We start from the raw sequence: 228330 nt of genomic DNA, 5'->3' as shown, positions 1-228330 counted from the left end.
TCAACCCGGCCTGAGCGGTACGCAGCAGCTTGACTTCCAACGGCGCGAAGACCTTGGCCAGGTCCTGCTCCACTGCGGGCCACTGCGCCTGCGGGGTTTGCCGGAACTGGCGAACGATCAGCGACTGCACGCCCTTGGCCTGGTCGAGGTTGTAGGCCATGAAGCGGTCGTGGAACAGGCCGACAATGGTGTCGGGAATGAACAGCAAGGCCCCGGCATAGGCGACGATGATCACCAGGTACAGGCGCACCAGGATTTTCAGCATGCTCGGTCAGCACTCCCACTCGACGCGGCTGAACAGGTAACCCTTGCCCCACACGGTCTTGATCTTGCGCGCCTCGCCGGCGCTGTCGTCGAACTTGCGGCGCAGCTTGGAAATGGCCACGTCCACCGAACGGTCGGTGCCATTGAACTCGATGCCGCGCAGCTGCTGCAGGATGCGGTCGCGGCTTAGCACCACGCCTGCGTTGCGCGCCAGTACCACCAGCAGGTTGTATTCGCCGCTGGACAGCTCCACTTCCTCGCCACGCCAGCTGACCAGGCGTTCGGCCAGGTCGATGCGCAAGCCGCCAATCAGGATCTGGTGGCTGTCCAGCCGGGGTTCATGCACGCTGCTGCGGCGCAGCAAGGTGCGCACCCGGGCCAGCAGCACACGGGGTTCGCAGGGTTTGGTCACGTAGTCGTCGGCGCCCATTTCCAGGCCCAGCACCTGGTCGTGGCTGTCGTCGCGGGCGGTCAGCATCAGGATCGGCAGGCTTTGCGAGGCCTGGCGCAGCAGGCGGCACAGTTGCAGGCCATCGATGCCGGGCAGCATCAGGTCGAGGATGACCAGGTCGGGCTTTTCCTGGGTGAAGGCCGCGAGCACATGGTCGCCCCGGGCGATGACCCGGACGTGGAATTCGTTGCGTTGCAGGTAGCTGGCGATCAGCTCGGACAGGGCGCTGTCGTCTTCGACCAGGAGAATGTTGGGCATAGGGTTTACAGGCAAATGGAAAAGGCCGGAACAGGTTCATGCAGAATATAGAACCCTACCAAGCGCCAGGCCTCTTCTTAACACTTTTTCACACACGCCCAACAGCTGTTAACAGCCAGCTAATCGCCGTCACCTTAGGATATGCCGGCTCATCATCGGAAGATCCGCATGCCTACCATCCTTTCCCCGCGCCTGCGCCCCGTGGCGCTTCTGGCGCTGTTGTCCCTGACCCTGGCCGGCTGCAACGACGCCAGCGAACAGGACGACCAACAACCCACCCCCCAGGTGCGCGTCGAAACCCTGCAACTGCAGCCGCTGGCCATCAGCACCGAGCTCAGCGGCCGGCTGCTCGCCCCGCGCACCGCCGAAGTCCGCGCACGGGTCGCCGGTGTGGTGCTCAAGCGGGTGTACCGTGAAGGCAGCGACGTCAAGCAGGGCGATGTGCTGTTCCTGATCGACCCGGCCCCGTTCAAGGCCGACCACGACAGCGCCCGCGCCACCCTGGCCAAGGCCGAGGCCACCCTGTACCAGGCGCGCCTGCAGGAGCAGCGCTACCGCCAGTTGGTCGACGACAAGGCCGTCAGCCGCCAGGAATACGACAATGCCCGCGCCGCCTTCCTCCAGGCCGACGCTGCCGTCGCCGAGGCCCGCGCGGCACTGGAGCGCGCGCGCCTGAACCTGGGCTATGCCACGGTCACCGCGCCGATTGCCGGGCGCATCGGCCGGGCACAGGTCACCGAAGGAGCACTGGTTGGGCAGAATGAAACCACGCCACTGGCGACCATCCAGCAACTCAACCCGATCCACGCCGACGTCACCCAGTCCACCCGCGAGCTCAACGCCCTGCGCCGCGCCTTGCGTGCCGGCGAGTTGCAGCAGGTGGGCGACGGCCAGGCCCGTGCCACGCTGATTCAGGACGATGGCAGTGCCTACCCGCTGCCCGGCAAGCTGCTGTTCTCCGACATCAGCGTCGACCCCAGCACCAACCAGATCACCCTGCGCAGCGAGTTCCCCAACCCCGACCTCGACCTGCTGCCCGGCAGCTACGTGCGCGTGCGCCTGGAACAGGCCGTGCAGCCCAAGGGCCTGAGCGTGCCGCAGCGGGCCATCCTGCGCGACAGTGCCGGGGTGCCGAAGGTGCTGGTGGTCGACGACCAGGCCCGTATCACCGAACGCCAAGTGGTGCTGGGCAGTGCCCAGGGCGACCGCTGGGTGGTCAGCGAAGGCCTGGCTGCCGGCGAGCGTGTGGTGGTCGAAGGCCTGCAGCATGTCAAGGCTGGCGACCAGGTTCAGGTCGACGCCGCCACCGCGCCCATCGTTCAGCACACCGGCCAGTGAGGGCCTGACCCATGCCGCAGTTCTTCATCGACCGCCCGGTGTTCGCCTGGGTGATCGCGCTGTTCATCCTGCTCGCCGGCGCCCTGGCCATCCCCCAGCTGCCGGTGGCCCAGTACCCCAACGTGGCACCGCCCCAGGTGGAAATCTACGCCGTGTACCCCGGCGCTTCGGCGGCGACCCTCGACGAGAGCGTGGTCAGCCTGATCGAGCAAGAGCTCAACGGCGCCGACAAGCTGCTGTACTTCTCGTCCCAGAGCAGCCTGGGCAGCGCCACCATCACCGCCACCTTCGAGCCCGGCACCCACCCGGACCTGGCCCAGGTCGACGTGCAGAACCGCCTCAAGGTGGTGGAGTCGCGCCTGCCGCGCCAGGTGACCCAGCAAGGTTTGCAGGTGGAAAAGGTGTCCACCGGCTTTCTGCTGCTCGGCACGCTCACCTCCACCGACGGCAACCTCGATGAAACCGCGCTGTCGGACATCCTCGCGCGCAACGTGATGAACGAAATCCGCCGCCTCAAGGGCGTGGGCAAGGCCCAGTTGTATGGCTCCGAGCGCGCCATGCGCATCTGGATCGACCCGCGCAAGCTGATCGGTTTCAACCTCACGCCCAATGACGTCAGCGACGCCATCGCCGCGCAGAACGCCCAGGTCGCCCCCGGCAGCATTGGCGACCTGCCCGCCCGCGGTTCCCAGGAAATCACCGCCAACGTGGTGGTCAAGGGCCAGCTGAGCACCCCCGAGGAATTCGCCGCCATCGTCCTGCGCGCCAACCCCGACGGCTCCAGCGTAACCGTCGGCGACGTCGCCCGGGTGGAAATCGGCGCCCAGGAATACCAGTACGGCACGCGCCTGAACGGCAAGCCGGCCACCGCCTTCAGCGTGCAGCTGGCCCCCGGCGCCAACGCCATGGAAACCGCCACCCTGGTGCGGGCGAAAATGCACGAGCTGTCGCGCTACTTCCCCGAAGGTGTCCAGTACGATATCCCCTACGACACCTCGCCGTTCGTCAAGGTGTCGATCCAGCAGGTGGTCAGTACCCTGTTCGAAGCGATGCTGCTGGTGTTCGCGGTGATGTTCCTGTTCCTGCAGAACCTGCGCTACACCTTGATTCCTACCCTGGTGGTGCCGGTGGCGCTGATGGGCACCTTCGCCGTGATGCTGGCCCTGGGCTTCTCGGTCAACGTGCTGACCCTGTTCGGCATGGTGCTGGCCATCGGCATCCTGGTCGACGATGCCATCGTGGTGGTGGAGAACGTGGAGCGGATCATGGCCGAAGACGGCCTTCCGCCCAGGGAGGCCACGCGCAAGGCCATGGGCCAGATCAGCGGCGCGATCATCGGCATCACCCTGGTGCTGGTGGCGGTGTTCCTGCCAATGGCCTTCATGAAGGGCTCGGTGGGGGTGATCTACCAGCAGTTCTCGCTGTCGATGGCGGTGTCGATCCTGTTCTCGGCGTTCCTCGCCCTGAGCCTCACCCCGGCGCTGTGCGCCACCCTGCTCAAGCCGCTGGCCAAGGGTGAGCACCATGCGCGCAAGGGCTTCTTCGGCTGGTTCAACCGCCGCTTCGAGGCCATGAGCAACGGCTACCAGCACTGGGTGCTGTCGGCACTCAAGCGCAGTGGCCGCTACCTGCTGCTGTACGGCCTGCTGCTGGCGCTGCTCGGCTATGGCTTCAGCCAGCTGCCGACGGCGTTCCTGCCCACCGAAGACCAGGGCTACACCATCACCGACATCCAGTTGCCGCCGGGCGCCAGCCGCATGCGCACCGAACAGGTGGCCGCACAGATCGAGGCGCACAACGCCCAAGAGCCCGGCGTGGGCAACACCACGATGATCCTGGGCTTCAGTTTCTCCGGCAGCGGCCAGAACGCCGCACTGGCCTTCACCACGCTCAAGGACTGGTCCGCACGCGGCAGCGATGACAGCGCCCAGTCGATCGCCGACCGCGCCACGCTGGCCTTTACCCAGCTCAAGGATGCCGTGGCCTACTCCGTGCTGCCGCCGCCAATCGATGGCCTGGGCGAGTCGACCGGCTTCGAGTTTCGCCTGCAGGACCGCGCCGGCATGGGCCATGAAGCCCTGATGGCTGCGCGTGACCAACTGTTGGCCGGTGCACGCAAAAGCAAGGTGCTGACCAACGTGCGCGAGTCGTCGCTGGCCGAAAGCCCCCAGGTGCAGCTGGAAATCGACCGCCGCCAGGCCAACGCCCTGGGCGTGTCGTTTGCCGACATCGGCTCGGTGCTGGATGTGGCGGTGGGTTCCAGCTATGTCAACGACTTCCCCAACCAGGGCCGCATGCAGCGGGTGGTGGTGCAGGCCGAAGGCGATCAGCGCGCGCAGGTGGAAGACCTGCTGAAGATCCATGTGCGCAACAGCAGCGGCAAGATGGTGCCCCTGGGCGCGTTCGTGCAGGCCAAGTGGGTCAGCGGCCCGGTACAGCTGACCCGCTACAACGGCTACCCGGCGGTGTCGATTTCCGGTGAGCCGGCTGCAGGCTACAGTTCGGGCGAGGCCATGGCCGAAATCGAGCACCTGGTGGCCCAGCTGCCGGCCGGCACGGGCCTGGAGTGGACCGGCCTGTCGCTGCAGGAGCGCTTGTCCGGCAGCCAGGCCCCCTTGCTGATGGCCCTGTCGTTGCTGGTGGTGTTCCTGTGCCTGGCAGCCTTGTACGAAAGCTGGTCGATCCCCACCGCCGTGCTGTTGGTGGTGCCGCTGGGCGTGCTGGGCGCAGTGCTGGCGGTGACCCTGCGCGGCATGCCCAACGATGTGTTCTTCAAAGTGGGCCTGATTACCCTCATCGGCCTGTCGGCGAAGAACGCCATCCTGATCATCGAGTTCGCCAAGCACCTGGTCGACCAAGGCGTGGACGCCACCGACGCCGCCGTGCAGGCCGCCCGCCTGCGCCTGCGGCCGATCGTGATGACCTCGCTGGCCTTCATTCTTGGCGTGGTGCCCCTGGCCATCGCCACCGGCGCCAGCTCGGCTAGCCAGCAGGCCATCGGCACGGGGGTGATCGGCGGCATGCTCAGCGCCACCCTGGCAGTGGTGTTCGTGCCGGTGTTCTTCGTGGTGGTGATGCGCCTGGCCGGGCGTGGCCGGGCCAAGGCTGCGCCTGCCGAAGCCTGACTGGACAAGCCAGGCATTGAATGAGAGGGTTCCGGGCATTGACTGCCCGGAGCCCTTTTTCATGCCTGCTACCCTGCCCCCTTGCTCTGTCCTGATCCTCGCCGGTGGCCGTGGCCAGCGCATGGGTGGGCGCGACAAGGGCCTGGTCGCGTGGCGCGGCGAACCCTTGGTGGCGCATGTGCAGCGCGCGGTTCGGCCGCTGAGCGACGACCTGGTGATTTCCTGCAACCGCAACCAAGGGGCGTACGCGGCCTATGCCGACCAGCTGGTGGGCGATGCCGAAGCGGACTACCCCGGGCCGCTGGCCGGGGTGATTGCTGGCTTGCAGGTGGCCAGGCATGACTGGGTGGTGTTGCTGGCGTGCGATGCGCCGTTGGTGGACCGGGCACTGGTCGACGCCTTGCGGCAGGTGGCGGTGGCGGCAGGCAGCGCTGCGATGGTGCGCCAGGGTGGGTTCTGGCAGCCGATGTTCAGTGTGCTGCCGCGCAGGGTGCTGCCGGTGCTGGAGCAGGCTTGGGCGGCGGGTGAGCGGAGTTTGCAGAAGGCCCTGTTGCGTGAGGCGGTGGGGGCGTTGGAGTGTTCCGAGGGGGATAGGCGGTTGAGCAATTTCAACAGCCCGGATTTGTTAAACGGCTGAGTGTTTTATTCGCTGTGCCGGCCTCTTCGCGGGGCAAGCCCGCTCCTACAAGGTAACGCGCGGTCGTTGTAGGAGCGGGCTTGCCCCGCGAAGAGGCCGGTACAAACAACACATCACCCCGCCGCCAGCTCCTCGATACTGATCTCACGCATCCGAAACTTCTGCACCTTGCCGGTCACCGTCATGGGAAACTCATCGACAAACCGAAAATACCGCGGCACCTTGAAATGCGCGATCCTCGCCTTGCACCAGGCCTGCAGCTCCTCGGCCGTGGCACGGTGCCCAGGGTGCAGCTTGATCCAGGCAACGATCTCCTCGCCATACTTGCTGCACGGCACACCGATCACCTGCACATCGGCCACCGCCGGGTGGCTGAAGAAGAATTCCTCCAACTCCCGTGGGTAGATGTTCTCGCCGCCGCGAATGATCATGTCCTTGCTGCGCCCGACAATCCGCACATAGCCCTGCTCATCCATCACCGCCAGGTCGCCGGTGTGCATCCAGCCCTCCCCGTCGATGCTCTCGGCGGTGGCCTTGGGGTTGTTCCAGTAACCGAGCATCACGCTGTAACCGCGCGTGCACAGCTCGCCAATCTGGCCACGTGGCACGGTGTTGCCAGCGCTGTCGACCACCTTGTTCTCCAGCCGTGGCTGGGTACGGCCAACACTGGTCACCCGGCGTTCCAGGTCATCGTCTGGGCCGGTTTGCAGCGACACCGGGCTGGTTTCGGTCATGCCGTAGGCGATCTGCACTTCGGCCATGTGCATTTCCCCCATCACCCGGCGCATGACTTCGATCGGGCACGTGGCGCCCGCCATGATGCCGGTGCGCAGGCTCGACAGGTCGAATTCGCCGCGCTGAGGGTGGTCGAGCTGGGCAATGAACATGGTCGGCACGCCGTACAACGCCGTGGCCTTTTCCTCGGCCACGGCGCGCAGGGTAGCCAGCGGGTCGAAGGCGTCGTTGGGGTAGATCAGCGTGCTGCCGTGGGTCATGCAGCCGAGGTTGGCCATGACCATGCCAAAGCAGTGGTACAGCGGCACCGGCACCACCAGGCGATCGTGCTCGGTCAGGCCCAGGCTCTCGCCGACCATGTAGCCATTGTTGAGGATATTGCCGTGGCTGAGCGTCGCGCCCTTGGGAAAGCCAGTGGTGCCGGAGGTGTACTGGATGTTGATCGGGTCGTCGCTGCGCAGCTGCGCCTGGCGTTCGGCCAGGGCCTGCGGGCTGACGGCCGCGGCGCGGGCCTGCAGGTCGTGCCAGGCCAGGAAGCCCGGGGGCGGTGTGGCTGCCAGGCTGATAACCCCACGCAGCTGGGGAAAGCGCTCGCAAGCCAGCGCGCCGGGCTGGGCGGTGGCAAGGGCCGGGATCAGGCCTTGCAGCATGGCGTGGTAATCGGAGGTTTTGAAGGCATCGGCGCAGATCACCCAGCGGCAGCCGGCCTGGCCCAGGGCATAGTCAAGCTCGCTGGCGCGGTAGGCCGGGTTGATGTTGACCAGAATCGCACCCACCTTGGCGCTGGCGAACTGGGTGATGCACCACTCGGCGCAGTTGGGCGCCCAGATGCCCAGGCGCTCGCCGGCTTGCACGCCCAGGGCCATCAGCGCGCGGGCGTGCTGGTCGACGGCTTCGGCCAGTTGCTGCCAGGTGTAGCGCAGGGCCTGGTGGCGCACCACCAGCGCCTCGCGGGTGGGGAAGCGGGCGACGGTGGTGTCGAAGGCGTCGCCGATGCATTGGGTGAGCAGGGCTTTGTCTTGATTGCCCTGGGAGTGGCTTGGCTGGGGCATGGGCGTTCTCTTGTGTTTTTTGTGTTGTCTGTGCCGGCCTCTTCGCGGGGCAAGCCCGCTCCTACAAAGGTTGCGCGTTTCCTGTGGGAGCGGGCTTGCCCGCGAAGGGCCTAGCGCTGCACTAACGGATGAACACCTGCGGCGTGGTGGTGGACATATCCCCGCCAGGCAACTTGATATTGCCAACCTTCTCCAGGGTCTGCGGGTCGAACACCGCCAAATCATTGAACGTCCCGCCCAGGTACAGCTTGTCGCCCTTGGTATCGAAGGTCACACAGTAGTAAGTGTGGTCCAGGTTCGCCGCCTTGATCAGCTTGCGTTGCTTGATGTCGTACTTGGCCAGGCGGTTGAGTACGCCGTAGATCTGGTTCGGGTCCTTGGGCGAACGCAGGCCGGTGAAATACAGCTCGGTCAGGTCGGCAAATTCCTGGGTGTGGGTCTTGCCGGTCTTCAGGTCGACGCTCAGGTAGCCATACAGCGGCTCGGCGGTGGCCGGGTCTTGTTTGCCATCCTTGAACTTGGCGATGGTGTACAGCATCGAGAATTCGTGGCGCGGGCTCTGGTGTGGCCAGAAGTACAGCACGTCCGGGGCGCTGTAGCCCTTGCGGTGCCAGTTGCGCAGCGGCAAGGCTACCGTGTACTTGCCGGTCTTGACGTCCATCTTGTAGATGTCCGGCCCCGCCACGAACAGGCTGCCGTCGTCGGCGGCGCGCATCAGGTACACCTGGCGCGGCATCGGGAAGGTGCGCACCGGCTTGGCCTCAAGGCCGTCTGCGGTACTGAACACCTCCAGGCGCGGCGGCTTGACCACATAGTGGTCGTTCAGCCGCTGGGTGGGGTTCACCGTGGCATACACTTCCTTGCCATCGGGGCTGATGGCGAACGAGTACATCGACCGGCCAATCTCGCCCGGCACGCTGGACAGGTTGGCGTGGAAGGTGGTTTTGCAGGTATCCAGGTCGATACCGTAGATATCGCCATAGTGGTTGTTGAGCACGTAGGCGGTGCGGTGGTCCGGCGCCATCATCGCGGTGCCGGGGCCGAAGCGGTCGGGCATCACGCAGCTCTTGAACAGCGTATCGCTGGCCACATCGACCACGTGCAGGTTGTTCGGGTAGTTGGTCACGATCATGTATTCGTGGCCGGCTTGCAGTTCAGGGCCGGTGTCGTCGGCCTGGGCCAACCCGGCGCAGGCCGTGGCGGCGATGGTCAGCGCAAGTTGCGCGCAGCGTCCAGCATTCATGCGGTTTCCCCTTGTCGTTCTTGTTTGCCCGGTCACTTGTCTTTCGGGAACACGGTGCCGAGGTTGCGCCAGTCGTCCTGGGAATTGGTGGCCTGGGCGTTCCAGTCCTGGTAGGTGCTCATCATGTCCGGCACCTGGGCCGGCCACCAGCAAGGGTCGGAGCAGCCATACAGGTCGGCCTCCATCGGCTGGCACAGCGAGCTGACCCCGCCAAAGGCGTCCACTTCCCAGCCCGGGTCGGTGGTGGCGGTGCAGCCGGCCACTGCACTCATGGCCATGACTTCTTCGATGCGCTCTTCGGCGGCGGCCTGTTCGAGGATGCGCGCCTTGTTGTTCAGGGGCTTCAAGTGCTTCATGTCAGTGTGCCTTGCGCGGGGTGATGTAGCGATCGATGAAGGCCGGGTTGGCGGCCATGATGCGGCTGTAGACCTCGATGCCGAAGTCCACCCAGTCGCGCATCAGTTCGCAGTAGTGGTAGGTCGGGTGCTGCGGGTCGCCGTAGCGCGCGTAGCTTTCGTGGTAGCAGCCGCCCGAGCACAGGTTGCGGATGCGGCAGCTTTCGCAGCCGGTGTTGCTGCGGTCCAGGCGCTGGGACAGGAAGTCGTTGAGCTGCGCCTGCTTCACCCCCTGGTGCACGTTGCCGAAGGTGGGCAGGCTGGAGCCGGTGAAGCGGTGGCACAGGTTCAGCTCGCCTTCGTGGTCCACTGCCAGCATCTTCAGCCCGGCGCCGCACGGCAGGGCCTTCTTGTGGCCCTCGTGGATATCGGTAATCAGCTGGTGCAGGTTGGAAAAGCCGATGTTGCGGTGCTCCAGCGCCGCCTCCAGGTAGCGCCGGCCCAGGGCCTTCATGTTGGCGAACACCTGCACCAGCTCGTCACCGGTGAGGTTGAAGTCGGCTAGGTCGCCCGAGGTGACCGGGGCAAAGCCGACTTCGGCAAAACCCAGCTCGTTGAACAGGTGGTTCCAGATGGTTTCGACATCGGTGATGCCGCGGGTCAGGGTCACCCGCGCGCCCACCGGGCGGCTGTCGTAGCGCGACAACAGCATGTCGGCCTTGCGCCGCACCACATCATAGGTGCCCTGCCCGCCCACGGTGATGCGGTTGCGGTCGTGCACGGTCTTGGGCCCGTCGATGCTCACCGACAGGCCGAAGCGGTGGGCGTTGAGCCAGTCGACGATCTCCTCGGTCAGCAAGGTGGCGTTGGTGGTCATGATGAACTCCACCTGCTTGCCGGCCTCGGCAAAACGCCGCTCGCAGTAGCCGACCATGTGCTCGATCAGCGGCCGGTTGGACAGCGGTTCGCCGCCGAAGAACACCACGCTGTAGCGCTGCTCGTCGGGCGATTCCTTGAGCAGCATCTCCACCGAGGCCTCGGCGGTGGCCGTGCTCATCTTCCTGCCGGCCGACGGTTTGTCCAGGTCTTCCTTGTAGCAGTAGGTGCAGCTGAGGTTGCAGCCGGTGTTGACGTTGAGCACCACGGTGTTCAGCGCCGTGCGCTCGACCTGCTTGAGGGCGATCTCCGGGGTCAGCGGCGAGCCGTCGCTGACCAGCTCCAGGGCGATCAGCTCGCGCAGGGTATCTTCGATGTCTTGCCCGGCAAATTGCTGGCCCAGGCGCTGCATCAGCTCTTCAGCCGAGCAGCCGTGCTGGCGCAGGGTGTCGATGATGCCGCCGGTCACCGCGTCGGCGGTAAACAGCGAACTGCTGGGGATATGGAACAGCATGCGGTCGGCATCGACCTGCACTTCATGCAGGTTGCGTTCGACCAGGTTCAGTAGCGCGCCCATGGCGACCTCCCGATAAACGATACGTTGGAAAACCGTTGCCCACTGCCGGTCAAGGCAGCGGCGGGTTGTTCCAGCGCTGGACGGTGACGATCATGTGGCCCTCGCCGCTTTGGCCGCCGTCGGCCAGGGTAGCGACCACCTTCAGGTTGCCGGCGTTGTTGGTCATCATCTTGCGCGCCGGGTTCGGGCCGGCCCCACCGGGCACGAACACGCCGTCGGCCTGCATCTGCCCGGCGAACTTGAGGTCTTCATCCTCCACCGCGCGCTCGTTGAACGGCTCGACCTTCCAGCTGGCCGGCAGGTAGCCGATGCGCAGCGGCTGGCCGCTGGCGTCCTTGCCCCAGGCCTCGGCCTCGAAGCGGCCCTGCACCTTCGGCACCGAGGCACCGTTCTCGCCGATGCGGGCGATGGAAAACGCCGGCACCACCTTCACCTGCTCGACCTTGTCGTACACCGCGAGGGTCGCGCCCTTGAGCGTACCGACCGTGACCTCGCGCTGGCCTGGCGTGGCATCGGCCGCAGCCCGTGCCTTGACCCGCACCAGGGTTGGGGTTTGCTCCAGCACCTCGGTCACCTGCACCCCGGCACCCAGTTGCGGGGTGCCGGACAGGTCGGTGCCCACCAGGGTGATCTCGCTCTCAGCGCCGGCCTTGATAAAGCCCGGTTGCACCGCCAGCAGCCGCGCGCTGCCTTGTTTGGCCGCGATGAAGTCCAGGCCGCGCTCATCGTGGTCGGCTTCGAACATGCGGCCTTTCATTTCGCCATCCAGTGCGGCGAACACCTGGCGCAGGTTGCTGTCGCCAACCTTGACGTTGCCGCGCCATTCATAACCGTTGTAGAGGATGGCCGAGCCCGTGCCGTTGAACGGCGTGCCGTCGGCATAGCTGCCTTTGACCTCGACCGTGAAGGTATCCCCTTCGGCGGCGGTAACACTCATGACCCCGCGCACATCGCCCTTGGCCAGCATGTGGCCGCTGAATGCCCACTGCCCCGGCAGGCTATCGGCCTTGGGCTTGGCTTTCTGCCACTCGGCCCAGGCTGGGCTGTCCAGTGGGAAGCGCCTGGCCAGTTCCGGCACCACTTGCTTGAGGGCGATGTCCAGCCAGTCGCGGTCGCGCGCCTGGGCCTGGTACTCCAGCGACGGCCACTGGCCGAGGTGGAAGTTGACCAGGTGTTCCCATTCCTGGGCCGGGCGGCGTTGCAGGGCGACGCGGGCACCGGAGTGGCAGCGGCCGCAGGTTTCGCTGAGCTGGGTGTCGAAATGCTCGACGGTGTTCAACCGGCGTTCCATGGCGTAGCGCACGCCATCGGTTTCGCTGGGCGCCAGGCCCTGCTGGTCGGCCAGGTACTTGACCAGGGTGCGGCGGTCGTCGTCGCTGATCGAAAGGCCATGCATGACCTGCATGCGGGCGATGCTCATCAGCCAGCCTTCCGGGGTTTTGCGCTGGTGGCTGATACGGCTGTAGGTATCGTTGCCTTCGGGGAGATGGCACCCCATGCACTTGTTTTGCAACAGGCTCGGGCCCTGCTCGGCCGCCATGGCCTGGGTGCCCAGCAGCGCGGCGGCGACCAGCGCCAGTTTGCCCGCATGCCGCCGGAGTCGAGTCGTCTTCAAGGTCAGACCTCCACGGTTGTTGTTCTTATGATTGTTTGCACGCTTGGGTACAGCCGGTGTGCAGGTGACAGTTGCGATACAGAAACTGTGCCAGGTGGGACAAAAGCGTTGTATTTCAGGCCATTAGCCGTTTCAGTGGGTTGTGATGAGCACTTGCCTGGGTAGCGGGAACGTGCCATTTCGCGACAGGGTGTTTCATCCTGAGACAGGGCCCGCAAAGCCACTGTGTCACCACCGTCTCACACCGTCTCAATGTGCAACAGCGCACCCATGCAATGGCAACCTTGCAACACAGCAAACCCCAGCCCATTCAATGCCTTGCAGCTACCGGCAACGGTTGGCACGGGCATTGCGCCAGTGCCCGCCACATCCAATGACAAGAGGCACAGCCCCATGCTTTCCGACCTGCCCATCCTGCCCGCCACCCGCGCCTTCCTCGACCGCAAGCTGAAAATGCGCATTGGCGCCGACTGGCTGGACGCCGCCAGTGGCCGCACCCTGGCGTTCCGCAACCCGGCCACCGGCGCCATCCTCGGTGAAGTGCCGGCCGCCGAGCAGGCCGATGTCGACCGCGCCGTGCAGGCTGCCCGCCAGGCCTTCGACGATTCCCCCTGGAGCCGCCTGCGCCCGCGTGAGCGGCAAAACCTGCTGTGGCGCCTGGCCGACCTGATGGAGCGCGACGCGCAGCAACTGGCAGAGCTGGAATGCCTGAACAACGGCAAGAGCGCTGCCGTGGCCCAGGTGATGGACGTGCAGCTGGCCATCGATTTCCTGCGCTACATGGCCGGCTGGGCCACCAAGATCGAAGGCAGCACGGTGGAAGCCTCGATGCCGCTGATGCCCAACGACCAGTTCCACGGCTTCGTGCGCCGCGAGGCGGTGGGTGTGGTGGGCGCCATCGTTGCCTGGAACTTCCCACTGCTGCTGGCCTGCTGGAAACTCGGCCCGGCGCTGGCCACCGGCTGCACCGTGGTGCTCAAGCCCGCCGACGAAACCCCGCTTACCGCGCTGAAACTGGCCGAACTGGTGGACGAAGCCGGCTACCCGGCTGGGGTATTCAACGTCATCACCGGCACCGGGCTCAACGCCGGCGCCGCGCTGAGCCGTCACCCGGGGGTCGACAAGCTGACCTTCACCGGCTCCACCGAGGTGGGCAAGCTGATCGGCAAGGCGGCCATGGACAACATGACCCGCGTCACCCTGGAGCTGGGCGGCAAGTCGCCCACCATCGTCATGCCCGATGCCAACCTGCAGGAAGCCGCTGCCGGCGCCGCCACCGCGATCTTCTTCAACCAAGGCCAGGTGTGCTGCGCAGGCTCGCGCCTGTACGTGCACCGCAAGCACTTCGACAACGTGGTGGCCGACATCGCCGGCATCGCCAACGGCATGAAGCTGGGCAGCGGCCTGGACCCGGCGGTGCAAATGGGCCCGCTGATCTCGGCCAAGCAGCAGGACCGGGTCACCGGCTATATCAACCTGGGCCGTGAGCTGGGCGCGACCATCGCCTGCGGCGGCGAAGGGTTCGGGCCGGGCTATTTCGTCAAGCCGACGGTGATCGTCGATGTCGACCAGCGCCACCGCCTGGTGCAGGAAGAGATTTTCGGGCCGGTGCTGGTGGCCATGCCATTCGATGACCTGGACGAGGTGATCGGCATGGCCAACGACAACCCCTACGGGCTGGGGGCAAGCATCTGGTCCAACGACCTGGCAGCGGTGCACCGGATGATTCCACGCATCAAGTCGGGCTCGGTGTGGGTCAACTGCCACAGCGCGCTGGACCCGGCGTTGCCGTTCGGGGGGTACAAGATGTCGGGGGTTGGCCGTGAAATGGGGGCGGCGGCGATCGAGCATTACACCGAGCTTAAATCGGTGTTGATCAAGCTCTGAGGTTGGCCTGGGCCGGCCCTATCGCGACCTGCGGTCGCTCCTACCAGGATGAACTCGGGCCTGGGTAGGAGCGACCGCAGGTCGCGATGGGCCGTGAAACGGCCCTGCGATCTCAACGATACCCCTGCTCACCCAACCAACGCATCACCATCCCCCGCTGCCCCTGCGTCAACCCTCGCAGGGCATGCCCTTCCCCCCGCCCCGCCTTCAACTCGCTGACCACCGGCGCCAACGCCACCCCCTGCACATGCCACACCCCCAACGGCTGATCCGCCGTCACCACCACTTCGGCCTCATCCACCCAACCATCGCGCAACACCGGCCGCCGCGCCACCTGCACCTGCGCCCAGTCCGCCGCCAGATGCAGCGGCTGCGCATCCGGCCACGCCCGACGGCGCGCCCAGAATGGCTGCCCCGCGCGCTCAAGTTCCTGCCCATAGAAATCCCGCCCGATGCGGGCAAAGCGCAGGAACAACTGCTCGATCCGCTGCTGATGGAACTGCTTGGCCAAGGCCGCATGCCCAGGCCGGCGCAGCAAGGTATTGATCACCACCGGCGCCTGCAGCGCCGATGACAGCGACTGGAAAATCCCATTCCCCGACAATGGGTCAACCGCCATTGCCGCATCCCCGACCCGCAGCCAGTCATCGCCCACGCACTCGCCCGCCAAAATCGCCGTGCTGCTGCGGGCATGCACCTGCGCCGGTTCAGCGGCGCGCCTACCGAACAGCTCGGCCACCAGCGCCGAAGCCCGTCGCCGGGCGGCGCAGTAATCAGGCAGCGCCGCCTTGCCCGGTAAGCCCTGGGCATCGAGGGTAACCTGCCAGTAGCAACGCCCATCTGCCAGCCGCGCCATCCACGCCCAGCCGTCCTCCAGGCTTTGCACCGCCGAGGCCGGTGCCCCTGGCTCGCCCTGCCACAGGTTCAACAGGCTGACCGTTTCCGGCCCGCGCAAACGGTCGCCGGCCAGCGGCGCCTGGCGGCCACGGGCTTCGACCAGAAATTCGCCGTGCAACCGCTGCCCGTCCTCAAGCCGCACTTCGTAACCCGGCAGCACCTCACGCACCCGCCCTTGCAGCACGCTCACGCCTGCGCGCAGCAGGTCGTCGCGAAGGGCCAGGTCGAAACGCTGGCGGTCCAGCAAACACTCCTGGTTCAACTGCATGTGCTGGCCGTTCCAGCGCACCTGACGGGTGGCGGGCACCGCCGCTTCGGCCAGGGCACCCGCCAGCCCAGCATGGCGCAGCCCCTCCAGCACCCGCTGGGAAATACCTTCCACGGCAGCGAAACGCCGCCAGTCAGACACCACCGTCACCGGGTAGCCCAAGCGCCGCAGGCCAATGGCCGTGGCGGCGCCGGCGGGGCCTGCGCCCAGCACCAGAATGCGCGGTTCAGCCATCGTGCATGCTCCGCCGCTCCGGGCCGCTGAAGGCGGCGTGGGCCTTGAGCCAGGCACACACCTGCTGGCGGTCGAGCCCCGGCTGCGCCTGCATCAGTGCGGCGATTCGCCCGGCCACCGCCGCGCAGCCCAAGCTTGCACCCGCCTGCCCACGCGCGCCCACATAGCCACCGAAATCGGCCTGGGCACTGCCCAACCAAGACCACTGCCCCGGTGCGCAGCGCGCATCGCCGGTGATTCGGATCACACCCGGGTAGCGCGCGGGGTACACCGCAGTGCCTTGGGCCGGGCTTGAGGCGCAGAGCACGACACCGGCGGCCTGCACTTCGGCACAGGCCTGGCGCAACACAGGCCGGTCTTGCTGCAGGCCCAGGCTGAGGTTGACCAAGGCCACGCCCTGCTCCGCCAGCCAGAACAACCCCGCCGCCACCTGCAGGGCGCTGGTGCTGGACTGGTCGCTGAACACTTGGGCCAGCAACAGCGGCACCCCGGCCGCTTCCCGTTGCAGGCTGGCCACCACCGCGCTGCCGTGGCCCAGCGGGTCCGGCTGCAGTTGGCCTTCGCAAAGCCTGCCGTCCTGCAGCCAGAACCGCCGCCCGGCCACCAGTGCCTGCCCAGCCGGGCAGCCACTGTCGATCACCCCCACCCGCACCTCACCCGTCATGCTTGGCGGCCTCCAGGGGCAGCGCCCGCAGTTGCCCGCCTTGCAGGTGCAAGTGCAGGTCGGCATCGGCCAGGGTCGAGGCGCGATGGCTGATAAGGATGCGCGTGCGCCCGGCAAACAGCACGTCGATGGCGGCGATCACTTCACGCTCGGTGGCTTCGTCCACCGCCGATGTCGCTTCGTCCAGCACCAGAATGGCCGGTGCCTGGAGCACCGCCCGGGCGATGGCGATACGTTGCCGCTGGCCACCGGAAAGCTGCTGGCCACGCTCGCCGAGCACACCGTCCAGGCCCAGCGGCAGGCTCTGCACCAGGCTGTCCAGCTGCGCCAGGCGCACCACTTGTTCCAGGTCGGCGCGGCTGGCATGGGGCGCACCGTAGGCCAGGTTCTGCGCCAGGGTGCCGCGAAACAGCACGATGTCCTGGCTGACCACGGCAATGCGCTGGCGCAAGGCCGCCAGGCCCAGGTCGCGCAGGTCGGCGCCGTCCAGCAGGATGCGCCCGGCGTCGGGGTCGTAGAAGCGTTGCAGCAGGTCGATCAGGGTCGACTTGCCCACCCCGGATGCCCCACTGATGGCCACCTTGAGCCCACCGGCGATACAGGCATCCACCCCCGCCAGCACCGCGCCCTGGCGCCCGTCGTGGGCAAAATGCACGCCCTGCAGGCGCAGCTCGCCTGGCCCCTGGGGCATCGGCCTTGGCGCCTGCGCTTCACGCACTGCCACCGGCTCCTGCTTGAGTTCCATCACCCGGCCCAGGCTCACTGCCATGCGCTGCACCGCCACGTACAGCCCGAGCAGGCTCTGTACCGGGCCGACGGCCATGCCCATGTAGGTGGAAAAGGCGATCAGCGCGCCGAGTTGCCAGGTGCCCTGGATCACCCACCAACCGCCGACCAGAAACGCGCAGGCGCGGCACCAGGATGTCAGCGTGCCGGGAATGGCCTGGGTGAAGAATTCGGTGACCTGCACCTTGAGCAACTGGCGCATGTAGCCCTGGCCGAGCTGGTCCAGGCGCCCGGCCTCGCGGCCCTGCTGGCCAGCGGCCTGGATGAACTTCATTGCCGGCAGCGTCTCGACCAGGAACGACGACACATCCGCCGAGCGCTCGCGCAGGCTGCGCACCTCGCGCTCCACCTTGCGCCGCATCCAGCGCAGCCACAGCACTTCCACCGGCACCAGCAACGCCAGCAGCAGTGACAGTTGCCACGACAGCATCAGCATCAAGGCCACCGCCCCCACCAGGCCGATCACCGCCGACACGGCCGAGAACAGCGAATCCACGGCAAAGCGCTGGATCTCGGCCACATCGCCGTCCAGCCGCGAAAGGATGTCCCCCGTGCGCCGGCGCCCGTAGAAGGTCGGCGAGAGCTGCTGCAAGTGCCGGTACAGGTCGTCGCGCAGGGCGAACAGAATGCACCCGGACAGGCGCGTGTGCAGGTAGCGGTTGACTCCGGCCAGCACGGTGCCGAGCAGGCCGGCGCCGATCATGATCGCGGCCATGTGCCAGAGGGTCCGGTAGTTCTTGGCCAGCAAGCCCTCGTCGATCAGTGTCTTGACCAGCCAGGGTTGTGCCAGGGCCAGCAGCGAGGCGCCCAGGGACAGGCCCAGCAGCACGCCGATGGCGCGCCGCTGGGGGCGCACGAAACCATACAGCCAGGCCAGAGCCTGGCGCATGAGCACGGGGTTGCCGGACTCCACCAGCCGGGCGAACAGGCCGCCCATGTTAGTTGCGCAACTGCTTGAGCTTGCGGTACAGCGTCGCCCGGCTGATGCACAGCGCCTGTGCAGCCGCCGACACATTGCCCTGGTGCCGCGCCAGCGCGCCGCGCATCAGCTCCAGTTCGTTGTCCCGCAGGCTGCCGGAAGGCGCGCCGCCACTGGCCAGTTCATCGAGCAGGCAATCGGTCAGGTGGTCCAGGCCCAGTACCGGCTCGCCGTCCTCGCGCATGGCCAGGGCCGTGCGCAGCACCATGTCCAGCTGACGGATATTGCCCGGCCAATCGAAGCCTTCGAGCAAACCGGCCAGCGCCGGGTCGAGGCGCACGCCCTTGGCCCCGGCCTTGTCCAGCAGGCCTTCGATGATGCTTGCCAGGTCGTCGCGCTCGCGCAGCGCAGGCAGGCGCAGCGACACGCCGTTGACCCGGTAGTAGAGGTCTTCGCGAAAGCGCTGTTCCTGCACCAGGCGCTTGAGGTCGCGGTGGGTGGCGCAGATCAGCGCCACGTCGATGTCCTGCTCCTCACCAGCGCCCAGCGGTGCCACCCGGCGCTCCTGCAGCACGCGCAACAGGCGCGCTTGCAAGGCCAGCGGCATGTCGCCAATTTCATCGAGAAACAGCGTGCCGCCGTGGGCCTGCATCAGCCGCCCAACCATGCCGCCGCGGCGCGAGCCCGTGAAGGCACCTTCGCGGTAACCGAACAGCTCCGACTCGATCAGCCCTTCGGGGATGGCCGCGCAGTTGACCGCGACAAAGGGCTTGTCGGCCCGTGGGCTGGCCTGGTGCAAGGCGCGGGCAGCCACCTCCTTGCCAGTGCCGGTTTCGCCCAGCAGCAACACCGGCAAGCCGTTGCCCAGGCCCTGGCGGGCCATGCGCAGGTTGCGCGCCAGGCGCGTATCGCCACCGGCCATAGCGTCCAGTTCCGGCGCCGCCTTGGCCTGGGCGGGCTTGGCCGGCGCCGGCTGGGCGCTGACCGGGCTGTGCCGTGGCAGCTGCAGGGCGCGGAAGAAGAACTCGCCCTTGGCGGTTTGCACGCTGCTTACCCCGCCCTGCCACAGGCGCGCGATAAAGGCGGGCGAGCGTTCGCCAAGCAGGTCGCTGCTGCGCCGGCCAATCAGGCCCTGGCGCGGCACCTGCAGCAGCTGGCAGGCATTGTCGTTGGCGGCCAGCACTTCACCGTCCAGGCTCAGCGCCAGCAGGCCATGCCAGGCACTGTTGAGGTATTGCGGGCGGCTGTGGAAGGCCAGCACCAGCTGGGCCGGGTGGCACAGGCCGAACAGCCGGCTTTCGATGTTGCCGGCGGCCAGCATCAAGGTCGACAGGCTGTCCTGGGGCTGGGCCATGACGCCTTCGCGGGTGATGTCGAGCACGCCGATCACCTCGCCGCAGGGGTCGCGCAGCGGTACCGAGGTGCAGGAAAAGGGGCTGAGCCGGTCGAGGTAGTGCTCGCCGCAGTTGATCAGCGTGGGGCGGCCTTCGACCACGGCGGTGCCGATGGCGTTGGTGCCGCGCAGCGATTCGCTCCAGCAGCTGCCTGGGTGCAGGTCGCGCAGGCCTTCGCGGCGCAGCACGTGGGTTTGGCCTTCGATGGCCAGCACGTTGGCCTGGGCGTCGCCGAGGATGACGATGCCGGCCTTGCCCTGGCGCGAAACCAGGTAGTCCAGTTCGGGGGTGACGGCGTCCAGCAACAGGCGGTTGCGTTCGAGCAAGGTACGCAGGTCGTGGCCCTGCTCCAGGCCCAGGCCAACCTGTTCGCCCTGCAGGCAGTCCAGGCCGTGGCCCAGGCTGCGGCGCCAGGAGGCGTCGATTTCATCGCGCAGCATGCCCAGCGGCAGCTCGCCATCGCTGGCCAGGCGCAAGCGGGCCTGGCGGGATTCGTGCAGCGGGTCTTGGGCGGTTGTTATGGGTAATTGTCGCGCCATGGGTCGCTCCAGCAGTGGCCCGGTCATGCGGGGGCCTTGTGCCTTGTTTTTTTGCAGTGTGCGGGAGAAAAGTTTGGGCGTCGAGGTGTTCGGCTTGGGGGGGGCGCCTGGGCGATCGAGCGCCGCCCGCGCGGCGCTTCGCGAGCTGCGCTCGCTCCTACGTTTGTTTCGGGCCAATTATTCCTGGTGATGCTGGCCCAGACGTAGGAGCGACCGTAGGTCGCGATGCGCCGCATGGGCGGCGCTCGATCGCCCAGGCGCCACATGTCTAACGACCTACCCCATCACCCCCAAACCTGGGGAACCGCGCCCAACCCCCAATCCCGAAAAACCCTCGGCCCAAACACTAAACCCCTTGCCCCACAAGCCCTCCAGCCACAACCCGAGCACTTGGCACGGCTGTTGCCGATCTCCTCCCAGACGCCCCAAGCCATGGGCCCGTTTGCAGGAGGAATCGACTCATGCACCGACCGAAACCCAACCCGCTGGCGCTGGCGATGCTCGCCGGTTTGCTCCAGCTCCCAGCCCACGCTGCGCTGTACGCGGTCGACACCGGCCCCTACACCAGCAACAACGGCAAATTCCCGGCCTGGTACCAGGACAGCCATGGCCGCACCCTCGACCTGTGCCTGAGCAAGGCGGTCAGCTCGCGGGTGCCCGGCGTGCCTGGCACACCGTCCTACATGTGCACGCTGCTGCCCACCCCCGGCGTGTTCGACGACACCCAGCCGGTCACCTTCCCCGGCAACTTCCCCGATGAGGCCTTCTGGTTCACCGCCGATGCCGCCATCGCCGACGCCACACGCGGCATCAACCTGAGCTACGGCAGCGCCATCGAAGCCGCCTTCAGCGCCGATGAACCGGTGGATGGCGACCAAGTCAGCTTCGCCCGGGTGCGCATTCGTGTCGACGTACCGGCCGCCGGCACCTACGTCATCACCCACCCCTACGGCGTGGAAGTGTTCGATGTGCCCGCCGCCGGGCGCCGGGCCATCAACATGACCCGCGACATCGGCATCGCCGGTGCCGGTGATTTCAGCGGTGCCCTCAAGGGCGATGTCGGGCCGTTCCTGCGCAGCGTCAACGGCCCCTACACCGAGGGCAGCGAACGCTTCATCGGCGACCCCAACCTGGACGAGCGCGTCACCGGCAGCCCGTTCAACACCAACTTCGTGCGCATCGAAGGCCCCAACGGCATCGACCTGCGCACCGAGGTGTTCTCGGTTTCCGGCAAGCTTTCCGACGTGGTCCGGCCTACCCCGCTGGTGCCGCTGCGCAGCACCTATTCACGGCATACCGAAAACGGCGACCTGCGCGCCCAGCAGGATGTGTTCGTGCTCGCCCCGCCACGCCCGGCCACCGTTACCCTGACCAGCCAAACGCCCAACCTGCCCCTCACCGAAGCCAATGGCACCGGCACCTGGTACACCCAGTCGGCGCTCAACCCGGCGCTGCCCACCAGCCTGCTGCTCAGCGCCGACAACAGCGTGGCCATCCCCAGCAGCAGCGTCACCACCGCCAGCCTGCCTCTGGTCGACCTGGTGACCATCACCAAGGCCGAGTACAGCCTGGCCAACGGCACCCTCACCCTGGTGGCCAGCAGCAGTGACGAAACCAGCCCGCCCACGCTGACTGCCCGCACCGGCAACGGCGCGGTGATCGGCAACCTCAGCGGCAACGGCGCACTGAAAACCCTGAGCACCACCCTCTCGCCCATTCCGCCGGCCACGGTGCAAGTCACCAGCGCCAATGGCGGCAGCGACAGCGAAGACGTGGTGCTGGTGCCATGAACAGACAAAGGCTCAGCCTTCAAGGAGGCAGCATGAACACTTGGCCGCGCCGTGCGCTGTTCGCCGCCGGTTTCTCCCTCACCCTGAGCAGTGCGGCCTGGGCCGCCCTGTCGGATGTCGACCCAGGCCCCTACACCTTCGCCACCGGGGGGTTCCCCATGTGGTACAAGGACAGCGACGGCCTGTCGCTGGAGCTGTGCGGCTCCCACGCCGTCAGCTCGCGGGTGGCCGGTGCACCGGGTGCCCCTGCCTACATGTGCACACTGCTGCCGGAGCCGGGCATCTTCGATGACACCCTGCCGCTGGTGTTCCCCGACAACTGGCCACCGGAGATGTTCTGGTTCCTGGCCGAAGCCACCATTCCCGCCGTGGGCAACAGTGGCTACGAGCTGGATGCCTACGTCGCCGGGCTGGAAGCGGCCTTTGCCTCGGAAAACCCGGTGGACGGCGACCAGCAGAGCTTCGCCCGCATCCGTATCCGCGTATCGGTGCCGCGCCCCGGCACCTACACCATCACCCACCCCTATGGCGTGGAGACGGTCAACGTCACCACCCCCGGGCGGCGGGCGATCAACATCACCCGCGACATCGGCATCGGCGCTCCGGGCAACTTCACCGGCGCTCTCAACGGTGCCCTCGGGCCGTTCCTGCGCGGGGTCGGCGCACCCTATGTGGAGGTCAACCCCGACACCGGCGCCAGCGAAACCTTCGTCGGCGACCCGAACCGCACCGAAGCGGTGGTGGGCAGCCCATTCAATACCAACTTCATCCGTATCGACGGCCCGCCCGGGCGCATCGAAACCAACCTGTTCACCGTCTCTGGCAAAGTGCTCGACCAACGCGCGCAAACCCCGGTTACCCTGGAGCGGGCCACCTATTCACGCAACGGCAGCGGTACCCGCGTAGAGGTATTCGCCAAGGCGCCGAACACTGCCACGCTGTGCCTGCGCAACGGCCTGGCGCTGGTCGGCTCGCCGCCTTCGCCCTGCCAGTTCAGCCTGCTAGCCGACAACAACGGGTTGTTCTTCAGCCAGCAGCTGAGCCAGGCCGCGCCGCCCCCCGTGGTGGTGGTCACCGCCAGCAGCAGCGCCGCCAACACCCGGCCCACCGCCCTGTCGAGCAAGCTGTCCGACGTGGTCAAGGTCAGCACCGCGCGCTATGAATGGGCAACCAAACGCCTGACCATCGAGGCCCGCTCCAGCGACGAGGTGGTGATTCCCGACCTGCTCGCCCAGGGCTACGGCCGCCTGTCCAAGGCCGGCACCCTGCAAAGCCTGGTAATCAACGACCTGACCCAGCCACCGGCCAGCATCACGGTCAAGTCCGCCCACGGCGGCAGCGATGTGGAACCGGTGGTGGTGGTCGGCAGCGCGCCGGTCGAGGCCGCCAACCAGCCACCCGTGGCCCAGGCCGATGTCGGCAGCACCAGCGTCGGCGTGCCGCTGACCCTGAACCTGCTGCAAAACGACAGCGACCCGGACGGCAACCTACCGCTGACCATCACCGACCTCACCCAGCCGGGTACAGGCCTTGGCGGCGTGGTGCTCAACGGCACCACCGCGGTCACCTACACCCCACCGGCCGGGGCCACCCAGCCGCTGGTGGCCACCTTCACCTACCGGGCGATTGACGCCAAGGGCCTGAAGTCGGCCCCGGCCAACGTCACCATCAATGTCGCACCCAACCGACCACCGACCGCCAACCCCGAAACCGTGACCACCCTGGGCGTGCCATTGACCATCAACGTGCTGGCCAACGACACCGACCCAGAAGGCAACGTGCCGCTGGCCGTGGCGGCCATCACCCAACCGGCGGCCGGGCGCGGCACGGTGAGCACCGACGGCAGTACCGTCACCTACACCCCGCCCACCAGCGTGACCACGGCGTTCACCACCACCTTCACCTACCAGGCGCGCGACTCGCTCGGCGCGGTGTCGACCCCCGCCACGGTCACGGTCAACGTCCAGCCACGCCCGGCAGCCGAAACCTTCGCGGTCACCGCCGCCACGGTACGGGCCCGTTCCAACAACCGTTACAACTGGGACATCAGCGGCACCTCGTCGGTGACCACCGGCAACACCATCACCGTGCAAGTCACCACCACCACGGGCGTGCAGACCCTCGGCACCACCACGGTACCGGTGACCGGCCGCTGGCGGCTGACGGTCAGCAACAGCACCACGGTGATACCGACGGCCAGCCCGACGGCCACGGTGACCAGCAGCCAAGGCAGCACCCGCACCGTCAACGTAACCGTGCAGTAGGCCCGGGAGAACGCCATGAAACGCCTGTACCCCCTGCTGCTGTGCCTGGCCCTCACCGGCCTGGCACAGGCCGACGACCTGATGGACAACGCCGACCTCGCCGCCGGCAGCGACCTGGGCGAACCGCCGATCATCCGCCTGCTGCCCGCAGCTAGCGGCCAGGTGGCGGTGATCGAACAGCAAGGGTCGGGCAACCGCGCCGCCCTTGACCAGAACGGCCAGGCCCTGCTGGGCCGCATCGTCCAGGCCGGGGGCGCGCAGGAGGCGTACATCCTTCAAGAGGGAAGTGACCTGATGGCCAGCATCCGCCAGCAGGGAAATGGCAACAGCGCATCGATCCGCCAAAGCGGCAGCAGCAACAGTGCCAGCATCGAGCAGATCGGCAACAGCAACAGCGCCAGTATCGAGCAGGCCGGCTCAGGCCTGAGCAGTTCAGTGACCCAAGCCGGCAATGGCCAGCATGTTCAGATCACCCAATACCGATAGACCTGGAGGCACCACCATGTTCAAGCTCGCTCCCCTAAGCGCCGCTATCGTCCTGGCCCTGGCCGGCCAGGCCATGGCCGACGACAGCACCTCGAACCAGTCGCAGAGCGGCAACCAGAACGTTGCCGAGGTGCAGCAAACCGTCGCCCCGTTCGCCGCCGCCACGCAAACCCAGACCGGCAAGGGCCATAACCACCTGGCGGTGCAGGACACCAGCACCAGCTACATCAACCAGAGCGCCACCGGCTCGTACAACGCAGGCTACGCCGAGCAGCTGTTCGAGAACGCCAGCCACATCAACCAGCAGGCGGCGGGCAGCTACAACGACGCCTTCGCCAGCCAGTCGGTGGGCGATAACAACCAGGCCAGCCAGTACCAAAATGGCAGCGAGAACAAGTCGACCATCTGGCAGGACACCCAAACCGCCAGCCAGGCCACCACCCAGCAGAGCGGGCAGCGCAACGAGGCCTACGTCGAGCAGTTGTTCGGCGGCAGCAACAACCGCAGCACGGTCAACCAGGACGGCCAGGACAACTACGCCGCCACCGAGCACCTGCTGCACAACGACGGCTACATCCAGATCTACCAGCAGGGCAAGCAGAACTTCGCCTACGGTGACCAGCGCGACGGCAGTGGCGGCACCCTCGCCATCGACCAGTACGGCACCGGCCACTCGGTGGAAGTTTGGCAGGATACCCAGGCTGGCAGCCACGCCACCGTCAACCAAACCGGCCAGCTCAACGAAGGCTACATCGACCAGAGCTTCGGCCAGGGCAACGTCGCCAACCTGTTCCAGCAGGGCAAGTCCAACGCCAGCTGGTCGGACCAGTTCGAGACGCACAACGCCACGACCACGATCAACCAGAACGGCACCAGCAACCAGAGCTTCACCTACCAGACAGGCGACAACCAGAGCCTGACCGTCACCACCAAGGGTACCGGCAACAAGGTGCTGGCCAGCAACTGGAAGGGCGAGAAACTGGGCGGGCAGTTCGGCCACAACCAAACCGCCAAGATCAATCAGAACGGCACGGCCAACAGTGTCAACCTGACCCAGAACGGCGCCTACCAAGTGGCCACGCTGAACCAGAAAGGCAGCGGCAACTCGATGCAGACCAAGCAGGCCGACAACAACAACGAGCTGTATTTCGAGCAGAACGGCAGCGACAACATCCTCGTCGCCGACCAGCGCGGCACCGACAACTATGCCTATGGCTCGACCAACGGCAGCGGCAACACCATCACCCTGGACCAGTCCGGCTATGCCAACCAGAGCTATGTGAACCAGCTGTATGGCAGTGGCAACAGCGCCACGATCAAGCAGGCTGACAGCGCCAACGTCGCCTACGTGACCCAGGGCGGTACGGCCAACCAGGCCTTCGTCAACCAGAGCGGCGCCAACCAGAGCGCCACCATTAGCCAGATGGGCAACGGCAACATGGCCACCGCTACCCAACATTGACGGCTCCCCCTTGAACCGCGGCGCCTCCGCTCCCTGGCGTCGCGGTTCCTTTTTTTCTGCCGGGAATGCAACGCGATGCACCTATCGTAGCCCTGGCCTGCTGCTGCCCCCCGCCCCGGTAGGAGCGAGCGTAGCTCGCGATGGAGCGCGCAGCGGTCCCAGGGCTCCAGCTTCGCGGCTCATAAAGCCGGGCTGCTTTGCAGCCCATCGCGAGCTGCGCTCGCTCCTACAGGTGCAGCGTGCGCGAGGGAATCAGCGTTCGCGAGGGAATCACTGTACGGGTGCCAGCAATGCCGACAGCGCTATAATGGCCGCCTACCCACCCCACGCCACCGCCCGATGATCCAGTCCGACCTCGACCTGTTCGGCCCGCAGCCACAACGCCTGGCCAGCCACACCGTGCTGCTGCCCGGCTTCGCCCTGGCCGGCATCGAGCCGCTGCTCGACGCCCTGCGCCCGGTGCTGCGCGCCGCGCCGTTTCGGCACATGCAGACACCGGGCGGGCAGCACATGGCGGTGGCCTTGACCAACTGTGGTTCGCTGGGCTGGGTGAGTGATGCCAAAGGTTATCGCTATAGCCCCACCGACCCGCTCAGCGGCAAGCCTTGGCCGGCACTGCCACAGGTGCTGCTCGACCTTGCCGCCCGCGCAGCGGCAGCGGCCGGGTTCGAAGGCTTCGTGCCCGATGCCTGCCTGGTCAACCATTACCTGCCCGGCACACGCCTGAGCCTGCACCAGGACCGCGATGAACAGGATTTCGCCCAGCCGATCGTCTCGGTTTCGCTGGGGTTGCCGGCGGTGTTTCTGTTTGGCGGCCTGCAGCGTGCGGACCGAACCCAGCGGATACCCTTGAGCCATGGGGATGTGCTGGTGTGGGGGGGTGAGGACCGGTTGCGCTTTCATGGGGTATTGCCGGTAAAGCCCGGGGTACACCCGCGGATGGGGGAGCGGCGGATCAACCTGACCTTGCGCAGGGCTGGGGGAGCGCGCCGCTAGGCGGCGCATCGCGAGCTGCGCTCGCTCCTACAAGGTACCGTGGAGCCTGATCAACCCTCGAACCATTCCCGGCGTTCATCGAACGCCGCGCGGATCGCGCCCACCAGCACCTGCACCAGCGGGTCATCCTGGGCTTTGCCATTGACCGCCAGCCACACCCGTCGCCGCATCGGCTTGCGAAATACCTCGGGCAAGGCCAGCAAGCCACGGTCCAGGTGCGAGGCATAATGCGGCAACAGCCCTACGCAGGCGCTGCACTTGATCAGCTGGTTGTACATCGGGTAGTCCTCGATCAGCGTCACGCCGCCCTGGCGCGCCTGCACCACGGCATGCCAGGGCGCCAGCGCCGCCACCTGCGCATCCCCCTGCCAATGCACCAGCATGTAGTCCTGCAAGTCGGCCAGGGAGGTTGGCCGGTTGGCTTCGCGCACGTAGCGCTTGGCGATATGCGCCACATAATCCAAGGTCCCCAGCGCTTGGGGTTGGCCTTGACCGGGTGCGTGCAGGCGGGTGGGCGTGGCCAGGTCACCCAACCACAACGTCACGTCAGCCTCCCCGCCCGCCTCCAGGTTCGCCACCTGCAGGCGCATGCCGGCGTGCTGGCGAACGAAGTTGATCAGGTTGCGCCCGAGCAGGTCGTGCAGCAGTGGCGCCGCCACTGCCAGGCGTACCGGCAGGGCTTCGTCACGCGGCTGCGCGCTGGTGGCGCCGGTTTCACGCGCCTGCAGGACCAACAGCAAACGCCGGCCCTGCTGGCTGAGTACCGGGTTGTTGTGCACATTGACGAACAGGCTGTAGCCAAGCCTCGCCTCCAGCGCGGCCAGGCGCTTGCGCAGGGCCACGGTCTTGAGGTTGAGCCGCCGCGCCGCCTGCATGAAGCAGCCACAGCGGGCGGTCACCACGAAGCACTCCAGGGCCTGTTCATCCAGCGCCAGCGGTACCTGGGACCGGATGACCGGCAAGCTGGTATCCAGGGCGCGCTGGCCCCGTTGAAGATCGATCGGCATCCCTCGCCTCCCACGGGCCCGGCTGGCGGGCCCGGTCGTCCTTGTTATTGAGTTGTCAGCGGTTGTTGTCGAGCACCTGGTTCAACGCCGCACCATCGATGCTCAAGGTCGCGGTGTCGAACATGCCCTCGACGTAGGCCTTGGCCACCTGTTCCTGGCGCTGGGCACGCAACACCTGGCGCAGGCGCGGGGCGACCTCTTCGAGGGTAGCCGCGCGGGCCGGTTGCTGCTCCAGCAGTTTGATGATGTGGTAGCCGGCTTCGCTCTGCACCGGGTCGCTGACGCTACCGACCTTGAGCTTGGGCACCACGCCGCGCACCTGCGGCAGCAACTGGGCCAGCGGTTGCAGGCCGCTATCACCGCCCTGCGCCGCGCTGCCCGCATCCTGCGAGTTGGCGCGGGCCAAGGCGGCGAAGTCGGCGTTGGCGGCCTGGGCCTGTTTGGCCAGGGCCTCGGCCTGCTTGCGCACGGCCAGGTCGTCGGCCGGGGTGGCCACGCGCAGGAAGATCTGGCTCAGGCGGTAGCGCGCCGGCACCTGCAACGCAGCCTTGCCGGCCTCGTAGGCCTGCTGCAGGTCAGCGTCGCTGGGGTAGGTATCCGGCACCTTGCTGACCGATGCCAGGTAGTCACGCAGGACGATCTGTTCGGTGGCCGCCCGTACCTGCCCCTGAATGTCGGCCCGCTGCAACCAGCCCTGGGCCTCGGCCTGCTGGAACAGCGCCTTCTCGGCCAGGCGCGAGCGGATCCACGCCTCTAGTGCCTGGCGGTCGCTGCGCAGGTTGGCCCGGGCCTGCTCGGGCAGTTGCGCGAGCAACGCCTTGAGTTCGTCACTGCCCACCTGCTGGTCACCCAGGCGTGCCAACGCCTGCCCACTGGCCAGTGCGGATGGCGCCGGGTGCACCGCCGCCACCGGCTCCTCGCCCGGGCGCAAGGCCAGGGCGACTGCCACTGCGAGCAGCGCCAGCGCACCCGCGCCGGCCCACAGGCGCCGCACTGTCACGAGGCGCTTTCCGCAGTTACCTGGGCCTGCTGCGCCGCCAGGTTACGGCTGTAGTCGCGCAGGTAGACGATGAATTCCTGCAGCAGGCGGTCCCACAGCATCAGGCTGCCGAGCAGGTGCTTGTGGCTGACGCCGTCCGCCACCACCACGTCCATTTCCATCACCAGGAATTCACCCTGCACCGACAACCGGGCGAAGCGGCGGCTGGCGTTCCAGCGCTCGGCCAAGCCTTCAGGCAATTCGCCCTGGATGCGCAGCGCACAGCTGAAGGTGAAATCGAGGAATTCGTTATCAGTGCCTGCGGCCAGGTTGCCGAAGCGCACGGCATAGCCGACGCCTTGGCTGGCGCTGAGCAGTTGCACCACGGCGTTCTGTTCGCTGCGGTTGACCCGGCAACCGGCGTCCTGCAGCAGCGTGGTCAGGGAATCGGCGCTCACGGTTTCGATCAGGTTCATGTCGCTCATGTCTTGCCTTCCTTGTAAAAAACGTTCACTGACGGGCTTGGGTGGGCGCGTCGAACTGGCTTTCGTAGAGTTTGTCGCCGTAGGCCTGGGCCATTTCCTCGAACTTGACCCGGGCGCCGCCGGCAAACGGCTGGCGCATCTGCACCACATCGGCGATGTCGATTTTCTCGTAGGCGGCCAGCAGCTCCTTGGCCGTGCCGTACATTTGCTGGTTGCGCGCCTGGCATTGCTGCACCTGGGTGTCGCGCTCGGCCAGGTTGGCCTGCAGGGTGGCGCGCTCGCTTTCCTTGGCCCGGGCCATGCCCAGCAGCTCGTCGTAGGCCTGCTTGTACTTGGCCAGTTGCTCGTTGCTGCTGGCCACCAGGGCTTGGGCCTGGCTGTGCACGGCCTGCTGCTGGCCGGCCAGTTGCTCGCTTTGGCCGCGGGCCTTGGCCAGTTCAGCAGTGAGCTGCTTGACCTGCACCTGGGCGGCGTCACGCTGCTGCTCGGCGGCCTGGCGGGCGGCGCTGGCCTGGGCCTGTTCGCTCTGCAACGCCTGCAGTTGCTGGGTGGTGCTGCGCAACTGGGCGCGCAGGCGCTCCTCCAGGGTGTCGGCCGAAGCCGAGGCCGCCAGGCTGCTGCCCAGGGCCAGCAGCAGCCAGGTGCAACAGCGGCGGTAGGCTTGCTTGTTCATCTGCATGCTCCCTTCTGGCAATGGTTCATCGGGTGACAGTGGCCGTTGTCATGGTCAGAACCGGGTGTTGACTTCAAGTTGGAGAACGTCGATGTCGAACGGCGCGCCGTACACTGCCTCGCTGCTCAGCCAGCGCGCGGTGGCGTAGACGTTGTCGGCCAGGCCGTAGTTGGCACCGAGGATGTAGCCCTTGGCGTTGGTGCCGCCGAGGTGGAAGCTGGAATCGTTGAAGCCATCAGGCACGGCGTCGGGCTCGATGCGCTTGTAGCCGGCAAACAGGTTCCAGTCGCCGGCCTTGCGCATTTCCAGGGCGTTGCCCAGGGTGAACTGCAGCATCCAGGCGTCGCCGCCACTTTTGAGGTTGCCGCTCTCGTCGACGTTGTTCACAAACTTGCCGGCCGAGCGCTTGCGCATGTCGCCTTCGTCGTAGGCCAGGTTGTGGATGTAGTTGGCCTGGGTGCGCAGCTTGAAGTCGGCCGGCAGGTCCGCGTCCCACACCAGGTTCAGGTCCAGCAGTTCGAACTCCGAGGCGATGCCGACGAACTGCGGGTCGGGGGTGTTGTCGCCCAGGGCCGGGTTTTGCGTGTTGTTGCGCAGCTGGAACAGGGTGTTGCCCTTCTGCATGAAGGTCGGGCGGGTTTCGTCGGTGTCGCAGGCAGGCTCGCCATCCCATGGCGAACAGGTGCTGGAGCGCTCGCCGGCGATGTCGTCGAAGCGGTAATAGGCCGCCGCGCCCTTGATCCGGTGATGGTCGTTGATCGCCCACTTGGCCCCCACCTGGGCGCCATACAGCCACTTGTTCTCGCTGCCTTCCTTGTCGAAGCCGTTGCTGGTGGCGGTATCGTCGCTGTACTGCACCGGGAACGCGCCAACGGTCCCGAACACGCTGACCGCGCGGTTCACCGGCTGGTCGAAGAGCGCCGCCAGGCCGTCGAAGTTGAGGTCGTGGGAATACAGGATGTCGGTGGACATGAACGGGTTGGCGATCCGCCCGCCGGTCAGGGTCAGGCGCTCGCTGGGCGTCCAGCTGACGTACCCCTGGTCGAGCCAGATGTCTTTCTTGCCGAAGCCGCCGCCGAGGTTCTGGGTGGTCGACACCGGGTTGTCGTTGGAACCGGTGGCCACGCGAATGCCAGCCACCCAGTCTTCGGCCAGCTGCGCCTTGAGGCCGAAGCGGGCGCGCAGGCGCAGGATGCTGGTGCGGTCCTCGCGGGTGTTGAGCAGCGGCGGCAGGTCCGAACTGCTGTCGGGGTTGACGTCGAACGGCCCCTTTTCGTTGAGCTTGGCAAAGTCGGTGATCCTGTCGCTGTTGTTGTCAGCGTAGTAGCGCGACTCGCCGCGCAGGCGCAGGTCGCCGTCGAAGCTGATGCGCGAGGCCCAGTCGGGGAAGGTATTGGGCGCGGCCCAGTTTTCCTGCTTGGCCGTGTTCATCACCTCGGCCTTGATTTCGTCGCGAATCTGCTGGCGAACCACGGCGGGTACGTACTGCACGCGCACCTCGCCGTTAGCCGCCGGCGCCTGGGCGACGATGGGCGCGGCGCTGTTGGCGGCGCGTACTTCACGGGCCTCGCGCTCGGCCTGGGCGATCAGCGCATCGGCCTTGTCCTGCTTGAGCACGCCCTGCTCCACCAGCAGGCGGATCAGGTTGACGGTCGCGTTGTCCGACGGGGCAGCGCTGGCGACAGTCGGACCGACCGCGGTGGCGGCGGCCAGCAGGCCTATCGCCAGGGTCAATCGGTTCACTGGGCACTTCATGGGTTGCAACTCCTGTGGGTCAGTCGTGCGTCGTTGTTCATGGCCGGCGCCCTTGCAGGGCGACTTTCACCGGCAGGGTCAGGCTGGCCGGTGGGCGCTGGTCGAGTGCGGGGGCGGCGCGCAGCGCGGCCAGCACCTGGCCGTCTACCTCGGGGTCGCCACTGGGCCGCAGCAGCTCCACGCGGGTGATTTCCCCCGCCGCGCTGAGCCAGATCTCGGCTTGCAGGTTGAACGCCAGGTTGCGCAGTTCCGGGTTGTCGCGCAGCAGGCGCTGGAAGGCGTAGGCCAGGTACTGGCTGTAGGTGCCATTACCCAGGCCACCGCCGCCGCCACCCATGCCGCTGCCCTTGCCGGAGCCGACGTTGAAGGCGTCGCCACCGGCTTGCGCATCACCGTCCATCTGCATCGGGTTGGCCAGGTCCTGGGCCGGGTCCGGGGCGTCCTCGGCGGGCTTGACCTCCTCGGCCTCCGGCACCGGTTCCGGCTCGGCGATCTTCTGCTCGACCGGTGGTTCGGGCTCCTTGGGCGGCTCCGGGGGTGGCGGCGGCGGCGGTGGCGGCAGCGGGATGATCGCGGGGATCTTCGGCGCCTCGCGGCGCACGCCGCTCATGTCGTTGGCCCACTGCCAGAGCAGCCAGGCCAGGCCCGCGCCAACGACGGCGAGCACGGCCCAGGTGACCAGGCGGCGGGTGTTGGCTGTGCGTTGCATGGCGGCCCTCACCCCTGGTTCGGCTTGCCGGTAACCAGCCCGACCTGGGCCAGTTCAAGGCGGCGCAACAGGTCGAGCACCTCGACCACCTTCTGGTACTGCACACCGGCGTCACCGCGCACGATCAGCGGGAAGTCCGGGTTACGCGCCTTCTCGCTGCGCAGGCGGTCTTCAAGCTCCTGCAAGGTCACCGGGTAGGCGTCGAGAAATACCTGGCCTGCGTCGTTGATCGAAATCGCCTTGGTCTTGGGCTGGGCCAGCGACACCGTGGCGCTGGCCTTGGGCAGCTGCACCTGGATGCCGGAAACCTGGGCGGTGGCGGTGAGGATGAACATCACCAGCACCACCATCAGCACATCCACCAGCGGCGTGATATTGATGCTGTCGACCGCCGCGTCGGTGTCGTCGTCATGGGCGTTGTTGACGGAAGCCATGGCCCACTCCTTACGCCGGAACCGACGGGTTGACGGTACGCCCGGCCGGGCGCGCCGCTTCACCGGCCTGGCCTTCACCATGCAGCTCGGCCAGGCGGGTGATGAACTCGTCGACGAACACCCGCATGTCGGCGCTGACTTCGCGATTGCGGGTGGTCAGGCGGTTGTAGCCAAACAGTGCCGGAATCGCCACGAACAGGCCCATGGCCGTGGCCAGCAAGGCGGCGGCCATGCCCGGGGCAATGGCGTTGATGTTGACGTCGCCGGCCATGGCGGTGCCGAGGAACACCACCATGATCCCGAGCACGGTGCCGAGCAGGCCGATGTACGGGCCACCGGCGATGGCGTTGGACAGGGTCGAAAGCTTCGACGACAGCGCCTGGTTCTCGCGGGTGCGCACACCGTCCATGGAGCAGCGGATGGCTTCGATGGTGGCCGCGGACACAGCGCTGGTGTCGGCACCCTGGGCACGGCGGGTGCGAATTTCCTGCACGGCCACCAGGTACAGGCGCCACAGCGGCGAGTTGCCCAGCGCATCGTGCAGCCCGCGGTCGTCGGCGAACTGTTCAAGGCGCGTCCCCACCGTGGCGAAATGCTCGCGGAATTCGGCGTTGGCAGCGGTGACGCGGTTGAGGGTGCGTTGCTTGCGCAGCATGATGACCCACGACTGCACCATCATCAGCACCAGCACCGCGATGATCACCCAGGCGTCGACCGGCACTGCCTTGAGCAGGAAGCCGAGGCTGCCGAAACCAAAGCCGGACTGCTCCTCGTCCACGCCGTAGGCCACTAGGCGCGACTCGGCGCCCTGGGCCAGCACGTCGGCCTGCAAGCTGGCCTGGCTGCGCGCCACGCGGGAGAGGCGCAGCTCGTCCAGGGCACCCACGAATGGCACGTACTGGCTTGGCGCCTGGCCTTCGGCCACCGGCAGGTCGCCGGCGATGCCCAGGGCGCCCGTGAAGGCCGGCAGGCTGGCGGCCAGGCGGGCCACCGGTTGGCCTTCCAGCAGCAGCGTCAGGTTGCCACCCTCGCCCACCAGGGCCAGGTGCTGCCACTGCCCGCCGACCACGGCCTGGTTGGCGGCCGAGCGCTGGCCGTCGACTTCGATGAACGGCACACCCTGGGCCAGGCCCAGCAGCAGGCTCTGGCCGGCTTCGCGGCGGGCCAGCAGCAACTGCTCGCCCACGGCCTGGTCCTGGCGCAGCCAGGTGCTGAAGGTGAACGCACCGCCTGCTGGCCATTGCAGCGAAGCACTGGCCGGCAGCTGCAGCGGCTGGCCGCCGAGCTGGATGCCACGGCCAATCACGCCGTCGACGCCCACTGCCGGGCCTTGCAATTGGTTAGCGTAGGGGCTGGCGTCACGCGGGGCGGCGCCATCGAAATGGTACAGCGCGGTGTAGTCGGCATCGAAGCTCGGCTGGCCGGCAGGTGCCTGGGCCTTGGGGTTGCCGTAGTACATCCACAGGTCCTGGCGCTGGCCCGCCTCGATGCGCGGCACGTCGACCCAGATCAGCGCCATGCCCATCAGCGGGTCGAACTGCTCGATATGGTGGTTGAGCACGGTCTTGTCGTCGGCGCTGACGAAGCGGATGTCGGCGCCAGTTTCATTCACCCCGTCAAAGGTGAAGTTACCGGTGTGCAGGCGCACCAGCAAGGCGGTGCGGCCCAGCGCCTGGGTGAGGCTGGCGCCTTGCGGGGTGGTGTCCACGGCGATCTGCTTGCGGTACATCCAGTCGTCCTGCCACCAGGCACTGGCACTGCCGGGCAGGGCGAAGCCCAGGCACAGCAGCAGGGTCAAGATAAGGCGTTGCATGGAAAGTCTCCAGGTCGGGGCCGGTGGGCCAGGTGGGGCTTAAAAGGTCGCCTGCACGCTGAAGTGCACACGCGAGTCGTTCTTGTCGGTGTTGGGGCCATCCTTGAGCGGCAGCGCCCAGTCGACGCTACCGGACAGCCAGTCGGTGAGCGTGGCGCGGGTGCCGATGCCGACACTGGCCAGGCTGTAGCTGTCGTCCTGTTCGGGCAGGGCGTCCTGCAGGCGCAGTTGCGCGCCCTCGGCGAACAGGTAGAACCGCCAGTCGTTGATGTAGTTGCCGACATAGCGGCCCAGGGACGGCGTGCGCAGTTCCTGGGAGAACAGCACGCCGTCATCGCCGGTGCGCTCGGCGGCCAGGTAGCCGCGCACCGAGGTGGCGCCGCCTGCGGCGAACTGTTCGTTGGACACCAGCGGGCCCGAAGCCAGCTGGAACGCAAGCTTCGAGGCGCTCTGCCAACTGCCGGCGAAGTCGAAGGTGTAGCTGGCGTCGCCCTTGAGCACCAGGAAGCTGGGGTCGGCGCGGTAGCGCTTGTAGTCGAAGTCGGCGTCGTCGCTGCCATAGCCGAACAACTTGCGGGTGCCGGCGACCAGGTTCAGGCCCAGGCTCAGCTGGTCCTGTTCGGTGAAGCGGTAGCCGCTGTAGCCGAGGCTGATCGGTGCGTACTTGAGCGGCACGGTGTCGTTGCTGTCGCCGAGCTGAACCTGCTCGTCGAAGTCCTTGAAGTCGATGCCCAGCGACAAGGCGTGGGCCCAGGCGCCGACACCCGGCAGGTTGTAGATGGCCGACACCCCATAGGAATGGCCCTTGCCCAGCACGTTGGTGCCGCCGACGGTGGCGACGTTGCTGTCGGAGTGGTAACCGGAGAACTGCACGGTCCAGTGCTCGTTCAGCGGGGCGGCGTAGGAGCCGGACCAGACCTCGGCGTTGTTGCGGTCCTGGGGCGCGGTGAACCAGGTCAGCGAGGCGCTGTGGCCAGCCTGCCAGAGGTTGTTGTAGCCAAGGCTCACCACCGAACGCAGTTTTTCGGTATCGGCGCTGTGGTCGTTATTCAGGCCCAGGCTCAGTTGCCAGGGCTGCTTGTCCTCGACCTGCAGGTCGACGTCCATGGTTCCCGGGCGCTGGCCTTCGCGCACCAGGGGCATCACCTGGCGGTTGGGCGTGCGGTTGAGGGTGGCCAACTCGTCTTGCACCTGGGCGAAATCGGGCACCTTGCCCTCCTCCAGCGCCGGCACCTGCTCGCGGATCTCGACCGGCGAATAATGCTTGGCGCCTACTACCCGCACCCGGCCAACCTTGGTTTCGGTCACCTGCAGGTACACCACCCCGCCCTCGACCTTCTGCTCGGGCAGCTCGACGAACACCGACTGGTAGCCTTGGTCCTGGTAGCGTTTCTGCAGGGCCTCGCGGGCACCTTCAAGGTCGGCCAGGGTCTTGTCGGGGCCAAGGAACGGGTACACCGCCTCCTCGATGGCCTGGGCGTCGAGCACGGTGTTGCCGCGCACCACGTACTCGCTGATTTCCACCCGGCGCTCGGGCGCAGGCTCCGCTGCCTGGGCAGCCGCCTGGCCGGCCAGCAGGCACAACAGTACCCCTGCGCCCACGCCGCATCGTTTGAAGAACAAGTGCTCCACACCGCCCCCTTAAGAGCCAGGAATTCGTCTGATTGCTAGTGGTTTTCGGCTGCGCCGACTGCGTTGTGCCGGGCTACCCAGCTGTTGAGCAGGGCCAGGTTGAGGCTGAACTCGGGCATCGCCTGCACACTGCTGCCAAGCACTTCGTCGACCATGCGCTGCAGCAGCGCCACGGCCATGGCACTGCCCAGCAGCACCCCCAGGTCGTGGCTGAACAGGCTGAAGTTCCACACCCGCGACTTCAGCTCAAGGCCCGTGAACCAGCGAAACAGCAGGTTGTAGTTGAGCTGCTCGTACAGCTGCTTTTCGCTGGGCACCGAGTAGAGGATCTGCAGCAGCAGCACGTGCATCAGGGTGTGGGGGGCGATGCTCATGCCTTGCTCGTCGGCAAGCTGTGCGAGCATGGCGCCCTCGGCGTCGAGCAAGGCTTCGATACGCGGGCGAAGCACCGCCAGCGAGTGCCCAGGTGGCACGCAGCTGGCCACTTCGTGCAAGGCGCCCTGCCAGTCGTCCTGGGACACGATCCAGACCCAGGGTGCACCGTAGCGGTACACCGAAACCGGCTGCTTGCGCGCGGCCTCGACGATTTTCGACAGGCGCTGGTCGAGCTCCTGCATGCCGACTTTCGTGTAGCGTTCCATCGTTCCCATCGCCCCATTCCCCCGCCTGTTCCTACGGCGGCCCCCGGTGGTTGCCCGGGTGCTGCGTCCGTGTTCATGGCATTGACGGGGGTGGCTAATGGCTACCGAACTTTTGTCATGAAAGGTTCATCAGGGGGATTCGGGAGCGAGGAATGGAGTTGGGGCGTGCAGGTGTTCGCCTTGGCATTCTCAGCGCCTATGAGATCGAGCGCCGCCCGCGCGGCGCATCGCGACCTACGGTCGCTCCTACGTTTGTTTCGGGCCAGTGAGTCCTGTGGAAGATGCGCCGCGCGGGCGGCGCTCGATCTCACAGGCGCCACATCCCTCAACCCAGGCACCAGAAACCATCACTGCGGCTGGCTCTGGCTAAGGAGCTTGTCCACCACGGCCTTGCCCTCCCCCGCATCCCCGGCCACCTGCCACAACCGCCGCTCGATCCCTTGGGCCAGCAGGTGCCCCACCGCCGCCTCGATCGCCGACAGCACGCACAGCTGCGCCGGCTCGTTGGTGGTGTACCCCACCTCCGCCTCCAGCAGCTTCTTGAACTCGATGAACTTGAACACCCCGGCGCTGCGCCCTACCGAGTAGATGGTCTTGCTGGTCATCACGTTGGCCAGCACCTGCCCGGTGCGCACATCCACCGCACGCAGGTTCACCGTCACCTGGTCCACCCGGTATTCGCGGGAGATGTCGATGCCGAGGTAGCGTGCACCCTCGCCGCCGCTGCGCACGTTGGTGTCGTAGGCGATGATGCCCCCTTCAAGCATCAGGTTGGCAGCCTGTAGCGGCGGCAGCTCGGCGGCGATGTTCTCGGCCACGTCGGGCTTTTTCTGCGAAGCGCGGATGATCTTGCGTTCGGTCAACAGGTTCTGCAGGCCTTCGCGTTCGAGCACCACGAACCAGCCACTGGCACTCAAGGCATCCATCAGCATGCTCGCCGCGCCCTGGGTGACGCTGGTGGAGAACGAACTGGCCGGGGTCGGCTTGTATTGCCCGGTCTGGTCACGGAAGCCATACACCACGGCCATCAGCCGGCCTTTGGGGCGCGGCATGTTGATCAGGTCGTAGTAGGTCGAGGCGCGCGGGGTCAGGGTCGGGGTTTCCGAGTCCTGCTCGGCCGGCATCGGCTCGCGCAGGCCGCAGCCCTGCAGGGTGGCGAAAATCAGCAAAGCGCTCAGCAGACGTTTCATGGTGTTCTCTCCCCAACGAAGCGACCAGTCCCTCTCAGGGGTTCAGGCCATTGACCTGGATAACCGAGATCTCGCCCGAGGCGCGGTCGGTCACCTTGATGCTCAGCGCGCCGGAATCGTCGATCACATCGATCAGGAACGTATCGGTGGCCATGCTCCCGGTCTGGCCATTGCTGATGTTGTCCAGCAGCTGCGACAACATCCGCGACTCCAGCTGGTTACTGAACCGCTCCAGGGCCGAGGTGCCGCTGAAGGCCGAGGTACGGTCCTTGAGGTCGGGGTCGTCGTAGTCGTTCTGCGCCTGGGCGTTGTTCAGCAGCCAGGTGCCGTTGAGCGGGTTGCCGCCGAATGATGGGTTGACCGGGGTGTAGACCAGCTCGGTGGCCTGGGCGGTAAAGGCGCCCGCCAGCAGGCAGGCGGCCAGGCAATGGGGTAGGCAGGTTCTCATAGCTCATCCCTCTCCAGATCAGTGGTGTCCTGCAGCAGGCGTTGCAGCTTGCGCTGTATCACCTCTTGCTTGACCAGGTCGGCGGCCGCAACGGCCTCTTCTTTGAGTTGGGTGACGTTGGGCGGCAGGAAGCGGCGGTACAGCACGTCGCGGTCGAACTCCACGGTCACCAGGCTGCCCCAGCGGGCATCCGGGCGCTCGCGCACCACCAGGTTGAAATCCAGGCGGCTGGTGGCGCGCAGGCGGTCGGCGAAGTAGTAGTAAAAGTCGTGGCCGATGTGCGAGATGGTGTTGTCGACGATAAAGCCCTTCATCTCGTCTTCGGCGTCGGCCATGGCCGCCAGCGGCAACCAGGCGGCCAGCAGCAGGCCGAGCAGGCACAGGCGTTTCATGGCGTGCTCCCTGGGCCGGCATGGGTGCGGGCGCCGCCTGCGCTTTCGTTGAAGGCCTGCTCGGCGACGAACTGCCAGTCGCTGTAGTGTTCCAGGCCCTCGAAGCCGGAGAACTGCGGGTCGAAGCCGTGGCGCTTGAACGGCGCGGCCTGCGAGCGGCTGTGCACGCCGGTGATGCGGCCATCGATCGAGCGCAGCAGGCCCCATTCGTCACTGTTGGTGATCGGGTCTGGGTACAGCCTGCGAATGTGGTGCCTGGCTTGCGGGAAGCGGTTGTCGTCCAGCAGGTCGGCCAGGTCTTGCGGGTACTGGGCAAGGCCTGGGGATGCCCGGTAGTAGCTGCGCAGGGCCTGGGCGTACTGGCCGCCCACCCACAGCAACTGGCGCTCGTGCTCGCGCTGGGCAACGCTGGACCACACCGTTCCGGTGGCCGCCAGGGCCACGCTGCTGACCGCAATCAGCAGCAGCACGCCCAGGTAGGTGAAGCCGGCGTTGGCCTTACCACTCTGCATAGAGGCTGCCATCACGCGCCCTCCCAGTGGCACCGCTCTTGATATCGGCCACGCCGCCGGCCACGCCTTCCGGCGGTGGCACCAGCTGCCAGGCATCGCTGCGCTCGGTGATCGGGTCGACCGGGGCATTGCGCAGGTAGCGCTGCTCCACCAGCTGGTCGAGCGAATCGGGGTAGTGGCCGGTGTCGCCGTAGTAGTGGTCCAACGCCTCGCGCAGCACCGCCAGGCTCTGGCGTAAGGTCGCCTCGCGGGAGGTTTCCAGGCTGTTGAAGTAGCGCGGCATGGCAATGGTCATCAGCGTGGCGATGATCGCCAGCACCACCAGCAGTTCGATCAGGGTGAAGCCTTTGCTGCGTTTCATGGCCGTCACCATTGCCCGTAGGGGATGTCGTTGAGGCCTTTGCCACGGGCCTTGGAATACACATCGAACACGTCCTCGCCTTCGCGCGGGTTGTCGGGGCTGCTGTCATAGCTGCGCAGGCCCCAGCCACCGCCGTCCTCGCCCTTGGCCGTCAGCAGCGGGTCGTGGGGAATGCGCCGCAGGAAGTAGAACTTCGCGCCCTTGGCGCTGCGCACGTCGCGCACGCCGTCAACCAGCACCTGCAGGTTCGGTGGGTAGCCGCTGGCGTCCAGGCGCTTCTCGATGTAGCCGGCGTCGAAGGCACGCTTGTAGGCATCGATGGCATCGCGGATCTGGTACAGCGCCTCGCGCAGCTGTTGCTCCTTGCCCCGGCGCACCACGGTTTCGGTCAAAGGTGCGGCCATGGTGGCGAGCAGCCCGAGCAGGGCCAGGGTCAGCACCACCTCGATGAGGCTGAAACCCTGCTGGCGGCGTTTCATGGCCGTGGGCTCACGGTGACCGGCACGCTGGCCATCTGGCTGTCGACCACCGGGGCACGCTCGCGGTCGTCGCTGGGCAGGTTGCCGGGCACCTCGCGGGCCGGCAGCGGCGTGGCCTGGCGCACTTGCATGCTGGACTCGGTGCCGGTGCCGAACTCCATGTCCGACGGGCTTTGGTACGGCAGGTTGCGCACGATGCGCGGGGTAATCGCCAGCACCAGCTCGCTTTTGCTCATGTCGTCCTTGTTGCTGCCGAACAGCCGGCCCAAGCCTGGGATGTCGCCAAGGCCGGGCACCTTGTTGCCGCTGGCGTTGTGGTCGTTGCGCACCAGGCCTGCCAGCACCTGGGTTTCGCCGTCGTGCAGGCGCAGGCTGGTTTGTGCGTTGCGGGTGTCGACCTGAACCGGGATGGTGCCCTGGCGGGTGGCTTCCAGCGGCGTTGCGTTGCTCACCTCCAGCGCGATCTTGATCGCCACCTCGTTGTTCAGGTGCACGGTGGGCTGCACTTCAAGCTTCAAGCCGACATCCAGGTAGGTCACGCTTTCGGTGATCACCGGCCCCTGGGTCGAGGGCACCGAGGTGGCGCTGATGATCGGCACCCGCTGGCCAATGTGGATGCGCGCCTGTTCGCGGTTGCTGACGCGAATCACCGGGCTTGCCAGGGTGTTGATGTCCTTGTCCTGGGCGTTGATCTTGGCCTGGGGCGCCGGAGCGATGCTGATGCGGCTGGCGTTGATGCCGCGCAGTTGGTCGAGCACGCTGACCGGGCTGCCATCGTTGCTCAGCACGCCGAAGGTGCTGGGCCATTGCAGGCCAAGGTCGAGGATGCGCGAGGTGGCCACCTCCATCACCTCAACTTCCAGCACCACTTCCGGGTTGGACTGGTCCTGGGACTGCAGCAGCTTCTCGGCCATGCGCACGGCGTCGGGGGTGTCGCGCATGGTCAGGGTGTTGAGGCGTTCGTCAACGAACACATCGCGGGTCTTGAGCATGGTCTTGACCATGTTCAGCGCGGTGTTGGCATCGATGCTGGTGAGGTAGAAGGTGCGCATGACCAGTTCCTGGTAGTCCTTGGTCTTTTGCGGCGAATCGGGGTAGATCATCAGGGTGTTGTCGTTGACGGTCTTCTGGCGCAACTGGTTCTGCTCCAGCAGCAGGGCGATGGCATCCTCGATACGCACGTCGCGCACGAAGATGGTGGCCTTGGTGTCCGGGCGCAGGTCGCGGTCGAAGATGAAGTTCACCCCGGCCACCTGCGACAGCACTTCGAAGATGGTTTTCAGCGCTGCATCGCGAAATTCCAGGGTCACCGGGCGCTCCAGCTTGCTGCGCAGTTGCGGGTACGGCTGCGCGGTGCGTGCCTGCACGTTCTCGATGTCGGTGCGCAAGGCGACGCCTTTCTGGTTCTGCGGGTCCAGGCGCAGCACTTCGCGCATGTAGCGCTCGGCGCCGAACAAGTCGCCCTGGCGCAGCGCCGCCTGGCCCAGGGCCACGCGCTCGTCGAGGGTGCGAATCAGTTCCAGCTGGCGAATGCCTTCCTGGGCGCGGCGGTTGTTCGGCTCGATGGTCAGCACCCGGCCATAACCCATGCGTGCACCGGCGAAGTCGTGGCGAATGCGGTCGGCGTCGGCATGGCCGATCAGCGCTTCCACCGCCGCCTGCCGGCCATGGGCCAGGGCGATGTTCAGCTCGGTGTCGCGAGGGTTGTCGGCCAGGGCCTCTTCCAGGCGGGCGATGCCGGCCTCGTACTGGCCTTCCTTGATGAGCTGGTCGCTGTCCTTGCGCACGGCGCTGGTGCCACAGCCGGCAATCGCCACACACAGCGCCAGCAACAGGAACGGCGCTGGCCTGCACTTCTTCGAAGCGTTCATGGTGCACTCCCTACAGACAAGGTCTGTGACTGATGCAAAGGCAGGTAAACCAGGTCCAGCTCGTTGGCCGAGACTCTGTCGAGGCGGTAGGTGTCGTCGATCACATCGCCCTGGCGCACGACGTAGAGCTTTTCACCGCTTTGCAGGAACACCTGCAGGTCGTCGCGATCACCCAGGCGGCCGATGAATGCGAACGGCAGCGCCGGGGCGGTGGGCGCGGCCGGTGCCACAGTGGCGGCGGCCACCGGTTGTTCGGTGACCGTGGCCAGGGCTTGTGGCTTGGTCCATTGCTGGGCGGGGAACAGGTCGCGGGAGGCTTGTTCGGGCCTTATCGCAGGCAAGCCTGCTCCTACAGGGTGGGTGGGCGCTGTAGGAGCAGGCTTGCCTGCGATGGCGCCAGCACTGTCCTGCTGCTGTTCGAACCAATGCCCCGGCGCCCACGCCAGTGCGGCGCTAACCCCAAGAAACCCGGCCCACATCACGGCACGTTGAGTGTTCATCACGACCTCGACAGGTAAAGGGTCAGCCGCACCCGGCCATTGAGTTCGGTGTCGGCAATGCGTTTGCGCTGCAGTTCGAGGTCTTCGAGCACCAGGGTCGGCAACTGCCCGATCAGGCCGTTGAGGAAACCGCGGATCTGCGGGTAGCTGCCACGCACCGGCAAGACGATCTGGTAACGCGCCAGCTGGGTCTTGGGGTCGATGCCCAGGGCGTACTCACCGCGGGCCAGGCTGATGCGCTGGGCGCTGGCCAACTGGTACAGGCGCTCGATCAGGTCGCTCGCCTCGGGCTGGCCGGGCAGTTGTTCGCGCAGGCTGTCCAGCGCCTGTTGTTCAGGCTTGACCGGAATCTTCAGCTCGCCACGCTTGACCCGCTGCACCTGCACGCTGGCATCGGCTTCGCTGGCCTGCAGTTCGCGCAGCGCCTGCCACTGGGGCAGCACACCGCCCAGGGCGACGCCCAACGCCAGCACGGCAACGGCGGCGGCGCCCAGGCCCACCGGGCCGATGCGGCGCAGGTGCTCTTGCAGGATCAGGCGGTTGAAAGCATCAGGGGCGCGCATGGCCGGTCTCCCAGGTGGCGGTGAGGGTGAAGCGCACCGGGTGCTCAGGCTGCCCGGCCACCACTTCGTGGTTGAGCAGCGACACATCGCTGAGCTCGGCGCTGCGCTCCAGGCGCTGGTGGTACTGCAGCATCGCCTCCAGGCTGCGGGCCTCGGCGCTGATGCGCACCTGGCCCTTGCGTGCATCCGGGGTCAGGGTCAGCAACGCCACGTCTTCCTGGGGCTGCGCTTCGAGCATGGCGAACAGCTGTTGCCAGGGCCGTTGCAGCTGCTGCGACACGCTGCGCATCTGCGCCAGGCGCTCGGCCTGCTCGCGGCTGGCGGCGCTGTTCTGCGGGGCCACGGTGGCCGGGCGGCGGCCCAGTTGCAGTTCCAGCTGGTGCAGCTGTGCTTCCAGGCCTACCTGTTCGGCCTGCAGGTGTTGTTGAACCAGCACCAGCGCGGCGACGGCGACGCTGGCCAGGGCCAGCAGCGACCACGCCAGCGGCTGGCGGCGACGGGGCTGAAATTCAAGGTTCAGGCGGCGCATGTCAGGCCACCGCCCGCCACATGGCGCACAGCGGGTCGCTGTCGCCGGCCGGCTGGCACAGCTGCACCGCCGCCAGTTGCGGCACGTCGCCACGGCCTGGGGCATGCAGGTACACCGGCGGGGCGTGCTCGCCGTACAGCTCGCAGGTGCGCTCGATCAGCGCCTGCAGGGCCTGGTCGGTGTCGGCGCAGCCCTGTGCCAGCACCTGTTGCCAGGCGCCGCCGGCGGCCAGCAGCAACACACTGCGGCGCGGTTCGGCCAACACGAAGAGGAAGTCGCCCTGCCCCAGCTGCGCCGAGCAGCGGTTGTAGGCGGCCATCAGGTAGGGTTGCACCGAGTGCAGGCTCAGGCGACTTTCCCGGCCCAGGGCCTGCAGGCCTTGTAGCAGGGCCTCGGGCAGCGCCGTGGCAATCCGCGCGGCGCCGGCAGGCTCGGGCGAGAGGACGATGCGCCAGTCGTCCAGCGGCTGGCCGTAGAGGTTTTCGAAGCAGGCCCGGGCGTAGGCATCCAGCTCACGGGGGTGGCTGATGGCATCACTCCACGGCACCAGGCAGAAGCGGCTGTAGCGCGCCGACAGCAGCACACGCAGCTGGGCACCCTTCAGCGCATGCTCGGCCAGCAAGGCGTGCAACGCCTGCAGGGCCGCTTCCCAGGCCGGTTGCGCCGCGTCGCAGGCGAACGCGCGGCTGCCCAGCCACTGCTGCTGGTTGGCGTGCCCGCCCCCAAGGCCGACACCCTCGGCGCCAAGCACCGCACTGTATTGGCTAACGCCGCGATCAAGCGATAAATGTGACACGGTTGATCTCCTCAAGGGTGGTGCGGCCCTCACGGACCAGGTCCAGGGCCGAAGCGCGCAGCAGGCGCAGGCCACGCTGGCAAGCCAGCTGCTTGATCTGCGACAGGGGGCGGCGTTCGACGATCATCTGCCGCAGGTCGTCGTCCAGGTGCAGCAGCTCGGCAATCGCACTGCGGCCGCGGTAGCCACTGCCACGGCACTGGCCGCAGCCCTGGGCACGCACGAAGTGCCAGCCGGCCACCGCTTCGCGGGTCAGGCCCGAGGCGGCCAGGGTGGCGTCGTCGGCCTCACCAGGCGTGCAGCAATGCGGGCAGGCCAGGCGGATCAGGCGCTGGGCCAGCACGGCGTTGAGCGCGGAAACGAAGCTGTAGGGGTCGACTTGCATCTGGCTGAAGCGGCCGATCACGTCGAACACGTTGTTGGCGTGGATGGTGGTGAACACCAGGTGGCCGGTCAGGGCCGATTGCACGGCGATTTGCGCGGTGTCGGGGTCGCGGATCTCACCGACCAGGATCTTGTCCGGGTCGTGGCGCAGGATCGAACGCAGGCCACGGGCGAAGGTCAGGCCCTTCTTCTCGTTCACCGGAATCTGCAGCACGCCGGGCAGCTGGTACTCGACCGGGTCTTCGATGGTGATGATCTTGTCCACGCCGTGGTTGATCTCGCTGAGCATCGCGTACAGGGTGGTGGTCTTGCCGCTGCCGGTGGGGCCGGTGACCAGGATCATGCCGTAGGGCTCGGCGGCCAGGCGGCGCAGGGCCTGCAGAGTGTGTTCGGCGAAGCCCAGGGCCTGCAGCTGCACGCCGCTGACGCGGTCGGAAAGGTCTTGCTTGTCGAGCACCCGCAGCACGGCGTCTTCACCGAAGATGCTGGGCATGATCGACACCCGAAAATCGATCTGGCGGTCACCGACGGCAACCTTGAAGCGGCCGTCCTGGGGCACGCGCTTTTCGCCGATGTCCAGTTCGGCCATGACCTTGATGCGCGAGATCACCTGGTCGGCGAAGGCGCTGCCGCTGGCCTTGCCGGCGCCATTGAGCACGCCGTCGATGCGGTACTTGATGGTCAGCCCTTGGCCGGTCATGCCCAGGTGGATGTCGCTGGCGTGCTGCTTGAGGGCGTCGTACAGGGTCGAGTTGACCAGCTTGACCACCTTGCTCTGGTCTTCGCTGATGCTGGCCAGCGACAGGCGCTGCAGCGGGTCGTGCTCGCTGCTGGCCTCGGCGTCGTGTTCGAGGGCATCGACGGCATGGAAGCTTTCTTCGTGGCGGGCCAGAAAGGTGGCCAGGTCTGCGGCGTGGGCCAGGTACAGCGGCGCGCCTTGCAGCACATCGTCGATCCAGGCCAGGCGGGCTGGGTCGAAGGGGTCGGCGAACACGCCGAGCAGCGCGCCGTCCTGTTCGACAAGGGCGAACTCACGCTTCAGGCACAGGGCCAGGCTGACCTTGTCGAAGCGTGGGGTGCTGGCCAGCAGGGCCTGGCTGGCCATTACCGGGTAATGCAGGGTGGTGGCCAGGCGCTGGGTGAAGCTGGCCGGGGTGTCGCCGGCCAGGCGCTGCAGGCAGTCGAGCAGGCGTTCATCACCGGCTTGCTGGCGGGCCTGGGCCAGGAGTTCACGGGGGTAGGCAAGCTGCCGGGAGGCCTGTGCAGGCCCCATCGCGGATAAATACGCTCCTACATCGAATACATCGGACATGGCCTGCGACTCCGCTCAGGGGCGCGTCGCAGGCTGGTCGGGCCAGGGCAGCGGGCGCCGCTATTCCCCGGTGAGCAGTTGTTCGTCGTCAGGTTCGGGGGGCTTGGCGCCATTGCGGCGGCGGTCGGCCAACACCCAGCTTCCGTCGTACAACTGCAGGGGGAACGATTGGTTCCTGTTCTGGCGTCGTTCGACGAAACCTTCGGCTGGATCTTCATTGGCCCTGTGCCGGCGCTCGATGCCCATCAGGTCGAAGACCACGCGCGCCAGTTCCACCATCGGGAACGGCTTGAACAGGACATGGGTCACGCCAAGGTCGGCGGCCCGCTCACGAACCTCGGCGGTCGGGTGGGCGGTGATCAGCACGAAATGGCACTGCCTGTTCTTGCGCACGGTTTCCAGAACCTGAAACCCCTCCATGTCGGGCAAGCGGTAATCCAGCACGATCACTTGCGGTGCCAGGCTCAAGGCCTGCTCGATACCACTGGCACCGTCGTGGGCGACTTGAACATCCAGGCCTTGCACCTGCAGGAACGCTTGCAGGTTCTGCGCAAGGGTCTGTTCGTCATCGACTACCAATACTCTGTTCACCAAGGTCCACTCCCAAGAACTGCCCGGTTTCCCGGTCTGCGAAGTGCGGCCTCGATAAGGCTTGAGCAGGCTTCGTGCCAGGCGTGAAAAAATCGTGTCGCACCACGGTAAGTCGTTGATCTGGCTGGGTTGCCCCACTGCGCTGGGCGCAGGCGCCAGCGGCTTTCCCCACATCCGGGGAAAGTGATGGCACATTGCCAAACCGATCTTCCCCAGTATTGGGGAAACGCAGCTTCGGGCCGTCAGTGCGCGAGTTCCACTGTAGCGGAATCGCGCAAACGTTGGCGCACGGATTGGCGCGCCTGCGCCTGCAATTGCCCGATGAGCGCGGCCCTGGCCAATGCCAGGCCCTGTTCGGGTATGACCGAAGGGTTATCACTTTGGTTCAGTGCTCCTTGCAACGTGAACCGGTTGGCGGCGTAAAAGGCCTGAACGTCGGCTGCGCTGGGCGCGGCAACCTCGCTCAGTTGGGCGTAAACCTGCTGCGCGGCGATGTCGCGGCGCGTGTACTCAGCGTAACCCGCCCGGTCGAAACCTGCCTCAGCCAGGTGCCGCTCGAACACCGCCGGGCTGGGGAAAGCCGCCTCTACCTGCCCCACCTGCGCTGATACCTGCTCATCACTGGCATCAATACCCTGGCGCTGGGCTTCCTGCCAGAGCAATTCCTTGTCGATCAGCTCGTCCAGGGCCTGTTGGCGCAGGCGCTTGTACAGGCCGGGGTTGCGAATGCTGGCCACCGCCCGGTGCTGGGTTTCCAGGTATTCGGTGAAATAGCGCTCCAGGCGCATTACCCCGATGGCCACGCCATTGACCCGCGCCGCCGGTACATCGGCAAGGCTGGCCTTGGCCACCAGCAGCAACAGGCACAGCAACAGGGTTCGCATGGTGGCCTCCTTCAGGGGCTGAGCGGCAATGGCTGGTAAGGTGCGACAGCGGTGAAGCGTGGCCCAGGCAGCGTCACTGCCACCACATGGGCGCCGGCCATGCCCTGGCGCCGTCCGGGGCCGAAGCCCAGGGCCGGGGTCAGGCCGGTTTCGACGCCGTGCAGGCCCTCCAGGGCCGCCACCAGTTGTTCGCGGCTGGCGTCGCGGCCAATCTGTTTCAGCGCCTCGCCCAGCAGGCGCAGGGCGCACAAGGTATTGACCTGCAGCGCCGCATGGCGGGGCTCCAGGCCCTGTCGGCGCTGCACGGCGGCCAGCGCCGCCCGGCCGTGTTCGGTCCAGTCGCTGGGCACGAACGGGTAAGCCAGCAACACCCGCCGTGACCACTGCGCCGGCAGGCCCGCCACAGCGCTGGCAACCTGGCTTGAGGCCGCCATCAGGTAAGGTTCACGCCCCTCGGCCTGCAGCACGGCGGCCAGCTCGGCGAAGGCCTGGGCGTGGCCAAGGAAGACGATGCCCTGCCCCGCCACGGCTTGCCCGTTGAATGCCTCGCTCACCGGCACTGCCCAACCGCCCTGGCGCAGTTGTTCGCGCACCTGCTCGGCCAGCAGCGCCTGGTCGTTGCCCGCGTACACCACGCGCAAGCCGTCTGGGCCGAGGCCCAGGGCGGCCCTGGCGTGGTTGGCCAGGCTTTGCATTTGGCTAGCAATACCCGGCAATGGGTCGAAAATCTGTGAACTGCCACCGCTGCCGGGGGCGCTGCCGATCAGCGGCACACCGTGGCGTTCGAGCAACGCGGGCAACTGTGGGTCGAGCATCGGCGCCAGCGGTGCGACGAGGCTGAACACCTGGTCCACATCGAGCAGGCGCTGCAAGGCGCGCTCGGCGCTGGCAAGGTCGGCGCCGGGGTCGGCCACCACCAGTTGCAGGCGCCGGCCATGGATGCCGCCCTGCTGGTTGAGCTGGGCCATGCCATCTTCGAGCACCGCACGTACTACCTGCCCTGCCTCGGCCAGCGGCCCACTGGCCGGCAACAGGGTGCCCAGGCGCAGCACATCGTCTTCAACGCCGGGGTCGCGTTCCTGGCCCAGGCGCTTGAGGTAGGCGGTGAGGTTGCGCTGGTCGGCCAGGGTCAGTTCGAACCGTGGCATGGCCGGGTCCAGCCGGTTGCCGGCAGGGTCGACGCCCTGGGCGATGGCGCGGGCCAGGGTGCGCTCGTCGTAGGCTGGGTAGCTGCGGCTGTTGGCCTGACGGGGGCCTGGGCCTTGGGCCAGGCGCTGCCAGTCCAGGCTCGGCGGGCGCACGCTGCCCTCGGGCCGGCCCCGGCCGTCGGTGCCGTGGCAACTGGCGCAGGGCAGCACGCTGGCAGGAACGCGGATGTCGCTGGCGCCGACGCGGGCGGTGAGCTGGGCGTCGGCGCTGGGCAGGCCTTCGCGGTACAAACGTTTGCCAGCTTGTTCATTGGGTGTGAGATCAAGGGCAAACGCTGAACCGGGGAGGTAGAAGCTCAGGAGTAGGAGCAGCACAGTTGCAGTGCCTGTACCGGCCCTTTCGCGGGGCAAGCCCGCTCCTACAGGGGAAAGGCGGTGCTTGTAGGCGCGGGCTTGCCCCGCGAAAGGGCCGGTCCTGATATCCATGGCTCAACGCCCAGCCAACGGTTGGGCCAGCAACTGCAGGCGCTGGGCGATGGCGGCAGGCGGTGCATCCGGGCGGATCTTGCTCCAGCGCTTGCCCGCCACGTCGCCGGCAATCAACTGGGTGGAGTGCTGCTCGGGGCTGGGCAGGAACTGGCCGATACGGCCCAGCACCAGGTCAACGCTGGCCTTGTCGCCGGTGAGAAACAGCCAGTTGGCGCTGTCTACACCCTGTTTCTCGGCGTAGGCCTTGAGCACCGCCGGGGTGTCGTTGAGCGGGTCGCTGCTGATCGACACGAACCTCACCTGGCTGGCCAGCGCCGGCCCCATGGCATCGCGCACCTCGCGCAGCTTGCGGGTAATCAGCGGGCAGGCGTCGGTGCAGTGGGTGAAGATCACGTTGAGCATCACCACCTGGCCCTTGAGCACGTCACTGTAGAAGCGCAGCGCACGGCCGTTCTGGTCGGTGAGCACGGTGTCGGTGAACCAGGCCTGGGCGTCGCGGGTGCCGCCGCCGCTGGCCATGGCCGGCGGTGCCGGTTGCGGGCTGGGCCCTGCCGGTGCATGGCCTTCGTGGGCGAAGGCCACCGAGGTGAGGATCCACAGGCAGGCCACCAGGGCCAGCCAGTCGCTCAGGCGCAGGGTGGTGTGGCGGGGCATGCTGCTCATGGTTGCACCCCGTGGTGTTCGGCAATGGCGGTGCCTTTGGCATGCACCCGGCGGGCGCTCAGGCGGTTGATCTCGCCCACCAGCACGTCCGGGTCGGTGAAGCCGTAGTAGCGGGTCCAGTGGCCGCTGCGCCCGTCCCCCACCAGGATCAGCGGCGGGTGCTGGCTAAGGTCGGCGCTGAAGCTGCCCAGGCCCTTGAGGGTTTCGCTGATGGCGTAGGGCGAGCCGGTCAGCCAGCTCCAACCCGGGCCATGCTGGAACGCCTTGGCGTAGCGCTGCAGGCGCTTGGCATCGTCGCGCTGCGGGTCGACGCTGATCGACACCAGCCGCACCTCCTCGCCCACACGCCCACCCAACTGCTGCTGGACCTTGCCCATGATCGACGACACCACCGGGCACACCGTGGTGCAACTGGTGTAGATAAAGCCCATCACCACCAGGTGCTCGCCCACCAGGTCGCGCTCCAGGCGCACGGGCATGCCGTCCTGGTCGAGCAGCGACACGTCGGCAAAGCGCACGCTGGCCTTTTCCTGATGGGCCGCCGGCGGTGCGGCGGCCGGGGCGCCGTGGTCATGGCCGGCGTGGGCCAGGGCAAGCTGGCTGGCCAGGGCCAGGCTCAGGGCAAGCAGTGTGCAAGCAGGCTTGGCATTCATCGCACATTCCTCAGGTCGGTCTGGGCAGCGGTAGCCGTGGCGGCTGGCAGGACGCGCAGGCTGGTGTAGTTTTCCTCGGTGAACGTACGCCCCAGCGAGGGCGACTGCACATGCAGGTACCAGGCACCGGGTTCGGGCAACGCCAGGGCGGCCTGGTACACGCCCTCGCCCACCTCGGTCAGCGGCAGGTTGCGCGGCATCGACGAGGGCGCCAGGAAGTAGCGCAGGCTCAGGTCGTTCAGCCCCAACCGCGGCCGGCCATCGTCGCCGACGATGCGCACCTTGGCGGTAAAGGCGCTGTCCTGGGCCAGGGGCTGTTCCAGGCCAATGAACTCGGCATGGGCGACCCGGCGCTGGGCTGGCGTGGGGGCGGCGGCGACCTCGGTGCTGAAGCAGTGGATGATCTGCGGCTGGTTGAGCAGGAACGCCACGTCGAAGGTGCCGGCGGCGGGCATCTTCACCGTCGAGCCGTACACCCCCGGTGCCAGCTCGCGCAAGCTGCGGTCCACCACCAGGGTCGCACGGGCCTGGTGGCCACGGTTGTTGTAGCCGGACATCGGCGCGTTCATGCCTTCGGCATAGAAATAGGTGGTGTTGTCCACCGGGTTGACCACGAACACCGAGTTGTCGTCGCGCGACACCGCCAGGCCCTGGGCCAACGGCAGGTCACCGGCCTGGCGCGGCGCCGCGGGGCCGGCTTCGAAGCCTTGGACGATGGGCGTGCGCCCCTCCCCCAGGCTGCCCAGGTTGATCATGCTGACCTTGGCCGAGGCCAGGCCGCGAACGTAGGCGTAGCCTTTGGTGAAGGTCAGCTGGTAAGGCTCGGCGGCCACGGCAATGCGGTGAATCAACGTGTCGCTGCTGGCGTCGATCACCAGGGCCTGGTTGTCCAGGGTGTTGAGCACGATGCCATAGCGGCCATCGCCACTGAAACGCATCGGCCCCAGGCCTTGCTCGGCCTTCACCACGTGGCGCAGCTGGTGGCTGCGGGCATCAATCACATGCACCGTGCCGGCCTCGCCATCGGCCACGTACACCGCCTGGGACAACGCCGAGTACGCCACCGACAGTGGGTGTGGGCCCACTTCCAGGGTTTTCACCAGGCGCAGTTCGGGAATGTCGATGATGCTCAGGGTGCCGCCGTCGCGGTTGCTGACGAAGGCATAGCGCGAGTCGGCGCTAAAGGCGATCTCGTGGTGCCCGGAGCCGGTGGCGAAGCTTTTCAGCGTGCTGCGGCTGGGCACGTCGATCACCGTCACCCCGCCCTTGGCCGGGTCGCTGCTGTTGTTGCCCACCCACAGGCGCAGTTGGTCGGGCTGCAGGGCCACGCGCACGGGCAGCTCGCCGGCCTCAAGGTTGGCCACGCGGGTGAAGGTTTCGGTGTCGATCACCGCCACCTGGCCGCGCTCGGGGACCGAGACGAACACCTGCTTGTCATCGCGGGTGGCGGCCCAGTCCATGGGCCGGCCCGGCAGGTCGATGCTGGTGAGGGTGCTGGTGACGCCACCCACCGACACGGTGGGGTCGATCACCGTCAGGCTGGCGTCCTTGTTCAACACCAGCAGGAAGTAGCTGTTCAGGTCCAGCAGGGGCCGTGCGCCGATGCTGCTTTTCAGGAACAGCGCCACCCGCGCCTTGCAGCTCTGGTCACGGTTGCCGCCTTCGAGCGGCGCTGACTGGGCGGGGTCGATCCAGGCGCCGGGGGCCATGCCCGACAGGGGCTGGCCGCTGGCCTGGTCGGTGACCTTGAAGCGGATATTGGCAAACGCGCCTTCACGCAGCTCGCCACCGGCCAGTGGCCGTGCCTCGAATTCCACGGTCACGCCGTCGCGGCTCAGGCGGTGCAGGGCCTGGGGGTCGGCAGGTTCCTGCAGTAGCTCGCGCGGGTCGCACCAGAGTTTTTCGTAGGCAACCCCCAGGCCGATGAGCGCCATGCTCAGCAGCAGGCCGGCGTAGGCCGGTCGAAGTCCGAAAGTCATGGCAGCACCCTCTTGCCGGGGCGTTGAACGGATGGGACGACCATGTAGCACCTCCACAGGTCTCAGGATTCTGTGACAGGCTTTTGCAAGTGGTATGCCAGGAAGTAAGTTGTTGTTTTTCAGGTAGTTATGGAGGGAACCGAAAACAGTGGGGAGGATCGAGTGGCTGCATTCCCCGAATTCGGGGGCTGAGGTTTGGGTGGGCTGTACGGGCCTCTTCGCGGGGCAAGCCCGCTCCTACCTGGGGATCGGGGGCTTCAGGCCTGCACATTACCTGTGGGAGCGGGCTTGCCCGCGAAGGGGCCAATACAGGCGCGGCGGAAAAAGACAAGGGGCGCTGGGCGCCCCTTGGGTTACTGTGCCGGTGCCGTCGCTGGCGGTGGGTCATTGGTCACCCGCAAAATCCCCCACAGCCCCGCCAGGTTCCCGTAGGCCGCATAGTCGCGGAACAGGTAATCCCCCGGTACCGCGTTGGCCCCGCCGGCGCTGGGCAGCATGAAGCTGAAGTGCGCGGCCGGCAGCACGCTTTCCTGGGCGCCGATGTACATGGCCATCGGGTTGTAGCCGAAACGCACCGAACCAATCCCCGGCAGGCCCATGGGGTAGCCGTCGACATCGTTCTTCTCGGCCTGGTAGTTGTGCAGCGGCCACAGGTGCCCGTCGAGCTGGTAGGTGATGCCGCGGCTGCCACCGCTTGGCATCAGCACATGGCTACGCACCGGCTGGCCCGGCCTTGCATACAGCACCGGGGTTTGCGGGTCGCCACCAACCAGGGCGTTGCTGTAGGCCATGTGGGCGTTGGGCACGTCGGCGAAGCCAAAGCCATCGGCATGGCCGAACGGGGCATCCGGGGCCAGGCCGAAGCGCAGCCACAGCGGCTCGGTCTTGTAGTTCATGGCCATGTTGCCGTTGTCCTTCGGATCGCCGGGCACGCCGTTGCCTTCCGTGGCGATGCCTTCGACCGGCCGGCCATCGGCCCAGCGCATGTTCATCGAGCGCTGCCACACCGTGACCAGGTCGCGGTAGTCGGGCTGGCCGCTGACCTTGACCGTGGCCTGGGCGCGCATGGCCGTGTCTTCGGTCCAGGTGGCGGTTTGCGGCAAGATGCTCATGCCGCCCACCAGGCCCTTCTGCGGCTGCTTGATGACATCCGCCGGGGTCAGGTTGAGGCCGCCGAACTCGATGGCGGTGGTGTTGATGTTGTCCACCGTGCGGCCCAGTTGCAGGGTTGGCTTGCCCTCCCGTTCCAGGTGGCCGGCGTAGTACTGGTACACCCGGCTCGGGTAGGCGCCACTGTTGCCTACCCGCGGCGGCACGGTTTGCACGGGGTTGGCACCCACGTTCACACCGTCGGACTTGGTGATGTCATAGGCCAGCAACTGCGCATGCAGGCCGACGTGGCTGGAGGGGCGCATCAGGTTGTTGTTGAAGGCGGTGGCGCCTTCGCTGTCGTAGCGGTCGCGCTTGACCAGGTTCTGCATCACCGCCGTGCTGGGCAGGTCGGGCATCACCAGCGGCAGGCGGTTTTCCAGGGTGATGCTGATGCAGTCACCGGCATTGGCCCGCAGCACCAGCGGTTCCACCGGCACCCCGGCCTTGAGCTTGCCACTGGCCGGGTCGAGGTCGGCCTTGCGCACGTACAGCACGGCAGTAGGGTCGTGCAGCGGGGCGCTGTGGCCACCCACGGTGAAGGTGGTGCCGTCCTCCTCGTCCACCACCGTTACCTGCGGGATGCTGGTTTTGCGGCTGTTGAACACCAGGGTGCCGCCTGCGGCCTTGAGCGGGCCGCCGACATGCTGGCCTACCCCCGACGGGTCGTTGATGCTGACGCCGTGGCGGTTTTCCAGAATGTCGTTGGCCAGCGCGGCCACCACCTCATAGCTGCGCTTGACCGTGGCACGGGTGCCGATGCCGTTGGGGTTGGCCGTGGTTTTCGGGCAGATGCCGTCGAAGTTGACGGTATTGCGCATGGCCACCGGTTGCGGGTTGTTCGGCAACGGGAACAGGTCGCCGCGCTGCCCGGTGTAGTTGCGCATCACGCCCCAGATGCCGTTCCAGTAGCCTTCCAGGGCGGCGTCCATGGTGTACAGGTAGTCACCGTTGGTGGCGGCGGAGCTGGAGATCATCGACACCGGGGCCATGAAGCCCATCTGTTCGGAAATGCCGATCATCTGCGACGCCTTCCACCCTGAGTTTGAGCTGTTGCCGAAGCCCGAGCCGTTCTGCAGCCATTTCACGCCATGCAGGGTGACGTTGTGCTCCTCCTCATGGCCGCCGGCGTGCAGGCGCAGGCGCACGTTGTCGCCGGAGTAGGTGCGCAGCATGGGGGTGAACGGGTCGCCCGGCTCGCTGCCGGCCTGGTTGATGTTGGGCGGGAACAGCGTGGTGCCGCCGGTGGGGCCGACCGCCGAGGTGATCGCCGAGGGCGCCAGGTTCATCGCCGGAATGGCCCGGTCGGTGCGGCTGTGCAGGGCGTAACCGAGGTCGCCGGCAAGGCCGTCGGCCTGCATGCCACGCTTGCCATCGGGGCCGACCTTGTTCGGGTCGAACACCCGCAGGCCCAGCGGTTCGTTGCGGTAATTGACCACGAACATGCCTGGGTCATCCACCGAGATCGCCTGCGGGCATGGCCGGCTTGGGCAGCCTGGGCTGAGCCCGCCACGCGACTCGACCACCGATTCCAACAGGTTGGCGGCCTTCTGCCGCACAGGCGGGTTGATGGCGAAGCGGAAGCTGTCGGCGGTGGCTGGGTAGGCCTGGCCATTGGGCACGCCATCGGGGCCGGCACCCACGTATACACCGGCTTCATAGGCATGCTGGAAGTCGCTGTACTCCAGGAAGAACTCGCGGTAGCTGTCGTTCTTGCCGTCGCCGTCATGGTCGCCCGTCTGGATCACCGCTTGCCACGAGGTGGGGCCACCGTCCTGGCGCGTGGCCGGGTTGTACAGCTTTTCGCCGGTTTCGGCGTGGAGCCAGGTGGAGCCAGCAGGTTCGGCCAGCACGGTGGCATACAGCCCGAGTTGCTGGTGGGTGGATGGGCCGAGGTGGTCGTGGGTGAAGATGGTGCCCAGGCCACGGTCGACGTTGTGCACGTTGACCAGCGGGTCGGCGAACCAGCGCTGCATGGCCGTGCGCGCGCCGAGCCAGTCGGCCCGCCCGAAGCGGCCGAAGTACGGATGCTGCCGGGCTTTCGGGCAGGCTGGCGTGGCGTCGCGGGCATCGCCCTCGGTGCAGCCATTGAAACTGCGGATGGCGTGCACGCGCTCGACCACGCTGCCGGGCGAAAGAATGCCGTCCTCGTAGTTCCAGCCGTTGGCCGAGCCGTCGGCGGCGGTCAGGTCCCACTTGGGCAGGTGAATGTGCTGGCCGATCACGTCGGTGGGGGTGCGCACCTGGTAGTCGTCCATTTCGTAGAACGACGGGATCAGGTTGGTGTGGGTGTACATGGTGCAATCGAAGGTGTTCATGCGCATCACCAACGGCTCGGGTGGGCGCTGCTTGGTAATGACCGGCCAGGCGTCTTCCCACAGGGCAAGGATGCGCGCCTGCGGGAAGTGGTAGCCGACTTTGTTGAACACCGCGTCGAACTGGATGTTGGCGCCTTTGTAGATGCGCGGGCGGTCGGCGGTGAAAGTGGACGCGCCGCGGAAATTCAAGCCGGTGAGGCTTTCGCCACTGAAGAACTCACCCACCCCCGAGGTTTGCGTAAGGCGCTTGCCACGGTCATCCATGCACGGCTCGTAGAACGGTGCGCCAGCGGTGGGCAGCGCGCCGTTGGTGCGAAACGCCTTGGCCACCGGCGGGCTGCCGGGAATCAGGGCGTAGCTTGGGTGCTCGGCCTTGGCATGGAACTGCATGGCCGCCTGCTCGACGTCGGTACCCTCCTCCGGCATGTACAGCGGCCTGGCCTTGTGCACCACCTTGGAGAAGTCCAGGCGGGTGGTGGTGGTTTCGGCTTCGCCACCGGCGGAAACACCGTCGAGGGCGTGGCGGCCCAGGCCACCGTCCCAGCCATCGACCTGGTTGGGGTCGAGGTTGGCCCACAGGGCCTTGCCGCTGTCCTTGAGCTGCCGGGCCAGGGCTGGGTCGAGCATGTCCAGCGGCGGGGTTGGCGGGCGGTTGCCGACACTGCTTTCCATGCCGCCGATCCAGAACGGGTAGCCAGGGTTTTTCAGGCTGCCGTCGGCATTGCGGTTGGCCTCGCTGCGGTCGACCAACGCCAGCGAGCCGATGGCCTTGGGCATGGATGCCCCTGGGCCTTCGTGGTCATCGCCTGCTGCTGCGGCGTCATCATTGGCGGCCACCTGCTCGGCCGCAAGCTTGGGCACCACCACCACCTTGCCGGGCATTGGCGCCATGGCCTTGCCTGGCAAGGGCACGATGGCCGGGATCGGCGTGCCGGCGACGATTTCGCCATCGGGCAAGGCCCGCGCGCCGGCGGCTGGCTTGCCGCTGCGCAAGGCGAATGGCGTGCTGTGGAAGCCATTGGCGCCCTGCCCGCTCACTTCCAGCCGGGTGCCCTCTTCGAACACGTCGTGCACCCGCCACATGGCCCACATGCCCTGGGCGAAGTGCGGGTAGAAGTGGCAGTGGTAGATGGCATCGCCCGCCACACGGTTGCGGTTGCCAGAGCCGCCGTTGGCGATTTCGTAGGTGTAGCCGATGCCCGGCCCGATGCCTTGGGCGTCGATATAGTCGGAGTTGTCGTCGTTGGGGTTGAACAGCCACTGGTGGCCATGCAGGTGGAAGATGTGCTGCTCATGGCCATTGTGGGTGTTGCGGAACTTGGTGAAATCGCCAATGTAGCTGTGGTGCACGTTGGCAGGCTCGGCCGGGTACAGCGCCATGCTGGCCTTGACCCCGGTCGCGCTGGCCGGGGGCACCTGGCCTGGGCGAATGCTTTCCAGGCCGACGTTGGCCGGTACATCGACCAGCGTGCCGATGTCGCCCACCGTGTGCGAGCTCAGGAAGAACTCTTCATAGGCGCAGGACAGGCAGTCGTGCATGGGGCCCACGCCCAGGCGGTTGGCCACCACTTCCGCGCCCATGCCGCCCGAGCCGTAGTTGATCATGAACGAATCGCGGGTGGGTTCCAGCACATGGCCCATCACCGGGTCGGCCCAGTAGCCGGGGAAGGCCTGGGTGGCAGCCACTTCGTCGGCAAATTGCGAGGCGAAGTCGCGAAACGCCTCCAGTCGGTTGGGCAGCGCCGGGTTGCGCTTGCCCAGGCTCTCCAGCGGGTAGGTAGTCCTGGGAAAACTGCCGTCGGGGTTGGGGCCCATGACGATGGCGTCGGTTTCGCTGTTGAGGATTTCATTGCCGTCGACCATGGCGATGATCGGCTTGCCGGCCTTGCCTTCGCTGACCCAGGGCTCGGCCTGGGGGTAGCGGGCCTGGTAGTCGATCACCGGCTGGCCGGTGGCCGTGCGGCCGGTGGTGGCCAGGCGCATTTCTTCCTCGGTGAGGGTATTGCGGAAGGTGCGCCCGCCTTTGGGCACGACCACCACCTGGCCGAACAGGCCGTTGGCCACGTTGCCGGCACCGCCCTGGCCGCCGAAGGTGGCGCCCTGGCTGGTGGCGGCGAAAGCCCCTTCGCGTTCGGCGAACAGCGTGTGGCTGCGGCTGTTGCCGGGGGCCACCAGGAAGTTGCCGTTGCGCCCGGTGTTGGCGGCGATGTCGCCAATGCTGTTGACCGCCTGCAGGCCGTTGACCTGGAAGCCGACCCTGCGGTCGGCCACCTGTTCGTCAGCGACGAAGCCTTCGTCGCCTTCGTTTTCAGCTTGGTTTTCGTCTTCCGGCCCTTCGGGTTCGATGCCGTGCTTGTTGGGGTTGGCCCGGTAATCGAGCAGGTTGGTCAGGTTGACCGTTAGGCAGTCGCCGGCGGCCACCCTCAGCACGATGGGCCGCGGGCGCTTGTCGGGGCGCAGGGTGACCTTGCCCGGCACGGCGGCGCCGCCCTTGCTCAAGGGCACCTGGTGGTCATCTACCACGTCTTCGCGCAGGGCGAAGATCATGCCGTTGGCGTTTTGCGCCCCCAGCCGGTTGAACATCAGCGGCTGGTCCAACGCCACCACGTTGGCCACCAGGTTGCGCTGGCACTGCACGGCGGCTTCGCTGGTGTCTTCCCAGCCAAGCAGGGCCAGCAGCAGTGAAGTCAGGACGGGGGCTTTGTACGGGGTCGACATGCTGCACCTCCGGGACACAGGAACTCTGCGTGGGGGTGGAGCAAGGTATGTGCCATGGCGGGAAAGCGTTGAATATCAGTAGGTTGAGCTGGAGATTTCAGCGAATTGGGGGGTGGATTCCCCGAATGAGGGGGGCAAACCCTGATAGGCGCATGTCCTGGGGCCGCGCCTCAGGCTTCGGCCGGGCGCTTGGCGTTTTTCTTGTTGATGGCTTTCATCCGCGTGGCGGCGCGTTGCACGGTGGCCATCTTTTCCGGGCGTTTCATGCCCCGCCATTTGCGGATTTCCTCACGGGTGCGCCCGCAGCTCACGCACAGTTCGCTGTTGAGCTGGCAGAGCGAGACGCAGGGGTTTTCGATGTCTTTGGCCATGACGGGCTCCGGTTGCGGGCGCGGATGATACCGTATCAGGCCGTGGCCACAACCTGCAGCCTTCGCCACAGCAGGCGGCCAGCGGTGATCGACCAGTTGACCACGGCAATCACCAGCAGCCACTGCAACAGCGCAGGCATCCCCGCCTCGACGATCACCTTACCCGCCAAAAGCGGGAAACCGAACACGCCAACGAAGTAGGCCAGGCTGAACAGCAGCAGCGACTGGGCGGTAAGCCCGGGCGGTGCTTCATTGGCTGCCAGGCCGTTGATCACCGAGTAGGTCAGGCCATAGCCAACGCCCAGTACCACGGCCGCCAGCAGGTAACTCACTGTGCCATCGACGCCGTACTGGAACATCAGCACCGACAGCACCATCAGGGCCGTCAGCAGGCAGGCCATGCGGTACGGGTCGCGCTTGACGATAAAGCCCGCCACCAGCAGCCGGCAGGAAATGGCAGCCGACATGAAGCCGAGAAAGAACAACGAGTAATCCAAGTGCCGGGCGCTGGCAAACGAGGTTTGGAAACTGGACAGCCCACCGAAGATCGCGCCCCCCAGGCCGACCATGAGGATGGCAAAGGCCGCCCTGGAACAAAGCACTGCCCGTGCAGCCGCCGGGGTGATCTTGCACACGGCCACCGCCGCGGTTTTCGCCCGCTGCATCCGCGGCCCCATCAGCAGGAACAGCACGCCGCCCAACAGGCTTGCCAGCGCCGCCGCCACGAATGCCGCCTGCACTGGGTAACCCAGTGCCTCGGCCGCCCGGCCGAGCAGCGGGCCGGTGCCGATCCCGGTCATCATGCTGCCCGAGAGCAAGGCAAAATACTTCACCCGCCGCGCCGGCTCGATCAGCATGGCGACGATGATCGGGCCCAGGGTGTAGAACACGCCCCAACCAAAACCCAGCACAAGGCCGCACAATACCATCGCGCTGCCAAAGCCCGGGGCAAAGGCAAAGCCCAAGCACGCGGCAGCCAGCAACACGGCACCCGCCGCCACCGCTTTCGGCGCACCGATCAGGTCGGTGAAATGGCCGGAGAAGATCACGGCCACGAAGGTGCTGAGCATCGCCACCGAAATCACCGAGCCGGCATCGGCCTCGCTGGCGCCCTGGGCACGCAGCATCATGGCCAGCAGGAAGGTGGCGCCATAGGACAGCGACAACAGGTAACTGCCCAGGCAGAAGGTGGTGAACAGGCCATTGGCGGGCGGGTGATTGGCAGGCATCAGGCATTCCAGTTGTTGTTATTGAACAGGCTCTGCCCAGGCTTTTAGCACGAGGCCGCTGGCGGTTGGATACGAAAGCCGCGGAGTGAAGCGTTGCAGTCTCATACCTAATGGCCTGTAGCCGCACGACACACTATGCTCGAAACCCTGTTCAGGAGGCTTGCCCATGCGCCCCACCCTCACCCTTCGCAAGGCCCAACCCGCCGATGTCGAGGCGATCACCGCCCTGGTTCAGGCGGCCTACTCGCCCTATATCGAGCGTATCGGCAAGGCGCCTGCGCCCATGCTCGACGATTACCGCCAGGTATTGGCCGATTGCGATGTACAGGTTGCAGTGCAAGGCCTGCAGGTGGTGGGCGTGCTGGTGATGGAATGTGAGGGCGAACAGATGCTGCTGGCCAATGTGGCGGTATTGCCAGCGTGCAAGGGCCAGGGCATTGGCAAAGCGCTGATGACGTTCTGTGAAACCCACGCCCTGCAGGCGGGGTGCAAGGCGGTGCGGCTGTACACCCATGAGCGCATGACCGAGAATATCGAGATCTACCACAAGCTCGGTTATGTCGAGACGCACCGGGCTGAAGAGCAAGGGTTTGCCCGGGTGTTCATGCGCAAGGCGCTCTGATGAAACGCCCGGTTTGACACACGCGCTCTTATGGAACAAATCGTAACCATCTGATTCAAATGGTATTTCTGTAGGAGCGGGCTTGTCCCGCGAAGCAGGCGACGCGGTGTATGGCACCGGCTGCGCCGGTGTTCGCGGGGCAAGCCCGCTCCTACAGGGCATTGCGGCGCGGCTGCTGGCTCTGTTCCCTGCGCGACAGCGCAGCCCGCGAGGGCTGGGTTATCTCCTACAGAAGTATCAATTAAATCAGATAGTTATGTTTTTCCATAAAAGCGGCTTTAGCCAGCATCGCCACACGCGGTGGCCTCAGGCACCAGGCGGATGTCCACCCGGCGGTTTTCTGCCCGGCCAACGAGGGTGTCGTTGCTGCTGACCGGCTGGCTGGCCGCCACGCCCTGAACGGCAAAGCAGCTGTCCGGGATATCCCCCATGCGCTGCATCCAGTCACGCACCGCAGAAGCCCGGGCCCGCGACAGTTCGAGGTTTCTGGCGGCGTCTCCCCGCGCATCCGCATGCCCGGAAACAACGATCAGCCAACCCGGCTGGGCCTTGATGCCCACCAAGGCATTGACCAACACCTTGGTCGAGCCGGGCTTCAATTCGGCACTGCCGGGGTCGAACAGGTTCAAGCTGTCGAGCTGAATTGGCTCAGGTGTGGCGGGCACTTCAGCCTGCCTGGATGCCCATGCCTGCCACCCAAGCCACCCCATGCAAGCGCCGACGAGGGTCAATGCCAGCAACCACGGCCATAAGGCGCGCTTGCGTGCTGGCGGTTCGATCACCAAGGTGTAGGCCGAGGGTGCAGGCACCACCGGGGCAAGCACAGGGCCGAGTGCAGGCTCGGCCACCGTTGCCCATGGCGGCAGTGGTATTGGCAACGGCACAGCCCTGCTGCCCGACATCCGTTGCATCAGGCTGTTGAGCTGCTGGCGGAACACCTGCAATGGAGCCAGCGGCCCATGGCCAAGGCGAGTCAGCCGCTGGTCCAACTGGCCCAGTTCGGCGGTGAGTTCGCCAAGTGCCGTGAAGCTCGCCCTTGCCCAATCCACCCTGCGCAGCAGCGGGTGCAGTTGGGCGAACAACCAGGCGATCAGATCGATGCGTGCCGAAGCCTGTTGCGGCCATAAGCGCGGCCATTGGCCAGTGAGTGTCGAAAGCAGCGCCACCCCTTCCGCCAAGCCTGGCAACCCGGTGAGGTTGCTTCGCGCCAGCACGAACGCCACTGCCGTTTGCAGCTCTACCCCGTTCAATTCGAACAGCCGCAAGCACAGCCGCTCAACGTTTACCCAGTCCACATCGGGGCACGCGGGGTGATCCAGCTTCGCCAGCTCACCGTGCAATGCCTTGAATTCATCCAGGTCGCATGGGGCCCCGCCCAGGCGAACACGCATTTTGAAAAGCGCCGTCATCTTGCCCTCTTGTTCATCGGTTCATCGCTTGGCGAGGTAGCCTTCGTGCTTCAGGTGGCGCACCAGCACCCTGCCCTCCGGGGCCAGCGTCGTTGCGAAAGTGGCCCGGGCACCGCCCTCGATCAGCACGTCGAGGGCATATTCCAGGTGGCCCGGCTGGGACTGGGGCAGTAGCGCGATGCGTACCTCGCGAAGCCGCGGCTCATACCTGCGCAACGTCCCCACGATGTCGTTCATCACGCCGTGGGCCGAGGCTGGCAGCCCCTGGAGCACCGTGCCCATGTCGGGCAAGCCGTAGTCGGGTAAATGCGCGAGCGTTCCGGCGCGGCTGTTGAGGATGCGCTGCAGGTTGTTCAGCACCGACAGCGTCAGTTGATCGCCTTCGGCCACTTGCGCCAATGCCAGCTCGCCGCTGAAGTTCTGCAGCAACGTTTCGTAGAGCGAAGGGCCCGACTCATGCATCTGTCGAGCCCTCGCTGCCTGGGCGCAGTTTCAAGCGGTTTTCACCCAGCTCAATGACCCTGGCCAGCTCCGGGTCGAGCTCATCGCGCTGCAAGGTCAGGCGCCAGGTGTTCAAGGCAAGGTCTGGGCTTCTGAACAAGGCAACCACGGCCACGTAGCGGGCTTCAGCGTGCAACGGCGTGCTCAATTGCGCCGCCTCACCCGGTTTGACCACCAGGGTGTTCGCACTCAGCAGGTCGCCGCCCAGCACGCGCTCGCCCAGGTTCTCCAGGTCGTCGTAGCCTGCCCGCTCAAGTGCCTTGCGGTCGCGCAACTGGTAGACCCGCACCAGCACAGGCACGGACAAGCCGCTCATGTGCGTGGCGTCGGTGTTGATCGCTGCCCGGCCAGTCAGGTCCAGGTGCAGTGTCTTTACTTGCTTGTAGAACAGCGCGTGGGCCGTGGAGGCCGTACCATCGACCACGTTCTGGGTGAGCCCGCAGCCGCCCAGCAGTGCCGCAAGCGCTATGCCCGTGAAGTGTTTAGAAGCGATACGCCACATGCGCTACCTCTCTGTTGCAAGGGTTCAGTTGCAGGCCCTGATAACGGCCCAGGTTGACGGTGATGGTGCTGCCCTGGGCCTTTTGCGCTTGGCCCGTTGGCAGCCCCAGCACCGCTGTCATTCCCAGCCGTGCCGGCGTGCGGCCCAGCACTGGTGCTGGCAACAGGTGCAGCGCAAGGCAAAGCTGCAGCTTTGCCGTACAGCGCCAGCCCAGGTAGACCTCCAGCAGCACCCGCACATCGCGCAGCAACTGGCCACCGGGAAGCCACTCACGCGCTTCACCTGGGTTATCGGTGTGCAGCAACAGGCGCAACTGGCTGTTGGCATCGAGCCCCACAGCCCCCAGCGGCATGCCCTGGGAAAGGCGCACGGGGCGGTCGGCTGCAAGGCTCGCGGGGTGTTCAAGCAGCACCCGTTGCGGGCAATGTCCGCTAACCTGCGCCCGGGTGTTCGGCGCCAGCAGCTTGACCAGCGCGGCAATGCCTTCTGCGTTGCGGGTTGGCAAGCGCATCACGCTGAGCAAAGCCAGAAAGCGTGACATGGGCGTGGCGATGCGTTCGGCAGTGCCGGGAATGCCAAGCCCGATCAAGCCCAGCAAGCACTGCGAGGTGGCATCGCGCCCACCCGCCTCGAAGGTGGCGGGGTACGAGTACTTGCGCCAGATCCGGTAGCACTGGGTGAACAGCCGGTGGTTGAAGATGTCGAGAAACGCCTCGACCGCGTCATGGCCGTCTCGGCGCTGGGCGATGTCGTCCAGGTACGCCGTGGGCAGCGGCGAGTCGACGCCGTACAGGCCCAGCAATCGCGTGCGTACCGTGGGTGCGCGCTGTGGGCCGGCCGGGTCGAACTCGATCGCCTTCAACTCACTGGCGGGAAACCCCATGCCTGGGTCGGGCCGAAAGCGCACCCCGTCATCCCCTGGGTGCGCCGTGCTGCCCAGCGGCGGCTGGTCGGCCTGCACCTGCTCGAGCAATTGGCAGAAGCGATAGACGTTGGCCGTGGCCACCCGCTCTTGCAACAGCTGCAGCAGCCCTTGGGCCGTCAACCGGGAATACGCTGGCTGTGATGTTCGTTCCATCGCAGGCACCTCCCCGTCGGTTGCAGGATCAGCGTCAGTTGCGTGCACAGGTGAATATCGGCATACAACGCGAAGAAGCGGCTGAGCATTTCGCCAAACAGGCTGATATCGCCCTCCCCCGAAAACCCATGGCTGTCGAGGGTCACCTCGATATCCACGCCGCGCAGCAGAAAGCCTTTGTCGAAGCGCTGGATCAGGTGGTGGCGCACCTCAACGATGGCGTCCAGCCGGCGCCGGTTGGGTTCGCTGCCCGTCCATTCGTACAATGCCAGCGTGCCGCGCAACACTTCGGCGCTGTTGAGCATGGGCAGGAAGTTCGACCCCAGGTGGCTGAGCACGCGCCAGTGGAAGCGGTCACGGTTCGGCGGGTAGCACGGCAGTGTCGGCGAGGTCAGGTTGCGCACACGCAGCCCGGCCTGGGTGGATTGCGCGGGCGCGTCGAGCGAGGTGCTGCGCAGTGCCTTGCGCGGTAGCTGGCCGTTGGTGCCGGTCAGGCGCAGCGACAGGCTTTTGCGCTCGAGCAGCATGTCTTTGTCGAAGCCCTCCCCGCCCAGGATCAGCCAGGTGTCGTGCAGGCCATTGGCGCCGCGCCTGAGGCGGGTATGAAAGTATCGCTCCGGCGCTTCATCGCGCAGCATGCCGCCCTTGTGCCGAAAACTGCTGAAGGGCACGTAGTCCTGGCGCACGCTGTTCTTGGTGCCCGACACCCGGTCGACGGAATAGATTTCCGTATGGCCATCCTGCAGGCGCATCGGGCGCAGCAGGTACTCGTTCTGCAACGGGTCCAGGGCCAGTGGGTCGGCCTCCAGCGCAAACAAGTTGATCACTGGCACCGCATGCAAGCGAATGTGCGTTTCATTGGGCGTGAAGGCATGGGGCCAGGCCTCAGCGAGCACCACTTCAAGTTCGAACCACGGCGCCCCGGCAGGCAACGCCAGCGACTGCAAGCCGCACAGGGTGACGAACATGAATTTTTCGCGGAAGGTGAAGTACTCCAGCAGCAGCTGATAACCACTGAACGCACTGTCGCCCTTGGGCCACAGGCGGTCGTCATCGGCAAACCCCTTGGGCTTGAAGCCGCCCTGCAGTGCCTGGCGCTCCAGCGAGCCTGGCAGGCGCACATACAGCGCCTGCACGTTCAAGGTCAGGGCGTGATGCAGTGCACTGGCCAGGGCCGGGTCGGCGTTCAGGTACAGCGGTAGCTCTGCTAGCGCCAACTGGCTTAGATCCACCAGCCCCCCGCACGCAAACCGCAGGCGTAGCAGCGCGCGCCCGTCGGGTTGGTGTTCGAGGCGCACGGTGTCGAGCTGCAGCGGCTGCAGGGTAACGTCCTGCGTGGTGCTGTAGCGGCAACGGGTGCGCTGCGGCCCTATCGGCTGGGACAACACCTGGAAACCCCGGGCAATGGTTTCGGCGCTTTTCATCTGGCTGGCATCGGGCAATAACTCGACGATGGCCAGCGACGGGATAGTGCGCAGGTAGTGCGGCCACAGCAGGCTCACCAGCCCTTCGGTCAGCTCGGGCAAATCGTCATCGAGCTTTTCCCGCAGGCGCCCCATCAGGAACGCGAAGCCTTCGAACAAGCGCTCCACATAGGGGTCTTGCGCGCCGGGTTTGTCCAGGTTCAGTTGCGCCGCCCGGTCGGGGAACGCCTCGGCGAATTCCTTACCCGCTTCACGCAGGTAACGCATCTCGGCATCGAAGTAACGCAGGGTCAAGTTTTCCGTACTCAAAGCAAAGTCCTGATCGATATGAATTAGCCGCACAGCACCGCTGCACGTACCGGGTCGATTGCCACCAGCGCGGCCAGTTGCTGCTCCATCTGCCGCGCCAAGGCCGGGCGGTCGGCATCGTTGCGCTGGGCTTTCACACGCAGCAGCTTGAGCAAGCGCGCCTTCACCTCGAAAACCAGCTCGGGCTCCCAGTCGGCCAATGCGTGGTGGTGGGCGGCGGTATCCAGTTCGGTGAACACATGAATGGCCAGTTCGGCCTTGCCGTACTGCTCGGCCACCCGCGCCATCAGCAGGCGCAGCAACCAGCGCTGCCGCCCCGCTTGGGCATCAGGCCGATTCGCCAGCCACGCCAGCGCCTGCTCGATACCCTCGGCGTCGGCCTGGGCCAGTGCCTCGGGCTCCAGCGCGAGGATGTCGCAGGTGGCCGGCGTGGTTGCCGGGGCGGCTGCGGGCAGCCACGGCGTGGGGTGGCCGGCGCTGACGTGCTGGTTGATCCACTCGCGGGTGGTTTCATCGGCAAAGGGCGAGCCATCGCTCCAATACAACGCCTCCAGGCCAGGCAAGCGTTGCAGCAGCAGGTTCAGGTCGTGCTTGACGATATCCGCCCAGCCACTGTGCGGCGGGGGCGATTTGCCCAGGGCTTGGTGCAGATACCATTGCAGGTCCAGCCAGAAATGGTTGACGCCTTCGGCATACATTCGCTCGGCCTGTTCGATCAGCTCGCCCCAGCGTTGCTGTAGGTGCAGGCGCTTGAGCTGGGCACGGTATTCGCCGCGCGGGGGCGCCAGGCGGGTAATGCCTTGGGCGTCTTGCGGTGGCACCTGGTGCACGGTGTCCCAGCGCAGGCTTTTCAGCAGCCGATGGGCGGCCAGCCAGCCTTCGGGTTGCTCGCGCAGGTAGCTGGCCAGCGAACGCCCACTGTCGAGCAAGTCACGCCCGGACTTGATCGACGACGCACTTGGGCCGGTGCCTGACGATGTGGGCGCAGATTCACTGCTGGTTTGCGGCACAATCGCATCCACCCCGCCGGCCACGGCCAGGCGGGCAGACAGCGCGGTGTACAGGCCATCCAGGCGTGGCTGTTGGTCTTCTGGCCAGGTGCTGAAGCCCTGCTCCAGCCACACCAGCGCCGCCACGGTGCGCTGGGCCTCGGCCTTGACCACCTGCGGGTACAGGGAAAGGCTTGCCAGCACCCGGTCACCCGCCAACCACTCCAGGGCCATTTTCCGGCTGTTGGCGCGTGCCGGCAGGATGCCTGCGCCATAGCGTTCCAGCAGTGCCGCCAGCAGGTTCAAGCCGTCAGCCAGGCCGGGCTCCCCGTCCTTGTGCAGGCGGGCCCACAGGTAGTACGTCGCTACGCGCAGGTCTTTGCAGGCATCGTGCAGCAGCCTTTGCCCAAGCTGTGCGACCCGCTCGACATCGGCGCCGGAAAGCCGGTTGACCTCTTCGCGCATGCGCTGGAAATCGTCGTCATAGCCGGGGTCTTCTCCGGCGGGGGCGTTTGTGCTGATGGGGGCTAACCAGGCTTCCCAGCCTTGGCCCTCGGCGCGGGCCAAGGCGATTGCATCGCTGCCGGGCAGGCAGCTGGCGAGCAGGCTTTGCAGGCTCATAGTGGGGCTCCGGGCTGTGGGTGATGCGTGGCGTCTACCAGAAAGATGTCCCTGGGCAGGCGGAAGCTGCGCAACTTGAGCAAGGCCAGCGGCCCTTCCGCCAGTTCCGTTCGCAAGTGCCAGGTCAGCCCCAGGCCGTCGGGTGCGTTGAGCACCACCTGGAAGCGGCTGTCGCCATCGTCCAGCGGGGTGACACGGGCCTCCTCCAGCAGGCGGATCAAGCCCCAGGTGCCTTGGTAGTCAGCGTACAGCCGCTCCCCGGCATCGACACTGGTCCAGGTCAGGCTGACGCCGGGGTGGTCGTTCTGCCCTGGCCACACGAAGCGCTGCCAGCGCTCGCGCTGGTTGAAGTAATGGTGTTTCGCGCCGTTGAGCACGAAGCTGGTTTGCACCACGTGCCGCACCGGCTTGCCGCGCAGCTCGAAACCCATGCCCATGCCGCCGTCGGTGTACAGCACGTCTGCCAGTTGGCTGAGCTGGTTGATCGCGGCCAAAAAAGCGGGGTTGAAACGCAGGCCCTGGGCCTGCCGGGGGTCGATGACCCAGCGGCTGCCTTCCTTGCGCAGCAAGCCGTTGAGCTGGGTGTTGAGGAACTGCTCGATGCGCCCTGAGTCGGCGCGAATCATCTGCCCGAGCATGGGCAGCGATGCATCGCTGCTGGACGCCGCGAACGGGTAACGGTTGTCGAAGGCGCCGTGCCACTCATCGACGATGGCGCGCTGCCAATCCCGGTTCAGGCCGGCGGATGAGGGCTGCAGGATCTGCTGCCAGGCCTGCGCCAACGGCTGCACGAACAGCGCATGGGCCACCGGGCCCCACTCGGCGCCGAGGCTTGCGGCAATCAGGCTGCCGTAGGACTGGGCATCGGTAAGGTCGACGCCCTTGCCTTGGAACACGGTTTGCGCCAGGGCTTGCGTCATGGCTTGTGGGTCTGGGGCGGTGGTGATCTGCTGCAACTTCAGGCGCACGCTGGTGACGCGGGTGAGGAAGGCTTGCAGGCTCAGGGCGTCATTGCCGGGCCGGGCTTCGGGGTCTTTGCCCAGCAAGGCCAGCAGCGGGCCGAAGGTGCTGTCGAGGGGGCCGCCAGGGGTTTGCGCCAGCGGGTCCGCCAGCGGTGGCGCTTTTTGCCCGACCCACTGCTGCGCCGACTCGATCAGCGAATCGGCCAGGGCCTGGCTGCGCACACCGGCGTGCCCCTGGTAACGCAGGGTGTTCATCAGGGCGATCAAGGGCGACTGGCGGGCATCGCTCATCACCGTCAACTGGGCGATCACGTCCTGCAGGCTGGTGCTCTGCTGCAAGCGCAGGCGGTTGAGAAAGCTTAGCCAGGCACGGCTGTAGTCCTTGAAGTAGCGCGCGGTCAGCCGCGCTTTCAGTTGCTCGGGGCTGAGTGCCCCGGCGATATCGCCCTGGTTGTCGCTAAGCACCCAGTCGATTTCCTCACGGCGTGCCTTGGCCGCGTCATCGATGGCCGCGCGAACCTGGCCCTCCCAGGCTTGGCGGGTGAACACGCCGGGGACGTGGCCGCTGCTGGTGAACAGGGCGGCGGCGTCGGTGTCGCCGACCATGTGCTGCAAGGCCATTGGCGGGTAGTGGTTGGCGGCGGTGTCGAGCAGTTGTTGGTACAGCGTGGCTTCGGCGTTGCGTTGGCCGAGCTCAGCGAGCAGTACCTGGCGGACCTGGCCGATCAGGCGCTGGTTGGGGGTGATGGCCCATTCCGGGTGGTTGGGCAGGTGCTCGGCGTAGAACCGCCACAGGCCGGGTTCGACCGTGCCCAAGGCCTGCACCAGGAAGTCGGCTTCGGCTTTCTCTGGTCGAGCCAGCATCAGGTAGGCCTTGAGCTGAGCGTAGGCTTGCGGGGTACGCCGGGCGCGTTCGGGGCTGCCGGGCGGGAGTTGCACCAAGCTGGCAAGTTGGGCTTGCAAGCTGGCCGCTGCCGGGTCGCGCACGAACTGCTGTACCGCCTGCACATAATGCGGCCAGGCAGCATCACGCAAGGTGCGGGTTCGGTCCAGGCCAAAACGGTAGTACCAGGGGGCGCCGTGGTCGGCGCGATAGGCCAGGCGGGAAACGTCAAGGCTCAGGTCACGCAGGGTCGCCAGTGGGTCAATGCCCTCGGCTGGGTGTTGCAGGGTTGCCAGCGCCTGGCTGATACGCACCGCTTCAGCACGGTTGATAAAGAACGACGCCATCATGCCTACGCACCAAAGGGCCGCGACGGATAACGCGGCAACATAGGTTGCCCGGGGCAGGCTCCAACCCAGGCGAGCGGGTTTCGCCAGGCGTTGGCCAAATACGTCGGGCCAGGCCGGGTTCGGTTGCCAGTAGTTTGCGGGCGCCGCAATGCCTGGTATTGCCAGCGGCAAACTGAACCAGAGGCCACGTAGCGAGATACCGCGCGCGCTCGCCAAGTGCTTGAGTGTTTCCTGCCAGCGCTGCGCACCTTCGGCCCGCAACTCTCGCGCCAACCGCAGCAAGAAGTCATGCTCAGGTGCCTGCTGCATCTGCTTCAGGCCCTGTTCACGCAGCGGCTGCTGCAACCGATCCAGGCAACTCGCCAACCCTGCTGCCGTGAACGGCTGGGGCAGCAGGCAGCCGACAGGTTGCACGCTGCGCCCCTGCTGAGGCCAGTCGCTGTTGCAGACCTGCCACAGGTGCAGCGGCAACTGCCACCCCGAGGCCAGTGCCTGCAAGCGCCGGCTGCTGATGGCCATTGCACTGGCATCGCCAAGCTGCGCCTGGTTCAGCACCCAGACCACGCCATGGTAGCCGTGCCTGCGCTGCAACGCGGCCCAGCGGCCCATCCGCGTTTCCTCCATGGGCTGTTGCAGGCTGCCGCCCCACAACAGCAGGTACCCGCGCCCTTCCAACCACTGTTGGCTGACCAGAGTCGGCGCCAGGGCCTCAACCTGCTCTGGCTCGCCCACCAGCAGGTAAACCCGCACGCGCCAGCGCCAGAAGAGGCCGTAGTGATGGCGCAGGTGGCTTGCCACCTCTTCTCGATTGCGCTGCGGGCGCGCGGATGGCGCTTGTGCGAGCGGTGCATGGGCACGGCGCACCAATGCCCAGATATCACGTTGCACCATCAACCACGTCAGCACGGTCAGGCAGTAGCACAGCGCCCAGAACAGCAGCCCATTGACAAGCGCAGTGCGCAAGGTTGCCTCGCCCTGCGGCCTGCCTACCCATTGCCACCACCCGGCACCCGCCAAGGCCACCAACAAGGCAAGCACAAAGGCTATTAGCAATAAGGTGGGCGCCAGCGACAATTTTCGCGGTTCAGTTGTTTGAGTCATCAACGGTCACTATTCCAAGAGTCAGGGCGTGTTCAGGGTCGGATGCCAACCAGGCGCAGGGGGCGCCGTGCTGCTCGGCGTACCAGGCCGCCAGGGTTTGCATCACCAAGGCTTCCAGGCCGCCCAGGGCCCCGAAATGGGCGTCCTGACGCTGTGCTTTCACACGCCAGAGCAAGGCGGCTTGGTCCGGGTCACCCGGCTGGCTGAGCGATGCACAAACCGTTGCGGGGGCATCCATTTCACTTTGTTCCAAGGCACGCTCGGCCACCGTGGCCAGCGGTTCAGCCCCGGCTGCCAACCATTCGCCCCTGGGCAGCATTACCCGGCCGGTTTTCCCTAGCAGCCAGAGCACTGCGGCTTCTCCTGCAGGCATTGGCTGTGCAATCTCGGCCACAGTGCTTTGGCAGCCTGCGCACAGGATTCGGGTGCCCGCAGGTGCTGCGTGCAAGCGGTCAATGATCGCGTCCAGGCTGCGCAAGCCTTCCCAGGGCAGAGGTTGCTCAGGCAGCACTACCTCGGGGCTGCATAACGCCAGCTGCGCCCTGAAGGCCTGCCAACCCGCAGCCGAACCCTGCCAGTAGCAGGACACGGGCTGGAGTGCCCCCTCCCCGTCCCGGATCGCCTGCCACTTCAAGGCAAGCAGCACGGCCAGTTCGCACTCCCGCGCCGGGCCCTCAGGCGCCAGCACCTGCGCCAGGCGTATGGCGTGCGCCTGGGGAGGCGCCAAGGCCGCCGATGGCGCGGCACCGGCTTCGAACAAGGCGGTAACCTGTTCAGGCTGCGCACACACCGGGCTCACCAGCACCGACTGCAGCAAGGCAACCTTCTGCCGATGGCGCTCCCACCACGCCTGGCGTTCAAACGCGATGGCTTCGCTGTAGCATTGTGCGTTGTGGCGATTCAGGCGATAACGCAGCACGCGTAGGGTGAGTGCCAACACCCACAGCAGCACCGCGACGGTTCCCGTCAGCAGCAACAGGGCCGGCTCAACCCACGAACGCAACGCCACGGCCCCGCTGGCCAGCAGGCCCAACAGCACCGCACCGGCCAGCAGCCAGCGCGGGTAGGCCGGCGCGGCTACCTCTGGGTAGGGCATGGTGGTTACGCCGGGCTTCATGACGCCGCCAATGTGTCGGGCAGCGAGCTCACCAATGTGCAACCGCACGCACACGGGTGGCCATCCAGCGCTACCGGCATGCCGTCGAGCGTCACCAGCTCGCTGCCCTGGGAGATCTGGTTCACGCCATGCAGGTTGCAACGTACCGCATCGCCCATGCAGGCGATGGGCACGCCCTCGCACAGGTAGTGGCCTGCAAGCACTTCACCGCCGAATTCCCGTAATGCATCGCCTTGGCGAACGAAAGGTTTCATCGCTTAACTTCCTGTTGGGGGGGGTTGGATTACTGAGGGCATGACTGCGGCTCCGGCAACTGCAGAGGGGTTTTGATGGGGTACTCGGGGGTGCCGTAGCCGTAGCAGGAGGTGGTGACTTGAATTTCGTCGCACGGTAAGAAATGCACGGTAAGGCCGCACACTTGCTCGCCGGTGTAATCCGGGACGGCGACGACTTTGCTGTGGCTGCGCCTTTGCGCCAGGATTTTTTCTCTCCAAGCCACAACTTTGGACCAATCTTGGGTTCCGGGAAAATCCTTGGTGCTTCCCGCTCCCGTTTGCCAGTCAACCCGCACCGTCAGCCCCGGATACCAGCGCTCTGGTGCGTTGTAGCAGCAGCCACCACCGCCGCCTTGATACCGACCAATGCTGTCAACTGAAGAACGGCCATCGACACTGAACCGGGTGATCGCCCAATGGGTGTGGTTGACGCCATAAAGGGTGCTGGCATCAACAGGACGGGCGAGCATGAGCACATACAGGCCGGCATAGACAGCAAGGACAATGCGATTCAACGGGGGCATGACTGCGGCTCCGGCAACTGCAGAGGGGTTTTGATTGGGTACTCAGGAGTGCCGTATCCGTAACACGAGGTGGTGACCTGAATCTCGTCGCACGGCAAAAAATGCACGGTCAGGCCGCAGACTTTCTGGCCGGTGTAGTCGGGGACGACGACATCCTTCTGATGCGTGCGCTTTTGTGCCACGATTTCTTGCCGCCAGGCGTCGTACTTCGCCTCATCCGCAAACCCTGGGAATCCTTTTGAGCCGCCTACACCGGTTTCCCAATCGACCCGTACCGTCATTCCCGGCCGCCATTGCGAAGGAGCCGTGTAGCAACACCCTCCACCTCCACCTTGATACGGACCAATAGTGTCGATCGCCGAACGACCATCGACACTGAACCGGTTGATCGCCCAATGGGTGTGGTTGACGCCATAAAGGGTGCTGGCATCAACAGGACGGACGAGCATGAGCACATACAGGCCGGCATAAACAGCAAGGACAATGCGATTCAACGGGGGCATGACTGCGGCTCCGGCAACTGCAGAGGGGTTTTGATTGGGTACTCGGGGGTGCCGTAGCCGTAGCAGGAAGTGGTGACTTGAATTTCGTCGCACGGCAGGAAATGCACGGTAATGCCGCACACTTTTTCGCCGGTGTAATCCGGGACGGCGACGACTTTGCTATGGGTACGCTTTTGTGCATCAATTTTTTCGACCCATTCCAAGTATTTCGGCCAATCCGCGAAGCCAGGGAAGCCTTTTGAGCTTCCAACACCCGTTTCCCAGTCAACTCGCACCGTCAGGCCCGGATACCAGGGTTCTGGCGCGCTGTAACAACACCCCCCACCGCCGCCTTGATAGGGGCCAATGATGTCAACGGCTGAACGACCGTCGACACTGAACCGGTTGATCGCCCAATGGGTGTGGTTGACGCCATAAAGGGTGCTGGCATCAACAGGACGGGCGAGCATGAGTAGAGACAGGCCGGCATAGACAGCAAGGACAATGCGATTCAACGGGGGCATGACTGCGGCTCCGGCAACTGCAGAGGGGTTTTTATTGGGTATTCGGGGGTGCCGTAGCCGTAGCAGGAAGTGGTGACTTGAATTTCGTCGCACGGCAGGAAATGCACGGTGATGCCGCACACTTGCTCGCCGGTGTAATCCGGGACGGCGACGACTTTGCTGTGCCTGCGCTTTTGCGCCAGGATTTTTTCTTTCCAAGCCAGAAATTTAGGCCGATCGCCAAATCCAGGAAAATCCCTTGTGCTTCCGACACCCGTTTCCCAGTCAACCCGCACCGTTAGGCCCGGATACCAGGGCTCTGGTGCGCTGTAGCAGCATCCTCCACCGCCGCCTTGATAGGGGCCAATGATGTCAACTGCGGAACGGCCATCGACACTAAACCGGTTGATCGCCCAATGGGTGTGGTTGACGCCATAAAGCGTGCTCGCACTGGCTTGCATGACACCTAAGAACATCGCCACAGAGCCTAGGATGATATTCAGTACATGGCGGCGCATGAGCTTGCCTGTACGTTTTGCTTTGACTTGCTGTACGCCCTTATCAGCCCAGTCCATTGTTCACCTCCTTCACCATCGCGTAATGAGCGTCCCAGACGGCAGTGATGCGTTGCTGGCGCTCAGTCCTTTGCTGAGCATCCCCCGCTGGAGTCCTTCCGTTAGGCCCGGGGGTGTCGGCGATGCTGGCTGCAAGCGCCGACTCCCCGTCAGGCTCGACTATCAATGCCAGGTCCCTTCGGTCAGCCTCACCGAAAAACACCATGCGTTCGTTGAAGTAGCTGCCCCAGGGTTCACGCCCTACCGCCAGATTCGTGCCTAGGTAGCGATTGTTGAGCAGGGCGTGTAGAAACCAGGCACGCGAGTCATGGACCTGGTCATCGAACAGGGCCCGCAGAAGCCCTTCGGGTTTATGGCGGTTTCGGTGCTCATCGACATTGCCGCGAGCGCGCTCCGTATGATGGTTGCGCTCCCCTAGTGGAGGCGGAAAGAGCTGGCTGACCTTTTCACGCCCAGCAGCTTTGATACGTTCTCGCTCAGCCCGGGTTTCGGCACTGTTGAGGTAAGTCATCAGTGCAATAGGGTTGACTCTCTTCGCGATGCGCAAGAATGTGAGATAGGGGTCGCTATCAAGATCGCGATAGGCCTTGCCAAACTCTTCAGCGGCTTCGCGCAATTGACTCTGTGCTCTGTCTGGATCGAAGTCGGGCACGCCAGGCTCCAGCGGCTTGCTCGGAGCGCCGTTGCGCTCACGGGCTATTTGCTGCCGGCGACGGGCCTCGACCTTCGCCTGCTGTTGCTCCCGTTCGGCCCCAGCGCGTTTGAGGGCATCCTCCGTTCCGTGGGTATCACTGGCATTACGGTAGAACTGTGTAGTCTTGAGGCTGGCAAAGGCGTAGCGATCAATGCGCCATGCAGTGATCCAAGCTAGTTGTATACGTATTGCTTCTTCCAGGGGTACTGGAGCCGGCGATGCTCGGTAGCGCTCGATTAGCTCGGACGAAAGTGGATGAGGGGATGTAGTCAAGTTGAGAGTCACTTGACGCCAAGCATTAAAGCGACTGACTAATGACGGGTCAGCATCAAACTCCAATACAACATCAGTTTCCATAGCCCGCCAGATGTCATCCTGCAGGCCCACTGGCAGCACCTGCCCTGGAACTTTTAACGGTGCTCCATGAGTAAAAGCGTCAGCATACAAATCGTTTAGCGCGATCTGCGAAAGCAACAGAACATCCTCCGAGCCCACCGCCTTCCCCTGATCCCCCCGCGGATACCCTCCCCCCTGATCCGAATGCACGCCGGGATAAATCACCTCCACGCTATTTGCCGGATAACTACCATCCTCCCGGCGAATAGAATCCAACGGAAAGCTCAAGCGCTGCTCATGACTCGCGACGATATGCAGGCATCTTTTCAGCAACTTCCCTGTCGGCAGTTCCTGGCTTCCATCGCCCCAGCCCATATGCCCGGTCGCACCAGGGGAGATATCGGCCAGCCCCACCGATACCACGGTGTCCAGCAGCCCCAGGTATTCCACGGTGATCGGTATCTTGAGATCAAAGAGCGTGAGTGTTGGCTCAGCCTCGCGGCGCGACAGCAGCGCGTTCAGCCAGTTGACGAAGGCCCGTGCCGCCGCTGCCCCCCGGGAGAACCCATAGACATACAGCTTGATGCCCAGCAACTTGGACTGCCCCGGCTGGGGTTGGCCCAAGGCAATACGCAAGGGCTGTTCGATGGCCTTGAGTTGCTTGCGAAACTCGCGGGAGCGGTTGGCAGGCCCCATTATTCCGCCCGTTCCAATCCAGGTTCCCATGGCCTCGACCGAGGCTTGCAGGGCAGCATTGTCCAACCGGGGTAGCGACAGGCTGAGCCGTAGGGCATCGATCAGCATCAGCAGCCCCCAGTTGATGCGTTCTTCACCACGGCGGGCAAACGCGAGGCCTTCACTGGTGTAATCCAGGTCGTTCACTTCCGGAAAGGGTGTGCCCACACCCGGCATGTAGTACTTGAAATACTGACCGTTGCCGGTACCCACGGCGTCAGTCAAACCCTGGGCACGGCTGTGATGGCTGGTTCCGCCCACGTGACCGGCGCCGATGCTTGCGCGAAATAGCCGTGCAATATTGGTGGGGTGAGCGACCTTGGATTCGAACAGGTCGTTGTTGAGGTTGTTGCCGGTGCCGTCGAAAAACAGGCTGATATGCAGGGTTTTGCAGCAGGGAGGAGACTGCCGATAGCCCGAAGCCAGGCACAAGGCGTCGTGGTAACCACGCTCCTGCTCGCATTGGCGCAGGATGTTGGCCTGAACCTGCTCCATGCGCTGGGGCAACCGGCCCTGGAGTGGGAACTGCGGTGGATAACTGACGGGCTGCTTTATCTGGGACATGAATGCGGCTCCTGGGCCTGCAATGGGCTCTTGCTGGAAGGTGCGGAATCAACGGTTTGGCGCAGGTGGTCGAGGGTGTAAGCCTCACGCTGGGCGGTGGTCAGCAGGCCTGCCGAGCTGGCAGCCAGCATCCCGCTGTAGCAACCGCGAAACCGCTGTTCCGCGCCCCAGTCGTGGGGAAACGCCGCCGCCAGACTGGCCATGGCTGCGGTGGCGTCGCTGGCGCAACACAGCACGTCGACCTGGCTGTCACTGAGCTCAATCGGTGTGGACGGGTCGTCTGTCACTGGGCTGTGGGCTTGCCCCAGCAAGTGCTGGGGCATGCCATCGCGGTCAAGCCAGCTCCAGAACACAGCGGGCTGGAGCCATGCTTGCTGCTGTTCAGGCGTCAGCACGTGACTGAACAACAACGGGAACAGCCGCGGATCGTAGTAGCGCAGCAAGCCCAGGCACCCGCCGTTGAGTGCCTCGATGCAGCGGCCAAGGTGCTCTGCGAGTATCGGGAAGGGCCAGGCAGACGCCAGGGTCAGTACAACGGGCAGGCCATTGGTGGCATTCAGCAACCCCAGAAGCCATTGCTTCTGCAGCGGCTGTGCCAGCTCAACCCGCACCAGCAGCGGGGCCAGATCCTCGGCCCCCTCCTCTGGCAGGCCGGTGAACAGTGAGTAGCAATCCAGCGGTGGGTCGACGCTCAGCACGCTGTGCCGAATCGGGAACGCAAAACCGGCCTGGTCGATTATCACGTGCAGGTAAGGGGTTTGTGCCTGCTCGCACGCGCTCAGCAGCAGGTTGAGCCACGTGGTGCCCGCTTGTGTACTCATGCCTGGGCCTCCCGCAGCACGAAGCCTTGCGCCGTGGCCTGGGCTCTGCGCAGGCACTCCTCGCACACCACACCTGGAAGCTCTGGAAGTGGAAAGTCCTGGCTGGCGGGTGGATCGAAGCGGTGTTTGCCCTTCAGGCTGATGACACTCGGGCTGTGAATCTGAATCTCACCTTGGGCTGTAATGCGGATATAACCGCCGCCACACCCCAGGGTGATGCCGTTCTTGGCGGTGAGCTGCAGATGCCCCTGGGTCGACTGCACGGTGATGTCCTGCAGCGCTGTGAGCCCCATCACATCGCCATGGGACTCGATTTCCAACGGCCCCTTGCCGGATACCAGGCGCATGCCTTCCTGGCGGGCGAGCAGTGAAACGCTTTGGTCAGCGTTGACCAGCAGGCGTTTGGCGGCGGCCAAGTTCAGTTCATCGCCACTTTGCAGGTAAAGCCCCTCACCGCCCTCCAGCAGCAGGCTGGCGGGCGTCACCGCGCCAACACCCTTGGGCGCGCTGAGCATGATCGCCGGGCCCTGCAGGCAGTTAGTGTCGGTTTGCAGCTGCTGCAGGCCGCCAATGCATGGGGGGCGGCTGCGGTGGGCTTCGCTGATGGCCTGCCATTTAGTGATCTGTGCCTTGGCCGCTTCAACCCTGGCGCAGGCCGCCTGCATCGCCAGCACGTCCCCAGCGCCATTGGCCTGGCTGTCAGCACTGATGAACAGGCCTTTACCGCCGCGAATCGCCCCCCATGCATCCGTGCGCAGTTCAAAGCCTTCCCCGCGCTTGGCGCGACTGGCATCCACCACATGCCCCAGGTTCAACTGGCTCTTGCCACTGTGCTCGGTACTGAGCTTGATGTGCTCCTGCCCCCGGGTATCGTCCATGCGCAACTTGTTGTTGGCCGGCGTGCGCAGCACATTGCGCTTGTAGTTGCGCAGCGTCACGTGGTCGGGGTGGCGGCTGTCGTGCAGGGCATGGGCGATGTAGGGCCGGTCGGGGTCGCCTTGCTCGAAGGCCACCGCCACTTCGGTGCCGCAAATCAGCGGCAGGTGCAGGCCATGGGTGTCGCCTGCGTAGGGGCGCGCCAGGCGTAGCCATACGCTCTCCTCGCCTTGGCGCCAGGTGTCCCGGTCGAACAGGAAGTTCACCCGATAGCGGCCTTCCAGGTCGATATGGCCATAGGGGTCGTTCTGGCGGTTGCTGGTGACCCGCGCCGGTACCGTGCCGGCGATCTGCGGCTTGGGTGACAAGGGAGGCCGGAAGCAGATCGACTCTGAGTAGGGAATGGCCTCGAAGGTGACCAGAAGGCTGCGGTCGCGGGCCGCTTCGACGGTCAGGCGGGTCATGACCACCCCTGGCTCGAAGACCTGCGGCACGCCGTCGGTGATGGTCACGACTTGCCCTGGCACGAGGGTCACGCTGGTGCTCAAACCGCTGCAGCGGGTTTGGCCGTTGAGGTAGCGTTCATGGTTCAGGCGGGCATAGAAGTAACCGCTTTCGGTCAGCAGTTCTTCATCCCGGTCAATGGCGTCGCCGAGCGCCGTGTAGGGTTCGCCGTAGTGGTAGCCCTCGCCATAGGTGGTGGTCGCCCCTCGGGTGTGGTCCACCTCACCGTCGAGAAAGGCTGCGGCATCGCGGTGGTGGTAGGCGCGCACATTGATGTGCTGCTCCACCACCGCATGGCTCACCTGCAGGGCCCAGGCGCAGTCCTGGTCGTTGCTGCTCAGGCCCGACGGGTGCCGGTGCGGCAGGTGGATGTCGAACTGATAATGCTGTTGGTGATCGTGGAACTCGACCACGTCGATGTACAGCTTGTCGTTGTGGGTGAAGCGGTACCAGATGCCCACTTCGGCCAGTAAGCGGCTGATGAATGCAAGGTCGCTCTCACCGTATTGCATCACCTGTTCGCGCCTGGGGTATTCGCGGAGCAGGTTGAACAGAAAGTGCTGGCCTTCGAATTGATGGCGGCTGCGCAAGACGCTTTCGACGATTTCCGGAACGGATTGGTGCTGGTAGATGCGGTACTGTTTGCCACGGGAGAGCAAGGCCAGCCGGGGCTCGAAGGTCACTTCGTAACGGGCTTCGTCCTTGGAGCTGGAGACGCGCTTGAAGCCGGTGATTACGCCATGCAAGGTGCGCGAGGCGCTTTGCAGGGAGTGAGGTGAGCCGAGGTAGAAACTGGCGTCTTTGCCGAGGATTTGCGTGGCGTCGATATCCTGTGCTGGGGAGGTGAAGGCCACGGTGTATTTGAACGGTTGGCTCAGGCACTCCTCACCTTTGAAGGACAGTACATCGAGTTCGGCGGTTTTGAATTCGTCGACTTCAAGTTTGTAACGGTTGTGGATGGCAGCAATGATTGGCTTGGCCATGTTCAAGCCCTCCCTGCCGCCAACGGCGCTGCGTTCGGTTCATCGGCAAAGCTCAAGCTGATGCCTGCGTCCTGGCAGTAACCAAGCGTCACGGCTCGTGCTGCCAGGCCCAGGGCCTGGCGCTGCAGCAACTGCTGGCTGAGCACCGGCAAAATCTGCTGGTTCAGCAAGCTGTCGATGTTGCGGGCGCCGGTGTCGGGGAGCAGGCAGGCGGCGACCAAGGCTTCGTAGAGCGAGCCGTCCACCTCGCACTGCAGGCCGTAATGACGCTGCAACCGTGTGGCCACTTGGCCCAGCTTGATTTCGACGATGCGCTGGAGCGCCGCCGCTGCCAGTGGGCGGTAGATCAAGGTTTGGAAGCGCGCCAGCAGTGCTGGCTGGAAGTGCTCGCGCAATAGCGGGCGTAGCCGCTCATGCAGGGCTGCATCGTCAATGGCTGGCTGCTGCTCGATGCAACCTTGCAGCAGGTCGCTGCCCAGGTTGGAAGTCATCAGGATGACCGTGTTGCGAAAATCGATCTCGCGGCCTTCGCCGTCGCGCATGAAGCCGCGATCGAACACTTGGTAGAACAGGTTGAGCACGTCGCGGTGGGCCTTTTCGACTTCGTCCAGCAGCACCACGCTGTAGGGGCGCTGGCGCACGGCTTCGGTCAGCACGCCGCCCTGGCCGTAGCCGACATAGCCAGGGGGCGAACCCTTGAGTTGGCTGACGGTGTGCGCTTCCTGGTATTCGGACATGTTGAGCGTGACCAGCGCCTTCTCGCCGCCGAACAGGCTGCTGGCCAGGGCATGGGCGGTTTCCGTCTTGCCGATGCCGCTGGTGCCTACCAGCAGGAAAACGCCCATGGGTGCGTTGTCGTTGGCCAGGCCGGTGCGGGCGGCGCGCAGGCGTTGGGCCAGTGCATGCAGGGCCGGCTCCTGGCCGACCACGCGCTCAGCCAACTGGTGTTCCAGGTTCAGCAAGCTTGCGTGTTCGTCCTTGAGCAAGCTGCCAAGGGGAACGCCTGTCCAGTCGGCGATCACCTCGGCCACGCTGCGGGCGCAGACGTCCAGCGACAGCAACGGGCGGTTGCCTTGGGCGTCGCTCAGTTGTTGTTGAAGTTGGGCGCACGCGGCGGTGTCGAGCGGTTCGGCCTGGCGCAGGCTCAGGAGCTGGTGGGTCAGCGCCAGCTCTTGCTGGTACTGCAGCTCCAACTCGGCCTGCTGGCTCTGCAGTTGGGCCAACTGGGCGTCGATGTTGGCCAGGCGCGGCTCAGCCGCCGTGCCAGAAAGCTGTGCATCTTCTGCCAGTGCTGCTCGCTCGGCCATCAGTGCGGTTTTCTGCGCCTTCACGTGGACGAGTGCCTGGGGTTCGCAATCCAGGCTCATGCGCACCCGCGCGCAGGCGGTGTCGATAAGGTCGACGGCCTTGTCCGGCAGGTGGCGCCCCGTGAGGAAGCGCCGCGACAAGCTGACCGCCGCCTGCACGGCGGCGTCCTGAACATGCACGCCGTGGTAGGTGGCGTAACGCGCCTTGAGCCCACGCAGCATCAGGCAAGCATTGGCATCGTTGGGCTCGTCGACCTTGATCATCTGAAAGCGACGCTCCAGCGCGGCATCGCGCTCGAAGTACTGCTTGTATTCGCTCCAGGTGGTAGCCGCGAGGGTGCGCAGCTCGCCACGGGCCAGGGCGGGTTTCAGCAGGTTCGCGGCATCGGCGCCCCCCGCCTGGTTGCCGGCACCGATCAGGGTGTGTGCCTCATCGATGAACAGCAGCACCGGCGTCGGCGAGTGCTGAACGGCCTCGATCACGTTCTTCAGCCGCTGCTCGAACTCCCCCTTCACCCCTGCGCCCGCCTGCAGCAGCCCGAGGTCCAGCGTGCGGATGCTCACCGGTTTCAAGCTGTCTGGCACATCCCCGCTGACGATGCGCAGGGCAAGCCCCTCGACCAGGGCGGTTTTGCCGACGCCGGGGTCACCCACCAGAATGGGGTTGTTCTTGCGCCGACGGCTCAGCACGTCGATCACCTGGCGGATTTCATCGTCCCGGCCAAACACTGGGTCGATCTGGCCCGCCGCCGCCTTGGCCGTCACGTCGTGGCTGAATTGGTCCAGAACCGTGGCGCCATCACTGGGCGATGCGTTGCCTGCTGCAGCTGAGTTCAACGCAAGCGCCACCGCTGGCTGGCCCTCTTCGGACTCAGCCTCCAGCAGCGCGTCCATCTGCTGCAATTGCGTTGGGCTTAGGTTCAACAGCGGCCAGGCAGCGGCGCACTTGAGCAACGTGGGTTCGTCAATCAATGCCCCCAGCAAGTGAGCCGAGCGTAGTTGGTCACAATCGCCATCCAACGATGCCTGCAGCCATGCGCTGCTGATCAACTGTTGCACTTCGCGGCTCAACCTAGGCTTGCTGAGCACACGGCGCGGCATGCTGTCGAAGTGTTCGAGCAGCCCGCGCCAGAGTGCATCCATGTCCCAGCCGTAGCGCCGGGCGATGACCAGCAGATCACCGTTGCCTTGCTCCAGTAACTTCAACAACCAGTGTTCGACACTGATTTGACTATGGCCACGCGCAAGGCACAAAGAAGCTGCGGCCGTGAGGGCCTGGGCACAATAGCCGTTCAGCCGGCGCAGCAAGCGGGTCGGGTCGTTTGCCATACAGGGCATCCTTGTCGTCGGTATTCAATGCAGCTTCGTCAGTGCAGCCACTGCCCGAAGCGCCGAGGTGTATTTGGCTGAACGCCCGCGCACGGACGCTCAACCCAAGACACTGGAAACCGTCAGCCAACAGTGGCTGACGGGCCTGCTTCATCAGGCGGTAGTACGCTCATCCCACGAATCCGAATGAATGATGTTGCCGTCCTTGAAGGTCCAGGTGACCTTCTCGTAGCGCAACTCGATGGATTCGAGGTGGTTGTGCTTTTCCTTTCCAGGGTCTTTGATGTCGTGCATCTTCGGCGCCACCTTGACGACCTTGACGTTCTCCAACTTGGTGTTGAAATACTCAACTTCCTGGCCGGCATCGTTGATCCGATACCATTTGAACTCGGCTTCCTTGAGTGTCTGCCCAGTGGTCACGGCCTTGTAAAGGTAAGGCGTGGACGCATCGATTTCCTTGGTGAACAGGAACGGCGTATGAATGCGCGTGCCCGTTAATTTGCCGGTGTTGTTATCGGTGGGTATGTACAAGTCGTGATCTTGAGCGACCACTTCAATACTGCCCACGCGGTCCTTTACATCGACCGAGCCTTTGATATCGGCTCCGCCGTCGTCTTTGAGCCACAGATAAACCGGAATAGCCATTTGAAACTCCTTAGTTGGCGTTGAATGTCGCTACATACGACAGGGGTTGCAGGCCTGGCGCCGCCGCCGAGGGCTGGCAAGCCCCCACCGCCGGCACCAGGCGAATTTCCACTCGGCGGTTGGCCGACCGCCCGTGTTCGGTGTCATTGCTTGCAACAGGCTGGCTGGCCCCCACGCCCTGCACGGCGAAGCAGGTGGCGGGGATGTCGCCCATGTGTTGAATCCAGTCATGCACGGCTGCGGCGCGGGCGCGCGACAGGCGCAGGTTGTGCTCGACGCTGCCGGTGGCGTCGGTGTGCCCGGTAATCACGATCAGCCAGCCTGGCTGGGCCTTGATGCCTGCCAAGGCACTGACCAGCACCTTGGTCGAGCCGGGCTTGAGTTGTGCGCTGCCGCTGCCGAACAGCGAGAGGCTGTCTAGCCGAACCATGCGCGGCCTGTCGGGCGATGCCGGCATCGTTGGCAGGCGGTGGCCGTTGATGGCGGCAAGCAATGGCGGCCGGAGCTTTTCGCCCTGGTACAAGCCAAGGCCCAGCGACCAGGGCGCCCCCTGGCGGTAATAGGTGTCCAGCCGCTGCGCATCCTGGTGGAGCACGGCCAGCGCGTTCTCACGCTGGCGCACGGCGTTCGGTTCGCTGCCCACCGGCGCAGTGCCGTAACGCCGCAGGTCATCGGTGACCTGGCGTACCAGCAAGGTGTTCTGCCATGCCGAGCTGAGCAGCGCCACGCAGGCCGTCAGCACGAACAGCCAGATACCCATCAGCACCACCCTGCGCCGCCTGCCACAGGAGGTACGGCCGGGCAATAGATGGAGCAGCGGGTCGGGGAATGGCAGCGGCGCCTCTGCTCCGTTCGTTGTGCCATGGCTGAAATCAAGCCCGGTACGCTTGCGCAACCATTGCTGCCAAAGGCTGTTTTCAAAATGCTGGCCAAGCCCGGGCACCAGCACCACCGCTAATGCCGTAAACGCGCGCATCTCAGGCACGCACACTTCCCTCAACCAGCCTGCAGCAGCATTCAGCTGCACCACAGCGCGTAGCCGGGCGGCCTGGGCAGCGGGCGTATTGCCCCTTCCCTGCCATTGCGCCAGGCCCATGCATGCACCTGGCTCACGCACCCAGGCATTCGCCTCACCGGCCTCCCAGCTGAACCACGGTGAAACCTGCGCTGCCCCCCGGAAATAGCCCGCGACCAGCAGCGACAAAGGCATGCCGCGTTTTCGCAACATCGCTATCTGGTCGCACACACTGCGAAGCTGGTTGGCCAATACCGCAGCATCCGTATGGGTGTGGGGGGCGATGCAGTACATGACGCTGAGCTGCCCGTGCCACTCCGGCCTTTGCTGTACCAGCTCGGTGACCGTGGCTGGCAGTTTCAGCAGGTCGGGCACTGGCAGGTAGCAGCCCGCCACCGTGACCCGAGGCAGCCACTGCTCTGCAGGTGCCGGCCCGAACAGCTCAGCCAGGCAATCGCCTGCCACCAGAACCACCGGATGCCGATATGTGCTGGCCGGCAAACTGGCGGCCGCGCTCGGCTGCGCTGCACCTCGCTCGCTGGCAACACGCACGCTCCGGCGCCACGCCATCAGCCCAACCACGGTGATGGCCAGGGCAGCTACGACCTGCCATTCGATGGCCAGTGGCAGCGTGGCAACCAGCAGCACGCACAATACGGCGGCCCATGACCAAAGCCCGTTTTCAGGTGTGCGCCACATCCCGCTCACCCCTGCACCGGCAACAGCGAGGCCACGGCCTCAGCCAGCGTATGGTCCAGCCCCCACCAGATGCCCAGCAACAACACCGCAGCCACCATCCCCTGCAGCAACGGGGACTGCAGCCAGCCCCACGCGGGTAGCCGTGGCCTGGTTAGCGCCCGGATGACCAGCGGCTGGTGGTTCTCCAGGGGCGGCACTTGCGCAGACAGCGCCGTTACCAGTTGCTGGCGCTCTGGGTGGTCCAGGTCGCGATAACGCCCCAGAAAGCCCAGCATCAACACCCGCTGAAAAGCCGTGAGCACATACGGGTGGGCAGTGGCCTCATGCAGCACCGTGCGCATGTCTTCATACAGCGACTCACCGGCCTGGTGGCTGCTGAAAAACCGTGCCTGCAGGGTTTCCCTTGCCCAGCCTTCGTGGGCGCGGCCTTCGGCGCAGGCAAGCACGGCTTCATCCAGCAAGGCACATTGCGCATGGCTGACAAGGTCGATGCTCCGCCGATCAAGCCCCTGGGCTTCAAGTGCGGCGCGCACCCGCTCGATTTCCGTCACGCAGCGCGGCCACAGTTCAGGGCTGCTGTGTGCCCCCGTGCCGTGTCGCAACTCCACCACCAGCAGGTAGGTGTCTTGCAGCAGTGCATCGATGTTCGCCTGGGCCGCACCTGGCGTTTGCGTAAGGCGGCTCATGAGCGAAGCACCGCGAACAGTTCGAGCTTCACATCCTGGAACACGCTCGGGACGTACAGCGCGCAACACCTGCTGGCCAACATGGCGCGGCCTTTTTCATGGGCAAGGTCCAGTGCGAAGTATTGGTTTTCCAGGCGCAGCGGTATCGCTGCGGGCACGTGGCTCAAGGGTTTCAAGGGAACGCCATCGAGCGCGGCGTTCACCAGGTGGTCGACGTCATCGGGGCTACCGACCTTGCACAACCGTGGGAACTGGCTTTGCACTTGCACGGCGGGCAGCCCACAGCGCACCGACAGGTAGAAGTCTGCCCCGTCGGCTTCAAGCAGCCGCGGATCGCTCAAGGCGACCTGCCAGCGGTTGGCACTGCGCAGCTCAAGCGGCAACGCCAACACCCGCGATGGCAGGCTCGCCTCCAGCAAGGTGGAAAGCGTGCGCATCAAGGGCGGGAATACAGCCTCAAGGTCCGCATGTTGATAGGCAGGGATCTGTTCGATGCCCTGGTCCAGCGAAAACGTCAGCAGCCCCCCTGCCAACTTCACCAGCTGTTGATACACCTGTTCCGGGTGCCGAGCCGGGTAGGCCTTGAGGTCAGCCAATACCGGCTGGTAGGTGTTCAGCGCATGAAGCAACCAGAACAACGTGACATCCGCGACGGCGAAATCCGCCATGCGCTGGTTGCTCTCCCGGCGCATGCCCATCAGCCGCTCACGCTTGGCGGACAGTTGGGTCAGCAGGTTGTCCAGTTGCAGCAACAGCCCGGCGTGGGCATCGAACTGCAGCAAGGGTGGAATGTAGGCCTCGTCAAGCGCCCAACTGCCGCTGCCATCGCGCATCAGCCGGGCCACCGGGCAGGTGACGTAGCCCGCATTGTCGTCACTGGCCAGGCGCAGGCTCAGCGCCTGCTCCAGCACGCTGATGGACTGCACGTCGTCGGTGTAGAGGTCCTGAACATCCCGCCAAACCTGGCGGTACCTGACAGGGCGCTCGGCCCTGCCGCCTTCGAACAGGCAATTGTTGCCATTGGCCTGTTCCAGCGGCAAAGCCAACACCACCGTCGCACCCTGGCTGCCCTCAGGCAGTAGCCGGGAAAGCTCCAGGGCGCTGGGCAGCCGGTCCAATCGATCGGTGTCAATCCGTGTTCCGTCTGGCATGCACAGCTGCAGCCGAGTGGCGCTGAGCTTGCCCAGCAGCAGTGCATCCCTGTCGAATGCAACGGCTCGAACGCCCCAGGGATGCACCCAGGCCATTGCGGCGGTACTGCGCTGGGCCCAGGCTTCAAGGCGGGCCTGCTGCTGGAACTGTTGCGCAGACAGCACCACGCCGGAGGCCCATAACGGCCGATCGATTTTCACGTTAATAAACTCCTACAACCGCATTCAAGGTTTGGCTTTGGGCATTTGCGAAACCAGGGACAAATTGATGTCCATGCCTTCAACCTGGAAGTGCGGCACCGCGAACAACTTGACCCGGAAGAACCCTGGGTTGTCTTCAATGTCTTCGACGATCACTTTCCCCTCCCTTAGCGGGTGAGAGGCTTGCAAATCATCGCCGGGGTCCGTCATTTCCGTGACCAGGCCACTTAGCCACCTGTTCAACTCCAGTTCCAACAGGCGACGATCCTTGGTCGTGCCAATGTTTTCCCGCTGGATCAATTTCAAATAGTGGGCAATGCGAGACAGCAGGAATACGTAAGGCAAACGGGCGTTGATACGGCTGTTGGCGGTGGCTTCGGGTGTGTCGTAAAGCGCAGGCTTATGGGCCGAGTTCGCGGAGAAGAAACACGCATAGTCGCGATTTTTGTAATAGGACAGTGGAATCAGGCCCAGGTTGGCGAATTCAAACTCTCGTGTTTCCGGAATCATCACTTCGGAAGGCACCTTTACTTGCGTGCCCGTGCCCATGTCGTACAAATGAATCGGCAGGTTAGTCACTGCACCGCCGGACTGGGGCCCGCGAATTTGCACGCACCAGCCGTTGGCAATAAAGCTTTTAACCATGTTGGCGGCAAAGGCGAACGTCGAACTCACCCACAGGTATTTACTGTGGTCTGGCCCTTTCACGCGCTCCAGGTAGTTGAACAGCCGTACCGGGTTGGTGTCGGGCCCATACGGCAGCCGCCCCAAGGTGCAGGGCAAGGTTAGCCCCACGTAGCGCGCATCATCACTTTGGGCAAAGGCGTGCCACTTGATATATTCGGCGCGCTCCATGTAATTGCCGATGTCTTTGATGGCCGCCACTTCTTCCATGGTTTGCTTGCTAAAGAAACTTGGGCCCATCGAGCACAAAAAGGGCATATGGGCGGAGGCCGCCACTTTTGAAATATTGCGTAACAGTGCGATGTCCTGGGCGCCTCGGCCGAACTCGTAGTTCGAAACGGCCGCTGCGATTGGCTCCCCACCTGGGGTATCGTATTCCTGGGTGTAGGTGTGCAGGTACATACCGCTTTGAGCGATTTCAGGCGCGTCTTCGAAGTCCTGGGCCAAATGCTCCTTGCTGATATCCAGCAGCTCGATACGAACGTTCTGGCGGAAATCGGTTTGGTCGATCAACGACTTCGCACCGCGCCAAAGCGACTCGACCCGCTGAAAGTCAGGGTGGTGCATCACAGCGTCCAACTGGCTGCTGATCTGCGCATCAATGGCGGCGATGTGCTCGTCCAGCAGGGCCCGGTCCAGGCGCTCTACCTTGGGTGACAGGTGCTTGAGCCGTTCGAGAAACACGCTGACCGAGGCAGTGACGCGCTCATTGGCGGTGGCCTCGGACAACGCATCGACACTTTGATAGGCGTCAATGCCGCCCATGTGCTCGAGGGGTTCGAGGTTTATTTTCTCGAACAGCGCGCGGTAGACGTTTTGGCTTTCTTGCGCGTGCACAGCAGCGCCACGCGGTTGCGCAGAAGATTGCTCTTCGGACATGAGTTAACTTCCCGTTTGTCGAGATAATTGTTTTCTAGCGGTCGTTTTGCGGAGCGAGCGCAGCCAGGTCCTTGCGCAATTCGTCACTCAAGGCTTCATCTTTGAGTATTCGCTCCAGTTCAACCCGGAACGTGGCGTTGTCCAAAAGATTGGCCTTCAATTCGCGCAATAAATTGCGCATTGCCAGCAAGGCGCGCAATTGCGGTATTTGCCGGGCGACCTGCTCGGGCTCGAAGTCTTTCATGCGTTGGAAGTTAAGATCAACCGGTGTTTCCCCACCCGCGTTGCCAAGGGTGTCTTCAACCACAAGCTTCAGACTGGGTGAAAACTCGGACAATACGCTGTCGAAGTTATTCTTGTTGACATTGACCTTGCTCCGTTCCGACAGCGGGCGTTGCTCCCGGCCATTGCTGTAGTCACCCATCAACATGAGTTTGAGCGGCAGTTCAACCTTGCGCTGAGCACCGCCCGTGTGTAGGTCGAGCTTGATATTGACACGTGCCTTGGGCACTTCGTTCTGAAAGCTGTTTGAAGCCATAATTCCTCCTGGAATAAAGGTGCCACGTGAAAACAATCACCAGCACTCACATCGAATCAATCCTATTGGTGCAACGGGGTAATTAACCACCACACTGGCCTGTGTGCGCTGCCCCGAAATCCATCCCTTTGCAAAGATGACGTACATTTTTTCTTTTCGCCAGCCCCCGGTGAAAACTCAGAATTTTCCTACATACTTATGGATTTAGCAGGGATTGGGGCTAGCCAATTCTGCTCGTGAAAAACCCATGCCATACAAGCAAAGTAACCCGCTTCACTGCATTGACCTGAATCAATGCAGGGCTGTATTGAACGCACCTTTATCGCCAATGCAAAAAAGCAACTTGAATTCAACCCATAATGGTAAATTCAGAAACTTCCTACAATTCTAAGCGAATAATCCTTCACATCTATCACGCAACGGCGCATGTAATTGGACGTGGGTTCGGGGCGGATATAAAGAAATCGGCGTATTTGCCATAGAATGCGGGCCGCCAAGCGGCCCCTTGCAGGTGCAGCCCTTCAGCCCGTTACAAGAAGCTGTTGACCGCCAACGCCGGCACTTCCACCCGGCTTCGCTCCCCTGCCCGTTCGATCACCAGCCCGTCCTGCTCGATGGCCACCAGCTTCACGCCGCGCGCCAGCTCATCCCCGGCTTCCACGGCCTGGGCCGGGCCGCCATCGAGGCTGATGATGGCGACCGTGCCGGCGCGGCCTGACAGCACCCCGCTGACGCGGATATCCACCTGCGCGGGCAGGTCGGCGAACCAGCGCCCCGCTCCGGTATCGGCCAGGGGCGCGGTGGCCGCTGCCTGGGCCTGGGTGGGTAGCGCGGCGGCGGGCGCAAGCACCCAGGCCCAGGTCACGGCACCGGCAACCGCCACCAGCCCTCCCAAACCCTGCAACAACAACCCCGGTGAGCGATAAAGACGTTGAAACGACATGATGGCGCGCTCCTTGTGCTCAAACCCTGAGCATATCGGGTAAACCTCACGGTTTTGTTTCACACCGCGATCATCTTCGTGGGCCATGCTGGCAGCAGGACAAGGAGACCTGCCGTGAACCCGCGCAACGGACAACAAGGCTTTACCCTGATCGAACTGATGGTGGTGCTGGTGATCGTTGGTATCGCAAGTGCGGCCATCAGCCTGAACATTCGCCCCGACCCCGCAAAGCACCTGCGCGAGGACGCCGAACGGCTGGCAAGGCTGCTGGAGCTGGCCAACAGCCAGGCGCAGAGCGATGGCCAGGCCCTGCGCTGGCAGGCCGACGCCCGGGGCTACCGCTTCGTGCGCGGTGACGGCGTGGTGCTGGAGGATGGCCCATTGCGGCCCAGGTTGTGGCAAGCCGAAGCGGTGAAAGTGAACAAGCGCCCGCGTGGCCCGTTGTGGCTGGAGGGCGAATGGGTCAGCGAACCGTTGACCCTGGCCTTGCGCAGTGGCAACCAGGTGATCGAGCTGGTGCGCAGCGGCACCGGCACGCTGCAGGTGGCCCGGCCATGAGGCGCCAGAACGGCTTCACCCTGCTGGAAGTGATGGTGGCGATTCTGCTGATGGCGGTGGTCAGCCTGATCGCCTGGCGTGGCCTGGACAGTGTCAGCCGGGCGGATCGGCACGTGCGCCAGAGCACCGAGGACAACCAGGCGGTACTGCGCGTGTTCCAGCAACTGGAACGGGACCTGGCGTTGCGCGCCACCACCGAGTTGCTGGAGCCGGCCCGGCCCGGCCAGGAACTGATCGCCAAGCCGATTCTGCCGGCCCTGCGTGTGCGTGCCGACCGCCTGGAACTGATTCGCGCCGCCGCCGGCCCCGGCAGTGGCCTGCAGCGGGTACGCTGGTGGGTGCGCGGTGGCACCCTGTACCGCGCCGCCGCGCCGAGCAGCGACAGCTTCCCCCTGGCAGCGGCGCAGGGGGGCGTGGCGTTGCTGCAAGGGGTGCAGGCATTTGCCCTGCGCAGTTGGAAGGAACAAAGCGGCTGGCAGGTACTGGACAGCACCGCCGCCGACAACCCCAAGGGGCTGGAAATTCGCCTGAGCCTGCGCAGTGCGCAGGGCCAGGCCCACTACCGCCAGGTGCTGGGGCCGTTCAACTGACCAGCACTACCCCGCCGGGCAGCTCAAGGCAGCGAGCGCCGTAGGCGGCGCGGATCAGTTCGGCGGCCTGGGGCAGTTGCTCGAAACTAAAGCGCGCCTGCACCCGGCGCCGGCCAAGGGCCTGGTTGAGCAGCACCAGGCGGCCGGGGCGATAGCGGTTGATTTCGGCGATCACCTCGGCCAACGGGGCATCCCGGAACACCAGCAAGCGCTCACGCCAGGCCATCACCTGGCCTGCGTCGAACGCCTGCGGTGTGCCCAGGTCGCCGGCACCGAAGCGCAACTGGCGCCCGGCCGGCAACACCTGAACCTGGCCCAGGGCGCTGACTTTCACGCTGCCGCCCAGGCAGGTAACGCAGATGCCCCGGTCATCTTCACGCACGTTGAAGCGCGCCTGCTCGGCATCGATCAGCCCGGCGCCGGCCTGCACCCGCACGGCCTGGCTGGCGAGCACTTCCATCTCACCGCTGAGCAAAGCAATGGCCTGGCCTTCCCGCGCCACACGGGTGCGCACGTTGAGCTCCAGCTCGATGCCCGGCGCAAGCTCCACCCGGCGCTGCTCGCCCAGCGCGGTTTCAAAGGCAGCAGCAGGTTCGCCAAGGCGGCTGAACACGCCAGCCTGCCAAGCGACGACCCCTACCGAAGCAGCCACCGCGCCGCCGAGAAACGCCCGCCGGCTCACGCCCGGCAGGGGCGTCACGGCCTGCGCCTGTTGCGCCGCCGGGCCCAGCAGGCGCCACAGCTCGCGCACCTGGGCAAAGGCCGCGGCATGGGCCGGGCTGCGTGCGCACCATTGCTGCAAGGCGCTGGCATCGGCCTGGGTAGCGCGGCCGGAGGTCAACAGCAATAGCCAGTCCTGGGCCTGGCGCTGCAACTCGGGGTCGGGCGAAATCTGGGGCATGGTGCTCACATGAAAAGGTCGACTATTGATCAAGACGGTTTTCCCGCCCCCGGACCGAACCGCTGAAACGCTTTTCTTTCAAGGCGCGTTGCACAATGCCCCAAGGCTGCCTTGATTTCCTTCTCCACCATGCGCGTGGAAATGCCGAAGCGCTGGGAGATTTCCTGGTGTGAAGCCTCCTCCAGGCGCGCGGCAATAAAGATGCGCCGGCGCCTGGCCGGCAATTCGTAGAGCGCGCCGAGCAGGCTCTGGATTTCCTTCTGGCCACCGACGATGCGGGCCGGGTCCTGGTCTTCGGCCACTTGCAGCAGGCTTTCGATTTCACCGCCGGTGAGCAGCCGCGCATCGGCCTCGCGCCGGTCGGCAGCCACGTTGAGGGCCATGCGGTAGAGGTAGGCGCTGGGCTTGTGCACCTCTTGCGCCGTTTCCATGCGGTCGACCCGCAGGAAGGTTTCCTGCAGCACGTCGTTGGCCAGGTCATCGGAGCCGAGCCGACGCTTCAGGCGTACCCTGAAGGCGTCATAGGAGGTCAAGAACAGCTTGACCAGCGCACTGTCCCGAGGTTTGTTCATGCCGCCGCAGCTCCTTGCGAAAGTGGGCAATCCATAGGTCCCGGGCGCAGCAGCAGGGTAACCGGCTGGGCCAGGGAAGTTGGCGGCGCACGCTGCAGGCGCACGGCGCGCAGGCGCTCGACCAGCGCCGCGTCACGGTTGAAGTCACCGGTGGTGGCCAGTAGCCGGCTCTGCACCAGTTGCCCGCTGGCGTCTATCCACACTTGCAGGGCGGCGCGGTAGCTGCCCGGACGGGTCAGCGCCGAAACGCACAGCGCCTGCTCCACGGCCTGCTGAAGCGCCCGCGCGTAACTGCCGGCGCCAGTACCGCCCGGCCGCTCGCGGGCAGCCGGGGCCTGCAGGCGCAGTGGCCGCAGGGTAAAACCTTGTGCGGCGCTGTAGCGCGCCTCCAACCCGGTGCCCAGCAACAGGCGCTGGAGCCCTTCACGGGGGGTGTAACGCCCATTGATCGGGCTTGAACGCAGACCGCCCAGCAGGGCCTGGTCGACCAGCACGGCCATGCCGCTTTGCCGCCCGAAGCTGTCCAGCGCCAGGCCCAGGGGCTGCGCGGGGATTGCCAGGGTCAGCCGCGTATCGCCACGGACCGGTATCACCAACGCCAGCCACAACAGGCCAACCACCAGAAATGCACGCACGGACTGGTCGGCCTCCTTGCTGTCGCCGTTACCGGGAGTGGCCATCCTGGGGCCTGTGTATGACGCTGTGGTGACAGCATTCGGCCATCAAAGCTTCACCCCGACACATGGCGACGCGGGCTAGAATTCCAGGCAATCCGTACCTGGATGGAGGTGCTTCATGGTTTGCGTGAGAATCGGGCTGCTGGCAGTGCTGTTGGGCTTGGCTGCGCCGGCCTTGGCCGAACAGGCCAGCAGTGAGAAAGGCTGCATCGACGTGCAGGTCGGGCAATCGCGCGCCCTGGCCTTCGACTGCCTGAGCAAGCAGCTGCAGGGCAACGACCCGCGTGCCGGCAAGGCCCTGCGTGCACAGGTGCAGGCCGGCCAGCAGGTGGACAAGCGCCAGCCAAGCCAGCTGGGCCTGGCGACACCGGCTGCCACCGCCACACGAATGGGCAACAGCTTTGGCACCTCGGTGGTGCCGCAGCGGCCCTGAATACGGCGGGCACCCGACAAACAGCAGTGAAATAAGTTGAACATCCTGGTGCGCTAGGCTTCATAAAGAAGATCGACGCAGTGTTTTTGCCAGGAGCCTGCCTATGCCTGTTCAGTTCCCGGGAACCCAGCGGCCATGAGAATGCCCGGCCGCGCCCCCAATGCCAGCGTTCAGCTCGATTACGTTCGCGATACCCTGTTTGGCCCGGTGGCGTTGAGCGTGGAATGCCAGTGCCAGCTTGCCGCACTCAGCCTGCAGGGGCGCCCTGCCCTGCGCTTGCACATTTGCCCGCCACTGCCCGACAAGGTCGAGCGGGCGCACAGCGTGGCGTTCGTCTGGGACGGGCGCAGTTACCGCGGCGTGGTGCGCGATCAGGGCCGGTGTGGTGATGGTGGGCTGAACCTGCTGCTGGAATTGCAGTAGGCCATGCGGGCGGCCGGCCAGCCTGGGCTGACCGGCGCGGCGCCAGCGATCAGGCGATCGCCTTCAACGGCAGCGAGTGGGTGTTGCGCAGTGCATGCAGCTGGCCGACCAGGTTCACCAGGTCCCGGCAGCTGTTCAGGTTCTGCAGCGATACCCCGGTGAGGGTCACGCCCTCCTCCAGGCTCTGGCCCTGGCCCAGGCGAATGGTCAGGCTATTGCCATCCGTGCAGCTGACTTCGCAGCGGTCGGGCAAACAGGCTTGCTCGATGATCTGCCGCATTTCAAGCATCGAAACTCCAATCAACGACATGGTACGACCCCTCTCTGTTGGCCTTATGAGTGTGAGTACGCCTTTGCGGGACGGGGTGCCAATTGATATTGCCCATGCTCAAGCGGCCGTCCATGCGCCGGAGCAATGATTCTGCGGGGAAATCCTATAGCACCTTAGTGGAAGAACGCTGGCGGCTGGGGGCTGTTCGATCGAATGGTGGCACTTTGCGACAGGCGGTCACCGGCCCGTCATTTATCGGCCAGCGACGCCCACAGGTGCTGCGCCGCATAGGCCTGCCAAGGGCCCCAAGCCGGGGCGCGTTCGGCCAGTTGCGCGTGCTGCCCTTCGCGTTGGCGCAGGGCCTTGACCAGGGCCACATCGCCCAGCGGCATGGCGTCGCTGGCACCGACCTGGCGCAGGGCCAGGTACTGGGCGCTCCATGGGCCGATGCCCTTGAGGCGGCACAGGGTGCCCAGCACATGCGCCAACGGCTGCCCGGCGCGCAGCAGGTCGGGTTGCGCCAGCAGCGCGCGGGCCAGGGTGCCGAGGGTAGCGGCCCGGGCGCGGGGCATGCCGAGGTTTTCAAGGTCGGCGGCAGCCAGGGTGGCGACGCTTGGAAACACATGGCTCAGGCCTTGCGCCTGCTCTTGCAGGGGCTGGCCATGGCGCGCCACCAGGCGCCCGGCCAGGGTCATGGCGCCGGCGACGCTGATCTGCTGGCCGAGCACGGTACGCATGGCCTGTTCGCAGGCATCCCAACCCTTGGGAACGCGCAGGCCCGGGCGCGCAGCCAGCAGCGTGGCCATCAGCGGGTCTTGGGCCAGGTCGCGGGCGATGCGGGCGGGGTTGGCGTCCAGGTCGAAGACACGCCGCACGCGGGCAATCAAAGCGGGGATCGCGTGGCTGGGCACGCCGACCAGGCCGATACGCAGGCGGTTGCCCGCCGTGGGCCTGGCTTCGAGCAGGGCGGGCCGGCCGTTGACCATCAGGGTGCGGCGGTAGGTGCCGGCGCTGAAGGTTTCGATGCCGGGGATGCAGCGGGCAGCGAGGAAGGCCAGGGTCGAGGGCCAGTGGTAGGGCGTGGCGTAGCGCAGCCACAGGGTGTGGCCGGTGGGGGTGATGGTGCGCTGTACGGCTTGGAAGCGGGAATGGGGCATAGGTGCATCATGCCAAGATTTGTGTGATTGCGCCGCTTTCGCGGCGCATCGCGAGCTGCGCTCGCTCCTACCAGGTGTGGTGTGGCAGAAGGCGTGTGCTGCGGTTCAGGCCATCTGCCCGAACCGGCCGGCGTGGAAATCATCGAAGGACTCTGCGATTTCCGCCTGGCTGTTCATCACGAACGGGCCGTAGCCGACGATTGGCTCGTCGATCGGCTCGCCGCTGAGCAACAACAGGCTTGCGCCTTCTGCTGCCTCGATGGCGACATCCTCACCGGCGCGCGCCAGCAGCACCAGGCTGGCCGGGCCGGCGTCGCGTTCGCCGTTGACCCGCACGCTGCCGTGCAGCACCACCAGGGCGGCATGGCGCCCCTGGGCAATCGGCAATTGCAGGCTGGCACCGGGGTTCAGGCGCAGGTCCCACACGTCCATCGCGGTGAAGGTCCGGGCGGGGCCTGGCTAGCCCTGGTAGGCACCGGCGATCACCCGCAGGCTACCGCCATCGCCCGCCAGGGGCAGCACCGGAATGTCGGTGGCCAGCAGGGTCTGATACCCCGCCGCTGCGCGCTTGTCGCGTGCTGGCAGGTTGACCCACAGCTGTACCATTTCCAGCGTGCCGCCGCTGCGGGCAAAGGCTGGGGAGTGGAATTCCTCGTGGAGGATGCCGTTGGCGGCCGTCATCCACTGCACGTCGCCCGGCCCGATCAGGCCACCTGCACCGGTAGAGTCACGGTGCTCCAGCTCCCCCTGGTAAACGATGGTCACCGTCTCGAAACCCCGGTGCGGGTGCTGGCCCACGCCACGGCGGTCGGTGGTTGGCGTGAAGTCATAAGGCCCTGCGTAATCCAGCAGCAGGAACGGGCTGAGCTGGCTGGCCAGGGTGTCGTAGGTGAACAGGCTGCGCACCGGAAAACCGTCACCGACCCAGTGGGCGTGGGGGCTGCGGTGGATGCCCAGAATCGTTTTCATGGAAAGGCTCCTCTCTTCATGGAAATAAACTTACCCATGAAGCCAATTCGCCACAAGCCAGCAAAAACAGCACGTATCGTTCTACTGGCAGGACAATAAACGGCGTAAGGCACGCGGGTGAGCGTCGCGACAGGGCGATTGCTTCAAGGCTTACTCTGCCATGGGTGCGCTCAGGTAAGCGTGCACCTCTGCGATGCAGGGGGCAGCGTCCTCCTGCATGAAGCAATGGCCGCCGGCCATTTGCTTGGCGCTCACATGGGCATTGAGCGCAACCAGCCGTGCTACCGAGCGCGGTACGAAGGGGTACGTACGGCTGCCGTAGAGCACCCGCGTGGGTACCGCGATGCTCGCCAATTGCGCCCACATGCGCGAGGGGAACGAGCTGAAAATGTCCACCTCGCGGCTGGGCCGGCACTTGAGCACCACGCCCTCGCCGCAGTCACCCAGAGCGTGTTCGATGTACGCTTGCAGCGCCGCATCGCTCCAGCCCTTGAAGATGCCGCGCCCTTGCAGCGACGTCAGCGCCGCCTCGCGGTCCGGCCAATGGCTGCGCCGGCTGGCAGCCTTGCGCGCCAGCCCGTGCTTGCGGTGCAGGCCAACCAGCGCGGCAGCGCCCATCACCCCGAGCATGCGGCGGCTGAACAGCACAGGGTCGAGCAGCACCGCACGCTGGAACAAACCAGGATGCCTGGCCAGTATCAGGCCCGTGAGCACGCCACCAAAGCTATGGCCCAAGGCATACCTGGGCACATCACCGTACTCATGCCGCCCCGCCTCGAACGCTTCCACCGCCAGCTCGGCCGTGCGGTTCCAACCACGGAATTCGCCGCCATGGTCACTGTCACCATGGCCTTGCACGTCGCACAGCCACAGGTCGAAATGCTCGCCCAAGCCCAGCAACATGGGCTGGTAGGCCAGGCAGCAGAAGCCGTTGCCATGCAGGAAGTGCAGCAGCGGCTTGCCGCTGGCCGGCGTGCGCCAGCCGCGCAGGGTGAAGCCTTCGCGGGTGTCGAAGGACCAGGGGATCAACTGCATCGGTGTACTGTACCCAGGGGTTCAGGAAAACGCCGATTCTACAAACAGCAGCGGGTACAGGGAAATCACCAGCAGCAAGGCCATCAGGACATTGAACAGCATCAACCAGCGCGGGTTCTGCAAGAGGTTGCGCAGCGCGCTGCCAAACATCACCCAGATGCCGACGCTTGGCAGGTTGACCAGGGCGAACACAGCGGCAATGACGATCACATTGGTCACATAGCCTTGGGCCGGTGTATAGGTGGTGATCGCCCCTACCGCCATTACCCAGGCCTTGGGGTTGACCCACTGGAACGCCGCCGCACCCCAGAAGCCCAGCGGTTTGCGGGCATTCGCCGAATCGGTGCCCAGGGGCCCGGAGGTTGCGATCTTCCAGGCCAGGTACAGCAAGTAGGCCGCACCGGTGTAGCGCAGCACGCTGTACAGCGTCGGCCAGGCCTTGAACACCTCGCCCAGGCCCAGGCCAACCGCCAGCACCATCACCATGAAGCCGACACTGATGCCGATGGCATGGGGGATTGAGCGGCGCACACCGAAATTCACGCCCGAAGCCAGCAGCATGGTGTTGTTGGGCCCCGGTGTGATCGAGGAAACGAAAGCGAACAGCATGAAGGCTGTGAGGAGGTCGGCAGAGGCAAGCATGACAGGCATTCCAGATTCGTTGCAGGTGCTGCCACACTAACGGAGTCGTCCTGCCTCCGACCGGTACAGTTAAGTTAAATTAATCAGATACACATTACTGTACCGCTAACGAATCATGCTGCCACTGGGTAGGCAATCGCCTGGGCCGGCCCTTTCGCGGGCTGCGCACCATTACCCTGTAGGAGCGGGCTTGCCCCGCGAACACCGGCGCAGCCGGTGCCATGTACCGCGTCGCCTGCTTCGCGGGGCAAGCCCGCTCCTACAAATTAGCCCCGCGAAACGGCCGGTTGAGGCGGTATCAGGGGCGGTGCCAGACGGCGCCGGCAATGTCGACCTGCCTGGGCAAGACCCGGTTCTGGAAAAACAGCTCGGCGGTGTGCTGCTGCGCCGCGACGATGTCGTCACTGATCGGTATCAGCGGCGATGCCGGCCGGTGGCTGAAGCTGCGCTGCACCACCGCCTCCGGCAGCCCCATGAACTGCGCCAGCAGCTGGACGCTTCCGGCCTCATCACTGCGGGTCAGTGCCTCGGCGCGGGTGATTTCATCCAGCAGCTGCCCGACGAACTCACCATTGGCCTGCACGTACTGGCGCGCCCCCAGCATGAACGGCCCGATCAGCCCCAAGCCCTCGCCATCGGCCAACACGCGCGCCTTGCCTTCCAGTTCGATGGCCGAATAGAACGGGTCCCAGATGGCCCAGGCATCCACGCTGCCGCGCTCGAACGCCGCCCGCGCATCGGCCGGCGCCAGGTACACCGGCTGTACATCGCGAATTCCCAACCCCGCCTTGGCCAGGCTGCGCAGCAGCAGGTTATGCGCACTGGAGCCCTTCTGCAGGGCGATACGCTTGCCTTTGAGGCCCGTCACCGAGGTGATCGGGCTGGCCTTGGGCACCAGGATCACCTCGGCCCTGGGCTTGGGCGGCTCGGCTGCGATGTACAACAGGTCGGCCCCCGCCGCCTGGGCGAAAATCGGCGGAATGTCGCCGGTGGAGCCAATGTCCAGGCTGCCGATGTTCAGAGCTTCAAGCATCTGCGGGCCTGCCGGGAACTCGATCCATTGCACCTGGGTATTGGCAAAGCGCTGCTCCAGCAAGCGGTGCTGCTTGGCCAGCACCAGGCTGATCGAGCCCTTCTGGTAACCGATGCGCAGGCTCGCCGGGTCGGCCGCCTGCACCGCGCTGGCCAGCCCCAACAGCAGAAGCATCGCAAGTCGTAGCGTGCGCATAGGTCAGGCCTTCCAATCGGTCGAGGGTTTTTCCCAGAGGTTGATCCCGCCTTCCACGGCGTACTGGTCGATCTCGTCCAGCTCGGCCTGGCTGAAGGCCAGGTTGTTCAGCGCCGCGACGTTTTCGGTGATCTGCTCAGGGCGGCTGGCACCGATCAGCGCCGAGCTTACCCGCGGGTCGCGCAAGGTCCAGGCCAAGGCCAACTGCGCCAGGCTCTGGCCGCGCCGTTGGGCGATTTCATTGAGCGCCCGGGCCCTGGCGATATTGGCTTCGGACAGGTGCCCTGGCAGCAACGAGCCACCGCCTGCGCGATTGACCCGGGCATCGGCGGGAATGCCATTGAGGTACTTGTCGCTGAGCAGGCCCTGGGCCAGCGCCGTGAACACGATCACCCCGGCCCCCACCTCTTCGGTGGTGGCCAGCAGGTCGTGCTCGATCCAGCGGTTGAACAGGTTGTACGACGGCTGGTGTATCAGCAACGGCACCTTGAGCTCGGCCAGCAACGCCGCAATTTCACGGGTTTTGCCGGCTGAATAGGAAGAAATGCCGATATACAGCGCCTTGCCCTGGCGCACGATGTCGGCCAAGGCGATGGCGGTTTCCTCCAGCGGCGTGTCGGCATCGAAGCGGTGCGAATAGAAGATATCGACGTAGTCCAGCCCCAGGCGCTGCAGGCTTTGGTCAAGGCTTGCGTGCAGGTACTTGCGTGAGCTGCCGCCCTGCCCGTAGGGGCCGGGCCACATGTCCCAGCCGGCTTTGCTGGAAATGATGAGTTCGTCCCGGTAACTGCGCAGGTCTTCGCGCAGCAGGCGGCCAAAGTTGGTTTCGGCGCTGCCATAGGGTGGGCCATAGTTGTTGGCCAGGTCGAAGTGGTTGATGCCGGCATCGAACGCCGTGCGCAGCAAGGCGCGCTGGGTGTCGATGGGGGTGGCGTCGCCGAAGTTGTGCCACAGCCCCAGGGACAGGGCCGGCAGCACCAGGCCGCTGCGCCCGACACGGCGGTAAGGGATGCGCGCATAGCGCTCAGGGTGGGCAATGTAGCTCATGGTTGGCCTCGCTCGGCAAAGAAGGGGTTGGCGGGCCGCTGCAGGCCCAGGTGTTCGCGCAGGGTTTTGCCTTGGTACTGGCGGCGGAACAGGCCGCGACGCTGCAGTTCAGGGACGACCTGCTGGGCAAAGTCCTCAAGGCCCAGCGGCAGGTGCGGCACCAGCACGTTGAAACCGTCCGCCGCACGGCCTTCGAACCAGGCCTGGAGTTCGTCGGCGATCTGCGTCGGGGTGCCGATCAGGCTGTAGTGCCCTCGCCCGCCGGCGATGCGCCGGCCCAGTTCGGCCAAGGTCAGCTGTTGCTCGCCGGCAAGCTCAGTGAGCAGCTGCTGGCGGCTGCGCTGGCCGTCTTCGGTGGGCGGCAACGCCGGCAGCGGGCCGTCCAGCGGGTAGCCAGACAAGTCGAAGTTGCCGAGCATGCGGCCCAACAAGGCCACGCCCACGCGCGGGTCCACCAGGTCCTGGAACTGCTGGTATTTGGCCTGCGCCTCGGCGTGGCTGCGGCCGACCACCACGAACACCCCGGGCATGATCTTCAGCGAATCTTCCGTGCGCCCATGGCCGGCCAGGCGGCCCTTGAGGTCGGCATAGAACGCCTGGGCACGGGCCAGGCTGGGTTGGGCAGTGAACACCACCTCGGCGCTTTCAGCGGCCAGTGCGCGGCCGGTTTCTGATGAACCCGCCTGCACCAATACTGGCCGGCCCTGCGGCGAACGCGCCACGTTCAGCGGGCCGCGAACCTGAAAGTGCTCGCCGGCATGGTCGAGGGTACGTACCCCTTCAGGGTGGTGGAATTGGCCGCTGGCCTTGTCGCGGATGAAGGCATCGTCGGCCCAGCTGTCCCACAGGCCCTGCACCACGTGCTGGAACTCACGGGCCCTGGCGTAGCGCTCGGCGTGGGGGATGTGCGCGTCACGGCCGAAGTTGCCAGCCTCGGCGGCGGCGTCGGAGGTCACCAGGTTCCAGCCGGCGCGGCCGCCTGAGAGGTGGTCGAGGGAAGCGTACTTGCGTGCCACGTGGTATGGCTCGTTATAGCTAGTGGTGGCCGTGGCGATCAGGCCGATGCGCTCGGTGACGGCGCTCAGTGCCGAGAGCAGGGTCAGGGGTTCGAAGTACACCGAACGGGCGCTGTGGCTGGCCAGGGCGTCGCTGGGTGCGGCAACGCTGTCGGCGACGAACAGGGCATCGAAGCAGGCGGCTTCGGCCACCTGCGCGGTGCGCCGGTAGGTGCTGAAGTCCAGCGGGTCGGCGGGGACATCCGGGTGGCGCCAGGCGGCCACGTGGTGCCCGGTGGCCATCAGGAACGCGCCCAGGCTCATTTGGCGGGTCATGTGTGGGTCTCCTTGAATGGGGCTGCGTTGCAGCCCTTCGCGGGGCAAGCCCGCTCCTACAGGGGTGGGCGCGGTTAGAAGTCTTTGCGCAGTTGCACGCCGAAGTAGCGCCCGTCATCGCGCGGCACCGAGCGGTAGATGTAGTCGCCGCCGCTGGCCAGCATCTGCGCATACGACTTGTCACCCAGGTTCTTGCCCAGCAAGGCCACGCGCCAGCCCTCGTTGTAGTCGGCCAGGGCAATGCTGGCGTTCCAGATGCCGTAGGCACCCTGCACGGTGTCTGGGTTCTGGTCGAGGCTGAACTGCACCGCGTCCTGCCAGCTGTAGTCGCTGGACAGCTCCACATCCAGGCCGTTGGCCAGCGGGATGCTGTAGTCGGCGCGCAGGTAGGCCTTCCAGTCCGGGGTAAAAGGCAGCCGGCCGCCGTCGATGTTGCAGCTGGCAGCGGCGCCCGCCGGGCAGTTGAAGTGGTCGACCCGCGCCTTGGTGTAGGCCGCCGCTGCCGAGAACTTGAGCTGGGAGGTGGCCTGGAAGCTGGCGTCGAGCTCCACGCCCTGGGTCTTGACCTTGCCGGCGTTGACCAGGCGGGTTACCACCTGGTTGGCCACGGTGTCGTAGAAGTTGGCCTGGTAGTTGTCGTAGTCAGTGTGGAACACCGCCAGGTTGGCCATCAGCCGGTTATCCAGCGCCGTGCCCTTGAGGCCTACTTCGTAGGCGTCGGAAGTTTCCGGCTTGAGCGCTTCGGTGTCGCGCGGCTGCATGTTGAAGAATACGTTGTAGGCCGGGCCCTTGTAGCCGCGTGAATAGGTGACGTAGCCGGTGAGGTTGTCGCTGAAGTCGTACTGCAGGCCGGTGCGGCCACTCCAGCCATCTTCGTCCACCGAGCCGGAACTGGCGGTCGAGGGCTGGATGCCGGTCACGGCGGTGGCCGAGGTGGAGACGCGGCGGTGGTCGTACTCAAGGTCGTCGTGGGTCCAGCGCAAGCCGAAGATCGCGCGCAGGTCATCGGTGAAGTTGAAGGTGTTCTCGCCGAACAACGCGACGCTGTCGTTGGTGGTGGAGTAGTCCGCCCTGCCGGTGTTGGCCACCCCGCTGTTCACCGACAGGCGCTGGTAGGTTTCGTTGGAGGTGCCGTGCATGTAGAAGGCACCCAGCACGTATTCGTTGAACTGGCCCTTGGGCGAAGTCAGGCGAAATTCCTGGCTGTACTGGTCGTAATCGACGGTGCCCTTGTCGTGGGAAGCGGTTACCGGCAGCAAGGCGCGGCGGTCGCCATCCTGGAACTGGGTGTTGTCCCAGCCGCGCCAGGCGCTGATCGAGGTCAACGTGTAGTCACCCAGTTGCCAGTCGAGCTGGGCCGACAGGCCCTGGTTTTCGTCCTCGACATGGGTTTTGAAATCGCTGTTGATGTCACGGTTGTGGGCGCTGGGCGTCACCGGGCGCAGCTGGCTGGCGAAGGCGCTGCTGGCGCTGGTGATCACGCCGCTGGGCAGGGTGTCCTCGCCCTTCATGTAGTCGGCGATCAGGGTCAGGCGCAGGGCATCGTTGGGTTCGAACTCCAGCTTGCCACGCGCCCCCTTGCGCGAGTAGCCATTGACGTCATGGCCGTTGGCGACGTTCTCGACGTTACCGTCATAGTCGCCCCACAAGGTGCTCAGGGAGCCCTTGAGCTGTTCGTTCAGGCGGCCACCGATACCGAAGCGCAGGCGGTTCTCGTCGCCCCCGCCGAAGTGCGAGTAGTCCATGTAGCCTTGGGTGTGCTCGGGGATGGCCTTGCTGACCACGTTCAATACGCCGGCCGAGGCGTTCTTGCCGAACAGCGTGCCCTGGGGGCCGCGCAGCACTTCGATGCGTTCCAGGTCGAGCAGGTCGAGGGTGGACTGCCCTGGGCGGCCGAACACCACGCCGTCGACCACCGTGGCCACGGTCGGTTCTACACCGGGGGATGTGGAAATGGTGCCGACGCCGCGAATGAACAATGAGGTGTCCTTGTTCGAGGCACCGGCGCGGTAATTGAGTGTTGGCACCTGCTGGACGATGCTGGCTACGTTGTTGCGGTTGTCGCGTTCAAGCTGCTCGCCGTTGATGACCGACACGGCCACCGGCACTTCCTGCAGGGTCGACTCGCGACGGGTCGCGGTCACCGTCACGGCATCCAGCGCGGTGGCTTGCTGTTCAGGCTCGGCGGCCTGGGCCGGTTGGCCAATGGCCGCCAGCAAGAGCGCGGCAGCCAGGGGTTGGCGTTGCTTGAACGGAAAAGCGTTGTGCGGTTTGTGCATGATGCTCACTGCCTTCAAAGACCAGACCAGGGCCCGCATACGAGCCAACGGGGTGTTGCTGTGGTTGTCTGGTCTCGCTCGTGCGAGTGGCAGGCGCTTGCCAACAGCAGCGCTTGTTAGCGCTAACATCACCAAGTATCAGAGCGCTGTGCTTAGCAGGTCAAATAATAAAAAAGCAGATTTATATGCCATAAAGCTATTTGCCAGCATCGCCTACGTTAGCGCTAACATCGCCGCATTTCTCCATGAGGCCAGCCTGTGAGCCAAGCCAAGGATTCCCCCCGCAAGCGACGCGGCGCCGGCCGTGTGACCCTGGCCGAGGTGGCGCGCGCTGCCGAGGTGTCGGCCATTAGCGTTTCGCGTTTCTTCAACCAGCCCGAGCAGGTGTCGCCGCCTTTGCGCGAGCGTATCGAAGCGGCGGTGCAGGCACTGGGGTATGTGCCGAACCTGGTGGCCGGTGGCCTGGCTTCGGCGCGCGGGCGGATCGTCGGCATGGTGATCCCGAACATTTCCGGGCCGATCTTCGCCCAGACCATCCAGGCGTTCAGTGACACCCTGAGCCAGCATGGCTATCAGTTGCTGTTGGCCTCCAGCTACTTCAGCGAGGCGCAGGAAGAGAGCGCCGTGCGTGCCTTCCTGGGCTGGTCGCCGGCGGCGCTGGTGGTGACCAGCCGCTTCCACAGCGCGGCCACCGAGAAGATGCTGGCCGAGGCCGATGTGCCGGTGCTGGAAATCTGGGACTACTGCCCCGAGCGGGCACCGCTGCAGGTGGGGTTCTTGCATCACCAGGTGGGTGTGCAGGCGTGCCGCTACTTGTTGGGCAAGGGCCATCGGCGCATCGCCTTCGTGCAGAACAGTGCCGCCGGCGACCTGAGCGCCCTGGAGCGGCGTGATGGCTACATCGAAACGCTGCGCGAGGCTGGGTTGGAGCCGTGGGTGTTCGTGCCGTCAGCCGACTGCGCGCCGTTCGAGGCTGGGCGCCAGGCCATGGAGGCGCTGATGCGCCGCGACCCGCGGCCGGAGGCGATCATCTTCGCCAACGACAACCTGGCTGCTGGCGCCCTGCTGGCGGGCCAGCGCGCTGGGCTGCGGTTGCCGGAGGACATGGCGATCATGGGGTTTGGCGACTATGCCTTTGCGCAGATGCTGCTGCCCAGCCTGACCACCCTGCGGCCGCCCTCGCGGGAGATTGGCGAGCTGGCGGCGTTGCGGGTTTTGCAGCATTTGGGCAGCGTGCCTGTCGAGGGCGAGGTGCAGCGGCTGAACCTGCTGGCGTGTGAGTTGATCGCTCGGGAAAGTGCCTGAGGGTCACTTGCGGCGTTCGACTTGATGGCTGCCGTCGCAGTCGGCGCGGGTTGGGTTGTCTGTGCAGCTCTCCTGATAACTGAAATATTTGCAGCCTGCCAGCAGGCTCAATAGCGCTAGCACTACCAATGTCCTCATGACCACCTCCAGATTATGCAGAGTCCTCCTAACACACTAGTTCAGCGAGATGAATTAGCCAGGCCCTCATGAGGCGGCAGGGTGGCCATGCGCCTGCATCAACCTGCCTCAAGAGGTGTAGCGCCTGTGAAATCGAGCGCCGCGCGGGCGGCGCTCGGTTTCACAGGCGCTGAAAATCTGCCGGCGAACATGCCCGTAGCCGCATCACCATTCCCACCAACACCACATTGGTCAACGCCAACAGGCAAAGGGTCACCAACACCCCCATCGAGCCAAAGTGCTCAAACAAATACCCGCCCACCACCGGCGTCAACGCCTGCCCAATCAACGAAGGCCGCGACATGCGCCCCATCAGCAGCACGTACTGCGCCGGCGGCATCATCGCCAGCGGCAACAAACCCCGCACAATTGCCCGCAGGCCATTGCCACAGCCGAACACCAACAAACCCACCGCCGTGGCGGCCGGCACCAAGGTCACCAGCAACAAACCCACCAGCACCAGGCTGACCCAAGCCAGCGCAGTCCAGATCGGGTGACGCTTGCCGGCCAGGATCTGCAACACCCGCGAAGCCACCTGGCTCGGGCCGAGCATCGCCGCCAGGCCAATGGCCGCCGGTAGCGAATGCCCCAACCCCTGCAGCACCGCCACCAGTTGCACGGCGATGGCGGTCATGATGATGGCGCCAATGGCGAACATGCTCGTCAGCAGCCAGTAGAGCCCGCGATCCACGCCAACCGCCTCGCCTTTCGCCTGGGCCTTGGCCGGCACTTCCACGCGCCCACCTGCAGGCAACACCCGCCAGTACAACGGCGCGACCACAACGATCAGCACCAGCGCATAACAGGCGCAGGTCGCCCGCCAGCCGAAGTGTTCGATGGCCAAGGCCACCGTGGGCCAGGACAGCGTCGAGGCGAAGCCGGCGATCAGCGTGATGCCCGTGATGGCTTTGCCCGCGCCCTCCCCGTACAACCCACCCAGGGTGGCGAACAGCGCTTCGTACAGCCCCATGGCCATGCCGATGCCGATCACCGCCCAGGCCAGCAGGAACAACGCCAGGCCATCGCTGGCAGCCATGATCAACAACCCCACCGCCACCACCGCACCGCTCGCGGCCATCTGCGGGCGGCCGCCGTAGCGGGCAACCAGGCGACTGGACAACGGTGCGAACAGCGCCGACACCATCAGGCTCAGGGACAACGCACCATACACCCATTGGCTGGGCCAGCCGGTGTCGCGGCTGATCGGGTCGGCCATCACGGCCATGAGGAAGAACGAGCCGCCCCAGACCAGGATTTGCAGCACGCCGAGAAGGACGATGCCAAGGGGGCCGGGCAGGCGGTGGTAGGTGTGCAAGGTGGGGCCTATTTCAGTCGCTGTGCGTTGGTGGCTGTGCGGGCCCTATCGCGAGCTACGCTCGCTCCTACAGGGGAAATGCATCGCCTGTAGGAGCGAGCGTAGCTCGCGATAGGGCCGGCACTGCTGTTAGAGCGCTCAAGCCCAAGCCCCGTCACATGCCCGCCATCGATGATCGATGCAGACATATCATTGTGCGTGATAATAGCTTTCGCTGCGTTCGATTCGTGCGTCACGCGCAAGACACTCACACTCCGCCCACTACTAATACATTGGCGGAGTTCTCCATGGATCACTCACTCAAACCCTTGCGCTTCCCCCTCGCTGCCCTGGCAGTGGTGGTGCTCAGCGCTTGTGGGCGCACCCCTGACGCCGTGCAGGCTCCCGCCGCGCCGAAAGTCAGCGTCGCCAAGGTCATCGAACAGCCGATCAACGAATGGGACGAATTCACCGGCCGCCTGGAAGCCCCGGAAACCGTCGAAGTGCGCCCACGGGTGTCTGGCCAGATCGACCAGGTTGCCTTCACCGAAGGCGCCCAGGTGAAAAAAGGCGACCTGCTGTTCCAGATCGACCCGCGCCCCTTCCAGGCTGAAGTGCGCCGCCTCGAAGCGCAACTGCAACAGGCCAAGGCCACCGCCATTCGCAGCGCCAACGAAGCCCGCCGTGGCGAGCGCCTGCGCGACAGCAACGCCATCTCCGCAGAGCTTGCCGAATCGCGCAGCAGCGCCGCCGCCGAAGCCCGTGCCGGGGTCGACGCCATTCAGGCCCAGCTCGACCTGGCCCGCCTGAACCTCAGCTTCACCCGCGTTACCGCGCCCATCAGCGGCCGCGTCAGCCGCGCCGAGTTCACCGCCGGCAACATCGTCACCGCCGATGTCACCCCGCTCACCAGCGTCGTCTCCACCGACAAGGTGTACGCCTACTTCGACGCCGACGAGCGCGTGTATCTCAAGTACACCCAGCTGGCGCGTGAAGGCCAGCGCGGCCAGAGCACCCCGGTTTACCTAGGCCTGACCAACGAAACCGGCAACCCGCACCTGGGCCAGATGAACTTCGTCGACAACCAGGTCAACCCGCGCACCGGCACCATCCGTGGCCGCGCCGTGTTCGACAACCGCGACGGGCAGTTCACCCCCGGCCTGTACGCACGCCTGAAACTGGTGGGCAGCGCCCAGTACGACGCCGTGCTGATCAACGACGAAGCGGTCGGCACCGACCTTGGCAAGAAGTTCGTGCTGGTCATGGACAAAGACAACAAGGCCGCCTACCGCGCCGTGGAGCTCGGGCCCAAGCTCGAAGGCCTGCGCATCGTGCGCAGCGGGCTGGCCAAGGACGACCGCATCGTGGTCAAGGGCCTGCAGCGCGTGCGCCCAGGTTCGCCAGTCACCCCGGAAGAAACGCCAATGGCCAGCGAACAGACCCTCGCCGCCCTCGCCCAGCAGCGCCAGGCCCTGGAGGCCAGCAACCCGGCGCCGAAGGTGGCCGGCACCAATGAAAAAGTCGCCAGCGCCCAGGCGCCACGCGGTTAAGGGACCACACCGATGAACTTTTCCAAATTCTTCATTACCCGGCCGATCTTCGCCGCGGTGCTGTCGCTGGTGCTGCTGATCGCGGGTTCCATCTCGCTGTTCAAGCTGCCGATCAGCGAATACCCCGAAGTGGTACCGCCCACCGTGGTGGTGCGCGCCAACTTCCCTGGCGCCAACCCCAAGGTGATCGGCGAAACCGTCGCCGCGCCGCTGGAGCAGGCCATCACCGGTGTCGAGAACATGCTGTACATGTCCTCGCAGTCCACCGCCGACGGCAAGCTGACCCTGACCATCACCTTCGCCCTGGGCACCGACCTGGACAACGCCCAGGTGCAGGTGCAGAACCGCGTCACCCGTACCCAGCCCAAGCTGCCGGAAGAAGTGACCCGTATCGGCATCACCGTCGACAAGGCCTCGCCCGACCTGACCATGGTCGTGCACCTGACCTCGCCGGACAACCGCTACGACATGCTCTACCTGTCCAACTACGCCATCCTCAACATCAAGGATGAACTGGCCCGCCTGGGCGGCGTGGGCGACGTGCAGCTGTTCGGCATGGGCGACTACTCGCTGCGCGTGTGGCTCGACCCGAACAAGACCGCTTCGCGCAACCTTACCGCCAGCGACGTGGTCGCGGCCATTCGCGAGCAGAACCGCCAGGTGGCCGCCGGCCAGCTGGGCGCCCCGCCCGCCCCCGGCTCCACCAGCTTCCAGCTGTCGATCAACACCCAGGGCCGCCTGGTCAACGAGGAAGAGTTCGAGAACATCATCATCCGCGCCGGCGCCGATGGCGAAATCACCCGCCTGAAGGACATCGCCCGGGTCGAGCTCGGCTCCAGCCAGTACGCCCTGCGCTCGCTGCTGAACAACCAGCCGGCCGTGGCCATTCCGATCTTCCAGCGCCCGGGCTCCAATGCCATCGAAATCTCCGACGAAGTGCGGGCGAAGATGGCCGAGCTGAAGAAGGACTTCCCCGAAGGCATGGACTACAGCATCGTCTATGACCCGACCGTGTTCGTCCGTGGCTCGATCGAAGCGGTGGTGCATACCCTGTTCGAAGCCCTGATCCTGGTCGTGTTGGTGGTGATCCTGTTCCTGCAGACCTGGCGCGCCTCGATCATCCCGCTGATGGCCGTACCGGTTTCGCTGATCGGCACCTTCGCGGTGATGCACCTGTTCGGCTTCTCGCTCAACGCCCTTTCCCTGTTCGGCCTGGTGCTGGCCATCGGTATCGTGGTGGACGACGCCATCGTCGTGGTGGAGAACGTCGAGCGCAACATCGGATTGGGCCTCAAGCCGCTCGAAGCCACGCAGAAAGCCATGAGCGAAGTGACCGGGCCGATCATCGCCACGGCGCTGGTGCTGTGCGCGGTGTTCGTGCCAGCGGCGTTCATCTCTGGCCTTACCGGGCAGTTCTACAAGCAGTTCGCCCTGACCATCGCCATTTCCACCGTGATTTCGGCGTTCAACTCGCTGACCCTGTCGCCGGCCTTGGCCGCGGTACTGCTCAAAGACCACCACGCACCGAAGGACCGTTTCTCGCGCTTGCTGGAAAAGCTGCTCGGTGGCTGGCTGTTCGCACCGTTCAACCGCTTTTTCGACCGCGCCAGCCATGGTTATGTCGGCGGCGTACGCCGTGTGATCCGCGGCAGCGGCATCGCCCTGTTCGTGTACGCCGGCCTGATGGGCCTGACCTACCTGGGCTTCTCGTCCACCCCGACCGGTTTCGTGCCGGCCCAGGACAAGCAGTACCTGGTGGCCTTCGCCCAACTGCCGGACGCCGCCAGCCTCGACCGCACCGAGGCGGTCATCAAGCGCATGAGCGAAATCGCCCTGGAGCAGCCGGGCGTTGCCGACTCGGTGGCCTTCCCCGGCCTGTCGATCAACGGCTTCACCAACAGCCCGAACAGCGGCATCGTGTTCACCCCGCTCAAGCCATTCGATGAGCGCAAGGACCCAAGCCAGTCGGCGGCCGCCATCGCTGCCGCGCTGAACGCCAAGTTCGCCGATATCCAGGACGCCTACATCGCGATCTTCCCACCACCACCGGTGCAAGGGCTGGGCACCATTGGCGGCTTCCGCCTGCAAATCGAAGACCGCGGCAACCTGGGCTACGAAGCGCTGTACAAGGAAACCCAGAACATCATCGCCAAGAGCCATGACGTGCCGGAACTGGCAGGCCTGTTCACCAGCTACCAGGTCAACGTGCCCCAGGTGGATGCTGCCATCGACCGGGAAAAGGCCAAGACCCATGGTGTTGCGATCACCGACATCTTCGACACCCTGCAGGTTTACCTGGGCTCGCTGTACACCAACGACTTCAACCGCTTTGGCCGCACCTACCAGGTCAACGTCCAGGCCGAGCAGCAGTTCCGCCTCGATGCCGAGCAGATCGGCCAGTTGAAGGTGCGCAACAACCTGGGCGAGATGATCCCGCTGGCGACCTTCCTCAAGGTCAGCGACACCTCCGGGCCTGACCGGGTGATGCACTACAACGGCTTCATCACCGCCGAAATCAACGGTGCTGCCGCCCCTGGCTACAGCTCCGGCCAGGCCGAGGCGGCGATCGAGAAACTGCTCAAGCAAGAGTTGCCCAACGGCATGACCTTCGAGTGGACCGACCTCACCTACCAGCAGATTCTGTCGGGTAACACGGCGTTGCTGGTGTTCCCGCTGTGCGTACTGCTGGCCTTCCTGGTGCTGGCCGCCCAATACGAAAGCTGGAGCCTGCCGCTGGCGGTGATCCTGATCGTGCCGATGACCCTGCTGTCGGCCATTACCGGGGTGATCGTTTCCGGTGGCGACAACAACATCTTCACCCAGATCGGCTTGATCGTACTGGTGGGCCTGGCGTGCAAGAACGCGATCCTGATCGTTGAGTTCGCCAAGGATGAACAGGCCAAGGGCCTCGACCCACTGGCTGCAGTGCTGGAAGCCTGCCGCCTGCGCCTGCGGCCGATCCTGATGACCTCCATCGCCTTCATCATGGGCGTGGTGCCACTGGTGTTCAGCTCCGGTGCAGGTTCGGAAATGCGCCATGCCATGGGCGTGGCGGTGTTCTCGGGGATGATTGGCGTGACCGTGTTCGGCCTGTTCCTGACCCCGGTGTTCTTCTTCCTGATCCGCCGTTTCGTCGAGCGTCGCCAGGCCCGCAAGGCCCAACACGCGCCTGTGCTGGAGAACCATGCATGAACCTGCTCAAACCCCTGACCCCAAGCCTGCTGGCGCTGGCCCTGGCGGCCTGCGCGGTAGGCCCGGACTACAAGGCACCCAACACCGCGCCTGCGCAGTTGAACAGCACCGAGGCACAGGCCAAGGCGTTCGACCGCAACCGCTTCGAAAGCCTGTGGTGGAAGCAATTCGACGACCCGGTGCTGAACCAGCTGGTGCAGGCGTCGCTGGAGGGCAACCGTGACCTGCAGGTGGCGTTCGCCCGGCTGAAATCGGCCCGGGCGATCCGCGACGACGCCGCCAACGACCAGTTCCCGGTGGTGACCAGCCGCGCCAGCAGCCAGGTCGGCAAGGGCCAGGTGCCCGGCCAGACCGAGCAACGGGTGAACCAGGAGCGCTATGACCTGGGCCTGGACATGGCCTGGGAGCTCGACCTGTTCGGCCGCATCCAGCGCCAGATCGAAGCCAGCGAAGCCCAGGAAGCGGCGGCCCAGGCCGACCTGCAGCAGTTGCAGGTGAGCCTGATCGCCGAGCTGGTCGACGCCTATGGCCAACTGCGCGGTGCGCAACTGCGCGAGAACATCGCCGTGGCCAACCTCAAGACCCAACAGGAATCACGCAGTATCACCGTGACCCTGCGCGACGCCGGGGTTGGCAACGAGCTTGACGTGGTGCGCGCCGATGCCCGCCTGGCGGGGGTGGAAGCCACCGTGCCGCAACTGCAGGCCGAACAGGCCCGCGCCCGTCACCGCATCGCCACCCTGCTCGGCCAGCGCCCGGACGCCCTGAGCGTGGACCTCTCGCCCAAGGCCCTGCCCGCCATCGCCAAGGCCTTGCCGGTAGGCGACCCGGGTGAGCTGCTGCGCCGTCGCCCGGACATCCGCAGTGCCGAGCGCCAGCTGGCCGCCGCCACCGCCAATGTCGGCGTGGCCACGGCCGACCTGTTCCCGCGGGTCAGCCTCAGCGGTTTCCTGGGTTTCACCGCCTCGCGCGGTTCGCAGATCGGTTCGGCGGCGGCCAATGCCTGGTCGCTGGGCCCGAGCATCACCTGGGCGGCGTTCGACCTGGGCAGCGTGCGCGCCCGCTTGCGCGGCGCCAAGGCCGATGCCGAAGGTGCCCTGGCCAACTACGAGCAGCATGTGTTGCTGGCGCTTGAAGAGTCGGCCAATGCCTTCAGCGACTACGACAAGACCCAGCAACGGTTGTTGTCGCTGATGCGCCAGAGCGATGCCAGCCGCAAGGCCGCAGAACTCGCCTCGGTGCGCTACCGCGAAGGCACGGTGGACTACCTGGTACTGCTGGATGCCGAACGTGAACGCCTGAGCGCCGAAGACGCCCAGGCGCAGGGTGAAGTCGACCTGTACCGCGGCATCGTCTCGATCTACAAGGCCCTCGGCGGCGGTTGGCAGCCAGAGAACGTCGCCAGCCTGCGCTGACCCTTACCCGTTCAAACGACTCCTTTGGTTGGCTCCTCCCCCAACCGTTTGCCCCGCTGGCCTTGGCTTGCGGGGCTTTTTTTCGGGTGCGGGATTTTACGCCGCCTTGGTAGGAGCGAGCGCAGCTCGCGATGCGATCTGACGGGCACCACATCCCTCATGATGAGCCCGCCTGTGGGATCGCATCGCGAGCTACGCTCGCTCCTACCAAGTCGGCGTAAAATCCCGCGATAGAGGCCCATGAAGCTTGCAGCTTCAGACATTGTGCCCCAAGCTCTGCCTTCCCACCGCCATGGACCGCGCCAGACGATGCAAAGACGCCACCGCTACCTGATCGCTGTATTGCTGCTGATCCTGGTGTCGGTCGGTATCGCCCTGTTGCGCCGCGAAGACCGGCCCGCACCGCCATCCTTGCCACCACAAAGCTACGCCAAGGCCCTGCGCCAGGCCCATGACGGCCAGCCAGGCGCTGCGCGGGTGCTGTACCAGCAGTTGCAACGCGATGACCTGACGCCCATACGCCGCGCCGCGCTGTATGCCGAGTTGCCCAACTACCCGTCGCCCCAGGCACTGAAACTGGCCCGCCTGGACCTGGAAAACGACGACCCGCTGGTGCGCCGCGCCGCCATCGCCAGCATTCAGCGCTTGCTGCCGCCAGCGCAGCGCAGCCTGGTGCTGGGGCCGTTGCTCGATGACGATGAGCAAAGCGTGCGTTTCGCCGCCGTGGACGCCCTGCTCGGCCTCGACCCGGATGCCATCGGCCTGTATTTCGGGCCCTTGCAGACCGTGCTTGAGCAATACCAGCAGGCCCTCGAACAGCAGCCGGACGACGCCCAGGCCCAGGTCCACTTGGCGCGCCTGTACCTGCACGAGAACGATTACGCGCAGGCCACCAAGGCCGTGCAGCGCAGCCTCAGCGTGGCGCCCGACAACCTTGAGGCACTGGCCACCCAGGTGCATCTGCTGGAACGCCAAGGTCACCATGAGCAGTCCCGCGAGGTGCTGGCCAAGGCACTGGCCCTGCGCCCGGATTCTGCGTTCCTGCAATACGAACTGGGGCGCTGGCTCAACCGCCATGAACAGCGCGAATACGCCCTGTTGGCCTTGTCCCGCGCGGTGGAGCTGGAGCCGGACAACGCCGACTACCGTTACACCCTGGCGCAAACCCTGCACGCGCTGGACCAGGCCGAGGCTGCGCAGAAGCAGCTGGAAACCTTGCTCAGCCGGCAGCCGGCCAACCGCCGAGCACGGGTGCTGCTGATCCAATATTGGAAGGACAGCGGCCAGCTGCAGAATGTCCAGGTTCTACTGGCCGAGCTTGAGCGCCAGAACCCTGACGACCCCTACCTGCAGCAAGGCCTGTGATTTGCGTTGAACCCTGAGCCAGCGCCTGTGGTCCAGTGGATAACGGACCACTGAAGGCATGGCCCCCTTTCGGCCATGCGCGCTACAGGAGATCCCCCTTGGCCAGCTCGTTGTCGCTGGACGAACGTGCGCTGATTCTGGCACCTGCCCCGCTCGCCATCACCACTTCGCAGATGCTGAGCGATGCAGGTATCGACTGCCTGTGCGCCAGTGATATCACTAACCTGCAGGCATGCCTGAGCGAGGGCGCGGGCCTGGCCATCATCGCCGAACAGGCCCTGGAAAACGGCGCGGCCGAGCACCTGCAAGGCTTCATCGCCAGCCAACCCAGCTGGTCGGACCTGCCCATCGTGCTGCTGACCCAAACCCAGGCAGCCGTCGTCTCGCCCACCGACCATGCGCTGGGCAACCTGACCTTGCTGTGCATGCCTTTCCATACCGAGGACCTGTTGCCGTTGATTCACCTGGCGCTGCGCCACCGGCGCCGGCAGTACCTGGCCCGCGCCCAGTTATTCAACCTGCAACAGCGCCTGGATGCCCGCAGCCAGGCGGACCACGCCACGGAGCTTGCGCTGTACCAAACCCGCAAGATGGAAGCCATCGGCCAGTTGGCCGGTGGTGTGGCCCACGATTTCAACAACCTGCTGACCAGCATCGGCGGCAGCTTCGAATTGATCGACCGGCGCCTGAAACAGGGGCGCAGCGACGGCTTGGACGGCATCCTCAAGCGCGGCCAGGAAGCGGTAGCCCGCGCAGCACGGCTGACCCACCGGTTGTTGGCGTTTTCCTCCCGGCAGTCACTGCACAGCCAGCGCATCGACCTGCACGCACTGCTGCAGGCGCCACGCCTGCAAGGCCAGATGCTCCACCAGGTGGTACTGAACGTATCGTTGGCCGAAGACCTCTGGCCAGTGCAGGCCGACGACAGCCAACTGCAGGAAGCGCTGGACAACCTGCTGCTCAACGCCTGCGAAGCCATGCCCAACGGCGGCCTGGTGCGCGTCGAGGGCAACAACCGGCAGGTCAGTGACCAGCAGTTCAGCGGCGCTACCCTGGCCGGTGGGGACTACGCATGCCTGAGCGTCATCGACGAAGGCCAGGGCATGTCGCAAAGCACCTTGGAACATGCTTTCGAGCCCTTCTTCAGCACCAAGCCAGTCGGCCAGGGCATCGGCCTGGGCCTGTCGATGGTGTATGGCTTCAGCAAACAGTCCCATGGCCATGTGGTACTGAACAGCCAGATTGGCCAGGGCACCCGGGTGGACCTGTACCTGCCGCGGCACCTGGATGCGCCACGAGCGCCTTTGCCTACGCCAAGCCCGCGGCCCAGCGGCAACGGGCACAACGTGCTGGTGGTCGAGGATGACCCGCATGTGCGCCAGTTGCTGTGCCAGGCCCTGGAAGAAGACGGCTTGTCCTGCCGCAGTACTGCCAACGCCGATGAGGCCCTGCAGTGGCTGCGCTCGGCCCAGCCGGTCGACCTGCTGCTGAGCGATGTTGGCCTGCCTGGCATGAATGGGCGGCAACTGGCGGAAATCGCCCGCACCCTGCGCCCGCAACTGCCCGTGCTGTTCATTACCGGCTATTCGGAAACCGCCATGGCCCGCGAAGGTTTCCTCGACCCTGGCATGCAACTGATCTGCAAGCCCTTCGAACTTGCGCAATTGCAGGCCCAGGTGGCGCAGATACTGGGCAAGGCCTGAGGCCCCTCAGCCCTTCACCATCAGCAGTGCCTGGTTGGCCAGGCTTTGCAGCTGAAACGGCTTGAGCATCAGCGCCGTACCCGGGCTTTCCAGCAATTGCGCTTCCAAGGGTTGCTCGGTGTAGCCGGTGATGAACAGGATTTTCTGCGAGGGTTCGAGCATGCGCATCGTCCTGGCCAACTGGCGGCCGCTGAACCCGCCAGGCAAGCCAATGTCGGTGATGACCAGGTCGAAGGGCCCTGCGTGCTGGAAACGCTGCATGGCAGTGTTGGCGTCGGCCACGTCAAACACTTCGAAGCCGCGCTCACGCAGGTATTCGCGCATCAGGGTGCGCAGGTTGAACTCATCGTCCACCAACAACAGGCGTTGGCCACTGGCCAATGAGATCGCCGGGGCTTGCACGGCAGGCGCCTGCACGACCTCTTCGAAGCTGCGCGGAAACAACAGGCTGACCACTGTCCCCTGCCCAGGTGTCGACTCGATCCAGACATGGCCACCGGACTGCCCGACAAAGCCATACACCATCGACAAGCCCAAGCCCAAGCCACGCCCCATGGGCTTGGTGGTGAAAAACGGCTCGAAGGCCTTGGCGATGTCCTGGGCCGGCATGCCATGGCCAGTGTCCAGTACTTCCAGGGCCACGTAGTCACCCGGCGGCAAGCCGTTGCCATCTGGAAACGGGGTGGCCAGGCGCCGGTTGATGGTGCGGATCGTCAGCTCGCCACAGCCCAGGCACGCCTCACGGGCATTGGCGCACAGGTTGACCAGGGCATTCTCCAGCTGGCTGGCGTCCAGGAAAACCGCCCAGGGCTGTACGTCCAGCTCCCAGATCAGGCGCATTTCGGCCCCTAGGGCCTGCTGCAGCAACGAACCCATATCGGTCAGTTGCCGGTTCAGTTCAAGTACCTTGGGCGCCAGCGGCTGGTAGCGGGAGAAGGTCAGCAGCCGATGGGTGAGGTTCATGGCACGCTGCACCGAATCACTGGCCAGCTCCACATAGTGCTCGATGCGCTCCGTGCGCCCCTGGGCAATGCGCCGCTGCAGCATTTCAAGGCTTCCGGCGATGCCCGACAACAGGTTGTTCATTTCATGGGCCATGCCCCCTGCCAGCTGGCCGACCGATTCCAGGCGCTGCGCGTCACGCAGCCATTCCTGGGAATGGCGCTGGGCCTCTTCGCGCTCGGCACTGATATCCCGGCCAACGGCGGTCAGCAGCAAACCATCGAAGTTGGCCGTCCAGTTGAACCAACGGTAGTGGCCGTCCGCATGGCGCAGGCGGGTTTCCAGCTGGCCGGCGCCCTCGCCACGGGTGAATTCGAGCGCCGCCACTTCCACTTCGGCCCGGTCCGCCGGGTGTACCAACGCCAGGATCGAGGTGTCGCGCACCTGGTCCTCCTGCCAACCAAGAATCCGCTGCCAGGCAGGGTTTGCGGCCTGGATCTTAAGGTCGGTGGTGACTACCAGCATGGCGTCGCGCGACAACTTCCACATCTGCTCGCGGTCGGCCATGTAGCGGTGGATCTGCCCTTCGAAGGCCAGCGCCTGGTCGCGCCAGCGGGCGTGCGCATCGACGCTGTCGGTGGTATCGATCACCGTGTGCAGAAACCCTGCGACTTCATTCATTTCGTCACGAATGGGCGTATAACTGAAGGCATACCAGGCAGGCCCAACGGCGTTCGGCGATGCAATCAGCACGGGTTGCGCCTCGACAAAATTGGCGCTGCCGCCCAAGGCTTTGTACACCCACGGCCCGATGCTCTGCCAATGCTGCTGCCACAGCGTATCGAAGTGCTGGCCCAGCACCGGGCCGGGGCTGTCGAGCAGCGCCAGGTAACCGGCATTATGGATAACCGTCATGTCGGGGCCCCACACCACAGCGCTGGGAAACGGCGACATCAGCATCATGTCGACCGCGATGCGCAGTGAAGCACGCCATTGCGGCAACGGCCCAAGGCTGGTCGTGCTCCAGTCATGCTGGGCAATGAGCTCGCCCATGCCGCCCCTCGTGGTGCGGGAGCTGTCGTGGCGCCCGCCCGAGGGCGAGCGCACGTGTGGGGTGTGCCTGGCGACCAATCTCGTGACTCCAGCGTTGCCCAGGGGAAAATCCGTTTCGCGCATCTTCGGCTGCACGGCGTGGGGCCTCCCCCACCCTGGGGCACGAACCCCGGATCTCGAAGCTGCTTCGAGCAACACTAGCACAGCGCCCACCGCCGCATGGCGCGCGCGCTATCGGCAGCTATGCTGATGAGGTTTTTCCCGCGCCATGGAACGACTGTCCCCTCAACTGCTGATGGGAGATGGCTCAGCCCTGCGGGCTGCGCTGTCGCGCAGGGGCACAGCCATCCTCTGTAGGAGCGGGCTTGCCCCGCGAAGCAAGCGGCTCGGTGTATGGCGCCGGTGTTCGCGGGGCAAGCCCGCTCCTACAGAAATGCCTGTTAAATCAGATAGATACGATTTGTTCCATAGGAGCGTGGTGATGAGCAAGAAAATTCTGGTAGTGGTCACCAACACGGCCAAGTATCCCTCCCTGAAGCGGGCAACGGGCCTGTGGCTGGGGGAAGCGGTGCATTTTGTCGAGCCGGTGCAAAAAGCCGGGTACGCCGTGGATTTCGTCAGCCCCAACGGCGGCTACGTGCCGATCGACCCGCACAGCCTGCAGATGGCGCCTGACCTGGACTGGCAATGGTATGACGACCAGGCCTTCATGAGCCGCCTGGGCGCTACTTTGAGCCCCGGCCGGGTCAAGGCCGAAGACTACGACGCCATCTACTACACCGGCGGCCATGGCGTGATGTTCGACTTCCCCGACAACGCCCCCCTGCAGGAACTGGCGCGCAAAATCTTCGAACGCAACGGCATCGTCGCTGCCGTGTGCCACGGTGTGGCCGGCCTGCTGAACATCAAGCTCAGCGACAACAGCCTGCTGCTCAAGGACCGCCAGGTGACCGGTTTCTCCAATACCGAGGAGAAGCTGATCGAGCTGGACAAAGTGGTACCCTTTCTGACCGAAAACGAGCTAGTGGCCCGCGGCGGGCACTACAGCAAGGACGATGATCCGTGGAAACCTTTCGTGGTCGGCGATGGCCGGCTGTTCACGGGCCAGAATCCCGCCTCGACCGGTGCGCTGGCCGAACGGGTGCTCCAGGCGCTGCAAAAGTAACGGCTCCTACGAGCGGGTATTGCTAATCCCACGCCCTTCACGGCCTAGGATGACAGTAGCCGTGAAGCTTGATCCGTAGGCTCTCCATTCGACTGCCCACCACGGGCAAATCGGTCCAATGGAGCGTTGCTCATGTCCAGAATGAGAAATACAGGCTACGGCGCAATGAAGCTGGTGTTGATACTGGCTATCAGTTCGCTGCCCGTGGGGTCAGGGCTCCTGGTCATGGAGTACCAGCAAGCCAAAAAGCTTGAGGGCATTGCCCAGGATTCGGTGCAAGAAGCCATTTATTCCGTGGACTTGGCACTCGACCGCATTCACGCCTCGGCGCTCACGGCGCTGCCGTTGGCCGGTAGGGCATGCGAGGGCGTGCGGGGCCGCCTGGTCGATCAGGTGGTAAAAGCCCCGCACCTTCGGTCACTGGCATTGACCGAAGGCAGCCAGGTGTACTGCAGCTCCAAACAAACCCGTCATATGATCCATAGCAAACTTGAAGACGCGAACCAAGCCTTCGGCCTTTTACTAAACCCACCTTCAATGCCCGAATCGGTGCTGCTCGCCTACCAATTGCGCGAAAACAGCCAGGGCGTCATTGCAACGACCTACGACCTGATCCTGCGCAATGAGCTGCGGGCGTTTCGCACAGGCCTGACGATCGTGCTGGAGTTCGGCGACCAGTACATCTGGTCCGACGGCGACAGCCGCGATGCCGAACGTCCATCACAGGTGGAGTACTTCAAAAAGGGGGTTTCGGCGAAGTATGGCTACGTGGTCAAGGCAGGTTATGCAGAAGGTTATGCCGCGCGTGAAGCGCGCCAGACCATGAAGCAGCTGCTGCCCGCCCTTTCACTGATCGGAGTCACGACCGGCGCCATCGCCTACTGGGGGCTGTTCAAACTGCGCGGCAACCGCGGTATGTACCGCCGCCCACTGACGGCGGCACGTAACGCTTAGTCGGCGTTCAGCACGCCACGGCGAACCTGATCGCGCTCAATCGACTCGAACAGCGCCTTGAAGTTGCCCTCGCCAAAGCCGTCATCGCCCTTGCGCTGGATGAACTCGAAGAACACCGGCCCAAGCAGGGTTTCCGAGAAAATCTGCAACAGCAGGCGCTGGTCGCCCGGTTCCGAGGCGCCGTCGAGCAGAATGCCGCGGGCCTGCAGTTGGTCGACCGGCTCACCGTGGCCCGGCAAGCGCTCTTCGAGCATTTCATAGTAGGTTTGCGGCGGTGCGGTCATGAAGCGCATGCCCAAGCCCTTGAGCGCGTCCCACGTCTTGAGCAAGTCATCGGTCAGGAAGGCGACGTGCTGAATGCCCTCACCGTTGAATTGCATCAGGAACTCTTCGATCTGGCCAGCGCCCTTGGACGACTCTTCGTTGAGCGGGATGCGAATCATGCCATCCGGTGCGGTCATGGCCTTGGAGGTAAGGCCGGTGTACTCACCCTTGATGTCGAAGTAGCGGATTTCGCGGAAGTTGAACAGTTTCTCGTAGAACCCGGCCCAGTAGGCCATGCGCCCGCGATACACGTTGTGGGTCAGGTGGTCGATGATTTTCAGGCCCGCCCCAACCGGGTTGCGGTCAACGCCTTCAATGAAATTGAAGTCGATGTCGTAGATCGAGCTGCCTTCTTCGTAACGGTCGATCAAGTACAGCGGCGCGCCGCCAATGCCCTTGATGGCCGGCAGGCGCAGTTCCATCGGGCCGGTTTCGATGTCCACCGGCTGGGCGCCCAGTTCCAGGGCGCGGGCGTAGGCTTCATGGGCGTTGCGCACACGGAAGGCCATGCCACACACCGATGGCCCATGTTCGGCGGCGAAATACGAGGCGATGCTTTTGGGTTCGTTGTTGAGGATCAGGTTGATGCCGCCCTGGCGATACAGGTGCACATCCTTGGAACGGTGGGTGGCTACCTTGGTGAAGCCAAGTATCTGGAACACCGGCTCAAGCACACCTGGGGTGGGAGAAGCCAGTTCAATGAATTCGAAGCCCATCAGGCCCATTGGATTGTCGAAGATATCAGCCATGTTCGTGTCCTCATCTGCAGCGAAATATTAGTGAATACGCGGGATGTGGAAGGACGATGGCGGTGAGCACGGGATACCGCGCACGCTGCGGGCGAGGAAGTCACCAATGATCAGCTTGAACCCATGGTATGTCATATGGACCCATTCTCGGTGGGGTTGTCCCTTCGCGTGGGAAGGGGCTTATTGTTTTATTCGTAAACCGATTCTACATTGCGTAAATTACTTTGTCGCGTTTTTGTTGGTTGCCAGGGCTGGCAAACGGCTATCCTCTGCACAGTAACCCTCATCAAGACTAGGCCAGCATGCCCCTTACGGTAAAACGCCCAGCCCGATTGAGCTGGCGCAGCCTATTGCCCTGGGTCGTTGGCATCCTGCCGGTGGCCTGCGGCCTCACGGTGATGCACTGGCAGATCGAGCGCGAGCTGCGCGCCAGCAGCCAGGCCACCACGCGGCAGGTGGTGGAACATGTGGAACATATTCTCGACAACCTCGCCAACGCCGCCCAGGTGCTATTGCCACTGGCCGGCAGCCCTTGCGAGCCCGCCCAACTGACCCTGCGCAGCCAGGTGACGCGCAACGCCTTCGTGCGTTCGACCAACCTGTTCCGCGACAACACGCTGTATTGCTCGTCGCTGTTCGGCGATTTCGACGAACCGGTCGACGCCAACGACTACACCGACGGCCACCTGTGGTTGATGGACGGCAACTCGGTAACCCCTGGCCACCCCTTGCTGGTTTATCGCCTCAGCGACGGTGCCCGTGGCGCCATCAGCACCGTCGATGGCGACCACCTGGTGACTGCCCTGCGCCTGATCGGCCCCAACGAGCAGCTGCAACTGCGGGTGGGCAATGCCTGGCTGGGCCAGGATGGCAGGGTCCATGCCGGGGCCCCAGCCCCGGCGGCCACGGCCGACGTGACCCTGGGCTCGACCCGTTACCCGTTCAGCGTGCACGGTGGCTACGCCGCCGACAAACCGGCACAGCTGCTGCGCAGCCAGTACCCGGCGCTGCTCAGCCTGTTGCTGGTGCTGGGCGTTGTCGCCGCGGGCGTATGCCGCTGGCAGATCCGTCGCGCCAGTTCGCCCAGCGCCGAGCTGCAGCGGGCGCTGGAGGCCGATGAGTTCCTGCCCTACTTCCAGCCGGTGGTGCGCAAGGGCGATTATCGCTGGGCCGGTGCCGAAGTGCTGATGCGCTGGAACCACCCGCGCGAGGGCCTGGTGCGCCCCGACCTGTTCATCCCCTACGCCGAACACAGCGGGCAGATCGTCGCCATGACCCGGGCGTTGATGCTGCATACCGCGCAGAGCCTGGCGCCGTACACGGCGCTGCTGGAGGACGGCTTCCACATCGGCGTCAACATCACCGCCGACCATTGCCGCGACCTGACCCTGCTCGACGACTGCCAGACCTTCCTCCAGCACTTCCCGCCCGGCCGCGTGCGGCTGACCCTGGAGCTGACCGAACGCAAGCTGATCGAACCCACGCCCATTGCCCTGGAGTTGTTCGAAAAGCTCCATGCCATGGGCGTGATGATCGCCCTGGACGACTTCGGCACCGGCCAGTCGAGCCTCAACTACCTGCGCCAGTTCAAGGTTGACTACCTGAAGATCGACCAAAGCTTCGTCGCCATGATCGGCGGCGATGCCCTGTCACAGCATATTCTCGACAGCATCATCGAGCTGTCTGCCAAGCTGGGCCTGGGTATCGTCGCCGAGGGTGTGGAAACCGAGGTGCAGCGCGACTACCTGGCCCAGCACGGGGTGGACTTCCAGCAAGGCTACCTGTTCGGCCGGCCAATGCCGGCAGATGCCTTTCTGCAGGCCCTGGCCGCCCAGCCGGGTGCTGCGCGGTTGCCGCAAGGCGCGCCCCCTGAGATCATGCGCGGCTGACTTATCCGCTCACTCCCCCGTTATCCGAGGCATTCGTGTCAAAAGGCATTATTTCGTCGGTCATGGCGTCCTGCTTGTTCGCTGTGATGTACTTCTATACCTCTCTGCTCGCGCCGCTGGACGGCGAAGAGATCTTTGGCTGGCGCACGCTGCTGACCCTGCCCTGCCTGACCCTGTTCATGCTGGTGAGCAAGGATTTCAAGCGCGTCGGCGAGCTGCTGGCGCGGGTGCGCCAGACGCCTGTGCTGTTGTTGGGTATGGTCGGCACTTCCTGGTTGATGGGCGTGCAGCTGTGGCTGTTCCTCTGGGCGCCGCTGCACGGCCGCAGCCTGGAAGTGTCGATGGGGTATTTCCTGCTGCCACTGGCAATGGTGCTGACTGGCCGGCTGGTGTACGGCGAGCGCCTGTCGCGCCTGCAGAAGGTGGCGGTAAGCTGCGCCGCGCTGGGCGTGGGGCACGAACTCTACCAACATGGCAGTTTTGCTTGGGAAACCCTGCTGGTGATGATCGGCTACCCGATCTACTTCGTGCTGCGCCGGCGCTGCCGCACCGACCACCTGGGTGGCCTGTGGTGCGACATGTGCCTGTTGCTGCCCTGGGCGCTGTACTTCGTGGCCACCGGGCCGCTGTCAGCCGCCGACCTGCAGGCGCACCCGGGGCTGTACGGCTTGATCCCGGTGCTGGGGGCGATCAGTGCCTCGGCGCTGATCGCCTACGTGCTGGCCAGCCGCCTGTTGCCGTTCAGCCTGTTCGGCCTGCTCAGCTACGTTGAGCCGGTGCTGCTGGTGGGCGTGGCCCTGCTGCTGGGCGAAACCATCGGCCCGGACCAGTGGCTGACCTACCTGCCGATCTGGGCCGCCGTGCTGGTGCTGGTGCTCGAAGGCTTCAAGCACCTGCTGCGTCAGCTTCGCCGCTCGGTGTAAGGCGTACCTGCCTGACACGGCGCTCTTCCACCGCCACCACGGTCATGTTCCAGCCGTTCCAGGCCAGGCGGTCACCCACCACTGGCAAGCGGTCCAGCAAGCTCATCACCAGGCCCGCGAGGGTCTGGTAATCCTCGGTGGGGCGGGCGCTGAAGCCAGTTCGCGCCTGCACCTGGCCAAGGTTCAGGGCGCCACTGACCACGAAGCTGCCGCCCTCCTCGACCACCGCCGGGCCTTCCACCTCGCTGGCATCTGGCAACTCGCCGGCGATCGACTCAAGGATGTCGGTCATGGTCAGCAGGCCGGTAAAGTCACCGAATTCGTTGACCACGAAAGCAATGTGGGTCGATTGGCCGCGCATTTGTTCCAGGGCGTTGAGAATGCTGAAGCTCTCCAGCAGGTTCAACGGTGCCTGGACCATCCGCTCCAGGTCCGGCTGGGCACCTGACAGAATTTCCTTGAGCAGCTCTTTCTTGTGCACGAAGCCCAAGGGTTCGTCGATGCGCCCATCGCGGATCAGCGGCAGGCGCGAGTAGGCGGAGTTGGCCAAGGCTTCGGTGATGGCCTGGGCCGGTTGCGCCAGGTCGATCACGTCGACTTCGGCGCGGGCAGTCATCACCGTGCGGATCGGCCGCTCGGCCAAATTCAGCACGCCGCTGATCATGACCCGCTCGCGGCGGTCGAACAGCACCTGCTCCTCGCCCCCTTCGACCAGGTCGGCGATTTCTTCGCCCACCTCGTCGGCCTCGACCCGGCGCCCGCCCAGCAGGCGCAGCACGGCATGGGCGGTGCGCTCACGCAGTGGCTTGTGCTGCTGCAGGCTGCGCTTGCGGCGGGCACGGGCCAGCTGGTTGAGCAGTTCGACGATGATCGAGAAACCGATGGCCGCGTACAGGTAGCCTTTGGGGATGTGCATGCCCAGGCCTTCGGCGGTCAGGTTGAAGCCGATCATCATCAGGAAGCCCAGGCACAGCATGATCACGGTTGGGTGAGCGTTGACGAAGCGCGTCAGCGGCTTGCTGGCCACGATCATGATGCCGATGGAGAAGATCACCGCGATCATCATCACCGACAATTGCTCGACCATGCCCACCGCGGTAATCACCGCGTCCAGCGAGAACACCGCATCCAGCACCACGATCTGCCCGACGATGGGCCAGAAGGCGGCATGGCGCACCGTGCCGGAGGCCTGGGCCACATGCCCTTCCAGGCGCTCATGCAGCTCCATCGTGGCCTTGAACAGCAGGAACACGCCACCAAACAGCATGATCAGGTCGCGGCCGGAGAAGCTTTTGCCGAACACCTCGAACAGCGGCGCGGTCAGGGTGACCATCCACGAGATGCTGGCCAGCAGGCCAAGGCGCATGACCAGCGCCAGGCTCAGGCCGATCACCCGGGCGCGATCACGCTGATGGGGCGGCAGCTTGTCGGCGAGGATGGCGATGAACACCAGGTTGTCGATACCCAGCACCAGCTCAAGGACGATAAGCGTCAACAGGCCTAGCCAGGCCGTGGGATCGGCTAGCCATTCCATTAGCAGGTACTCACGTGGGACGCGTCACGCAGACGCAGGGGAAGTGGCCGAAACGGCCGGGGACTGGGGGGCTCCGCGAAGGTGCTCATGGTGACCTTGAATGAAATTAGGGAATAAAATCCTACAAGGACAAGCGATTTATTTGATAACAGAAAACTATTACAAAACCTGTAGCAGCCCCCCGCTGCCGTTACAACATGACAAAGAACGGTCGGTAGTTCCACTCCGAAGCACGGTGAATGTTGCGGTTTTGCGGCTCGATCAGGCGTAACCGGCCCTGCTGGTCGATGAACAGGTTGGCAGAATGGGCGCCCCTGTCATTGCTGCCGAAAACGATGCCTACGGCGTAGGGGTAGAGCGCTCTGCGCTCATAGGCATCCTTGCTGGCCTGGCTCTTGTACGCCAGGGAAAAATCGTCGCAGTCGAACACTTCCGGGGTGAAGCGGTAACTGGCCAACCCGGAGTTGTACCAAATCGCCCGTGCATGCTGGTCGGAAATCGCCTCGTAGTACCTGTCGACCGCGAACTGGCGGTAGCCCAGGTCGATAGCGGGCCAGGTTTCCTTGATCAACGCCGCCACTTTGCTGACCGGCACGAGCAGTTTGTGCAGCGAGAAGCGGCTGACCTGCGCAGTGGGCAGCTCCGCCACCGGGCTCAGTTTCAGCCAACCCCACGAACCGCCTGGGGCATTCAGGACCATGCGTGAGGTACCAAGCTTCACGCCCAAGGTGAAGGCCGGGACTTCCTGCTCGTTCACTACCGTATTGCCGCTGATGGCCACCTTGAACGTCAGGTGTGGGTAGCTTTCCCAAGCTTTCCAGCCCGCGAACACATACTCGCCCTTGCTGGAGTCGCCATTGGCGAACAGTGACCAGTCCTGGACATCGAGCTCAGCGCACAAGACCATTTCGTTGCGGGCGCTGTCCACTCGCACGCGCAGCGGTACGATATCAGCGCTGTAGGTGTCCGGGTCGCCCAGGTAGGCCCAGCCCCAGTCGCCATAGCCCCGGCGGTGCACGCAGAGCCAGCGGCCATGCTGGTCACGCAGCGCCAGGCGATCTTCCTCGGTGATGTGCTTGAGGCGCAAGGCGTCGCTGAGTTCCCCGGCTGCCTGGTTTTTTTCCGAAAGGTTCGGCTCTGGCGGTGGCGGGTCGGGTTCAGGTGCGGGAATCACTTGGCCTATGATCGGGGTGCTCAGGTCGTGCGGCTGATTGGCCACGAGTTTGTGAATGGGCATGGGCAGCTCCTGTTCGAAATGGCCTGGCAGCATGTTCCTGACGGTGGCGGGGCGTCAGGCGGCAAACCTTCCTGGCCTTTTCGAGCGCTGGCTTGCTCGGTGCGCCTGGCCATCAGGGGACTATTGTTCAATACGCCCGGCCCCCGTGCGCCGCAGGATGGCGGCTCAGTACACGACAAGGAGTGACAGCAATGAGCATCAGCCTTTCCATGGCCGCCTTCGCCCTGGCCGCCTCGATTTCCCCTGGCCCGGTGAACATCGTCGCCCTGGGCAGCGGCGCCCGCCACGGGCTGCGTGCCAGCCTGTGGCATGTGGCCGGTGCCACCCTGGGGTTTTGCCTGCTGCTGGTGCTGGTGGGCCTTGGCCTGCATGAAGTGCTGCAGCGCTGGCCGGCGCTGGGCGTGGCGCTGCATTGGGCAGGCGTGGCTTTTCTGCTGTGGATGGCGTGGAAGCTGGCCAGCGACGACGGGCAGTTGGGTGACGAACGGCAACGGCCTGCGCCTTCGGCCTGGCAGGGCGCCGTGATGCAATGGCTCAACCCCAAGGCCTGGCTGGCGGCGGTGGCGGGTGTGGGCGCCTATACCGGTGGTGAGCAGCAGCTACTGTGGTTGTTTGCGTGGATCTACGCCCCTGTCTGCTTTGTGTCGGTGGCCTGCTGGGCGTGGGCAGGGAGTGTGATTCGCCAGTACCTGCGAGAGGTACGGTACGTGCGGCTGCTCAACCGGGGGCTGGCGGTGTTGCTGGTGGCAAGCGCGGTGTACCTGGTGCTTTGACCAGGGCGCCCCCATGGAACAAATCGTAACTATCTGATTAACACAGCCCCCTGTAGGAGCGAGCGCAGCTCGCGATGGGCTGCAAAGCAGCCCCAGCGTGATGAGCTGCGAAGCTGAAGACCCGGGGCCGCTGCGCGCCCCATCGCGAGCTGTGCTCGCTCCTACCGGGGACAGCGCAGCCCGCGAGGGCTGGGTTATCTCCTACAGGGCATTTGGGTTACGCCTGGCTGGCATCACGGTAATGCCCCGGCGTCGCTGCCAGGTGCTGCTTGAACGCCCGCTGCAAATGCGCCTGGTCGGCAAAACCGGCCTCCAGGGCCACCTCGGCAATGGCGCGCCCTTTGCGCAGCTGCGCCCGCGCCTGCTGCACCCGCTGGTCCAGCAGGTATCCATGGGGCGTCAGGCCAAAACGCTGGCGGAACGCACGAATCAGGTAGGAACGGGACAAGCCGCAGGCCGCGCAGATATCTGCCAGGCTCAGCGGGTCGCTGCGGTGGGCGCGCATGAACGCAGCGGCGCTGTCCAGTTGCGGATGCGCGGTGTCCGCCTTGGCAGGCACGGCCTCCAGGTAATCAGGGAGCTGCTGGAAAAACCGTGCCAGGCCGGCTTCGCGATCGGCAACCTCGCTGTCGAACAGGTCGGCGAACACACGCAGCAACCGGCCATACAATGGGGCCGAGGTGCTGAAGGTTTGCGCAGGCAACATAAAACCCTGCGCCCGCAGCCAAGGCATGTCGACGAACAACATCAGGTACGACCAGCCCTGCCCCGCGATCGGGTTGCAGGCATGGACCACACCGGGGTTCATCATCACCGTGCTGCCGGCGCTTATCTCAACCTGGTTATCACCGCTCAGGTAGGTGCTGCGCCCACCGGTAACCAGGCCGATGGAAAAACTCTCATGGGAATGGGGCCCATAGCACACCTGGCGCCCATCGCCCACACGCCGGGCCTCGACAAAGGGCAACGCCGGATCCCGCCAGAACCGCGACACCTCGATCATCGCCCTGCCCTCATTCGCCGCCGTCGTGCACCACCACCAGCAACTGCGCCGGTTGCTCGCCTACCGAGCGCAACCGGTGCGGTGTCTGGGCATTGAAATGCAGGGCGTCACCCTGTTGCAACATGACCCGCTCGCTCATGAAGTCCACCTCCACCTGGCCAGCATGGACAAACAGGAACTCCTCGCCCTGGTGCTCCTTGAAGGTCGGGTCGCTGAACGCGGTCGGCGGTTGAATCAGAAACGGCAGCAGGCTGCGCTGGCCCACCTGGCGGGTCAATGCCGCATAGCCCTGGCCTTGGCCATCACCCACCAACGCCTGGCGCTCGCCCTGGCGCACCAAGCTGTACAGGCTCTGGCCGGGCTGCTCTTCGGCGAACAACTCTTCCACCTGAACGTTCAGCGCCCGTGCCAGCTTCAGCGCAGCGGCAATCGACGGCGTGTTCAGGCCACGCTCGACCTTGGACAAGTAACTCTTGGTCATGCCGGACTTCTCGGCCAGCGCCTCCAAAGTCACCCCAAGTTTTTTTCTAAGCATTTTCAATCGGTTAGACATTCGAAGCGATTTTCCTGGGCCCACACACTTGCTTATGACACTTTGTGTCATATAGGATTATTTGTGTCACGCCAAACCCCATTCCTTTACCGATCAAAGCACCGGAACAGGGCAACGCCGACATCGCTCACAACGCCAAAGAGGATACTCCCCATGGCTAAGACCCTGACACACAGCAAAGAGCAACTGGTTCAGCAAGCACTGGCACAGATGCACGGCTCGCTTGCCGATAATACGTGGACTGTACGGGAAAAGCTGGCCCTGACCTGCCGAATTCTCTTCGACCACGGCCACGATTCGGGCCTGGCCGGGCAGATCAGCGCGCGCGGCCCGCAGCCGGGCACCTTCTACACCCAACAACTGGGCCTGGGTTTCGACGAGATCAGTGCCAGCAACCTGCTGCTGGTCAACGAGGACCTGGAGGTGCTTGAAGGCCAAGGCATGCCCAACCCGGCCAACCGCTTCCACAGTTGGGTGTACCGGGCCCGCCCGGATGTCAACTGCATCATCCACACGCACCCGACCCACGTCGCCGCCCTGTCGATGCTCGAAGTTCCGCTGGTGGTTTCGCACATGGACCTGTGCCCGCTGTATGACGATTGCGCATTCCTTGAAGCCTGGCCAGGCGTGCCGGTGGGTAACGAGGAAGGCGAGATCATCAGCGCCGCGCTGGGCGACAAACGCGCCATCCTGCTCTCGCACCATGGCCAGCTGTCTACCGGCAGCAGCATCGAGCAGGCCTGCAACTATGCGCAGCTGATCGAGCGCGCTGCCCGCCTGCAACTGCTGGCCATGGCGGCGGGCACCGTCAAGCCGATCGACCCGGCGCTGGGCCGCGAAGCGCACGATTGGATCGACCGCCCCAAGCGCCACAGCGCCGCGTTCAACTATTTTGCCCGGCAGAGCCTGCGCACCCACGCCGACTGCCTGAACTGACCCCCACTGCCTTGCTTGCGGAGCCCATAAAATGACAACCGATTTCCATGGCATCATCGGCTACACCATCACCCCTTTCAGCACTGATGGCGAACAACTCGACCTGCCGGCCCTGGGCCGGTCCATCGACCGCCTGATCGACGGCGGCGTGCAGGCCATCGCCCCGCTGGGCAGTACCGGAGAAGGTGCCTACCTCAGCGACAGCGAATGGCAGCAGGTGGCCGAATACAGCCTTGCCCAGATCGACAAGCGTGTGCCTAGCATCGTCAGCGTCTCCGACCTGACCACCGCCGGTGCGGTGCGCCGCGCACGTTTTGCCCAGGCCCATGGCGCCGATGCCGTGATGGTACTGCCCGCCGCCTACTGGAAACTCAGCGAAGCCGAGATTCTTCAGCACTACCGCGCCATCGGCGGCGCCATCGACATTCCGATCATGCTCTACAACAACCCGGCCACCAGCGGTACCGACATGCCGGTGGAGCTGATCCTGCGCATCGTGCGCGAGGTGGCCAACGTGACCATGGTCAAGGAGAGCACGGGGGACATCCAGCGCATGCACAAGCTGCAACTGCTGGGTGAAGGCCAGGTGCCGTTCTACAACGGCTGCAACCCACTGGCCCTGGAGGCGTTCGTGGCCGGGGCCAAGGGCTGGTGCACGGCGGCGCCGAACCTGATCCCGGCGTTGAACCAGGCGCTGTACCAGGCGGTGCTGGCGGGTGACCTGGCGCAGGCGAAAGCGTTGTTCTACCGGCAGTTGCCGTTGCTGGACTTCATCTTGAAAGGTGGCTTGCCCGCTACCATCAAGGCAGGCCTGGCGTTGACCGGTTTGCCGGTGGGCGAGCCTCGGCGGCCGGTGTTCGGGCTGGATGAATCAGGGCGCGCGGCGCTGGCGGGTTTGCTGGCAAGCCTCGACAGCCAGGCCTGACACCCCTCTTGTAGGAGCGGGCTTGCCCCGCGAACACCGGCGAAGCCGGTGCCCTGTACCGCGGCGCTTGCTTCGCGGGGCAAGCCCGCTCCTACAGGCATCAACAGTATCGACGCTGGGTCACGGCATCACCGGCGGCACATACTGCAAGGTGGCGCCCAGCGCCCACAGCAACACCAGCACCAACGGCACATGCACCAGCAACTGCACGAACGAAAAACCAATCAGGTCGCGCGCCTTCAAACCCAGCACGCCCAACAATGGCAGCATGTAGAACGGGTTGATCAGGTTCGGCAGCGCTTCGGCGGCGTTGTAGATCTGCACCGCCCAGCCCAGGTGATACTGCAGGTCGTTGGCCACCAGCATCACGTAGGGTGCCTCGATGATCCACTTGCCTCCGCCCGATGGGATGAAGAAACCCAGCACTGCCGAGTACACGCCCATCAGCAAGGCATAGGTGTCGTGGGTGGCGATCTGGGTGAAGAACAGCGAAATGTGGTGAGCCAGGGTCTGCTCATCCACACCCTTGACCTGGGTGAGGATCGCGGCAATCGAACCGTACAGCGGGAACTGGATCAGCACCCCGGTGGTGGTCGGCACGGCGCGGGCCACGGCATCGAGGAAGCTGCGCGGGCGCCAGTGCAGCAAGGCGCCGAGCATGATGAACAGCAGGTTGTAGGTGTTCAGCCCGGAAATGGCCGTGATCGCAGGCTTGGTGGCGAACTCCTGGTACAGCCAGCCAGCAGCCAGCGCCACCAGCAGCAGGATCAAAATCGGGCTGTGCTCCAGCCATTCGCCCGGGCGGGTACGCTGGGGTGCAGGTGGTGCGGTGAAGCTGGGGTCGACGCCGCAGTCTTCGGCGCTGCGCGCGCTGTTTGGCCCAGGGGCGGTGGCATAGGCGATGACCAGCGACACGATCACCAGCGCGGCCAACATCACCCCGGACTGCCACAGGAAGATGGTTTCAGTGAACGGAATCACCCCGGTGATCGACAGGATCGACGGTGGCAGGCTGGCCGGGTTGGCCTGCAACTGCGCCGCCGACGACGACAACCCCAAGGCCCATACCGCACCCAGGCCCAGGTAGGCAGCGGCACCCGCGGCGCGGTAGTCCATTTTCAGTTCCGTGCGCCGCGCCAGGGCGCGTACCAGCAGGCCGCCGAACACCAGCGACAGGCCCCAGTTGAGCAGCGACGCCAGCATCGAGATCAACGCCACCCAGCACACGGCGCTGCGGCCGTTTTTCGGGATGCGCGCCAGGCAGTCGATCAGCCGCGCAGCCGGTGGCGAGCTGGCCACCACGTAGCCGCCAATGACCACGAAGGCCATCTGCATGGTGAAGGGGATCAGGCTCCAGAAGCCATCGCCGAAGGCTTTGGCGGTGTCGGTCGGCTTGGCGCCCATGGCCAGGGCACCGATGCACACCAGCAGCACGGCCAGGGCGGCGAACACCCAGGAATCGGGGAACCAGCGTTCGGCCCAGTTGGAACAACGCAGGGCAAAGCGGGCGGAGCGGCTGTCTTGGATTTCAGCGGCCACGAGGGAATTCCTTTTATTGGTTTTATAGGTTGGCAATGTGCCCAGCACAAGCACAAAACCCTGTGGGAGCGGGCTTGCCCGCGAATACGATGGCAAATTCACCAAGGCATTCGCGGGCAAGCCCGCTCCCACAGGGTCGGTTATACGTTTTAGAAGGTCATTTCCTTCACGTCGTCCGGCACGATCAGCTTGCCGGCGGTTTTCTCGATGATTTCTTCAACGCTTACCCCAGGCGCGGTTTCGCGCAGGATGAACGCGCCGTCTTCGATTTCCAGGTAGGCAAGGTCGGTCAGCACCTTGCGGATGCAACCGGCACCGGTCAGCGGCAAGCTGCATTGGGGCAGTAGCTTGGACTCGCCGTCCTTGGAAGCATGGGTCATGGTGACGATGATGTTCTCGGCGCCGGCCACCAGGTCCATGGCACCGCCCATGCCCTTGACCAGCTTGCCGGGGATCATCCAGGAGGCGATATTGCCCTGCACATCCACCTCGAAGGCGCCGAGCACCGTGAGGTCGACGTGGCCGCCACGGATCATTGCGAACGACTGCGCCGAATCGAAGATCGACGCGCCACGGCGGGCGGTGACGGTTTGCTTGCCGGCGTTGATCATGTCCGGGTCGAGGGTGCTTTCGGTGGGGAATTCGCCCATGCCGAGCAGGCCGTTTTCCGACTGCAGCATCACATCCATATCGGCCGGTACGTAGTTGGCCACCAGGGTCGGGATGCCGATGCCGAGGTTGACGTAGTAGCCGTCCTTCAGTTCACGGGCGACGCGTTGCGCCATCTGTTCGCGGGTCAGTGCCATGGTCAGGATCTCTTTGTTGTTCTGATGGACGGCGCTCAGGCCTTGACGGTGCGCTTTTCGATGCGTTTTTCGAAGGTGCCGACGATCACGCGGTCAACGAAAATACCCGGCGTGTGGATTTCGCTGGGCAGCAGCACGCCGGGCTCGACGATTTCTTCCACTTCGACCACGGTGATCTTGCCGGCGGTGGCAGCCAATGGGTTGAAGTTCTGCGCGGTGTTGCGGTACACCACGTTGCCGTAGTGGTCGGCCTTCCAGCCCTTGACGATGGCGAAGTCGCCGGTGATGGCTTCTTCAAGGATGTACTTGCGGCCCTTGAATTCGCGCACCTCCTTGCCCTCGGCAACCGGGGTGCCGTAGCCGGTGGCGGTGAAGAAGGCAGGAATACCGGCACCGCCAGCGCGCATCTTCTCGGCCAGGGTGCCCTGTGGGGTGAGTTCGACTTCCAGTTCTCCACTGAGCAACTGGCGTTCGAATTCGGCGTTTTCCCCCACGTAGGAGGCGATCATCTTGCGGATCTGCCGGTCTTCGAGCAGCACGCCCAGGCCAAAGCCATCGACCCCGCAGTTGTTGGAAACCACGGTCAGGCCCTTGACGCCAAGGCGCTTGATTTCGGCAATCAGGTTCTCAGGGATACCGCACAGGCCGAAGCCGCCGGCCAGTACCGTCATGTTGTCGGTCAGGCCTGCCAGGGCCTCTTCATAGGTTGCTACGCGCTTGTCCAGTCCGGCCATGCTGATCCGCCTTTTGTAGTTGTTGAACCGACGAGGCTGTCGGTGAGCGTGTGTCACCATCTTCACCGCTGGCGACTGATTTGTTAATTTTGTTTTCATCATCGATTGATAACTTTTCCAAAACAGCGATCGGGGCAGTCATGAACGTCAAGCAACTGCGCGCCTTCGTCGCCGTGGCCAAGTACCAGAGCTTTGCCCAGGCCGGCGAACACCTGCATGTCTCCCAACCGGCCCTGAGCCTGACCATCAAGGCGCTGGAGGACAACCTCGGCGGCGCCCTGCTCACCCGCACTACCCGCAGCGTCAGCCTGACCGCCGAGGGCGAGGTGCTGCTGCCGCTGGCCCGGCGCCTGCTGGCCGACTGGGACGACACCGAGGAAATGCTGCGCCAGCGCTTCACCCTGCAACTGGGCCGGGTGTCGGTGGCCGCCATGCCGGCGTTCGCCGGCAACCTGCTGCCGCATACGCTCAAGGTGTTCCGCCAGCGCTACCCGAAGGTCAATGTCACCGTCCACGACGTCATCAACGAGCAGGTGCTGGAACTGGTGCGCCACCGCCGCGTCGAACTGGGCATTGGCTTCGAGCCGGAAAACACCGACGGGCTGAACTTCCACCCGCTGTACATGGACCGTTTCGTTGCCGTGGTGCCCGCTGAATCACCCCTTTCCCGCCTGGCCCAGGTCAGCTGGGCGCAACTGCTGGCCGAGGACTTCATTGCCCTGCAACGCCCGTCTGCCGTGCGCCTGCTGCTGGAGCAGAATGTCGCGGCGCAGCACGGCAAGCTGGCGGTGGCGTTCGAAAGCCACCAGCTGTCAACCATCGGCCGCATGGTCGCCAGCGGGCTGGGGGTGAGTGCGGTACCCGCGCTGTGCATCAACCAGATGCAGGAGCTGGGCGCACGCTGCGTCACCCTGGTTGAACCCGCTGTAGAGCGGCGCATCGGCGTCATCGCCCTGAGCGACCACAAGCTGTCCACCGCCGCCCAGGCGCTGCTCGACGTACTGCTTTCCCATACCCAAACCCCGGAGGTGACATGCGTTACGTGAAACTGGCAGGTTGCGAAGTGCCCGCCATTGGCCAGGGCACCTGGTACATGGGCGAGGACCCCGCTCGCCGGGCGGCGGAGGTGGCGGCCCTGCAACAGGGCATCGAACAGGGCATGAGCCTGATCGACAGCGCCGAGATGTACGCCGAAGGTGGCGCCGAGGAAGTGGTCGGCCAGGCCATTGCCGGGCGCCGCGAACAGGTGTTTCTGGTCAGCAAGGTCTACCCGCACAACGCCAGCCGCCGCGGCGTGCCGGCGGCCTGCGAACGCAGCCTGCAGCGCCTGGGCACCGACGTGATCGACCTGTACCTGCTGCACTGGCGCGGCCAGTACCCGCTGGAGGAAACGGTCGAGGCCTTCGAACGCCTGCGCGAAGCGGGCAAGATCCGCCACTGGGGGGTGTCCAACTTCGATGTCGACGACCTGCGCGAACTGAACGCACCTGCCTGCGCCACCAACCAGGTGCTGTACAACCCGGCGCAGCGCGGTATCGAGTTCGACCTGCTGCCGTGGAGCCGGCAACGGGGCTTGCCGACCATGGCTTATTGCCCGCTGGCCCAGGCCGGGCGGCTGTTGCAGCACCCGATCATGCAGGAAATTGCCGAGCGCCATGGCGCTACGCCGGCGCAGGTGAGCCTGGCGTGGGTGACGCGCGAGGATGGGGTGATCGCCATTCCCAAGGCCGTTTCGCCGGCGCATGTGCAGTTGAATGCGGCGGCGGGGGAACTGGCCTTGAGCCGGGAAGATTTGCGGGCGATTGACCGGGCGTTTGCGGCGCCTACCCGCAAGCAGCAGCTGGCGATGGTCTGAAAGAGCGTGCGGGCTTCTTCGCGGAAACCCTGGGGCCGCTGCGCGCCCCATCGCGAGCTGCGCTCGCTCCTACCCGCGAGGAGGCCCGTGCGGTTAATGGAAATCCCGGCTTCTGACATCCAGTCCCTGCAACAACGGGCTGATGTCTTCCAGGCGCCGGGCGATCAAGTGCCGCACGCCCTGCTCCTGCTCCAGCCGCCCACTCACCTTGAGCAACTGAGCCCCCACCAGCGCCCGCCGCTGCCGCTCGGCCAGGTCACGCCAAACCACCACATTGACCATGCCGAGCTCATCCTCCAGGGTGACGAAGGTCACCCCGCTGGCCGTTTGCGGGCGCTGGCGCCCCACCACCAGCCCGGCCACGGCAATCGCATCGCCATGCCCGACATCCGCCAACTCGCCTGAACTGCGACAGCCCAATGCCCGCAGGCGAGTGCGCAGCAAGCACAACGGATGAGGCCCCAAGGTCGTGCCCAAGGTGTCATAGTCGGCCAGCAAATCCTCGCTGACGGTGGGTGCTGGCAATACCACCTGCGCTTGCGGCTGCGCCTGCACCTCGGCAAACAGCGGCAACTGTGGCTGCACCGCCGCTACTTGCCAGCGTGCCTGGTGGCGGTCTTGCGCCAGGGCACGCAGCGCACCCGCATCGGCCAGCCGGGCACGGGCACGGCTATCGAGCCCGGCACGCAGGCAGACGTCTTCCACATCGCGCCACGGCCGCTCGGCCCTGGCCTGCGCCAGGCGCCGGGCATCGGCCTCGTTGAAACCACGCACTTGGCGCAGCCCCAGGCGGATCGCCAACACCCCATTGCCATCAGGTTCCAGGGTGCAATCCCATTCGCTGTGCATTACATCCACCGGCCGCACCTCGATACCCTGGCGGCGCGCCTCCTGCAGCAACTGGTCGGGGCTGTAGAAGCCCATGGGCCAGCTGTTGACCAGGGCGCAGGTGAAAATCGCCGGCTCATGGCACTTCAGCCAACTGCTGGCATAGCACAGCAAGGCAAAGCTGGCGGCGTGCGACTCGGGGAAACCGTAGCTGCCAAAGCCCTTGATCTGCTCGAAGATACGTTCGGCGAAAGCCAGGTCGTAGCCGTTGCGCAGCATGCCCTGCACCAGCCGTTCACGGTGGGGCTCCAGGCCGCCATGGCGCTTCCAGGCCGCCATGCTGCGGCGCAACTGGTCGGCTTCGCCGGGGCTGTAGTCGGCGGCGACCATGGCCAGCTCCATCACCTGCTCCTGGAACAACGGCACGCCCAGGGTGCGCTCGAACACTTCCTTGAGCTTTTCCGAGGGGTAGGTCACCTGCTCCTTTTTCAGGCGCCGACGCAGGTACGGGTGCACCATGTCGCCCTGGATCGGCCCGGGGCGCACAATCGCCACCTCGATCACCAGGTCGTAGAAGGTGTTGGGCCGCAGCCGCGGCAGCATGGCCATCTGCGCCCGCGATTCGATCTGGAACACACCCATGGTTTCGGCACGGCTGATCATCGCGTAGGTGGCCGGGTCTTCGCCGGGGATGGTCGCCAGGGTCAACTGCCGGCCACGGTGGCGCTGCAGCAGGTCGAAACAGCGGCGCAAGGCGCTGAGCATGCCCAGCGCCAGCACATCGACCTTGAGCAGGCCGACCATGTCCAGGTCGTCCTTGTCCCACTGGATGACCGTGCGCTCGGCCATGGCGGCGTTTTCCACCGGCACCAGGTGGTCCAGCGGCTGTTCGGAAATGACGAAGCCGCCCGGGTGCTGCGACAGGTGCCGGGGAAAACCGATCAACTCGCCCGCCAGCACCAGGATACGCCGCAGCGAGGGGCTGCCGGGTTCAAAGCCCGCCTCGCGCAAACGCTGTTCATCGGGTATCCGGTCACTCCAGCGGCCGCAGCATTTGGCCAGGGCATCCACCTGGTCGGCCGGCAGCCCCAGCACCCGCGCCACGTCACGCACCGCGCCCGCGGCATGGTAGGTGTTGACCACCGCCGTCAGCGCGGCGCGGTGCCGGCCATAGCGGCGGAAAACGTACTGGATGACTTCTTCGCGGCGGTCGTGCTCGAAGTCCACATCGATATCGGGCGGCTCGTTGCGCTCACGTGACAGGAAGCGCTCGAACAACAGCCGATGCGCCATGGGGTCGAGTTCGGTGATGCCCAGCACGAAGCACACCACCGAATTGGCCGCCGACCCCCGGCCCTGGCAAAGGATGTGCTGGCTGCGGGCGAACGCGACGATGTCGTGCACGGTGAGGAAATAGCTCTCGTAACCCAGCTCCTCGATCAGCCCCAGTTCCCTGGCCAGCACTTCGCGTACCTTGCTGCTTGGGCCCGCCGGCCAGCGCAGCGGCAGACCGCGCTCGCACAGCTCGCGCAACCAGCTGGCGGGGCTATGGCCTTCGGGTACCAGCTCGCGCGGGTATTGGTAGCGCAATTGGCCAAGGTCGAACTGGCAGCGCTGCGCGATCACCAAGGTTTCCGCCAGCAGGTCGGCCGGGTACAGTTCGCCCAGTTGTTCCCGCGAGCGCAGGTGGCGCTCGCCGTTGGCGAACAGAAAACGCCCGGCCTCGGCCACGCTGCAGTGCTGGCGGATGGCGGTCATGCAGTCTTGCAGGGCACGGCGCCCACGCACATGCATGTGCACATCGCCACAGGCGACGGCGCGGATCCCCACGTGCCTGGCAAGCGCGAGCAAGCGGGCCAGGCGCTGGTCATCGGCGCTGCCCCGGTGCAGGTGCACGCCCAGCCACAAACGTTCGGCGAACACGCCCTGCAGCCATTGCCCAGGCTGCGGGTCGTCTGGCTCGTCGGGAATCCACAGCGCCAGCAAGCCTTCATGGTGCTGCAGCAGGTCGTCGGCGAACAGCTGGTACTCGCCCTTTTCGGCCCGGCGCCGGGCGCGGGTGATCAAGGCGCACAGGTGCTGGTAGCCCGTGAGGTTCTGCACCAGCAGTACCAACTTGGGGCCATCCTGCAAGCGTACTTCGCTGCCGACGATCAGGCGCAGTTGCCGGGCCTTGGCCGCCTGCCAGGCGCGCACCACACCGGCCAGGGTGCATTCGTCGGTGATCGCCAGGGCCTGGTAGCCCTGCTCGTGCGCCCGCCGAAACAGCTCTTCGGCGCTGGAGGCGCCGCGTTGGAAGCTGAAGTTCGACAGGCAATGCAATTCGGCATAGCCAGGGCCGTTCATGCGAACCAGCCTTGCAGCCACAACGGGCCGGGCTGAGCCAGGTCCTGGTAGGCCCAGCCGCGCAGGCCTTCACGGGTTTCGATGCAGTAGTAGTCGCGGCGCACGTCGCCGCCATCCCACCAGCCCGACTCGATGCGCTCGGCCTGCCCCAGTAAGCGGTGGCCAGCGTTGCCCAGGGCCTGCGGGGTGGGCAGCAACCAGCCAGGGCGGCTGCCGGGCGCGGCGGGCAGGCTGCCCAGGGCGCCCTGCTCGGCCTGCTGCCAGGCGCATTCCGGGCGATGGTCGGCCTCGGCGCGCAGGCCTTTGACCGCTTCATCGCCCAACCGCGCACGCAGGCGCTCGCGCAATTGCTCCCACGGCTGGGCCTGTTTTGCCCGTGGGTCGAACAGGGCCTGGTGTTGGGGCACGAACGGCGGCAAGTCGTCGGCGACCAGCCGCAGGTTGCGCACCGGCGCCGGGATGCGCAGTGGCTCCAGGCGCCCCCGGGCCAGTTCGAAGAGCATCGCGGCATCCCGTTCCGCGGCCAGCAGGCCCACTGGTAGCTGGGTGTCGGGGCCTTCTGCGTGCTCCAGGTGCAGCACGAAGCGCTGCACGCCACAGTCACGCCCGGCGAGGAAGGCAGCCAGGTCGTTGAGCATGCGCCGTAGCGGGAACAGCAAGGCCTGGTGCGATTCGACGTCGAAGTTGAGTTCCAGGCGGGTTTCGAAGCGGTCTGGGGGCTGGTAGAAGTCCAGCCCCAGGGTACGCAGGCCGAGCAGTTGGTCCAGGTGCAACTGCACCGGCGCGGCAAAACGCCTGGCCAGGGCATCACGCGGCAACGCCAGCACCTGCCCCAGCTGGCGCAGCCCCATGCGTGCGAAGGCTTCGGCGGCGTCCGCTGGCAGCCCGACACGGTTGACCGGCATGCGCGCCAGCGCCGCGCGGGTATCGTCGTTACTGAGCAATGCCAGGCCGTCATGGCCGTTGGCAAGCATGCGCGCGGCCACCGGGTTGGTGGCCAGCACGATACGCTGGCGCAACCCCAGTGCGGCCAGTTCTTCACGCAGGCGCGCCTCGAACACCGGCCAAGGGCCGAACAGCTGCAGGCTGGCACCCACTTCCAGCAGCACGGCGCGGGGGTAATGCAGGCTCACCTGGGCGCTGAACCGGTAGGCCCAGGCGGCCAGCAATTGCTGCAGTTGCTCGATACGCGCCGGGTCGGCTTCCACGCACTGAAAGCCGTCGGCCAGCGCCCGCGCGGCTGTCAGCGTTTGCCCCGCACGCAGGCCAAGCGCGGCCGCCGCGGGGTTGACCGCTTGCAGCACGCGCCGCTGCACCGGGCCACCGATCAGTACCAGGGGTGCATCGGCATCGTCACGCTCGCGCAGGATCGAGTCCAGCGCCAGCTGGGGCAAGAGAATGCAGGCCCAGAGCATGGCCCATCAGCCCCGCCCGGGGCAGGCGATAGGTGCCGCGGGCGGCAGGCCACCACGGCACTTGAGTACGCGCCACTGCGCCGGCCGGGTATCGATGGCGATACGCAGCGCCGCCGGCGACGGGTTGTGCGCGGCCTGTTGCGCCCGGCAGGCGAATGCCAGCGCCTGGCCGGTTTCAGCGGCCACCTGCAGCCGGCGCAGGGCGCGGTCGTCGGCGCGTTCCGGCCAGCACAGCACGGCGGCGCAACTGCCGGAGCGCAAACATTGTTCAGCCGCCCAGAGGCTGTCGGCCTGCGCGGCATTCACCTGCACCAGCCAGCGCAAATCCACGCCAGCGGCCTGCCAGGCCGGGGCGTAGGGAATGAACGGTGGCGCCACCAGCACCACCCGCCCGCCCTCGCCGCTCAGGCGTGCCAGGGTCGGCCACAACAACTGCAGTTCACCGCAGCCCGGGCTGGCCAGCAGCAGCTCGCTCAGGGCCGCTGCCGGCCAGCCGCCATCAGGCAGGCGCTGGTCGAGCGTGGCATGGCCGGTGGGTTGCAGCCCGGTGGGGCGAACCTGGCCCTGGCGGCCACGCCAGACCTGGCGCTGGTCGAGCAGCCGATCAAGGTCGACCACCGCGCCCATCAGTCACGCCTCAACAGGCCGCAGAACACGCCTTCGATGAAGAACTCGCGCTCGGGGCCCACGTCGATCGGCGCGTAGGCCGGGTTGCGCGGCAGCAGCCGATAACCGCCAGGCTGGCGCTGCAGGCGCTTGATGGTGACTTCGCCGTCCAGGCGGGCCACTACGATTTGCCCGTCGCGTGCATCGCCCTGCTGGCGGATGCCTACCAGGTCACCGTCGAAAATACCGTCGTCGACCATCGAGTCGCCGCGCACCTTGAGCAGGTAGTCGGGGGTGCGGCGAAACAGGCTGGGGTCGAGCAGCAATTGTTCGTGAATGCCGAGGTCCGGGCCGATTGGCGCACCGGCCGCCACCTGGCCGAGCACCGGCACTTCGAGAATTTCCGGCCGGCGCAAGGGCTCGGCCAGGCGGATGCCCCGCGCCTGGTTCGGCGTGACGTCGATGTAGCCGGCCTGGCACAGCGCGGTGATGTGCTTGCGCGCCACGCTGCGCGAGGCGAAACCGAAGCGGCTGGCGATGTCGGCCAGGCTCGGGGGCTGGCCATGGTCGGTAATTCGTTCGCGGATGAACGCGAGAATTGCCCGGCGTTTGGGAGTGAGATTGTCCATGGGGTACATTTGTACTCTTTTTGCCGCACACTGAACAGCCCCCTTTATCGTGCGCTTTGGTTATCATCCCTGCGCTTTTGTTTTTTGATTACCTGGATACCTGATGCTGACTGCCCTGCTGTTCGATCTCGATGGAACCTTGACCGACACCGACACCCTGCATTTGCAGGCCTTCCGCCAACTGCTGCACGACCATGACGGCCGCGAACTGACCCAGGCGCAATTCGATGCCCAGGTCAGCGGCCGCAGCAACGGCGAGTTGTTTGCCGAATTGTTTCCCCATGCCGACAAGGCGCAATGCCAGGCATTGGCCGAACGCAAGGAGGCCTTGTTCCGTGAACTGGCACCTGAACTCAAGCCGCTGCCGGGGCTGTTGAACCTGCTGGACCATGCCCGGGCCTGGGATATCGGCATGTGCGTGGTCACCAATGCGCCCCGGCTCAATGCCGAACACATGCTTGCGGCCATGGGGCTGCAGTCGCGTTTTGAACATGTGCTGGTGGCGGACGAACTGGCCCGGCCCAAGCCAGACCCGCTGCCCTACCTGACCGGGCTGCAACGCCTTGAAGCCGTGGCAGGCGAGGCGCTGGCGTTCGAGGATTCGCTGCCGGGGGTTACGGCAGCGAGCGGCGCTGGGATTTTTACCGTAGGGATTGCGACCACGCAGGCGCCAGAGCGTTTGATCGAGGCTGGGGCCAAGTTGGTGGTGAAGGATTTCAATGATCCGCGGTTGTGGGAATTGATCGAGGCCATGCACGGGTGAGGGTTCGGGTGGCCTCGGGTTCGACGGGAGAGGTGTAGCGCCTGTGAGATCGAGCGCCGCGCGGGCGGCGCTCGATCTCATAGGCACCACACCTCTACCGCCCTACACCCCCAAACCACTCATCACCTCCCCACCCAACCCTGTCGATTCCCTACCCCGCAAATCGACCAACTGCTGAACCCTCTCACGGAGTCAGCCCCCATGAGCACCCAACACCCGGTCGTCTCGCGCGCCCAATGGCTAGCCGCCCGCCAACAACTCTGGCTGCACGAAAAATCCCTCACCCACCAGCGCGACGCACTGGCCGCCGCCCGTCAGGCCCTGCCCTGGGTGAAGGTCGACAAACCCTACCGCTTCACCGGCCCGAACGGCGAACTGGGCCTGACCGACCTGTTCGCCGGGCGCAGCCAGCTGCTGCTCTACCACTTCATGTTCGCCGAAGGCTGGGACGAGGGTTGCCCCGGCTGCTCGTTCCTGGCCGACCACTTCGACGGTGCCAACCTGCACCTGGCCCATCACGACGTCTCACTGGTGGCGGTGTCACGCGCGCCCTACGAACAATTCCAAGCCTTCCGCCAGCGCATGGGCTGGCAGTTCCCTTGGTATTCCTCGGCAGGCAGTGGTTTCAACGAAGACTTTGGCGTAAGTGTCGGCGGCGAAGGCGAACGCCAGTACAACTACGAACCCTACAACGGTGGCGAAAGCGAACTGCCAGGCCTGAGCGCGTTTTTCAAGGACCAGGATGGCACCCTTTACCATACCTATTCCACCTACGCCCGCGGCCTGGACATCCTGGTCAACACCTACAACTTCCTCGACATCGCGCCCCTAGGGCGCAACGAAGCAGGCACCATGGACTGGGTACGGCATCACGACCGCTACCAGGGGCAAGCACAAAAGCCGCACTGCTGCCATGAATGAGGGGCGTCAGTTCCTCACACCGAGCATGCCGCGCTCGACGATGAAGTCGATCACCGCTTGCAGGCCCTCGCCTTTCTTCAGGTTGCTGAACGTCCAGGGGCGCTCCGGGCGCATGCGCCGGGTGTCGCGCTCCATCACCTCCAGCGAGGCCCCCACGTAAGGCGCAAGGTCGGTCTTGTTGATCACCAGGAAATCCGACTTGGTGATGCCAGGGCCGCCCTTGCGTGGGATTTTCTCGCCTTCGGCCACGTCAATGACGTAGATGGTCAGGTCGGCCAGCTCTGGGCTGAACGTGGCACTCAGGTTGTCGCCGCCACTTTCAACGAAGATCACTTCCAGGTTACCGAACTTGCGCGCCAGCGCTTCGACCGCCGCCAGGTTCATCGAGGCATCTTCGCGAATTGCGGTGTGCGGGCAGCCGCCGGTTTCCACGCCGACGATGCGCTCGGGCTCCAGGGCACCGGCCTCGGTGAGGATGCGTTGGTCTTCCTTGGTGTAGATATCGTTGGTGACCACGGCGATCTGGTAGTGGTCGCGCATGGCCTTGCACAGGCATTCGAGCAGCGCGGTCTTGCCGGAGCCGACCGGGCCGCCGACACCGACGCGCAGGGGTTGCTGATAGCTTTGCATGTAGGCAGTCCTCAGGAACGGAACAAACGGGTGTATTGGGTTTCGTGACGGGAAGAAGCAATGGCCAGCAGCGGCAGGCCGCCGCCCAGTTGCTCATCGCCCAGTGCCAGGGCGTGATCGAGCGCGCCGGGCAGCTCAGCCGACAGGTCGCGCAGCAGGGTTTGCGCTGCCTGCTGGCCGAACGGCACCAGCTTGACCCCGGCCATGACCGCACCTTCCAGCCAGGCAAAGGCCACGCCCAGGGCCAATTGGCGCAGCGGAATCTGCCAGTGCACGGCGAGCCAGGCCATGCCGCCCAGCTGGCTGAGCTCCAGGCTTGCGCGCCAGGCGGGCTCCTGGCCCAGCTGCCAGCCGTCGAGCAGGCGCGCCAGGGCCGAGCCGCGCTGCTGTTCTTCCAGGCGCAGCTCGGCGGTTTCCCGGTTGGCCAACAGGAAGCGGCTCCAGCGCGCGAACGCCGGCGCATCGCCCGCCTCGCAGGCGCGGTACAGGCGTGCCAGCAGCGGCCAGTCCAGGCAGGCCAGGGTGTCGTGCAGCTGCTCGCGCTGCCAGGCGCTGAAGCTGGCGGTGTCACGCACCCAGCCAGCCTCCACCGCCCACTCCAGGCCCTGGGAGTAGGTAAAGCCCCCTACCGGCAAGCCGGGGCTGGCCAGTTGCAGCAGGCGCAGCAGCGCCAGGTCGCTGTTCATCAACCGGCCAGTACCAGCGCGGCGCCGGCCAGCATGCCGCCGCCAAAGGCCTTCTGCAGGCCGCTGTGGCGGCGCAGCAGGCAACCGACGGCGAAACCGACTGCCAGCAGCAGGCCGCTGACCGTGACGAAGCCTGCGCTGAACATCCAGAACGCACTTGGGGTGGCTTCAACGCCATGGGCCCAGCCGTGGAACAAGGCGAACACCGGCATCGCCAGGGCCAGCAGCAGCTGGCGGCTGGGCAGCAACACGGCGGCAGCGGCCACCAGTACCGACACGGCGATCATGCTTTCCATGCCCAGCACGTCACCGAACAGGTGGCCGCACACGGCGCCGGCGAACATCGCGGCCAGGGTGGCCAGCGGCAAGGCCAGGTTGCGCCGGGTCAGCGCGGCGAGCACGCCGGTGCCGAGCAGCATCAGCAGGTGGTCCAGGCCGGTCAACGGGTGCAACAGGCCGTCCTGCAGGGGGTTGCCGTCATGCCCGGGGTGGGCGAAGGCAGGCAGTGCGACCATCAGTAGGGCCAGGGCGAAAATCTTTTTCATTGCAGGTTCCTTGGTTGAGAGGTTCAGGAAGGCAGGCGCACGAACGGGTGGTCGTGACCATGGCTATGGCTGCCGTGGCCGTGGCCGTGCGGCGCGCTCTGGTAGGCGCCGGCTTCCGGCTCGAACGGCGCCTGTTCGGTGTCTACCACCAGGCCCAGGCCGCGCAGCATGTCGTCGAGCACATGGTCATGCTGGTAACGCAACAGGCCAGGGTCGATCTGCAGCGGCACATGGCGGTTGCCCAGGTGGTAGGCGGCGCGGGCCAGCAGGTGCGGGTCGTCGCAGCGCACGGTCGACACCGTTTCAGCGGCAGCCAGCACACGCACCACCTGCTCGCCGCTGGCATCGGCAAGCAGTTCGCCGCCACGCAGCAGGTGGCCACGTTCCAGCATCAGGCCAGCGTCGCGGCCATCGTCGAGGGTCACCCGCAGGCGGCTCTTGATGCGGCTGTCGACATCCAGGGTAACGGTTGCAGTGACCGTGTCGGCGGCGCCGATGCGGCGGGTCAGGACAATCATCTTCACTCCTTCAGAACAGGAAATAACGCTGGGCCAGCGGCAGTTCGCTGGCCGGCTCGCACACCAGCAACTCACCGTCGGCACGCACCTGGTAGGTTTGCGAGTCGACTTCGATCACCGGCTGCAAGGTGTTGTGAACCATGTCGGCCTTGCGCACCCGGCGGCAGCCATGGGCCACGCCGATCAGGCTCTGCAGCCCCAGCTCCTGGTGCAGGCCACGGTCCATGGCGGCCTGGGGCAGGAATGTCATGCGCGTGGCATGGCGGGCAGCGCCCAGGGCACCGAACATCGGCCGGTAGTGCACCGGCTGCGGCGTCGGGATGGAGCCGTTGATGTCGCCCATGGGCGCGGTGGCGATCATCCCGCCCTTGATCACCAGGGCCGGCTTGACCGCGAAGAACGCTGGCGACCACAGCACCATGTCAGCCAGCTTGCCCACTTCCAGCGAGCCGACTTCATGGGCGATGCCGTGGGTCAGGGCGGGGTTGAGGGTGTACTTGGCGATGTAGCGCTTGACCCGGAAGTTGTCGCTGTAGCCGGTGTCCGGTGCCAACGGGCCACGGCGCAGTTTCATCTGGTGCGCCACCTGCCAGGTGCGCAGCACCACCTCGCCCACGCGGCCCATGGCCTGGGAATCGGACGAGGTCATGGCGAAGGCCCCCATGTCGTGGAGGATGTCTTCGGCGGCGATGGTTTCACGGCGGATGCGCGACTCGGCGAAGGCCACGTCCTCGGCGATGCTCGGGTCCAGGTGGTGGCAGACCATGAGCATGTCCAGGTGCTCGTCGACGGTGTTGACCGTATACGGCAGGGTCGGGTTGGTGGAGGACGGCAGCACGTTGGCCTGCCCGGCCGCGCGGATGATGTCCGGCGCATGGCCACCACCGGCGCCCTCGGTGTGGAAGGTATGGATGGTGCGGTCACCGATGGCGGCCAGGGTGTCTTCGATGCAACCCGACTCGTTGAGCGTGTCGGTGTGGATCGCCACCTGGATGTCCATTTCCTCGGCCACGCCCAGGCAGCAGTCGATGGCCGCCGGGGTCGAGCCCCAGTCTTCGTGCAGCTTGAGGCCCACCGCGCCGGCGGCGATCTGCTCGCGCAGGGCCTCCGGGCGCGAGGCGTTGCCCTTGCCCAGCAGGCCGATGTTGATCGGCAGGCAGTCGGCGGCCTGGAGCATGCGCGCCAGGTACCAGGGCCCTGGGGTGCAGGTGGTGGCGTTGGTACCGGTGGCAGGGCCGGTGCCGCCGCCAATGAAGGTGGTAACGCCGCTGGTCAGCGCCTCTTCGACCTGCTGCGGGCAGATGAAGTGGATGTGTGAGTCGATACCGCCTGCGGTCACGATCTTGCCTTCGGCGGCGATCACCTCGGTGCCGGGGCCCACCGGCACGGTCACGCCCGGCTGCACGTCGGGGTTGCCGGCCTTGCCGATGGCGGCGATGCGCCCGTGCTTGACGCCGATATCGGCCTTGACGATGCCCCAGTGGTCGATGATCAGGGCGTTGGTCAGCACCAGGTCCATGGCCTCGGCGCTAAGCATCTGGCCCTGGCCCATGCCGTCGCGAATAACCTTGCCACCGCCGAACTTCACCTCTTCGCCATAAATGGTGAAGTCTTTCTCGACCTCCACCCACAGCGCAGTGTCAGCCAGGCGCACGCGGTCGCCGACGGTAGGGCCGAACATGTCGGCGTAGGCCTGACGGGAAATACGGCTCATGCCCTGCCCTCCAGCGCGCCCATCACCTTGCCCTGGAAGCCGTGCACTTCGCGCTTGCCGGCGTAGGCCACCAGCTGCACGGTACGCGACTGGCCCGGTTCGAAGCGCACGGCGGTGCCGGCCGGGATGTCCAGGCGAAAGCCGCGGGTGGGCGCGCGCTCGAACACCAGCGCATCGTTGACTTCATAGAAGTGGTAGTGCGAACCGACCTGCACCGGCCGGTCGCCATGGTTGGCCACGCTGACGCTGACCGTGTCGCGGCCGGCGTTGAGTTCGATGTCGCCGGCGGCGACCTGGATTTCACCTGGAATCATGCTGGGCTCCTGCGCCAGGTCAGACGATGGGGTCGTGCACGGTCACCAGCTTGGTGCCGTCGGGAAAGGTGGCTTCGACCTGCACGTCATGCAGCATCTCGGCGACGCCCTCCATGACCTGCTCACGGCCCAGTACCTCGCGGCCCAGGCTCATCAGCTCGGCCACCGTGCGCCCATCCCGGGCGCCTTCGAGCACCGCGGCACTGATCAGTGCCACGGCCTCCGGGTAGTTGAGCTTCAGGCCACGGGCCAGGCGCCGTTCTGCCAACAAGGCGGCAGTGAACAGCAGCAGTTTGTCTTTCTCTCTTGGGGTCAGCTCCATTGCGCTCTCTCAAGTGGCCCAGATGCGCGGCGGGCACGCTGGCAGGCCGAGAACGGCCGGCCGCAATACGTGCCAGAGGCGCTGCAGGGTGTGTTGCAGGTGTTGGTTGTCGTGGTCGAGCAGGCGAATCACCAGCAGCGTGCCAAGCAAGGTGGCGCCGGCGGGGGTAGCGAGTTCGTCGAGCAAGGTGCGCACCTGCTCAAGCACGGCCGGGCTTGCCGGGGCTGCGCAGAATGTGGCGACCAGGGGGTGCTCGCCGACCTTGGCCAGGTGCCCGCCTTCGATGCGCAGGCGCTCGTGCAGGCCGGGCTCGCCTGGCAGTTCGATGCACAGGCGGCTGTCCAGCGCGCCACGCTCGAAACGCTCGTTCATCACTGGGCGGCCCAGGCACAAGGTTTCCCAGGCCAGCAGCTTGGCCCCGGGTTCGAGGGTGAAGCGGCTGTCGAGGCTGGCGCGGGCGCCGTTGAAGAAGATGCTGTCCTGGGGCAACCATTCCAGTGTGCTACCGGCTTGCAGGTGAAAATGCTGGGCCAGCCGCGCAGTCGGCCCGATGCTGCGGTAGAACTTGCTGGCACCGGGCATGGTGAGCAAGGCGTGGCTGCCGGGTTCGAGGTGGATATCCAGCTCCAGGCGGTCCCCAGCGACGATACCGCCGGGTGGGTGCAGCACATAAACGTGGCACGGCGCCCCTTCCGGATAGAACGGGCGCTGCACCAAAAGCGGGCCGAAATGGCGGCGCGCACCAAGGCGGGTCACACCGCTGCGCAAGACGAAGCGCAATTGCAGGTGCGCGCTCCAGCCCGCCGCCTGTTCCGATGGTTCGATCTGCTCCGCGAGCGACATCCTGCGGCCCCTTGATTTCCGTGGCCTTGCGGCCGTTTAGAGGGCCAGCCTGGGCGCTGTTGGAGCACTGGCAGACTGACCACTCGATCAAATTTCGCTGGCTGGATATAGCAGGTTGCGGGCCAACTACGCAGGTGAACGCACATGAAACTTTCAGGGCGATGGCTCTGGCATGGGGCATTCAGCGTGGCCGTGCCCATTGCCGGAGCAGCGCTTGGCCCCGTATCGGTGCTGCGCTAAAGTCTGTATTTTGCCCTCGGCCAAGGAATCGCCATGCCTCTCGCCCCCGCCATCCCGGTTCTGCGCATTTTTTCAGTGGAGAAGGCCAAGGAGTTCTACCTGGACTTCCTGGGCTTTGAGCTTGACTGGGAACACCGTTTCAACCCGGACCTGCCGCTGTACGCGCAGATTCACCGCGACGGCCTGATCCTGCACCTGAGCGAACACCACGGCGACGTCTGCCCTGGCGCCACGGTATTCGCCCGTACCGACGACCTGCGGGCACTGGAGCGCGAGCTGCTGGCCAAGCAGTACGGCTACGCCCGGCCCCAGGCCGAGCGGGTTGATTGGGGCCTGGAGATGCTGGTGCGCGACCCATTCGGCAACCTGATGCGCTTCTGCCAGCAGATCGACGACGAGGCTGCCCAGTGAAAGCCCTGAACAAACGCGAGCTGGCACGCCTGGAGCGTGAGCTGGTCGTGTGCCTGACCGAGGCCTGCGAAACCGCCAAGGCCGAGATTGTGGGGTTTTCCTGGTTGACCCATCGGCTGGTGCCCGACGATTTCCCGTCCAGCCTGCGCATCACCTGGGTGTTCGAGCGCGAGGCGCAAAAGGCGGCGGCCGTGGCCGGCACTGCCAAGGCGCGCATGCTGGCGCTGACGGGCCGAGCGCTCGATGAGGCGGGGGTGAAGCTGGACCATGTGGGCTGGCATGTGCGTTTCGACAGTGAAGAGGCCTGCGCGCGCAGCCATGGGGGGGATTGGAACAGGCGGCTTGCGAGCGCCCACCGCTAGAGGCGCTGAAAATCTCCCGCCCTGCACCCACCATTGCGGCCAATTCGTGACTGGCCGTTCCCGAGCCGCGAGGTTTGTATTATCGTGGCGTGGTGCGCATATAACAGCAGCCCGAGCGATCGGGCACTTGCAAGACAATCGAGGGTGTCATGAGTAACGAAAGCATTAACTGGGACAAGCTGGGTTTCGACTACATCAAGACCGACAAGCGCTACCTGTCCGTATGGCGCAATGGTGAGTGGGACAACGGCACCCTGACCGAAGACAACGTGCTGCACATCAGTGAAGGCTCCACTGCCCTGCACTATGGCCAGCAGTGCTTCGAAGGCCTCAAGGCCTACCGTTGCAAGGACGGCTCGATCAACCTGTTCCGCCCAGACCAGAACGCCGCCCGCATGCAGCGCAGCTGCGCGCGCCTGTTGATGCCGCAGGTGCCCACCGATGTGTTCATCGAAGCGTGCAAGCAAGTGGTCAAGGCCAACGAGAAATTCGTGCCGCCGCACGGCAAGGGCGCCCTCTACCTGCGCCCGTTCGTCATCGGCACCGGCGACAACATTGGCGTGCGCACCGCCCCCGAGTTCATCTTCTCGGTATTTGCCATCCCGGTTGGCTCCTACTTCAAGGGCGGCATGAAGCCGCACAACTTCCAGATTTCCAGCTTCGACCGCGCCGCCCCACAAGGCACCGGCGCGGCCAAGGTCGGTGGCAACTACGCCGCCAGCCTGCAGCCAGGCGCTGAAGCCAAGAAGGCCAGCTTCGCCGACGCCATCTACCTCGACCCACTGACCCACACCAAGATCGAGGAAGTCGGTTCGGCCAACTTCTTCGGCATTACCGCCAACAACGAGTTCGTGACCCCGAAATCGGCTTCGGTACTGCCAGGCATCACCCGCCTGTCGCTGATGGAACTGGCGCAATCGCGCCTGGGCCTGACCGTGATCGAAGGCGATGTCGAAATCAACAAGCTCGACCGTTTCATCGAAGCCGGCGCCTGCGGCACCGCTGCCGTCATCACCCCAATCGGCGGCATCGAGTACAACGGCAAGCTGCACGTGTTCCACGACCTGGAAAAAGTCGGCCCTGTGACCCAGAAGCTCTACAACGAGCTGACCGGCATCCAGAGCGGTGACGTCGAAGCGCCTGCCGGCTGGATCGTCAAGGTCGCCTGAGGCCTGCAGCCGCTACAACAACGGGGCATGCCAGCCATGGCATGCCCCGTTTTCGTTTTGACGTTTTGTAGATGAATTTTTCTTAAATCGCCGTTTGGCTATTCTTTGGCACAATCAAATCTCTTTTAGACGCCCAGGAACGAGCATGCCACGCGTACTGACCATCGAAGACGACGCCGTCACCGGCCAGGAAATCGTCGCCGAACTCTCCAGCCACGGCCTGGATGTGGAATGGGCCGACAACGGCCGCGAGGGCCTGGCCAAGGCCATCGCCGGCGGTTACGACCTGATCACCCTGGACCGCATGCTGCCCGAGGTCGATGGCCTGACGATCGTGACCACCCTGCGCAACCTCAAGATCACCACGCCGATCCTGATGATCAGCGCCCTGTCCGACGTCGACGAACGGGTGCGTGGCCTGCGTGCCGGCGGTGACGACTACCTGACCAAGCCGTTCGCCTCCGATGAAATGGCCGCCCGGGTCGAAGTGCTGCTGCGCCGCAACAGCGTGCCGATGACCCAGACGCGCCTGCAGGTCGCCGACCTGCAACTGGACCTGATCAGCCATGAAGCCCGCCGTGGCGAGCAAACCCTCAACCTGCTGCCCACCGAATACAAGCTGCTGGAGTACCTGATGCGCCACAGCGGCCAGGTAATCACGCGGATGATGATTTTCGAGGAAGTCTGGGGCTACCACTTCGACCCCGGTACCAACCTGATCGACGTGCACATTGGCCGCCTGCGCAAGAAAATCGATTCGCCTGGCCAGTCGCCGCTGATCCGTACGGTACGGGGCTCGGGCTATGCCATTGCTGAACCCGTCTAAGGGCTGGAGTTCGTCCACCAGCCGCCTGCTGGCGCTGTACAGCTTCCTGTTCGTGGCCTGGAGCAGCATCCTCATGGGGGTGCTGTACTTCGAGGTGTCCAGCTACCTGAACAAGCTCACCCGCCACTCCATGCTGCAACGCCAGCACCTGTTCGCGCACATGACCGGCAAACAGCTGGACGACGCCTTGCTGGCCAGCCAGGCCTTCGAGGAACGTGCCTTCGATGCCTACGGCCTGTTCGACGCGCAGTTCAACCCGGTGGGCGGGCGCATTCGCGCGATACCGCCGGACCTCGGCCTGGACGGCAAGGTTCACGAACTCAAGCGCTGCCTGGACGCCGATGACCCGCACATGCCCCGCGACAGCTGCGATGCGGTGGCGATCAAGGTGCAGGATGGCCGCTGGCTGGTGCTGTTCCGCGACAACGGCTCGCTGTTCGTGGTCACCCGCATCATCCTGCATGCCTTGCTGTGGGGCATCTCGTTGACACTGATTCCGGGGTTTGCCGGCTGGTACTGGCTACGCCGACGCCCGCTCAAGCGCATCCGCGCGATCCAGGCCCAGGCCGAGCTGATCGTCGCCGGCGACCTCACCCACCGCCTGCCGCTGTCGGCCCGGCGTGACGAGCTGGACATGCTGGCCGACATCGTCAATGCCATGCTCGACCGCATCGAGCGGCTGATGCACGAGGTCAAGGGCGTGTGCGACAACATTGCCCACGACCTGCGCACACCGCTGACCCGGTTGCGGGCGCAGCTGTACCGTATTCGCCAGCACAGCAACGTCGACGCGGCCCAGGCCGAGGCACTGGACCAGGCCATTGGTGAAACCGACACACTGATGGCACGCTTTCGTGGCCTGCTGCGCATCAGTGAACTGGAAGACCGCCAGCGCCGCGCCGGCTTCGTGCAGCTCGACCCGCACGAGCTGCTGGTGGAACTGCACGATTTCTACCTGCCGCTGGCCGAGGACGGCGGTATTCGCCTGAACCTGCAGCAACCTGAGCAATTGCCGCCCTTGCACGGCGACCGTGAGCTGCTGTTCGAGGCGCTGGCGAACCTGGTGGGCAACGGTATCAAGTTCACCCCCGAAGGTGGCCGGGTGGCGATCAGGGCGAGCCAGGATGAGACCGGTGTGCACATCGCCATCGAAGACAGCGGGCCGGGGATTCCCGAGCAGGAACGGGCTGCGGTGTTGAAGCGCTTCTACCGCAGTGATGAAGGGCACCGGCATTCCGGTTTCGGGCTGGGGTTGTCGATCGTTGCGGCGATCGTCGACCTGCATGGGTTCGGGCTGGAGATTGGTGAAAGCGAGCTGGGTGGGGCGAAGCTGGTGTTGCATTGCCCGCTTGCCGGGCTGGCCAAGTGAACCTGAGCGCCGCCTAGGCGGCGCCATCGCGAGCTGCGCTCGCTCCTACGGGGCCAGCGCAAGGCCCGTAGGAGCGAGCGTAGCTCGCGATGGCATCACGCCGATCAGTCGGCCAGGCGCCAGGTGGTCGTGCCCTTGCTGTCTTCCAGCACCACGCCCATGGCCGTCAACTGGTCACGGATACGGTCGGATTCGGCCCAGTTCTTCTCCGTACGCGCCGCCAGGCGCGCCTGGATCAAACCTTCCACTTCAGCGGCGTCAACCTTGCCTTCGGCGCCGGCACGCAGGAAGTCATCGGCCTCCAGTTGCAGCACACCCAGCACATCGCCCAGCTCGCGCAGGCGACCGGCAAGGCCGGCAGCTGCAGCCGGGTCGCTGTCACGCAGGCGGTTGATCTCGCGCACCAGGTCGAACAGCACGGCGCAGGCTTCGGGGGTGCCGAAGTCGTCGTTCATGGCCACGCTGAAGCGCTCGACGAACGCCTCGCCACCCTGGGCGGCCACCCGCGGCAAGCCGCGCAGTGCGTGGTAGAAACGCTCCAGGGCGCCCTTGGCGTCGCGCAGGCTGTCTTCCGAGTAGTTGATCGCGCTGCGGTAGTGGCTGGCCACCAGCAGGTAACGCACCACTTCCGGGTGGTACTTGTCGAGCACGTCACGGATGGTGAAGAAGTTGTTCAACGACTTCGACATCTTCTCGCCATTGATGCGGATCATGCCGCAGTGCATCCAGGCGTTGGCGTACTGCTTGCCGGTGGCCGCCTCGCTCTGGGCGATCTCGTTCTCGTGGTGCGGGAACTCCAGGTCGCTGCCGCCACCGTGGATGTCGAAGCTTTCGCCCAGGCAGCAGGTGGACATCACCGAGCACTCGATGTGCCAGCCCGGACGGCCCGGGCCCCACGGTGAATCCCAGTACGGCTCGCCCGGCTTCACGCCCTTCCACAGCACGAAGTCGAGCGGGTCTTGCTTGGCTTCGTCCACCTCGATGCGGGCACCGATGCGCAGGTCTTCGATCTTCTTGCGCGACAGCTTGCCGTAGCCGACGAACTTGCCCACCCGGTAGTACACGTCGCCGTTACCCGGCGCGTAGGCGTAGCCTTTGTCGATCAGGGTCTGGATCATCGCGTGCATGCCGGCGATATGGTCGGTGGCACGCGGTTCCAAGTCCGGCTTGAGGATGTTCAGGCGGCGCTCGTCTTCGTGCATCGCCTCGATCATGCGTGCGGTCAGGGCGTCGAATGCCTCGCCGTTCTCGTTGGCACGGTTGATGATCTTGTCGTCGATGTCGGTGATGTTGCGCACGTAGGTCAGGTCGTAGCCGCTTTTACGCAGCCAGCGCGTCACCAGGTCGAACGCCACCATGCTGCGGCCATGGCCAAGGTGGCAGTAGTCGTACACGGTCATGCCGCACACGTACATGCGCACCTTGTTGCCATCGAGCGGCTTGAAGGTTTCCTTGGTCTTGCTCAGCGTGTTGTAGATGGTAAGCACGGTGGTTCCTTAGCTGCCCCAGGAGTCACGCAGGGTGACGGTGCGGTTGAACACCGGGCGGCCCGGCTGGCTGTCCTTGAGGTCGGCGCAGAAGTAGCCTTCGCGCTCGAACTGGAAGCGGTCCTCTGGCTGCGCCTGGCCCAGCGATGGCTCGGCACGGCAGCCGCTCAGCACCTGCAGGGAGTCGGGGTTGATGTTGTCCAGGAAGCTGCCACCGTCCTCGGTTTTCTCCGGGTTGGCGGAGCGGAACAGGCGGTCGTACAGGCGCACTTCGCACTCGATGCTGCCTTCGGCCGGCACCCAGTGGATCACGCCCTTGACCTTGCGGCCTTCGGGGTTCTTGCCCAGGGTGTCCGGGTCGTAGGAGCAGCGCAGCTCGACGATGTTGCCGTCGGCGTCCTTGATCGCCTCGTCGGCGCGAATCACGTAGCTGCCGCGCAGGCGCACTTCACCGGCCGGTTCCAGGCGCTTGTAGCCCTTGGGCGGCGCTTCCATGAAGTCGTCACGGTCGATGTACAGCTCGCGGGCGAACGGCAGCACGCGCACGCCCATGTCTTCCTTCGGGTGGCGCGGCAGTTCAAGCTGCTCGACCTGGCCTTCAGGGTAGTTGGTGATGACCACCTTGAGCGGGCGCAGCACGCACATGGCGCGTGGCGCGGTGCGGTCGAGGTCGTCACGGATGCTGAATTCGAGCATCGACATGTCGACCACACCATCGGAGCGGTTGGTGCCGACCATTTCGCAGAAATTGCGGATCGAGGCCGGGGTGTAGCCACGACGACGGAAGCCCGACAGGGTGGACATGCGCGGGTCATCCCAGGCGCTGACGTGCTTTTCGTCCACCAGCTGCTTGAGCTTGCGTTTGGAGGTGATGGTGTAGTTCAGGTTCAGGCGGCTGAACTCGTACTGGCGCGGGCGTGCCGGCACCGGCAGGTTGTCGAGGAACCAGTCGTACAGCGGGCGGTGGCCTTCGAATTCGAGGGTGCAGATCGAATGGGTGATGCCCTCGATGGCGTCCGACTGGCCGTGGGTGAAGTCGTAGTTGGGGTAGATGCACCACTTATCGCCGGTCTGGTGGTGGTGGGCGTGGCGAATGCGGTACAGGATCGGGTCGCGCAGGTTCATGTTCGGCGAAGCCATGTCGATCTTGGCACGCAGCACGCGCTCGCCGTCCTTGAACTCGCCGGCCTTCATGCGCGCGAACAGGTCGAGGTTTTCCTCGACGCTGCGCTCGCGGAACGGGCTGTTCTTGCCCGCTTCGGTCAGGCTGCCGCGGTATTCCTTGGCCTGCTCGGGGGTGAGGTCGCAGACATAGGCCTTGCCACGCTTGATCAGCTCAACGGCCCAGTCGTGCAGCTGGTCGAAGTAGTTGGAGGCATAGCGCACTTCGCCGGCCCATTCGAAGCCCAGCCACTTGACGTCGCTTTGGATGGCGTCGATGTACTCCTGGTCTTCCTTGGCCGGGTTGGTGTCGTCGAAACGCAGGTGGCAGACGCCGCCGAACTCCTTGGCCAGGCCGAAGTTCACACAGATCGACTTGGCGTGGCCGATGTGCAGGTAGCCATTGGGCTCCGGCGGGAAGCGAGTGACGATGGCGCTGTGTTTGCCGGCGTCCAGGTCGGCCTGGATGATCGGCCGCAGGAAATTCGCAGGGACGGCGGGAGCGCCTTTGGCGGCGGCGTTGGGCGCGTTGTCGGCAGTGGGCTTGCTCATAGGATCCTTGAATGCACGTATCCGGCCGGGTAGGCCGATTGAATCAAAGGGCCTATCATAGCCGAAGCAGTCAAGCTGCTGACAGCCGGGCACCGACAAACTGGCGCGATTTATCGCGATCCGTGCAAAATGATCGCCCTGCGCGATGAACCACGAACATGTGTCGCGGTTGCCCGATCCTGCGTCAGGTGACTAAACGCGCACTGCGCAGCCTATTCCTGTATGCCTTGAAAGAGCGAATTTCAGCATGTCCAAAGTCAAACTGAGCACCAACCACGGCGACATCGTCCTGCAACTGGACGCGGAAAAAGCGCCGCTGACCACCGAGAACTTCGTTCAGTACGTCAAGGACGGCCACTACGACGGCACCGTGTTCCACCGCGTGATCAAGGGTTTCATGATCCAGGGCGGCGGTTTCGAAGCCGGCATGAACCAGAAGAAAACCCGCGCCAGCATCCAGAACGAAGCTGACAACGGCCTGAAGAACACCAAGTACAGCATTGCCATGGCCCGCACCATGGAGCCGCACTCCGCTTCGGCGCAGTTCTTCATCAACGCCTCCGACAACGACTTCCTCAACCACAGCGGCAAGAACGTGCAGGGCTGGGGCTACGCCGTGTTCGGCGAAGTGACCGAAGGCCGTGAAATCGTCGACGCCATCGAAAAAGTCGCCACCGGCTCCAAGGCTGGCCACCAGGACGTACCGAAAGAAGACGTGGTGATCGAGAAAGCCGAGATCATTGAGTGATCCTGCTGATCTCCGATCTGCATTTGCAAGAAGAACGCCCGGATATTACCCGGGCGTTTCTTGATCTGCTCGACGGCCGCGCCCGTCACGCCAAGGCGCTGTATATCCTCGGTGATTTCTTCGAAGCGTGGATCGGCGACGATGCCATGACCGCGTTCCAGCAGTCGATCTGCCAGGCCTTGCGCCAGCTGAGTGACAGCGGTACGGCCATCTACCTGATGCACGGCAACCGTGATTTCCTGATTGGCCAGGCCTTCTGCAAGGCGGCTGGCTGCACCCTGCTGGCCGACCCGAGCGTGATCGAGCTGGGCGGTGAGCAGGTGTTGCTGATGCACGGCGACACCCTGTGTACCCGCGATGTGGGCTACATGAAGTTACGCCGCTACCTGCGCAACCCGCTGACGCTGTGGGTGCTGCGCCACCTGCCGCTGGCCAGCCGGCAGAAGCTGGCGCGCAAGCTGCGCAGTGAAAGCCGTGCGCAAACACGCATGAAGGCTACCGAAATCGTCGACGTTACCCCGGAGGAAGTGCCGAAGGTGATGGCGGCGCATGGCGTGCGCACCCTGGTGCATGGCCATACCCACCGGCCGGCGATTCACAAGCTGGTGGTGGACGGTGAGCCGGCGCGGCGCATCGTGCTGGGGGACTGGGACCGGCGCGGCTGGACCCTGCAAGTCGATGGCCAGGGCTTTGCCCTGGAGCCGTTCGAGTTTTCCTGAAAAGACTTCGTCAGCTTTGGTTCGCGGGGCAAGCCCGCTCCTACAGGGGGAATGCAATCGCCTGTAGGAGCGGGCTTGCCCCGCGAAAAGGCCCAACCAGGCCAGCGCCTCAAGGCTGGCTGGCCACTGCCCCCTTGTCGCGTTCGCTGATCACATACTGCCGGTACTCAGGGTCTGCCTTGATCTGCGCTTCGGTGAACGGTATCGGCGCCAGGCGCTTGGCCGAAAACGCCTTGGTCTGATCACTGAAATGCGCCGAACCGGCCTCACTGGACTGGGAAAATGCCAGCAACCCGCGCGCTTGCGGCCCTTGGTCGGTGAAGCTCACCAATTGCAGGTAGCTGGTGCCGCTGACCACCAGGCGCTTGCCCGGCCCATGGGGCACGCTGTAGATCGCATTGTAGATACCCAACCCCTGCGGCCCACCCGGCACCGGCGTGCCATCGGCGGCTTGCTGAATCTGCCCCCACTGGCTGCCCTGCTCTACCCCGGCCTTGGCCACCTGCTGCAAGGAAGCCAGCGCTGCCTCGCGCACCAACTTGCGCACGGCGGCCTGCTCCACGGCCAGGCCACGCGGGGTGTGCTGCGGGTCCTGCGGGTTGAAGGCCACGCGCCAGCCTTCAGGGTGTTCAGCCAGCGCCCGGACAATGTTCTCGAAGTGCACCAGGCCAATGCCACTGTTCAGGTCGGCCTTGCCATTCCAGGCTGCCAGGCTGGAACACACGGCCTGCAGGTCCGCTTCGGCGCCCTTGCACCATTGCAGCAGGTCTGGCAGCACCAGGCTTGCAAGGTACACATCGTCGTCCAGCACCATGTTCTGCAGGTCGTCGACACCGAGCTTGGCGTTACCCTGCAGGCGCTCCAGCGCATAGCGCCCGCGCATGCCCAGCGGCTGGTCGGTGCGGCTGACCAGGGGCGAATAACCGGTCAGCGGCTGGGCCGGGTTGGCCATCCAGGCCGGGTCGTTGGAGTTCTGCACGAAGTCCTGGCGCGCCAGGCTCGGCAGCAGGTGCGCGGGGAAGATGCCCGGTTGCGCGGCCTGCGGGTCGACCTTCCACTGGCAGGCGCTGCGCGAACCATCGAGCACCACCAGCGGCCCTTGTGCCGCCGGGTTGCTGCACTGGCTGAGCAGTTGCTGGTCGACGTAAGGCACCACCGACTGGTTCAGGTACAGCGCCTGGCCCGCTGCATCCACCGCCAGGGTGTTGACCCACGGAATCCCTTGCAATTGCTCGACCGAGCCTTTCAGCGCCGCCAGGCTGTCGGCGCGGTTGATGCGGTACCACTGCTGCAGCACGCGGGTGTTGCCCAGGTTGGCGTCACGCAGGCTGAAGGCGGCCTGGGCATTCCAGTCCAGGCGGCCAGGCCATACCACTACCGGCCCGTAGCTTGAACTGTACACCTGGCGCTGCACCTGGCTGAGGCTGCCGTCCTCGGCCTTGACCGTGACACTCACCGCCTGGCGCTCAAGCGGCAGCGATTGGCCGTCCTGCAGGTAACGGGTCGGGTCCTTGGGGTCCAGTTGCAAGCGGTACAGGGTGAAGTGCTTGGAGGTATCGACCGTGTGGGTCCAGGCCAGGTGCTGGTTGAAGCCGATATTGATCATTGGCAGGCCAGGCAAGGCCGCGCCCATGACATCCAGTTGCCCTGGAATGGTCAGCTGCATCTGGTAGAAACGCATGCCGCCCAGCCACGGGAAATGCGGGTTGGCCAGCAGCAGGCCGCGCCCGTTGGCCGAACGCTCGGCCCCCACCGCCACGGCATTGCTGCCGCGCTCGGAGGCGAAACGCTGCTGCTGCGAAAGCGCCACATCGAATGCCGGCAGCCCCTGCTGGGCGGTCGCCTGCGGGGGTTGTGCGGCCACCAGCGCCTCGGCGAACTGGCCCAGGCCACCTTCGGCCAGCAAACGGCGGGTCAGCTTGACCAAGTCCTGGCTGGTGATCGGCCGCAACCACTGGCCATCGCCACACTCGCCCGGCAAGCCCTGGCTACGGCGCTCGGCCAGGGCGCGGTTGAAGCCACTGGCATAGCCGTCCAACAGGTCACGCACCTGGGCCGGCTGGGCCTGCAGGAACGCCTCCACCGCGGCATCGGTATTGAGCCAGGTGAAGAACAGGTCGCTGGTCAGGTTGTCACGTTGCTCAAGGGTTTTGCCCTGGGCGCCGAAATAGCGCGAACGCTGGCCACTGACCGTCAGCACTTCGTTGGCCAGCAGGCACAGGTTGTCCTGGCCATAGGCGTAGCCGATGCCGTAACCGAGGCCTCGCTCGTCCTTGGCGACGATATGGGGCACGCCGAAGCTGGTACGGCGGATCTGCGCGCTGGCATCGCCAGCGCTGTCCTGCGCATGCGTGGCGAAGCTGGTGGCGGCCAGCGCCGCCGCCAGGGCGACGCGGGTCATGGGACGCGAAATGGGCAACACAGGCATTCCTCAGCGTGGGGGTTCATCCCCAACAAACGAATGGCCAGATGAAAATTTTACGCAGCGCGTGGCGGTGGGCCGTCTTGTCAGAACCTGCGGTAAATATTTTTTTGCACAAAAGCTGCAGATTTGCCGCGCTCATTCGTCCTACTCAGTGAGGCACCCAGTTTTCGGGACAGTCCACGAAAAGGAGCATTCACATGTACCACCCGCATTCCTCGCTGCAGGCTGAGCGTGCCCCGGTCAACGGGGTGGACGAGCGTGTCGGCAACGAGCAGATACGCGAGCTGCTGCGTGCCTATGGGCTGCGTACCAGCCTGATTCGCCTGAAAGTGATCGATGCCCTGCATGCCGCCGACCGCAACGGGCGCAGCATCGGTGTACGTGGCGTACACGCCCAGCTCGAACAGCTGGACATACCGCTGTCGTTCCTCAGCGTGCGCGAAGTGCTCAAGCGGCTGTGCGCCGAAGGTGTGATCAGCCTGGGCAGCGACAAGTGCTACAGCCTGGAGCCCCAGGCCCGCGCGGTGCTTGAACAACCCGCACCGCGCTGAGCGCATGGCCGGCCAGCCCAGGCCGGCCGGCACGGTTCACTGCTTGACCTTGCGCCGCAGCACGCCGTTGATCACCACCACGACCACCGCGATGATGATGGCGAGGACCTGGAAGGTCTGCTCGCTGATCGTACCCTGCTTGGCCAGGTGCGACAGGCCGAACATGAGGCCCAGCATCACCAGGATGATCAGAAGTGAGTATTTGAGACGCTGCATGTGTGTCATCGAAAATTCCTTGCAACTGTGGGGCATAAGGCTCGCAACGAGCTGGCGCCATCATACAACGCACACCACCCACGGGGTTGCTTTTCCTCTTCGAGGGTATGCACACCCTGACCGAACATGGAAACCGAGACTTAGGAAATTCGCGCCCTCCACGCCTACCCCACTGCCAAAGTCCTACACGCGGCGCTACCGCAATCTTCAAGACATGCTCACAGAGGCTACAAATAACAGGCTCATTGACGCCTAGCGACAGCCTTCCTCGCTCACCGAAAATTCAGCCATGCCAGCCACATGAGCCAGTGGTATGTGCCGATCCGGTTCATGGGCTTTCACAGCATCACGCCCTTTTTCGCGAGGAAGCCACTATGCAACTCCCTGACCTCAACTCGATCGACATCACTCAGCTGCCGCACTCGCTCCAGGCCCTGATCGAATGCGTCGGCATTGAACATGCCTACCACCTGACCTGCATATACGGCGGCAGGCCCAAGTACATCCCCAAACACCGTGAACGCACCAAGCTTGCCGATACCCTCCCTGGCGAAGCGCTGGATGCATTGATCAAGCGCTTTGCCGGCGTGGCCCTGGAAATCCCCAAGGCGGATCATTTCCTGCGCCAGTTGCGCAATTTGCAGATCCAGAAAGAAAGCGCAGACGGCCTGTCACGCAGCCTGCTGGCCGACAAATACGGGCTCAGCCTGCGCCAGATCGGCAATATCCGCCGGCTGGCCTGACCGTGGTACCAGGTGCAGGCGCCGCCGGGCGCCTCTGCCCTGCCCCGCGGCTGCTCGCCGAACGGCAATGAACATCGCCTTGAATCTGTGACGGCCAGATGATTAAAATGCGATCAATTCTTAATTACACCCTACCCAGACCACCATGCCGCCCGCCGACCCAACCCTTACCCTGCAGGTCCAGACGCTGTACGCCGAGCACAATGGCTGGCTGCAGGGCTGGCTGCTGCGCAAGCTGGGCAATACCTGCGATGCCGCCGACCTTGCACATGACACCTTCGTGCGCCTGTTGGGCCGCCAGGCAGCCAACGGTTTTGGCAGCGAACCCCGCGCCCTGCTCACGCACATTGCCAAAGGGCTGCTGGTGGACCGTTGGCGGCGTCAGGATGTCGAGCGGGCCTACCTTGAAGCCATTGCCCACTTGCCAGCACCGGAGGTGCCCTCGCCGGAAACCCGCTGGCTGATCCTGGAAAGCCTCTGCCGCATCGATGCCATGCTGCGGGAAATGCCGGCACGGGTACGCCAGGTGTTCCTGCTGTCCCAACTCGATGGCCTCACTTACCCGCAAATTGCCGACCAGTTGCAGGTAGCGTTGATCACCGTCAAACGCGACATGCGCAGCGCCTTCCTTGCCTGTTTGAGCCTTGACCTGTGAGCCCACGCATCGACCCGGCCATTCTTGGCGAGGCCGCCGACTGGCTGGTGCAATTGCAATCGGGCAGCGCCACCGAAGACGACCACCGCGCCGTCCAGGCCTGGTGCCAGCGCAGCAGCGAGCATGCCATGGCCTGGCAGCGCGCCGAATCCATCCTGGGCGACCTGGGCCGCTTGCCCGCGCCTGTCAGTGGGGAAACCCTGCGCAGGCTCAGCCGCAATGGCGCGCTCAGCCGGCGCCAGGCCATGCAGCGCCTGGGCTTGCTCCTGCTGGCGGCCCCTGCGGCGTGGTTAAGCGTGCGTGAAATGCCCTGGCAGCAGTGGACGGCCGATGCCCGCACGGCGGTTGGTGAACAGCGCCCGCTGGCCTTGGCTGATGGCAGCCAGGTGCTGCTCAATACCCACAGCGCCCTGAACATACGCTTCGACGCCGAGCAACGGCGCCTCGACTTGCTGGCCGGCGAAATCCTCGTCAGCAGCGCCACCGACCCTGCCACACCGGCGCGGCCATTTCTGGTGCGCACGCTGCATGGCCAGGTGCGGGCACTTGGGGCGCGCTTCAGCGTGCGCGTGGATGGCCCACTGACCCGGGTTGCCGTGCTCACTGGCGCCGTCGATGCCCAGCCCCTGCATGGGGGCGGCCAACAGGTGCAGGCCGGCGAGCGCACGGCCTTCGACAGCGTGCGGGTGCAGCCGGCCCACGCCCTGGATGCCGGCGACCTGGCCTGGGAGCACGGCATGCTGATGGCTCGTGACATGCGCCTGGCCGACCTGGTGCAGGAACTGGACCGCTATCGCCCTGGCGTGTTGCGCTGCCACCCGGGTGTGCGTGAGCTCAGGGTTTCCGGCGCATTCCCATTGACCGACAGCGATGCCAGCCTGCGCCTGCTCGCAGATACCTTGCCAGTGGTGGTTCGCGGCATGAGCCGCTATTGGGTGACGGTTGAACCGCACGCCTGAGGGCGTTGCCTACCAAGGCCTGCGATCGTGCCTGGAACAATCTGCGCAACCTCATGATACTTTTTCCTGCGTCGTCCGGTGATGAGTGCAGAACCCCTATTCTGCACAACAGGACCACCGCATGATGCCCCGCTTTCGCTACAAGGCCCTGACCCTGGCCATGGCCATCGGCACCCTCGCCCCGGCCCCGGCGCTGATGGCCGCAGACGCCACCGCCAGCAACAGCCCACGGACCTACAACATCGGCGCAGGCCCCCTGGCCGATGTGCTGGCGCGTTTCGCCGCCAGCGCAGGCGTGCCGCTGTCGTTCGACCCGGCCATGCTCAAAGGCCAGCAAAGCCCGGGCCTGCAAGGCAGTTACGACGTGGCCGGTGGCTTCGCCCAACTGCTCGGCGGCAGCGGCTTCAGCCTGATCGCCACCGACAGCGGCGGCTACACCCTGGCCCCGACCGTGGAACTGGGCAACGCCCTGGAACTGGGTGCGACCACCATCAACAGCAACCTGGCCGCAAACAGCGATGCCTGGCAAGGTGGCCAGGTGGCCCGCAGCGCCCGGCTCGGCGTGCTGGGCGACCAGGCCATCAATGATGTGCCATTCAGCGTTACCAGCTTCACCGCCAAAACCATTGCCGACCAGCAGGCGCGCACCCTGGGCGATGTCCTGCTGAACGACGCCGCGGTGCGCCAGTCGGCAGGTTTTGGCAACTTCTCGCAGGTGTTCACCATCCGCGGCCTGCCGCTGAACACCGATGACATCAGCTACAACGGCCTGTACGGCGTGCTGCCGCGGCAGATCGTCACCACCGAGGCGCTGGAGCGGGTTGAAGTGTTCAAGGGCTCCAATGCCTTCCTCAATGGCGTTGCACCCCAGGGCAGCGGGATTGGCGGTGCGGTGAACCTGGTGCCCAAGCGCGCCGAGGACACCCCCACCCGCCACGTCACCCTGGACTACGCCACCGGCGCCAACATCGGCGGCCACCTGGACCTGGGCAAGCGTTTTGGCGAAGACAACCGCTTCGGCGCGCGCATCAACCTCGCCCAGCATGATGGCGGCACCGGCGTGCACGACGAGGCGCAGCATTCCACCCTGGTGGCCGTGGCCCTGGACTACCGTGGCGAACGCCTGCGCCTGTCTACCGACCTGGGCTACCAGAAAGAGCGCATCAACGGCGGCCGCGCGGTGATCTACCCCACCGGCAGCAAGGTGCCACGTGCCCCATCGGCGCGCGACAACTACTCCCAGCCCTGGACCTGGTCGCAACTGGAAGACACCTACGGCATGCTCAATGCCGAGTACGACTTGAACGACAACTGGACCCTGTACGCGGGCGCAGGGGCCAAGCATACCCGCGAGAACGGCGAGTACTCATCGCTGTACGTCAGTGACGAAAACGGCACGGCGCGCGGCGGCTACCTCTACCCGCCGCACGATGAAGACAACAAGAGTGCCATGGCCGGCATCAACGGCCATTTCGCCACCGGGCCCGTCAGCCACCGGGTCAACTTCGGCCTCTCGGGCCTGTGGGGCGAGCAGCGCTCGGCCTATGCCGCGGTAACCTCGACCAACCGCTACGACACCAACCTGTACCACCCGGTAACGGTATCGCGGCCCACCAACACCTACACCGGCAGCGACCTGCACGACCCGCGCATCGTGGGCAAGAACCGGGTCAAGAGCGCGGCAGTTTCCGACACCCTGGGCTTTTTCGATGACCGCGTGCTGCTGACCGTGGGCGTGCGCAAGCAGTCGATCGGCGTTGACGGCTGGCTCACGGCAACTGGCGTGCGCAACGCCAACTACGACGAATCGGTGACCACCCCGGTGTATGGCCTGGTGCTCAAGCCGTGGGAGCATGTGTCGTTCTACGCCAACCGCATCGAAGGCCTGGCCCAGGGCCCCACCGCACCGTCCAGCGTCAGCAACGCCAATGAGGTGTTCCCGCCCAAGCGCAGCAAGCAGGTCGAGGCCGGCGTCAAGCTCGACTGGAACAGCTTCGGCGCAACCCTGGGCGTGTACCGCATCGAGCAGCCCAACAGCACCACCTTCCGTGTACCCGGCGCCGACAAGGACACCTTCAGCATGGATGGCGAGCAGGTCAACAAGGGGCTGGAACTGAACCTGTTCGGCGAGCCAGTGGACGGCCTGCGCCTGCTGACCGGCGCGGTGTTCATGCACACCGAGCTGCACAACACCGCCGGCGGCAGCAATGACGGCAACCGCGCGCCTGGCGTGCCACGCTTCCAGTTCAACTTCGGTGCCGACTGGGACGTACCCGGCCTGCCCGGCGCGGCCCTCAACGCCCGGTTGCTGCGCACCGGCGGGCAGTACGTCAATGCCACCAACAGCCTGAACATCCCGGCCTGGACCCGGGTCGACCTGGGCGGGCGCTACAGCTTCAAGGTGGATGACAAGCAGGTGACCTTGCGGGCCAATGTCGAGAACGTGGCGAACAAGGCGTACTGGGCGTCGGCATCGACCTCGAACAACTACCTCACCCAAGGTACGCCACGCCTGTTGCGCGTGTCTGCCAGTGTGGATTTCTGATCGTGGATAAGCGCCGCTTGCGGCGCTTTCGCGAGCGTTGCTCGCTCCTACAGGGGTTACGCAAAGACCGGTAGGAGCGAGCGCAGCTCGCGATGCGCCGCAAGCGGCGCCAATGGCTCAGAAATCACGCTTGTAGAAAATATCCAGGGAGCTGGCCAGGCCACTGGCTGCTTCCAGGTAGACCTTCTTGCTCAACTTGTAACGCAGCGCAATGGTATTGGCTGGCTCGAACACACCCACGCCATAGCGCAAGCTCAGCTTTTCCGTGAGATTGCCACTGGCCACCACGCTGGTGGTGTTGCCCGAGCCTTCGGTGTCGAGCTGGAAATCCTCGATGCCCAGGCTCGACGCCAGGCTGCCGGTCACCCCGGAGCTGCCTGCCAACCCCAGGCCCAGGGCCGCTTCGGCGAGCATGTTGTTGTCCTCGCCCGAAGTGCTTAACGGGCGCCCCAGCACCAGGTAGGACAGCGCCTGTTCCTGGCTCATGGCCGGTTCCGAAAACACCGTGGTGGTGGGTTGTTCGGCACTGCCGCTCAAGCGGATGCCGGCGATCACGTCATCGACCTGGCGAATCGCTTCGATATCCAGGTAAGGCGTGTCGATGGGGCCGGCGAACAACAGGCGTGCCCGGCGGATGGTCAGGCGCTGGCCATAGGCGCGGTAGCGGCCGTCGGCCAGGCTCAGTTCGCCGCGGGTATCGAGGTTGTCGCCGATGTGCACGTGTCCCAGCAGGTTGGCAGTCAGGCCAAAGCCGTTGAACGACAGTTTGTCCTGCCCTACCTGCACATCGATGTCCATGGCCATCGCCATGGGCGGCTTGCCCTGCTCGGTCTGGTGGCCGACGATCACCGTATCGTCAGACACCTTCACCGTCGATGGCGGCAGCTCGCGCACGGTGATCGCGCCCTTGGGCACCAGCACCTTGCCGGTCACCGCCAGCTTGTCGTCGACCAGGCGCAGGTTCAGGTCGGGAGCGACCTCCAGCTTGGCATAGGGCTCGACGTTGACCGGCAGTTGCTGGCCCTGCAGGCGCAGGTCCATGCCCAGCGCCTGGCCCCAGGTGAGGTGCCCGGACAGCTGCCCGCGCCCGGCTTCGCCGCTGCGCCAGTTTCCGTTGAGTTGCACCTGCTCGCCGGCGATCATGGCCTGCAGCGAAAGATCCTGCAGGCTCACCGGCAACTCGCCGCCACTGGCTTCACCGCCACTGAGCGTCAGGTTGCCGTTGACCTGGGGCGCCAGCAAGGTACCGGACAACCGGCCAGTGCCATTGAGCTGCCCGGCCAGGCGCTCGACCATGGGCACGAACGGGCGGGCGATCGACAGGTCCAGGCCGGCCAGGCGGAAATCGCCAGACAGCGGTTTGTCCTTGCCCAGAGGGTCCAGGCGGGTGTTCAGGCTCAGCTGGCCCAGGCGCTCGCCCTGGAAGTCCAGGCGGGTGTCGATGCGCCGTGGCGCCAACGTGCTGTCCAGGCGCAGGGCCTGGTAGGGGAAGTCGACCCACTGCCCCTTGTCGCGCACGCGCAAGGTGCCGCCACTGGCGTCGACACGCAGGGTGCCCTTGGGGCCGCTGGCCGGAATGTCCAGGTTGACGTCGGCATTGAGCAGCCCCTGCCAGGCGAAGTCCTTGGGCAACCACTGCGCCAGGCTCTGCAGTGGGAACTGCTTGAGGTGGTAACGCAGGCGCGGCTCCGGTGCCAGGCGCTGGTCCTCGCCACACAGGCTGGCCTGGCCGGAGCGCCAGCAGTGGGCGCCGAAGTCCAGCTGGCCGCTGGCCAGGCGCTGCAGGCGGGCGGGAGACTGCAATTGCCAGTCCTGGCCACCGGCCTGGATACGGCCGCTGGCCAGGCGGCCGCGCCAGTCGCCTTTGCTCAGTTGGCCGTCCAGGCCAAGGTCGAGTTTCAATTGCGGGCCGTCGAGCGCCAGGGTCAGGGCCTGCTGGCGGATGTCGCCCTTGCCGTTGGCCTGCAAGGTGCCCAGCTGGGTTTCGCCCAAGCGAATGCCGCCCGCCTTGAGTTCCACCACGCCGCGCTGGGCGTTGTCCAGCCGCGCCGTCAGGTCAAGGCGTTGCACCCGGTTATCCGCTTGGGCCAGTTGCTGGCCAAGCAGGGTCAGGTTGCCTTGGGGAGCCTGCAACGTACCGCTCACGTCCAGCCGGCCCTTGACCTGCCCTTGCAGCCGCGGCCACAGCTGGCCGAGCCGCGGCAGGTCGAGGTCGATGCGCCCGGCCAGGCGCTGTTGCAGGCTGCCGCTGCCGTTGATGCGGTTGTCACCCAGTTGCACGGCCAGGGCGCCGAGGGTCCAGGCCTGTCCCGCCCCTTGCGCCTCGACCTTGAGCACGGCCGGCTGGCCGCGCAAACGGCCCTTGAGGTCGAGCTGGGCATCCAGGTTCAATTGGTCATGCTTGAGTTCACCCTTGCTGCGCAGCGGGCCGGCCAGGGTGCCGGGCAGTTCCGCCAGCCAGTAGGCCGGGTCCAGTGCCGACAACTGCAGGTCGACATCCCAGGCCAGGGTATCGGCGAAACGCACGGCGACACTGCCGGCCGCCTTGCCCTGGCCCGCGGTCATCGCGAGCTGCGGCAGGCTTACCTGGCCCAGGTCGCCGCTGAACGGGCTGGCCAGGGTGAACGCCCCCGCCGGGCCGTCGAGGTCGCCATCGAAGCGGCCCTGGTAGCGGCCATCACGGTACGTGACCTGGGCATTGAGGCGTTTGAGGGTGACTTCAGGTGGTGTCTGCAACGGGTACAGGCGCAGCCAGGGGAAGTCTTGCCAGTCAAGCTGGGCATCGGCGCTCAGGCCCTGCTGCCAGTCGGCATTGGCCTGCAACTTAAGGCGTTGGCTGTCGCTGGCCTTGAGGTCCAGGGCTTGCACATTGACACCCTTGGCATCGACCCGGCCTGCCAGGGCCAAGGCGATCGGGCCCTGTTCGGCCGGCAGGCTGGCAGTACCGGACAGCTGGTAGCCCTTGAGCAAGTCGCCTTGGGCATCCAGTTGCAGCTGGTTCAACTGCAAGGTATCAGGCAGCGTTGCCGCCGGCTTGAAAGCCTCGGCACGAAGCTGGAGCCTGGCGGGTACATGCTCGGCCAGCGCCTGCACTTCACCGCTCAGGTGCGCATCGAGGTAGCCCGTGCTGGTGGCGTCAAGTTGCAGGGTTTTCTGCAGCGGGCCCTTGGCGGTCAATGCCAGTTGCCAGGCCTTGCCTTCCACGGCAGGCAACTGCACCTGCCCCTGTACCTGCAACGGCCAGTCGCCTTCGGGCTGCAGGTCGCCGTGCACATCCACCCGCAAGTCGTCGCGCTGCAGCTGCAGGCTGTCGATACGCAACCCACCCGCCGCCCAGTGCGCCGCCAGGTGCAGGTCGCCCAGCAGGTCGCTGCCATCCAGGCGTATTTGCCCGACCTTGGCCTCGTTGACCTCGATGGCTAGCGGCAGGCGCAGCGCAGGCAGTTGCAACGGGCCGCTTTCGGCCGGTTGGTCACTGGGTGCGAAGGCCATGTCGATGCGCTGTGCATGCAACTGTTCGATGCACAAGGTGGCCCGCACCAGGCACGCCGGCGACCAGTTCAGCAGCGGCGCCTGCACCTCTACCCGGCTGCCCGCATCGGCCCAGCTCAGCCGGCTGGCCTGCCAGGTGCCTGCAAGGCGCCCCTGGAAGTCCTCGACCACAAGCCCCGGCACCCGGGCGAGCGCCCAGCGGCTGCCGCCTTCGGTGCCCAGCACCAGCCCCAGGGCGGCGGCCACCAGCAGTACACAACCAAGCAGGCCCAGCAGAACGAATTTCAACACACGCATCACAGCTCAGGCCCCATGGAGAAGTGCAGGCGAATACCACCGTCGTCATCGAGCGCCTTGGCCAGGTCCAGGCGCAGCGGCCCCACCGGCGACACCCAGCGCACGCCAAAGCCAACCCCGGTCTTCAGGCTAGGCAGCTCCAGGGTGTTGAAGGCATTGCCCTGGTCGACAAAGGTCGCCAGGCGCCACTTGTCGGTCAGTGAATATTGGTACTCGACGCTGCCAGCTACCAGGTAACGGCCACCGATGCGGTCGCCGTCGCTGTTTTTTGGCGACAGGGTCTGGTAGTCATAGCCGCGCACGCTCTGGTCGCCACCGGCGAAGAAACGCAGCGACGGCGGGATATTGTTCTTGTAGCCGTTGGTGGCACTGCCACCGAACTGCACACGGCCAAGGAAGCGGTGGTTGTGGCCCAGGGTGGTCAGGCCCTTGAGCAGCACGTTGCCATGCAGCAGGTTGGTGTCCGACACCAGGCCTTCCTTGGCCACCTGGGCGTCGAACTGCAGGCGGTAGCCGTTGTGCGGGTCGATGCGGTTGTCGCTGCGCAGGTAACTGAAGCTGATACCGGGCATCAGCAGGTTGCTCAGGCCCGAGTCGTCGCCCAGGCGGTATTCCTCGCGTTGGTATTTGAGCGAAATCACCCGCTGCCAGCCGCTGGGCAGCTTGCTGTGCCATTCGGGGCCAACGGTGAGCAGCTTGCTGAGGGTGTCGGTGCCGGAAAGCTCCTCGTTCTGGTAACCGCCGGCAAAACGCAGTTTGTCGGTCAGCGGTGGGTCGAGGGGAATGTCATACCACAGGCCGACGTTCTGCCGCGGCGCCGAGAGTTCGGTTTCCCAGCCATAGCTGTGGCCCTGGGGGTTGACCCAGTGGCGGGTCCAGTTGGCCTTGCCGCGTGGGCCGACGTCGGTCGAAAAGCCCAGGCCCAGGCCCATGGTGCGTGGCTTGCGGCTGTCCAGGCGAACGTCCACCGGAATGTCTTCGCCCACGGCGGCGGTGGGTGCGGCGTCGACCCTCACGCCTTCGAAGTAACCGCTGGACTGCAGGTCGTTGTTGAGTTCGGCGATCAGCTCGGAGTCGTAGGGCGTGCCTGGCTTGAACGAAACCATGCGCTGCAGCAGGTCGTGGTCCAGCGGGGTGTCGCCGCTGAAGCGGACCTCGCCCAGGCGGTAGCGCGGGCCGCTCTGGTACACCAGTTCGATGTCGGCAACGCCCGCCTGCGGGTCCACCGCCAGGCGCTGGCGGCTGAAGCGCCCGCTGAAGAAGCCATACCGCGAAGCCTGGTTCTGGATCAGGCGCTTGGCGTCTTCGTACAGGCCATGGTTAAGCTGCTCGCCCGGGCGCAGGGCCTTGCTGTCGGGGATACGGAAGGCCTTCATCTCGCTGGCCGGGCCTTCGATGCGCACCGTCACGTTGCGCAGGCGCACCGGCTCGCCAGGGTCGATCTTGATAATCAGCTGAGGGGATTGATCGTCCTTGGTCGGTGGTTTGACCTCGGTGTCGATCTGCGCCTGGTAGTAGCCAAGTGCCTGCGCGGCTTTGCGCGCCTGCTCCTCTGCCCCGCGGCTGAAACGCAGCAGCGCTTCCTCGTCGCGGTCCCCCAAGGTGCCAATATAGCCTTCGACATTGGCCTTGAGCGCCTTGTTGGCCGGTTTAACCTGCACCAACAACGCGCTCTGGCCCCATGCTGCAAAACTGGCGGCCCAGAAAACCAGGCCCCAGGTGAATCTTCCTGAATACGTCATGCGCCGCATGCTACCAGAGCCAGCCGCTCAAGGGAGGCGTCTGGCAGGCCTGTTCAGGCAATTGAGGGCAACGAAGCGCCCGGATTGGGATGAAAGAACACCCGTTCACGGATCGGCCCTACCGCCACTTCACCAATTTCTTCATAGCCCTGGCGCTGGTAAAACGCCAGGTAATGCGCATTTCCCGAGTCCAGCACCACGCCCTGGGTGTTGGCATCCTCCGCGCACCAGTCGTGCACAGCCTGTAACAATTGCTCGCCGTACTGCTGGCCCCGAAACTGCGGGTGCACGCCCAGCAGGGGCAGCATGTGCACCTGCCCTGGCGGCAGGCAGCCGATCAGCGCAGCCTGGTATTCCATGTAGCGGCGGGTGCAACGCTGGCCGGTGCCCAACAGCATGCGCAGGCGCCAGGCCCAGCTGTCGGCGACACCCAGCCGACGCTGCGGCGGCACGATCAAGGCCAGGGCGATCAGCCGGTCCTCCACCAGCAAGCCGATGGCCGGCAGCTGCAGGTAGAAGTGCTGGCGCACCCATTCGCGCACCATCACCCGCAGGCGCCGTTCGTAACCGGGCCGCTGGGCGTCGAAGATATAGGCAAAGGTGGGTTCGTGACGGTAGGCGTTGTACAACAGCGAACGCGCTTCGCGGCTGTAGCCGTCGTCAAGCATGCAGACACGGGCCTGGGCGGCAGTGGTTTCGGGCATTGCGGGCAAACCTCCTGGAAAGGGCGTACAAGCCTTGGAGGTGCCCCACTGCGCATCGTTCACCTCGTGCTCTGCACCTTAGCAGTGCCCCGGGCGGGCTGCCACGCTGGTGATCGTGGCCGATGTCGGCTAGCATCCGGCCTTTTACCAGGATTGTCTTTCCATGAAGATCGTCTGTTTCAACATCAACGGCCTGCGGGCTCGCCCGCACCAGCTGGCGGCGCTGATCGAAAAGCACCAGCCGGACGTGATCGGCCTGCAGGAAACCAAGGTCAGCGACGATCAGTTCCCCCTGGCTGACGTTCAAGCCCTGGGCTACCACGTGCACTACCACGGGCAAAAGGGTCACTACGGCGTCGCCCTGCTCTCGCGCCAGGCACCCTTGAGCCTGTTCAAGGGCTTTGCCAGTGACGAGGAAGACGCCCAGCGCCGCTTCATCTGGGGCACCTTCGCCGATGCCGACGGCACGCCGATCACCATCATGAATGGCTACTTCCCCCAGGGCGAAAGCCGCGACCACCCCACCAAGTTCCCGGCCAAGCAGCGCTTCTACAGCGACCTGCAGGCGCTGCTCGAAGGGCAGTTCAAGACTGACCAGCCGCTGCTGGTGATGGGCGACATGAACATCTCGCCCCAGGACTGCGACATCGGCATCGGCCCGGACAACGCCAAGCGCTGGCTGAAAACCGGCAAGTGCAGCTTCCTGCCCGAGGAACGTGAATGGATGGAGCGCCTCAAGGGCTGGGGCCTGGTGGACAGCTTCCGCCACCTGTACCCGGACGTGGCCGACCGCTTCAGCTGGTTCGACTACCGCAGCCGCGGTTTCGAGGACGAGCCCAAGCGCGGGCTGCGCATCGACCTGATCATGGCCTCCCAGGCCTTGGTGCCAAGGATCAAGGCCGCCGGCGTGGACTATGAACTGCGCGGCATGGAAAAGCCTTCGGACCATGCGCCGATCTGGCTTGAGCTGAGCTGAACCCGCCCAGCGCAGATCCCCGGTAGGAGCTCGCGATGCGGTGCCACAGGCCAGTGCATGCGTTGAGGCGCACTGCGCCTGGTAGATCGCATCGCGAGCTGCGCTCGCTCCTACCGGGAGGCGAGGAATTCGCAGCGGCGCGGGGTTACAACCCCAACCGCAGCGCCTCCCCCACCCCCGCCCCGCGCACATCGTCCGCCGCACTGACCAGGGCGAAGTTGTACGCCCCATGGGACCAGTACCGCGCCTCCAGCTGCCCATCCACCCGCTGCCCCTGGGGCATGCGCTCGAAGTGATCACCAGGCGAACGCAAGAACAGGCTGATGCGCTGCCCATTGCGGTCCTGGAACACCAGCAACGCCGCCGGCCCCTGCTCATTGCTGAGCAGCCGCGCGCCAACCGGCTGGAACCCGTAGCCTGCCAGGTCCGGCAACTGCCCCACGCGGCTGAAATGCCGCCCCAGCCAGTCGCGCAATTGCGCAGGGTCGCTGGCCTGGATATCCAACGCCTCACTGCCGGCAAACAACCGATGGGCCTGCACCGCATCAGCCATCGGCAGCACATCGCCGGCCAATGTCACCTGCCGCGCCTGCCATCCCCCCAGCCCGCCCACGCCCAGGGCCAGCAGCAACACCGCCGCCGAAGCAAAGCGCCGCTGGCGGCGCTGGCGTACCTGCCGCTGCACCTGGCGCAGGTCGAGCGGTGCAGCCCCCGGCTGTTCGGCAAACCCGGCCAGTGCTGCACGCAGGCGCCGGGCATCGTTGCGCCAGGCCTCGACCCGCGCAGCCTCCAGCGGGTTGGCCGCCAGCCACGCCTGCACCTCGCCGCGCCGCTGCGGCGCCAGGCGGTCGTCGACATAGGCATGCAATTCATCTTCGCTGGGAATCAGGCGCGTCATTTCAATCTCCGCAAGGCCGGGGGCTGGGGGTTGCCCTCGGTCAGTTCACGCAGGGCTGCGCGCGCGCGCGACAGGCGCGACATCACCGTGCCGATGGGAATGTTCAAGGCCTGGGCGGCCTCCTTGTAGCTCAGCCCCTCGATGCTGACCAGCAACAACAATGCACGCTGCTCGGTAGAAAGACGGGAAAACGCCTGCAAGTCGGCCTGGGCCAGGACGATCGCCTCCAGGTTGTCGCCCACCGCTTCACTTTCCTCGGTGCCGCGGCCAAACCAGGACAGCCAGCGGGCATGCAGGCGGTCGCGGCGTTTGCCATCAAGAAACAGCCGGTAAAGGATGGTGAACAGCCAGGCGCGCAGGGCCTCGGCCTCACGCTGCTGCCCACGCCGGCTCAAGGCGCGCTCCACGGTGGCCTGCACCAGGTCATCGGCGCTGCCGGCGTCACGGGTCAGCCACAGGGCAAAGCGGCGCAAGCGCTGCAACAGCTCGCGCCACTGCTGTTCATCCAGGTCGTGCATGGCAAGGTACCGGCCTTCGGGGTTGTCAGTGTAGGGGGCAGACGCCTGGCAACGAAATTTATTCCGGGCGGGGGAATAAGTTTTTCCCTGCGCCGTCGTACTGGCACCTTCACTGAACCGGACGACAACCATGAACCCACCTTTGCAAGGCCCCGCCAAGGCCGTGCGCCTGGCCGGCATCGGCGCCGTGATGCTCGCCTTGGGTGCCGGCTTCGCCTATGCCGCCGGCTGGATCGGCCAGCCCGAACTGACCCCGCAGCGCATCATCGACACCTTCGAGGCCCAGGCTGGCCACCACCCAGGCTACCGCAAGAACCACGCCAAGGGCCTGTGCGTCAGCGGTTACTTCCAGCCCAGCGGCGAGGCCGCCAGCCTGAGCACGGCCCGCGCCTTCAGCCAGGCCCGGGTGCCGGTGATCGGCCGCTTCGCCATCGGCGGCGCCAACCCGTTCGCCCCGGACACCAGCATCCCGGTGCGCAGCCTGGCGATAGAGCTGAGCACCGATGATGGCCAGGTCTGGCGCACCGGAATGAACAACCCGCCGGTGCTGGCGGTGAGCACGCCCCAGGGCTTCTACGACCAGGTACTGGCCGGCGCGCCGGACCCCGCCACCGGCAAGCCAGACCCTGCGAAACTGCAGGCCTTTTTCGCCGCTCACCCGGAAAGTGCGGCCTTCCGCCAATGGGCGGCAAGCTACAAGCCCAGCGACAGCTTTGCCAGCACCCAGTATCACAGCATCAATGCCTTCCGCCTGATCGACGCCAACGGCAACGCGCAACCGGTGCGCTGGCAATTGGAGCCGCAAACGCCTTTCACGGCCCTGCCCGCCCAGGTCGATGACAAGCAGTTCCTCCAGCATGACCTGCAACAGCGCCTGGCCCAGGGCCCGCTGCGCTGGACCTTGCGCCTGGTGCTGGCCGACGCGGGCGATGCCGCGGACGACCCCGCTCGCCCCTGGCCAGCCGAACGGCGCAGCGTGAACGCCGGCACCCTGGTGCTGGAACAGGTCGACGGCCCTGAGCAAGGCGCTTGCCGCGACCTCAACTTCGACCCGTTGATTCTGCCCCACGGCATCGAGCCGTCCGCCGACCCGATCCTGGCTGCCCGTTCGGCCGCCTATTCGGTGTCTTTCAACCGCCGCAGCCGCGAATCGCTCGGCACCGGAGAGCAGCCATGAAACCTGAAGCCTTCCACCCCCTGGCACGCCTGATCCACTGGCTGATGGCAATCCTGATCCTGGCCATGCTGTTCATTGGTGTGAGCATGGTAGGCGACCTGTCGCCGCGCCATCCGCTGCTGGTGGCGCTGCACAAAGCCACGGGCCTGGCCCTGCTGGTACTGGTGCTGGTACGCATTGGCCTGCGCCTGGCCCTGCCCCATCCACCGCTGCCAGGTGACCTGCCGCCCTTGCAGCGCTTTGCTGCAGGTGCCTCGCACCTGGTGCTGTACGGCCTGATGCTGGCCATGCCGTTGCTGGGTTGGGCCATGCTGTCTGCCGGAGGTTACCCGCGCCCGCTGCAACTGCCCGCCATCGCCCCGCACAACCTGCAGCTGTACGCGGTGTTGCGCCAGGCCCACGGCTGGGCCGGCTACTTGCTGTTCGCAACCGTGGTGGTGCACCTGGGTGCGGCCTTGATGCACGCCTGGGTGCGCCGTGACGGCGTGTTGCGCAGCATGTGGCCAGGCCCCCTGCGGCGCAGCATGTGGCCAGGCCCCCTGCGGCGCAGCGAATGACCGGTACAAACCCGGGCGGGCTCGACAAACGATAATGATGCTCACTAAGCTCAGCACCCTATTCGTGTCGAACCGCCCTGGACTGCCAATGAACATCGCAAAGGACCCTGCCCTGCTCACCCCCGCCAGCACCCTGGATTTACGCCCGTTGCTGCTGGCCAACATGGCCTGCACCATGTCGATGATGGCCTTCGTCGCCCTGATCGGCCCCATCGCCCGCCTGCTGGGCATGGCCACCTGGCAAGCCGGCGCCGCGGTGACCGTGGCCGGCGTGGTCTGGGTGCTGCTGGCCAGGCCCTGGGGCCGGCTTGCCGACCGCCTGGGCCGGCGCCGGGTGCTGCTGCTGGGCAGCGCCGGCTTCACCCTGGCCTACTGGCTGCTGTGCCTGTTCATCGAAGGCGCCTTGCGCTGGCTGCCGGGAGCGACCCTGGCGTTCGTCGGCCTGATGCTCGCACGCGGCTGTATCGGCGCGTTCTATGCGGCCATTCCGGTGGGCGGCAATGCGCTGATCGCCGACCATGTCGAGCCGCAGCGCCGGGCCCAGGCCATGGCATCGCTGGGCGCGGCCAACGCCGTCGGCCTGGTCGTGGGGCCAGCGCTGGCGGCACTGCTGGCGCGGCACAGCCTGAGCCTGCCGTTCCACGTGATGTCGCTGCTGCCGGCCAGTGCCTTCCTGGTGCTGCTGTTCAAGCTCAAGCCCCAGCCCCTGCCCCACAACTACGCGCCCAGCCCGGTGCGCCTTGGCGACCCGCGCCTGCGCCGGCCACTGCTGGTGGCGTTCAGCGCCATGCTCAGCGTCACGGTGTCGCAGATCGTGGTCGGTTTCTTCGCCCTCGACCGCCTGGGCCTTGAACCTGCGCAGGCCGCGCAAGCGGCAGGCATTGCCCTGACCACAGTGGGGGTGGCGCTGATCCTGGCCCAGGTGCTGCTGCGCCAGCTGGAGTGGCCGCCGTTGAAGATGATCCGCGTTGGCGCCAGCATCTCGGCCCTGGGCTTTGCGTGCGGGGCCATGGCCAGCAGCGCGCCGTGGCTGTGGGGGTGCTACTTCGTCGCCGCCGCCGGCATGGGCTTCGTCTTCCCGGCGTTTTCAGCGTTGGCAGCCAATGCCATGCAGGCCAGCGAACAGGGCGCCACCGCCGGTTCCATTGGCGCAGCCCAGGGCATGGGCGCGGTGATCGGGCCATTGGCCGGCACCCTGGTCTACGCGGTCGACCCGCGCCTGCCCTTCCTGGCCGTGGCCGTGCTGTTGCTGCTGGTCGGGCTGTGGCCGCTGCCACGCCCGCAAGCGGCCTGAGAAGCACAGCGCGCAAGCGTGCAGAGTGTGTTTTAATGCGTCGCCCATTATTTTTAACACCTCTGATTACAAGGCGGCTATGGACACGGGGACACGACTCAAACTGGTGCGTGAACGCAACAACCTCTCCCAGCGGGAACTGGCCCGCCGCAGCGGGCTGACCAACTCGACGATCTCGCAGATCGAACAGAACCGGGTCAGCCCCTCGGTCAGCTCCCTGAAAAAGCTGCTGGAAGGCATCCCCATGACCTTGGCGGAGTTCTTCAGCTTCGACGAGCCAGTGCGCGAGGAACGCTTCGTGTTTCGCGCAGGCGAGCAGCCAGACCTGGGCCGCAACGGCCTGCGCATGCTGCTGGTCGGTGCCAGCGTCGAAGCCCGGCAGATGCGCATGCTGCGCGAGCTGTATGCACCGGGCGCCGACTCAGGCGAGCCGATCGTGCATGCCGAGGGCGAGGAATGTGGCCTGGTCACCCGGGGCACCGTGGAGCTTTGGGTCGATGGCCAGGTCAGCATCCTCAACTCCGGCGATGGCTACTACATCCCCACCACCCTGCCGCACAGTTTCAAGAACATCGGCCCCGACGAGGCCGAAATCATCAGCGCCAACACCCCGGCAAATTTCTAACCCCCCCTGTAGGAGCGACAGCATGTCGCGATGGGCCGCACAGCGGCCCCTGGCTTCCCGAGCTCACCCCTAGAAAGCTCAATCACACCCCTACCCCTGCTCCCCAGCCAAGGCAGCCTCGACAAAGTCCAGGCGGTCCTGCCCAAAGAACATCTCCTGCCCAACAAAGCAGGTCGGCGCACCAAACACCCCCCGGGCCACGGCCAGCTCGGTCACCCGCTTGAGCTCGGCCTTGACCTCGGCATCTGCCGCCAGGGCATGAAAGGCCTCGGGCTCGAAACCAGCCTGCAGCAGCGTGTCATCCAGCACGTCAAGCACGCCCAGATTGCGCCGCTGCGCCCACAACCCATTGAACAGCGCCGCCAGCACCGCCTCGAAGCGCTCGGGCGACCGCATCTGCACCCCCATCGCACCGCGCATCAGGGCCAAGGTATTGATCGGGAACCCGGGTGGAAATCCGAACGGCACGCCATAGCGCTGCGCAAAACGGCCAAGGTCGGTGAACATGTAGCGCCCCTTGGCGGGAATCATCGCCGGCGAGGCGTTACCAGTTGCCTGGAACACCCCACCGAGCAGCATGGGCCGGTACTCAAGCCGCGCCCCATGGCGGGCACACAGGGCGGGCAACTGGGTCCAGGCCAGGTAGCTGGCCGGGCTGCCCAGGTCGAAATGAAACTCAACGGTCTTGCTCATCGGGCACGTCTCCTTGATCGGTCAGGGCTTACCAGCGCTCCATCCACGGGCGCAGGTCAAGTTCGAAGGTCCAGGCATCGCGCGGCTGGGCGTGCAGGAACCAGTAGCTGTCGGCGATGTGCGCAGGGTCGAGAATGCCGTCCTGCCCCTTCAGGGCGTAGCGCTCGGGGAAGCTGTCACGAATGAACGCGGTGTCGATCGCCCCGTCCACCACCACGTGGGCGACATGAATATTGCGCGGCCCAAGCTCACGGGCCATGCTCTGGGCCAGGGCGCGCAGGCCATGCTTGGCGCCGGCGAAGGCGGCAAAACCGGCGGCACCGCGGGTGCCGGCGGTAGCACCGGTGAACAGCAGCGTACCCCGTTCACGGGCCACCATGCGCCGGGCCACCGCCTGGGCGGTGAGAAAGCCGGCAAAGCAGGCCATTTCCCAAATCTTGAAATACTTGCGTGGGGTTTCATCGAGGATGCTGCACGGCACATTGGCGCCGATGTTGAAAACAAACGCCTCGATCGGCCCAATGTCGCGCTCTATCGTCTCCACCAGTTCGGCCACCTCCTCTTCCTTGCGCGCATCCGAGCCAAAACCATGGGCCTGGCCGCCTGCTGCACGAATCTCGTCGACCAGCGGCTGCAGCTTGTCGGCCTGGCGCCGGGTGACGCAGGCAACGTAGCCTTCACGCGCGAAACGCTTGGCAATTTCGCCGCCGGTGGCATCCCCGGCACCGACCACCAGCACCACTTTTTGTTGTTCTGCCATGCTCGCCCTCATTGATGAATGATCGTTTAGTAAACGAACGCTATGTTATGATCGCCCCCATCGTCAAGCCAGCGCGAAGAGGTTTCCCGTGCGCTACTCCACCGAACACAAGCAACAAACCCGCGACAAGCTGCTGGCCAGCAGCGGCGCACTGGCCAAGCGTGGCGGCTTTGCCAGCACTGGTGTGGCCGGGTTGATGAAGGCCATCGGCCTGACGGGTGGTGCGTTCTACAACCATTTCCCGTCCAAGGACGACCTGTTCACCGAAGTGGTCCGCCAGGAACTGTGCAACAGCCCGCTGGCGCGCCTGGCCAACCAGGGCGCCAGCCGCGAGCGCCTGGCCCGTTGCCTGCAGCAGTACCTGAGCCTTGCACACCTGCACAACGCCGAGGGCGGCTGCCCGCTGCCACCGCTGGGGGTGGAAATTGCCCGCGCCGAACGCCCTGTGCGCGAGCAGGCCGAGCACTGGCTGGTCAGCCTGCATGCAGCCTGGAGCGCCACCCTGGAGGACGAGGCGTTGGCCTGGGTGTTGATCAGCCAGTGCGTGGGGGCCTTGGTGGTGGGGCGCATGCTGGCCAGCGAGCAGGTTCAGGGGCAACTGCTGGACGCAAGCAAGGGCTTTGTCGAAAGGGCATTGAATGCGGCCGGTTAACCTGTTGCTGGGCTTGCTGCTGGCAGCACCGGCATTGGCCGAGCAGGCCTGCCCGCCTGGGCAGTACCAGGTTTGCCTGATGGCGTGCTTCTGCGCACCGATCGACCCCGGCCAGGCCGGGCAAATTCTCAACGACGTGCAAACCGTGGCCTCGGCCAGCCTGGCCTACGCCCTGCGCCAGGCCCGCGATGAAGCCACCGCCAGTGGCAGCCAGCCGATTCCATTGCACATCCGCGCACAGCTAGAACCTTGGTACGACTTTGCCGTGCTGGATGCGGCGCGCTACCGGGTGGGTGACGAACAGCAGATCAGTGCGGCCAACGCGCTGCTGCAAAACCCGGATGTGAATGCGGTGACGCTGATCGACACGGTCATTTTCCGCCATGCCAGCGATGCCGAGGACAACGTGGCGCTGTGGGCCCACGAGCTCAAGCACGTGCAGCAGTATCAGCAGCTGGGGGTGGAAGAGTTCGCCCGGCGCTATACGCGCAATTACGATGAGCTGGAGGGGCCGGCCTACAAGATCGAGGCTGAGGTAGGGAAAGCGCTGAGGCAGCGCAGTTCGGGGCAGGCGCGCTAGCCTGTGGCGGCCCATTCGCGGGGCAAGCCCGCTCCTACAGGTTTACGTATCCTTGTAGGAGCGGGCTTGCCCCGCGAACGAGCCAACGCTGGCCGATCAGGATGACGTGGTAGCCCGCTCCCCCACCTGCTCACGGGCGGCATACCGCTGCGCCAGCACCGCACACACCATCAGCTGAATCTGGTGGAACAGCATCAGCGGCAAAATCATCGCGCCAATTCCACTGCCCACGAACAGCACCTGCGCCATCGGCACGCCGGTAGCGAGGCTCTTCTTCGAGCCTGCAAACAAGATGGTGATACGGTCTTCCAGGTTGAAACCCAGGGCCTTGCCGAGCAGCCGCGTGCCGAACAGCACCACCGCCAGCAAGATCCCGCAGGCCGCGAACAGCCCGGCCAGGTGCTGCGCCGACACGGTGTGCCACAACCCGGTCACCACCGCCTCGCTGAACGCGGTGTACACCACCAGCAGAATCGAGCCCTGGTCCACCATCTTCAGCCAACGGGCATTGTGCTTCACCCAGGCACCGATCCAGCGCCGGGTGATCTGGCCGGCCACGAACGGCACCAGCAGCTGCAAGGTGATTTTCATCACCGCATCGAGCCCCGAGCCGGTATCGCCACTGGCGCCCAGCAGCATCACCACCAGCAGCGGGGTGAGGAAAATGCCGATCAGGCTGGAGGCCGCCGCGCTGCAAATGGCCGCTGGCACGTTACCGCGGGCCAGCGAGGTGAAGGCAATGGCCGACTGCACGGTGGCCGGCAAGGCGCACAGGTACAGCAGGCCCAGGTACAGCTCGTTGCCTACCAATGGTACGAACAGCGGCTTGAAGGCCAGGCCCAGCAGCGGGAACATCACGAAGGTGCAGGAAAACACCAGCAGGTGCAGGCGCCAGTGCCCGGCACCGGCGATGATCGCCTCGCGCGACAGCTTGGCACCGTGCAGGAAGAACAAAAGGCCGATGGCCAGGTTGGTCAGCCAGCCAAAATACACCGCGCCGTCGCCCGAGCACGGCAGCACGGTGGCGATCAGCACCGTTGCGAGCAGGCACAGGGTGAAATTGTCGAACAACATGCGCAAATACTTCATCACCGATTCCATCTTGTGGTTGTGCAAGCACAGACGATAAGGTTTGTGGTTTTTTCCTGCTAACGCCGGAACCCCCATCGGTGTCGCTCAACGGACACTCGCCCGAAAAGGATCCTTGCATGCCACACGTTCGCCTTGCCCCTTTGTTGCTTGCCTTCGGCATTGCCTCGGCGCACGCCGCCGAGCCGTTACAGGCCCAGGTGGACGCCGTCATCCGCCCACTGATGAAGGAACAGAACATCGCCGGCATGGCGGTGGCCGTCTATGCCAATGGCCAGAGCCACTACTTCAGCTATGGCGTGGCCAGCAAGGCCGAAGGCAACCCAGTGGGCGCCGACACGCTGTTCGAGATCGGCTCGCTGAGCAAAACCTACACCGCCACCCTCGCGGCCTTGGCCAGTGCCGAAGGCAAGCTGGACCTCGATGCCCCGGCCCAGCGCTACCAGAGCGCCCTTGCCGGCACGCCGCTGGGCAAAGTCCGCGTGCTGGCGTTCGGGGCCTACAGCGCCGACTGCCTGCCCTTGCAGTTCCCCGACCCGGTACAAAGCCCGGCGCAGGTGCTGGCATTCTTCCGCACCTGGGCGCCGCGTGCCGAGCCCTACACCCAGCGCTGTTACTCCAACCCAAGCCTGGGCCTGTTCGGTGACCTTGCCGCCCGCGCGCAACACAAGCCGTTCGCCGAACTCATGACCCGCCAGCTGTTGCCGCAGATGGGCCTGCAGCACACCTACCTGCAGGTACCTGCAAGCGCGCAAGGCCTTTATGCGCAAGGCTACGATGCGCTGAACCGCCCCGTGCGGGTAAGCCCCGGCCCTTATGCCGATGAAGCCTACGGCATCAAGACCAACGCCCGCGACCTGCTGCGCTACGTGCGCCTGAACCTGCAACCGGCCGAACTGGCCCCGGCGCTGCGCCAGGCGGTCGCCATCACCCAGGGCGGTTATTTCCAGGTAGGCGCCATGACCCAAGGCCTGGGCTGGGAACGCTACCCCTACCCGGTGGCCCTGGACACCCTGGTCGACGGCAACAGCCCACGCCTGATTCGCGAACCCCAAGCCACCCGGCGCCTGGTTCCGGCACTGCCCGCCCTGCCCGCCGCCTGGTACAACAAGACCGGCTCCACCAATGGTTTCGGCGCCTACGCCGCGTTCATCCCCAGCGAAGGCAAGGCCATCGTGCTGCTTGCCAACCGCAATTACCCGAACGAAGCGCGCGTGCGCGCCGCCTACCGAATTCTCTCCAGCCTGGGCGCCCGGGAGTAGTTCAGGAAGGATTGTCCGACAAGATGTAGTGCCCGAAAAAAATCACTACAAAACGGTTGACGCCGTTCATCGCGCTTGTGCATGATGAAGCCGTCTCCCTGATCGGGAGCGGTGGCAAGGGTATTCCAGACGGCCTGCGCGGTAACGCGGGCCGTTCGTGGAGCGGGAATCTGTCCAAAAGGCAGCGTGAGAAAGCCCCTGTTGCGATGCTGCTGTAGCAGCCTTGGTAGTGCGCTACACGCCTGTGGCGCCAACTGTGACAATCAACAACAAATAGGTAATGGGGGCTTTATGATGAACTTGAACAACAATCCGACTATCGACCAATTGGCCCAGCTGTTCGCCCTGCGCAAGGACAGCCTCGATGACCACCTGCTGTGGGTCAGCCAGACCGGCGAGGTACGCCTCGACCGCCTGCCGCCGAACACGGTCGAAGATGAATTCGAAGCGCACCTGCCCAGCATGCGCGCCCGCTTCAAGGTCTACCGCCGTGGCCAAGGCTACGTCGGCAAGAAGGCCGCCGCCGACACCGAGTTCGTTGGCCGCGTGCTGCAGACCCTGCAACAAGAATGGCCCGCCGCCCGTGAGCGGCAGGCAGTCAAGGTGATCGACCCGCTCAACTGACGGGCGACACCCTTACCGAGCCCGGCCTGCATAGGCCGGGCTTTTTCATGCCCGCCGCCGCTGGCGCGGCATGGGCAAGGCGCCGGTGGCCAGCGCCCTGGCCCGGTCCACGCCCCACACCAAAGCCCGGGTCATGGTTTCCCCGGGGCGCGCTGGGTAATACTCCTCCAGCAGTGCCTGGCCATCCTGGCGGTACAGCCCAAGAAACAGCTGGGTGGCCCCCAGGCGTGACAGGCGTACCTGCACGTCGATCGTGGTGCCGTCGCTCAAGGCTTCGTTGTGGGTACGGCAATGCAGTTGGGCGTCGGCCCACTGCCAATAGGTTTCGTCCCTGATCCGCATGAAATTTGCGCTCCGTTGCTCAATGCCTGGCAAGCAGAACACAGCCAGCGGCGTTGCGCGAGTGCAACCCACGGTTGCCTTGAGCAGGGTCAAGCAACGTTGAGATAAATGAGCAATTGGCGTGATGAGGTTCACGGGGTTGCGAGGGGCGCCGCGGGGCGGCGCATCGCGAGCGTTGCTCGCTCCTACAGGGAGGAAGCGAGCATTGCTGGGGTTACTTCTTGGCGGGTACTCGCGGGGTGAAGCGGCCTTTCTTGCTGCGTTGCAGGTGCACAGGCTTGAGCTGCTGCGATTCATCCAGGGTCATGTGGGCAAAGCCCAGGCGAAACGCCGCCTGGCCGCAGCGCACCTGGCTGTTGATCGGGAATGCATCGTTTACGTCTTCGAAATAGGACTCGCTCATGCCCTGTCTCCCTTCAGTGGCAGCCACGTCGGCAAGAAAAGCCCTGCCTGAAAACGCGACCTGAGCCAGTGAGACTAGACGGTCACATGAAGACTGCCCGGACGAAAAGTCCACAACCGACCAGTGGCCCCGCGGTCACTGCGCGCTGGCTGCCCGCAACCGCTGCCCAAGCTTGGGCCCGAACACATTGACCAGCAGCCCAAGCATCACCAGCAACGCACCCCAACCCTGCACCGCCGTCAGCCGCTCGCCCAGCAACCATGCCGACGAACTGAGCCCGATCACCGGCACCAACAGCGAGAACGGCGCCACCTTCCCTGCCGGGTGGCGGGACAGCAGCTTGCTCCACAGGCTGTAGCCGACCATGGTCGCGACGAACGCCAGGTAGGCCAGCGCCAGAATCGAGCTCCAGCTGATATTGGCCAGTGCATGGCCGATGCGCTCTGGCCCTTCCAGCCACCACGACAAGGCCAGGAACGGCAGTGGCGGAATCAGCCCGCCCCAGATCACCAGCGCCACCAGGTCCACCGAGCCGAAGCGGCGGGTAATGATGTTGCCCATGCCCCACATGGCCCCGCCACACAGCGTCAGCAGCAATGCCACCAACGGCACGTGCCCGCTGTCTTCGCTGCCGATCAGCGCCAAGCCGCTGGCGGCGATCACCAGCCCCAGCACACTGGCCAGGCGCAGGCGCTCACCGAGAAACAGCGCGGCAAAGCCCAGGGTGAAGAACGCCTGCGATTGCAGCACCAGCGAAGCCAGGCCCGGTGGCATGCCGCTGTACATGGCCTGGAACAGGAAGGCGAACTGGCCCAGGGAAATGGTTGCGCCGTAGGCGATCAGCCAGCGCCACGGCAGCTTTGGCCGCTTGACCAGGAGAATGGCCGGAAATGCCACCAACAGAAAGCGCAGCGCCCCCAGCAGCATCGGCGGCAGCCCATCGAGGCCCACCTTGATGACTACGAAATTGACTCCCCAGGCGACGATCACCACCAGGGCGATCAGCAGGTCCTTGAGCGGCATTGCTACTTCCTTCTTCAGGCGTTCTAGACATATTTCGTAACAGCATAAGGCCAATTTCCGGCCATGGACCAGCACAGTTATGGCCAACCCTTGCACTACAGATCGGCTGTTACGGCGTGCATGCGGAGGCGGCGCAGAGGATGGCACTTAGTTATGATTTGTTCCGTAGGAGCGAGCGCAGCTCGCGATGGGCTGCAAAGCAGCCCTGGCGGGGCCGCTGCGCGCCCCATCGCGAGCTGCGCTCGCTCCTACCAGGCCGGCCAGGCCGACGCAGAACGCTTAGCAAATTAGTCGCGATAACCTGGCGCAATTCGCTCCAACATCCGCAGCAAAGCCGCCCAGGCCAGCTGCATGGCATCCGGGTCAGTCAACTCCCCTTCCTTCAACGCCCGCCCCGGCGCATTGAACTGGCGTTCGGTGTGCGCGCACACCGCCTCAGGCGGCAACACCAGCTGCCCGGCACTCTGCGCCGCCAGCTGGATTTCGCAGGCCTTCTCCAGGTAGTACATGCGCAAGAACGCCTCGGCCACCGAGCGCCCGGTGGTCAACAAGCCATGGTTACGCAGGATCATCACCGGCTTGTCACCCAGGTCAGCCACCAGCCGCTGATGCTCGTCCAAGTCCAGGGCAATGCCTTCGTAGGCGTGGTAGGCCACCTTGCCATGGAACTCCATCGACATCTGGTTCACCGGCAGCAACCCGCACTCCAGCGCCGCCACCGCACACCCGGCGCGGGTGTGGGTGTGCAACACGCACTGGGCATCCTCGCGGGCGCCATGGATGGCGCTGTGGATGACGAACCCGGCGGGGTTCACCGGGTGCGGCGTGGGTTCCACCGGGCGGCCCTGCAGGTCGATCTTGACCAGGCTCGACGCGTTGATTTCATCGAACATCAGGCCGTAGGGGTTGATCAGGAAATGGTGCTCCGGGCCCGGCAGGCGCAGGGAAATGTGGGTGAAGATCAGGTCGGACATTCGAAAATGGGCGATCAGGCGGTAGCAGGCAGCCAGTTGCTGGCGCAGGGACTGTTCCGTGGCGGTCATTGTTATTGTTCCTCGTGGGTTCCAGGGGCGCGCGGTGGCCCCAATAGGCTAGATCACTTACCGGCCCGGCTTCTAGCTGGGCCAACGCGATTCATGCACCAGTAAACAAATGATTTGATTTTTTACTGAGCCTACACTTTTATTAGAAAAACAAGAACAACACCGCACCGGAGCCGCCTGCATGACCACCGCCTTCGCTCACCTGTTCGAACCCCTGCACATCCGCGGTAAACGCCTGAAAAACCGCATCATGTCGAGCGGCCACGACACCTGCCTGCCCACCGACAACCAGGTCAACGACAAGCTCATCGCCTACCAGCGCGCCCGCGCCGCTGGCGGCGTGGGCCTGATCGTGCTGCAGGTGGCCGGGGTGCACGACAGTGCGCGCTACACCTCCCACGTGCTGATGGCCACCGATGACAGCTGCATCGACGGCTACCGGCGCCTGGCCGAAGCCTGCCACGCCCACGGCACGCAGGTGCTGTCGCAGCTGTTCCACCCCGGGCGGGAGATCATGGAGTCGGCCGATGGCCTGCTGGCCGTGGCCTACTCGGCGTCGGCGGTGCCCAATGAACGGTTCCGGGTAATGCCGCGGGCGCTCGACCAGGCGATGATCGACGAGATTGTCCAGGGCTATGCCAGCGCCGCCCGGCGCCTGCACCAGGCCGGGCTGGATGGCGTGGAAGTGGTGGCCAGCCACGGCTACCTGCCGGCGCAATTTCTCAACCCGCGGGTAAATCGCCGTGGCGATGGCTACAACGGCGCCTTGGAACAGCGCCTGCGCTTTTTGCGCGAAGTGCTTGCGGCGGTGCGTGCAGCCACCGACGAGCAGTTCATCATCGGCCTGCGCATCAGCGCCGACGAGCGTGACAGCGAGGGCCTGAGCGAAGACGAATCGCTGGCCGCCGCCCAGGCGCTGCAAGGCCAGCTCGACTACCTGCACATCGTCGCCGGCACCTCTGCTTCACTCGGTGGCGCGGTGCATATCGTGCCGCCCATGGCCATTGCCCCCGCCTACCTGGCGCGCGAGGCAGGCACCTTCAAGCAGCACCTGAACATTCCGTTGTTCGTGACCGGGCGCATCAACCAGCCGCAGGAAGCCGAACTGATCCTGGCCCGCGGCCAGGCGGATGTGTGCGGAATGACCCGGGCTCTGATCTGCGACCCACAAATGCCCAGCAAAGCCGAACATGGCCAGGCCGAGGACATACGCGCCTGCATTGCCTGCAACCAGGCCTGCATCGGCCACTTCCATCGCGGCCTGCCGATCTCCTGCATCCAGCACCCGGAAAGCGGCCGCGAGCTGCAATACGGCCAGCCCGCCCCCGCCACTGCACGCAAGCGCATCCTGGTAGCTGGCGGCGGCCCGGCTGGCATGAAGGCCGCTGCCGTAGCCGCTGCCCGTGGCCATGACGTCACCTTGTACGAAGCCAGTACGCAGTTGGGCGGGCAGGTCCAGCTGGCTCAGTTGCTGCCCCGGCGCAGCGAATTCGGGGGTGCAAGCACCAACTTGCAACGGGAAATGCAGCTGGCAGGCGTAACCGTAGTACGTAATACGCGAGTGGATCGCGCCCTGGTCGAACGCGAGCGCCCCGACCTGGTCATCGCCGCCACCGGCGCCACGCCCTACTGGCCCGCATTCGAACGCAGCGGTGAGTTGCAGGTGGTGGATGCCTGGCAAATCCTGCGTAACGAGGCAAACCCGGGGCGCTCGGTACTGGTGGTCGACTGGCGCTGTGACTGGATCGGCCCCGGCATTGCCGAGCGCCTGGTGCGCGAAGGCCATCAGGTTCAGCTGGCGGTCAATGGCACCCATTGCGGCGAAAGCCTGCCGCTGTACGTGCGCGACCAGATGGCCGGCGAACTGCATCGCCTGGGCATCGCCATCACCCCCTATGCGCGCCTGTACGGCAGCGATGACAACACCGTCTACCTGCAACACACCGCCAGCGGTGAACCGATGATCTTCGAGGGCATCGACACCTTGGTGCTGTGCATGGGCCACCAGCCCCAGGACACCCTCGCCGACGAACTGGCTGGCCTGGTGGCCGTGCAGCGCATCGGTGACTGCCTGGCCCCACGCACCGTCGAGGAGGCGATCCACGACGGCCTGGCTGTTGCCTGGGCGCTCTGAGGCTGCCCATACTGCGGCTTTCCCGACGGACCGACGTGCATGAGCCAACCGCCCCACAACCCGACCGCCGCAGACGGCGCCAGCGCGCCACAGTTTCTCGGCACCCGCATCCGCGGCCTGCGCAAGCGCCGCGGCATGACCCTGGCGGCGCTGGCGGCGCAGAGCGAACTCACCGCCGGCTACATCAGCCAGCTGGAGCGCAACCTGTCCTACCCGTCGATTCCGGCTCTGTTCAACATTGCTCGCAGCCTGGGGGTGACCATCCAGTGGTTCTTCGCCAGCGAAGCCAACACCGCCCCGGAAGATCAAGGCTATGTAGTGCGGCGCAACAGCCGGCTGAGCGTGCACTACGAAGACGGCATCGTCGACCAGCTGCTCACCCCACAGCCCAACCGCCAACTGGAGATGCTGCACTCACGTTTTCCGCCCGGCACCTACAGCCAGGAAAGCTACAGCCATGAAGGCGAAGAGGCCGGCTACGTGCTGTGCGGCAGCTTCGAGGTCTGGGTGGGTGAGCGCCATTTCCTGCTGGGAGAAGGCGACAGTTTCAGTTTCTCCAGCCAGGAGCCGCACCGCTACGGCAACCCCGGCGAGGTGGACGCCGTGGTGATCTGGGTGATTACCCCGCCAACATTTTGAAAAGATCTGCAGGCTGGCCCCGTAACATCGTGGGTAGAGCGCTCGCGCCATGCAGCGGGCGCTTGCGCCGTGTGCATTTGCGCTTTTGCGCGAACCCGTGGCATAGATGCAGGTCCACGTCTTTACGTGAACGTTTTCGCGCTTTCCAAGGAGATTCCTGCATGAGCAAGCCCCCCTATGCCCCGCCCAAGGTCTGGCGTAACGACGCAGCCTCCGGTGGCCAGTTCGCCAGCATCAACCGGCCCATCGCCGGCCCCACCCATGACAAGCAACTGCCGGTCGGCAAGCACCCGCTGCAGCTGTATTCCCTGGCCACGCCCAATGGCGTGAAGGTCACCATCCTGCTTGAAGAACTGCTTGCCCTCGGCCACTCGGGCGCCGAATACGACGCCTGGCTGATCCGTATCGGTGATGGCGACCAGTTCTCCAGCGGCTTCGTCGAGGTAAACCCCAACTCGAAGATCCCCGCCCTGCTCGACCGCAGCGTCGAGCCGCCGGTGCGGGTGTTCGAGTCCGGTTCGATCCTGCTGCACCTGGCCGAGAAATTTGCCGCCTTCCTGCCCAAGGCCCCGGCTGCGCGCACCGAAACCTTGAACTGGCTGTTCTGGCAGATGGGTTCGGCACCTTACCTGGGCGGTGGTTTCGGCCACTTCTACGTGTATGCGCCGGAGAAGATCGAATACGCCATCAACCGCTTCACCATGGAGGCCAAGCGCCAACTGGACGTCCTGGAACGGCGCCTGGCCGTCAGCCCCTACCTGGGGGGCGATGAGTACAGCATTGCCGATATCGCCGTATGGCCGTGGTACGGCCAGCTGGTGCGCGGCAACCTGTATGGCGCGGCGGAGTTTCTGGCGGTCGAGGAGTACCCGCACGTGCAGCGCTGGGCCGAGGCAATCGCCCAGCGGCCAGCGGTGCAACGCGGCACCCGGGTCAACCGTACCTGGGGGGATGAGGCCAGCCAGGTGCCGGAGCGGCACTCGGCGGCTGACCTGGGTTAAGTGCACCGGGGCCGCTGCGGCCCCTTCCTGATGGGCGCGGGCCTGGCGCACGAACCGGCCCGCCAAGCCCCATCAATGCCCCATTGCAAAAACCCATTTCTGCCGCGCAAACCTGCTTCCCCCCATCCCTTCTTGTACACTCCTCGCACTAGCCCCCACCTGCACATTTTTTGGTGAAAGCATGATCGAGGTAACCGAGGTTTCCATTGCCCAGCTGCGCGACGCGCTCGAGTCGGGCCGTACGACGGCAGTCGAGCTGGTCAAGGCCTACCTGGCGCGCATCGACGCCTACGATGGCGCAGGCACCGCCACTGCCCTGAACGCCGTGGTGGTGCGCAACCCAGAAGCACTCAAGGAAGCCGAGGCTTCCGACGCCCGCCGCGCCAAGGGCCAGGCCCTGAGCCCGCTGGACGGCATTCCCTACACCGCCAAGGACAGCTACCTGGTCAAAGGCCTGACCGCCGCCTCCGGCAGCCCGGCCTTCAAGAACCTGGTGGCCCAACGCGACGCCTTCACCATCGAGCGCCTGCGCGCCGCCGGCGCCGTGTGCCTGGGCAAGACCAACATGCCGCCGATGGCCAATGGTGGCATGCAGCGTGGCGTTTATGGCCGTGCCGAAAGCCCGTACAACGCCAACTATCTGACCGCACCGTTCGCCTCCGGCTCGTCGAACGGCGCCGGCACCGCCACTGCGGCCAGCTTCAGCGCCTTCGGCCTGGCCGAGGAAACCTGGTCGAGCGGCCGAGGCCCTGCCTCGAACAACGGCCTGTGCGCCTACACCCCTTCGCGCGGGGTGATCTCGGTGCGCGGCAACTGGCCGCTGACGCCGACCATGGACGTGGTGGTGCCTTACGCCCGAACCATGGCCGACCTGCTGGAAATCCTCGACGTGGTGGTGGCCGACGACGCCGACCCACGCGGCGACCTGTGGCGCCTGCAGCCGTGGGTGCCGATTCCGGCCGCTTCGTCTGTGCGCCCTGCCTCGTACCTGGACCTGGCAGTGGATGCCAGCGCCGTGAAGGGCAAGCGTTTCGGCGTGCCGCGCATGTACATCAATGCCGACACCGAAGCCGGCACCTCGGAAAAGCCAGGCATCGGCGGCCCGACTGGCCAGCGCATCAACACCCGCGCCAGCGTTATCGAGCTGTGGAAGCAGGCCCGCCAGGCCCTGGAAGCGGCCGGCGCCGAAGTGCTGGAAGTGGACTTCCCGCTGGTGTCCAACTGCGAAGGCGACCGCCCTGGTGCCCCCACCGTGTACAACCGCGGCATCGTCAGCAAGGCCTTCCTGCACGATGAGCTGTGGGAGCTGTCAGGCTGGGGCTTCGACGACTTCCTGCGCGCCAACGACGACCCCGCGCTCAACCGCCTGGCCGACGTCGATGGCCCGCAGATCTTCCCCCACGACCCGGGCACCCTGCCCAACCGTGAGGACGACCTGGCCGCCGGCATGGACGAATACGTCAACATGGCCAAGCGCGGCCTGAAGACCTGGGACCAGATCGAAACCCTGCCCGACGGCCTGCGTGGCCTTGAGCAAACCCGCAAGCTTGACTTGGAAGACTGGATGGACGCCCAAGGCCTGGACGCGGTGTTGTTCCCAACCGTGGCCGACGTGGGCCCGGCCGATGCCGACGTCAACCCAGCCTCGGCCGACATCGCCTGGAGCAACGGCATCTGGGTGGCCAACGGCAACCTGGCGATCCGCCACCTGGGCGTGCCGACGGTGACCGTGCCAATGGGTGTAATGGCCGATATCGGCATGCCCGTGGGCCTGACCTTCGCCGGCAAGGCCTACAGCGACAATGCGCTGCTGAGCTTTGCCGCCGCCTTCGAAGCGACCGGTTCCCGCCGGGTGATCCCACCGCGCACTCCCGCCCTGGGCTGATCGAGCCCTCATGGAACTTCTGTAGGAGCGGGCTTGACCCGCGAGGCAGGCACCGCGCTGCATGGCACCGGCTTCGCCGGTGTTCGCGGGGCAAGCCCGCTCCTACAGGGCATTGCGCAAGCGGCGCCCGTCCATCGCCATTGGTCAGGCTGTCATCTGCCTGTGCCTTTGCCCCTGTACTACTAAACCCAACAACGCGCCGTAACCTTTACGAAATACGCCTCGCGCACTTTCGATCTGCGGCAAGTGAAGGCACAATGCGTGTCCTTTTTTTGGCCGGCCTGGCCGGGGGCCTTTAAATGATCAAAACGCCGTACTACCTCATCGACAAAACCAAGCTGCTCGGCAACATGGAGAAGATCGCCTACGTGCGTGAACACTCCGGTGCCAAGGCGCTGCTCGCCCTCAAGTGCTTCGCGACCTGGTCGGTGTTCGACCTGATGCAGCAGTACATGGACGGCACCACTTCGTCCTCGCTGTTCGAGCTCAAGCTCGGCCGCCAGAAATTCGCCGGCGAAACCCACGCCTACAGCGTGGCCTGGGCCGATGACGAAATCGAGGAAATGCTCGAGAACTGCGACAAGATCATCTTCAACTCGATCGGCCAGCTGCAACGCTTCGCCGAACAGTCCGAAGGCAAGGTGCGCGGCTTGCGCGTGAACCCGCAAGTCAGCAGCTCCGACTACCTGCTGGCCGACCCGGCCCGCCCGTTCAGCCGCCTGGGCGAATGGGACCCGGCCAAGATCGAGCAGGTGATCGAGCAGATCTCCGGTTTCATGTTTCACAACAACTGCGAGAACGGCGACTTCAGCCTGTTCGACCAGATGCTCACGCACATTGAAGAGCGCTTCGGCCACCTGCTGCACAAGGTTCAGTGGGTCAGCCTCGGTGGCGGCATCCACTTCACCGGTGAAGGCTATGCGCTGGACGCCTTCTGCGCGCGCCTGAAAGCCTTCTCGGAAACGTACGGCGTGCAGGTTTACCTGGAGCCGGGCGAAGCCGCCATCACCAACAGCGCCTCGCTGGAAGTGACCGTGCTCGACACCCTGTACAACGGCAAGCACCTGGCCGTGGTCGACAGCTCGATCGAGGCGCACCTGCTCGACCTGCTGATCTACCGCCTCAATGCCAAGATGGCCCCCAACGACGGCGAGCATACCTACATGGTCTGCGGCAAGTCGTGCCTGGCCGGTGACATCTTCGGCGAGTATCAATTCGATCGTCCGCTGGCCATCGGTGATCGCCTGTCGTTCATCGACACGGCCGGCTACACCATGGTCAAGAAAAACTGGTTCAACGGTCTGAAGATGCCATCGATCGTGGTCAAGCAGCTCGACGGCAGCGTCGAGGTGGTTCGCGATTTCGGTTTCGAAGACTACGTTTCCAGCCTGTCGTAAGACAGGCTTTCAAAGTAAGGAGCGAAAGGTAAATTGAAGAAGAACGTTCTTATCATTGGTGCAGGAGGTGTCGCCAAGGTGGTGGCCCACAAGTGCGCGCAGCACAACGACGAACTGGGTCGTATCGCTATCGCGTCACGGAACATCTCCAAATGCCAGGCCATCATCGACAGCGTCAAGGCCAAGGGTAGCCTCAAGGTACCCGCCGACATCCAGGCCTTCGCGCTCAACGCCCTCGATGTCGAGGCGACCAAGGCACTGATCCGCGAAACCGAATCGCAGATCGTGATCAACGTAGGTTCCGCCTTCCTCAACATGTCGGTGCTGCGTGCCTGCATCGATACCGGTGTCGCCTACCTGGACACCGCAATCCACGAAGAGCCGGGCAAGATCTGCGAAACCCCGCCGTGGTACGGCAACTACGAGTGGAAACACCTCGAAGAGTGCCAGGAAAAGAACATTACCGCCATTCTCGGTGTCGGCTTCGACCCGGGTGTGGTGAACAGCTACGCAAAACTTGCGCAGCAGCAATACTTCGACCGCATTGATTCGATCGACATTCTCGACGTCAATGCCGGCTCGCATGGCAAGTACTTCGCCACCAACTTCGACCCGGAAATCAACTTCCGCGAGTTCACCGGGCAAGTGTGGAGCTGGCAGAACAGCCAGTGGACCAGCAACACCATGTTCGAGGTCAAGCGTACCGATGACCTGCCGGTGGTGGGTTCGCAGAACCTGTACCTGACCGGCCACGACGAGGTGCATTCGATTTCGAAGAACCTCAACGTGCCGAACGTGCGTTTCTGGATGAGCTTCGGCGAGCACTACATCAACGTGTTCACCGTGCTGAAGAACCTGGGCCTGCTCAGCGAGCAGCCGGTGAAAACCGCCGAAGGCCTGGAAGTGGTGCCGCTGAAAGTGGTCAAGGCCGTACTGCCCGACCCGGCTTCGCTGGCCCCTGGCTACACCGGCAAGACCTGCATCGGTGACCTGGTCAAGGGCACCAAGGATGGCCAGCCTCGCGAAGTGTTCATCTACAACGTGGCCGACCACGAAGAGGCCTACGCCGAAACCGACAGCCAGGGCATTTCCTACACCGCAGGCGTACCGCCAGTGGCGGCAGCCCTGCTGGTCGCCCGTGGCGAGTGGGATGCCAAGCGCATGGTCAACGTCGAGGAGCTGCCAGCCGAGCCGTTCCTCAAGGCGCTGGACGTGATGGGCCTGCCAACCCGCGTGAAGGATGAAAAAGGCGACCGTCCGTGGGACGCTGAAGCCTAAGCAGTAAACGGAAGGGGCGCCATCAGGGCGCCCCTTCTGCATATGCGCCACGTTCGTGGCGCATCGCGAGCTGCGCTCGCTCCTACCCAGAACCAGGCCCTGCGCCCATCCCGTAGGAGCGAGCGCAGCTCGCGATGCGCACTAAAGCAAACCCAGGTAACAAAATCTAAACAACCATGTGACATTTTTTTTCAGCTTTCCAGATTCGAACCATGGAGCTGCTGAATGAAGGTCACGGTCTACAGTAACGGCTCCAAGGCAGCGCGCCTGGCCCTGGCGGGGCGCATGCGATGCCCGTGCTGATCACCGGTGCAGCCGGTTTCATTGGTTTCCACCTGGCACGGCGCCTGTGCGAAGCGGGCATCGAGGTGGTCGGGGTCGACAACCTCAACACCTACTACAGCGTCGAGCTCAAGCTTGCGCGCCTGCAGCAGCTGCTTGGCTTTCGCAATTTCCGCTTCCACACCCTCGACATCGCCAACCCCGACGAACTGCATCAGCTGTTCGCAGGCGAGGCCTTCAGCGAGGTGATCCACCTGGCCGCCCAGGCCGGGGTACGTTATTCACTGGACAACCCCGGCACCTACGGCCAGGCCAACCTGGTCGGTTTCCTCAACCTGCTCGAAGCCTGCCGCCAACGGCCACCCCGGCACCTGGTCTATGCCTCCAGCAGTTCGGTGTACGGGGCCAACGCCAAGCTGCCGTTCAGCGTCGACGACCCGGCCGAGCAGCCGGTATCGCTGTATGCCGCCAGCAAGCGCGCCAATGAACTGATGGCCCACAGCTATGCGCACCTGTACCAGCTGCCCGTCACCGGCCTGCGCTTCTTCACCGCCTACGGCCCCTGGGGCCGCCCCGACATGGCGTTGTTCAAGTTCACCCAGGCGATCCTCGCCGGCCGGCCGATCCAGGTCTACAACCACGGCCACATGGGCCGCGACTTCACCTACATCGACGACATCGTCGAAAGCCTGCTGCGCCTGCGCCTGAAACCGCCCCGGCCAGAGGCCGGCAAACCACCGTGCCAGCTGTTCAACATCGGCCGCGGCCAACCGGTGCGGCTGCTGCACTTCGTCGAGTGCCTGGAGGATGCCCTGGGCATCAAGGCCCAGCGCGAATACCTGCCCCTGCAAGCCGGCGACGTGCTGGAAACCTGGGCAGACGTTGCCTCGCTGGAACGCTGGATCGGCTTTTCGCCCAGTACCTCGCTGGAACAGGGCGTCGCGGCCTTCGTTGGCTGGTACCGGGACTTCTACCGGGTTTGAACAATCGCAATGACCACAAGCACACAGGTAGCCTCAATGACAGACCCCCTTGACCTCTCGGTACTGATCCCCGCCAAGAACGAGGTCGAAAACCTGCCGGCGCTGCTGATGGAAATCCGCACGGCGCTGGCCGACGAAGCCTATGAAGTGCTGGTGGTCGACGACGGCAGCAGCGACCACACCCTGCAGGTCCTGCGCCAACTCAAGCAGCACGGTTTCAGCCAGTTGCGCATCCTGCGTCACGACCGCTCACTGGGCCAGAGCACGTCGCTGTGGCACGCTGCCGAGGCCGCGCGCGGCCGCTGGCTGGCAACCCTGGATGGCGACGGCCAGAACGACCCGGCCGATATCCCCGGCATGCTCGCCCTGGTGCGTGGCGGCCAGGACCTGGGCGGTGGTATCCAATTGGTGGCCGGGCACCGGGTCAACCGCCGCGACACCGCCAGCAAGCGCTGGGCTTCGCGCCTGGCCAACGGCCTGCGCCGCCGCCTGCTCAAGGACAACACCCCGGACACCGGCTGCGGCCTGAAGCTGATCGAGCGGGCGGCGTTCCTGCGCCTGCCCTACTTCGACCACATGCACCGCTTCATCCCGGCCCTGATCCTGCGCCACAACGGGCGCATGCTGGTGCACCCGGTCAACCACCGCCCACGCCACGCCGGCGTGTCCAAGTACGGCAACCTGGACCGCGCCCTGGTCGGCATTCTCGACCTGGTCGGGGTGTGGTGGCTGATCCGCCGCACGCGCCTGGACACCCGCCCGCAGGAGTTCGAAGGATGACCCGCGAAACCCTCTGGCTGATCATCGGTTTCGCCGGCCAAGCCGTGTTCACTGGCCGCTTCGTGCTGCAGTGGCTGTACAGCGAGTTCAAGCGCCGCAGCGTGATCCCGGTGGGCTTCTGGTACCTGAGCATGCTGGGCAGCGCCCTGCTGCTGGTCTACGCCATCTACCGCCAGGACCCGGTGTTCATCATCGGCCAGTCGTTCGGCCTGCTGGTTTACCTGCGCAACCTGCAGCTGATTGCACGCTGCAAGGAACAGAAACAATGAGCGTACCCAGGTTCAAGTCCCTTGGCGCCGAGCGCCTGGCCCTGATCGCCCTCTCCTTGGTGCTGGTGGGCGCGGGGCTCGGCTGGCGCCAGCCGATGAACGTCGACGAAGAACGCTTCCTCGGCGTCGCCCTGGAGATGCTGCAGAGCGGCAACTGGTTCATCCCCCACCGGGCGGCGGAGATCTATGGCGACAAGCCGCCGCTGTTCATGTGGACCGTGGCCCTGTTCAGTTACCTGACCGGCTCGCCCAAGGTGGCCCTGTTCCTGCCAGGCCTGTTGTCGGCAGCGACCCTCACCTGGGTGCTGCACGACCTTGGGCGGCGCTTGTGGAACCGGCGCATCGGGGTGATCGCCGCGCTGCTGTTCCTGGCCACCTACCAGAGCTACAGCATCCTGCGTACCGGGCAGATCGACAGTTTCCTGTGCCTGTGGGTGGCGCTGGGCTTCTACGGCATGGTCCGCCACCTGCTGCTGGGGCCAGCCTGGGGCTGGTTCTACGCGGCATGCCTGGCCATGGGCCTGGGCATCATCAGCAAGGGCGTGGGGTTTTTGCCCGCGCTGATGCTGCTGCCCTATGCCTTTGCCGTGCACCAGCGCTGGCGTGGCGTGGTAGCCCTGCCCGGCCAGGGCTGGCGCTGGAGCCTGGGGCTGTTGTGGCTGTTGGCCGGCTGCGCGGTATGGCTGGTGCCATTGCTGGTGTCGATTGCCCAGGGCGGCGGCGCCGCCGAGCTGGCTTACCTGAAGGAAATCCTGCTGCGCCAGACGGCCAGCCGCTACGCCAACGCCTGGGACCACCGCGAGCCGTTCTGGTATTTCTTCGTCAAGGTCATCCCGCAATACTGGCTGCCGCTGATCTTCGCCCTGCCGTGGCTGCTGCCGGCCTGGCGCCAGCAATTGCGCAAGCGCGACGGGCGTACCCTGCTGCTGCTCGGCTGGGTGGCACTGGTGCTGCTGTTCTTCACCCTCAGTAGCGGCAAACGCAAAATCTACATTTTCCCGGCCCTGCCCGGCCTGGTACTGGCCATTGCGCCGTTGCTGCCGTGGCTGCTCAAGCGCTGGTTCCATCGCCGGCCAGGCTGGCGCAAGGTATTCACCGCGGTGGCCATGGTGTGGTTCTGCCTGTGGTTCGTCCGGGGCTGGGCCGAGCCTTTGAAAGAAGGCCGCAACCCCCACGACACCCTGATGAGCGAAGCGGCCCGCGCCACCGGCGGCGCCGAGTTGGTACTGATCAACTGGCGCGAAGGCCACTGGCTGTTCGCCCGCCAACCGATCGTGCACTTCGGCTTCACCGGCCAGCCCAACGCCGATGCCGCAGTGTACTGGCTGCGCCAGCATCCAACGGCCTACGCCCTGATTCCGGCCACCGAACTGGGCCGCTGCTTCAACGCCGAACAGGCGCGCAAGCTGGACGATACCTCGCGCGCCGAGTGGTACGTGGTGGGTGCCGGGGCTGACAACGGCCGCTGCCAGCCAACAGCGCCGCGCCGTGTTTATCACTTTGCCTGGGCCGATGGGCCGGGGAATCTACAGCTGGCGGTGCAGGGTTCCGGAACATGACCCGCACGGGCTGTCGGCTAGGCTTGCAATCGGCCCAAACTCAAAATACTGTATGAATAGTCAGTATCACGAGACACCGCCATGCAGCTCATCGCCAAACTCGGCATCCTCGCCGACGCCGCCAAGTACGACGCTTCCTGCGCCAGCAGTGGGGCACCCAAGCGCAACTCGCGCGGCAGCGACGGCCTGGGCGCCACCAATGGCATGGGCATTTGCCACAGCTACACGCCGGATGGCCGCTGCGTCTCGTTACTGAAGGTACTGCTGACCAATTTCTGCCTGTACGACTGCCAGTATTGCGTCAACCGCCGCTCCAGCAACGTGCCGCGGGCGCGCTTCAGCCCCGAGGAAGTGGTGCGCCTGACCCTGGATTTCTACCGGCGCAATTGCATCAGCGGGTTGTTCCTGAGCTCGGGCATCATCCGCTCGGCCGACTACACCATGGAGCAACTGATCCGCGTGGCGCGGCTGCTGCGCGAAGAACACAACTTCCTCGGCTACATCCACCTCAAGACCATCCCGGATGCCGACCCCTTGCTGATCGAAGAGGCCGGCCGCCTGGCCGACCGCCTGAGCGTCAACATCGAGCTGCCCACCGACGCCAGCCTCAAGCGCCTGGCCCCGGAAAAACAGGCCCACACCATCCGCCAGGCCATGGGCGTGATCCAACAGGGCCAACTGGCCGTGGCCGGTGAGCCAAGAGCACCGCGCTTCACCCCGGCCGGGCAAAGCACCCAGGTGATCGTCGGTGCCGACGCCACCGACGACAGCACCCTGCTGCGCAACGCCGAATCGCTGTACCAGGGCTATGGCCTCAAGCGCGTGTACTACTCGGCGTTCAGCCCCATCCCCGACAGCCCCGGCAGCGTGCCCCTGGCCGCCCCGCCGCTGCTGCGCGAGCACCGCCTGTACCAGGCGGATTTCCTCCTGCGTGGCTATGGCTACAAGGCCGGCGAACTGCTCGGCCAAAGTGGCAACCTGGCCTTGGATATCGACCCCAAACTGGCCTGGGCCCTGGCCAACCGCGAGGTGTTTCCACTGGACGTCAACCGCGCAGAACCGGCGCTGCTGGCGCGCATACCCGGCATCGGCCTGCGCAGCGTGCAGCGCCTGGTGGAACTGCGCCGGGAACGGCGGGTGCGCTATGACGACCTGATCCAGCTGCGCTGCGTGCTGGACAAGGCCCGGCCGTTCATCGTCACCAGCGACTACCGCCCAGCCGACGGTGAGCTGCGCAGCGGCCTGCTGCGGGCGCGCCTGCGCGAGCCACAGGCGCCGGTGCAGATGGGGCTGTGGGGATGATCGCGCTCGACTGCGACGACCTGTTCGCCACCTGGCGCGACCAGGCCCGTACCCTGCTCGGCCATGGCATCGACCCCGCCCAGGTGACCTGGGCGCAAGGCCCTATCGACGACCTGCTGGCCGTACCCACGCCGCTACCGGAGGGGCCCGGGCCGTTTCGTGCCAAGGTGCCGGCAGCGCTGCTGACGCAGCTGGAGCAGGCCGCTCGCTACCACGGCGAACAACGCTGGAACCTGCTGTACGAAGTGCTCTGGCGCGTGGCCCACGGCGACCGCACGGCGATGCTGGCCGGTGACCGCCTGGGCAGCGAGCTGCAACGGCGCATCAAGCAGGTCAGCCGCGAGGCGCATCACCTGCATGCCTTCGTGCGCTTCGTGCCCCTGCCCGAGGCATTGGCCAGCCAGTTGAACCTGGACCTGGTGGCCTACCACGAACCGGCCCACGACATCCTGTACAGCGCCAGCGCGCACTTTGCCGACCGCCTGGGGCGCCAGCGCTGGTTGATTGCGACGCCGCGCGACGGCATCCGCTTCGATGGCCAGGCGTTCGATTACCGGCGCCACTGCCCGGAAGACTGGCGGCAATGGGCGCGCAATGCCGACGACCCGGGGGCTGAGCTTTGGCGTACCTACTACCGGCATACCTTCAACCCGGCGCGGCTGAACCCGGACGCCCTGCGCCTGCACATGCCGGGGCGGTTCTGGCGGCATTTGCCGGAGGGGATGTTGATTCCCCAGCTTGAAGGGTTGGCGCGCCAGGGCAAGCAGCGCGATGGGCAGGCGCTGGAGGTGGGGGGGCTGATGGGCAAACGGATTACCCAGCGCGGGTGATGAAGCCCCCTGTACCGGCCCTATCGCGCCGGGGTTTGCGCCGGCCTGGTAGGAGCGAGCGTAGCTCGCGATGGGCTGCAAAGCAGCCCTAACATCATGTGCCGCCAGGCAGACAACCCGGGGCCGCTGCGCGCCCCATCGCGAGCTACGCTCGCTCCTACCAGGTCGGCGCCCACCCTCGGAACGAAAGGCGCCGGTACAGCTATTCGCTCAACCAAACAACCTGCCCAAAAACCCCAGCTTCTTCTTGTACGACCGCCGCGCCTCCAGCGCCTGCTCCAGGCTCACCGCCAAAAAGCGCGCCTGCTGGTTCGGCTGCATCTGCCCGATCAAGTCCAGGTCGGCGCTGATCACCGTGCCGATCATCGCATAGCCCCCACCCGACACTGCATCACGGTGCAGGATGATCGGCTCCAGCCCAGCCGGCACCTGGATCGAGCCGATCGGGTAGCAACTGTCGACGATGTTCGACGGGTCGGAGCCTGCGCCAAACGGCTGTTCGCGCGGCTGGAAGCTCAGCGCGCTGCCCCCTTTGTAGCGGTAGCCGATGCGGTCGGCCTCCGAGCCCACCGTCCAGGCATCGGTGAAGAAGCTTTTCGAGGCGGCCTCGCTCAGGCGGTGGAAATACAGCCCAGGCACCACCCGCAGCACCACCTCGCCGCCCAGCGCCTGGCGCAGGGCCATCGGCAGGCTGGCACCGGCACGGGTACGGCCACTCGGCACCCCCACCGGCAGCACATCGCCCGCCACCAGCTTGCGCCCCTGCAGGCCACCGAGCGCACCCAGCGCATAGGTCGAGCGGCTGCCGAGCACTTGCGGCACATCGATGCCACCGGCCACCGCCAGATAGGCCCGCGCACCCGCCGTGGGAAAACCAAAGCGCAGCACCTGGCCGGCGCGCACTGCAAAGGCGGTATCCGGGCGCTGCTCGCGGCCATCGAGCAATACCGGCATCTGGGCGCCACACACAGCCACCAGCGCTTGCTGCTGGAACTCAAGCTCCGGCCCCACCAGGGTGCATTCCAGGCCGGCGGCGCCCGGCGGGTTGCCGACCAGCTGGTTGGCCGCGCGCAGCGCATACTGGTCCAAGGCGCCAGACGGCGGGATGCCCAGGTGGTAATAGCCTTCGCGGCCCAAATCCTGCACCGAGCTGGCCAGCCCGGGTTTGATGACCTTGATCATGCCAGTACCTCCTGCAGCGTCCTGGGGTAGCCGACCGGGTCGGCGAGAAAGGCATCCAGGGAAAATTCCACCGGGCGAATGCGCAGGTCGAAGCGCCCGTCCTCCACCTCCGCCACCGCCTGGTCGTAGGCCTGGCGGTCGATGGGCCTGAACTGCACGATATCGCCCGGGCGGAAGAACACCATGTGTTCCTTGAGGTAGGCCAGGCCCTGCTGCGGGTCGTAGATGGGCGCCGGGGTGACGCCGAACATCTGGTAGCCGCCAGCCCCACGAACCGAATAGATGCAACCGAAGCAACCGCCGTGGCCCAAGGTCAGCTTGGGGGTGTCGGTGCGTGGGCGCAAATACTTGGGCACCTGCAGCTGCCGCTCGCGCTCGACCATCTGGAACATGAACGGCAAGCCGGCCACGAAGCCGACCATCGACACGAACCACGGCGCCCCGCTGTGCGCGGCGATGAACGCATCGACATCGGCCAGGCCGTTGATGCGCGCCGCGTACTCAAGGTCGGTGCTGCCCGGGTCCTGGTGGCGGTCGCGAAAGCGCATCAGCGTTTCATGGGTCCAGGGGTCGTTGTACAACACCGGTATCTCGATGATCCGCGTGCTCAGCGAACGCTCGGCCACCGCCTGGGCCTCGGCCCCGCGCACGGCCGCAAGCAGCACGTCGGGGGCGATCCGGTCGGGGTCGAAACGCACCTGGAACGAGGCGTTGGCCAGGCAGATGTCCAATACGCCATCGAGCGCCAGGCGCTCGACGGCGCGGGTGACCGCCATGCCCTTGAAGAAGGCCTGCAGCGACATGCTGTCGCTGACCTCGGCGAACAGGTGCTCGTCGGCACCGAAGCTGTAGCGGATCGGGGTGCTGGCCAGGGACTCGACCATGTCTGCTCCTTTTTTTGGAATCGTTATCGAAAGGCAGGCAAAAAAACATTGGGCCAACGGCATCTGCACGCCGCTGGCCGTTGCAACTCAGCGCGGCGCACGCACCACGATACCCGCGCCATCGAGCGCGGCGCGGGTTGCCTCGACCAGGCCCAGGGCGCCTGGGGTGTCGCTGTGCAGGCAGATGGAGTCGAACTCGATGGCCAGGTCCTGCCCTTGCACCGTGCGCACCAGGCCTTCACGGCAGGCGCGCAGGACGCGCTCGGCAACCCGCTGGGGCTCGTGGCCACGCACATTGCGGGTAAACACGATCGAGCCACTGAGGTCGTACTCGCGGTCGGCGTAGAACTCGCGCACCACCGGTTGCCCCAGTGCCTGGGCCACGCGGCAGATCACCGAACCGGGCATGCAATACAGCAGCAATTGCGGCTCGATCACCTGCAGGTTCTGCACCAGCAACTGGGCGGCTTCCTGATCACGTGCCAGGTGCATGTACAGCGCGCCGTGGGGCTTGATGTGCTGCAACCGCACGCCCTGGGCCCGGGCGATTTCGCGCAGGGCGCCAAGCTGGTAGAGCATGTCGTCGACCAGTTCCTGGGCCGGGGCATTGATATGCCGGCGCCCGAAGCCAACCAGGTCGCGAAAGCCTGGGTGGGCACCGACGCCCACGCCCAGCGCCTTGGCCCGTTCGACGGTGCGGCGCATGGTGCCTGGGTCACCGGCATGGAAGCCGGTGGCGATGTTGGCCGAGCTGATGTAGGCCATCAGCTCATGATCGACGCCGTCACCGATGGTCCAGGGGCCGAAGCCTTCGCCCATGTCCGAGTTGAAATCCACCGCCTGCATCGTTGTTCTCCTGGCTTGTGAGTGCTTGCAAGCCACGTTAGATTCATCGCCACCCCTTGGGAAGATTTATAAACAGATAAGGTGTCTTCGGAAAAACAGATACCTGGGAGTGAACCGTGTCTTTGACCCTGCGCCAGGTGCGTTACTTCGTCGCCACCGCCGAGATCGGCCAGATTTCCCAGGCGGCGATTCACCTGAACATTTCCCAGTCGGCCGTGACCACCGCCATCAAGGAACTGGAAGCGATGCTCGGCGTGCTGCTGTTCCAGCGCTCGGCCCAGGGCATGAGCCTGACCGAGGCCGGGCGGCACTTTCTCAACCGCGCCTATGTGATCCTGCGCAGCGTCGACGATGCGCTGAACAGCCCACTGCCCGACGTGCGCGCCAGCGGCCTGCTGCGCCTGGCGGCGAGCTATACCGTGCTGGGCTATTTCCTGCCGCACCACCTGCAGCGCCTGGAACACTGGCACCCGGACGTGACCGTGCAAGTGCACGAGCAGGAGCGCAGCGCCATCGAGCAAGGCCTTTTGCAGGGGCGTTTCGACATGGCCGTGGTGCTCACCGCCAACCTCACCCACCCCGACATCGTCTCCGAAACCCTGTTCAACTCCGAACGCCGGCTGTGGCTGCCCGGCCACCACCCGTTGTGCGAGCGTTCGGCGGTAAGCCTGGCCGACGTGGCGCAGCAGCCGTTCATCTTGCTGACCGTGGATGAAGCCGAACAGAGCGCCATGCGCTACTGGGAACAGGCCGGCCAGCGGCCCAATGTGCGGGTGCGCACAAGCTCGGTGGAAGCGGTGCGCAGCATGGTGGCCAACGGCAGTGGCGTGGCGATTCTTTCCGACCTGGTGCACAGGCCCTGGTCGCTGGAGGGCAAGCGCATCGAAACGGTGACCATCAGCGACCCGGTGACGCCCATGAGCGTCGGCCTGGCCTGGCACCGTGAGCGCACATTCAGCCCGGCGATGCAGGCGCTGCGCACCTATTTCCACGATGCCTTCCTCGCCCCCCAGCAACTGTCGGCTCGGCGCTGATTTGTTCTCCTGCAGCAGCCGGCAAGCGCTACACTCGCCGGCCCTTTTGCCAACCGAGAATCTGCAATGCGTATTACCAGCGGCCCCGCCGCGACCGCCTGTGGCCTGGCGGCGATCTTGCTGTGGAGCACGGCCAGCGGCCTGATTCGCAGTGTCAGCGAATACTTTGGCCCCATCGGCGGCGCCGCGCTGATCTACACCCTGGGTGCCAGCCTGCTGGTGCTGCTGTTGGGCCGGCCGCGCCTGCGCCATGCCTCGCCCTTCTACCTGATGACCGGCTCGATACTGTTCGTCGCCTACGAGATCTGCCTGTCCCTGGCACTGGGCTTTGCCGTCAGCCGCCCCCAGGCCATCCAGCTGGGCGTGGTCAACTACCTGTGGCCAAGCCTGACCGTGCTGCTGGCGATCTTCATGAACCGCCAGCCTGCGCGCTGGCTCATCGTGCCGGGCACATTGGTGGCGTTGCTGGGGATTCTCTGGGTAGTGTGCACCGACGGGTTGTCGCTGCACAGCATCGTCAGCAATGTGGCCTCCAACCCGCTGAGCTACAGCCTGGCAGCGGCCTGCGCGATCACCTTCGCGCTTTACTGCAACGTGACCCGGCGCTATGCCAATGGGCAAAGCCATGTGGTGCTGTTCTTCCTGCTGACGGCGGCGGTGTTGTGGGTGAAGTACTGGATCAGCTGCGAATCGCTGCCGCCATTCACCCTGGTGCATGGCCTGGAACTGGTGGCCGCCGCATTGGGGCTGGCGGCGGGGTATGCGTTGTGGAACATCGGCATCCTGCGCGGTAACCTGACGTTGCTGGCCACTGCATCCTATTCCGCACCCGTGCTGTCGTCGGCGTTCGCGGCGGCGTGGCTGGGGGCGCAGTTGGGGTGGCAATTCTGGCAGGGGGCGGTGCTGGTAACCGTGGGTTCGCTGCTGTGCTGGCAAGCAACGCGCCAGGCCAGTTAAGGCTTGCGCTGGCCTGGTAGGAGCGAGCGCAGCTCGCGATGCGGTGTTACAGGCGGGTTGAGGCCTTGGGCCATGGTGCCGCCTGCCAGATCGCATCGCGAGCTACGCTCGCTCCTACGATGGGGTGGCATAGGCAATCCACGCCGAACGATCTGCGCGCGATGCCGTCATAACTTGGGCCGGTGTCGCCACGCAGAGAGGACGCGAAATGACCCAACCCGACCCGTCATACCTCAAATGGCTCGAAGACCGTTCGATGCTCAAGGCTTCCCAGGAGCGGGCCCGCCTGTATTCCGGCCAATCGCGCCTGTGGCAGAACCCCTACGCCGAAGCCCAGCCGCGCCGGGCCACCGAGATCGCCTCGGTGTGGCTGACCGTGTACCCCGACGCGATCATCGCCCCCGAAGGCAGCTCGGTACTGGCCGCCCTGGGCCACGAGGCACTGTGGAAGCGCCTGTCGGACATGGGCGTACAAGGCATTCACACCGGGCCCATCAAGCAGTCCGGCGGCGTGCGCGGGCGTGACTTCACCCCCAGCATCGACGGCAACTTCGACCGCATCAGCTTCGACATCGACCCGCTCTACGGCACCGAGCAGGAGCTGGTGCACATGAGCCGCCTGGCCGCCGCGCACAATGCCGTGACCATCGACGACCTGATCCCTTCGCACACCGGCAAGGGCGCTGATTTCCGCCTGGCGGAACTCGCCCATGGTGCCTACCCAGGGCTCTACCACATGGTCGAAATCCGCGAGGAAGACTGGCCGCTGCTGCCGGATGTGCCCCCGGGCCGCGATGCGGTCAACCTGGCACCGGCGCTGTGCGACGAACTCAAGCTGCGCCACTACATCGTCGGCCAGCTGCAGCGGGTGATCTTCTTCGAACCGGGGGTCAAGGAAACCGACTGGAGCGCCACCGGGCCGATCACCGGGGTAGATGGCAAGACCCGGCGCTGGGTGTACCTGCACTATTTCAAGGAAGGCCAGCCGTCGCTGAACTGGCTCGACCCAAGCTTCGCCGCCCAGCAGATGATCATTGGCGATGCCCTGCACGCACTGGACTGCCTGGGCGCGCGCGGCCTGCGCCTGGACGCCAACGGTTTTCTCGGCGTGGAAACCCGCGCCAGCGGCAGCGCCTGGTCGGAAAGCCACCCGCTGTCGATCGTCGGCAACCAACTGATCGGCGGCATGATCCGCAAGGCCGGCGGGTTCAGCTTCCAGGAACTGAACCTGACCCTGGACGACATCGCGCAGATGTCCAAAGGCGGCGCCGACCTGTCCTATGACTTCATCACCCGCCCGGCCTACCAGCATGCCTTGCTGACCGGCGACACCGAGTTCCTGCGCCTGATGCTCAAGGAAATGCACGCCTTCGGCATCGACCCGGCGTCGTTGATTCACGCCCTGCAAAACCACGACGAGCTGACCGTGGAGCTGGTGCACTTCTGGACCCTGCACGCCCACGACATGTACCTGTACAAGGGCCAGACCCTGCCCGGCAGCATTCTGCGCGAACACATTCGCGAGGAAGTCTACGAGCGCCTTTCCGGCGAGCATGCCCCCTACAACCTGCGCTTCGTCACCAATGGCATTGCCTGTACCACCGCCAGCCTGATCACCGCAGCGCTGGGCATCCGCGACCTGGCGCAGATCGGCGCGCAGGACATCGCGCTGATCCAGAAGGTGCACCTGCTGCTGGTGATGTACAACGCCATGCAGCCAGGCGTGGTGGCGTTGTCTGGCTGGGACTTGGTCGGCGCCCTGCCCTTGCCGGCCGAGGCAGTGGCCGAACGCATGGCCGACGGCGATACCCGCTGGATTCACCGCGGCGGCTACGACCTGGCCGGGCTGGCCCCCGAGGCCGAGGCCTCGCTGCGCGGCATGCCGCGGGCCCGGGCGCTGTACGGCAGCCTCGACAGCCAGCTGGACGACCCGGCGTCCTTTGCCAGCCAGGTGAAGAAGTTGCTGGCCGTGCGCCAGGCCTATGGCATCGCCACCAGCCGCCAGGTGCTGGTGCCCGAGGTGTCCAGCCCAGGGCTGCTGGTGATGGTGCATGAACTGCCGGCCGGGCGCGGCATTCAGATCAGCGCGCTGAACTTCAGCCAGGCGGTGATCGCCGAGGAGCTGCAACTGGCCGGGTTCACCCCAGGGCCGGTGGTGGACATGATCAACGAGACGGTCGAAGGCGACCTGACCGAGGATGGGCGGCTGACGGTGAACCTGGACCCTTATGAAGCGCTGTGCTTGAGGATTGTGAGCAGTAGCGGGCATGTGTGAGGCCTGTGCCGGCCCTTTCGCGGGGCAAGCCCGCTCCTACAACGCGAAAGGGCCGGCACAGCCACACCCGAGCTTTCAATGAAACCGTAATATCGAATAGCCATATTGAGCGCCCCTGAACAAGAACTCATGGTCGCCCAATGCATTTCACGCCCAACCGCCTGGCCCTGTGCATCGCACTGGCCTGCGCCGCTTTCGCCCCCGCCGCCCTGGCCAAGGACTACCTGATCGACAGCGCCACCAGCAACACCCTGGAGCTGAAGAAGTCCGATACCCTCAAGGTCACCGCGAACGGCAGCATCGTTGCCAGCGACGACGACGGCGTGATTCTGCCCAAGCACACCAGCGGCGCCACCCTCACCGTCGACAACGCCGGCATCATCCGCTCCACCGACGGCCGCGGCATCGACACCAAGGATGAAGGCGAAGACCTCAGCCACTACGTGATCACCAACCAGGCGGGCGCGCTGATCCAGGGCACCAACGACGGCCTGCGCTTCCAGACCAACCCCACCGCCGGTGGCAGCCTGAGCATCGTCAATGCCGGCACCATCGAATCCACCGTCGAAGGTCAGGCCATCGACCTGGAAACCCTGAACAACCCGGCCTTCACCACCACCCTGGTGAACCAGGCCAGCGGCGTGATCCACGCGGTGGGCAACGACGCAATCAAAACCGGCTCCAACGCCACCATCACCAACTACGGGCTGATCTACACCGACACCGCGCCCCAGGACAAGGACGGCCTGGACCAGAAGTGGGACGGCATCAAGATCGGCACTTCCACCAACGTGACCGTGTACAACTACGGCACCATCAGCGCCGACCGCCACGGCATCGACCTGAAAACCGACGCCACCCTGTACAACTACGCCGGCGCCAGCATCACCGGGCGCAATGGCTCGGGCTTCGGCTCCGACGGCAGCGGCACGGTGTACAACTGGGGCACCATCACCGGCGCCATCGCCGAGGGCAAGATCAACGGCGACGGCGATGGCGTGGACATCGACAACATCGGCTACGTGTACAACGCCGGCACCATCCAGGGCATGGGCGCCAAGGGCGTGGACAGCGGCGGCCGGCCGAACGGCAGCGAAGGCATCGCCATGGGCGGCGGCACCGTGATCAACACCAGCACGGGCGTGATCCGCAGCGTCGACAACGGCATTTTGGTGGACGACGGTGCCGAGGGCTCCGGGGTGGGCGCAACCAGCATCACCAACGCCGGGCGCATCGAGGGCGACAACGGCTTCGGTATCAAGCTGATCGGCAACTTCGCCGACACCGTGGTCAACAGCGGCACCATCAGCGGCGGCAACGGCCTGGCCCTGAGCATGGGCGCGGGCAACGACACCCTGGTGGTGGAAACCGGCGGCGTGTTCAATGGCCTGGTCGATGGCGGCGACGGCATCGACAGCGTGACCCTGAACGGCACCGGCACCTTCGGCAACAGCGCCAACTTCGAAACCCTGCGCGTCAGCGGCGGTAGCTGGACCCTGAGCAGCGTCGACGACTTCAGCCAGGGCGGTGTGGTCACCGCAGGCGCCACCCTGGTCAACCAGGGCAGCATCCTCGGCCAGATGCTTGTCGAGCAAGGCGCGACCTATGCCGGCGGCGGTTCGGTAGGCGGCCTGCAGGTGAATGGCACGCTGCTGACCAACACCGGCCTGGGCGTTGCCAAGGTCAACGGTGACCTCAGCTTCGGCCAGGGCGCCAGCCTGGTATACGGTGTGAACGCCGACGGCAGCAGCGCGCCGATCAACGTCAGCGGCACCGCCAACCTCAATGGCGCTACGCTGCGCGTGCAGCCCAGCGCCGGTGAGTACCCTTGGCAGAGCCACTACACCGTGCTGACTGCCGGCGCGGTCAACGGCACCTTCGCCCAGGTCACCAGCGACTACGCCTTCCTCACCCCAACCCTGAGCTACGCCAGCACCTCGGTGGGCCTGGACTACACCCGCAACGACGTGGCCTTCGCCCAGTACGCACAATCGGCCAGCGGTGCGGGCGCCGCCCGCAGCCTGGCGAGCCTGGGGCAGAACAGCAACCTGTACAACGCGGTACTGGGCACCAGCACCGCTGGCGCAAGCAGTGCCATCGAGCAACTGTCGGCCAGCAACACCGCCAACCTGGCGGCGGCCACCCTGGCTGGCAGCAGCCAGGTCGGCACCACCATGCTCGGCGCCATGCAGGCGATGGGCAGCAGCGGCGCCCTGCTGGTGGGCATGAACGACGAAGACGGCCCTGCCCTGGCGGCCACCGGCGTGCCCCGCGAGGCGCGTAACCTGAACGATCCGAATGCCCAGGGGCGCGTCTGGGCGCAAGCCCTGGGCAGCTACGGCAAGGTCGATGGCAGCCATGGCGCCAGCGCCCTGGAGCAACGCACCGGCGGTGGCGTGCTGGGGCTGGACTGGGCACTGGGCGGCGACTGGCGCCTGGGCGTGCTCGGTGGCTACTCGCGCACGCGCCTGGACAGCACCGGCCTGGACGGCGCCGTGCGCAGCTGGCACGCCGGGGTCTATGCCCAGCACCAGAGCGGCCCACTGGCCTTGCGCCTGGGCGCGGCCTATAGCCGCCATGATGGCGACAGCAAGCGCCAGGTGGCGTTCGAAGGCTTCAACGAACGGCTCAAGGGCGACTACGACGCCGACAGCCAGCAGGCCTTCGTCGAGCTCGGCTATGCCATGGGCAGCGGCCGCCTGAGCGCCGAGCCGTTCGCCAACCTGGGTTACCAGCGCTACCACCGCGACAGCTACCGCGAGCAAGGCGGTGACGCGGCACTGGCGGTGGATGCCGATACCCAGGACAACGTCAGCAGCACCTTCGGCGTGCGCCTGGCGCACCTGGGGCAACTGGCCAACGGCATGAGCCTGACACCACGGGCGACCCTGGGCTGGCGGCACACCTATGGCAACGTCGATACCCGCACGCGCCAGGCGTTCATCGCCGGGGGCGATGCGTTCAGTGTCGAAGGCAGTGCAATTGACCGCGACAGCTTGCTGGTCGAGGCCGGGGTGGACCTGGGGCTGAGTGCGCGCCAGACCATTGGCGTGGGGTATAGCGGGGAGTTGGGCAGCAATAGCCGCAACCATGCCATCGTTGGGCAATGGCAGTTGAAGTTCTAAATGCTCTTCACCTGTTGGCGGTGGCCTTGGTAGGAGCGAGCGCAGCTCGCGATGGGCTGCACGGCAGCCCCGGCGCTCTGTGCTGCGAAGCTGCGAACCTGGGGCCGCTGCGCGCCCCATCGCGAGCTGCGCTCGCTCCTACCAGGTTGGCGCAAACCGGCCGGTACAGGCTGCTTGCATTTGCAGCCCTACGGGCATAGCGTTCCTGGGTTTTCCATTCGTGCCCAGGAGCAACCCATGTACACCGGCATCGTCCAGGCCGTGCGCCCTCTTCTGGCTGTGACCACCTACCCGGGCCACAACCAGTTCACCATCGACCTCACCCCAGACCTGCTCGACGAGCTGAAGATCGGCGCCAGCGTCAGCGTCGAAGGTACGTGCCTGTCGGTCACCGAAATCCACGGCAGCGAGGTGCGCTTCGACGCCATGACCGCCACCCTGGAACGCACCAACCTGCGCTTCTTCCAGCCCGGCCAAGGCGTCAACATCGAGCGCTCGGCAAAAATGAACGCGGAAGTCGGCGGCCACCTCATGGCCGGCCACATTGCCTGCACCGCCGAGGTGGTAGAGCTGTCGATCAAGGAAACCGGGGCCTACATCAAGTTCCGCATGCCGCCTGAATGGGGCAAGTACGTGTTCCCGCGCGGCTTTCTCGGGGTCAACGGCTGCAGCCTGACCGTAGCCGATGTCGACGACAACGTGGTGACCATCAACCTGATTCCGGAAACCCTGCGCCAGACCACCTTTGCCCGCTACCCGGCAGGTGCCTTGCTCAACATCGAGGTGGATCACCAGACCATGGTGCTGGTGGATGTGGTGGAACGCACTATCCAGAACACCCTGGTCCGCCAACTGCCACGCTGAAGCCCCGCCTCACTCGATGCGCGGGTGCTGCTGCACCAGCAGCTTGCGCTTGGCCTCAAGCTCGGCGATCTGCGCATCGATGTCCTCGATCTTCTGCTCGATGTTGTCGTGGTGTTCCTGCAGCAGCTCACGCGCCTCTTCGATGTCCGAAGCCGCTGGCGCGGCGCCGCGCAGGGGCTTGTTGGCGGTTTCCTTCATGGTCAGCCCGGTGACCAGGCCGATGGCGGCAATCACCATCAGGTAGTAGGCCGGCATGTACAGGTTGCCGCTGCTCTCCACCAGCCAGGCGGCCAGGGTTGGGGTAAGCCCTGCGATCAGCACCGAGATGTTGAACGCACTGGCCAGGGCGCTGTAGCGAATGTGGGTGGGGAACATCGCCGGCAGGGTCGAGGCCATCACGCCGATGAAGAAGTTCAGCAGCACGGCAATGATCAGCAAGCCAGAGAAAATCAGCCCCAGCGCACCGCTGTTGATCAGCATGAACGCCGGAATGGCCAGGGCGAACAAGCCGATGCTGCCCACCACGATGAACGGCCGGCGGCCATATTTATCGCTCAACAGGCCGATGATCGGCTGCACGAAAAGCATGCCGACCATGATCGCGATGATGATCAGCACGCCATGGTCTTCGCTGTAGTGCAGGTTGTGCGACAGGTAGCTGGGCATGTAGGTGAGCAGCATGTAGTAGGTGACATTGGTGGCGATCACCACGCCAATGCAGGTCACCAGGCTGCGCCAGTGCTGGGTGGCCACCTCCTTGAACGACACCTTGGGGCCTGACGCCAAGCCTTCGCGGTCGCCCTGCTCCAGCTTGTCCACATGCTGCTGGAACGCCGGGGTTTCCTCCAGCGCATGGCGCAGGTACAGGCCGATGATGCCCAGCGGCAAGGCCAGGAAGAACGGCAGGCGCCAGCCCCACTCAAGGAATTTTTCCTCGCCGAGCAGGGTGGAAATCAGCACCACCACGCCGGCACCCAGCACGAAGCCTGCTATCGAGCCGAAGTCCAGCCAGCTGCCGAGAAAGCCGCGCTTGCGGTCCGGGGCGTATTCGGCAACGAAAATCGAAGCACCGGTGTACTCCCCGCCCACCGAGAAGCCCTGGGCCATTTTCGCCAGCAACAGCAGGATCGGCGCCCAGATGCCGATCGAGGCGTAGGACGGTATCAGGCCGATGGCGAAGGTGCTCAGCGACATGATCACGATGGTTGCCGCCAGGATTTTCTGGCGGCCGAAGCGGTCACCCAAGGCACCGAAGAACAGCCCGCCCAGCGGGCGGATCAAGAACGGCACCGAGAAGGTCGCCAGCGCCGCGATCATCTGCACGCTGGGGTCGGCGTTGGGGAAGAACACCTTGCCTAGGGCATAGGCGACGAAGCCGTAGACGCCGAAGTCGAACCATTCCATGGCATTGCCCAGCGCCGCCGCGGTAATCGCCTTCTTCATCTTGGCGTCGTCGACGATGGTGATGTCTTTCAAGCCGATTGGCTTGACGCTTTTCTTGCGAGGTTTCATGCCCTTGTCCCTGTAACTGATGGCTCTATGGGATCAGATACAACGGCACGCTAAATAATTCAGCGCTTAACGATTTTTCTGTACGTCGGCCCGCACAAGGAATAGTAGACAATTTGTATAACGGCGTTAGACAATGACAAAGTGTCGCACCCGAGGGCCGCTGAGCCACCGCGACATGCAAGCGAGCCTGATCGTAAACCGGAGTAAATAAATGCAAAAAGTAACTTCGTTGCCTGGCGATGACGCCCGTCCTGGTTGGTACCACACCAGCCCCAAGCGCACGCCGCGCCCAGGCCATTCGGGCCGCAAGGAAGCGCGCTGGACCATCGTTGGCGCAGGCCTGACCGGCTTGGCCGCCGCACGGCAGATGGCGCTGAACTTCCCTGATGAAGAAATCGTGCTGGTCGAGGCCCAGGAAGTCGGCTTTGGCTCGGCTGGGCGCAATGCCGGTTTCGCCATTGACGTGCCCCACGACATCGGCGCCAAGGACTACATCGGCGACGTCACCACCGCCACCAAGATCCTGCGCCTGAACACCCTCGGCCAGGACTACCTGCGCGGTATCGTCGAGCGCAACGGCATCGACTGCCAGATGTCGGACTCGGGCAAATACCAGGCCGCCGTCGGTGCCAAGGGCATCGCCATTCTCGAAGCCTACCGCAGCGGCCTGGAGAAGATCGGCTGCAGCTCCACCCTGATCGACGAGCAGGACCTGCCGGCGCACATCGGCACGTCGTACTACAAGAAGGCCCTGCACATCCCCGGCACCCTGCTGCTGCAGCCCTCGGCACTGGTCAAGGGCCTGGCCGAGCACCTGCCGGCCAATGTCACCCTGTACGAGCACACGCCGATCACCTCGATCGACCAGGGCGAGAAGATCACCCTGGTACACGACCGCGGCACCATCGTCACCGACAAGCTGATTCTGGCCAACAATGGCTTCGCCTCGGCCTTCGGCTTCCTCAAGGGCCGCCTGCTGCCCACCTTCCTGTATGCCAGCCTCAGCCGCCCGCTGACCGACGAAGAACAGGCCCGCCTGGGTGGCCAGCCGGTGTGGGGCGTGATTCCTGCGCACCCGTTCGGCAGCACCGTGCGCCGCACCGTCGACAACCGCATCCTGATTCGCAACAGCTTCAACTTCTACCCCGACGGCCGTCCACGGGCCAACGCCCTGCAAAGCCATTTGCCCACCCACCGCAAGTCGTTCGAGCGGCGCTTCCCGATGCTCGGCAACGTCGAGTTCGAATACTCCTGGAGCGGCGCCATCTGCCTGTCGGAAAACCACGAAGGCTTCTTCGGCCAACTGGCGCCGAACGTGTACGGCGCGCTGTGCTGCAATGGCCTGGGCATCACCCGTGGCACCGCCACCGGCAAGCTGCTGGCCGACTGGCTGGCCGGCGAGCGCAACGAACACATCGACTTCCTGCTGTCGTCCCCTGGCCCGAACAAGACCCCGCCACAGCCGTTCCTGTCGATTGGCGTGAACTCGGTGCTCAAGTGGGGCCAGTTCCGCGCCGGCCTGGAAGTTTGACCCTGGCGGGCCTGTGTGCCCGCCTCTGCCTGCATTGCCCCCACCGTTCAAGAGAGAATCATGCGTTCCACTGCCCAACCCGTCATGATCGACGACGTTGAAATCAACCGCTTCCATCAACTGCTCACCCTGCGCACCGGCCTTGGCTGGGTGATGGTTGGCTATATCCTCAGCATCATCGGCGTCGCCACCTTGCCCATGGCCGCTGCGCTGCAGCTGGGCGGCTTCTGGCAAGGCATGATTGCCGCCATGGCCTTGCTCGGCGTGTTCGCCGGTGGCTTCTTCGGCGGCTGGCTGACCGACCGCCTGGGCCGCCAGAAGCTGTTCTTCGTGGCCCCGGCGATGGTCCTGCTGTCGTCCTTGGGCATGCTGGTGGTTCAAGACCCGCTACTGCTGTCGGTGCTGCGCCTGTGCTGCGGCCTGGCCGTGGGCATCGAGTACACCGCTGCAGGCTCGCTGCTCACTGAGTTTCTTCCACAGAAGTCCCGCGGCTCGCGGCTGTCGCTGCTGACGGTGCTGTGGTTCGTCGGTGCCGCGCTGGCCTACATCGCGGGCAACTTCATGCTCGCAGACGCAGGCCCCGAGCAATGGCGCGTGGTCATGGCCAGCCCGGCCCTGATCGCCGGCTTGCTGTTGCTGGCGCGCCTGGGCACCCCGGAGTCACCGCGCTGGCTGTTGAGCAAGGGCCGGCGCGAGGAAGCCGAGCAGGTGATCCGCCAGGTCTACGGCAACACGTTCTCGCTGCGCAACATCAGCGATGACGGCGCAGCAGGGGCGGCGATGTCGTTCCTCGACGCACTGCGGGCGGGGTATGGAAAGCGTATTTTCTTCGTGGTGATGTTCTGGGCCTGCGCGGTGATTCCGCTGTTTGCCGTGTACGCCTTCGTGCCCAAGCTGTTCCAGGCACTGAAGCTGACCGGCAACCTGGCCGCCTACGGCTCGATAGGCATTACCCTGATCTTGGTGATTGGCTGCTGCGTGGCAACCTGGCTGATCAACTACCTGGGCCGGCGTACCATCATCATCCACAGTTTCCTGTGGTCGGGGTTGGCACTGCTGGGCCTGGGGCTGTTCCCCGATGCCCAGGGCTGGGTGGTGCTGTCGCTGTTCGGCGCCTATGCGCTGTTCATCGGCGGCGCCCAGGTGCTGGAGTTCGTCTACCCGAACGAGCTGTTCCCTACCGAGATCCGCGCGTTTGCGGTGGGCATGGGGGCGTCGTTGGCAGCGTTCAGTTCAGCCATTGGCACCTGGCTGGTGCCGATCTCGCTGGAGCAATTCGGCATCGCCAACACGATGTTCGCGGCCACCGCCATCACCATGCTGGGGCTGGCGGTGTCGCTGCTGCTGGCACCGGAAACCCGGTCGATGAGCCTGCAGGAAGCAGCGGCGTTGTAATACGCCGCTGGCGATGCGCCGCGCAAGCGGCGCATCGCCAATCAGATCCCGTCGCGCGCCAGGTCCATGGCGAAATAGGTCAGGATCAAGTCAGCACCCGCACGCTTGATCGCCCCCAGGCTCTCGCGCACCACTCGCCCTTCGTCGATGGCCCCGGCCAGCCCGCCGAACTTGATCATCGCGTACTCGCCGCTCACCTGGTAGGCCGCCAGTGGCAGGCGCGAGGCGTTGCGGATGTCGGCGATCACGTCAAGGTAGGCACCGGCCGGCTTGACCATCAGCACATCGGCACCTTCCTGCTCGTCGAGCAGCGATTCACGCACCGCTTCGCGGCGGTTCATCGGGTTCATCTGGTAGCTCTTGCGGTCGCCCTTGAGCGCCGTCCCCCCCGCTTCGCGGAACGGCCCATACAGCGCCGAGGCGAACTTGGTGGAATAGGCCATGATCGCGGTGTCATGGAAACCTGCGCCATCCAGTGCACTGCGAATGGCCTGGACCTGGCCGTCCATCGCCGCCGACGGGGCGATGAAGTCGGCGCCAGCGGCAGCCGCGATCACCGCCTGCTTGCCCAGGTTGGCCAGGGTGGCGTCGTTGTCCACGCCGTGGTCGTGCAGCACGCCGCAGTGGCCGTGGCTGGTGTACTCGCAGAAGCAGGTGTCGGACATCACCACCATTTCCGGCACGGTGTCCTTGCAGATGCGCGACATGCGCGCGACCAGGCCGTTTTCGTTCCAGGTGTCGCTGCCGGTGGCGTCCAGGTTATGCGACACGCCGAAGGTCATCACCGACTTGATGCCCGCGCGGGCGTAGCGCTCGATTTCCTGGGCCAGCCGTTTTTCCGGAATGCGGTTGACGCCTGGCATGCTGGTGATCGGCACGAAGTCGTCGATACCTTCTTCGACGAAGATCGGCAGGATCAGGTCTTCGAGGCGGAACTCGGTTTCCTGGAAGATCGTGCGCAGGGATTCGTTCTGGCGCAGGCGGCGCGGGCGAACGGAAGGAAACAGGTTGGACATGACAGCTCCAGGGCATTTTTGAACGGCGTATACCTTATGCCTGTCGCGCGCCAGTGAAAAGGCCAGATGACGAGATAATGTCTTGCGTCAAAGGCAACAGCCCTTTTTTGCCTGTGCAGAGGATGAGCAGCAACTAATGCAGGCACAAACGCTGCACCTGTTGTAGGAGCGAGCGCAGCTCGCGATGGGCTGCAGCGCAGCCCCGGCGTGACGAGTCGCGAAGCTGAAGCCCTGGGGCCGCTGCGCGCCCCATCGCGAGCTACGCTCGCTCCTACAGGCAAGGTGCGCCTCGCTCACTGCATCCAGGGCGGTGTAGGCTCCTCGGCCTTGGCCGGCCCCTGCTCGGCCTCTTCCCGGGCGGCACGGCGGCGTGCCTCGTCGCGCAGGGTGGCGTCGATCTCGCGCATCACCCCGGCCACGTCGGCGGCCTGGTCATCGTCTTCGAATTGGCCAGTCAGCGGGCTGTCCGGGCGCAGTTCGCCGGCCTCATACAAGGCCCACATTTCGTCGGCATAGCGGGTGGCCTTGAGCTCCGGGGCGAAACGCCCGAAGTAGTGGGCCATGTTCGCCACGTCCCGCTGCAGCATGCTGAACGCATGGTTGTTGCCTGCCGCATCCACCGCCTGGGGCAGGTCGATGATCACCGGGCCGTCGGGGCCGAGCAGCACGTTGAATTCCGACAGGTCGCCATGCACCAGGCCAGCACACAGCATCAGCACGATCTGGCGGATAACGAAAGCGTGGTATTCACGCGCCTCTTCGGCTTCCAGGGAAACATCGTTCAGCCGCGGGGCGGCATCGCCGTCGGCGTCGGTGACAAGCTCCATCAGCAGCACGCCGTCCTGGAAATCGAACGGCTTGGGCACCCGCACGCCGGCACCGGCCAGGCGGAACAGCGCGGCTACCTCGGCATTTTGCCAGGCGTCCTCGGCTTCCTTGCGGCCATACTTGCTGCCCTTGGCCATGGCCCGGGCCTGGCGGCTGTTGCGCACCTTGCGGCCCTCCTGGTACTCGGCGGCCTGGCGGAAGCTGCGCTTGTTGGCTTCCTTGTAAACCTTGGCGCAGCGTACCTGGGCACCGCAGCGCACCACGTAGACGGCCGCTTCCTTGCCGCTCATCAGCGGGCGCAATACTTCATCGACCAGGCCGTCTTCGATCAGTGGTTCGATTCTTTTTGGTGTCTTCATCAGGCTGCGTTCGGGGTCCTGGCTAGGTTGGCCGACATCCTCTCACAGGCCGGGGCGTGGACGTGAGTGTTTGTCGTCAGCCGAGTGTGCCGAGATACCCAGGCATTCAGGCCACGGCGCGGCGTTGCAGCAGCAGATGCCGGGCCTTGTCGAACGCCCAGTTGTACAGCACGGTGTAGGGCAGAATGATCACGAAGAACCCAAGTTCGACCATGAACGCCTGCAACAGCGAGATCTCCAGCATCCAGGCGGCCACCGGCAGGCACCAGACCACCAGCCCCGCTTCGAAGCCCAGGCCATGGGCGACACGGGCCAAGGCCTTCCACTGAATGCGCGGGGTCGCCACCAGGCGGTCGACCACGGCGTTGTAGACCATGTTCCAGAGCATCGCGATCACCGACAACGTGACCGCCAGGGCGCCGGCTGTGGCCAGTGACTTGCCCATGATCCACGACAGCAGGGGTGCGCACAGCAGGACGGCGAAAAGTTCGTAGCCCACGGCGTGGACCAGGCGTTCGCTGAAAGACGGTTTGTTCATGGCAGGTTCCATCGTTGTGATTGCGGGATGGGTCACATTTTGTTTGATGGAATTGATGCCTGCGACATAGGTGCCATCGGTTTTATCAATAGCAGAACGCGAGAGCCGCGCTTCAACCACTGTTGCAAACGGCACAGCCAATCAACAGCATGCCCCGGAAAACTGTACCGCCAGCAACAGTACCCCTAGGTAAACCACTGAATTCATTGATGTAAAAGGTTGGCACAGCGGCTGCAACGTGAAGCTATCCCATGTCACGCGAGCAGCCCCATGCCCACCCCGACCGTTTCCGCCCACTACGATATCCGCCGCCCAGCGGCGCGTATCATCCATGACGACGCCGAGGCCATCCGCATCGCCCACCAGGTTGCCGAACGGCTGCGCGAGGGTGCCGCCGAACGTGACCGAAACCGCGAGGTGCCGGCCGATATCGTCGATGCTTTTTCCAACAGTGGCCTGTGGGGCATCACCGTGCCCCGCGCCTATGGCGGCGCCGAAGTGTCGTTCGCAACCCTAGCGCACGTCATTGCCATCGTCTCTGCTGCCGACCCCTCGCTTGGGCAGATTCCGCAGAACCACTACTGCCTGCTCGAAGACATCCGCCTGCAAGGCACGCCCGAACAACAGCGCTACTTCTTCGACCTGGTGCTCAAGGGCCACCGCTTCGCCAATGCCCTGTCGGAAACCGGCGGCAAGACCGTACAACACATCAGCACCCGGCTGGCCAGCGAAGGCGACGGCTACCGCATCGACGGGCGCAAGGGCTATTGCACCGGCTCGTTGTATGCCCATTGGATCGGCGTGCTGGCCCTGGATGAGCAGGACCGTGCGCAACTGGCGTTCGTCGAGCGTGGCACGCCGGGTTTGGTGATCGTCGATGACTGGAGCAGCATGGGCCAGCGCACCACCGCCAGCGGCAGCGTGCTGCTCGACGGCCTGCGGGTGCCGGCCTTCAACCTGTTCCCCAGCTACCGCTCCTACGAAAACCCGACCCTGGCCGGCCCCTTCGCCCAACTGACCACCGCCGCCATCGACGCAGGCATCGGCCGCGCAGCGCTGAACGACACCATCGCCTTCGTGCGCGAGCAGGCCCGCCCGTGGATCGACGCCAAGGTCGAGCACGCCAGCGAAGACCCTCTGACCATCATTCAGGTCGGTAACCTGGAAATCCGCCAGGAGGCCGCCGAAGCCCTGCTCGAACGCGCCGGCCGCGCACTGGACGCGGCCAAGCCTGCGCCGGACGAGGACAACGTGGCGCTGGCCTCGGTCGCCGTGGCCAAGGCCAAGGTGCTCACCACCGAGGTGGCGATCGACGCCAGCAACCGCCTGTTCGAACTGGGCGGCACACGCTCGTCGCTGACCCGCCACAACTTCGACCGCCACTGGCGCAACGCCCGGGTCCACACCCTGCACGACCCGGTGCGCTGGAAGTACCACCTGGTCGGCAACTGGGCACTGAACGGCGTCAGGCCGGCGCGCCACGACTGGAACTGAGGGCACGCCATGACCAAGCAGATTCGCCTCAATGCCTTCGCCATGAACACGGTCGGGCATCTTTCCCCGGGCCTGTGGCGCCACCCCCGCGACCAGGCCACGCGCTACACCGACATCCATTACTGGGTGGCGCTGGCCAAGACCCTGGAACGTGGCTGCTTCGATGGCCTGTTCATCGCCGACGTGCTGGGTGTCTACGACGTGTATGGTGCCAGTGCCGACACGGCGTTGAGCCAGGCGGCGCAGGTGCCGGTCAACGACCCGCTGCAACTGGTGCCGGCAATGGCAGCGGCCACCCAACACCTGGGCTTTGGGGTGACCGCCTCGGTGTCGTTCGAACACCCCTACCCCTTCGCCCGGCGCATGAGCACCCTCGATCACCTGACCCAGGGCCGTGCCGGCTGGAACATCGTCACCTCCTACCTGGCCAGCGGCGCACGCAACCTGGGCCAGGCGCCCCTGGGCCACGACCAGCGCTATGCCCTGGCCGAGGAATACCTGCAGGTTTGCTACAAGCTCTGGGAAACCAGCTGGGAGGATGATGCGGTGCAAGCCGACCGCACGTCTGGGATGTACGCAGACCCCGCCAAGGTGCATGGCATCGACCACCAAGGGCCTTGGTTCAAGGTGCCAGGTTTTCACCTGTGCGAGCCGTCGCCGCAACGCTCGCCAGTCATTTACCAGGCTGGCGCCTCCAGCCGCGGGCGGGCCTTCGCCGCGGCCAACGCCGAATGCGTGTTCGTTGCGGCGCCGAGCAAGGCCGTGCTGCGCAAGCAGGTGGCCGAATTGCGCGCAGCGGTGCAGGCAGCAGGCCGTGCAGCGGACGACGTGCAGGTGCTCGAACAGCTCACGGTGATCGTCGCAGCTACCGACCAGCAGGCCCTGGCCCTGCTCGAAGAATACCGCCAGTACGCCAGCCGCAGCGGCGCCCTGGCGCTGATGTCAGGCTGGACCGGCATCGACTTTGCCGAATACGCCCCCGGCCAGGTGCTGCGCGAGGTGCCCAGCGAAGCCATCCAGTCCGCTGTCGAGGCCTTCACCCGCGCCGACCCAACCCGCACCTGGACCACGGCAGAGATCGCCGATTACTGCGCCATCGGCGGCGATGGCCCGGTGCTGGTGGGCTCGGCGCAAACCGTGGCCGACCAGTTGCTGGAGTGGGTCGAGGACACCGGCGTGGACGGCTTCAACCTGGCCTGCGTGGTGGCCCCGGAAACCTTCGAGGCCGTGGTCGACTTGCTGGTTCCCGAACTGCAGGCCCGGGGCGCCTTCAAGCGCGCCTACAGCCCCGGCACGTTGCGCAACAAGCTGTTTGGCTGCGGCGATCGCCTGGGCCTGCCGCACCCGGCGGCGGTGCTGCGCCAGGAGGCACGGCGATGAACGAACTGCTGGCCAATGTCGACTGGGCGGAAATCGCCCAGGCCTGCCTCGACACCCTGAGCATGCTCAGCGTGGCCCTGGGCTTCACGGTGCTGCTTGGCCTGCCCCTGGGCGTGCTGCTGTACCTGACCGGGCAACGCCAGTTGCTGGCCAACGGGCCGTTGTACCGCTGCCTGTCGGTGGTGGTGAACGTGCTGCGCTCGTTGCCGTTCATCATCCTGCTGATCGTTCTGATTCCGTTGACCACCCTGCTTGCCGGCACCTCCCTGGGGGTCAAGGGCACGATCCCGCCGCTGGTGATCGGCTGCACGCCGTTCTTCGCCCGCCTGGTGGAAACCGCCCTGCGCGAAGTCGACCGCGGCCTGGTCGAGGCCTGCCAGGCCATGGGCGGCAGCATCCCGCAAATCATTCGCCACACCTTGTTGCCCGAGGCCCGCACCGGGCTGATTGCCGCGGTCACGGTCACCGCCATCGTACTGGTCGACTACACCGCCATGGCCGGCGTGATCGGTGGCGGAGGCCTGGGCGACCTGGCAATCCGCTTCGGCTACCAGCGCTTCCAGACCGATGTGATGGTGGTCACCGTGCTGCTGTTGATCGTGCTGGTGCAGGCCCTGCAGATGACCGGCGATCGCCTGGTCAAGCATTACACCCGACGCTGAATTTTCCCCAAGGAATCCCCATGAAAAAGACCCTCGCAGCCCTTGCCGCGTTCATCGCCTTCAACGCTCACGCCGGCGAACACCTGGTGGTCGGCGCCACGCCCGTGCCGCACGCTGAAATCCTTGAGTTCGTCAAACCGGCGCTGGCCAAGCAAGGCGTCGACCTGGACATCAAGGTGTTCAACGACTTCATCCAACCCAACCTGCAACTGGCGCAGAAAAACCTGGATGCCAATTACTACCAGTACCGGCCGTTCCTCAACGACTTCAACAAAACCCGGCACACCGACCTGGTGCCGGTGGTGGGCGTGCATATCGAACCCTTCGGTGCCTACTCGGCCAAGTACAAGACCCTGGCGGAGCTACCCGACGGCGCCAGCGTGGCCATCCCCAACGACCCGGTGAACACGGGGCGGGCCTTGGTGCTGCTGGCCGAGGCCGGGCTGATCACGCTCAAGGACCCGTCCAACCCGCAGTCCACCACGCGCGACATCAGCGAAAACCCCCGGCACCTGAAAATCCGTGAACTGGAAGGCGCCATGCTGGCGCGCTCGGTGAACCAGGTGGACCTGGCGTTCGTCTTCGCCAACTATGCCCTTGAAGCCGGAATCGACACCAACAGCGCGCTGATCGTGGAGAAAGGCAAGGACCTGTACGTGGAGTACCTGGTAGCTCGCCCGGATAACCTGCAGGACCCTGGCATCCAGAAACTGGCCAAGGCGCTCAATTCACCCGAGGTGCGCAATTTCATCCTGACCCGCTACAAAGGCCAGATCGCCCCAGGGTTCTAAGCCCCGCAACCGCCCGCCATCTTGGTAGGAGCGAGCGCAGCTCGCGATGGGCTGCAAAGCAGCCCCGGCGTCATGAGCTGCGAAGCTGAAACCCTGGGGCCGCTGCGCGCCCCATCGCGAGCTGCGCTCGCTCCTACCAGGGCGGTGTTGGCCTGGAGATGGGTGAGGCTAGGGAGCAATACGTTTGAGTTCGTTCAACAGGCTCATCAGTTGCTGCAGTTTTTCCTCGCCGTACTGGGCCTGGATCTTCTGGTAGTTAGCCTCCATGCCATCGCGCATCGAGGCGAAACAGGCCTGGCCGGCGTCGGTCAGGTTGACGAACACCCGGCGCTGGTCTTCGGCGGCCTTGCGCTTGCAGACCAGCCCGTCACGCTCCAGGCGGCTGAGCACGCCGGTCATGCTGGGCTTGAGGATGCACGCCAGGCTCGCCAGTTGATGGCTTTCCAACTCACCTTGCTGGTGCAGAATGCGGATCACCCGCCATTGCTGCTCGGTGAGGTCGTGTTCGTTGAGCAAAGGCCTGAAAAATGCCATTGCCGCCTCACGGGCCTGCAACAGGCTCAGCGTCAACGAAGGGGGTGTGTTGGTCATGGGTAGCCTTTGCTGTTTTTCCAATGGCCAAGCGTAGGGGCATTGGCCACGGACCACAACCGCCTCGCCGCGCCATGGAAAATACCAGCGGTTTCCCGCAGCCCTCAAGCCGCCCCTCTGGCAGCCTGGGCAAACACCGTGGCACTCTCAAACAAGACATCTGGCCCGCGAGCGGTGCTTAATGGCAGCACCTGTGAGCGCGCCGGCACTGGCCCTACCACACGTTCAACCCAGCAGGCGGCGTCATGATCAGCACCGAGTCCCCGACGTACTACACCGCGACCCGAAAGTACAACCTCAGCTTCCCCACACTGGACCACGATATCGAGGCCGATGTGGTGGTGATCGGCGGCGGCTTCTCGGGTATCAACACCGCGCTGGAGCTGGCTGAACAAGGCGTCACCAACACGGTGGTGCTCGAAGCCCGCCACCTGGGTTACGGCGGCACCGGGCGCAACGGCGGGCAGATCATGGCCGGCATCGGCCACGACCTGGAAAAGATCCGCAGCAGCGTTGGCGAGCAGGGCCTGAAGCAGATCTTCGAAATCAGCGAGCTGGGCGCCGGCATCATCAAGGCGCGCATCGACCGCTACGCCATCGATGCCGACTTCTGCCACGGCTACGGCTACCTGGGCTTCAACGAACGCCAGGCGCGCACGCTGCGCCAGTGGGAAAAAGACTTCAAAGCGATCAACCCACGGGACGAAATCCGCTTCCTGGGGGGCTCGGAGGTAAAGCAGATCATCGGCAGCGACGCCTATGGCAGCGCCCTGCTGCACATGGGCGGCGGCCACGTGCATTCGCTGAACCTGCTGCTGGGCGAGGCCCAGGCGCTGGTTGGCCACGGCGCACGGATTTTCGAACACAGCCCGGCGCTGCAGGTGACCTACGGCGAGCGCATCATCGTGCGCACCGGGCGCGGTTCGGTACGCGCCAGCAAGCTGCTGTGGGCCTGTGACAGCTTCCTCAACAAACTGGAACCGGAGCTGCACGCGCGCACCATCAACACCTACGCCTTCCAGATGATGACCGAGCCACTGCCGGACGAGCTGATCCAGCGTATCAGCCCGATTCGGGGCGCCTACAGCGACATCCGCCCGGTGATCGACTACTTCCGCGTCACCCGCGAAAACCGCCTGCTGTTCGGCGCCGCCACGCCGTTCATCGAACGCATTCCGATGGACCTCAAGGCCTGGAACCGGGCGCTGATGCTGAAGATATTCCCGTACCTGAAGAACGTGCGCATCGACCTGGCCTGGGGCGGGCCGATGGCCACCAGCGCCAACCTGTTCCCGCAGATCGGCACCTTGAGCGGCCGGCCCAACGCGTTCTATGTGCAGGGTTATTCAGGCTTTGGCGTCACGCCCAGCCATATCATTTGCAAGGTCCTCGCCGAGGGCATGCTTGAAGGTTCGGCACGTTACCAGCTGCTGCGCTCGGTCAAGCATGCGCGCATTTTCGGCAAGGACCATTTCCGCCCACTGCTGCTCACGGCCGGCAAGACCGTGCACCAGCTATCGGGCTTTTTCAACGGCCGCCGCTGAGCCGTACCGTTCATTCACTGGAGAACTGCCATGACCCTGACCGCCGCCAAGCAAGGTGTGCAACTGTCCGAACTCGACGACTGGGGCAGCGTTGCCGACCTGGGCTCGGAAATACTCGAAGGCGATGTAAGGGCCTTCGGCAAGATGACCTATGGGGCACCGACCGATCCGGTCAGCAGCGCCTATTTCGGCACCACGCGGGGCAAGTTCCGCATGGTGTACCCCTTCGACGAGCAGGCGGTGATCGTGACCGGCGAGATCCAGCTGACCGACGAATCCACCGGCCAGGTGACCCGCTACCGGGCCGGGGATGCCTGGTTCGCCAGCAAGGGCACACCGGTGCTGTGGGAAGTGTTGAGCGAATCGTTCGTCAAGCATTACCTGGCGGTGGCCTGAAGCGCGCCGCAACCCCCGCATCGCGAGCTGCGCTCGCTCCTACCAGGGCCAAGCAGATCCCGTAGGAGCGAGCAAAGCTCGCGATAGCAATGCAACGCCTTCAGGCCATGGCCTGGGCGCGGTAGTCCTTGGGCGATTGTTCGAACTGCTTCTTGAACGAGCGGCTGAAATGCGCCGAATCGGTGAAGCCCCACTTGTAGGCGATCGAGGTGATCGACTCGCCGCGGTAGAACGGGTTGGCCAAGTCGTCGGCGCTGCGCTTGAGGCGTGCCCGCTGAATGTAGCGGCATACGCTGTCGCCCTCCTCTTCGAACAGGCGGTACAGGTGGCGCACGGATATGTTCAGGCGCCCGGCCAGGTGGGCCGGCGTCAAACCAGGTTGTGACAGCGACTCGTCGATCACCTGCTGCACATAACCCCGCAGGTTCGCCCCACTGAGGCTTGCGAAACTGCAAGGGCCGCCAGCACCGCGCTCAAGCCCAGGTTCAAGCAGGGCAATGAACGCGCTCTGCAGCGCCTCGCCCTGGGCGCCGTCCTCGCCACTGCTGCCCTCCTTGCACAGTTGGTCCATCAGCATGTGCAGCATGCGCCCGCAGGCGTTGGTGGAGGAAATCTTGCCGAACATCACGCCGTCACCGGCCATGTGCCGGCGCACCTGGCTGCGCGGCAGCGCCAGTGACACGTGCTCGATCAGGCCATTGGGGTTGATCTCGCACGGGCCCACCGAGTCCATCAGCAGCAGTTCGCCCGGTGCCAGGCTGATGCGCGTGCCGCCTTGCATCACGCTTGAATGGCCGCTGCGCTGGCTGACCAGGAAGCAATGCTGGTCGTCATCGAGTGCGGGGTTTTCGCCCAGGCGGCGGATGGTGCCGGCGTTGGTGCGCAGGTTGGCCACCGGCAGCCCGGCGCGGGAACTGGCCGATACCTCGCCAATGAACAACGAAGGGGTGGACGCCAGCGCGGTTTCGAAGCGGCCGCAGATCTGCTGCATGGCCAGGGTCCAGTGTTCCAGGCCCTGACGGTCGGATTGTTGGGTATGCATGGCTGCCCTCGACGCGGAATTTGTTGTTATGCCGACATTGATAACATGTTAACAATGACGGCACAACTGTAACAATTTGTCGAAAACAACCAGCAAGGGATGTGCCAATCCGCCTCAGAGGTGCGGCAGCAAATGGCTGAACCGGGCCAGGCAGGCCAGCAGGTGCCCGCGTTGCGGCGGGCTGACCTGAATGTAGCGGCGA

Annotated in this window: 202 protein-coding genes and 3 pseudogenes (2 of these 205 only partly in view); 77 read left to right on the top strand and 128 right to left on the bottom strand. The window is 65.3% G+C overall.

The genetic code is table 11. The features are described from left to right. On the bottom strand, positions 1-265 hold the 5' portion of the coding sequence (locus tag F3J44_RS02275; protein WP_167270406.1) for an ATP-binding protein. The gene continues 1037 nt to the left of window position 1, outside the view; the window shows 265 of its 1302 coding nt (coding positions 1-265); the start codon lies at positions 263-265; the stop codon falls past the left edge of the window. A 6-nt stretch (positions 266-271) separates the two neighbouring features. Beyond that, on the bottom strand, positions 272-973 hold the full coding sequence (locus F3J44_RS02270) for a response regulator transcription factor (protein ID WP_167060883.1): 702 nt from the start codon (positions 971-973) through the stop codon (positions 272-274). Positions 974-1141: 168 nt separating this feature from the next. Here F3J44_RS02270 and F3J44_RS02265 point away from each other — a divergent pair, with 168 nt between their 5' ends. The 3 genes from F3J44_RS02265 (at position 1142) to mobA (ending at position 6073) form a co-directional block, all read left to right on the top strand. Continuing rightward, positions 1142-2311: an efflux RND transporter periplasmic adaptor subunit gene (locus F3J44_RS02265; RefSeq protein WP_167060880.1), complete on the top strand. Its 1170-nt coding sequence runs from the start codon at positions 1142-1144 to the stop codon at positions 2309-2311. A gap of 11 nt (positions 2312-2322) precedes the next feature. Beyond that, positions 2323-5436, top strand: coding sequence for an efflux RND transporter permease subunit (locus tag F3J44_RS02260; protein ID WP_167270404.1), 3114 nt, complete (start codon positions 2323-2325; stop codon positions 5434-5436). 61 nt (positions 5437-5497) lie between these two features. Then, entirely contained in the window at positions 5498-6073 is a 576-nt protein-coding gene (gene mobA, locus F3J44_RS02255; protein ID WP_167270402.1) for a molybdenum cofactor guanylyltransferase MobA, read from the top strand. A 113-nt stretch (positions 6074-6186) separates the two neighbouring features. On the opposite strand, the gene F3J44_RS02250 is transcribed toward mobA, so the two are convergent. The 5 genes from F3J44_RS02250 to peaA form a co-directional block, all read right to left on the bottom strand. Continuing rightward, positions 6187-7860, bottom strand: a complete 1674-nt coding sequence (locus F3J44_RS02250) for a fatty acid CoA ligase family protein (RefSeq protein ID WP_167270400.1) — start codon at positions 7858-7860, stop codon at positions 6187-6189. Positions 7861-7981: 121 nt separating this feature from the next. After that, positions 7982-9103, bottom strand: a complete 1122-nt coding sequence (gene peaD, locus F3J44_RS02245) for a quinohemoprotein amine dehydrogenase subunit beta (protein WP_167270398.1) — start codon at positions 9101-9103, stop codon at positions 7982-7984. Between the two features lie 32 nt (positions 9104-9135). Beyond that, positions 9136-9459 (bottom strand): quinohemoprotein amine dehydrogenase subunit gamma, encoded by a 324-nt coding sequence (gene qhpC, locus F3J44_RS02240; RefSeq protein ID WP_167060866.1) that lies wholly within the window; start codon positions 9457-9459, stop codon positions 9136-9138. Between the two features lies 1 nt (position 9460). Continuing rightward, positions 9461-10891, bottom strand: a complete 1431-nt coding sequence (peaB, locus tag F3J44_RS02235; protein WP_167270396.1) for a quinohemoprotein amine dehydrogenase maturation protein — start codon at positions 10889-10891, stop codon at positions 9461-9463. A 49-nt stretch (positions 10892-10940) separates the two neighbouring features. Then, entirely contained in the window at positions 10941-12506 is a 1566-nt protein-coding gene (gene peaA / locus F3J44_RS02230) for a quinohemoprotein amine dehydrogenase subunit alpha (protein WP_167270394.1), read from the bottom strand. A 393-nt stretch (positions 12507-12899) separates the two neighbouring features. Here peaA and F3J44_RS02225 point away from each other — a divergent pair, with 393 nt between their 5' ends. Next, complete coding sequence (locus tag F3J44_RS02225; RefSeq protein WP_167270392.1) at positions 12900-14393, top strand: aldehyde dehydrogenase; 1494 nt, start codon at positions 12900-12902, stop codon at positions 14391-14393. A 112-nt stretch (positions 14394-14505) separates the two neighbouring features. On the opposite strand, the gene F3J44_RS02220 is transcribed toward F3J44_RS02225, so the two are convergent. From F3J44_RS02220 to F3J44_RS02205, 4 genes are read right to left on the bottom strand one after another with little or no spacing between them, the layout of a single operon-like run. Further along, positions 14506-15792, bottom strand: coding sequence for an NAD(P)/FAD-dependent oxidoreductase (locus F3J44_RS02220; RefSeq protein WP_167270390.1), 1287 nt, complete (start codon positions 15790-15792; stop codon positions 14506-14508). Then, on the bottom strand, positions 15785-16456 hold the full coding sequence (locus F3J44_RS02215) for a S8 family serine peptidase (protein ID WP_167270388.1): 672 nt from the start codon (positions 16454-16456) through the stop codon (positions 15785-15787). The genes F3J44_RS02220 and F3J44_RS02215 overlap by 8 nt, the downstream gene beginning before the upstream one ends. Next, positions 16446-18179 (bottom strand): ABC transporter ATP-binding protein, encoded by a 1734-nt coding sequence (locus F3J44_RS02210; RefSeq protein ID WP_167270386.1) that lies wholly within the window; start codon positions 18177-18179, stop codon positions 16446-16448. The genes F3J44_RS02215 and F3J44_RS02210 overlap by 11 nt, the downstream gene beginning before the upstream one ends. Position 18180: 1 nt before the next feature. After that, positions 18181-20094, bottom strand: coding sequence for a sigma-54-dependent Fis family transcriptional regulator (locus F3J44_RS02205; RefSeq protein ID WP_167270384.1), 1914 nt, complete (start codon positions 20092-20094; stop codon positions 18181-18183). Between the two features lie 461 nt (positions 20095-20555). Between F3J44_RS02205 and F3J44_RS02200 the strand changes: the two genes are divergently transcribed. The 5 genes from F3J44_RS02200 (at position 20556) to alkB (ending at position 27092) form a co-directional block, all read left to right on the top strand. Then, a complete protein-coding gene (locus F3J44_RS02200) occupies positions 20556-21884 on the top strand; it encodes a hypothetical protein (RefSeq protein WP_167270382.1) in 1329 nt (442 codons plus the stop codon). A gap of 32 nt (positions 21885-21916) precedes the next feature. Continuing rightward, positions 21917-24148, top strand: coding sequence for an Ig-like domain-containing protein (locus tag F3J44_RS02195; RefSeq protein ID WP_167270380.1), 2232 nt, complete (start codon positions 21917-21919; stop codon positions 24146-24148). A 15-nt stretch (positions 24149-24163) separates the two neighbouring features. Next, positions 24164-24634 (top strand): curlin, encoded by a 471-nt coding sequence (locus F3J44_RS02190; RefSeq protein ID WP_167270378.1) that lies wholly within the window; start codon positions 24164-24166, stop codon positions 24632-24634. Positions 24635-24650: 16 nt separating this feature from the next. After that, the gene (locus tag F3J44_RS02185; RefSeq protein WP_167270376.1) at positions 24651-26096 is read left to right on the top strand and encodes a curlin; all 1446 of its coding nucleotides are present in this window, start codon (positions 24651-24653) and stop codon (positions 26094-26096) included. 339 nt (positions 26097-26435) lie between these two features. Further along, on the top strand, positions 26436-27092 hold the full coding sequence (gene alkB / locus F3J44_RS02180) for a DNA oxidative demethylase AlkB (protein WP_167270374.1): 657 nt from the start codon (positions 26436-26438) through the stop codon (positions 27090-27092). A gap of 50 nt (positions 27093-27142) precedes the next feature. Here alkB and F3J44_RS02175 read toward each other — a convergent pair whose 3' ends face one another. From F3J44_RS02175 to F3J44_RS02025, 31 genes are all read right to left on the bottom strand, one after another. After that, positions 27143-28099, bottom strand: coding sequence for a LysR family transcriptional regulator (locus tag F3J44_RS02175; RefSeq protein ID WP_167060831.1), 957 nt, complete (start codon positions 28097-28099; stop codon positions 27143-27145). 55 nt (positions 28100-28154) lie between these two features. Further along, positions 28155-29099, bottom strand: a complete 945-nt coding sequence (locus F3J44_RS29740; protein WP_167270372.1) for a peptidylprolyl isomerase — start codon at positions 29097-29099, stop codon at positions 28155-28157. Further along, positions 29096-29563 (bottom strand): YbjN domain-containing protein, encoded by a 468-nt coding sequence (locus tag F3J44_RS02165; RefSeq protein WP_167060826.1) that lies wholly within the window; start codon positions 29561-29563, stop codon positions 29096-29098. Before F3J44_RS02165 ends, F3J44_RS29740 begins: the two co-directional genes overlap by 4 nt. Positions 29564-29588: 25 nt before the next feature. Beyond that, a complete protein-coding gene (locus F3J44_RS02160; RefSeq protein ID WP_167270370.1) occupies positions 29589-30236 on the bottom strand; it encodes a DNA repair protein in 648 nt (215 codons plus the stop codon). Between the two features lie 54 nt (positions 30237-30290). Then, on the bottom strand, positions 30291-31991 hold the full coding sequence (locus F3J44_RS02155; RefSeq protein WP_167270368.1) for a putative porin: 1701 nt from the start codon (positions 31989-31991) through the stop codon (positions 30291-30293). 37 nt (positions 31992-32028) lie between these two features. Then, a complete protein-coding gene (locus F3J44_RS02150; protein ID WP_167270366.1) occupies positions 32029-32700 on the bottom strand; it encodes a TonB C-terminal domain-containing protein in 672 nt (223 codons plus the stop codon). 8 nt (positions 32701-32708) lie between these two features. Next, entirely contained in the window at positions 32709-33134 is a 426-nt protein-coding gene (locus F3J44_RS02145; protein ID WP_028692168.1) for a biopolymer transporter ExbD, read from the bottom strand. A 10-nt stretch (positions 33135-33144) separates the two neighbouring features. Next, positions 33145-34947: a DUF2341 domain-containing protein gene (locus F3J44_RS02140; RefSeq protein WP_167060816.1), complete on the bottom strand. Its 1803-nt coding sequence runs from the start codon at positions 34945-34947 to the stop codon at positions 33145-33147. A gap of 39 nt (positions 34948-34986) precedes the next feature. Next, on the bottom strand, positions 34987-36570 hold the full coding sequence (locus tag F3J44_RS02135; RefSeq protein ID WP_205299628.1) for a ShlB/FhaC/HecB family hemolysin secretion/activation protein: 1584 nt from the start codon (positions 36568-36570) through the stop codon (positions 34987-34989). A gap of 44 nt (positions 36571-36614) precedes the next feature. After that, positions 36615-37220 carry a transposase gene (locus F3J44_RS02130; RefSeq protein WP_205299627.1) on the bottom strand — a complete coding sequence of 202 codons (606 nt, stop codon included), beginning with the start codon at positions 37218-37220 and terminating at the stop codon, positions 36615-36617. A 347-nt stretch (positions 37221-37567) separates the two neighbouring features. Continuing rightward, complete coding sequence (locus F3J44_RS02125) at positions 37568-38410, bottom strand: CsgG/HfaB family protein (protein WP_167060809.1); 843 nt, start codon at positions 38408-38410, stop codon at positions 37568-37570. A 34-nt stretch (positions 38411-38444) separates the two neighbouring features. Next, positions 38445-38858 carry a curli assembly protein CsgF gene (locus F3J44_RS02120; protein WP_167270362.1) on the bottom strand — a complete coding sequence of 138 codons (414 nt, stop codon included), beginning with the start codon at positions 38856-38858 and terminating at the stop codon, positions 38445-38447. Beyond that, positions 38855-39250: a curli production assembly/transport protein CsgE gene (csgE, locus tag F3J44_RS02115; protein ID WP_167270359.1), complete on the bottom strand. Its 396-nt coding sequence runs from the start codon at positions 39248-39250 to the stop codon at positions 38855-38857. Before csgE ends, F3J44_RS02120 begins: the two co-directional genes overlap by 4 nt. Next, the gene (locus F3J44_RS02110) at positions 39247-39762 is read right to left on the bottom strand and encodes a type II secretion system GspH family protein (RefSeq protein WP_205299626.1); all 516 of its coding nucleotides are present in this window, start codon (positions 39760-39762) and stop codon (positions 39247-39249) included. The genes csgE and F3J44_RS02110 overlap by 4 nt, the downstream gene beginning before the upstream one ends. Continuing rightward, positions 39749-40123: a type II secretion system protein gene (locus tag F3J44_RS02105; protein WP_167060800.1), complete on the bottom strand. Its 375-nt coding sequence runs from the start codon at positions 40121-40123 to the stop codon at positions 39749-39751. Before F3J44_RS02105 ends, F3J44_RS02110 begins: the two co-directional genes overlap by 14 nt. 5 nt (positions 40124-40128) lie before the next feature. Then, entirely contained in the window at positions 40129-40602 is a 474-nt protein-coding gene (locus F3J44_RS02100; protein WP_167270355.1) for a type II secretion system protein, read from the bottom strand. Then, a complete protein-coding gene (locus F3J44_RS02095; protein ID WP_167060795.1) occupies positions 40599-42473 on the bottom strand; it encodes a secretin N-terminal domain-containing protein in 1875 nt (624 codons plus the stop codon). Before F3J44_RS02095 ends, F3J44_RS02100 begins: the two co-directional genes overlap by 4 nt. Then, complete coding sequence (locus tag F3J44_RS02090; protein WP_167270353.1) at positions 42470-42973, bottom strand: hypothetical protein; 504 nt, start codon at positions 42971-42973, stop codon at positions 42470-42472. Before F3J44_RS02090 ends, F3J44_RS02095 begins: the two co-directional genes overlap by 4 nt. Continuing rightward, positions 42973-43536 (bottom strand): type 4a pilus biogenesis protein PilO, encoded by a 564-nt coding sequence (pilO, locus tag F3J44_RS02085; RefSeq protein WP_167270351.1) that lies wholly within the window; start codon positions 43534-43536, stop codon positions 42973-42975. Before pilO ends, F3J44_RS02090 begins: the two co-directional genes overlap by 1 nt. Further along, on the bottom strand, positions 43523-44065 hold the full coding sequence (locus tag F3J44_RS02080) for a PilN domain-containing protein (RefSeq protein WP_167060786.1): 543 nt from the start codon (positions 44063-44065) through the stop codon (positions 43523-43525). Before F3J44_RS02080 ends, pilO begins: the two co-directional genes overlap by 14 nt. 1 nt (position 44066) lies before the next feature. Next, the gene (locus F3J44_RS02075; RefSeq protein WP_167270349.1) at positions 44067-44861 is read right to left on the bottom strand and encodes a hypothetical protein; all 795 of its coding nucleotides are present in this window, start codon (positions 44859-44861) and stop codon (positions 44067-44069) included. Further along, on the bottom strand, positions 44842-46557 hold the full coding sequence (locus tag F3J44_RS02070; RefSeq protein WP_205299625.1) for a GspE/PulE family protein: 1716 nt from the start codon (positions 46555-46557) through the stop codon (positions 44842-44844). The genes F3J44_RS02075 and F3J44_RS02070 overlap by 20 nt, the downstream gene beginning before the upstream one ends. Positions 46558-46617: 60 nt before the next feature. Continuing rightward, positions 46618-47148 carry a response regulator gene (locus F3J44_RS02065; RefSeq protein WP_167060780.1) on the bottom strand — a complete coding sequence of 177 codons (531 nt, stop codon included), beginning with the start codon at positions 47146-47148 and terminating at the stop codon, positions 46618-46620. A 242-nt stretch (positions 47149-47390) separates the two neighbouring features. Beyond that, entirely contained in the window at positions 47391-48032 is a 642-nt protein-coding gene (locus F3J44_RS02060; protein WP_167270347.1) for a SurA N-terminal domain-containing protein, read from the bottom strand. Between the two features lie 11 nt (positions 48033-48043). Next, positions 48044-49555, bottom strand: a complete 1512-nt coding sequence (locus F3J44_RS02055; RefSeq protein ID WP_205299624.1) for an ABC transporter substrate-binding protein — start codon at positions 49553-49555, stop codon at positions 48044-48046. A 114-nt stretch (positions 49556-49669) separates the two neighbouring features. After that, the gene (locus tag F3J44_RS02050) at positions 49670-50332 is read right to left on the bottom strand and encodes an SCO family protein (RefSeq protein WP_167270343.1); all 663 of its coding nucleotides are present in this window, start codon (positions 50330-50332) and stop codon (positions 49670-49672) included. After that, positions 50329-50985, bottom strand: a complete 657-nt coding sequence (locus F3J44_RS02045) for an SCO family protein (RefSeq protein ID WP_167270341.1) — start codon at positions 50983-50985, stop codon at positions 50329-50331. The genes F3J44_RS02050 and F3J44_RS02045 overlap by 4 nt, the downstream gene beginning before the upstream one ends. Next, on the bottom strand, positions 50982-52964 hold the full coding sequence (locus F3J44_RS02040; RefSeq protein WP_167270339.1) for a cytochrome D1 domain-containing protein: 1983 nt from the start codon (positions 52962-52964) through the stop codon (positions 50982-50984). The genes F3J44_RS02045 and F3J44_RS02040 overlap by 4 nt, the downstream gene beginning before the upstream one ends. 353 nt (positions 52965-53317) lie before the next feature. Beyond that, positions 53318-59149: a manganese-oxidizing multicopper oxidase MnxG gene (mnxG, locus tag F3J44_RS02035; protein ID WP_167270337.1), complete on the bottom strand. Its 5832-nt coding sequence runs from the start codon at positions 59147-59149 to the stop codon at positions 53318-53320. A gap of 170 nt (positions 59150-59319) precedes the next feature. Next, positions 59320-59520: a DUF1289 domain-containing protein gene (locus F3J44_RS02030; protein WP_167070772.1), complete on the bottom strand. Its 201-nt coding sequence runs from the start codon at positions 59518-59520 to the stop codon at positions 59320-59322. 35 nt (positions 59521-59555) lie between these two features. Continuing rightward, positions 59556-60749 (bottom strand): MFS transporter, encoded by a 1194-nt coding sequence (locus F3J44_RS02025; RefSeq protein WP_167270335.1) that lies wholly within the window; start codon positions 60747-60749, stop codon positions 59556-59558. A 166-nt stretch (positions 60750-60915) separates the two neighbouring features. Between F3J44_RS02025 and F3J44_RS02020 the strand changes: the two genes are divergently transcribed. After that, on the top strand, positions 60916-61371 hold the full coding sequence (locus F3J44_RS02020) for a GNAT family N-acetyltransferase (protein WP_167070774.1): 456 nt from the start codon (positions 60916-60918) through the stop codon (positions 61369-61371). 278 nt (positions 61372-61649) lie between these two features. On the opposite strand, the pseudogene F3J44_RS29725 reads toward F3J44_RS02020, so the two are convergent. The 25 genes and pseudogenes from F3J44_RS29725 to F3J44_RS01900 all read right to left on the bottom strand — a co-directional run. Then, positions 61650-62018 (bottom strand): annotated as a pseudogene (locus F3J44_RS29725) (OmpA family protein); the annotation flags it as partial. A gap of 444 nt (positions 62019-62462) precedes the next feature. After that, positions 62463-62762, bottom strand: a pseudogene (locus F3J44_RS29720) (type VI secretion system ImpA family N-terminal domain-containing protein); the annotation flags it as partial. A gap of 39 nt (positions 62763-62801) precedes the next feature. Then, on the bottom strand, positions 62802-63242 hold the full coding sequence (gene tssE, locus F3J44_RS02010; RefSeq protein WP_167270331.1) for a type VI secretion system baseplate subunit TssE: 441 nt from the start codon (positions 63240-63242) through the stop codon (positions 62802-62804). Next, positions 63235-63783 (bottom strand): type VI secretion system lipoprotein TssJ, encoded by a 549-nt coding sequence (tssJ, locus tag F3J44_RS02005; RefSeq protein WP_167270328.1) that lies wholly within the window; start codon positions 63781-63783, stop codon positions 63235-63237. The genes tssE and tssJ overlap by 8 nt, the downstream gene beginning before the upstream one ends. After that, the gene (gene tssG / locus F3J44_RS02000; protein WP_167270326.1) at positions 63764-64861 is read right to left on the bottom strand and encodes a type VI secretion system baseplate subunit TssG; all 1098 of its coding nucleotides are present in this window, start codon (positions 64859-64861) and stop codon (positions 63764-63766) included. Before tssG ends, tssJ begins: the two co-directional genes overlap by 20 nt. Next, the gene (gene tssF, locus F3J44_RS01995; RefSeq protein WP_205299644.1) at positions 64825-66552 is read right to left on the bottom strand and encodes a type VI secretion system baseplate subunit TssF; all 1728 of its coding nucleotides are present in this window, start codon (positions 66550-66552) and stop codon (positions 64825-64827) included. Before tssF ends, tssG begins: the two co-directional genes overlap by 37 nt. A 65-nt stretch (positions 66553-66617) precedes the next feature. Beyond that, positions 66618-68204 (bottom strand): type VI secretion system protein TssA, encoded by a 1587-nt coding sequence (gene tssA / locus F3J44_RS01990; RefSeq protein ID WP_167270322.1) that lies wholly within the window; start codon positions 68202-68204, stop codon positions 66618-66620. Next, entirely contained in the window at positions 68201-71362 is a 3162-nt protein-coding gene (locus F3J44_RS01985; protein WP_240158173.1) for an ImcF-related family protein, read from the bottom strand. Before F3J44_RS01985 ends, tssA begins: the two co-directional genes overlap by 4 nt. Positions 71363-71483: 121 nt before the next feature. After that, positions 71484-72617, bottom strand: coding sequence for a hypothetical protein (locus F3J44_RS01980; protein WP_167270318.1), 1134 nt, complete (start codon positions 72615-72617; stop codon positions 71484-71486). Next, positions 72614-72871: a PAAR domain-containing protein gene (locus F3J44_RS01975; protein WP_167270317.1), complete on the bottom strand. Its 258-nt coding sequence runs from the start codon at positions 72869-72871 to the stop codon at positions 72614-72616. The genes F3J44_RS01980 and F3J44_RS01975 overlap by 4 nt, the downstream gene beginning before the upstream one ends. 29 nt (positions 72872-72900) lie before the next feature. Next, positions 72901-73416 (bottom strand): DUF3304 domain-containing protein, encoded by a 516-nt coding sequence (locus F3J44_RS01970; RefSeq protein WP_167270316.1) that lies wholly within the window; start codon positions 73414-73416, stop codon positions 72901-72903. Then, positions 73404-73865: a DUF3304 domain-containing protein gene (locus F3J44_RS01965; protein WP_240158204.1), complete on the bottom strand. Its 462-nt coding sequence runs from the start codon at positions 73863-73865 to the stop codon at positions 73404-73406. The genes F3J44_RS01970 and F3J44_RS01965 overlap by 13 nt, the downstream gene beginning before the upstream one ends. Before the next feature lie 41 nt (positions 73866-73906). Then, the gene (locus tag F3J44_RS01960) at positions 73907-74368 is read right to left on the bottom strand and encodes a DUF3304 domain-containing protein (RefSeq protein WP_240158202.1); all 462 of its coding nucleotides are present in this window, start codon (positions 74366-74368) and stop codon (positions 73907-73909) included. Between the two features lie 41 nt (positions 74369-74409). Beyond that, positions 74410-74919: a DUF3304 domain-containing protein gene (locus F3J44_RS01955; protein WP_167270506.1), complete on the bottom strand. Its 510-nt coding sequence runs from the start codon at positions 74917-74919 to the stop codon at positions 74410-74412. A 43-nt stretch (positions 74920-74962) separates the two neighbouring features. Continuing rightward, on the bottom strand, positions 74963-77305 hold the full coding sequence (locus F3J44_RS01950; protein WP_167270313.1) for a DUF2235 domain-containing protein: 2343 nt from the start codon (positions 77303-77305) through the stop codon (positions 74963-74965). Further along, positions 77293-78126 (bottom strand): DUF4123 domain-containing protein, encoded by an 834-nt coding sequence (locus tag F3J44_RS01945; protein WP_167270312.1) that lies wholly within the window; start codon positions 78124-78126, stop codon positions 77293-77295. The genes F3J44_RS01950 and F3J44_RS01945 overlap by 13 nt, the downstream gene beginning before the upstream one ends. Then, a complete protein-coding gene (locus F3J44_RS01940; protein WP_167270311.1) occupies positions 78123-80489 on the bottom strand; it encodes a type VI secretion system Vgr family protein in 2367 nt (788 codons plus the stop codon). The genes F3J44_RS01945 and F3J44_RS01940 overlap by 4 nt, the downstream gene beginning before the upstream one ends. A gap of 2 nt (positions 80490-80491) precedes the next feature. Continuing rightward, positions 80492-83125, bottom strand: coding sequence for a type VI secretion system ATPase TssH (gene tssH / locus F3J44_RS01935; RefSeq protein ID WP_167270309.1), 2634 nt, complete (start codon positions 83123-83125; stop codon positions 80492-80494). A gap of 153 nt (positions 83126-83278) precedes the next feature. Beyond that, positions 83279-83770 carry an Hcp family type VI secretion system effector gene (locus F3J44_RS01930; RefSeq protein ID WP_167270307.1) on the bottom strand — a complete coding sequence of 164 codons (492 nt, stop codon included), beginning with the start codon at positions 83768-83770 and terminating at the stop codon, positions 83279-83281. 10 nt (positions 83771-83780) lie between these two features. Beyond that, positions 83781-85484 carry an OmpA family protein gene (locus F3J44_RS01925; protein WP_167270305.1) on the bottom strand — a complete coding sequence of 568 codons (1704 nt, stop codon included), beginning with the start codon at positions 85482-85484 and terminating at the stop codon, positions 83781-83783. Between the two features lie 5 nt (positions 85485-85489). After that, on the bottom strand, positions 85490-86170 hold the full coding sequence (tssL, locus tag F3J44_RS01920) for a type VI secretion system protein TssL, short form (RefSeq protein ID WP_167270303.1): 681 nt from the start codon (positions 86168-86170) through the stop codon (positions 85490-85492). Beyond that, positions 86167-87522 carry a type VI secretion system baseplate subunit TssK gene (tssK, locus tag F3J44_RS01915; protein ID WP_167270301.1) on the bottom strand — a complete coding sequence of 452 codons (1356 nt, stop codon included), beginning with the start codon at positions 87520-87522 and terminating at the stop codon, positions 86167-86169. Before tssK ends, tssL begins: the two co-directional genes overlap by 4 nt. Before the next feature lie 24 nt (positions 87523-87546). Then, the gene (gene tssC, locus F3J44_RS01910; protein ID WP_167270298.1) at positions 87547-89085 is read right to left on the bottom strand and encodes a type VI secretion system contractile sheath large subunit; all 1539 of its coding nucleotides are present in this window, start codon (positions 89083-89085) and stop codon (positions 87547-87549) included. Positions 89086-89119: 34 nt separating this feature from the next. Beyond that, the gene (tssB, locus tag F3J44_RS01905) at positions 89120-89623 is read right to left on the bottom strand and encodes a type VI secretion system contractile sheath small subunit (protein ID WP_167270295.1); all 504 of its coding nucleotides are present in this window, start codon (positions 89621-89623) and stop codon (positions 89120-89122) included. A 529-nt stretch (positions 89624-90152) separates the two neighbouring features. Further along, the gene (locus F3J44_RS01900; protein ID WP_167270288.1) at positions 90153-90566 is read right to left on the bottom strand and encodes a type II secretion system protein N; all 414 of its coding nucleotides are present in this window, start codon (positions 90564-90566) and stop codon (positions 90153-90155) included. Between the two features lie 114 nt (positions 90567-90680). Between F3J44_RS01900 and F3J44_RS01895 the strand changes: the two genes are divergently transcribed. After that, entirely contained in the window at positions 90681-91124 is a 444-nt protein-coding gene (locus F3J44_RS01895; RefSeq protein WP_205299622.1) for a GspH/FimT family pseudopilin, read from the top strand. Then, positions 91121-91714, top strand: coding sequence for a type II secretion system protein GspJ (locus F3J44_RS01890; protein ID WP_167270286.1), 594 nt, complete (start codon positions 91121-91123; stop codon positions 91712-91714). Before F3J44_RS01895 ends, F3J44_RS01890 begins: the two co-directional genes overlap by 4 nt. On the opposite strand, the gene F3J44_RS01885 is transcribed toward F3J44_RS01890, so the two are convergent. The 3 genes from F3J44_RS01885 to F3J44_RS01875 are packed head-to-tail and all read right to left on the bottom strand — an operon-like array spanning position 91707 to position 93867. Further along, positions 91707-92615 (bottom strand): DUF4880 domain-containing protein, encoded by a 909-nt coding sequence (locus F3J44_RS01885; protein ID WP_167070777.1) that lies wholly within the window; start codon positions 92613-92615, stop codon positions 91707-91709. The genes F3J44_RS01890 and F3J44_RS01885 overlap by 8 nt on opposite strands. Before the next feature lie 29 nt (positions 92616-92644). Next, the gene (locus F3J44_RS01880; RefSeq protein ID WP_167270284.1) at positions 92645-93187 is read right to left on the bottom strand and encodes an RNA polymerase sigma factor; all 543 of its coding nucleotides are present in this window, start codon (positions 93185-93187) and stop codon (positions 92645-92647) included. Beyond that, positions 93184-93867: an STN domain-containing protein gene (locus tag F3J44_RS01875; RefSeq protein WP_167070779.1), complete on the bottom strand. Its 684-nt coding sequence runs from the start codon at positions 93865-93867 to the stop codon at positions 93184-93186. The genes F3J44_RS01880 and F3J44_RS01875 overlap by 4 nt, the downstream gene beginning before the upstream one ends. 115 nt (positions 93868-93982) lie before the next feature. Between F3J44_RS01875 and F3J44_RS01870 the strand changes: the two genes are divergently transcribed. Continuing rightward, positions 93983-94297: a hypothetical protein gene (locus F3J44_RS01870; protein WP_167270282.1), complete on the top strand. Its 315-nt coding sequence runs from the start codon at positions 93983-93985 to the stop codon at positions 94295-94297. A 135-nt stretch (positions 94298-94432) separates the two neighbouring features. Beyond that, positions 94433-94720: a hypothetical protein gene (locus F3J44_RS01865; protein ID WP_167270280.1), complete on the top strand. Its 288-nt coding sequence runs from the start codon at positions 94433-94435 to the stop codon at positions 94718-94720. 49 nt (positions 94721-94769) lie between these two features. Here the strand turns inward: F3J44_RS01865 and F3J44_RS01860 are convergent, their stop codons facing one another. The 9 genes and pseudogenes from F3J44_RS01860 to F3J44_RS01820 all read right to left on the bottom strand — a co-directional run bounded on the left by F3J44_RS01860 (position 94770) and on the right by F3J44_RS01820 (position 104679). Continuing rightward, positions 94770-95030: a DUF1652 domain-containing protein gene (locus F3J44_RS01860; protein ID WP_167070782.1), complete on the bottom strand. Its 261-nt coding sequence runs from the start codon at positions 95028-95030 to the stop codon at positions 94770-94772. 209 nt (positions 95031-95239) lie between these two features. Continuing rightward, complete coding sequence (locus F3J44_RS01855) at positions 95240-96148, bottom strand: DNA-3-methyladenine glycosylase (protein ID WP_167270278.1); 909 nt, start codon at positions 96146-96148, stop codon at positions 95240-95242. A gap of 105 nt (positions 96149-96253) precedes the next feature. Continuing rightward, positions 96254-97117 (bottom strand): annotated as a pseudogene (locus F3J44_RS01850) (pirin family protein). Between the two features lie 150 nt (positions 97118-97267). After that, positions 97268-98152, bottom strand: a complete 885-nt coding sequence (locus F3J44_RS01845) for an alpha/beta hydrolase (protein WP_167270276.1) — start codon at positions 98150-98152, stop codon at positions 97268-97270. 21 nt (positions 98153-98173) lie between these two features. Continuing rightward, on the bottom strand, positions 98174-98794 hold the full coding sequence (locus tag F3J44_RS01840; RefSeq protein WP_240158172.1) for a LysE family translocator: 621 nt from the start codon (positions 98792-98794) through the stop codon (positions 98174-98176). Between the two features lie 298 nt (positions 98795-99092). Beyond that, positions 99093-100022 carry an aliphatic sulfonate ABC transporter substrate-binding protein gene (locus tag F3J44_RS01835; RefSeq protein WP_167270274.1) on the bottom strand — a complete coding sequence of 310 codons (930 nt, stop codon included), beginning with the start codon at positions 100020-100022 and terminating at the stop codon, positions 99093-99095. A 3-nt stretch (positions 100023-100025) separates the two neighbouring features. Next, positions 100026-101069, bottom strand: a complete 1044-nt coding sequence (gene mgrA, locus F3J44_RS01830) for an L-glyceraldehyde 3-phosphate reductase (protein ID WP_167270272.1) — start codon at positions 101067-101069, stop codon at positions 100026-100028. Continuing rightward, complete coding sequence (locus F3J44_RS01825; RefSeq protein WP_167270270.1) at positions 101066-102400, bottom strand: LLM class flavin-dependent oxidoreductase; 1335 nt, start codon at positions 102398-102400, stop codon at positions 101066-101068. Before F3J44_RS01825 ends, mgrA begins: the two co-directional genes overlap by 4 nt. Before the next feature lie 74 nt (positions 102401-102474). Further along, positions 102475-104679, bottom strand: coding sequence for a TonB-dependent receptor (locus F3J44_RS01820; RefSeq protein ID WP_167270267.1), 2205 nt, complete (start codon positions 104677-104679; stop codon positions 102475-102477). A gap of 258 nt (positions 104680-104937) precedes the next feature. Between F3J44_RS01820 and F3J44_RS01815 the strand changes: the two genes are divergently transcribed. Further along, complete coding sequence (locus F3J44_RS01815) at positions 104938-105984, top strand: LacI family DNA-binding transcriptional regulator (protein ID WP_167070791.1); 1047 nt, start codon at positions 104938-104940, stop codon at positions 105982-105984. Positions 105985-105987: 3 nt separating this feature from the next. On the opposite strand, the gene F3J44_RS30070 is transcribed toward F3J44_RS01815, so the two are convergent. Both F3J44_RS30070 and F3J44_RS01810 read right to left on the bottom strand, forming a co-directional pair. Next, positions 105988-106122 (bottom strand): hypothetical protein, encoded by a 135-nt coding sequence (locus F3J44_RS30070; RefSeq protein ID WP_255432118.1) that lies wholly within the window; start codon positions 106120-106122, stop codon positions 105988-105990. Positions 106123-106282: 160 nt separating this feature from the next. Beyond that, on the bottom strand, positions 106283-107476 hold the full coding sequence (locus F3J44_RS01810) for an MFS transporter (protein ID WP_240158168.1): 1194 nt from the start codon (positions 107474-107476) through the stop codon (positions 106283-106285). 287 nt (positions 107477-107763) lie between these two features. Here F3J44_RS01810 and mexE point away from each other — a divergent pair, with 287 nt between their 5' ends. The 5 genes from mexE to F3J44_RS01785 all read left to right on the top strand — a co-directional run bounded on the left by mexE (position 107764) and on the right by F3J44_RS01785 (position 116680). After that, positions 107764-109005, top strand: coding sequence for a multidrug efflux RND transporter periplasmic adaptor subunit MexE (gene mexE / locus F3J44_RS01805; RefSeq protein ID WP_167069786.1), 1242 nt, complete (start codon positions 107764-107766; stop codon positions 109003-109005). 12 nt (positions 109006-109017) lie between these two features. Then, on the top strand, positions 109018-112197 hold the full coding sequence (locus F3J44_RS01800) for an efflux RND transporter permease subunit (protein WP_167069788.1): 3180 nt from the start codon (positions 109018-109020) through the stop codon (positions 112195-112197). Then, on the top strand, positions 112194-113612 hold the full coding sequence (locus tag F3J44_RS01795; RefSeq protein ID WP_167270265.1) for an efflux transporter outer membrane subunit: 1419 nt from the start codon (positions 112194-112196) through the stop codon (positions 113610-113612). Before F3J44_RS01800 ends, F3J44_RS01795 begins: the two co-directional genes overlap by 4 nt. A gap of 309 nt (positions 113613-113921) precedes the next feature. Continuing rightward, positions 113922-114977 (top strand): HEAT repeat domain-containing protein, encoded by a 1056-nt coding sequence (locus F3J44_RS01790; protein WP_167069792.1) that lies wholly within the window; start codon positions 113922-113924, stop codon positions 114975-114977. 98 nt (positions 114978-115075) lie between these two features. Further along, positions 115076-116680: a response regulator gene (locus F3J44_RS01785; RefSeq protein WP_167069794.1), complete on the top strand. Its 1605-nt coding sequence runs from the start codon at positions 115076-115078 to the stop codon at positions 116678-116680. Between the two features lie 6 nt (positions 116681-116686). Here the strand turns inward: F3J44_RS01785 and F3J44_RS01780 are convergent, their stop codons facing one another. Further along, positions 116687-118675: a PAS domain-containing sensor histidine kinase gene (locus F3J44_RS01780; protein WP_167270263.1), complete on the bottom strand. Its 1989-nt coding sequence runs from the start codon at positions 118673-118675 to the stop codon at positions 116687-116689. Between the two features lie 481 nt (positions 118676-119156). Between F3J44_RS01780 and F3J44_RS01775 the strand changes: the two genes are divergently transcribed. After that, complete coding sequence (locus F3J44_RS01775) at positions 119157-119840, top strand: type 1 glutamine amidotransferase domain-containing protein (RefSeq protein WP_167270261.1); 684 nt, start codon at positions 119157-119159, stop codon at positions 119838-119840. Positions 119841-119972: 132 nt separating this feature from the next. Further along, positions 119973-120794, top strand: a complete 822-nt coding sequence (locus F3J44_RS01770; RefSeq protein ID WP_167270258.1) for a CSS-motif domain-containing protein — start codon at positions 119973-119975, stop codon at positions 120792-120794. Here F3J44_RS01770 and hppD read toward each other — a convergent pair. Then, on the bottom strand, positions 120791-121867 hold the full coding sequence (gene hppD / locus F3J44_RS01765; protein ID WP_167069802.1) for a 4-hydroxyphenylpyruvate dioxygenase: 1077 nt from the start codon (positions 121865-121867) through the stop codon (positions 120791-120793). The genes F3J44_RS01770 and hppD overlap by 4 nt on opposite strands. 302 nt (positions 121868-122169) lie before the next feature. Between hppD and F3J44_RS01760 the strand changes: the two genes are divergently transcribed. Together F3J44_RS01760 and rarD are read left to right on the top strand one after the other, a co-directional pair. Beyond that, positions 122170-123756, top strand: coding sequence for an EAL domain-containing protein (locus F3J44_RS01760; RefSeq protein WP_167270256.1), 1587 nt, complete (start codon positions 122170-122172; stop codon positions 123754-123756). Positions 123757-123791: 35 nt separating this feature from the next. Then, positions 123792-124679, top strand: coding sequence for an EamA family transporter RarD (gene rarD / locus F3J44_RS01755; protein ID WP_167270254.1), 888 nt, complete (start codon positions 123792-123794; stop codon positions 124677-124679). Here rarD and F3J44_RS01750 read toward each other — a convergent pair. Both F3J44_RS01750 and F3J44_RS01745 read right to left on the bottom strand, forming a co-directional pair. Continuing rightward, the gene (locus F3J44_RS01750; RefSeq protein ID WP_167270252.1) at positions 124642-126213 is read right to left on the bottom strand and encodes a TerC family protein; all 1572 of its coding nucleotides are present in this window, start codon (positions 126211-126213) and stop codon (positions 124642-124644) included. The genes rarD and F3J44_RS01750 overlap by 38 nt on opposite strands. Before the next feature lie 190 nt (positions 126214-126403). Further along, a complete protein-coding gene (locus F3J44_RS01745; RefSeq protein ID WP_167270250.1) occupies positions 126404-127450 on the bottom strand; it encodes a lectin MOA-related protein in 1047 nt (348 codons plus the stop codon). A 191-nt stretch (positions 127451-127641) separates the two neighbouring features. On the opposite strand from F3J44_RS01745, the gene F3J44_RS01740 reads away from it, so the two are divergent. After that, on the top strand, positions 127642-128223 hold the full coding sequence (locus F3J44_RS01740; RefSeq protein WP_167069812.1) for a LysE family translocator: 582 nt from the start codon (positions 127642-127644) through the stop codon (positions 128221-128223). Between the two features lie 217 nt (positions 128224-128440). Here F3J44_RS01740 and F3J44_RS01735 read toward each other — a convergent pair whose 3' ends face one another. Both F3J44_RS01735 and F3J44_RS01730 read right to left on the bottom strand, forming a co-directional pair. Further along, the gene (locus F3J44_RS01735; RefSeq protein WP_167069814.1) at positions 128441-129226 is read right to left on the bottom strand and encodes an AraC family transcriptional regulator; all 786 of its coding nucleotides are present in this window, start codon (positions 129224-129226) and stop codon (positions 128441-128443) included. A gap of 10 nt (positions 129227-129236) precedes the next feature. Next, on the bottom strand, positions 129237-129761 hold the full coding sequence (locus tag F3J44_RS01730) for a helix-turn-helix domain-containing protein (protein WP_240158163.1): 525 nt from the start codon (positions 129759-129761) through the stop codon (positions 129237-129239). A gap of 171 nt (positions 129762-129932) precedes the next feature. Between F3J44_RS01730 and F3J44_RS01725 the strand changes: the two genes are divergently transcribed. Then, the gene (locus F3J44_RS01725) at positions 129933-130715 is read left to right on the top strand and encodes an aldolase (protein WP_167270248.1); all 783 of its coding nucleotides are present in this window, start codon (positions 129933-129935) and stop codon (positions 130713-130715) included. A gap of 31 nt (positions 130716-130746) precedes the next feature. Further along, positions 130747-131640, top strand: a complete 894-nt coding sequence (locus tag F3J44_RS01720; RefSeq protein ID WP_167270246.1) for a dihydrodipicolinate synthase family protein — start codon at positions 130747-130749, stop codon at positions 131638-131640. Between the two features lie 120 nt (positions 131641-131760). On the opposite strand, the gene F3J44_RS01715 is transcribed toward F3J44_RS01720, so the two are convergent. From F3J44_RS01715 to F3J44_RS01705, 3 genes are all read right to left on the bottom strand, one after another. Continuing rightward, complete coding sequence (locus tag F3J44_RS01715) at positions 131761-133179, bottom strand: TIGR00366 family protein (protein WP_167270244.1); 1419 nt, start codon at positions 133177-133179, stop codon at positions 131761-131763. Positions 133180-133328: 149 nt separating this feature from the next. After that, complete coding sequence (locus F3J44_RS01710; RefSeq protein WP_167069824.1) at positions 133329-133985, bottom strand: CoA transferase subunit B; 657 nt, start codon at positions 133983-133985, stop codon at positions 133329-133331. 35 nt (positions 133986-134020) lie between these two features. Further along, complete coding sequence (locus tag F3J44_RS01705; protein WP_167270242.1) at positions 134021-134719, bottom strand: CoA transferase subunit A; 699 nt, start codon at positions 134717-134719, stop codon at positions 134021-134023. A 140-nt stretch (positions 134720-134859) separates the two neighbouring features. Here F3J44_RS01705 and F3J44_RS01700 point away from each other — a divergent pair, with 140 nt between their 5' ends. Beyond that, positions 134860-135765: a LysR family transcriptional regulator gene (locus F3J44_RS01700; RefSeq protein WP_167270240.1), complete on the top strand. Its 906-nt coding sequence runs from the start codon at positions 134860-134862 to the stop codon at positions 135763-135765. Continuing rightward, complete coding sequence (locus tag F3J44_RS01695) at positions 135753-136574, top strand: aldo/keto reductase (RefSeq protein ID WP_167270237.1); 822 nt, start codon at positions 135753-135755, stop codon at positions 136572-136574. The genes F3J44_RS01700 and F3J44_RS01695 overlap by 13 nt, the downstream gene beginning before the upstream one ends. 93 nt (positions 136575-136667) lie before the next feature. On the opposite strand, the gene F3J44_RS01690 is transcribed toward F3J44_RS01695, so the two are convergent. The 4 genes from F3J44_RS01690 to lexA are packed head-to-tail and all read right to left on the bottom strand — an operon-like array spanning position 136668 to position 142398. Next, positions 136668-139769 (bottom strand): error-prone DNA polymerase, encoded by a 3102-nt coding sequence (locus tag F3J44_RS01690; protein ID WP_370526688.1) that lies wholly within the window; start codon positions 139767-139769, stop codon positions 136668-136670. After that, on the bottom strand, positions 139745-141163 hold the full coding sequence (locus tag F3J44_RS01685) for a DNA polymerase Y family protein (protein WP_167270233.1): 1419 nt from the start codon (positions 141161-141163) through the stop codon (positions 139745-139747). Before F3J44_RS01685 ends, F3J44_RS01690 begins: the two co-directional genes overlap by 25 nt. Positions 141164-141169: 6 nt before the next feature. Next, positions 141170-141790 (bottom strand): translesion DNA synthesis-associated protein ImuA, encoded by a 621-nt coding sequence (gene imuA, locus F3J44_RS01680; RefSeq protein WP_167069835.1) that lies wholly within the window; start codon positions 141788-141790, stop codon positions 141170-141172. Continuing rightward, complete coding sequence (gene lexA / locus F3J44_RS01675; RefSeq protein ID WP_167270231.1) at positions 141790-142398, bottom strand: transcriptional repressor LexA; 609 nt, start codon at positions 142396-142398, stop codon at positions 141790-141792. Before lexA ends, imuA begins: the two co-directional genes overlap by 1 nt. Before the next feature lie 103 nt (positions 142399-142501). On the opposite strand from lexA, the gene F3J44_RS01670 reads away from it, so the two are divergent. Together F3J44_RS01670 and F3J44_RS01665 are read left to right on the top strand one after the other, a co-directional pair. Beyond that, positions 142502-143161, top strand: coding sequence for an HAD family phosphatase (locus F3J44_RS01670; RefSeq protein ID WP_167270229.1), 660 nt, complete (start codon positions 142502-142504; stop codon positions 143159-143161). Between the two features lie 201 nt (positions 143162-143362). Beyond that, positions 143363-144082 (top strand): thioredoxin family protein, encoded by a 720-nt coding sequence (locus tag F3J44_RS01665; RefSeq protein ID WP_167270228.1) that lies wholly within the window; start codon positions 143363-143365, stop codon positions 144080-144082. A gap of 6 nt (positions 144083-144088) precedes the next feature. Here the strand turns inward: F3J44_RS01665 and ureG are convergent, their stop codons facing one another. From ureG to F3J44_RS01625, 8 genes are read right to left on the bottom strand one after another with little or no spacing between them, the layout of a single operon-like run. Beyond that, positions 144089-144712, bottom strand: a complete 624-nt coding sequence (gene ureG / locus F3J44_RS01660) for an urease accessory protein UreG (RefSeq protein WP_167069843.1) — start codon at positions 144710-144712, stop codon at positions 144089-144091. An 11-nt stretch (positions 144713-144723) separates the two neighbouring features. After that, the gene (locus F3J44_RS01655) at positions 144724-145398 is read right to left on the bottom strand and encodes an urease accessory protein UreF (RefSeq protein ID WP_167069845.1); all 675 of its coding nucleotides are present in this window, start codon (positions 145396-145398) and stop codon (positions 144724-144726) included. Further along, entirely contained in the window at positions 145398-145943 is a 546-nt protein-coding gene (locus F3J44_RS01650; protein ID WP_167270226.1) for a HupE/UreJ family protein, read from the bottom strand. The genes F3J44_RS01655 and F3J44_RS01650 overlap by 1 nt, the downstream gene beginning before the upstream one ends. A 23-nt stretch (positions 145944-145966) precedes the next feature. Then, the gene (gene ureE, locus F3J44_RS01645) at positions 145967-146461 is read right to left on the bottom strand and encodes an urease accessory protein UreE (RefSeq protein ID WP_167270224.1); all 495 of its coding nucleotides are present in this window, start codon (positions 146459-146461) and stop codon (positions 145967-145969) included. A 10-nt stretch (positions 146462-146471) separates the two neighbouring features. Continuing rightward, on the bottom strand, positions 146472-148175 hold the full coding sequence (gene ureC / locus F3J44_RS01640) for an urease subunit alpha (RefSeq protein WP_167270222.1): 1704 nt from the start codon (positions 148173-148175) through the stop codon (positions 146472-146474). Then, positions 148172-148489, bottom strand: a complete 318-nt coding sequence (locus F3J44_RS01635; RefSeq protein ID WP_167069851.1) for an urease subunit beta — start codon at positions 148487-148489, stop codon at positions 148172-148174. Before F3J44_RS01635 ends, ureC begins: the two co-directional genes overlap by 4 nt. Before the next feature lie 19 nt (positions 148490-148508). After that, positions 148509-148811 carry an urease subunit gamma gene (locus tag F3J44_RS01630; RefSeq protein ID WP_167069853.1) on the bottom strand — a complete coding sequence of 101 codons (303 nt, stop codon included), beginning with the start codon at positions 148809-148811 and terminating at the stop codon, positions 148509-148511. A 9-nt stretch (positions 148812-148820) separates the two neighbouring features. After that, positions 148821-149654: an urease accessory protein UreD gene (locus F3J44_RS01625; RefSeq protein ID WP_167069855.1), complete on the bottom strand. Its 834-nt coding sequence runs from the start codon at positions 149652-149654 to the stop codon at positions 148821-148823. A 273-nt stretch (positions 149655-149927) separates the two neighbouring features. Here F3J44_RS01625 and F3J44_RS01620 point away from each other — a divergent pair, with 273 nt between their 5' ends. The 5 genes from F3J44_RS01620 (at position 149928) to F3J44_RS01600 (ending at position 154031) form a co-directional block, all read left to right on the top strand. Further along, positions 149928-150305 (top strand): glyoxalase superfamily protein, encoded by a 378-nt coding sequence (locus tag F3J44_RS01620; protein WP_167270220.1) that lies wholly within the window; start codon positions 149928-149930, stop codon positions 150303-150305. After that, positions 150302-150667 carry a hypothetical protein gene (locus F3J44_RS01615; protein ID WP_167069859.1) on the top strand — a complete coding sequence of 122 codons (366 nt, stop codon included), beginning with the start codon at positions 150302-150304 and terminating at the stop codon, positions 150665-150667. The genes F3J44_RS01620 and F3J44_RS01615 overlap by 4 nt, the downstream gene beginning before the upstream one ends. Before the next feature lie 149 nt (positions 150668-150816). Beyond that, entirely contained in the window at positions 150817-151836 is a 1020-nt protein-coding gene (locus F3J44_RS01610) for a branched-chain amino acid aminotransferase (protein ID WP_167069862.1), read from the top strand. A 145-nt stretch (positions 151837-151981) separates the two neighbouring features. Next, positions 151982-152662, top strand: a complete 681-nt coding sequence (locus tag F3J44_RS01605) for a response regulator transcription factor (protein WP_167069864.1) — start codon at positions 151982-151984, stop codon at positions 152660-152662. Next, on the top strand, positions 152640-154031 hold the full coding sequence (locus tag F3J44_RS01600) for a HAMP domain-containing sensor histidine kinase (protein WP_167069866.1): 1392 nt from the start codon (positions 152640-152642) through the stop codon (positions 154029-154031). Before F3J44_RS01605 ends, F3J44_RS01600 begins: the two co-directional genes overlap by 23 nt. Positions 154032-154135: 104 nt before the next feature. Here F3J44_RS01600 and cysS read toward each other — a convergent pair whose 3' ends face one another. Continuing rightward, a complete protein-coding gene (gene cysS, locus F3J44_RS01595) occupies positions 154136-155518 on the bottom strand; it encodes a cysteine--tRNA ligase (RefSeq protein WP_167069868.1) in 1383 nt (460 codons plus the stop codon). Between the two features lie 9 nt (positions 155519-155527). Further along, complete coding sequence (locus F3J44_RS01590; protein ID WP_167069870.1) at positions 155528-157231, bottom strand: glutamine--tRNA ligase/YqeY domain fusion protein; 1704 nt, start codon at positions 157229-157231, stop codon at positions 155528-155530. A gap of 247 nt (positions 157232-157478) precedes the next feature. On the opposite strand from F3J44_RS01590, the gene F3J44_RS01585 reads away from it, so the two are divergent. Both F3J44_RS01585 and lpxH read left to right on the top strand, forming a co-directional pair. After that, positions 157479-157979, top strand: a complete 501-nt coding sequence (locus F3J44_RS01585) for a peptidylprolyl isomerase (RefSeq protein ID WP_167069872.1) — start codon at positions 157479-157481, stop codon at positions 157977-157979. Then, on the top strand, positions 157976-158698 hold the full coding sequence (gene lpxH, locus F3J44_RS01580) for a UDP-2,3-diacylglucosamine diphosphatase (RefSeq protein WP_167270218.1): 723 nt from the start codon (positions 157976-157978) through the stop codon (positions 158696-158698). The genes F3J44_RS01585 and lpxH overlap by 4 nt, the downstream gene beginning before the upstream one ends. 109 nt (positions 158699-158807) lie before the next feature. Here the strand turns inward: lpxH and F3J44_RS01575 are convergent, their stop codons facing one another. Further along, positions 158808-161117 (bottom strand): acylase, encoded by a 2310-nt coding sequence (locus F3J44_RS01575; protein ID WP_205299619.1) that lies wholly within the window; start codon positions 161115-161117, stop codon positions 158808-158810. Positions 161118-161320: 203 nt separating this feature from the next. Here F3J44_RS01575 and F3J44_RS01570 point away from each other — a divergent pair, with 203 nt between their 5' ends. Next, positions 161321-161674: a fe2+ zn2+ uptake regulation protein gene (locus F3J44_RS01570; RefSeq protein ID WP_167069878.1), complete on the top strand. Its 354-nt coding sequence runs from the start codon at positions 161321-161323 to the stop codon at positions 161672-161674. A gap of 36 nt (positions 161675-161710) precedes the next feature. On the opposite strand, the gene F3J44_RS01565 is transcribed toward F3J44_RS01570, so the two are convergent. Beyond that, a complete protein-coding gene (locus F3J44_RS01565) occupies positions 161711-161899 on the bottom strand; it encodes a hypothetical protein (protein ID WP_167270214.1) in 189 nt (62 codons plus the stop codon). Positions 161900-162264: 365 nt separating this feature from the next. Here F3J44_RS01565 and F3J44_RS01560 point away from each other — a divergent pair, with 365 nt between their 5' ends. From F3J44_RS01560 to F3J44_RS01545, 4 genes are all read left to right on the top strand, one after another. After that, entirely contained in the window at positions 162265-162633 is a 369-nt protein-coding gene (locus tag F3J44_RS01560; protein WP_167069882.1) for a Mor transcription activator family protein, read from the top strand. A 145-nt stretch (positions 162634-162778) separates the two neighbouring features. Beyond that, on the top strand, positions 162779-163288 hold the full coding sequence (locus F3J44_RS01555; protein ID WP_167069884.1) for a sigma-70 family RNA polymerase sigma factor: 510 nt from the start codon (positions 162779-162781) through the stop codon (positions 163286-163288). Beyond that, positions 163285-164247 (top strand): FecR domain-containing protein, encoded by a 963-nt coding sequence (locus F3J44_RS01550; RefSeq protein WP_167270212.1) that lies wholly within the window; start codon positions 163285-163287, stop codon positions 164245-164247. Before F3J44_RS01555 ends, F3J44_RS01550 begins: the two co-directional genes overlap by 4 nt. Before the next feature lie 121 nt (positions 164248-164368). Continuing rightward, the gene (locus tag F3J44_RS01545; protein ID WP_167270210.1) at positions 164369-166792 is read left to right on the top strand and encodes a TonB-dependent receptor; all 2424 of its coding nucleotides are present in this window, start codon (positions 164369-164371) and stop codon (positions 166790-166792) included. A gap of 117 nt (positions 166793-166909) precedes the next feature. On the opposite strand, the gene F3J44_RS01540 is transcribed toward F3J44_RS01545, so the two are convergent. From F3J44_RS01540 to F3J44_RS01530, 3 genes are all read right to left on the bottom strand, one after another. After that, a complete protein-coding gene (locus tag F3J44_RS01540; protein ID WP_205299618.1) occupies positions 166910-170581 on the bottom strand; it encodes a translocation/assembly module TamB domain-containing protein in 3672 nt (1223 codons plus the stop codon). Then, positions 170581-172242: an autotransporter assembly complex family protein gene (locus F3J44_RS01535; protein ID WP_370526695.1), complete on the bottom strand. Its 1662-nt coding sequence runs from the start codon at positions 172240-172242 to the stop codon at positions 170581-170583. Before F3J44_RS01535 ends, F3J44_RS01540 begins: the two co-directional genes overlap by 1 nt. A gap of 134 nt (positions 172243-172376) precedes the next feature. After that, a complete protein-coding gene (locus F3J44_RS01530; RefSeq protein ID WP_167270206.1) occupies positions 172377-173027 on the bottom strand; it encodes a GNAT family N-acetyltransferase in 651 nt (216 codons plus the stop codon). Positions 173028-173190: 163 nt separating this feature from the next. Here F3J44_RS01530 and xthA point away from each other — a divergent pair, with 163 nt between their 5' ends. Then, entirely contained in the window at positions 173191-174003 is an 813-nt protein-coding gene (gene xthA / locus F3J44_RS01525; protein WP_167270204.1) for an exodeoxyribonuclease III, read from the top strand. 145 nt (positions 174004-174148) lie between these two features. On the opposite strand, the gene F3J44_RS01520 is transcribed toward xthA, so the two are convergent. Together F3J44_RS01520 and F3J44_RS01515 are read right to left on the bottom strand one after the other, a co-directional pair. Further along, complete coding sequence (locus F3J44_RS01520) at positions 174149-174901, bottom strand: anti-sigma factor (RefSeq protein WP_167270202.1); 753 nt, start codon at positions 174899-174901, stop codon at positions 174149-174151. Beyond that, a complete protein-coding gene (locus tag F3J44_RS01515; RefSeq protein WP_167061978.1) occupies positions 174898-175419 on the bottom strand; it encodes a sigma-70 family RNA polymerase sigma factor in 522 nt (173 codons plus the stop codon). The genes F3J44_RS01520 and F3J44_RS01515 overlap by 4 nt, the downstream gene beginning before the upstream one ends. Positions 175420-175549: 130 nt before the next feature. On the opposite strand from F3J44_RS01515, the gene F3J44_RS01510 reads away from it, so the two are divergent. The 4 genes from F3J44_RS01510 (at position 175550) to F3J44_RS01495 (ending at position 179072) form a co-directional block, all read left to right on the top strand. Then, on the top strand, positions 175550-176596 hold the full coding sequence (locus F3J44_RS01510; protein ID WP_167270200.1) for a catalase family peroxidase: 1047 nt from the start codon (positions 175550-175552) through the stop codon (positions 176594-176596). Then, positions 176593-177153 (top strand): cytochrome b, encoded by a 561-nt coding sequence (locus F3J44_RS01505; RefSeq protein ID WP_167270198.1) that lies wholly within the window; start codon positions 176593-176595, stop codon positions 177151-177153. The genes F3J44_RS01510 and F3J44_RS01505 overlap by 4 nt, the downstream gene beginning before the upstream one ends. 88 nt (positions 177154-177241) lie before the next feature. After that, positions 177242-178447 carry an MFS transporter gene (locus F3J44_RS01500; protein ID WP_167270196.1) on the top strand — a complete coding sequence of 402 codons (1206 nt, stop codon included), beginning with the start codon at positions 177242-177244 and terminating at the stop codon, positions 178445-178447. Positions 178448-178526: 79 nt separating this feature from the next. Beyond that, positions 178527-179072, top strand: a complete 546-nt coding sequence (locus tag F3J44_RS01495) for a cupin domain-containing protein (RefSeq protein WP_167061987.1) — start codon at positions 178527-178529, stop codon at positions 179070-179072. Between the two features lie 90 nt (positions 179073-179162). On the opposite strand, the gene F3J44_RS01490 is transcribed toward F3J44_RS01495, so the two are convergent. Beyond that, positions 179163-179765, bottom strand: a complete 603-nt coding sequence (locus tag F3J44_RS01490; RefSeq protein ID WP_167270194.1) for a 2-hydroxychromene-2-carboxylate isomerase — start codon at positions 179763-179765, stop codon at positions 179163-179165. Between the two features lie 28 nt (positions 179766-179793). Next, positions 179794-180525 (bottom strand): SDR family oxidoreductase, encoded by a 732-nt coding sequence (locus F3J44_RS01485; RefSeq protein WP_167061991.1) that lies wholly within the window; start codon positions 180523-180525, stop codon positions 179794-179796. Between the two features lie 88 nt (positions 180526-180613). Here F3J44_RS01485 and F3J44_RS01480 point away from each other — a divergent pair, with 88 nt between their 5' ends. Next, complete coding sequence (locus F3J44_RS01480; protein ID WP_167061993.1) at positions 180614-181177, top strand: TetR/AcrR family transcriptional regulator; 564 nt, start codon at positions 180614-180616, stop codon at positions 181175-181177. Further along, complete coding sequence (locus tag F3J44_RS01475) at positions 181164-181757, top strand: DUF4157 domain-containing protein (protein WP_167061996.1); 594 nt, start codon at positions 181164-181166, stop codon at positions 181755-181757. Before F3J44_RS01480 ends, F3J44_RS01475 begins: the two co-directional genes overlap by 14 nt. 96 nt (positions 181758-181853) lie before the next feature. On the opposite strand, the gene F3J44_RS01470 is transcribed toward F3J44_RS01475, so the two are convergent. Beyond that, a complete protein-coding gene (locus tag F3J44_RS01470) occupies positions 181854-182846 on the bottom strand; it encodes a bile acid:sodium symporter family protein (RefSeq protein WP_205299616.1) in 993 nt (330 codons plus the stop codon). Between the two features lie 119 nt (positions 182847-182965). Here F3J44_RS01470 and ampC point away from each other — a divergent pair, with 119 nt between their 5' ends. Next, entirely contained in the window at positions 182966-184108 is a 1143-nt protein-coding gene (gene ampC / locus F3J44_RS01465; RefSeq protein WP_167270191.1) for a class C beta-lactamase, read from the top strand. 294 nt (positions 184109-184402) lie between these two features. Further along, positions 184403-184732, top strand: a complete 330-nt coding sequence (locus F3J44_RS01460) for a hypothetical protein (RefSeq protein WP_240158161.1) — start codon at positions 184403-184405, stop codon at positions 184730-184732. A gap of 45 nt (positions 184733-184777) precedes the next feature. Here F3J44_RS01460 and F3J44_RS01455 read toward each other — a convergent pair whose 3' ends face one another. The 4 genes from F3J44_RS01455 to F3J44_RS01440 all read right to left on the bottom strand — a co-directional run bounded on the left by F3J44_RS01455 (position 184778) and on the right by F3J44_RS01440 (position 187543). Continuing rightward, complete coding sequence (locus F3J44_RS01455) at positions 184778-185074, bottom strand: hypothetical protein (RefSeq protein WP_167062008.1); 297 nt, start codon at positions 185072-185074, stop codon at positions 184778-184780. A 214-nt stretch (positions 185075-185288) separates the two neighbouring features. Then, positions 185289-185477: a hypothetical protein gene (locus tag F3J44_RS01450; RefSeq protein WP_167270189.1), complete on the bottom strand. Its 189-nt coding sequence runs from the start codon at positions 185475-185477 to the stop codon at positions 185289-185291. A gap of 135 nt (positions 185478-185612) precedes the next feature. After that, positions 185613-186500, bottom strand: coding sequence for an EamA family transporter (locus tag F3J44_RS01445; protein WP_167062014.1), 888 nt, complete (start codon positions 186498-186500; stop codon positions 185613-185615). 287 nt (positions 186501-186787) lie between these two features. Beyond that, the gene (locus tag F3J44_RS01440) at positions 186788-187543 is read right to left on the bottom strand and encodes a class II aldolase/adducin family protein (protein WP_167270187.1); all 756 of its coding nucleotides are present in this window, start codon (positions 187541-187543) and stop codon (positions 186788-186790) included. A gap of 181 nt (positions 187544-187724) precedes the next feature. Between F3J44_RS01440 and F3J44_RS01435 the strand changes: the two genes are divergently transcribed. From F3J44_RS01435 to F3J44_RS01380, 12 genes are all read left to right on the top strand, one after another. Beyond that, a complete protein-coding gene (locus F3J44_RS01435) occupies positions 187725-189677 on the top strand; it encodes an FAD-dependent oxidoreductase (RefSeq protein ID WP_167270185.1) in 1953 nt (650 codons plus the stop codon). A gap of 39 nt (positions 189678-189716) precedes the next feature. Continuing rightward, on the top strand, positions 189717-190316 hold the full coding sequence (locus F3J44_RS01430) for a helix-turn-helix domain-containing protein (RefSeq protein WP_167270183.1): 600 nt from the start codon (positions 189717-189719) through the stop codon (positions 190314-190316). Between the two features lie 161 nt (positions 190317-190477). Further along, positions 190478-191317, top strand: coding sequence for a glutathione-dependent disulfide-bond oxidoreductase (yghU, locus tag F3J44_RS01425; RefSeq protein ID WP_167270181.1), 840 nt, complete (start codon positions 190478-190480; stop codon positions 191315-191317). A 181-nt stretch (positions 191318-191498) separates the two neighbouring features. Next, positions 191499-193202 carry an amidase gene (locus F3J44_RS01420; RefSeq protein WP_167062027.1) on the top strand — a complete coding sequence of 568 codons (1704 nt, stop codon included), beginning with the start codon at positions 191499-191501 and terminating at the stop codon, positions 193200-193202. A gap of 299 nt (positions 193203-193501) precedes the next feature. Beyond that, positions 193502-194599 carry a carboxynorspermidine decarboxylase gene (locus F3J44_RS01415; RefSeq protein WP_167270179.1) on the top strand — a complete coding sequence of 366 codons (1098 nt, stop codon included), beginning with the start codon at positions 193502-193504 and terminating at the stop codon, positions 194597-194599. 33 nt (positions 194600-194632) lie between these two features. Further along, positions 194633-195877: a saccharopine dehydrogenase family protein gene (locus F3J44_RS01410; protein WP_167270177.1), complete on the top strand. Its 1245-nt coding sequence runs from the start codon at positions 194633-194635 to the stop codon at positions 195875-195877. 290 nt (positions 195878-196167) lie between these two features. After that, positions 196168-197142, top strand: a complete 975-nt coding sequence (locus F3J44_RS01405) for an NAD-dependent epimerase/dehydratase family protein (protein ID WP_167270175.1) — start codon at positions 196168-196170, stop codon at positions 197140-197142. Positions 197143-197178: 36 nt separating this feature from the next. Then, the gene (locus tag F3J44_RS01400; RefSeq protein ID WP_167062039.1) at positions 197179-197922 is read left to right on the top strand and encodes a glycosyltransferase family 2 protein; all 744 of its coding nucleotides are present in this window, start codon (positions 197179-197181) and stop codon (positions 197920-197922) included. Next, the gene (locus F3J44_RS01395; RefSeq protein ID WP_167062042.1) at positions 197919-198191 is read left to right on the top strand and encodes a lipid-A-disaccharide synthase N-terminal domain-containing protein; all 273 of its coding nucleotides are present in this window, start codon (positions 197919-197921) and stop codon (positions 198189-198191) included. Before F3J44_RS01400 ends, F3J44_RS01395 begins: the two co-directional genes overlap by 4 nt. After that, complete coding sequence (locus F3J44_RS01390) at positions 198188-199750, top strand: glycosyltransferase family 39 protein (RefSeq protein WP_167270173.1); 1563 nt, start codon at positions 198188-198190, stop codon at positions 199748-199750. Before F3J44_RS01395 ends, F3J44_RS01390 begins: the two co-directional genes overlap by 4 nt. Before the next feature lie 81 nt (positions 199751-199831). Next, positions 199832-201052: a putative DNA modification/repair radical SAM protein gene (locus F3J44_RS01385; protein ID WP_167270171.1), complete on the top strand. Its 1221-nt coding sequence runs from the start codon at positions 199832-199834 to the stop codon at positions 201050-201052. Next, positions 201049-201882, top strand: a complete 834-nt coding sequence (locus tag F3J44_RS01380) for a TIGR03915 family putative DNA repair protein (protein WP_205299615.1) — start codon at positions 201049-201051, stop codon at positions 201880-201882. The genes F3J44_RS01385 and F3J44_RS01380 overlap by 4 nt, the downstream gene beginning before the upstream one ends. Positions 201883-202092: 210 nt before the next feature. Here F3J44_RS01380 and F3J44_RS01375 read toward each other — a convergent pair whose 3' ends face one another. The 3 genes from F3J44_RS01375 to F3J44_RS01365 all read right to left on the bottom strand — a co-directional run bounded on the left by F3J44_RS01375 (position 202093) and on the right by F3J44_RS01365 (position 204794). Continuing rightward, complete coding sequence (locus F3J44_RS01375; RefSeq protein ID WP_167270167.1) at positions 202093-203064, bottom strand: biotin-dependent carboxyltransferase family protein; 972 nt, start codon at positions 203062-203064, stop codon at positions 202093-202095. Continuing rightward, a complete protein-coding gene (locus F3J44_RS01370) occupies positions 203061-203948 on the bottom strand; it encodes an allophanate hydrolase subunit 1 (RefSeq protein WP_167062057.1) in 888 nt (295 codons plus the stop codon). The genes F3J44_RS01375 and F3J44_RS01370 overlap by 4 nt, the downstream gene beginning before the upstream one ends. 87 nt (positions 203949-204035) lie before the next feature. Then, positions 204036-204794 (bottom strand): 5-oxoprolinase subunit PxpA, encoded by a 759-nt coding sequence (locus F3J44_RS01365; protein WP_167270165.1) that lies wholly within the window; start codon positions 204792-204794, stop codon positions 204036-204038. Positions 204795-204910: 116 nt separating this feature from the next. Here F3J44_RS01365 and F3J44_RS01360 point away from each other — a divergent pair, with 116 nt between their 5' ends. From F3J44_RS01360 to F3J44_RS01340, 5 genes are all read left to right on the top strand, one after another. Further along, positions 204911-205828, top strand: coding sequence for a LysR family transcriptional regulator (locus tag F3J44_RS01360; protein WP_167270163.1), 918 nt, complete (start codon positions 204911-204913; stop codon positions 205826-205828). Between the two features lie 66 nt (positions 205829-205894). Next, complete coding sequence (gene yddG, locus F3J44_RS01355; protein WP_167270161.1) at positions 205895-206785, top strand: aromatic amino acid DMT transporter YddG; 891 nt, start codon at positions 205895-205897, stop codon at positions 206783-206785. 208 nt (positions 206786-206993) lie between these two features. After that, entirely contained in the window at positions 206994-209060 is a 2067-nt protein-coding gene (gene treS / locus F3J44_RS01350) for a maltose alpha-D-glucosyltransferase (RefSeq protein ID WP_167270159.1), read from the top strand. Between the two features lie 140 nt (positions 209061-209200). Beyond that, a complete protein-coding gene (locus tag F3J44_RS01345) occupies positions 209201-212185 on the top strand; it encodes an autotransporter domain-containing protein (protein WP_167270157.1) in 2985 nt (994 codons plus the stop codon). 237 nt (positions 212186-212422) lie between these two features. After that, positions 212423-213049 carry a riboflavin synthase subunit alpha gene (locus F3J44_RS01340; RefSeq protein WP_167270155.1) on the top strand — a complete coding sequence of 209 codons (627 nt, stop codon included), beginning with the start codon at positions 212423-212425 and terminating at the stop codon, positions 213047-213049. A 9-nt stretch (positions 213050-213058) separates the two neighbouring features. Here the strand turns inward: F3J44_RS01340 and proP are convergent, their stop codons facing one another. Then, positions 213059-214561: a glycine betaine/L-proline transporter ProP gene (proP, locus tag F3J44_RS01335; RefSeq protein ID WP_167270153.1), complete on the bottom strand. Its 1503-nt coding sequence runs from the start codon at positions 214559-214561 to the stop codon at positions 213059-213061. A gap of 211 nt (positions 214562-214772) precedes the next feature. Between proP and F3J44_RS01330 the strand changes: the two genes are divergently transcribed. Beyond that, the gene (locus tag F3J44_RS01330; RefSeq protein ID WP_167062101.1) at positions 214773-216092 is read left to right on the top strand and encodes an FAD-binding oxidoreductase; all 1320 of its coding nucleotides are present in this window, start codon (positions 214773-214775) and stop codon (positions 216090-216092) included. Between the two features lie 60 nt (positions 216093-216152). Then, positions 216153-217487, top strand: coding sequence for an MFS transporter (locus tag F3J44_RS01325; RefSeq protein ID WP_167270151.1), 1335 nt, complete (start codon positions 216153-216155; stop codon positions 217485-217487). 41 nt (positions 217488-217528) lie between these two features. On the opposite strand, the gene hemB is transcribed toward F3J44_RS01325, so the two are convergent. From hemB to F3J44_RS01310, 3 genes are all read right to left on the bottom strand, one after another. After that, positions 217529-218503, bottom strand: a complete 975-nt coding sequence (hemB, locus tag F3J44_RS01320; protein WP_167062109.1) for a porphobilinogen synthase — start codon at positions 218501-218503, stop codon at positions 217529-217531. Positions 218504-218796: 293 nt separating this feature from the next. Next, complete coding sequence (locus tag F3J44_RS01315) at positions 218797-219690, bottom strand: PA4780 family RIO1-like protein kinase (RefSeq protein WP_167270149.1); 894 nt, start codon at positions 219688-219690, stop codon at positions 218797-218799. A 106-nt stretch (positions 219691-219796) separates the two neighbouring features. Then, positions 219797-220228, bottom strand: coding sequence for a multidrug/biocide efflux PACE transporter (locus tag F3J44_RS01310; protein WP_167270147.1), 432 nt, complete (start codon positions 220226-220228; stop codon positions 219797-219799). 270 nt (positions 220229-220498) lie between these two features. Here F3J44_RS01310 and F3J44_RS01305 point away from each other — a divergent pair, with 270 nt between their 5' ends. From F3J44_RS01305 to F3J44_RS01290, 4 genes are read left to right on the top strand one after another with little or no spacing between them, the layout of a single operon-like run. After that, entirely contained in the window at positions 220499-221722 is a 1224-nt protein-coding gene (locus F3J44_RS01305) for an SfnB family sulfur acquisition oxidoreductase (protein WP_167270145.1), read from the top strand. A gap of 9 nt (positions 221723-221731) precedes the next feature. After that, on the top strand, positions 221732-223102 hold the full coding sequence (locus tag F3J44_RS01300) for an LLM class flavin-dependent oxidoreductase (RefSeq protein ID WP_167270143.1): 1371 nt from the start codon (positions 221732-221734) through the stop codon (positions 223100-223102). Further along, the gene (locus F3J44_RS01295) at positions 223099-223764 is read left to right on the top strand and encodes a methionine ABC transporter permease (protein WP_167062125.1); all 666 of its coding nucleotides are present in this window, start codon (positions 223099-223101) and stop codon (positions 223762-223764) included. The genes F3J44_RS01300 and F3J44_RS01295 overlap by 4 nt, the downstream gene beginning before the upstream one ends. Positions 223765-223784: 20 nt before the next feature. Further along, entirely contained in the window at positions 223785-224555 is a 771-nt protein-coding gene (locus F3J44_RS01290; RefSeq protein ID WP_167062128.1) for a MetQ/NlpA family ABC transporter substrate-binding protein, read from the top strand. A 168-nt stretch (positions 224556-224723) separates the two neighbouring features. Here F3J44_RS01290 and hpaR read toward each other — a convergent pair whose 3' ends face one another. Further along, a complete protein-coding gene (gene hpaR / locus F3J44_RS01285) occupies positions 224724-225146 on the bottom strand; it encodes a homoprotocatechuate degradation operon regulator HpaR (protein WP_167062131.1) in 423 nt (140 codons plus the stop codon). 245 nt (positions 225147-225391) lie between these two features. On the opposite strand from hpaR, the gene F3J44_RS01280 reads away from it, so the two are divergent. Further along, positions 225392-226690, top strand: a complete 1299-nt coding sequence (locus tag F3J44_RS01280; protein ID WP_167270141.1) for an FAD-binding oxidoreductase — start codon at positions 225392-225394, stop codon at positions 226688-226690. Positions 226691-226720: 30 nt separating this feature from the next. Continuing rightward, positions 226721-227086, top strand: a complete 366-nt coding sequence (locus F3J44_RS01275; protein WP_167062136.1) for a cupin domain-containing protein — start codon at positions 226721-226723, stop codon at positions 227084-227086. Between the two features lie 100 nt (positions 227087-227186). Here F3J44_RS01275 and feaR read toward each other — a convergent pair whose 3' ends face one another. Both feaR and F3J44_RS01265 read right to left on the bottom strand, forming a co-directional pair. Continuing rightward, on the bottom strand, positions 227187-228128 hold the full coding sequence (feaR, locus tag F3J44_RS01270; RefSeq protein ID WP_167062139.1) for a transcriptional regulator FeaR: 942 nt from the start codon (positions 228126-228128) through the stop codon (positions 227187-227189). 114 nt (positions 228129-228242) lie between these two features. After that, positions 228243-228330, bottom strand: the 3' portion of a protein-coding gene (locus F3J44_RS01265; RefSeq protein ID WP_167270139.1) for a DUF3156 family protein. The gene runs 497 nt beyond the window's last position; the window shows 88 of its 585 coding nt (coding positions 498-585); its start codon lies beyond the right edge, outside the window; it ends in the stop codon at positions 228243-228245.

The organism is Pantoea sp. Tr-811 (assembly GCF_011752535.1).
GTDB lineage: Bacteria > Pseudomonadota > Gammaproteobacteria > Pseudomonadales > Pseudomonadaceae > Aquipseudomonas.
This window is presented reverse-complemented; position numbering and strand designations above follow the sequence as displayed.

What these genes read in the sequence shown, in the direction of transcription:
- F3J44_RS02270 (WP_167060883.1), bottom strand. Translation starts at nt 973, where the DNA reads ATGCCCAACATTCTCCTGGTCGAAGACGACAGCGCCCTGTCCGAGCTG.
- F3J44_RS02265 (WP_167060880.1), top strand. Translation starts at nt 1,142, where the DNA reads ATGCCTACCATCCTTTCCCCGCGCCTGCGCCCCGTGGCGCTTCTGGCG.
- F3J44_RS02260 (WP_167270404.1), top strand. Translation starts at nt 2,323, where the DNA reads ATGCCGCAGTTCTTCATCGACCGCCCGGTGTTCGCCTGGGTGATCGCG.
- mobA (WP_167270402.1), top strand. Translation starts at nt 5,498, where the DNA reads ATGCCTGCTACCCTGCCCCCTTGCTCTGTCCTGATCCTCGCCGGTGGC.
- F3J44_RS02250 (WP_167270400.1), bottom strand. Translation starts at nt 7,860, where the DNA reads ATGCCCCAGCCAAGCCACTCCCAGGGCAATCAAGACAAAGCCCTGCTC.
- peaD (WP_167270398.1), bottom strand. Translation starts at nt 9,103, where the DNA reads ATGAATGCTGGACGCTGCGCGCAACTTGCGCTGACCATCGCCGCCACG.
- qhpC (WP_167060866.1), bottom strand. Translation starts at nt 9,459, where the DNA reads ATGAAGCACTTGAAGCCCCTGAACAACAAGGCGCGCATCCTCGAACAG.
- peaB (WP_167270396.1), bottom strand. Translation starts at nt 10,891, where the DNA reads ATGGGCGCGCTACTGAACCTGGTCGAACGCAACCTGCATGAAGTGCAG.
- F3J44_RS02225 (WP_167270392.1), top strand. Translation starts at nt 12,900, where the DNA reads ATGCTTTCCGACCTGCCCATCCTGCCCGCCACCCGCGCCTTCCTCGAC.
- F3J44_RS02220 (WP_167270390.1), bottom strand. Translation starts at nt 15,792, where the DNA reads ATGGCTGAACCGCGCATTCTGGTGCTGGGCGCAGGCCCCGCCGGCGCC.
- F3J44_RS02215 (WP_167270388.1), bottom strand. Translation starts at nt 16,456, where the DNA reads ATGACGGGTGAGGTGCGGGTGGGGGTGATCGACAGTGGCTGCCCGGCT.
- F3J44_RS02210 (WP_167270386.1), bottom strand. Translation starts at nt 18,179, where the DNA reads ATGGGCGGCCTGTTCGCCCGGCTGGTGGAGTCCGGCAACCCCGTGCTC.
- F3J44_RS02205 (WP_167270384.1), bottom strand. Translation starts at nt 20,094, where the DNA reads ATGGCGCGACAATTACCCATAACAACCGCCCAAGACCCGCTGCACGAA.
- F3J44_RS02200 (WP_167270382.1), top strand. Translation starts at nt 20,556, where the DNA reads ATGCACCGACCGAAACCCAACCCGCTGGCGCTGGCGATGCTCGCCGGT.
- F3J44_RS02195 (WP_167270380.1), top strand. Translation starts at nt 21,917, where the DNA reads ATGAACACTTGGCCGCGCCGTGCGCTGTTCGCCGCCGGTTTCTCCCTC.
- F3J44_RS02190 (WP_167270378.1), top strand. Translation starts at nt 24,164, where the DNA reads ATGAAACGCCTGTACCCCCTGCTGCTGTGCCTGGCCCTCACCGGCCTG.
- F3J44_RS02185 (WP_167270376.1), top strand. Translation starts at nt 24,651, where the DNA reads ATGTTCAAGCTCGCTCCCCTAAGCGCCGCTATCGTCCTGGCCCTGGCC.
- alkB (WP_167270374.1), top strand. Translation starts at nt 26,436, where the DNA reads ATGATCCAGTCCGACCTCGACCTGTTCGGCCCGCAGCCACAACGCCTG.
- F3J44_RS02175 (WP_167060831.1), bottom strand. Translation starts at nt 28,099, where the DNA reads ATGCCGATCGATCTTCAACGGGGCCAGCGCGCCCTGGATACCAGCTTG.
- F3J44_RS02165 (WP_167060826.1), bottom strand. Translation starts at nt 29,563, where the DNA reads ATGAGCGACATGAACCTGATCGAAACCGTGAGCGCCGATTCCCTGACC.
- F3J44_RS02160 (WP_167270370.1), bottom strand. Translation starts at nt 30,236, where the DNA reads ATGAACAAGCAAGCCTACCGCCGCTGTTGCACCTGGCTGCTGCTGGCC.
- F3J44_RS02155 (WP_167270368.1), bottom strand. Translation starts at nt 31,991, where the DNA reads ATGAAGTGCCCAGTGAACCGATTGACCCTGGCGATAGGCCTGCTGGCC.
- F3J44_RS02150 (WP_167270366.1), bottom strand. Translation starts at nt 32,700, where the DNA reads ATGCAACGCACAGCCAACACCCGCCGCCTGGTCACCTGGGCCGTGCTC.
- F3J44_RS02145 (WP_028692168.1), bottom strand. Translation starts at nt 33,134, where the DNA reads ATGGCTTCCGTCAACAACGCCCATGACGACGACACCGACGCGGCGGTC.
- F3J44_RS02140 (WP_167060816.1), bottom strand. Translation starts at nt 34,947, where the DNA reads ATGCAACGCCTTATCTTGACCCTGCTGCTGTGCCTGGGCTTCGCCCTG.
- F3J44_RS02130 (WP_205299627.1), bottom strand. Translation starts at nt 37,220, where the DNA reads ATGGAACGCTACACGAAAGTCGGCATGCAGGAGCTCGACCAGCGCCTG.
- F3J44_RS02125 (WP_167060809.1), bottom strand. Translation starts at nt 38,410, where the DNA reads ATGAAACGTCTGCTGAGCGCTTTGCTGATTTTCGCCACCCTGCAGGGC.
- F3J44_RS02120 (WP_167270362.1), bottom strand. Translation starts at nt 38,858, where the DNA reads ATGAGAACCTGCCTACCCCATTGCCTGGCCGCCTGCCTGCTGGCGGGC.
- csgE (WP_167270359.1), bottom strand. Translation starts at nt 39,250, where the DNA reads ATGAAACGCCTGTGCCTGCTCGGCCTGCTGCTGGCCGCCTGGTTGCCG.
- F3J44_RS02110 (WP_205299626.1), bottom strand. Translation starts at nt 39,762, where the DNA reads ATGCAGAGTGGTAAGGCCAACGCCGGCTTCACCTACCTGGGCGTGCTG.
- F3J44_RS02105 (WP_167060800.1), bottom strand. Translation starts at nt 40,123, where the DNA reads ATGAAACGCAGCAAAGGCTTCACCCTGATCGAACTGCTGGTGGTGCTG.
- F3J44_RS02100 (WP_167270355.1), bottom strand. Translation starts at nt 40,602, where the DNA reads ATGAAACGCCGCCAGCAGGGTTTCAGCCTCATCGAGGTGGTGCTGACC.
- F3J44_RS02095 (WP_167060795.1), bottom strand. Translation starts at nt 42,473, where the DNA reads ATGAACGCTTCGAAGAAGTGCAGGCCAGCGCCGTTCCTGTTGCTGGCG.
- F3J44_RS02090 (WP_167270353.1), bottom strand. Translation starts at nt 42,973, where the DNA reads ATGAACACTCAACGTGCCGTGATGTGGGCCGGGTTTCTTGGGGTTAGC.
- pilO (WP_167270351.1), bottom strand. Translation starts at nt 43,536, where the DNA reads ATGCGCGCCCCTGATGCTTTCAACCGCCTGATCCTGCAAGAGCACCTG.
- F3J44_RS02080 (WP_167060786.1), bottom strand. Translation starts at nt 44,065, where the DNA reads ATGCGCCGCCTGAACCTTGAATTTCAGCCCCGTCGCCGCCAGCCGCTG.
- F3J44_RS02070 (WP_205299625.1), bottom strand. Translation starts at nt 46,557, where the DNA reads ATGTCCGATGTATTCGATGTAGGAGCGTATTTATCCGCGATGGGGCCT.
- F3J44_RS02060 (WP_167270347.1), bottom strand. Translation starts at nt 48,032, where the DNA reads ATGCGAACCCTGTTGCTGTGCCTGTTGCTGCTGGTGGCCAAGGCCAGC.
- F3J44_RS02050 (WP_167270343.1), bottom strand. Translation starts at nt 50,332, where the DNA reads ATGAGCAGCATGCCCCGCCACACCACCCTGCGCCTGAGCGACTGGCTG.
- F3J44_RS02045 (WP_167270341.1), bottom strand. Translation starts at nt 50,985, where the DNA reads ATGAATGCCAAGCCTGCTTGCACACTGCTTGCCCTGAGCCTGGCCCTG.
- F3J44_RS02040 (WP_167270339.1), bottom strand. Translation starts at nt 52,964, where the DNA reads ATGACTTTCGGACTTCGACCGGCCTACGCCGGCCTGCTGCTGAGCATG.
- mnxG (WP_167270337.1), bottom strand. Translation starts at nt 59,149, where the DNA reads ATGTCGACCCCGTACAAAGCCCCCGTCCTGACTTCACTGCTGCTGGCC.
- F3J44_RS02030 (WP_167070772.1), bottom strand. Translation starts at nt 59,520, where the DNA reads ATGGCCAAAGACATCGAAAACCCCTGCGTCTCGCTCTGCCAGCTCAAC.
- F3J44_RS02025 (WP_167270335.1), bottom strand. Translation starts at nt 60,749, where the DNA reads ATGCCTGCCAATCACCCGCCCGCCAATGGCCTGTTCACCACCTTCTGC.
- F3J44_RS02020 (WP_167070774.1), top strand. Translation starts at nt 60,916, where the DNA reads ATGCGCCCCACCCTCACCCTTCGCAAGGCCCAACCCGCCGATGTCGAG.
- tssE (WP_167270331.1), bottom strand. Translation starts at nt 63,242, where the DNA reads ATGCATGAGTCGGGCCCTTCGCTCTACGAAACGTTGCTGCAGAACTTC.
- tssJ (WP_167270328.1), bottom strand. Translation starts at nt 63,783, where the DNA reads ATGTGGCGTATCGCTTCTAAACACTTCACGGGCATAGCGCTTGCGGCA.
- tssG (WP_167270326.1), bottom strand. Translation starts at nt 64,861, where the DNA reads ATGGAACGAACATCACAGCCAGCGTATTCCCGGTTGACGGCCCAAGGG.
- tssF (WP_205299644.1), bottom strand. Translation starts at nt 66,552, where the DNA reads ATGCGTTACCTGCGTGAAGCGGGTAAGGAATTCGCCGAGGCGTTCCCC.
- tssA (WP_167270322.1), bottom strand. Translation starts at nt 68,204, where the DNA reads ATGAGCCTGCAAAGCCTGCTCGCCAGCTGCCTGCCCGGCAGCGATGCA.
- F3J44_RS01980 (WP_167270318.1), bottom strand. Translation starts at nt 72,617, where the DNA reads ATGAAGCCCGGCGTAACCACCATGCCCTACCCAGAGGTAGCCGCGCCG.
- F3J44_RS01975 (WP_167270317.1), bottom strand. Translation starts at nt 72,871, where the DNA reads ATGAAACCTTTCGTTCGCCAAGGCGATGCATTACGGGAATTCGGCGGT.
- F3J44_RS01970 (WP_167270316.1), bottom strand. Translation starts at nt 73,416, where the DNA reads ATGCCCCCGTTGAATCGCATTGTCCTTGCTGTCTATGCCGGCCTGTAT.
- F3J44_RS01965 (WP_240158204.1), bottom strand. Translation starts at nt 73,865, where the DNA reads ATGCTCGTCCGTCCTGTTGATGCCAGCACCCTTTATGGCGTCAACCAC.
- F3J44_RS01960 (WP_240158202.1), bottom strand. Translation starts at nt 74,368, where the DNA reads ATGCTCGCCCGTCCTGTTGATGCCAGCACCCTTTATGGCGTCAACCAC.
- F3J44_RS01955 (WP_167270506.1), bottom strand. Translation starts at nt 74,919, where the DNA reads ATGCGCCGCCATGTACTGAATATCATCCTAGGCTCTGTGGCGATGTTC.
- F3J44_RS01950 (WP_167270313.1), bottom strand. Translation starts at nt 77,305, where the DNA reads ATGTCCCAGATAAAGCAGCCCGTCAGTTATCCACCGCAGTTCCCACTC.
- F3J44_RS01945 (WP_167270312.1), bottom strand. Translation starts at nt 78,126, where the DNA reads ATGAGTACACAAGCGGGCACCACGTGGCTCAACCTGCTGCTGAGCGCG.
- F3J44_RS01940 (WP_167270311.1), bottom strand. Translation starts at nt 80,489, where the DNA reads ATGGCCAAGCCAATCATTGCTGCCATCCACAACCGTTACAAACTTGAA.
- tssH (WP_167270309.1), bottom strand. Translation starts at nt 83,125, where the DNA reads ATGGCAAACGACCCGACCCGCTTGCTGCGCCGGCTGAACGGCTATTGT.
- F3J44_RS01930 (WP_167270307.1), bottom strand. Translation starts at nt 83,770, where the DNA reads ATGGCTATTCCGGTTTATCTGTGGCTCAAAGACGACGGCGGAGCCGAT.
- F3J44_RS01925 (WP_167270305.1), bottom strand. Translation starts at nt 85,484, where the DNA reads ATGTGGCGCACACCTGAAAACGGGCTTTGGTCATGGGCCGCCGTATTG.
- tssL (WP_167270303.1), bottom strand. Translation starts at nt 86,170, where the DNA reads ATGAGCCGCCTTACGCAAACGCCAGGTGCGGCCCAGGCGAACATCGAT.
- tssC (WP_167270298.1), bottom strand. Translation starts at nt 89,085, where the DNA reads ATGTCCGAAGAGCAATCTTCTGCGCAACCGCGTGGCGCTGCTGTGCAC.
- tssB (WP_167270295.1), bottom strand. Translation starts at nt 89,623, where the DNA reads ATGGCTTCAAACAGCTTTCAGAACGAAGTGCCCAAGGCACGTGTCAAT.
- F3J44_RS01900 (WP_167270288.1), bottom strand. Translation starts at nt 90,566, where the DNA reads ATGTCGTTTCAACGTCTTTATCGCTCACCGGGGTTGTTGTTGCAGGGT.
- F3J44_RS01890 (WP_167270286.1), top strand. Translation starts at nt 91,121, where the DNA reads ATGAGGCGCCAGAACGGCTTCACCCTGCTGGAAGTGATGGTGGCGATT.
- F3J44_RS01885 (WP_167070777.1), bottom strand. Translation starts at nt 92,615, where the DNA reads ATGCCCCAGATTTCGCCCGACCCCGAGTTGCAGCGCCAGGCCCAGGAC.
- F3J44_RS01880 (WP_167270284.1), bottom strand. Translation starts at nt 93,187, where the DNA reads ATGAACAAACCTCGGGACAGTGCGCTGGTCAAGCTGTTCTTGACCTCC.
- F3J44_RS01875 (WP_167070779.1), bottom strand. Translation starts at nt 93,867, where the DNA reads ATGGCCACTCCCGGTAACGGCGACAGCAAGGAGGCCGACCAGTCCGTG.
- F3J44_RS01870 (WP_167270282.1), top strand. Translation starts at nt 93,983, where the DNA reads ATGGTTTGCGTGAGAATCGGGCTGCTGGCAGTGCTGTTGGGCTTGGCT.
- F3J44_RS01865 (WP_167270280.1), top strand. Translation starts at nt 94,433, where the DNA reads ATGAGAATGCCCGGCCGCGCCCCCAATGCCAGCGTTCAGCTCGATTAC.
- F3J44_RS01860 (WP_167070782.1), bottom strand. Translation starts at nt 95,030, where the DNA reads ATGTCGTTGATTGGAGTTTCGATGCTTGAAATGCGGCAGATCATCGAG.
- F3J44_RS01855 (WP_167270278.1), bottom strand. Translation starts at nt 96,148, where the DNA reads ATGCCCCATTCCCGCTTCCAAGCCGTACAGCGCACCATCACCCCCACC.
- F3J44_RS01845 (WP_167270276.1), bottom strand. Translation starts at nt 98,152, where the DNA reads ATGCAGTTGATCCCCTGGTCCTTCGACACCCGCGAAGGCTTCACCCTG.
- F3J44_RS01840 (WP_240158172.1), bottom strand. Translation starts at nt 98,794, where the DNA reads ATGCTTGCCTCTGCCGACCTCCTCACAGCCTTCATGCTGTTCGCTTTC.
- F3J44_RS01835 (WP_167270274.1), bottom strand. Translation starts at nt 100,022, where the DNA reads ATGCGCACGCTACGACTTGCGATGCTTCTGCTGTTGGGGCTGGCCAGC.
- mgrA (WP_167270272.1), bottom strand. Translation starts at nt 101,069, where the DNA reads ATGAGCTACATTGCCCACCCTGAGCGCTATGCGCGCATCCCTTACCGC.
- F3J44_RS01825 (WP_167270270.1), bottom strand. Translation starts at nt 102,400, where the DNA reads ATGACCCGCCAAATGAGCCTGGGCGCGTTCCTGATGGCCACCGGGCAC.
- F3J44_RS01820 (WP_167270267.1), bottom strand. Translation starts at nt 104,679, where the DNA reads ATGCACAAACCGCACAACGCTTTTCCGTTCAAGCAACGCCAACCCCTG.
- F3J44_RS30070 (WP_255432118.1), bottom strand. Translation starts at nt 106,122, where the DNA reads ATGAGGACATTGGTAGTGCTAGCGCTATTGAGCCTGCTGGCAGGCTGC.
- mexE (WP_167069786.1), top strand. Translation starts at nt 107,764, where the DNA reads ATGGATCACTCACTCAAACCCTTGCGCTTCCCCCTCGCTGCCCTGGCA.
- F3J44_RS01800 (WP_167069788.1), top strand. Translation starts at nt 109,018, where the DNA reads ATGAACTTTTCCAAATTCTTCATTACCCGGCCGATCTTCGCCGCGGTG.
- F3J44_RS01795 (WP_167270265.1), top strand. Translation starts at nt 112,194, where the DNA reads ATGAACCTGCTCAAACCCCTGACCCCAAGCCTGCTGGCGCTGGCCCTG.
- F3J44_RS01790 (WP_167069792.1), top strand. Translation starts at nt 113,922, where the DNA reads ATGCAAAGACGCCACCGCTACCTGATCGCTGTATTGCTGCTGATCCTG.
- F3J44_RS01780 (WP_167270263.1), bottom strand. Translation starts at nt 118,675, where the DNA reads ATGGGCGAGCTCATTGCCCAGCATGACTGGAGCACGACCAGCCTTGGG.
- F3J44_RS01775 (WP_167270261.1), top strand. Translation starts at nt 119,157, where the DNA reads ATGAGCAAGAAAATTCTGGTAGTGGTCACCAACACGGCCAAGTATCCC.
- F3J44_RS01770 (WP_167270258.1), top strand. Translation starts at nt 119,973, where the DNA reads ATGTCCAGAATGAGAAATACAGGCTACGGCGCAATGAAGCTGGTGTTG.
- hppD (WP_167069802.1), bottom strand. Translation starts at nt 121,867, where the DNA reads ATGGCTGATATCTTCGACAATCCAATGGGCCTGATGGGCTTCGAATTC.
- F3J44_RS01760 (WP_167270256.1), top strand. Translation starts at nt 122,170, where the DNA reads ATGCCCCTTACGGTAAAACGCCCAGCCCGATTGAGCTGGCGCAGCCTA.
- F3J44_RS01750 (WP_167270252.1), bottom strand. Translation starts at nt 126,213, where the DNA reads ATGGAATGGCTAGCCGATCCCACGGCCTGGCTAGGCCTGTTGACGCTT.
- F3J44_RS01745 (WP_167270250.1), bottom strand. Translation starts at nt 127,450, where the DNA reads ATGCCCATTCACAAACTCGTGGCCAATCAGCCGCACGACCTGAGCACC.
- F3J44_RS01740 (WP_167069812.1), top strand. Translation starts at nt 127,642, where the DNA reads ATGAGCATCAGCCTTTCCATGGCCGCCTTCGCCCTGGCCGCCTCGATT.
- F3J44_RS01735 (WP_167069814.1), bottom strand. Translation starts at nt 129,226, where the DNA reads ATGATCGAGGTGTCGCGGTTCTGGCGGGATCCGGCGTTGCCCTTTGTC.
- F3J44_RS01730 (WP_240158163.1), bottom strand. Translation starts at nt 129,761, where the DNA reads ATGCTTAGAAAAAAACTTGGGGTGACTTTGGAGGCGCTGGCCGAGAAG.
- F3J44_RS01725 (WP_167270248.1), top strand. Translation starts at nt 129,933, where the DNA reads ATGGCTAAGACCCTGACACACAGCAAAGAGCAACTGGTTCAGCAAGCA.
- F3J44_RS01720 (WP_167270246.1), top strand. Translation starts at nt 130,747, where the DNA reads ATGACAACCGATTTCCATGGCATCATCGGCTACACCATCACCCCTTTC.
- F3J44_RS01710 (WP_167069824.1), bottom strand. Translation starts at nt 133,985, where the DNA reads ATGGCACTGACCCGCGAACAGATGGCGCAACGCGTCGCCCGTGAACTG.
- F3J44_RS01705 (WP_167270242.1), bottom strand. Translation starts at nt 134,719, where the DNA reads ATGGCCGGACTGGACAAGCGCGTAGCAACCTATGAAGAGGCCCTGGCA.
- F3J44_RS01700 (WP_167270240.1), top strand. Translation starts at nt 134,860, where the DNA reads ATGAACGTCAAGCAACTGCGCGCCTTCGTCGCCGTGGCCAAGTACCAG.
- F3J44_RS01695 (WP_167270237.1), top strand. Translation starts at nt 135,753, where the DNA reads ATGCGTTACGTGAAACTGGCAGGTTGCGAAGTGCCCGCCATTGGCCAG.
- F3J44_RS01685 (WP_167270233.1), bottom strand. Translation starts at nt 141,163, where the DNA reads ATGCTCTGGGCCTGCATTCTCTTGCCCCAGCTGGCGCTGGACTCGATC.
- imuA (WP_167069835.1), bottom strand. Translation starts at nt 141,790, where the DNA reads ATGGGCGCGGTGGTCGACCTTGATCGGCTGCTCGACCAGCGCCAGGTC.
- lexA (WP_167270231.1), bottom strand. Translation starts at nt 142,398, where the DNA reads ATGGACAATCTCACTCCCAAACGCCGGGCAATTCTCGCGTTCATCCGC.
- F3J44_RS01670 (WP_167270229.1), top strand. Translation starts at nt 142,502, where the DNA reads ATGCTGACTGCCCTGCTGTTCGATCTCGATGGAACCTTGACCGACACC.
- F3J44_RS01665 (WP_167270228.1), top strand. Translation starts at nt 143,363, where the DNA reads ATGAGCACCCAACACCCGGTCGTCTCGCGCGCCCAATGGCTAGCCGCC.
- ureG (WP_167069843.1), bottom strand. Translation starts at nt 144,712, where the DNA reads ATGCAAAGCTATCAGCAACCCCTGCGCGTCGGTGTCGGCGGCCCGGTC.
- F3J44_RS01655 (WP_167069845.1), bottom strand. Translation starts at nt 145,398, where the DNA reads ATGAACAGCGACCTGGCGCTGCTGCGCCTGCTGCAACTGGCCAGCCCC.
- F3J44_RS01650 (WP_167270226.1), bottom strand. Translation starts at nt 145,943, where the DNA reads ATGAAAAAGATTTTCGCCCTGGCCCTACTGATGGTCGCACTGCCTGCC.
- ureE (WP_167270224.1), bottom strand. Translation starts at nt 146,461, where the DNA reads ATGATTGTCCTGACCCGCCGCATCGGCGCCGCCGACACGGTCACTGCA.
- ureC (WP_167270222.1), bottom strand. Translation starts at nt 148,175, where the DNA reads ATGAGCCGTATTTCCCGTCAGGCCTACGCCGACATGTTCGGCCCTACC.
- F3J44_RS01635 (WP_167069851.1), bottom strand. Translation starts at nt 148,489, where the DNA reads ATGATTCCAGGTGAAATCCAGGTCGCCGCCGGCGACATCGAACTCAAC.
- F3J44_RS01630 (WP_167069853.1), bottom strand. Translation starts at nt 148,811, where the DNA reads ATGGAGCTGACCCCAAGAGAGAAAGACAAACTGCTGCTGTTCACTGCC.
- F3J44_RS01625 (WP_167069855.1), bottom strand. Translation starts at nt 149,654, where the DNA reads ATGTCGCTCGCGGAGCAGATCGAACCATCGGAACAGGCGGCGGGCTGG.
- F3J44_RS01620 (WP_167270220.1), top strand. Translation starts at nt 149,928, where the DNA reads ATGCCTCTCGCCCCCGCCATCCCGGTTCTGCGCATTTTTTCAGTGGAG.
- F3J44_RS01610 (WP_167069862.1), top strand. Translation starts at nt 150,817, where the DNA reads ATGAGTAACGAAAGCATTAACTGGGACAAGCTGGGTTTCGACTACATC.
- F3J44_RS01605 (WP_167069864.1), top strand. Translation starts at nt 151,982, where the DNA reads ATGCCACGCGTACTGACCATCGAAGACGACGCCGTCACCGGCCAGGAA.
- F3J44_RS01600 (WP_167069866.1), top strand. Translation starts at nt 152,640, where the DNA reads ATGCCATTGCTGAACCCGTCTAAGGGCTGGAGTTCGTCCACCAGCCGC.
- F3J44_RS01590 (WP_167069870.1), bottom strand. Translation starts at nt 157,231, where the DNA reads ATGAGCAAGCCCACTGCCGACAACGCGCCCAACGCCGCCGCCAAAGGC.
- F3J44_RS01585 (WP_167069872.1), top strand. Translation starts at nt 157,479, where the DNA reads ATGTCCAAAGTCAAACTGAGCACCAACCACGGCGACATCGTCCTGCAA.
- F3J44_RS01570 (WP_167069878.1), top strand. Translation starts at nt 161,321, where the DNA reads ATGTACCACCCGCATTCCTCGCTGCAGGCTGAGCGTGCCCCGGTCAAC.
- F3J44_RS01565 (WP_167270214.1), bottom strand. Translation starts at nt 161,899, where the DNA reads ATGACACACATGCAGCGTCTCAAATACTCACTTCTGATCATCCTGGTG.
- F3J44_RS01560 (WP_167069882.1), top strand. Translation starts at nt 162,265, where the DNA reads ATGCAACTCCCTGACCTCAACTCGATCGACATCACTCAGCTGCCGCAC.
- F3J44_RS01555 (WP_167069884.1), top strand. Translation starts at nt 162,779, where the DNA reads ATGCCGCCCGCCGACCCAACCCTTACCCTGCAGGTCCAGACGCTGTAC.
- F3J44_RS01545 (WP_167270210.1), top strand. Translation starts at nt 164,369, where the DNA reads ATGATGCCCCGCTTTCGCTACAAGGCCCTGACCCTGGCCATGGCCATC.
- F3J44_RS01540 (WP_205299618.1), bottom strand. Translation starts at nt 170,581, where the DNA reads ATGCGTGTGTTGAAATTCGTTCTGCTGGGCCTGCTTGGTTGTGTACTG.
- F3J44_RS01530 (WP_167270206.1), bottom strand. Translation starts at nt 173,027, where the DNA reads ATGCCCGAAACCACTGCCGCCCAGGCCCGTGTCTGCATGCTTGACGAC.
- xthA (WP_167270204.1), top strand. Translation starts at nt 173,191, where the DNA reads ATGAAGATCGTCTGTTTCAACATCAACGGCCTGCGGGCTCGCCCGCAC.
- F3J44_RS01520 (WP_167270202.1), bottom strand. Translation starts at nt 174,901, where the DNA reads ATGACGCGCCTGATTCCCAGCGAAGATGAATTGCATGCCTATGTCGAC.
- F3J44_RS01515 (WP_167061978.1), bottom strand. Translation starts at nt 175,419, where the DNA reads ATGCACGACCTGGATGAACAGCAGTGGCGCGAGCTGTTGCAGCGCTTG.
- F3J44_RS01510 (WP_167270200.1), top strand. Translation starts at nt 175,550, where the DNA reads ATGAACCCACCTTTGCAAGGCCCCGCCAAGGCCGTGCGCCTGGCCGGC.
- F3J44_RS01505 (WP_167270198.1), top strand. Translation starts at nt 176,593, where the DNA reads ATGAAACCTGAAGCCTTCCACCCCCTGGCACGCCTGATCCACTGGCTG.
- F3J44_RS01500 (WP_167270196.1), top strand. Translation starts at nt 177,242, where the DNA reads ATGAACATCGCAAAGGACCCTGCCCTGCTCACCCCCGCCAGCACCCTG.
- F3J44_RS01495 (WP_167061987.1), top strand. Translation starts at nt 178,527, where the DNA reads ATGGACACGGGGACACGACTCAAACTGGTGCGTGAACGCAACAACCTC.
- F3J44_RS01490 (WP_167270194.1), bottom strand. Translation starts at nt 179,765, where the DNA reads ATGAGCAAGACCGTTGAGTTTCATTTCGACCTGGGCAGCCCGGCCAGC.
- F3J44_RS01485 (WP_167061991.1), bottom strand. Translation starts at nt 180,525, where the DNA reads ATGGCAGAACAACAAAAAGTGGTGCTGGTGGTCGGTGCCGGGGATGCC.
- F3J44_RS01475 (WP_167061996.1), top strand. Translation starts at nt 181,164, where the DNA reads ATGCGGCCGGTTAACCTGTTGCTGGGCTTGCTGCTGGCAGCACCGGCA.
- F3J44_RS01470 (WP_205299616.1), bottom strand. Translation starts at nt 182,846, where the DNA reads ATGAAGTATTTGCGCATGTTGTTCGACAATTTCACCCTGTGCCTGCTC.
- ampC (WP_167270191.1), top strand. Translation starts at nt 182,966, where the DNA reads ATGCCACACGTTCGCCTTGCCCCTTTGTTGCTTGCCTTCGGCATTGCC.
- F3J44_RS01460 (WP_240158161.1), top strand. Translation starts at nt 184,403, where the DNA reads ATGAACTTGAACAACAATCCGACTATCGACCAATTGGCCCAGCTGTTC.
- F3J44_RS01455 (WP_167062008.1), bottom strand. Translation starts at nt 185,074, where the DNA reads ATGCGGATCAGGGACGAAACCTATTGGCAGTGGGCCGACGCCCAACTG.
- F3J44_RS01450 (WP_167270189.1), bottom strand. Translation starts at nt 185,477, where the DNA reads ATGAGCGAGTCCTATTTCGAAGACGTAAACGATGCATTCCCGATCAAC.
- F3J44_RS01445 (WP_167062014.1), bottom strand. Translation starts at nt 186,500, where the DNA reads ATGCCGCTCAAGGACCTGCTGATCGCCCTGGTGGTGATCGTCGCCTGG.
- F3J44_RS01440 (WP_167270187.1), bottom strand. Translation starts at nt 187,543, where the DNA reads ATGACCGCCACGGAACAGTCCCTGCGCCAGCAACTGGCTGCCTGCTAC.
- F3J44_RS01435 (WP_167270185.1), top strand. Translation starts at nt 187,725, where the DNA reads ATGACCACCGCCTTCGCTCACCTGTTCGAACCCCTGCACATCCGCGGT.
- F3J44_RS01430 (WP_167270183.1), top strand. Translation starts at nt 189,717, where the DNA reads ATGAGCCAACCGCCCCACAACCCGACCGCCGCAGACGGCGCCAGCGCG.
- yghU (WP_167270181.1), top strand. Translation starts at nt 190,478, where the DNA reads ATGAGCAAGCCCCCCTATGCCCCGCCCAAGGTCTGGCGTAACGACGCA.
- F3J44_RS01420 (WP_167062027.1), top strand. Translation starts at nt 191,499, where the DNA reads ATGATCGAGGTAACCGAGGTTTCCATTGCCCAGCTGCGCGACGCGCTC.
- F3J44_RS01415 (WP_167270179.1), top strand. Translation starts at nt 193,502, where the DNA reads ATGATCAAAACGCCGTACTACCTCATCGACAAAACCAAGCTGCTCGGC.
- F3J44_RS01405 (WP_167270175.1), top strand. Translation starts at nt 196,168, where the DNA reads ATGCCCGTGCTGATCACCGGTGCAGCCGGTTTCATTGGTTTCCACCTG.
- F3J44_RS01400 (WP_167062039.1), top strand. Translation starts at nt 197,179, where the DNA reads ATGACAGACCCCCTTGACCTCTCGGTACTGATCCCCGCCAAGAACGAG.
- F3J44_RS01395 (WP_167062042.1), top strand. Translation starts at nt 197,919, where the DNA reads ATGACCCGCGAAACCCTCTGGCTGATCATCGGTTTCGCCGGCCAAGCC.
- F3J44_RS01390 (WP_167270173.1), top strand. Translation starts at nt 198,188, where the DNA reads ATGAGCGTACCCAGGTTCAAGTCCCTTGGCGCCGAGCGCCTGGCCCTG.
- F3J44_RS01385 (WP_167270171.1), top strand. Translation starts at nt 199,832, where the DNA reads ATGCAGCTCATCGCCAAACTCGGCATCCTCGCCGACGCCGCCAAGTAC.
- F3J44_RS01380 (WP_205299615.1), top strand. Translation starts at nt 201,049, where the DNA reads ATGATCGCGCTCGACTGCGACGACCTGTTCGCCACCTGGCGCGACCAG.
- F3J44_RS01375 (WP_167270167.1), bottom strand. Translation starts at nt 203,064, where the DNA reads ATGATCAAGGTCATCAAACCCGGGCTGGCCAGCTCGGTGCAGGATTTG.
- F3J44_RS01370 (WP_167062057.1), bottom strand. Translation starts at nt 203,948, where the DNA reads ATGGTCGAGTCCCTGGCCAGCACCCCGATCCGCTACAGCTTCGGTGCC.
- F3J44_RS01365 (WP_167270165.1), bottom strand. Translation starts at nt 204,794, where the DNA reads ATGCAGGCGGTGGATTTCAACTCGGACATGGGCGAAGGCTTCGGCCCC.
- yddG (WP_167270161.1), top strand. Translation starts at nt 205,895, where the DNA reads ATGCGTATTACCAGCGGCCCCGCCGCGACCGCCTGTGGCCTGGCGGCG.
- treS (WP_167270159.1), top strand. Translation starts at nt 206,994, where the DNA reads ATGACCCAACCCGACCCGTCATACCTCAAATGGCTCGAAGACCGTTCG.
- F3J44_RS01345 (WP_167270157.1), top strand. Translation starts at nt 209,201, where the DNA reads ATGCATTTCACGCCCAACCGCCTGGCCCTGTGCATCGCACTGGCCTGC.
- F3J44_RS01340 (WP_167270155.1), top strand. Translation starts at nt 212,423, where the DNA reads ATGTACACCGGCATCGTCCAGGCCGTGCGCCCTCTTCTGGCTGTGACC.
- proP (WP_167270153.1), bottom strand. Translation starts at nt 214,561, where the DNA reads ATGAAACCTCGCAAGAAAAGCGTCAAGCCAATCGGCTTGAAAGACATC.
- F3J44_RS01330 (WP_167062101.1), top strand. Translation starts at nt 214,773, where the DNA reads ATGCAAAAAGTAACTTCGTTGCCTGGCGATGACGCCCGTCCTGGTTGG.
- F3J44_RS01325 (WP_167270151.1), top strand. Translation starts at nt 216,153, where the DNA reads ATGCGTTCCACTGCCCAACCCGTCATGATCGACGACGTTGAAATCAAC.
- hemB (WP_167062109.1), bottom strand. Translation starts at nt 218,503, where the DNA reads ATGTCCAACCTGTTTCCTTCCGTTCGCCCGCGCCGCCTGCGCCAGAAC.
- F3J44_RS01315 (WP_167270149.1), bottom strand. Translation starts at nt 219,690, where the DNA reads ATGAAGACACCAAAAAGAATCGAACCACTGATCGAAGACGGCCTGGTC.
- F3J44_RS01310 (WP_167270147.1), bottom strand. Translation starts at nt 220,228, where the DNA reads ATGAACAAACCGTCTTTCAGCGAACGCCTGGTCCACGCCGTGGGCTAC.
- F3J44_RS01305 (WP_167270145.1), top strand. Translation starts at nt 220,499, where the DNA reads ATGCCCACCCCGACCGTTTCCGCCCACTACGATATCCGCCGCCCAGCG.
- F3J44_RS01300 (WP_167270143.1), top strand. Translation starts at nt 221,732, where the DNA reads ATGACCAAGCAGATTCGCCTCAATGCCTTCGCCATGAACACGGTCGGG.
- F3J44_RS01295 (WP_167062125.1), top strand. Translation starts at nt 223,099, where the DNA reads ATGAACGAACTGCTGGCCAATGTCGACTGGGCGGAAATCGCCCAGGCC.
- F3J44_RS01290 (WP_167062128.1), top strand. Translation starts at nt 223,785, where the DNA reads ATGAAAAAGACCCTCGCAGCCCTTGCCGCGTTCATCGCCTTCAACGCT.
- hpaR (WP_167062131.1), bottom strand. Translation starts at nt 225,146, where the DNA reads ATGACCAACACACCCCCTTCGTTGACGCTGAGCCTGTTGCAGGCCCGT.
- F3J44_RS01280 (WP_167270141.1), top strand. Translation starts at nt 225,392, where the DNA reads ATGATCAGCACCGAGTCCCCGACGTACTACACCGCGACCCGAAAGTAC.
- F3J44_RS01275 (WP_167062136.1), top strand. Translation starts at nt 226,721, where the DNA reads ATGACCCTGACCGCCGCCAAGCAAGGTGTGCAACTGTCCGAACTCGAC.
- feaR (WP_167062139.1), bottom strand. Translation starts at nt 228,128, where the DNA reads ATGCATACCCAACAATCCGACCGTCAGGGCCTGGAACACTGGACCCTG.